Origin of the sequence: Sphingomonas endolithica (assembly GCF_025231525.1) — a bacterium.
Classification (GTDB): Bacteria; Pseudomonadota; Alphaproteobacteria; order Sphingomonadales; family Sphingomonadaceae; genus Sphingomonas; species Sphingomonas endolithica.
In genome coordinates this window covers 679,355-880,000 of record NZ_CP103057.1, presented here as the reverse complement: position 1 = coordinate 880,000, position 200,646 = coordinate 679,355, and the positions used below count along the sequence as shown (strand labels likewise).

Annotated in this window: 175 protein-coding genes, 2 tRNA genes, 2 rRNA genes and 1 pseudogene (2 of these 180 only partly in view); 87 read left to right on the top strand and 93 right to left on the bottom strand. The window is 64.7% G+C overall.

Annotation, left to right across the window (positions count from 1 at the left end; translation table 11 throughout):
* From NV382_RS04200 to NV382_RS04180, 5 genes are all read left to right on the top strand, one after another.
* A 23S ribosomal RNA gene (locus tag NV382_RS04200) occupies positions 1-2,669 on the top strand (it extends 123 nt beyond the left edge of the window).
* A 226-nt stretch (positions 2,670-2,895) separates the two neighbouring features.
* A 5S ribosomal RNA gene (gene rrf, locus NV382_RS04195) occupies positions 2,896-3,010 on the top strand.
* An 80-nt stretch (positions 3,011-3,090) separates the two neighbouring features.
* Positions 3,091-3,167 (top strand) — tRNA-Met (locus NV382_RS04190).
* A gap of 214 nt (positions 3,168-3,381) precedes the next feature.
* On the top strand, positions 3,382-3,579 hold the full coding sequence (locus tag NV382_RS04185; RefSeq protein WP_260599282.1) for a hypothetical protein: 198 nt from the start codon (positions 3,382-3,384) through the stop codon (positions 3,577-3,579).
* A gap of 95 nt (positions 3,580-3,674) precedes the next feature.
* Positions 3,675-4,049 carry a hypothetical protein gene (locus tag NV382_RS04180; protein WP_260599281.1) on the top strand — a complete coding sequence of 125 codons (375 nt, stop codon included), beginning with the start codon at positions 3,675-3,677 and terminating at the stop codon, positions 4,047-4,049.
* Positions 4,050-4,188: 139 nt separating this feature from the next.
* Here the strand turns inward: NV382_RS04180 and NV382_RS04175 are convergent, their stop codons facing one another.
* Positions 4,189-7,932, bottom strand: a complete 3,744-nt coding sequence (locus NV382_RS04175; RefSeq protein WP_260600301.1) for an autotransporter outer membrane beta-barrel domain-containing protein — start codon at positions 7,930-7,932, stop codon at positions 4,189-4,191.
* A 307-nt stretch (positions 7,933-8,239) separates the two neighbouring features.
* Between NV382_RS04175 and NV382_RS04170 the strand changes: the two genes are divergently transcribed.
* Positions 8,240-8,611, top strand: coding sequence for a hypothetical protein (locus NV382_RS04170; protein WP_260599280.1), 372 nt, complete (start codon positions 8,240-8,242; stop codon positions 8,609-8,611).
* 80 nt (positions 8,612-8,691) lie between these two features.
* On the opposite strand, the gene NV382_RS04165 is transcribed toward NV382_RS04170, so the two are convergent.
* Together NV382_RS04165 and NV382_RS04160 are read right to left on the bottom strand one after the other, a co-directional pair.
* Positions 8,692-8,958 carry a DUF6894 family protein gene (locus NV382_RS04165; RefSeq protein ID WP_260599279.1) on the bottom strand — a complete coding sequence of 89 codons (267 nt, stop codon included), beginning with the start codon at positions 8,956-8,958 and terminating at the stop codon, positions 8,692-8,694.
* A gap of 224 nt (positions 8,959-9,182) precedes the next feature.
* Positions 9,183-10,354 (bottom strand): IS3 family transposase gene (locus tag NV382_RS04160; RefSeq protein ID WP_260596817.1). Its coding sequence is split into 2 segments (ribosomal slippage): positions 9,183-10,090 and positions 10,090-10,354, totalling 1,173 coding nucleotides; the frame shifts between segments, so codons are not numbered across the junction.
* Positions 10,355-10,420: 66 nt separating this feature from the next.
* Here NV382_RS04160 and NV382_RS04155 point away from each other — a divergent pair.
* Positions 10,421-10,618: a hypothetical protein gene (locus NV382_RS04155; RefSeq protein ID WP_260599278.1), complete on the top strand. Its 198-nt coding sequence runs from the start codon at positions 10,421-10,423 to the stop codon at positions 10,616-10,618.
* Positions 10,619-10,925: 307 nt separating this feature from the next.
* Here the strand turns inward: NV382_RS04155 and NV382_RS04150 are convergent, their stop codons facing one another.
* Entirely contained in the window at positions 10,926-12,560 is a 1,635-nt protein-coding gene (locus NV382_RS04150) for an alkaline phosphatase D family protein (protein ID WP_260599277.1), read from the bottom strand.
* 282 nt (positions 12,561-12,842) lie between these two features.
* Between NV382_RS04150 and NV382_RS04145 the strand changes: the two genes are divergently transcribed.
* The 3 genes from NV382_RS04145 to NV382_RS04135 all read left to right on the top strand — a co-directional run bounded on the left by NV382_RS04145 (position 12,843) and on the right by NV382_RS04135 (position 17,737).
* Positions 12,843-15,536: a TonB-dependent receptor gene (locus NV382_RS04145; protein WP_418066786.1), complete on the top strand. Its 2,694-nt coding sequence runs from the start codon at positions 12,843-12,845 to the stop codon at positions 15,534-15,536.
* Between the two features lie 100 nt (positions 15,537-15,636).
* Complete coding sequence (locus NV382_RS04140; RefSeq protein ID WP_260599275.1) at positions 15,637-17,052, top strand: amidase; 1,416 nt, start codon at positions 15,637-15,639, stop codon at positions 17,050-17,052.
* 67 nt (positions 17,053-17,119) lie between these two features.
* Positions 17,120-17,737 (top strand): TetR/AcrR family transcriptional regulator, encoded by a 618-nt coding sequence (locus NV382_RS04135; RefSeq protein WP_260599274.1) that lies wholly within the window; start codon positions 17,120-17,122, stop codon positions 17,735-17,737.
* Positions 17,738-17,743: 6 nt separating this feature from the next.
* Here the strand turns inward: NV382_RS04135 and NV382_RS04130 are convergent, their stop codons facing one another.
* From NV382_RS04130 to NV382_RS04120, 3 genes are all read right to left on the bottom strand, one after another.
* Positions 17,744-18,619: a hypothetical protein gene (locus tag NV382_RS04130; protein WP_260599273.1), complete on the bottom strand. Its 876-nt coding sequence runs from the start codon at positions 18,617-18,619 to the stop codon at positions 17,744-17,746.
* Complete coding sequence (locus tag NV382_RS04125; protein WP_260599272.1) at positions 18,619-21,225, bottom strand: TonB-dependent receptor; 2,607 nt, start codon at positions 21,223-21,225, stop codon at positions 18,619-18,621. The genes NV382_RS04130 and NV382_RS04125 overlap by 1 nt, the downstream gene beginning before the upstream one ends.
* 84 nt (positions 21,226-21,309) lie before the next feature.
* A complete protein-coding gene (locus NV382_RS04120; RefSeq protein ID WP_260599271.1) occupies positions 21,310-22,827 on the bottom strand; it encodes an alkaline phosphatase D family protein in 1,518 nt (505 codons plus the stop codon).
* Positions 22,828-23,170: 343 nt separating this feature from the next.
* Here NV382_RS04120 and NV382_RS04115 point away from each other — a divergent pair, with 343 nt between their 5' ends.
* Positions 23,171-24,277, top strand: coding sequence for an ROK family protein (locus NV382_RS04115; protein ID WP_260599270.1), 1,107 nt, complete (start codon positions 23,171-23,173; stop codon positions 24,275-24,277).
* Here the strand turns inward: NV382_RS04115 and NV382_RS04110 are convergent.
* On the bottom strand, positions 24,255-25,505 hold the full coding sequence (locus NV382_RS04110) for an MFS transporter (protein WP_260599269.1): 1,251 nt from the start codon (positions 25,503-25,505) through the stop codon (positions 24,255-24,257). The two genes, NV382_RS04115 and NV382_RS04110, sit on opposite strands and share 23 nt — an antisense overlap.
* Before the next feature lie 350 nt (positions 25,506-25,855).
* Here NV382_RS04110 and NV382_RS04105 point away from each other — a divergent pair, with 350 nt between their 5' ends.
* The 4 genes from NV382_RS04105 to NV382_RS04090 are packed head-to-tail and all read left to right on the top strand — an operon-like array spanning position 25,856 to position 30,131.
* A complete protein-coding gene (locus NV382_RS04105; protein WP_260599268.1) occupies positions 25,856-26,287 on the top strand; it encodes a MarR family winged helix-turn-helix transcriptional regulator in 432 nt (143 codons plus the stop codon).
* A 51-nt stretch (positions 26,288-26,338) separates the two neighbouring features.
* Positions 26,339-26,839 (top strand): 2Fe-2S iron-sulfur cluster-binding protein, encoded by a 501-nt coding sequence (locus tag NV382_RS04100; protein ID WP_260599267.1) that lies wholly within the window; start codon positions 26,339-26,341, stop codon positions 26,837-26,839.
* Positions 26,836-27,822 (top strand): FAD binding domain-containing protein, encoded by a 987-nt coding sequence (locus NV382_RS04095; RefSeq protein ID WP_260599266.1) that lies wholly within the window; start codon positions 26,836-26,838, stop codon positions 27,820-27,822. The genes NV382_RS04100 and NV382_RS04095 overlap by 4 nt, the downstream gene beginning before the upstream one ends.
* On the top strand, positions 27,819-30,131 hold the full coding sequence (locus NV382_RS04090; RefSeq protein ID WP_260599265.1) for a xanthine dehydrogenase family protein molybdopterin-binding subunit: 2,313 nt from the start codon (positions 27,819-27,821) through the stop codon (positions 30,129-30,131). The genes NV382_RS04095 and NV382_RS04090 overlap by 4 nt, the downstream gene beginning before the upstream one ends.
* 153 nt (positions 30,132-30,284) lie before the next feature.
* Here the strand turns inward: NV382_RS04090 and NV382_RS04085 are convergent, their stop codons facing one another.
* Together NV382_RS04085 and NV382_RS04080 are read right to left on the bottom strand one after the other, a co-directional pair.
* On the bottom strand, positions 30,285-31,445 hold the full coding sequence (locus NV382_RS04085) for an MFS transporter (RefSeq protein WP_260599264.1): 1,161 nt from the start codon (positions 31,443-31,445) through the stop codon (positions 30,285-30,287).
* A 13-nt stretch (positions 31,446-31,458) separates the two neighbouring features.
* Positions 31,459-32,493 carry an aldo/keto reductase gene (locus tag NV382_RS04080; RefSeq protein ID WP_260599263.1) on the bottom strand — a complete coding sequence of 345 codons (1,035 nt, stop codon included), beginning with the start codon at positions 32,491-32,493 and terminating at the stop codon, positions 31,459-31,461.
* A gap of 86 nt (positions 32,494-32,579) precedes the next feature.
* Between NV382_RS04080 and NV382_RS04075 the strand changes: the two genes are divergently transcribed.
* Complete coding sequence (locus tag NV382_RS04075; RefSeq protein ID WP_260599262.1) at positions 32,580-33,485, top strand: LysR substrate-binding domain-containing protein; 906 nt, start codon at positions 32,580-32,582, stop codon at positions 33,483-33,485.
* A gap of 293 nt (positions 33,486-33,778) precedes the next feature.
* The gene (locus NV382_RS04070) at positions 33,779-34,036 is read left to right on the top strand and encodes a hypothetical protein (RefSeq protein WP_260599261.1); all 258 of its coding nucleotides are present in this window, start codon (positions 33,779-33,781) and stop codon (positions 34,034-34,036) included.
* 76 nt (positions 34,037-34,112) lie between these two features.
* Here NV382_RS04070 and NV382_RS04065 read toward each other — a convergent pair whose 3' ends face one another.
* Positions 34,113-34,772, bottom strand: coding sequence for a TetR/AcrR family transcriptional regulator (locus NV382_RS04065; protein ID WP_260599260.1), 660 nt, complete (start codon positions 34,770-34,772; stop codon positions 34,113-34,115).
* Between the two features lie 73 nt (positions 34,773-34,845).
* Between NV382_RS04065 and NV382_RS04060 the strand changes: the two genes are divergently transcribed.
* Positions 34,846-35,577 (top strand): SDR family oxidoreductase, encoded by a 732-nt coding sequence (locus NV382_RS04060; protein ID WP_260599259.1) that lies wholly within the window; start codon positions 34,846-34,848, stop codon positions 35,575-35,577.
* Between the two features lie 83 nt (positions 35,578-35,660).
* Here NV382_RS04060 and NV382_RS04055 read toward each other — a convergent pair whose 3' ends face one another.
* The gene (locus NV382_RS04055) at positions 35,661-36,530 is read right to left on the bottom strand and encodes an SDR family oxidoreductase (protein ID WP_260599258.1); all 870 of its coding nucleotides are present in this window, start codon (positions 36,528-36,530) and stop codon (positions 35,661-35,663) included.
* 102 nt (positions 36,531-36,632) lie between these two features.
* Between NV382_RS04055 and NV382_RS04050 the strand changes: the two genes are divergently transcribed.
* Entirely contained in the window at positions 36,633-37,517 is an 885-nt protein-coding gene (locus tag NV382_RS04050; RefSeq protein ID WP_260599257.1) for a LysR family transcriptional regulator, read from the top strand.
* Between the two features lie 67 nt (positions 37,518-37,584).
* Here the strand turns inward: NV382_RS04050 and NV382_RS04045 are convergent, their stop codons facing one another.
* A complete protein-coding gene (locus NV382_RS04045) occupies positions 37,585-38,532 on the bottom strand; it encodes a DMT family transporter (RefSeq protein WP_260599256.1) in 948 nt (315 codons plus the stop codon).
* A gap of 179 nt (positions 38,533-38,711) precedes the next feature.
* Positions 38,712-39,605, bottom strand: coding sequence for a LysR family transcriptional regulator (locus tag NV382_RS04040; protein WP_260599255.1), 894 nt, complete (start codon positions 39,603-39,605; stop codon positions 38,712-38,714).
* A gap of 401 nt (positions 39,606-40,006) precedes the next feature.
* Here NV382_RS04040 and NV382_RS04035 point away from each other — a divergent pair, with 401 nt between their 5' ends.
* Positions 40,007-40,708: an alpha/beta fold hydrolase gene (locus NV382_RS04035; protein WP_260599254.1), complete on the top strand. Its 702-nt coding sequence runs from the start codon at positions 40,007-40,009 to the stop codon at positions 40,706-40,708.
* Positions 40,709-40,743: 35 nt separating this feature from the next.
* Here NV382_RS04035 and NV382_RS04030 read toward each other — a convergent pair whose 3' ends face one another.
* From NV382_RS04030 to NV382_RS03990, 9 genes are all read right to left on the bottom strand, one after another.
* Positions 40,744-41,826, bottom strand: a complete 1,083-nt coding sequence (locus NV382_RS04030) for an FUSC family protein (RefSeq protein WP_260599253.1) — start codon at positions 41,824-41,826, stop codon at positions 40,744-40,746.
* Positions 41,827-41,866: 40 nt separating this feature from the next.
* A complete protein-coding gene (locus NV382_RS04025) occupies positions 41,867-42,232 on the bottom strand; it encodes a hypothetical protein (protein WP_260599252.1) in 366 nt (121 codons plus the stop codon).
* A complete protein-coding gene (locus NV382_RS04020) occupies positions 42,229-42,765 on the bottom strand; it encodes a metallophosphoesterase (RefSeq protein ID WP_260599251.1) in 537 nt (178 codons plus the stop codon). Before NV382_RS04020 ends, NV382_RS04025 begins: the two co-directional genes overlap by 4 nt.
* An 8-nt stretch (positions 42,766-42,773) precedes the next feature.
* On the bottom strand, positions 42,774-43,604 hold the full coding sequence (locus NV382_RS04015; RefSeq protein ID WP_260599250.1) for an aldo/keto reductase: 831 nt from the start codon (positions 43,602-43,604) through the stop codon (positions 42,774-42,776).
* Between the two features lie 125 nt (positions 43,605-43,729).
* Positions 43,730-44,908: a vWA domain-containing protein gene (locus NV382_RS04010; protein WP_260599249.1), complete on the bottom strand. Its 1,179-nt coding sequence runs from the start codon at positions 44,906-44,908 to the stop codon at positions 43,730-43,732.
* 38 nt (positions 44,909-44,946) lie between these two features.
* On the bottom strand, positions 44,947-45,462 hold the full coding sequence (locus NV382_RS04005) for a CHAP domain-containing protein (RefSeq protein ID WP_260599248.1): 516 nt from the start codon (positions 45,460-45,462) through the stop codon (positions 44,947-44,949).
* 172 nt (positions 45,463-45,634) lie between these two features.
* A complete protein-coding gene (locus NV382_RS04000; RefSeq protein ID WP_260599247.1) occupies positions 45,635-46,489 on the bottom strand; it encodes an AAA family ATPase in 855 nt (284 codons plus the stop codon).
* Positions 46,490-46,531: 42 nt separating this feature from the next.
* Positions 46,532-47,185, bottom strand: coding sequence for a DUF6975 family protein (locus NV382_RS03995; protein ID WP_260599246.1), 654 nt, complete (start codon positions 47,183-47,185; stop codon positions 46,532-46,534).
* 118 nt (positions 47,186-47,303) lie between these two features.
* A complete protein-coding gene (locus NV382_RS03990; RefSeq protein WP_260599245.1) occupies positions 47,304-47,858 on the bottom strand; it encodes a PAS domain-containing protein in 555 nt (184 codons plus the stop codon).
* Between the two features lie 254 nt (positions 47,859-48,112).
* On the opposite strand from NV382_RS03990, the gene NV382_RS03985 reads away from it, so the two are divergent.
* From NV382_RS03985 to NV382_RS03970, 4 genes are all read left to right on the top strand, one after another.
* Positions 48,113-48,658 carry a hypothetical protein gene (locus NV382_RS03985; RefSeq protein ID WP_260599244.1) on the top strand — a complete coding sequence of 182 codons (546 nt, stop codon included), beginning with the start codon at positions 48,113-48,115 and terminating at the stop codon, positions 48,656-48,658.
* Positions 48,648-50,192 (top strand): terminase large subunit domain-containing protein, encoded by a 1,545-nt coding sequence (locus NV382_RS03980; protein ID WP_260599243.1) that lies wholly within the window; start codon positions 48,648-48,650, stop codon positions 50,190-50,192. Before NV382_RS03985 ends, NV382_RS03980 begins: the two co-directional genes overlap by 11 nt.
* A 178-nt stretch (positions 50,193-50,370) precedes the next feature.
* Positions 50,371-51,357, top strand: a complete 987-nt coding sequence (locus NV382_RS03975) for an N-acetylmuramidase family protein (RefSeq protein ID WP_260599242.1) — start codon at positions 50,371-50,373, stop codon at positions 51,355-51,357.
* Positions 51,357-51,968 (top strand): hypothetical protein, encoded by a 612-nt coding sequence (locus NV382_RS03970; protein ID WP_260599241.1) that lies wholly within the window; start codon positions 51,357-51,359, stop codon positions 51,966-51,968. Before NV382_RS03975 ends, NV382_RS03970 begins: the two co-directional genes overlap by 1 nt.
* A 151-nt stretch (positions 51,969-52,119) precedes the next feature.
* On the opposite strand, the gene NV382_RS03965 is transcribed toward NV382_RS03970, so the two are convergent.
* Genes NV382_RS03965 through NV382_RS03945 form a run of 5 tightly spaced genes read right to left on the bottom strand, consistent with a single transcriptional unit; the run spans position 52,120 to position 58,076 of the window.
* The gene (locus NV382_RS03965; protein ID WP_260599240.1) at positions 52,120-53,184 is read right to left on the bottom strand and encodes a hypothetical protein; all 1,065 of its coding nucleotides are present in this window, start codon (positions 53,182-53,184) and stop codon (positions 52,120-52,122) included.
* 43 nt (positions 53,185-53,227) lie between these two features.
* Positions 53,228-55,258 carry an RNA polymerase sigma factor RpoD gene (gene rpoD, locus NV382_RS03960; protein ID WP_260599239.1) on the bottom strand — a complete coding sequence of 677 codons (2,031 nt, stop codon included), beginning with the start codon at positions 55,256-55,258 and terminating at the stop codon, positions 53,228-53,230.
* Positions 55,258-57,150 carry a DNA primase gene (gene dnaG / locus NV382_RS03955; RefSeq protein ID WP_260599238.1) on the bottom strand — a complete coding sequence of 631 codons (1,893 nt, stop codon included), beginning with the start codon at positions 57,148-57,150 and terminating at the stop codon, positions 55,258-55,260. The genes rpoD and dnaG overlap by 1 nt, the downstream gene beginning before the upstream one ends.
* Complete coding sequence (locus NV382_RS03950; RefSeq protein WP_260599237.1) at positions 57,150-57,623, bottom strand: endonuclease domain-containing protein; 474 nt, start codon at positions 57,621-57,623, stop codon at positions 57,150-57,152. Before NV382_RS03950 ends, dnaG begins: the two co-directional genes overlap by 1 nt.
* Positions 57,624-58,076, bottom strand: coding sequence for a GatB/YqeY domain-containing protein (locus tag NV382_RS03945; RefSeq protein WP_260599236.1), 453 nt, complete (start codon positions 58,074-58,076; stop codon positions 57,624-57,626).
* 117 nt (positions 58,077-58,193) lie between these two features.
* On the opposite strand from NV382_RS03945, the gene carA reads away from it, so the two are divergent.
* The 5 genes from carA to NV382_RS03920 all read left to right on the top strand — a co-directional run bounded on the left by carA (position 58,194) and on the right by NV382_RS03920 (position 64,358).
* Positions 58,194-59,471, top strand: coding sequence for a glutamine-hydrolyzing carbamoyl-phosphate synthase small subunit (carA, locus tag NV382_RS03940; protein ID WP_260599235.1), 1,278 nt, complete (start codon positions 58,194-58,196; stop codon positions 59,469-59,471).
* Positions 59,468-59,827: a ribonuclease E inhibitor RraB gene (locus NV382_RS03935; RefSeq protein ID WP_260599234.1), complete on the top strand. Its 360-nt coding sequence runs from the start codon at positions 59,468-59,470 to the stop codon at positions 59,825-59,827. Before carA ends, NV382_RS03935 begins: the two co-directional genes overlap by 4 nt.
* 2 nt (positions 59,828-59,829) lie before the next feature.
* Complete coding sequence (gene carB, locus NV382_RS03930) at positions 59,830-63,162, top strand: carbamoyl-phosphate synthase large subunit (RefSeq protein WP_260599233.1); 3,333 nt, start codon at positions 59,830-59,832, stop codon at positions 63,160-63,162.
* Positions 63,163-63,238: 76 nt separating this feature from the next.
* A complete protein-coding gene (gene greA, locus NV382_RS03925) occupies positions 63,239-63,715 on the top strand; it encodes a transcription elongation factor GreA (protein WP_260599232.1) in 477 nt (158 codons plus the stop codon).
* A gap of 61 nt (positions 63,716-63,776) precedes the next feature.
* Positions 63,777-64,358 (top strand): rhomboid family intramembrane serine protease, encoded by a 582-nt coding sequence (locus NV382_RS03920; protein WP_260599231.1) that lies wholly within the window; start codon positions 63,777-63,779, stop codon positions 64,356-64,358.
* 286 nt (positions 64,359-64,644) lie between these two features.
* Here the strand turns inward: NV382_RS03920 and NV382_RS03915 are convergent, their stop codons facing one another.
* From NV382_RS03915 to NV382_RS03895, 5 genes are read right to left on the bottom strand one after another with little or no spacing between them, the layout of a single operon-like run.
* Positions 64,645-64,875 (bottom strand): DUF4170 domain-containing protein, encoded by a 231-nt coding sequence (locus NV382_RS03915; RefSeq protein ID WP_260599230.1) that lies wholly within the window; start codon positions 64,873-64,875, stop codon positions 64,645-64,647.
* 59 nt (positions 64,876-64,934) lie between these two features.
* On the bottom strand, positions 64,935-65,432 hold the full coding sequence (locus NV382_RS03910; RefSeq protein ID WP_260599229.1) for a hypothetical protein: 498 nt from the start codon (positions 65,430-65,432) through the stop codon (positions 64,935-64,937).
* Positions 65,429-65,794 carry a hypothetical protein gene (locus NV382_RS03905; protein ID WP_260599228.1) on the bottom strand — a complete coding sequence of 122 codons (366 nt, stop codon included), beginning with the start codon at positions 65,792-65,794 and terminating at the stop codon, positions 65,429-65,431. Before NV382_RS03905 ends, NV382_RS03910 begins: the two co-directional genes overlap by 4 nt.
* The gene (locus tag NV382_RS03900) at positions 65,791-66,135 is read right to left on the bottom strand and encodes a phage holin family protein (protein ID WP_260599227.1); all 345 of its coding nucleotides are present in this window, start codon (positions 66,133-66,135) and stop codon (positions 65,791-65,793) included. The genes NV382_RS03905 and NV382_RS03900 overlap by 4 nt, the downstream gene beginning before the upstream one ends.
* A gap of 25 nt (positions 66,136-66,160) precedes the next feature.
* Positions 66,161-66,790 carry a hypothetical protein gene (locus tag NV382_RS03895; RefSeq protein ID WP_260599226.1) on the bottom strand — a complete coding sequence of 210 codons (630 nt, stop codon included), beginning with the start codon at positions 66,788-66,790 and terminating at the stop codon, positions 66,161-66,163.
* Between the two features lie 140 nt (positions 66,791-66,930).
* Here NV382_RS03895 and eno point away from each other — a divergent pair, with 140 nt between their 5' ends.
* Both eno and NV382_RS03885 read left to right on the top strand, forming a co-directional pair.
* Entirely contained in the window at positions 66,931-68,205 is a 1,275-nt protein-coding gene (eno, locus tag NV382_RS03890; protein ID WP_260599225.1) for a phosphopyruvate hydratase, read from the top strand.
* 64 nt (positions 68,206-68,269) lie between these two features.
* The gene (locus NV382_RS03885) at positions 68,270-68,581 is read left to right on the top strand and encodes an FtsB family cell division protein (protein ID WP_260599224.1); all 312 of its coding nucleotides are present in this window, start codon (positions 68,270-68,272) and stop codon (positions 68,579-68,581) included.
* 38 nt (positions 68,582-68,619) lie between these two features.
* Here the strand turns inward: NV382_RS03885 and NV382_RS03880 are convergent, their stop codons facing one another.
* From NV382_RS03880 to NV382_RS03860, 5 genes are all read right to left on the bottom strand, one after another.
* Positions 68,620-69,492, bottom strand: coding sequence for an alpha/beta fold hydrolase (locus NV382_RS03880; protein ID WP_260599223.1), 873 nt, complete (start codon positions 69,490-69,492; stop codon positions 68,620-68,622).
* 78 nt (positions 69,493-69,570) lie between these two features.
* The gene (locus NV382_RS03875; RefSeq protein WP_260599222.1) at positions 69,571-70,962 is read right to left on the bottom strand and encodes an MFS transporter; all 1,392 of its coding nucleotides are present in this window, start codon (positions 70,960-70,962) and stop codon (positions 69,571-69,573) included.
* A gap of 333 nt (positions 70,963-71,295) precedes the next feature.
* Positions 71,296-72,345: a ferritin-like domain-containing protein gene (locus tag NV382_RS03870; protein WP_260599221.1), complete on the bottom strand. Its 1,050-nt coding sequence runs from the start codon at positions 72,343-72,345 to the stop codon at positions 71,296-71,298.
* Positions 72,346-72,356: 11 nt separating this feature from the next.
* On the bottom strand, positions 72,357-73,349 hold the full coding sequence (locus NV382_RS03865) for a ferritin-like domain-containing protein (RefSeq protein WP_260599220.1): 993 nt from the start codon (positions 73,347-73,349) through the stop codon (positions 72,357-72,359).
* Between the two features lie 341 nt (positions 73,350-73,690).
* Positions 73,691-74,089 carry a winged helix-turn-helix transcriptional regulator gene (locus NV382_RS03860; RefSeq protein ID WP_260599219.1) on the bottom strand — a complete coding sequence of 133 codons (399 nt, stop codon included), beginning with the start codon at positions 74,087-74,089 and terminating at the stop codon, positions 73,691-73,693.
* 89 nt (positions 74,090-74,178) lie between these two features.
* Between NV382_RS03860 and NV382_RS03855 the strand changes: the two genes are divergently transcribed.
* The 10 genes from NV382_RS03855 to NV382_RS03810 all read left to right on the top strand — a co-directional run bounded on the left by NV382_RS03855 (position 74,179) and on the right by NV382_RS03810 (position 85,347).
* Positions 74,179-74,793, top strand: coding sequence for an FMN-dependent NADH-azoreductase (locus NV382_RS03855; protein ID WP_260599218.1), 615 nt, complete (start codon positions 74,179-74,181; stop codon positions 74,791-74,793).
* Between the two features lie 103 nt (positions 74,794-74,896).
* Positions 74,897-76,480: an AAA family ATPase gene (locus tag NV382_RS03850; RefSeq protein WP_260599217.1), complete on the top strand. Its 1,584-nt coding sequence runs from the start codon at positions 74,897-74,899 to the stop codon at positions 76,478-76,480.
* Complete coding sequence (locus NV382_RS03845; protein WP_260599216.1) at positions 76,477-77,451, top strand: hypothetical protein; 975 nt, start codon at positions 76,477-76,479, stop codon at positions 77,449-77,451. Before NV382_RS03850 ends, NV382_RS03845 begins: the two co-directional genes overlap by 4 nt.
* Positions 77,436-79,205 carry a vWA domain-containing protein gene (locus tag NV382_RS03840; RefSeq protein ID WP_260599215.1) on the top strand — a complete coding sequence of 590 codons (1,770 nt, stop codon included), beginning with the start codon at positions 77,436-77,438 and terminating at the stop codon, positions 79,203-79,205. Before NV382_RS03845 ends, NV382_RS03840 begins: the two co-directional genes overlap by 16 nt.
* On the top strand, positions 79,202-80,167 hold the full coding sequence (locus NV382_RS03835; protein ID WP_260599214.1) for a radical SAM protein: 966 nt from the start codon (positions 79,202-79,204) through the stop codon (positions 80,165-80,167). Before NV382_RS03840 ends, NV382_RS03835 begins: the two co-directional genes overlap by 4 nt.
* Complete coding sequence (locus tag NV382_RS03830; protein WP_260599213.1) at positions 80,164-80,730, top strand: hypothetical protein; 567 nt, start codon at positions 80,164-80,166, stop codon at positions 80,728-80,730. The genes NV382_RS03835 and NV382_RS03830 overlap by 4 nt, the downstream gene beginning before the upstream one ends.
* 8 nt (positions 80,731-80,738) lie before the next feature.
* On the top strand, positions 80,739-82,091 hold the full coding sequence (locus NV382_RS03825) for an AMP-binding protein (protein WP_260599212.1): 1,353 nt from the start codon (positions 80,739-80,741) through the stop codon (positions 82,089-82,091).
* Positions 82,088-82,645, top strand: a complete 558-nt coding sequence (pnuC, locus tag NV382_RS03820) for a nicotinamide riboside transporter PnuC (protein ID WP_260599211.1) — start codon at positions 82,088-82,090, stop codon at positions 82,643-82,645. The genes NV382_RS03825 and pnuC overlap by 4 nt, the downstream gene beginning before the upstream one ends.
* Entirely contained in the window at positions 82,639-83,691 is a 1,053-nt protein-coding gene (locus NV382_RS03815) for an AAA family ATPase (RefSeq protein WP_260599210.1), read from the top strand. The genes pnuC and NV382_RS03815 overlap by 7 nt, the downstream gene beginning before the upstream one ends.
* A gap of 81 nt (positions 83,692-83,772) precedes the next feature.
* Complete coding sequence (locus tag NV382_RS03810; RefSeq protein ID WP_260599209.1) at positions 83,773-85,347, top strand: alpha-N-arabinofuranosidase; 1,575 nt, start codon at positions 83,773-83,775, stop codon at positions 85,345-85,347.
* A gap of 101 nt (positions 85,348-85,448) precedes the next feature.
* Here NV382_RS03810 and NV382_RS03805 read toward each other — a convergent pair whose 3' ends face one another.
* Genes NV382_RS03805 through NV382_RS03795 form a run of 3 tightly spaced genes read right to left on the bottom strand, consistent with a single transcriptional unit; the run spans position 85,449 to position 92,016 of the window.
* Positions 85,449-87,365, bottom strand: coding sequence for an NPCBM/NEW2 domain-containing protein (locus tag NV382_RS03805; protein ID WP_260599208.1), 1,917 nt, complete (start codon positions 87,363-87,365; stop codon positions 85,449-85,451).
* Positions 87,362-90,028, bottom strand: a complete 2,667-nt coding sequence (locus NV382_RS03800; protein WP_260599207.1) for a glycoside hydrolase family 3 C-terminal domain-containing protein — start codon at positions 90,026-90,028, stop codon at positions 87,362-87,364. Before NV382_RS03800 ends, NV382_RS03805 begins: the two co-directional genes overlap by 4 nt.
* 47 nt (positions 90,029-90,075) lie before the next feature.
* Positions 90,076-92,016, bottom strand: a complete 1,941-nt coding sequence (locus tag NV382_RS03795) for a sialate O-acetylesterase (RefSeq protein WP_260599206.1) — start codon at positions 92,014-92,016, stop codon at positions 90,076-90,078.
* Positions 92,017-92,246: 230 nt separating this feature from the next.
* Here NV382_RS03795 and NV382_RS03790 point away from each other — a divergent pair, with 230 nt between their 5' ends.
* Entirely contained in the window at positions 92,247-94,427 is a 2,181-nt protein-coding gene (locus tag NV382_RS03790; RefSeq protein ID WP_260599205.1) for a TonB-dependent receptor, read from the top strand.
* A gap of 66 nt (positions 94,428-94,493) precedes the next feature.
* On the top strand, positions 94,494-96,083 hold the full coding sequence (locus tag NV382_RS03785; RefSeq protein ID WP_260599204.1) for an AMP-binding protein: 1,590 nt from the start codon (positions 94,494-94,496) through the stop codon (positions 96,081-96,083).
* Between the two features lie 337 nt (positions 96,084-96,420).
* Here the strand turns inward: NV382_RS03785 and NV382_RS03780 are convergent, their stop codons facing one another.
* Both NV382_RS03780 and NV382_RS03775 read right to left on the bottom strand, forming a co-directional pair.
* A complete protein-coding gene (locus NV382_RS03780) occupies positions 96,421-98,055 on the bottom strand; it encodes a carboxylesterase/lipase family protein (protein ID WP_260599203.1) in 1,635 nt (544 codons plus the stop codon).
* Entirely contained in the window at positions 98,052-99,410 is a 1,359-nt protein-coding gene (locus NV382_RS03775; protein WP_260599202.1) for a spinster family MFS transporter, read from the bottom strand. Before NV382_RS03775 ends, NV382_RS03780 begins: the two co-directional genes overlap by 4 nt.
* A gap of 147 nt (positions 99,411-99,557) precedes the next feature.
* Between NV382_RS03775 and NV382_RS03770 the strand changes: the two genes are divergently transcribed.
* A complete protein-coding gene (locus NV382_RS03770) occupies positions 99,558-100,229 on the top strand; it encodes a TetR/AcrR family transcriptional regulator (protein ID WP_418066753.1) in 672 nt (223 codons plus the stop codon).
* Between the two features lie 264 nt (positions 100,230-100,493).
* Here the strand turns inward: NV382_RS03770 and NV382_RS03765 are convergent, their stop codons facing one another.
* The 3 genes from NV382_RS03765 to cysD are packed head-to-tail and all read right to left on the bottom strand — an operon-like array spanning position 100,494 to position 104,067.
* The gene (locus NV382_RS03765) at positions 100,494-101,237 is read right to left on the bottom strand and encodes a 3'(2'),5'-bisphosphate nucleotidase CysQ (RefSeq protein WP_260599201.1); all 744 of its coding nucleotides are present in this window, start codon (positions 101,235-101,237) and stop codon (positions 100,494-100,496) included.
* Positions 101,238-101,242: 5 nt separating this feature from the next.
* Positions 101,243-103,162 (bottom strand): sulfate adenylyltransferase subunit CysN, encoded by a 1,920-nt coding sequence (gene cysN, locus NV382_RS03760; protein ID WP_260599200.1) that lies wholly within the window; start codon positions 103,160-103,162, stop codon positions 101,243-101,245.
* Positions 103,162-104,067, bottom strand: a complete 906-nt coding sequence (gene cysD / locus NV382_RS03755) for a sulfate adenylyltransferase subunit CysD (protein ID WP_260599199.1) — start codon at positions 104,065-104,067, stop codon at positions 103,162-103,164. The genes cysN and cysD overlap by 1 nt, the downstream gene beginning before the upstream one ends.
* 140 nt (positions 104,068-104,207) lie before the next feature.
* Here cysD and NV382_RS03750 point away from each other — a divergent pair, with 140 nt between their 5' ends.
* Positions 104,208-105,098, top strand: a complete 891-nt coding sequence (locus tag NV382_RS03750; protein WP_418066752.1) for an HpcH/HpaI aldolase/citrate lyase family protein — start codon at positions 104,208-104,210, stop codon at positions 105,096-105,098.
* 65 nt (positions 105,099-105,163) lie between these two features.
* On the top strand, positions 105,164-106,627 hold the full coding sequence (locus NV382_RS03745) for a protein adenylyltransferase SelO (RefSeq protein WP_260599197.1): 1,464 nt from the start codon (positions 105,164-105,166) through the stop codon (positions 106,625-106,627).
* A 140-nt stretch (positions 106,628-106,767) separates the two neighbouring features.
* Here the strand turns inward: NV382_RS03745 and NV382_RS03740 are convergent, their stop codons facing one another.
* The 7 genes from NV382_RS03740 to cyoA are packed head-to-tail and all read right to left on the bottom strand — an operon-like array spanning position 106,768 to position 113,549.
* A complete protein-coding gene (locus tag NV382_RS03740) occupies positions 106,768-107,298 on the bottom strand; it encodes a response regulator transcription factor (protein ID WP_260599196.1) in 531 nt (176 codons plus the stop codon).
* Positions 107,291-108,595, bottom strand: a complete 1,305-nt coding sequence (locus NV382_RS03735) for an ATP-binding protein (protein ID WP_418066751.1) — start codon at positions 108,593-108,595, stop codon at positions 107,291-107,293. Before NV382_RS03735 ends, NV382_RS03740 begins: the two co-directional genes overlap by 8 nt.
* Entirely contained in the window at positions 108,592-109,407 is an 816-nt protein-coding gene (locus NV382_RS03730; RefSeq protein WP_418066750.1) for an SURF1 family protein, read from the bottom strand. The genes NV382_RS03735 and NV382_RS03730 overlap by 4 nt, the downstream gene beginning before the upstream one ends.
* On the bottom strand, positions 109,407-109,808 hold the full coding sequence (cyoD, locus tag NV382_RS03725) for a cytochrome o ubiquinol oxidase subunit IV (protein ID WP_260599195.1): 402 nt from the start codon (positions 109,806-109,808) through the stop codon (positions 109,407-109,409). The genes NV382_RS03730 and cyoD overlap by 1 nt, the downstream gene beginning before the upstream one ends.
* Positions 109,805-110,428 carry a cytochrome o ubiquinol oxidase subunit III gene (gene cyoC / locus NV382_RS03720; protein WP_260599194.1) on the bottom strand — a complete coding sequence of 208 codons (624 nt, stop codon included), beginning with the start codon at positions 110,426-110,428 and terminating at the stop codon, positions 109,805-109,807. Before cyoC ends, cyoD begins: the two co-directional genes overlap by 4 nt.
* Positions 110,425-112,431 (bottom strand): cytochrome o ubiquinol oxidase subunit I, encoded by a 2,007-nt coding sequence (gene cyoB, locus NV382_RS03715; RefSeq protein ID WP_260599193.1) that lies wholly within the window; start codon positions 112,429-112,431, stop codon positions 110,425-110,427. Before cyoB ends, cyoC begins: the two co-directional genes overlap by 4 nt.
* A gap of 11 nt (positions 112,432-112,442) precedes the next feature.
* Positions 112,443-113,549, bottom strand: coding sequence for a ubiquinol oxidase subunit II (gene cyoA, locus NV382_RS03710; RefSeq protein ID WP_260599192.1), 1,107 nt, complete (start codon positions 113,547-113,549; stop codon positions 112,443-112,445).
* A gap of 117 nt (positions 113,550-113,666) precedes the next feature.
* Here cyoA and NV382_RS03705 point away from each other — a divergent pair, with 117 nt between their 5' ends.
* The 4 genes from NV382_RS03705 to NV382_RS03690 all read left to right on the top strand — a co-directional run bounded on the left by NV382_RS03705 (position 113,667) and on the right by NV382_RS03690 (position 117,203).
* Positions 113,667-114,989 (top strand): MFS transporter, encoded by a 1,323-nt coding sequence (locus NV382_RS03705; RefSeq protein ID WP_260599191.1) that lies wholly within the window; start codon positions 113,667-113,669, stop codon positions 114,987-114,989.
* 300 nt (positions 114,990-115,289) lie between these two features.
* A complete protein-coding gene (locus tag NV382_RS03700) occupies positions 115,290-115,904 on the top strand; it encodes a division/cell wall cluster transcriptional repressor MraZ (protein WP_260599190.1) in 615 nt (204 codons plus the stop codon).
* Positions 115,870-116,130, top strand: a complete 261-nt coding sequence (locus NV382_RS03695; protein WP_260599189.1) for a hypothetical protein — start codon at positions 115,870-115,872, stop codon at positions 116,128-116,130. The genes NV382_RS03700 and NV382_RS03695 overlap by 35 nt, the downstream gene beginning before the upstream one ends.
* A 221-nt stretch (positions 116,131-116,351) precedes the next feature.
* Entirely contained in the window at positions 116,352-117,203 is an 852-nt protein-coding gene (locus NV382_RS03690; protein WP_260599188.1) for a LysR family transcriptional regulator, read from the top strand.
* A 155-nt stretch (positions 117,204-117,358) separates the two neighbouring features.
* On the opposite strand, the gene NV382_RS03685 is transcribed toward NV382_RS03690, so the two are convergent.
* Both NV382_RS03685 and NV382_RS03680 read right to left on the bottom strand, forming a co-directional pair.
* On the bottom strand, positions 117,359-118,423 hold the full coding sequence (locus NV382_RS03685; protein WP_260599187.1) for a DUF1176 domain-containing protein: 1,065 nt from the start codon (positions 118,421-118,423) through the stop codon (positions 117,359-117,361).
* A gap of 247 nt (positions 118,424-118,670) precedes the next feature.
* A pseudogene (locus NV382_RS03680) lies at positions 118,671-119,720 on the bottom strand (aldo/keto reductase).
* Positions 119,721-119,884: 164 nt separating this feature from the next.
* Here NV382_RS03680 and NV382_RS03675 point away from each other — a divergent pair.
* Entirely contained in the window at positions 119,885-120,799 is a 915-nt protein-coding gene (locus NV382_RS03675) for a LysR family transcriptional regulator (protein ID WP_260599186.1), read from the top strand.
* On the opposite strand, the gene NV382_RS03670 is transcribed toward NV382_RS03675, so the two are convergent.
* Both NV382_RS03670 and NV382_RS03665 read right to left on the bottom strand, forming a co-directional pair.
* A complete protein-coding gene (locus NV382_RS03670) occupies positions 120,776-122,344 on the bottom strand; it encodes a hypothetical protein (protein WP_260599185.1) in 1,569 nt (522 codons plus the stop codon). The two genes, NV382_RS03675 and NV382_RS03670, sit on opposite strands and share 24 nt — an antisense overlap.
* 10 nt (positions 122,345-122,354) lie before the next feature.
* On the bottom strand, positions 122,355-125,243 hold the full coding sequence (locus tag NV382_RS03665) for a TonB-dependent receptor (RefSeq protein WP_260599184.1): 2,889 nt from the start codon (positions 125,241-125,243) through the stop codon (positions 122,355-122,357).
* A gap of 171 nt (positions 125,244-125,414) precedes the next feature.
* Here NV382_RS03665 and agaR point away from each other — a divergent pair, with 171 nt between their 5' ends.
* Positions 125,415-126,194, top strand: a complete 780-nt coding sequence (gene agaR / locus NV382_RS03660; RefSeq protein ID WP_260599183.1) for a transcriptional repressor AgaR — start codon at positions 125,415-125,417, stop codon at positions 126,192-126,194.
* A 148-nt stretch (positions 126,195-126,342) separates the two neighbouring features.
* Here the strand turns inward: agaR and NV382_RS03655 are convergent, their stop codons facing one another.
* Positions 126,343-127,548 (bottom strand): amidohydrolase family protein, encoded by a 1,206-nt coding sequence (locus NV382_RS03655; protein ID WP_260599182.1) that lies wholly within the window; start codon positions 127,546-127,548, stop codon positions 126,343-126,345.
* Between the two features lie 38 nt (positions 127,549-127,586).
* On the opposite strand from NV382_RS03655, the gene NV382_RS03650 reads away from it, so the two are divergent.
* The 5 genes from NV382_RS03650 to NV382_RS03630 all read left to right on the top strand — a co-directional run bounded on the left by NV382_RS03650 (position 127,587) and on the right by NV382_RS03630 (position 134,005).
* A complete protein-coding gene (locus NV382_RS03650; RefSeq protein WP_260599181.1) occupies positions 127,587-129,677 on the top strand; it encodes a glycoside hydrolase family 36 protein in 2,091 nt (696 codons plus the stop codon).
* Positions 129,674-130,594 carry a DMT family transporter gene (locus NV382_RS03645; protein ID WP_260599180.1) on the top strand — a complete coding sequence of 307 codons (921 nt, stop codon included), beginning with the start codon at positions 129,674-129,676 and terminating at the stop codon, positions 130,592-130,594. The genes NV382_RS03650 and NV382_RS03645 overlap by 4 nt, the downstream gene beginning before the upstream one ends.
* 69 nt (positions 130,595-130,663) lie before the next feature.
* Positions 130,664-131,947: a D-tagatose-bisphosphate aldolase, class II, non-catalytic subunit gene (locus NV382_RS03640; protein ID WP_260599179.1), complete on the top strand. Its 1,284-nt coding sequence runs from the start codon at positions 130,664-130,666 to the stop codon at positions 131,945-131,947.
* The gene (locus NV382_RS03635) at positions 131,940-133,070 is read left to right on the top strand and encodes an SIS domain-containing protein (protein WP_260599178.1); all 1,131 of its coding nucleotides are present in this window, start codon (positions 131,940-131,942) and stop codon (positions 133,068-133,070) included. The genes NV382_RS03640 and NV382_RS03635 overlap by 8 nt, the downstream gene beginning before the upstream one ends.
* The gene (locus tag NV382_RS03630) at positions 133,067-134,005 is read left to right on the top strand and encodes an N-acetylglucosamine kinase (protein ID WP_260599177.1); all 939 of its coding nucleotides are present in this window, start codon (positions 133,067-133,069) and stop codon (positions 134,003-134,005) included. The genes NV382_RS03635 and NV382_RS03630 overlap by 4 nt, the downstream gene beginning before the upstream one ends.
* Before the next feature lie 33 nt (positions 134,006-134,038).
* On the opposite strand, the gene NV382_RS03625 is transcribed toward NV382_RS03630, so the two are convergent.
* Both NV382_RS03625 and NV382_RS03620 read right to left on the bottom strand, forming a co-directional pair.
* Positions 134,039-135,193: a sensor histidine kinase gene (locus NV382_RS03625; protein WP_260599176.1), complete on the bottom strand. Its 1,155-nt coding sequence runs from the start codon at positions 135,191-135,193 to the stop codon at positions 134,039-134,041.
* Positions 135,183-136,403: a sigma-54-dependent transcriptional regulator gene (locus tag NV382_RS03620; RefSeq protein ID WP_260599175.1), complete on the bottom strand. Its 1,221-nt coding sequence runs from the start codon at positions 136,401-136,403 to the stop codon at positions 135,183-135,185. Before NV382_RS03620 ends, NV382_RS03625 begins: the two co-directional genes overlap by 11 nt.
* A gap of 184 nt (positions 136,404-136,587) precedes the next feature.
* Here NV382_RS03620 and NV382_RS03615 point away from each other — a divergent pair, with 184 nt between their 5' ends.
* From NV382_RS03615 to NV382_RS03605, 3 genes are read left to right on the top strand one after another with little or no spacing between them, the layout of a single operon-like run.
* On the top strand, positions 136,588-137,811 hold the full coding sequence (locus NV382_RS03615) for an efflux RND transporter periplasmic adaptor subunit (protein WP_260599174.1): 1,224 nt from the start codon (positions 136,588-136,590) through the stop codon (positions 137,809-137,811).
* A 10-nt stretch (positions 137,812-137,821) separates the two neighbouring features.
* Complete coding sequence (locus tag NV382_RS03610; RefSeq protein ID WP_260599173.1) at positions 137,822-138,502, top strand: ABC transporter ATP-binding protein; 681 nt, start codon at positions 137,822-137,824, stop codon at positions 138,500-138,502.
* Between the two features lie 47 nt (positions 138,503-138,549).
* A complete protein-coding gene (locus NV382_RS03605) occupies positions 138,550-140,973 on the top strand; it encodes an ABC transporter permease (RefSeq protein ID WP_260599172.1) in 2,424 nt (807 codons plus the stop codon).
* 6 nt (positions 140,974-140,979) lie between these two features.
* Here the strand turns inward: NV382_RS03605 and NV382_RS03600 are convergent.
* From NV382_RS03600 to NV382_RS03575, 6 genes are all read right to left on the bottom strand, one after another.
* Positions 140,980-141,055: transfer RNA gene (locus tag NV382_RS03600), tRNA-Lys, on the bottom strand.
* 100 nt (positions 141,056-141,155) lie between these two features.
* Positions 141,156-142,268 (bottom strand): rod shape-determining protein RodA, encoded by a 1,113-nt coding sequence (rodA, locus tag NV382_RS03595; protein WP_260599171.1) that lies wholly within the window; start codon positions 142,266-142,268, stop codon positions 141,156-141,158.
* The gene (gene mrdA / locus NV382_RS03590) at positions 142,265-144,349 is read right to left on the bottom strand and encodes a penicillin-binding protein 2 (protein WP_260599170.1); all 2,085 of its coding nucleotides are present in this window, start codon (positions 144,347-144,349) and stop codon (positions 142,265-142,267) included. Before mrdA ends, rodA begins: the two co-directional genes overlap by 4 nt.
* An 8-nt stretch (positions 144,350-144,357) precedes the next feature.
* Positions 144,358-144,870: a rod shape-determining protein MreD gene (gene mreD, locus NV382_RS03585; protein ID WP_260599169.1), complete on the bottom strand. Its 513-nt coding sequence runs from the start codon at positions 144,868-144,870 to the stop codon at positions 144,358-144,360.
* Positions 144,867-145,685, bottom strand: coding sequence for a rod shape-determining protein MreC (gene mreC / locus NV382_RS03580; protein ID WP_312026765.1), 819 nt, complete (start codon positions 145,683-145,685; stop codon positions 144,867-144,869). Before mreC ends, mreD begins: the two co-directional genes overlap by 4 nt.
* 123 nt (positions 145,686-145,808) lie before the next feature.
* Positions 145,809-146,855, bottom strand: a complete 1,047-nt coding sequence (locus NV382_RS03575) for a rod shape-determining protein (RefSeq protein ID WP_260599167.1) — start codon at positions 146,853-146,855, stop codon at positions 145,809-145,811.
* Between the two features lie 161 nt (positions 146,856-147,016).
* Between NV382_RS03575 and mutL the strand changes: the two genes are divergently transcribed.
* A complete protein-coding gene (mutL, locus tag NV382_RS03570) occupies positions 147,017-148,867 on the top strand; it encodes a DNA mismatch repair endonuclease MutL (RefSeq protein WP_260599166.1) in 1,851 nt (616 codons plus the stop codon).
* A gap of 286 nt (positions 148,868-149,153) precedes the next feature.
* Here mutL and rplI read toward each other — a convergent pair whose 3' ends face one another.
* From rplI to NV382_RS03550, 4 genes are all read right to left on the bottom strand, one after another.
* The gene (gene rplI, locus NV382_RS03565; protein WP_260599165.1) at positions 149,154-149,771 is read right to left on the bottom strand and encodes a 50S ribosomal protein L9; all 618 of its coding nucleotides are present in this window, start codon (positions 149,769-149,771) and stop codon (positions 149,154-149,156) included.
* A 14-nt stretch (positions 149,772-149,785) separates the two neighbouring features.
* Positions 149,786-150,010 carry a 30S ribosomal protein S18 gene (rpsR, locus tag NV382_RS03560; RefSeq protein WP_034158365.1) on the bottom strand — a complete coding sequence of 75 codons (225 nt, stop codon included), beginning with the start codon at positions 150,008-150,010 and terminating at the stop codon, positions 149,786-149,788.
* Positions 150,011-150,023: 13 nt separating this feature from the next.
* A complete protein-coding gene (gene rpsF / locus NV382_RS03555) occupies positions 150,024-150,458 on the bottom strand; it encodes a 30S ribosomal protein S6 (protein ID WP_260599164.1) in 435 nt (144 codons plus the stop codon).
* A 264-nt stretch (positions 150,459-150,722) separates the two neighbouring features.
* Entirely contained in the window at positions 150,723-151,082 is a 360-nt protein-coding gene (locus NV382_RS03550) for an RcnB family protein (RefSeq protein WP_260599163.1), read from the bottom strand.
* 171 nt (positions 151,083-151,253) lie between these two features.
* Between NV382_RS03550 and fabD the strand changes: the two genes are divergently transcribed.
* The 6 genes from fabD to mltG all read left to right on the top strand — a co-directional run bounded on the left by fabD (position 151,254) and on the right by mltG (position 156,227).
* The gene (fabD, locus tag NV382_RS03545; RefSeq protein ID WP_260599162.1) at positions 151,254-152,189 is read left to right on the top strand and encodes an ACP S-malonyltransferase; all 936 of its coding nucleotides are present in this window, start codon (positions 151,254-151,256) and stop codon (positions 152,187-152,189) included.
* Positions 152,190-152,231: 42 nt separating this feature from the next.
* Positions 152,232-152,660 carry a GxxExxY protein gene (locus NV382_RS03540; RefSeq protein WP_260599161.1) on the top strand — a complete coding sequence of 143 codons (429 nt, stop codon included), beginning with the start codon at positions 152,232-152,234 and terminating at the stop codon, positions 152,658-152,660.
* A gap of 3 nt (positions 152,661-152,663) precedes the next feature.
* Positions 152,664-153,401, top strand: a complete 738-nt coding sequence (gene fabG / locus NV382_RS03535) for a 3-oxoacyl-[acyl-carrier-protein] reductase (protein ID WP_260599160.1) — start codon at positions 152,664-152,666, stop codon at positions 153,399-153,401.
* A gap of 99 nt (positions 153,402-153,500) precedes the next feature.
* Positions 153,501-153,737 (top strand): acyl carrier protein, encoded by a 237-nt coding sequence (locus NV382_RS03530; protein ID WP_260599159.1) that lies wholly within the window; start codon positions 153,501-153,503, stop codon positions 153,735-153,737.
* Positions 153,738-153,869: 132 nt separating this feature from the next.
* Positions 153,870-155,132 (top strand): beta-ketoacyl-ACP synthase II, encoded by a 1,263-nt coding sequence (gene fabF / locus NV382_RS03525; protein ID WP_260599158.1) that lies wholly within the window; start codon positions 153,870-153,872, stop codon positions 155,130-155,132.
* Positions 155,133-155,258: 126 nt separating this feature from the next.
* Positions 155,259-156,227: an endolytic transglycosylase MltG gene (gene mltG / locus NV382_RS03520; RefSeq protein ID WP_260599157.1), complete on the top strand. Its 969-nt coding sequence runs from the start codon at positions 155,259-155,261 to the stop codon at positions 156,225-156,227.
* A gap of 133 nt (positions 156,228-156,360) precedes the next feature.
* On the opposite strand, the gene eda is transcribed toward mltG, so the two are convergent.
* The 8 genes from eda to NV382_RS03480 all read right to left on the bottom strand — a co-directional run bounded on the left by eda (position 156,361) and on the right by NV382_RS03480 (position 163,811).
* The gene (eda, locus tag NV382_RS03515; RefSeq protein ID WP_260599156.1) at positions 156,361-156,966 is read right to left on the bottom strand and encodes a bifunctional 4-hydroxy-2-oxoglutarate aldolase/2-dehydro-3-deoxy-phosphogluconate aldolase; all 606 of its coding nucleotides are present in this window, start codon (positions 156,964-156,966) and stop codon (positions 156,361-156,363) included.
* The gene (glk, locus tag NV382_RS03510) at positions 156,963-157,931 is read right to left on the bottom strand and encodes a glucokinase (protein WP_260599155.1); all 969 of its coding nucleotides are present in this window, start codon (positions 157,929-157,931) and stop codon (positions 156,963-156,965) included. Before glk ends, eda begins: the two co-directional genes overlap by 4 nt.
* Positions 157,931-159,748, bottom strand: coding sequence for a phosphogluconate dehydratase (gene edd / locus NV382_RS03505; protein ID WP_260599154.1), 1,818 nt, complete (start codon positions 159,746-159,748; stop codon positions 157,931-157,933). Before edd ends, glk begins: the two co-directional genes overlap by 1 nt.
* A gap of 129 nt (positions 159,749-159,877) precedes the next feature.
* Positions 159,878-160,591 (bottom strand): 6-phosphogluconolactonase, encoded by a 714-nt coding sequence (pgl, locus tag NV382_RS03500; protein ID WP_260599153.1) that lies wholly within the window; start codon positions 160,589-160,591, stop codon positions 159,878-159,880.
* Between the two features lie 96 nt (positions 160,592-160,687).
* The gene (gene zwf, locus NV382_RS03495) at positions 160,688-162,157 is read right to left on the bottom strand and encodes a glucose-6-phosphate dehydrogenase (protein WP_260599152.1); all 1,470 of its coding nucleotides are present in this window, start codon (positions 162,155-162,157) and stop codon (positions 160,688-160,690) included.
* A 94-nt stretch (positions 162,158-162,251) separates the two neighbouring features.
* A complete protein-coding gene (argC, locus tag NV382_RS03490; RefSeq protein ID WP_260599151.1) occupies positions 162,252-163,181 on the bottom strand; it encodes an N-acetyl-gamma-glutamyl-phosphate reductase in 930 nt (309 codons plus the stop codon).
* Positions 163,178-163,465 (bottom strand): SH3 domain-containing protein, encoded by a 288-nt coding sequence (locus NV382_RS03485; RefSeq protein ID WP_260599150.1) that lies wholly within the window; start codon positions 163,463-163,465, stop codon positions 163,178-163,180. Before NV382_RS03485 ends, argC begins: the two co-directional genes overlap by 4 nt.
* A gap of 25 nt (positions 163,466-163,490) precedes the next feature.
* Positions 163,491-163,811, bottom strand: a complete 321-nt coding sequence (locus NV382_RS03480) for a MarR family transcriptional regulator (protein ID WP_260600297.1) — start codon at positions 163,809-163,811, stop codon at positions 163,491-163,493.
* A 392-nt stretch (positions 163,812-164,203) separates the two neighbouring features.
* On the opposite strand from NV382_RS03480, the gene secG reads away from it, so the two are divergent.
* The 3 genes from secG to NV382_RS03465 all read left to right on the top strand — a co-directional run bounded on the left by secG (position 164,204) and on the right by NV382_RS03465 (position 166,999).
* A complete protein-coding gene (gene secG, locus NV382_RS03475; RefSeq protein ID WP_260600296.1) occupies positions 164,204-164,575 on the top strand; it encodes a preprotein translocase subunit SecG in 372 nt (123 codons plus the stop codon).
* 84 nt (positions 164,576-164,659) lie between these two features.
* A complete protein-coding gene (locus NV382_RS03470; RefSeq protein ID WP_260599149.1) occupies positions 164,660-166,294 on the top strand; it encodes a CTP synthase in 1,635 nt (544 codons plus the stop codon).
* A gap of 189 nt (positions 166,295-166,483) precedes the next feature.
* A complete protein-coding gene (locus tag NV382_RS03465) occupies positions 166,484-166,999 on the top strand; it encodes a hypothetical protein (RefSeq protein ID WP_260599148.1) in 516 nt (171 codons plus the stop codon).
* A gap of 23 nt (positions 167,000-167,022) precedes the next feature.
* On the opposite strand, the gene NV382_RS03460 is transcribed toward NV382_RS03465, so the two are convergent.
* Entirely contained in the window at positions 167,023-167,553 is a 531-nt protein-coding gene (locus tag NV382_RS03460; protein WP_260599147.1) for a hypothetical protein, read from the bottom strand.
* Between the two features lie 179 nt (positions 167,554-167,732).
* Positions 167,733-168,203 (bottom strand): Hsp20 family protein, encoded by a 471-nt coding sequence (locus NV382_RS03455; protein WP_260599146.1) that lies wholly within the window; start codon positions 168,201-168,203, stop codon positions 167,733-167,735.
* A gap of 241 nt (positions 168,204-168,444) precedes the next feature.
* On the opposite strand from NV382_RS03455, the gene NV382_RS03450 reads away from it, so the two are divergent.
* The 8 genes from NV382_RS03450 (at position 168,445) to NV382_RS03415 (ending at position 180,505) form a co-directional block, all read left to right on the top strand.
* Positions 168,445-170,874: a TonB-dependent receptor gene (locus NV382_RS03450; RefSeq protein ID WP_260599145.1), complete on the top strand. Its 2,430-nt coding sequence runs from the start codon at positions 168,445-168,447 to the stop codon at positions 170,872-170,874.
* A gap of 479 nt (positions 170,875-171,353) precedes the next feature.
* Positions 171,354-172,604 (top strand): lipoprotein-releasing ABC transporter permease subunit, encoded by a 1,251-nt coding sequence (locus NV382_RS03445; protein WP_260599144.1) that lies wholly within the window; start codon positions 171,354-171,356, stop codon positions 172,602-172,604.
* Positions 172,597-173,271, top strand: coding sequence for an ABC transporter ATP-binding protein (locus NV382_RS03440; protein ID WP_260599143.1), 675 nt, complete (start codon positions 172,597-172,599; stop codon positions 173,269-173,271). Before NV382_RS03445 ends, NV382_RS03440 begins: the two co-directional genes overlap by 8 nt.
* Positions 173,268-173,870 (top strand): GNAT family N-acetyltransferase, encoded by a 603-nt coding sequence (locus tag NV382_RS03435; protein WP_260599142.1) that lies wholly within the window; start codon positions 173,268-173,270, stop codon positions 173,868-173,870. The genes NV382_RS03440 and NV382_RS03435 overlap by 4 nt, the downstream gene beginning before the upstream one ends.
* Positions 173,867-174,346 (top strand): glutathione peroxidase, encoded by a 480-nt coding sequence (locus tag NV382_RS03430; protein ID WP_260599141.1) that lies wholly within the window; start codon positions 173,867-173,869, stop codon positions 174,344-174,346. Before NV382_RS03435 ends, NV382_RS03430 begins: the two co-directional genes overlap by 4 nt.
* 239 nt (positions 174,347-174,585) lie before the next feature.
* The gene (gene dnaE / locus NV382_RS03425) at positions 174,586-178,065 is read left to right on the top strand and encodes a DNA polymerase III subunit alpha (RefSeq protein WP_260599140.1); all 3,480 of its coding nucleotides are present in this window, start codon (positions 174,586-174,588) and stop codon (positions 178,063-178,065) included.
* Between the two features lie 17 nt (positions 178,066-178,082).
* Positions 178,083-179,675, top strand: coding sequence for a long-chain fatty acid--CoA ligase (locus tag NV382_RS03420; RefSeq protein WP_260600295.1), 1,593 nt, complete (start codon positions 178,083-178,085; stop codon positions 179,673-179,675).
* 47 nt (positions 179,676-179,722) lie between these two features.
* The gene (locus NV382_RS03415; protein ID WP_470423653.1) at positions 179,723-180,505 is read left to right on the top strand and encodes an EAL domain-containing protein; all 783 of its coding nucleotides are present in this window, start codon (positions 179,723-179,725) and stop codon (positions 180,503-180,505) included.
* A gap of 166 nt (positions 180,506-180,671) precedes the next feature.
* On the opposite strand, the gene NV382_RS03410 is transcribed toward NV382_RS03415, so the two are convergent.
* From NV382_RS03410 to NV382_RS03395, 4 genes are all read right to left on the bottom strand, one after another.
* The gene (locus tag NV382_RS03410) at positions 180,672-181,742 is read right to left on the bottom strand and encodes a PA0069 family radical SAM protein (protein ID WP_260599139.1); all 1,071 of its coding nucleotides are present in this window, start codon (positions 181,740-181,742) and stop codon (positions 180,672-180,674) included.
* 191 nt (positions 181,743-181,933) lie between these two features.
* Positions 181,934-182,461 carry a molybdenum cofactor biosynthesis protein B gene (gene moaB, locus NV382_RS03405; RefSeq protein ID WP_260599138.1) on the bottom strand — a complete coding sequence of 176 codons (528 nt, stop codon included), beginning with the start codon at positions 182,459-182,461 and terminating at the stop codon, positions 181,934-181,936.
* Positions 182,451-184,226 carry a lytic transglycosylase domain-containing protein gene (locus tag NV382_RS03400; RefSeq protein WP_418066785.1) on the bottom strand — a complete coding sequence of 592 codons (1,776 nt, stop codon included), beginning with the start codon at positions 184,224-184,226 and terminating at the stop codon, positions 182,451-182,453. Before NV382_RS03400 ends, moaB begins: the two co-directional genes overlap by 11 nt.
* A gap of 8 nt (positions 184,227-184,234) precedes the next feature.
* Positions 184,235-184,978 (bottom strand): uracil-DNA glycosylase, encoded by a 744-nt coding sequence (locus tag NV382_RS03395; protein ID WP_260599137.1) that lies wholly within the window; start codon positions 184,976-184,978, stop codon positions 184,235-184,237.
* 113 nt (positions 184,979-185,091) lie between these two features.
* Between NV382_RS03395 and NV382_RS03390 the strand changes: the two genes are divergently transcribed.
* The 6 genes from NV382_RS03390 to NV382_RS03365 all read left to right on the top strand — a co-directional run bounded on the left by NV382_RS03390 (position 185,092) and on the right by NV382_RS03365 (position 192,839).
* Complete coding sequence (locus NV382_RS03390; protein WP_260599136.1) at positions 185,092-186,753, top strand: electron transfer flavoprotein-ubiquinone oxidoreductase; 1,662 nt, start codon at positions 185,092-185,094, stop codon at positions 186,751-186,753.
* Between the two features lie 260 nt (positions 186,754-187,013).
* Entirely contained in the window at positions 187,014-187,838 is an 825-nt protein-coding gene (locus tag NV382_RS03385) for a 4-(cytidine 5'-diphospho)-2-C-methyl-D-erythritol kinase (protein WP_260599135.1), read from the top strand.
* Positions 187,839-188,100: 262 nt separating this feature from the next.
* The gene (gene ilvD / locus NV382_RS03380; protein ID WP_260599134.1) at positions 188,101-189,822 is read left to right on the top strand and encodes a dihydroxy-acid dehydratase; all 1,722 of its coding nucleotides are present in this window, start codon (positions 188,101-188,103) and stop codon (positions 189,820-189,822) included.
* Positions 189,809-190,204 carry a hypothetical protein gene (locus NV382_RS03375; RefSeq protein ID WP_260599133.1) on the top strand — a complete coding sequence of 132 codons (396 nt, stop codon included), beginning with the start codon at positions 189,809-189,811 and terminating at the stop codon, positions 190,202-190,204. The genes ilvD and NV382_RS03375 overlap by 14 nt, the downstream gene beginning before the upstream one ends.
* The gene (locus NV382_RS03370; protein ID WP_260599132.1) at positions 190,201-191,646 is read left to right on the top strand and encodes an NAD(P)H-hydrate dehydratase; all 1,446 of its coding nucleotides are present in this window, start codon (positions 190,201-190,203) and stop codon (positions 191,644-191,646) included. The genes NV382_RS03375 and NV382_RS03370 overlap by 4 nt, the downstream gene beginning before the upstream one ends.
* 8 nt (positions 191,647-191,654) lie before the next feature.
* Positions 191,655-192,839, top strand: a complete 1,185-nt coding sequence (locus NV382_RS03365; protein WP_260599131.1) for a class I SAM-dependent RNA methyltransferase — start codon at positions 191,655-191,657, stop codon at positions 192,837-192,839.
* On the opposite strand, the gene truA is transcribed toward NV382_RS03365, so the two are convergent.
* Positions 192,836-193,579, bottom strand: coding sequence for a tRNA pseudouridine(38-40) synthase TruA (gene truA / locus NV382_RS03360; protein WP_260599130.1), 744 nt, complete (start codon positions 193,577-193,579; stop codon positions 192,836-192,838). The genes NV382_RS03365 and truA overlap by 4 nt on opposite strands.
* On the bottom strand, positions 193,576-194,490 hold the full coding sequence (gene fmt / locus NV382_RS03355; RefSeq protein ID WP_260599129.1) for a methionyl-tRNA formyltransferase: 915 nt from the start codon (positions 194,488-194,490) through the stop codon (positions 193,576-193,578). The genes truA and fmt overlap by 4 nt, the downstream gene beginning before the upstream one ends.
* Before the next feature lie 55 nt (positions 194,491-194,545).
* On the opposite strand from fmt, the gene recR reads away from it, so the two are divergent.
* The 3 genes from recR (at position 194,546) to NV382_RS03340 (ending at position 197,443) form a co-directional block, all read left to right on the top strand.
* Positions 194,546-195,142, top strand: a complete 597-nt coding sequence (recR, locus tag NV382_RS03350) for a recombination mediator RecR (RefSeq protein ID WP_260599128.1) — start codon at positions 194,546-194,548, stop codon at positions 195,140-195,142.
* A gap of 31 nt (positions 195,143-195,173) precedes the next feature.
* On the top strand, positions 195,174-195,704 hold the full coding sequence (gene def / locus NV382_RS03345; protein WP_260599127.1) for a peptide deformylase: 531 nt from the start codon (positions 195,174-195,176) through the stop codon (positions 195,702-195,704).
* 353 nt (positions 195,705-196,057) lie between these two features.
* Positions 196,058-197,443: a DNA recombination protein RmuC gene (locus NV382_RS03340; RefSeq protein ID WP_260599126.1), complete on the top strand. Its 1,386-nt coding sequence runs from the start codon at positions 196,058-196,060 to the stop codon at positions 197,441-197,443.
* A 7-nt stretch (positions 197,444-197,450) separates the two neighbouring features.
* Here the strand turns inward: NV382_RS03340 and NV382_RS03335 are convergent, their stop codons facing one another.
* The 7 genes in view from NV382_RS03335 to NV382_RS03305 are tightly spaced (at most 55 nt apart) and all read right to left on the bottom strand, a layout consistent with a single transcriptional unit that may run on beyond the window.
* Positions 197,451-197,774, bottom strand: coding sequence for a type II toxin-antitoxin system RelE/ParE family toxin (locus NV382_RS03335; protein ID WP_260599125.1), 324 nt, complete (start codon positions 197,772-197,774; stop codon positions 197,451-197,453).
* Complete coding sequence (locus NV382_RS03330; protein ID WP_260599124.1) at positions 197,771-198,019, bottom strand: type II toxin-antitoxin system ParD family antitoxin; 249 nt, start codon at positions 198,017-198,019, stop codon at positions 197,771-197,773. The genes NV382_RS03335 and NV382_RS03330 overlap by 4 nt, the downstream gene beginning before the upstream one ends.
* Positions 198,020-198,074: 55 nt before the next feature.
* Complete coding sequence (locus NV382_RS03325; protein ID WP_260599123.1) at positions 198,075-198,875, bottom strand: TrmH family RNA methyltransferase; 801 nt, start codon at positions 198,873-198,875, stop codon at positions 198,075-198,077.
* Positions 198,876-198,879: 4 nt separating this feature from the next.
* Positions 198,880-199,152 (bottom strand): HPr family phosphocarrier protein, encoded by a 273-nt coding sequence (locus NV382_RS03320; protein WP_260599122.1) that lies wholly within the window; start codon positions 199,150-199,152, stop codon positions 198,880-198,882.
* Entirely contained in the window at positions 199,152-199,559 is a 408-nt protein-coding gene (locus tag NV382_RS03315; protein WP_260599121.1) for a PTS sugar transporter subunit IIA, read from the bottom strand. Before NV382_RS03315 ends, NV382_RS03320 begins: the two co-directional genes overlap by 1 nt.
* Positions 199,556-200,494, bottom strand: a complete 939-nt coding sequence (gene rapZ, locus NV382_RS03310; protein WP_260599120.1) for an RNase adapter RapZ — start codon at positions 200,492-200,494, stop codon at positions 199,556-199,558. Before rapZ ends, NV382_RS03315 begins: the two co-directional genes overlap by 4 nt.
* Positions 200,494-200,646, bottom strand: partial view of an HPr kinase/phosphorylase gene (locus tag NV382_RS03305; RefSeq protein WP_260599119.1) — the 3' end only. 279 nt of this gene lie beyond the right edge of the window; the window shows 153 of its 432 coding nt (coding positions 280-432); the start codon falls outside the window, past its right edge; it ends in the stop codon at positions 200,494-200,496. The genes rapZ and NV382_RS03305 overlap by 1 nt, the downstream gene beginning before the upstream one ends.

The following is a 200,646-nucleotide window of genomic DNA, read 5'->3' as shown; positions in this document are numbered from 1 at the left end:
AAACCCACCTATCCTGATTATCTTTGCTGCGGTTTCGACCGTAGTGAAGCTAATTGGGGCAAGGTATCACTTAGCTGAATACATAGGCTTCGTGAAGCGAACCCGGCGAACTGAAACATCTCAGTAGCTGGAGGAAAAGACATCAACCGAGATTCCGTTAGTAGTGGCGAGCGAACGCGGACCAGGCCAGTGCCTGAATTTCAACTAGCAGAACACTTTGGAAAGAGTGGCCATAGCGGGTGACAGCCCCGTATGCGAAAGTGAGAATTCAGGACTCGAGTAGGGCGGGACACGTGTAATCCTGTCTGAACATAGGGGGACCACCCTCTAAGCCTAAATACTCGTATGCGACCGATAGTGAACTAGTACCGTGAGGGAAAGGTGAAAAGCACCCCGATGAGGGGAGTGAAACAGTACCTGAAACGGATTGCCTACAAGCAGTAGGAGGGCTCATGTGGCCTGACTGCGTACCTTTTGTATAATGGGTCTGTGACTTAATGTATCAAGCAAGCTTAAGCCGTTAGGTGTAGGCGCAGCGAAAGCGAGTCTGAATAGGGCGCCAGAGTTTGATGTATTAGACCCGAAACCCGGCGATCTAGGCATGACCAGGATGAAGGTGCGGTAACACGCACTGGAGGTCCGAACCGATTAACGTTGAAAAGTTACCGGATGAGTTGTGTTTAGGGGTGAAAGGCCAATCAAGCCGGGAAATAGCTGGTTCTCCGCGAAAACTATTTAGGTAGTGCCTCGGATGAATACCGTAGGGGGTAGAGCACTGGATGGATGCGGGGGTCGCGAGACCTACCAACTCTAACCAAACTCCGAATACCTACGAGTAATATCCGGGAGACAGACGGCGGGTGCTAAGGTCCGTCGTCGAAAGGGAAACAGCCCTGACCTACAGCTAAGGTCCCCAAGTCGTGTCTAAGTGGGAAAGCATGTGGGACTTCCAAAACAACCAGGAGGTTGGCTTAGAAGCAGCCATCCTTTAAAGAAAGCGTAACAGCTCACTGGTCTAAATAAGAGGTCCTGCGGCGAAGATGTAACGGGGCTCAAGACACGCACCGAAGCTTAGGGTTCATCGTAAGATGAGCGGTAGCGGAGCGTTCCGTAAGCCAGTGAAGGCATCTGGTAATGGGTGCTGGAGGTATCGGAAGTGCGAATGCAGACATGAGTAGCGATAAAGAGGGTGAGATGCCCTCTCGCCGAAAGACCAAGGGTTCCTGCGCAAGGCTAATCCGCGCAGGGTGAGCCGGCCCCTAAGACGAGCCCGAAGGGGGTAGTCGATGGGAACCACGTTAATATTCGTGGGCCTGGTGGTGTGTGACGGATCTCGTGTGTTGTTCTCCCTTATTGGATTGGGAGGGCTTCGAAGAGGTTCCAGGAAATAGCCCCACCGTATAGACCGTACCCGAAACCGACACAGGTGGTCAGGTAGAGTATACCAAGGCGCTTGAGAGAAGTGTCCTGAAGGAACTCGGCAAATTGCCTCCGTACCTTCGGAAGAAGGAGGCCCTCATCGTGCGCAAGCATATTGAGGGGGCACAGGCCAGGGGGTAGCGACTGTTTAGCAAAAACACAGGGCTCTGCTAAGTCGGCTTCAAGACGACGTATAGGGCCTGACGCCTGCCCGGTGCCTGAAGGTTAAGTGGAGTGGTGCAAGCTGCGAAATGAAGCCCAGGTAAACGGCGGCCGTAACTATAACGGTCCTAAGGTAGCGAAATTCCTTGTCGGGTAAGTTCCGACCTGCACGAATGGCGTAACGACTTCCCCACTGTCTCCAGGACATGCTCAGCGAAATTGAATTCTCCGTGAAGATGCGGAGTACCCGCGGTTAGACGGAAAGACCCCGTGCACCTTTACTGCAGCTTCAGAGTGGCATTAGGAAAGAACTGTGTAGCATAGGTGGGAGGCTATGAAGCGTCGGCGCCAGCTGGCGTGGAGCCATAGGTGAAATACCACCCTGTTGTTTTCTGATGTCTAACCCAGATCCATGAAACTGGATCGGGGACCCTCTGTGGCGGGTAGTTTGACTGGGGCGGTCGCCTCCTAAAGAGTAACGGAGGCGCGCGATGGTGGGCTCAGGACGGTTGGAAACCGTCTGTTAGAGTGCAATGGCATAAGCCCGCCTGACTGCGAGACTGACAAGTCGAGCAGAGACGAAAGTCGGTCATAGTGATCCGGTGGTCCCTCGTGGAAGGGCCATCGCTCAACGGATAAAAGGTACGCCGGGGATAACAGGCTGATAACCCCCAAGAGCTCATATCGACGGGGTTGTTTGGCACCTCGATGTCGGCTCATCACATCCTGGGGCTGGAGCAGGTCCCAAGGGTTTGGCTGTTCGCCAATTAAAGTGGTACGTGAGCTGGGTTCAGAACGTCGCGAGACAGTTTGGTCCCTATCTGCCGTGGGCGTCGAAATTTGAGAGGAGTTGACCCTAGTACGAGAGGACCGGGTTGAACATACCTCTGGTGTACCTGTCGTTCTGCCAAGAGCGCAGCAGGGTAGCTATGTATGGACGGGATAACCGCTGAAAGCATCTAAGCGGGAAGCCTCCCTCGAGATAAGATTTCATAGAGCCGTCGGAGACCACGACGTTGATAGATCGGATGTAGAAGTGCGGTAACGCATGGAGCTAACCGATACTAATTGCTCTATTTGCGCTTGAGAGTCCCACCATCAACGACAACACTGGGTAACACCCCAGCAAGTTGGAAGATCGTGCGGATGATGAAGCTCACGCCTGATAAACTACACCCAAAGCTTCACAGCTGAACGTGCATCGATTAGGGAGCCCATCAAAGTATTACTTTGATGGGACCCTTGAACCTGAATTTGCTCCCGCAAGGGAACCCGCCGGGTAACGCCGGCGGGCCTGTCTCACCGGCTTTATTGCTTGGTGGTTATAGCGTCAGTGCCCCACCCGATCCCATCCCGAACTCGGCCGTGAAACCTGACTGCGCCAATGGTACTGTTGCTCAAGCAACGGAAGAGTAGGTCGCCGCCAGGCATTGAAGCCGGTGATACAAGCAAACACGGATCCAAGAACCCATTCACATGTCACCTACCCTATGTCCCCAACAGGACCGTCGCGGGGTGGAGCAGCCCGGTAGCTCGTCAGGCTCATAACCTGAAGGTCACAGGTTCAAATCCTGTCCCCGCAACCAAACACAGCCCGCAGGTCGAAAGACTTAGCGGGATTTTTGCGTCTGGACTCCCGGCCTCGCAGCAGCAATGTAAGCACTGCGGAAGCAAGAGGGCGCGTGATCCTGCGTAGGTATGCAAGCGCCGGCTGCGACGTCGCTACGCGACTAGCGTTAGCGGTGGTATGGCGCGGTCTTCATCCTACCGCTGCGCTTCGTCTATGTGCCGGCGACGTTGTTGATGATAGAATTCAGACTGGCTTGGATCGCCGACCGGAATGAGCGGATTTTCGATCAGGCTGATGCCGTCGAAAGCTATGTGTCCCAGTCGGAGGCGCTGCAGGGCAAGAGCTTTGTGGTTGCGCTAATTGCGATCTGTCTTGGGCCGCCGTTAGCGTTGTACGGCCGCCCTGCCGATTATCCCGCAGCCAAATGAGCACAACATATGCGTTCTCGCTTCAGAAGCTCGGGCAGCCATGTGCTCCGGAACGCCCTCTGGCGAACCCAAGCACCGAACTTAACTGAAGCACCATGATCGCCGCCGCATTCCTTTGTTTCGTGACGCACGTTCACGGCGGAGACGGCCCGCTGTGGTGCGGCAATGGCGTGAAGCTTTGCGTCGCCGGCATTCAGGCGCCCGACTTCGAGGCCGCAGAGCCGTGCCGCCGGGGTAAGGCCGCCTATGTCTGCAACGACACGCAGGCCAAGCGCAGCCGCGCGATCATAGATCGCCTAGTGCTGCGGAAGACGCTCACCTGTCAGCCGGTCGGCAAGTCCTACGCCCGCATCGTCGCTCGCTGCACGCTGCCGGACGGACGTAGTCTGTCATGTGCTGCAATCGCAGCCGGGGCAGCCACACGGTGGAATAGCTACTGGCGGCGGTATGGGATGGGGGAGTGCCGTTAAGGCTGCTGAACGGGGTGTACCCTGCCGAAGCGGTGAGCAGCTTGATGCTGGTGAGAGAATAGAGACCGCGAGCGAACGCAAAGGTGACCACTACTCACGCAGCGGCCACCCAGATGTTACGCGCTTTTTGGCTTGGCGATCAGAACTTGATGCTCAGGCCGCCGCGACCACCGCCGCCTTTATAGTTGCTGCTGTAGTCACCGAATGCCTCCAGGAAGCCGCTGACACGATTGCCGGAGTTAATGTTGAGGCCCAGCGTACCGCGACCGTAATCCCCGAGTTGCCGATCCCGAAGGCTGACAGTCTGGCCGCCACTTGAGAACTGGGTGTCGTTGTCACCTTTGAACTCGTGGACGTACTGACCGCCGATATAGAAGGTCATCGTGTTAGCGCCCGAACTGCGTTCCATGCCCAGTCGTGCACCAGCTTTCCCGCGGAGCCCTTCCGAACCATCAAAGCCAAGCGTAGCAGACGAGACGTTCAGTGCGTCGATATCGGTGTGAACATACTCGATGGATGCTGCAGGCTCCAGGAAGGCGCTTGCAGAGCCAAGGCGCAGACCGGCTTCTGCGCGACCACCATAGCTGTTGCCGTCTAGCTTCCGCCGGATGCCAGCCGAGGGCGTAACGGCGTCGATCCAGTAATGCTCGTACTTGCCTAGGCCGTTCAGGAAGAACCTGCCCGCATTGATACTGGCATAGGCCCCGCCGTTGACCGCCTGGTAGCCCAGCCGATCGCCCGTGTTGCGATAGCGAAGCGTGGAATTGGCATAGCCGCCGGTGACACCGATCACGAAGCCGTCGCGCCCCGTGACGCTGCCGAAGTCGTAGCCGATCTGCCCACCGAAGAAATCCTGATCGTTGTTCAGGATCACCGTCTGCGACTGCCCGAAGACGCTAGTTGTGGAACGTGAGGTGCGACGATCGGTGGAGCCAAACATCTGTCCCCACAATGCCGAAGCGCGCTGCGGGGTGTCGTCCGTGCCGCCACCACGTGAGTCTCGCAGGCTCTGCATGTGATTGGAAACCGCATCGCTGGTCCGGTAGAAGATCTCCCGTGCCCCGCCTGCCACTCCGGCAAGTTGATAAGCTGCCGTGTCGGGCGTGCCGAACAGGGCGTAGTTGTTGGCCGCCGCATCGTAAGCCAGGTTATATCGGACTAGCCCGCCTGAAACCCCGCCCGAGAGTGTGAAGGCCGTTGGCGAGCTGCCGGCGCCGGCATCCACCACGACCAGATTGTTGACGAGGATGCTGGGTGTGGCCTGAAGCTGTGCAAGCGCAATGCCCGTACTTCCTGTCGCTGCGCCGCCCACCACCAGCCGGTCAGCAGTTGCTCCGTTCGGCGTGATAGCGACGTCTACACCCAAGGTGCTGTTTCCGGCGCCGGTGAAGCTGCCTGGGATCGTCAGCGTGTCGCCGGTAATGCCATTGCGCATGTCGAGCATGCCGTTATTTACAAAGGACTCGAGGCCAGTCAGCGTGACTGCACCCGCCGTGGTGAAGTTGCGTCGAGCAAAGAACCGTCCGTTGTTCACAAACGTATCGTTGCCGCCGCCGAAGTCGCTGTTGGCTCCAGCATCAAAGGTGCCGTTGTTGGTTAGGGTATCATTGCTGTCGGTAAGATCGAGATAGCCGGCCACGGATCCGGAAGCGGTGATCGTCACGTTGGCCAGTGCACCATCGACATCGATCGCGGGTCCGGTGGCGCTGGAGACTGCATCACCGATCGTGATCGTCGCGCCCGTGCCCGATGTCACATCAATGCCCGCGGTGCGCCCAGTAACCGTGGCACCGGGAAGCGTGGTAACCGTCACTGCACACGCGCTGGAAGCGAGAATAGCCGTACCCTGCGCAGAGGTGATGTCATCGCGAGCCGTGATGCCGATGTTGCTGCATCCAGGGCTCGTTGCCACGATGCCGTTCGATCCTGGGCCGCTGACAATCACGGGGCCAGCTATAATCGTCTGGTCGCCGCTAGTGGTGCCCACGTTGATCCCGTCGGAGCTGGCGCCTGTTGTAGTGATCGGTCCAGCGTTCACCGTGACGGGGCCGGCGCCGCCGCTCACGTCGACACCATCGGAGTCGGTGCCGCTAGTGCTCACAGGGCCCGTGCTGACGATGATCGGGCCAGTGCCGGAGACATCCACGCCGGGCGAGTTGTTGCCCGTGGTCGTAACCGGACCCGTGGATACGGTCGTAGTGCCAGAACCCCCATTGACGATGACGCCCGGGGAGTCGTTGCCACCCGTTGTGACGGGGCCGGTCGCCACGTCGGTGGGGCCGTTACCTCCGCCATTATCCACGTCCACGCCGGGAGAGTTGTCGCCGCCAGTGTTTACCGGGCCTGTGACCGCATTCACGCGGCAGACGCCGGGCCCGACCGCCAGGCAGGCAGCCGGATTTTGTATGATGCTAAGACCGGTTGATCCGTCCCCGAGCGTGGTGATCGCACCGAGGTTCGTGGTGATGTTGCCGACCGAATTGAGCAGCACCGCCGCAGCACCGTCACCTGCGGTGGAGATGTTCTGGCCTATCAGATTGACGTCACATCCGCCTGCGCCAACGATCGCACACACTGTCGGATCAGAAGCAATATCGACGCCCGCTGCGTTGTCGCCATTGGTGCGCAGCACGCCAACGTTACCGGTGGTCGGACCAGCAATGCGGGCGAGTACGCCGGTTGCTCCTGCGCCGTTGGTGGTCAGCTGGCCAACGCTGAAGCTGCTGCCGCAGTTACCCGCGCCCACAACGGCACAGGCTTCCGGCTGCGACGCTAGATCAAGGCCGATGGCTTGATCGCCATTGGTTTCAAGGACACCTACGTTTGCGACGATCGGTCCACCCGCGCGCACCAGAGCGCCCGGGGAGCTCGCGCCCTGAGTTGTGAGGTTTTGTACGGTGAAGGCAGTCCCACAACCGCCTACGCCAAGAACTGCGCACGCTGTGGGATCGGTGGATAGGTTCAGTCCTGCCGCCTGATCGCCGTCAGTCCGCAATGCGCCGATGTTGATGCTGGTGCTGCCGGCTGCGGTTACCAAGCCGCCGATGCCCCCAAAACCGCCTGTCGTCACCTCGCCAAGGTTGACGGTGTTGGTGCATCCGCCAGCTCCGAGCAGAACGCAGGCGGCCGCGTCATTGGAGATGTCGAAGGCAACAGCATCGGTCCCGCCGGTTCGGATCGCGCCACCTTGGAGGAGGCTGTTCCCGGCAGCACGGATTACGGCGCCATCAGATAGGTTGCCATTTGTGGTGATCAGGTCGGCGGTGAGGCTGGCCGGACCGTTCAAGGACTGAATAATCGCACCGTTTGAACTCTCACCAACCGTGCTCAGCGTGTTGGTGACAGCCTCAACCGAAGCGCCCTGCAGATTGATGGCAGGCGCGTTGGCGCCGATAGTGGAGATGGTGCCATCGGCAACGAAGATCACTTCATCCACCGCACGTAGCAAAGCACCTGTTGCGCCATCGCCAACAGTGGTGATGCTGGTAATCTGGGCACCGACACCTGCCGCCGAGTCAACGATAAGGCCGGGCTGGTTGATCGTGTTGATCACGGCCGACCCGAGCGCGTTGATGTTTACGTCGGCACCTGGCGCCAGGCTGGTCAGGGTAACCGTGCGCGGAGACTGAAAGCCATCCTGAAGGACAACATTGATGGGAGTAAGGCTATCCACGATGTCGAGCACAGGAGCCAAGGGCGGAAGGGGGGCTGTAGGATCGGTAACAGGAAGACCGGGCGTACAGACGATGACGCCTAACACATCAGGCGTACACACACTCTGCGCTTGAGCGGGCGTGATGCTGACTGCACCGGCGCCTGCGGCGATCATCGGTGCAATAGCGCGGGTAAGCGCCAGGAGGCTAATACCAGTGTTCGTCCTCATCTTCACGAAGTGTCCCCTCATCCTGAACCGGCCGATAGGTACTGGGCCGTTCCGGCAACTTATTGATGCAAAGATGAAGAGACGGTAAAAGGCCGAGAAATTTTCCGGGACATTTCAGGATGTTAATAGACCTTACGGTTCGGAACGAAAACGCAGGGTGAGAGTTTTTGAGCGCCCGCTACCTTCAGTAATCTCGCTCAGCCGACGATCAAACGGTCTACCGGCGGATAAGCCCTCTGGCGCAACGGAGACGTGCATGTCGTAATGGATCATCAACCGCGCAGGCGTACTACATGCCCCGAGGTGCATGATGTACGAGATCCGAGTCGATAGAGCTAATGAGCTGATCGAAGTCACGCTCGGGGAGATGATGTCGCTGGATGAAGTGAGTAACTACATCACCGAGTTGAAGCGCCAGATCACGTTCTATGAACTTTCGAGCTATGCGTTGATCATCGACGTGACCCATTGTCCCGTCCAGGCGCAGGACATGATTCGATCCATGGGGCAGCACATGGCGACGATGCCCAAGGCACGCGCTCTTGCAGTGGTCACTGAAAGCGCGCTTGCTCGCATGCAGGTGCGCCGCCTGTTCACGCAACCCTATGCTCGCATCACTGCCGCCATTCCTGAAGGGCGTGCTTGGGTCTTGCATGGGATTGAGCCCGCGACGCGCTAATCGCTCTCGCCCCGGTAATCGGATCTTCGGCTAACAACGCTATCATCCCAAGGGCTTTCCTCGAACGTGGTGTTGGCCGATCAGGCCCTCGCTACGATCTCTCGCGCGCCCAGCCGGATCTTCAGCACATCACAGAAGTGCACGGCAGAGAGGAAGCGACCTTGCGCATCGTGTATCTCAATGGTCTCGCCAAGCTGAAGATCGCCGTCTTGAACAGCTTCGCTCATTATATCCCGCGCCGAAACGGCAGCGGTGGCTACGGCGGCGGCAAGACTGGGGAGCTCGATACCATCCTCGTCACCAATGAAGTCCGTGGTAGTTCTCAGGTTCAAATAGAAGAGGGACACGAACGTACTCCGCAAGCCAAGGGACGGGAGCGCTTCGTCTCTCAGTCGTCGAGGGCCCAATCTGCTCGACGATGATTTTGTTATACCCGCTGCTTGATCGCCGTTGTTAACATTGAACATTGACGACCAATTTATTTGGTTGTCTTGCTTTAATATCCTATGTTTATATCGGCTTATACGGCTGCAGTGATGACCTGCCCCCGTCGAGTGAACCGGGTTTATTGTTAGTGGATTATGTTCGTTGCCGCCATATCCGGGCGGAGGTGGAGCGAAGCGGAACCGGAGGCCGGATATGGCGGTGAAGCCGTTTCTGGGGCCGGTGGTCGGTAGCCCAGGCTGCTGTGCGGCCGGACTGTGTTGTAATGCCGCCGCCAGGCTTCGATCAGCACCGTCGCCTCGGCGAGGCTGTAGAAGATCTCGCCGTTGAGCAGTTCGTCGCGCAGCGACCCGTTGAAGCTCTCATTGTAGCCATTCTCCCATGGTGATCCCGGTGCGATGTAGAGCGTCTTCACGCCGATCTGGCCGAGCCATTTCTGCACAGCGTTGGCGATAAACTCGGCGCCATTATCCGACCGTATGTGCGCCGGCGGGCCTCGTGTGACGAACAGGTCCGCCAAAGCCGCCAGCACGTCTTCATGCTTGAGCTGACGTGCCACGATGAGCCCCAGGCACTCCCGGCTGGCTTCGTCGATGATGGTCAGGATACGGAACTTGCGACCATCATGCGTGCGGCCTTCGACGAAGTCGTACGCCCATACATGCCCCGGATACTCAGGCCGCAGCCGGATGCACGATCCGTCATTAAGCCACAGACGTCCGCGCTTTGGTTGACGTTGCGGGACCTTGAGCCCCTCACGCCGCCAGATCCGCTCGACCCGTTTATGGTTCACCGTCCACCCGGCATGGCACAGCAATGCCGTCACCCGGCGATAGCCGTAGCGACCATATTGCTTCGCCAGTGCGATGATGTCCTCGCTCAGCACCTGCTCATCATCCGCCCCACGCGGCACCTTGCGCTGCGTCGATCGATGCTGCCCCAGCACCCGGCAGACCCGTCGCTCGGATACCGGAAGCTCTCGTCGCACATGATCGATACAACGCCGTCGCCGCGCGGGGCTTAGAAGTTTCCCCGCGCCGCCTCCTGCAAGATCAGCTTATCCAACGTCAGGTCCGAGATCGCCCGGCGGAGCCGAAGATTCTCCTTTTCCAGATCCTTCATACGCCGTGCCTGGTCGGTTTTCAGACCGCCATATTCCTTGCGCCAGCGGTAATAGGTTTGTTCGCTGACAGAGATCCGCCGGCACGCTTCGGCAGTCGATGCCCCCTGCGACAGAACGATCTCAACTTCACGCAGCTTCCCGATGATCTCTTCCGGCTTGTGCTTCTTGAATGGCATCTGTCGTCCCTTTCGTGGTCCAGACTATCATAGTCTCTGGGCCACTCAGCGGGGGGCAGATCACCTTTGAACACCCGCCTCACGGTTCTTAGCCGACCGATGGAGATCGACAAGGCCGCGGGCATGACGCCGAGTGTGGAAGGCGACATCAACCGCATAAGTTGGGCCGATCGCGGTATCGGCTTTAGTGTCGCCGCACCTCGATCACCCGCCGAACTGCAACCCGTAGCTGATGCGATCCGAAGGCAAACGCTCACTGCTTGAACGAGCGACCTCAGCAAGGCGAGACTGAGCTGCCGCGCCCGGGATCAGCACGCCCTTGTCGCGTAGCGGTGCGAAATCTGCTCGGCATCTCTGCCGCGCAAACGGCTTGGGGCGACCAAGGCTTGTGTATATCTGCGCCCCAATTGCCAAACCCATCGTTTCAGATGATACGCTTCAACCGGCGTTGGTTAACAACTTCATGAATGAGCATCCGAAGTCAGGAAGCGCGAGGCGGGCGCTGAGCGACTGTATTTGGCTCATTGCCGCAAGTGCCGGTCAATTGCAGCGCTTAGCGGTGATTCTCGACCTAGGCGCGCGACAACCTGTAGGAAGACCGCTCCGACACCAGACGCGTCGTGTCGAGCACGGCGGTGGATTGAATATCAAGCGAGGGCAGGAACACCCAGTCATTGCTTACCGCGTCGCGCGTCAGAATGGTCACCATGTAACCGCGGCGGCTGGTTTCGCACCATTTGAGGCCGGGATTGGCGGCGACGAAGTCCTGCGCGATGGTCAGGGCGTCGCCGGCGAAGCGCTTTTCGACGCCCAGCGACGACACGCTGTGGCCGGCAAATTCGACACCGACGGGCCGGCCTTCATGAGCCAGTTCATAGGCCCAGGCATTGTGGCTGTCGCCGCTCAGTACGACAAGGTTTGCCCGTGCCTTGGCGGCACCGGCGAGTAGCCGCGTGCGGGCGGCGGGGTAGCCGTCCCAGCGGTCCAGGCCCATCGGTATGCCGGCATCGGCCAGCTCTGCGGCGGCGCCCAATTCGGCCTGGTCGCGCCCGCTGGGCGTGGCACCGGGGGCAAACCAGGCAGGAGACACCTTCGGCAGTCTTGTCGGTGCCACGATCACTTGCTGTGCGAGCACCTGCCAGCGCGTGCCGCCGCCAGCGGAGTCCGCTAGGCCGTCTGCCAGCCAGCGTTCCTGCGTCGACCCCATCATCGTCCGTGCCGGATCGGCCAGCGGGCCATCGCGGAACCGGGCTATCGCCTCGCGCGGATCGCCGGCGCCGAACAGGGCCGCACCGATCTCCAGTTGCTTCGACCGGGCCAGCAGACGGGTTTCGAGCCGGAACAGCGTGGCGAGATCGCCGATCTGGTAGCGGTCGTAATCCGAGTTGCGCATCGGCAGCCATTCACGGAACGCGCGCACGCCGGCCGCCTTGCGGACATCCCAGGGGCCGTCTTGGGCCCCATGATTCTTCGCGCCACCTTCCCAGCTGTTGTTCGCCGTCTCGTGATCGTCCCACATCGCGATCATGGGAAAATTGCGATGCAGTTCCTGCAGGCCGGGATCGGCGCGATAGCTGGCATAACGCAGCCGGTAGTCTGCCAGCGACACCGCTTCGCCCCGCGGCTGAACGTCACGCGCCTTTGCCAAGGCGGCCAGGGCATCGGAACGATCGACCGGTGACTCGTAGATATAGTCGCCAAGATGCACGATCAGATCGAGATCATCGCGCGCTGCGGCATGGGCATAGGCGTTGAACCAGCCCGACGTGGCATTGGCGCAGGAAAAAACGCCGATGCGGAACTTGCCGGGCTTGCCGGCGGGCAATGTCCGCGTACGTCCGACCGGTGATGTCTCGCCATTTGGCGCCACGAAGCGATAGTAATACCAGCGGCCCGGTTCGAGGCCAGTCGGATAGGCGTGCACGCAGAAATCGGTCATCGCGCTGGAAGAGGCCGATCCGCGCGATACTATATGGATAAAGCGCCTATCAGCGGCAATCTCGACCTTGAGCGCCGTAGTGCCGCCATCCGTTGGCACGAAGCGCGTCCACAGCACGACGCTGTCCACCTTCGGGTCGCCACTCGCGACCGAGTGGGTGAAGCCGGCGGCCGGGCCGGCGGCAGAAAGACTGGATGGTAGCAGCGCCAGGCCAGGCAGCAGCGTGGCCGCTTGCAGGATCGATCGACGGTTCAGGATGAAAGACATGATAACTCCAGGATTCGCCTGGCGCTACCAGCCAATTATGATAGTTTTAAGTATTATTACCATGTCACAAAAGTGCAGTATCGTTGTCAGATAAATACCTTACAAGTCGCATACGAGAGTAATGGCTATCGTTTAACGGACCGTTCGACGCAGGCATCCAGCCTGCCAAGGGGTCTGTCGATGCGTTTCATTTCTCCCGTTCTCGGGCGCACCGGGGTGCGCGCGATCAAGCTGCTGGCGCTTGCTGGCGTGGGTATTCCGGCGCTTGCTGCGGCCAGCGACGTGACCGGCGTGGTGACCAGTGCGTCGCTGCAGCGCCCGGTGCAGGGCGCGCGCGTGACGATCGACCAGAGCTCGATCCAGGCGACGACCGATCAGGACGGCCGTTACGTTCTCACCGGCGTCACTGCAGGCACGCATACGCTGCGCATCGACGAGCCCGGCTACGCGCCGTTCACCATCGATATCGTCGCATCGGACGATCAGGCGATTGCCGCGAACGGCGTGTTGACGCTGGCCGATGCCGAGGGTGCCGGTGATATCGTCGTTACAGGATCGCGTGCCTCGCGCGTGCTGTCGATCGAACGCAAGCGCGCGCTGGCCACCATCTCGGACGTCGTATCCTCCGACGGCATCGGCAAGCTGCCCGATTACAATACGGCGGAAGCGCTGCAACGCCTGCCCGGCGTGTCGGTCGAGATCGATCAGGGCGAGCCGCGCTATGTCGTGGTGCGCGGCATCGATCCCAATCTCAACCAGGTCATGGTCGACGGCAATCTCGTCGGTATTCCCGAAGCCGAGGGGCGCCGCGTTGCGCTCGACACGATCCCGTCCGATCTGGTTGCTTCGATCGAAGTCGTGAAGGCCGTAACGCCGGACTATGACGCCAATGCGATCGGCGGCAGCATCAACATCGTCACGCCCACGGCGTTCGACCAGACGCCCCCCTTCACCTTCGCCAGCGTACGCGGATCGTATAACGACAAATCGGGCAAGACCGGCTTTGGTGGCAGCGCGACGCATGGCCAGAAATTCGGACCGGACGAACAGTTCGGGATCGTCGTGGCGGGCAGCTATTCCAAGCGCTTCATCGACAGCGATTCGGCCGAGCCGACCAATTGGACAGCCTTTACGACCAACGGCACGAGGGTCACCGCGCCGACCAACTACACGCTGTACGATTACCGCATCATGCGCGAGCGGATCGGCGGCATCGTCAATCTCGATTGGCGTCCCAGTGACCAGACGCGCGTCTATGTGCGCACCATCTATGACGAGTTCACCGACCACGAGGAGCGCGACCAGTTCAATTTCGCGCTGGTCAACAGCGCGCCGGCACCGACGGTACTGAACCGCACCTCGATCCGCTTCCCCAATGGCCGCGCCACACGCCAGTTCCGCCAGAACGATCAGACGCAGAAGCTGTACAATGTCTCGCCCGGCGCGGAGCTGAAGTTCGGACAGTTCGAACTCGACCTGAATTATACCTATGCCCATGCGCAGGAGCATACGCCGATCCGCGACGATCTCGAGTTCCGCTCCGCCGCCAATCAGACGGCGACGTTGGACCTCAGTTCGGATCGTCCACTCTTCTCCGCCATCGACCCGCGCCTGTCGGATCCCAATGCCTTCCCGCTGCGGCGCATCCGGGAGCGCCGCGAGCAGATCGACGAGGATCTGAACACCGTGCGCGCCGACCTGAAATACAATTTCGGTGACAACGAGGCGAGCTTCATCAAGATCGGTGGCAAGTTCATCGATCGCGTCAAGGATCGCGACAACTCGCAAACCCAGCGCGACGCCGTCCCGACAGCACCATCGTCGCCCGGCAGCATTGGCCAGGCCTTGCCGACACCGGACGATTTCTACAATGGCGATTACGCCTTCGGACCGGCGATCAACTATCAGGGTGTGCTCGATTATTACGCCGCGCATCCCAACCTGATCGCACTCAACGCCGGCCAGACCGCGATCAACGACAAGTCGCTCGATTATCATATCCACGAAAAGATCTATGCCGGCTACGCGATGGCCAGTCTGACGTTTGGCGATCTGAACGCGATTGGCGGCGTGCGCGTCGAGCGCACCGAAGGGCGCTACGATGCGTTCCAGCTGCGCACGACGACCGGCATCACGCCGCTGTCGTTCGACAACAAGTACACGCACGTCCTGCCCAGCGTGCACCTCAATTATCGTCCGCGTCGTGATTTTACGCTGCGGGCCGCCTGGACCAACACGATCGGGCGGCCCAACTACGATGCCTCTGTGCCTAGCTTCACCGAGGAAGCCGGGGCCGGCACTGCGGGGAACCCCGATCTGAAGCCCTACACGTCGATGGGGCTCGACGTATCGGCGGAATATTATCCCGACGCCGAGAGCATCTTCTCGGTCGGCGCCTTCTACAAGCACCTAAAGAACCCGGTCTTCACGCAGACGATCCTGAACACCAGCTTTGCCGGCGTTCCTTTGCTGTCGCTGTCGCAGCCGCAGAATGCGGATTCGGGGAAACTCTACGGCATCGAGGCGAACGCGCAGCGCCGGCTGACCTTCCTGCCGGCGCCGCTCGATGGCTTCGGCATCTCGGCCAACGCGACCTATGTCACGTCGAACGTGAAGGTGCCGGGGCGTGAATCCGAGGACATTCCGTTCTTCGGGCAATCGAACTGGATCGCCAACGCCGCCTTGTTCTACGAAAAGGGTCCGTTCGAGGCGCGCGTCGCCGTGGCGTACCGCACCGCATTCATCGCCAATGTCGGCAATGCCACGCAAAAGACCGCCGCCGATATCTACGAGGCCGGGCGCACGTCGCTCGATGCGCGGATGAGCTACAAGGTGACTAAGGGCATCGAGCTGTTCGGCGCGCTGTCTAACATCACCAATGCACCGCTTAGCTACTATCAGACGACCAGGGACCAGACCTATGCGCGCCAGATCTATTCGTTCAACGGCGATTTCGGTGTGAGCGTGCGGTTCTGATGGTCGGCTGAGACAATCGCAGCGCCATTCCCGAGGAACGTCCGGGAGTGGCGCGGCGGCTGGCGACGCGGCACAAGGAGGACGACAACAGGAGCGGACCATGGATGATTATGCCGAGCATGACGGCCTGGCGCTCGCCGCGCTGGTGCGCAGCGGTGCTGTGTCGCCGGCTGAACTTGTCGAGGCGGCGATTGCAGGGATCGAGCGGCTCGACCCCACGATCAACGCTATCGTTTACCGCGCATTTGACGAGGCGCGGGCCGCGGCGCGCGAGCCGATCGGGGAGGGGGTGTTTGCCGGCGTCCCCTTCCTGGTCAAGGACTTCGGCATTGGCGTGGCAGGCTGGCCAAATACTTCCGGCAGCCGCTTCTGCGCGAACGTGGTTGATCAGGCCGATAGCGGGCTGATGCGGCGCTACCGCGACAGCGGGGTGATCCCGATCGGCCGGGGCGCCAGTTCGGAGTTCGGCATCGTCGGTAATGTCGAGACCGCATTGCACGGCGCGGTGCGCAATCCCTGGCACACAGACCATGCGGCGGGCGGATCGTCGGGCGGGTCGGCGGCAGCGGTGGCGGCGGGCTATGTGCCGCTTGCTCATGCCAGCGATGGTCTGGGCTCGATCCGTATCCCTGCGGCATGTTGTGGTCTGGTCGGGCTCAAGCCGACGCGCGATCGCAACCCCAATCTGCCCGACGGGTTCGATTATGCAACGGGCTTCTGCGTCGATCATGTCGTGACGCGCACGATTCGCGACAGCGCCGCGATGCTCGACGTGACGGGGCGGCCGGAACCGGGCTCGCCTTATGCCGTGCCCGCCAAGGCTGGCCCCTATCTCGACGAGGTGACGCGGGCGCCGGGGCGATTGCGCATCGCTTGGTCGGCCGACACCCCCGGTGGTGGCTCGCCAGAGCCTGAGGTCCAAGCCGCGCTCGAACGGGTGGTGCTGGATCTGGCAGCGTTGGGGCATGAACTGATCCCCCGTTCGCTTGGCGACGTCACCGCGATCTATCAGGCGCGTGTCGCCGTGTCGGGCGCCAACCTGGCGGCCGGCATGGCGCGCACCATAGAGCGCGCGGGCCGAGAGCCACAATCGGGGGAGATCGAGCCGTTGACCGCCGCCGTGCTGATGCAGTCGCGCCGTATCACCGGCGAGGCAGCCTTGCTCGCACTGCAGGAGGTGCGCATGCTGGCCCGTGCGGTGGTGGCGCAATTCGAATCGTTCGACGTCTTCCTGTCGCCCGTAATGACCGCGCCACCGCCCACGATCGGCTATATCACCGGTACCTCGACCGACCCCGCCCAGGTTTCGCAGCGACAAGCGGCGCTGTTTCCTTATCCCGCCTTGTTCAACTTCACCGGTCAGCCATCGATGTCGTTGCCGCTTGCCATGTCAACCTCGGGGCTGCCGATCGGCATGATGTTCACCGGCCGCTACGCCGACGAGGCGACATTGTTTCGACTAGCCGGGCAGCTCGAACGCGAACTGCCCTGGTCGCACCGGCGACCGCGCCTGTAACAAAACGGCGATCTCGATCTGTAATCGTGAGGATGGCCAGAATCTACAAACGTCGAAGGAGAGTTCCATGCCTACCATCAGGGCCGCGCCGCGTGCGCGACCGCAGCAGGAACGGTCGCAACAGACTTATGACCTGTTGCTCAACGTGGCCGGTGAATTGCTCGCCGAGGTCGGCATCGATCGTATCTCGACCAACATGATCTGCGCGCGCGCCGGGCTGACGCCGCCGGCCCTGTACCGCTATTTTGACGACAAATACGATTTGCTGGAGGCGCTCGGGCAGCGGCTGATGACGCGGCAGAATGCGGCGCTGGAGGAATGGATCGCGCGCTACCAACCCGGCGGGATCGCCATGTTGCGCGGCAATATCGAGGAGTTGCTGCGCGTCACGGCCGCGGTGACGGCGCGCGAACCCGGCGCGGTGTGGATCCTGCGCGCGCTCCACGCCTCCCCGCGCTTGATACATGTCCGCGTCGAATCGCACCGCTGGGTGACCGACCGGCTGACCGACACATACCTGCCGTTCCTGCCCGGGCTGGATCGCGAGCAGCTTTGGCGACGATTGCGTATCTCGGTCGAACTGGGCTTTGCGATCGACGAAATGCTGCAGGAGGAGGAGCGCGTTTCGGCGGACATGGCGTTCCGCAACGCGGCGCAGATGCTCGGCGCCGACTTGACGGATTGAGCGCTTTTACTCCGGCGGAGGAACGGCATCCGCCTGGGTTTCGCGGCCGGCTTTCAAGGCCAGCGACAGCGGTTCGATGCGGCTGGACACGACATTCTTGGTCTGGCGATCCAGCGACCACAGCATGCGCGACGACGATCGGTCCCAGGCGATCGCCTGCCCCCCGGTGGCCAAGGGGATCGTCGCGACATGTTCGAGGACGCTGCCGGCCTCGGGGAGGCGAAGCGCATAGAGTTCCGGCCGGTCGTGCCCCGTGACATAGAGCAGCCCGTCATCGCCCCATGAACCGCCCGAACAGCTCATCGGCGCGAAGCGGGACAAAACGCTGTCCGGCAAGTGCCACGATCCGGTGCTGCGAAATTGCGCATCGAAGCGCACCAGCAAGGTCCAGCGATGGTCGTGGCCGGGCTCTCCGCCATGATCCGAGGGATAATTGGCGTAGCCGGCGAACCAGGCTTTACCGCGCCGTTCGATCCAGGTGAGCGATCCGGGCATCGGCGGCAGGCTGACGCTTCGGACATGGCGCAATGTGGTTTTTTGAAAGAACTCGACGGCACTGGACATCGGCACCGCAGGATAGTTGGATGCAGCGCAGACCAACTTGGCGCCGTCGACCACACACGAGTTCATATGCGGGTAGAGCGCGCGCGGCCCTTCCCACTGCGCGACCCGCTTGCCGGTCTTCTTGTCGTATTTGCCGATGCGATTGTTGCTCATCGGATAGAAGAAGCGCGCATCGACCGCGACCCCTTGCTTGGCTTCCTCGGCCACGAAGCGCGATATGACACTTGCCGGGGCCAGCGTGGGGACGGGGGCAGCGTCTTGCGCGCTGCCGGCCGACGCCAGCAACGCGGAGACGATCAGGAAGGGAATGGCCCGCATCAGAACTTGACCGATACGCCACCATAGAAGGTGCGGCCATAGCGTTCGTTCTGGATCACCCAATCCTTGCGATCACCCTGATACTGGCGGGTGGGCGCATCGGTCAGGTTCTGTGCTTCGGCGAACACGGTCACATTGTCGAGCACTGCCACGCTTGCCTTGGCGTCGAGGCGTTTGAGATCGTCGTTCGATTGGTCTTGATAGTCGAGCGCACCGACCGCGAGCAACGCGTAGCCCGTATTGTGATAGGCGACTGATGCCTCGACGGGTCCGCGCTGGTAGAACAGTTCGGCGCCGTAGAGGTATTTGGACTGGCTCGGGAAGCTCGACGTGCGGCCGTTCGGCAACCGCAGCGTAGAGTCGGTGAGCGTCCCCGTCAGCTGTATGCCCAGGCCTGAGAGCGCGCCCGGCAGGAAGGTGAATTGCTGCTGGAACTGCGCTTCGATGCCGACGATGTCGCCCCTGTCGGCGTTGAACGGCTGCGCAATTGCCAGCGTGGTGTAGTTTACGCCGTTATACACCGTGTTGGTCAGCGTGGTAGTCTGGGTGAAGATGGGGTTGGCGATGCGCTTGGCGAACACGCCGACACTGAGCAGCCCGCCGCGCGCGAAATACCATTCGCCCGTGGCATCGAAATTGTCGGCACGATAAGGCTTGAGATCGGGGTTGCCGAGCGCGACAGTGCCGTTGCCGGTGTCGATCGAGCCGCCCGGCGAGAGATTGTTATATTCAGGCCGGCCGAGGCTGCGCGAATAGGACAGGCGGAAGATAGTCTCGTCGCTCGGCTTGATGCGCACGATCAGCGACGGCAGCCAATCGTTGTAATCGCTCGCGCGGCGCAACGGCACCGCCGTGGACACCCCGCTGCTGGTTTGCAATTGGTAGCCGGTGACGTTCAGCCTGGTATGTTCGAAGCGTAAGCCGGGGGTGACGGTGACCGCACCGAACGCCAGATTGGCCATGGCGTAGCCGGACGCGACCTTCTCCTTCAGCTGGAAATCGCTGATCGTGTCGTTGGTCAGCGACGTCGCACGGTTGAACACGAAGAGGTTGCCGTTGAGCTGCGCATCGGTGAACGCCTTGATCGCGGCCGGATCGATCAGCGGACTGTTGACATAGCCCTTGTCGGTATCGGTGTTGTCCGGGTGGACGGTGATCGCGCCGCCCTGCAGATTGTATTGACCGAGCGTGAAGCGCGTGGCGGCAGTGGTACCGCGATCATAGACCGGATTGCTCTGATCGAGGTCCCGGTCCGAGGTGCGATATTTCGCGCCGAGCTTGATGAAGCTCTCGCCGCCCAGATCGTAGGTCGCGTCGAGCTTGCCTTGCCAGATGTCCTCGACACCCCGCTGCGTCGAGAGATTGTACTGGCGGAATTGCAGCTGGTTGGCATTGCATTCGGTCACCGGTGCGGCGGTGTAGATCACATCGCTGAAGTCGAAATTGACCGGACCGGGATTGCAGCGGAACTGCCAAGTGCTGAACCGGTCGAGTACCTTGTTGCGGCTGCGCGATCCGGCATAGTCGAACTTGAGCCGATCGAATTCGGTCGATCCGCCGACCATCGCGGTGGCGATCGACTTCACCTTGTAATCGAGCCGCAGATCCTGCCGGCGTTCGGTGCCCGTGCCGGCCGCACCGGTTTGCGAGCTCGGTGTCCCCGGCGCGGTGCCGGTCAGCCCGTCGGCATTGAAGGTGAACGGCGTGCTGGTGAAATCGAGCCGGTAGCGGCCGCGAACCTCATCCTCGATGAACTTCGAATAGACGCCGCGAACGTACAGCGTCTGGTGATCGTTGGGGTGCCAATCGAGCGAGCCTGCCGCACCGATGCGCGTGCGGGTGAGGTTGTATTCGGTATATTTGATGTTGGTCGGCACGCCGCCGCGCGCCGCCCCGGCCAGAGGGCGCCAATCGTCGGGATAGAAGCCGTCGCTAGCGAAATCGCGCTTCGAATAGCTGCCGCCCAGCACGATGCCGAACTGCTCGTCGGCGCCGAAGCGCTTGGCGATGCTGGCGTCGCCCTGATACGGCACCTTCTTGTTGAGTTCCTGATAGCCGGCCTTGGCAGTGGCGGCGAGCGCGAACGGCTCCTTGAAGTCGAACGCGGTTTCGGTGACGAGGTTGATCGTGCCGCCGATGCCCTGGCCGTCCATGTCCGCCGTCTTGACCTTGGCGACCTCGACGCGGTTGACCAACTGGCCCGAGACGATGTCGAGCGGCAGGGCGCGGGTGTTGCCGTCCGGGTTGCCGATCTCGAGCCCGTTCAGCGTATAGCCGTTGAGCGTCGAGGGCACGCCGCGCACCGACACATAGCGGCCTTCGCCCTGATCATAGGTTACACCGATTCCGGGCAGATGCTCGATAACCTCGGCGACGTTGCGATCGGGCAGGCGGCCGATATCGTCGGCGGCGGCGACGTCGATCACGCCGATCGCCTCGCGCTTGGCGGCGAGCGCGCGCACCTGGCTGGCGCGCGTACCCGTCACGACGATTTCGGTTTCGGACGCCTCCTCGGCGGCCGGGGCGGTCTGCGCCTGGACGGCGGTGGCAGCGGCGAGCGCGAGCAACGATGCGCTGAATGAAACGACGGTCTGGAGGCGGCTCATGGTGTTTCCCTATGAGATGGTGGCGCCGTGTGCGGGCGCCCAGTTCGGTGGAGGGTGGAAGCGCCGGCCCGCTGCGACGGCTGACTAGCCGAGGCGGATGCCGGGGCGGCCTTGGTCGATCGTGAAGCGGGCGAGGTCACTGACGGTGGCGTTCGGATCGCGCACGTTGCTGACTCCGCGGAATGCCACTTCGCTGCGGTCGGGGAACAGGTCGGCGCGGGCATAGCCACGCACGCGATTTTCGGCGAAGCGGAAATTGGGATCGATCGCGGTCGCCTGGCGCAGCGTCGCGTCGTGATTGCCCGAGGTCATCGATCCGCCGACGAATTCCGAGGCGATGATCCGCTCGGGATAGTCAGGATCGACATGATCGCCGGCGACGAAGGCGTGGATGTCGCCGCTCAGCACCAGCGGATTGGGCGTTCGCGCGTCACGCCACTGGCGCAGCAGCCATTCGCGGGTCCCTGCATAGCCTTCCCAACTGTCACTATTGTAGACGCTGGGCGGCGCGTTCGGCGTGGCGGGATCGATGCGCGTGTATGGCATCATCAGCGTCTGCTGCGCGAGCAAGTTCCAACGCGCGCGCGTCGCTCTGAGCCGTTTCGCGAGCCATTGCTCCTGGGTCGTGCCGAGCAGCGAGCGGCGCGGATCGTGCCGTTCGGCGCAGTCGGGCGTCAGCCATACCGCGTCGAGACGCCGCTCGATCGAGCCATCGGGTTGGCATGGCGGCGGCGCGCGATACTGGCGGTCGTCGATCACCTGGAACTGCGCGAGTGCACCCCAATCTACCGTGCGATACAATTGCATCGCCGGCCCTACCGGCCGTTGCGCGGGCCGTAGCGGGGTATGTTCGTAGAATGCCTGGTAGGCCGCGGCACGGCGGCGCAGGAGCACGGCGGGGTCACCATTATGCTTGTCGAGATCATTGGCATAATTGTCGACCACCTCGTGATCGTCCCAGGTCGAGATCCACGGTGCGGCCTGGTGCGTGGCCTGCAGCAACGGATCCGACTTGTACGTTGCATAACGCGCGCGGTAGCCGTCGAGATCGACCGGCTCAGGCGTGGGATGGCGTCGCAGCAGGCTCGGCTCGGAGGCATTACCTTCATAGATATAGTCGCCGAGGAATACGACGAGATCGGGCGCGTCGGCCACGATATGGCGATGGCCGGCATAATAGCCGACCTCGTAATCCTGGCACGAGGCGAAGACGATGCGCAGCCGATCGACCATCGTGCCGGCCGCCGGCGCGGTGCGCGTGCGGCCGACCGGGCTGATTTCGCCGCCGACGAGGAATCGGTACCAATAGGGCCGATTTGGGCGCAGGCCGGCGACGACGACATGCACCGAATGGCCCCAGTGCGGTTCCGCCAACACAGTGCCGCTGCGTACCTTGGCGAATTTCTCGTCCTCTGAAACCTCCCACCGCACGGGGACAGCGTGTGGCGGCATGCCGCCGCCCGGTGTGAGCGGATCGGGCGCCAGACGGGTCCACAACACGAAGCCGTCAGCCGCGGGCTCGCCCGAGGCGATACCGAGCGTGAAGGGGGTGCGAGGCCCGATCGCGGCACGTGCCGCGCTTGCACCGAGGATCGCGGCCATGCTTCCGCCGATCGCCTGCCGTCTAGAAATGTCCATCACGATCTGGGCACGACGATCGAGCGGTTAGCGGCAGAAGACATGGTCGTTGTATCCCTGATGGCGAAAGGACGCAGGTTTTCGCCCGATGATCGGACGATCTCGGCCAGCTATTCTGCGATGCTCCTAAGAACCCCGGCTCTCGGCCGGTGAGTTTCTTTATATATCATGTTGTATGAAATAAATTTGACAGTCGGTAGATAAAAGCTTGCCGGGCATGTTGACCGGGCCTCGCGGGCAGCTATCGCTCGGGACTATGAGAAACGCTTTTGCCGGCGTCAGCGCGGCCCGTACCGTTGACGATGTGATGGCCAGCGTCACGCAGCGCGAGCGACTTATCCTGTCGGCAGTGCGTCAGGCCGGACCGATCTCGCGGTCGCGGCTGATCCGGGAAACCGGGCTGTCGGGTACGGCGATCTTCCGTGGCACCGAGGACCTTGCCGGCCGCGGGTTGATCGAGGTCGGCGGGCCGGTTGCCGAAGGACGGGGGCAGCCCAGCGCGGTGGTGCAGGTGCGCGCCAATGCCATGGCCTCGGCCGGTCTATCGGTAATGACCGACCGCGCCGAAGCGACCTTGGTCGATTTCACCGGCACGGTACGCGCAATGCGCGATCTGAGCATCCCCGGCATGGCGCGCGACGCGATCCTCGACAGCTTTGCCGACTTTATCGACGAGGAGATGGCCGTCGCTGGCATCGCACGCGATCGTCTGGTCGGGGTAGGGCTGGCAGTAGCCGGTTTCTTTGTCGAGCGGGCGACCGTCAATCCGGGACTGGAACTCGACGACTGGGCGTTGGTCGATCTCGAAAGTATCGCCGGCGAGAAGCTAAGTGCGCCGGTGATCGTCGAGAACCTGGCCAGCGCATCGGCGCTGGGCGAGCGGTTGCTCGGTGCGGGCGCGCGTTTTGCCAATTACGCCTATGTCGATATCGCCGCAGGATTCGGTGCCGGCATCGTCATCGATGGCGAGTTGGTGCGTGGCGGCCACGGCAATGCCGGGGAAGTAACCGGCTTGTTCAAGCTGGCCGGTCTACCGACGCCCAATCTAGCGAGCCTGCGCGAGACGCTGGCGGGGCATGGCGTCGATACTGACAGCATCGCCGACCTGATCTCGCGGTATGACGACCAATGGCGCGGCCTAGACGCCTGGATCGCGCAACATGCCGGCAGCTTCTCGTTATTGGCGGCGTCGCTGCATTACGTGCTCGATTGCGATGCGATCATCATCGGCGGGCGCACGCCGCGCGGGCTGGCGGAGCGCATCGTTGGCTCGATCCGCTGGCCGGAGGCAACCCGCCCGGCACGCCGCGGGCGATCTACTGCGCTGCCGGTGATCCTGGCCGCCGAACTGCCCGCGCAAGCGGCGACGATCGGTGCTGGCGTGCTGCCGCTCAGACGGAGCTACCTCTTCTAGGCACGGGCAGCCGCACCTCGAACAGTAGCAGGGCGGCGCCGAGCCCCATTGCCGCGATGACCGAGATCGACCAGAGGTTCGCGCCCGCCGCAACGGCGGCCCGGTAATCTACTCCCGTCAGTGCCGCGCCAAGCGCCACCGCAGACAGCGCTTGAGCGAACTTGCTGGTGCAGGTGAAGATGCCGAACCGCATCGCGGCACGCCCATCGCGTGCGCCGCGCGCCAGCAGCGCCCACAGCGCGAAGCTCGTGCCGCCTAGGGCCGCGCCGAACAATGCTGTGGCGAGTGCGATGCAAACACTTCCCGCCGACGCCGATGCGCCGAACAGCAGCGCCCCGCCGATCAGTGCTGCGCTCGCGATCCGCAGCGTCGACAAAACGCCACGGCGGCGGCACAGCATCGCCCATAGCGGCTGCCCGACCAGACCGCCGATCGCCATCGCGACGGGAACGAACACGCTTGTGCTGACGCCCTGGTCTACGCCCGGTCCGTAAGCGGCGATATAGGTCTGTGCTCGCAACACGAACGTCGAGGCGAAGGCAAAGACGCCCGAGGCGATCAACAGCCGGACAAAACTCGACACCGGCTCTGCCGTGACGGGAGCAAGCGACGCCTTTCGCACGCCTTTCCCATTCCTCCAGCATCTGCGAAAGGCGAAAGCCGTTACGATCGCCAACATGCCGATCGTGCTGCCCGCCAACGCGAAATAGAGCGCATCGGAGGACGAGCTTTCCCACAACAGGCTGCTGATCAGTGCCGCGGTGGCCACCTGTGCGGCATAGCCAGTCATCATCCGCGCCGTAATGAGTTGCTCCTGCTGCCCGGTATTCACCGGCAAATATGCGACCAGCGCATTCTGCGGAACGTCCATGGTCGCATAGGCGATCCGAAACGCAAACAAGCTGCACATGGCATAACCGAAGCGGACGGGTCCGCTAACCAGGCCCGTCGCGCAGAACGCGGCGAAGGCGATGCCGGCGCCGATTGCTCCCGCCAATTGCTGTCGGCTGGCCGATGCGCCATCCGTTATCCGTCCAGCGAGCGCAGTCCCGATCACCCCATCTGCCACCGCATTGATGATCGAGGACGTCGCCAGCAGCCAGCCCATGGCGCCAGGCGACTGCCCGCAGATCTCGGTGAGAAAGAATGCGAATGCGATGTTGCCGCCGTGCCACATCAGGCTCTTGCCGAAATGGGCGAAGAGATAAGATCGAGCGAGTCCCGTCACGGGAGGCCGCCTACTCGATCAGGGCGTTATTGGCCAAGTCTCGAAGGTAGCTGAGATACTGCCGTTACCCTCAGGGCTTGGCTCCCCCAACATGGTGACGTCGAGCATTTGCCACAAAGAAGTACGGAGGATGCGGCAGTTGCGCGTCGCTGAATGGACGTCTCAAACCAGGGAATTTGGCGCAGAATGTCCGGTCTTGGGGCCAGACTGACATTGCGCAGCGAACGACACGCCGTCGCCCGACGCGCTGGCCGTCGTAATGTTGCTTGTATGGAGACCTCGGGTGGCACCTGGATCGCGTCCCTAAAAGCGGCTGGCAAGAATGGGCTGCAACCGGGTATGCCATTTCAATGACGATGCCCACCGATGAAGAACTCGCAGCGCTGGGTGAGGCGTTCGACCTGTTCACGCGCCGCTACAAGCTGGCGGAGGCGCTCGGGCCGGAAAAGCCGCTCAACGAGCTGGACAAGCAATTGCTGTTCTATGTCGCCAAGCATCCCGGTTGCGGGCCAAGCGATGCAGCGCGCTTTATCGGCGTCGCGAACACGACGATATCGTCGGCGACCGATCGTCTCGCCAAGCGCGACCTGCTTGAGCGACATCGTCCGGAAGGTGATCGGCGCGCGGTCGCGTTGCGATTGACGGCGACCGGACAGCAGCGCGTGAGCACGATGGCGGCGATGTACGGCGAGCTACACCGGCGCATGCTGGAGCCCTTGGATCCAGCAGAGCGCCAGCAGCTTATCGCCATGATGGCCAAGATCATTTCCTACGATGCTTGAATAGTACGAAGTTCGTTGTAATATGCTCGCATGCAGTGTCGGGAGCGGATTATGGCAATCAGGATCAACGGAACCGACGTCGCACCGCCGGATGACGCGCGCGTGTCGCTCCTCGACCTGCTTCGCGACCGGCTGCACCTGACGGGCACCAAGGTCGGCTGCAATCAGGGCGCGTGCGGCGCGTGCACCGTTTTGCTCGACGGGGAGCGGGTCCTATCTTGCCTGACGCTCGCCGCACAGGTCGACGGCCGCGCAGTGACCACGATCGAGGGGCTCGGCGCCGACGCACTGAGCCCGCTTCAGGTGGCGTTTCTGGAGCATGACGGCCTGCAATGCGGCTATTGCACACCGGGCCAGATCTGTGCGGCATCGGCGATGCTGGACGAGATCGAGGCAGGCGTGCCGAGCTACATCACGCGCGATCTGTCGGGACCGGTCACCTTGTCGCGCGACGAGGTGCGCGAGCGGATGAGCGGCAATCTGTGTCGATGTGGTGCGCATAACGGTATCGTCGACGCGATCATGGCCGTCGCTGCGGAGCGTGCGGCATGACGCCGGTCTCCTATCACCGCGTCGGCAGCGCGGCAGATGCGGTCCGGCTCGGCGCACTGGATGGCCATCGGCTGCTTGGCGGCGGGACCAACCTGGTCGACCTGATGCGCAAGGGCGTCGAACAGCCGGCGGTGCTGGTGGATGTGTCCGGCCTGTCGTCGCTGATCGAGGAAGCGGCCGACGGCAGCCTTGTCATTGGTGCTGCGGCACGCAACGCCGCCGTCGCTGCGCACCCGTTGGTACGCACACGCTATCCGATGCTGGCGCGAGCAATACTCGGCGGCGCCTCGGCGCAGATCCGCAACATGGCGACGGTCGGTGGCAACCTGCTCCAGCGGACGCGATGCCTGTATTTCGCCGATGCGGCCGGATCGAAGTGCAACAAGCGCGTCCCCGGCAGCGGCTGCGACGCGCAAGGCGGGTTCACCCGCTACCATGCGATCCTGGGCGCATCGCCATCGTGCATCGCGACCCATCCCTCGGATATGGCGGTTGCGCTGGCGGCGCTGGATGCGCGGCTTCATCTGGCGAGCGCCGCTGGTGTGCGCATTCTGCCATTGCTCGATTTCCATCAACTGCCGGGCGATCGCCCTGACATCGAGACGATCCTGGCGCCGGGCGAGGTGATCGTTGCCATAGAATTGCCGCTCTCGGACGTTGCGGCGCGCTCTACGTACCGCAAGGTGCGCGACCGGGCGAGTTACGCCTTTGCCCTCGTATCGGTCGCGGCCGGGCTGGCGCTGGAGGGCGATCGGATCGTCAACGTGCGCATCGCGCTCGGCGGCGTTGCCGCCAAGCCGTGGCGGGCCTTGCGGGCGGAAGCGGTGCTGCGCGGCGGCCCGGCGAACGCCGAGGCGTTCGCGCGTGCGGCCGAGGCAGAGTTCGCCGACGCGGCACCGCTGCCGAGCAATGCCTTCAAGGTACCGTTGGCGACGCGAACGCTGGCGGCGGTGCTGACCGAACTGAGCGGAGAGCGCGCATGAGCCGGGTCCAGAACATCCTCGTCGGCTCGGTGCGCGGCGCGCTCAGCTGGGTGCCGGCGCAGTGGCTGCCCGGTGGCACCCCGGACCCGCTGATCGGGCGGCGCGGCGAGATCGGGCGGCAGGCGCCGCGCGTCGATGGCGAGATCAAGGTACAGGGGCTGGCGCGCTTCTCGGCCGAAGTCGCGATGGACGACCTCTGTTATACCGCACTGGTGCACGCCACGATCACGCGGGGCCGGATCAGGCATCTCGATACGGCGGCGGCGGAAGCGGCACCGGGCGTTCTGCTTGTCGTCACGCATCGCAACATGCCGCGGATCGCCAGCCCGGCGCTGATCTCGATGTCGGACCTGACCGCCATCGGTAACAGCAACCTGCCGATCCTGCAGGACGATCAGGTGCATTATAACGGTCAGATCGTCGCAGCGGTGGTCGCGGAGACGCAGGAGCAGGCCGATCATGCCGCGTCGCTGATCGCGATCGACTATGACGCGGCGCCGGCCGAGACGCGCTTCGAGGACGCCAAGGCGGACGCGCGCGTGATCCCGTCGCTGCTGATCGAGCGCAACCATGTGTCGCTCGGGCGCGCCGAGCGCGAACTGGCCCGCGGGCCGCACAAGGTCGATAACCTCTACCGCACGCCGTGGCAGAACCACAATGCGATCGAGCTGCACGCGCTGACGGTCGCTTGGGCCGACGACGACCTCACCGTCCACGACACCACGCAGATGATCGCGGCGGAGGCGGCGACCTTGGCCAAGCTGTTCGGGCTGAAGCGCGAGCAGGTCCGCATCCTCTCGCCGTTCGTCGGGGGCGGGTTCGGCGGGAAGGGGTTCTGGGATCATCAGGTCGTCGCCGTTGCCATCGCGCGGATGATCGGCCGGCCGCTAAGGCTCCAGCTCACCCGTGAAGGCGTCTACCGGATCATCGGCGGCCGCAGCCCGACCGAGCAGCGCGTCGCCATCGGCGCCGACGCCGACGGCCGTTTCACCGCGTTGCTGCACGACGGCTGGTCAGTGATGCCGCCCTATAGTGCGTCGCCGGAGGCCTATACGCTGGGCACGCGCGCCGCCTACCGCTCGAAGAGTTTCGAGATTCTGCAGCGGCACATCGATCTTGCCGTGGTGCCCAACACGTTCATGCGCGCCCCCGGCGAGGCGGTCGGCACCTTCGCGCTCGAAAGCGCGGTCGACGAACTGGCCCACGCGCTGGCGCTCGATCCGATCGAGCTGCGCCTCCGCAACCTGCCCGACAAACACCCGATCAGCGGTGCGCCCTTCTCGCAGCATGCGCCGGACAGATCGTGGCGCGACGGTGCCGCTCGTTTCGGCTGGGAACACCGCTCGCAAACGCCGGGCGGGCGGCGCGACGGTGAATGGCGGATCGGCATGGGCTGCGGCAGCGGTAGTTTTCCCTACATGCGGATGCCTGGCGCTGCCGTTCGCCTCACGGTTCGCCGCGACGGCACCGCCAGCCTCGCTTGCTCGGGTCAGGAGATGGGAATGGGCACCGCGACCGTGGTGGCGCAGCAGGTGGCCGACCGGCTCGGCCTGCCGCTTGCCGCCGTATCGATCGAGATCGGCGACTCGGCACTGCCAGCCGCGCCGATGGCAGGCGGATCGGGCCAGACCGTCTCGATTGCCGGCGCAATCCTCGCGGCGGCGGAGAAGCTTCCGACCGAGCTGTTGCGCCTGGCCGGCAACGACAGCCCGCTCGCCGGGCTGCGGGCGGGCGAAATCCGCTTGGGGCAGGAGGGGCTCGCCAGCGCCGCGGAGCCGAGCCGGCACGAGACCTTCGCCTCGATCCTGTCGCGCGCCAACCGCGACGAGGTCAGCGTTACCGCCTCGGGAACGGCGCCGCTCGAAGTGCTCAAGTTCGCGATGCACAGCACGGCGGCGATCTTCTGTGAGCTGCGCGTGAGCGACGTGACCGGCGAGGTCAGGGTCGATCGGCTGCTCGGTTCGTTCGATTGCGGCACGATCCTCAATCCGCGCACCGCCGCGAGCCAGTTCCGTGGCGGCATGATCATGGGACTCGGCCTCGCGCTGACCGAAGAAACGCTGTTCGACGAGCGCACCGGCCGGATCATGAACCCGACGCTCGCCGATTATCATGTTCCCTCGCACATGGATGTGCCGGAGATCGACGTGATCTGGACCGGCATCCCTGACCCACGCTCGCCGTTGGGCGCGCGCGGGATCGGCGAGATCGGCATTACGGGCGTGGGAGCTGCAGTGGCGAACGCGGTGTTCAACGCGACCGGTAAGCGCGTGCGTGACCTTCCGATCACGCTCGACAAGCTGCTCTAAAGCTATCGCATCCAAGACCAAGTCGGGAAAAAAGGTTGAATGATTGTCGGACGCCGGGTGCTGCCAGCGAAGGCGCGGTGCTCAGTCCGGGCGGGCTTGTTGCCCGCCCGGACTATGGAGACCGCTTCCCCACAAACGCATGAAGCATGTCGGCTATGCTGGTACCGGCGTCGCGGAGCGTCGGCTGACGAGGACGATCGCGGCCAGCCCCAGCGCAGACGTCGCCGCTCCCGCGAAGGCGACAGCCGGGTAGCCCAGCCCGTCGGCGATGACGGCGCCACCCAATGCCGCGCCGATGGCGTTGCCAAGGTTGAACGCGCCAATATTCACGGCGGACGCCAGGTTCGGCGCGTCTGCGGCAGCAGTCATGACGCGGACCTGGAGCGGTGGCACCAAGGCGAAGCTGGCCACACCCCATAGGAATACCAAAACCGCGGTCGGCGCGGCGTGACCCATCAGCAATGCGAAGGCAACCAGGATCGCCGACAGCGATGCAAGCGTCACGATCAAGGTGCGATCGACCGAGCGATCGGCAAACTTGCCGCCGATCCAGTTGCCGGCGGTCAGGCCAAGGCCATAAAGGACCAGCATCGCGGTGATGAAGCCGAGCGAGGCATGGGTCGTCTCGCGCAGGATCGGCGTGATGTAGGTGAAGACAGTGAACATCGCGCTCGACCCCAGCACGGTGAGCGCCAGCGCGCCGAGCACCTTGCCACGCGTCAGCACGCGCAGCTCCGCCATCGCATTGCCATCGGTGGGGGCCGGCAGCGGGGGCAGCGTCAGCCGGAGCGCGATCATCGTCACCACGCCGAGCCCGGCAATTCCCCAGAACGACACGCGCCAGCCGAGATGCTCGCCAGCCCAGGTCGCCAGCGGCACGCCGACGACATTGGCGATCGTCAGCCCCATGAACATCGCGGCGACCGCGCTGGCGCGGCGCTGCGGCGGCACCAGGCTGGCAGCGACGATCGATCCCACGCCGAAAAAGGCGCCATGGTTGAAGGAGGTGAGGATGCGGGCCGCCATCAGCATGGCATAGCTGTGCGAAACTGCGGCAAGCAGATTGCCGATCGTGAAGATGCCGGCGAGCCCGATCAGCAGCAAGCGCCGCGGCACCCGGCCAGTGGTCAGCGTCATCAGCGGCGCGCCCATCATCACCCCGAGCGCATAGGCGCTGATGAGCAGGCCTGCCGCAGGGATCGACACGCCGAGATCCGTAGCGATCACCGGTAACAGCCCCATCGGCGCGAATTCGGTGACGCCGATGCCGAACGCGCCGACGGAGAGGGCGAACAGCCCCAGATTAAGCTTCATGACCTTCGTCTCCTCAAACCAGCGCCGGATCGAGGCGGGCGAAGCCTTCCTGCTGGCGGTAGGGGGTATGCGGATAGGGTGGCAATACCGCGCTTGCGGCATCGAGCGCCGCGATCTGCTCTGCCGTCAGCGACCAGCCGACGGCGCCGAGGTTCTGGCGCAATTGCTCTTCGTTGCGTGCGCCGATGATGACCGAGGAGACGGTCGGCCGTCGCAACAACCAGTTGATGGCGATTTGTGGCACGGTCTTGCCCGTCTCAGTTGCCACCGCTTCGAGCGCGTCGATCACGCGGTAGAGTGACTCTTCCTCGACCGGCGGGGCAAACTGTTCGGTGTCGTGCAGGCGGCTGCCGGACGGGATCGGGCGATCGCGACCGATCTTGCCGGTCAGCCGTCCCCAACCGAGCGGACTCCAGACGAGCGCGCCGATGACCTGATCGGCGCCGAGCGGCATCAGATCGGCCTCATAGGCACGGCTGATCAGCGAGTAATACACCTGGTGCGCGACGAGCCGTGGCCAACCATGGCGGTCGGCGATCGCCTGCGCCTTCATCAGTTGCCAGCCCGGATAGTTGGACACCCCGGCATAGCGAACCTTGCCAGCGGCGATCAGCCGGTCGAGCGTGCCCATCAGCTCTTCGGGCGGGGTATGCGAATCCAGCGCGTGGAGTTGCAGCAGGTCGATATAATCGGTGCCGAGCCGCGCCAGCGCATCGTCCACCGAATGCAATAGCCGGGCACGGGATGTGCCCCAATCTTGCGGGCCGTCGCCCATCGGCAACCCCGTCTTGGTCGAGATCAGCACAGCGTCGCGTCGGCCCCGGACCGCTTCGCCCAGGATCTTCTCGGACGCGCCGCCGGAATAGACATCTGCTGTATCGAACAGCGTCACCCCGGCATCGAGGCAGATATCGATCAGCCGCCGCGCTTCGGCTGCATCGCTTCGCCCCCAAGCGCTGAACAACGGTCCCTGGCCGCCGAAGGTGCCGGTGCCGAAGCTGAGTGCAGGCACCCGCAGGCCTGAGGATCCAAGTTGGCGATAATCCATGGTCGATCGTCCTTTGCTATTCTTGCGCATAGATGGACGGTAGAACCGATGTAGATTAGCCGGGCACGCCGCAGAGGATCTATGTCATGGACGCAAAGCCGAGTGGTGGAGCCGATCGCGCGCGGGCGCTTGCGCTGTTCGCGGCAGTGGTGGAGCAGGGCAGCTTCTCCGCCGCGGCGCGGATGCTCGAGATGAGCCCCTCGGCGGTGAGCCGTGCGTTAGACCGGATCGAGGGGCGGCTTGGCGTGCGCCTGTTGCTGCGCTCCACCCGCGCGCTGTCGCTCACCGCCGAGGGCCAGCTTTATCTGCAGGCCGCGCGCCGTATTCTCGCCGATCTGGACGACGCGGAACAGGAGATTGCCGATCGCGGCGTGCCGCGCGGGCGGCTGCGGGTCAGCGCCGCGCTGTCGCATGGCCGTCTCTGCATCGTCCCGCTATTGGGTGAGTTCGCTTCGCTTTATCCGCATATTCTGGTCGATTTCGCGCTGACCGACGCAGTGGTCGATATCGCGGGCGGGGAGGCGGATGTCGCCATCCGCTTCGGGCGGCTGGCCGATAGCGCACTTACGGCCCGCAAGCTGGGCGAAACCGGTCGGATCATCGTCGCATCGCCCGACTATCTCGCGGTCAACGGTATGCCGCAAACGCCAGAGGACCTGCACCGCTTCAACTGCCTCAACTTCAACTTTCGCCGGGTCGAGCCGGTGTGGCCGTTTCGCCGCGATGGACAGGACTTTGCATTGTCGGTGAAAGGCAACATCGAGGCGAATAACGGCGAGACGCTCGGTCAACTCGCCGCCGCTGGCGTGGGCGTCGCACGGGTGGGCAGGTTCAGCGTCGCGCCAGAGCTGGCGGACGGCCGGCTGGTTCCGATCCTGGAGGCGTTCAATCCCGGTGATGTCGAGCTGATCCACGCGGTGTTCGTCGCCGGCGCCAGCACGCCGACGCGGGTGCGGGTCTTCGTGGATTTCCTGGCGGCCCGTCTGCGCTGATGGCGCTTGCCCCGGGCCTTTTATGGGCCCCTCTCAGGTCGGCGTTTGTCGACAGACGCGGGCATTTGACCGAGACGAATGCTGGAGATGGGTGATAGTTGCGATTGGGTGTTTGGCGCTGCTCGTTCTGCCGCTGGTCGGTCTGACCTGCGGCGGGTTGATCGCCGGTCCGCACGGGGCAAGATGGGGTGGGGCAATCGGCCTCGCCATCGCTCTCGCCGTTTGCGGCTTTACCGTTTACGCCTTGCGCGCGATCGGCCGCGGTCGATGATCGACGCAATGGAGCAGCGCCAATGAACGACGACTATGCGCGCGGCCAGCGGGATGGACTACGGCTCGCGCTTGCCATCCTGGCGGCAGAGGAGGCGAAATGGTCGGCCTTGTTGGGCGAGAGCGCATCGTGGCGAACCAATGCCACGCGCGAGGTGCGCCACAAGGCGCTGCAGGTGGCGCAGAAGCGGCTGCAAACCGCGTTGAACCGCCTGACGCCCAAAGATTCGGGAGCGATGGATGCCGAACTCGCCTCCGCGCTCGATCTGGCGGGCCTTTAGGCCGGTTTCGATCGCGTAATCTGCTGTGTCCGGACGCAACACGGACCTTCGAAGCGCTTCCCAGTCCCTGTGCCGATCACACGAGCTCCGGGATGTCCGCCGCCGTCGGTGTCTTTGCACCTTCCAGATATGCGAGGCACATCTGCGTCAGTTGCTCGTGCACACCGCGGGCAAGTGGCAGGGCGAGCTCGCGTTCGAACACGCCTTTAACCGTTCCGAAGACGGCGGTGAGCAGCGTCAGGCTGGTCAGGCCGACATCGGCGAAGGTGGCACCGGGGGCGGTCGCCAGCATCGCCGCGGTCGCGGCATCGACGCGGCGAGTGAAAGGGCCGATCAGCGGCGCCATGTCGAGATCCGCCACCGAGCGATACAGCGCGCGGGTCACGTCGGGCCGCTCGAACTTGGCTTGCCAGTACGCCTCGATCAGCGTGTCGACCATTTCGGCCAGCGGCGCGCCGTGATGTCTCAGGCAGGTCTCTTCCACCCGCGACGCGACGGCCCCGAGATAGCGTTGGTTGACGGCGTAGAACAATGCCTGCTTGTTCGGGAAGTATTGGTAGAGCGTCCCGACCGAGACCCCGGCACGGTGTGCCACGCGCGTGGTGGTCAGTTCCTTCGATCCCTCAGCCACCAGAACCTGAATGGTGGCTTCGAAGATCGCCTCCAGCGTCGCGGCAGAGCGTGACTGGATGGGCGTTTTCCGGGGCGAAAGCGGGCGCGCGGCGAGACGTGGCATAAGCGAATATCCAAACTGAATCATTCTTCATATCCTTGCACAGGAAGCAGGCAAGCTTTTACGAAGGATGAGAATGACGGACACAAAGCGCATCGCGCTGGTAACGGGCGCTAACAAGGGCATCGGGTTGGAGATCGCTCGCCAACTCGGCGCGACTGGCGTGCACATTCTGGTCGGCGCCCGCGACTGGCAGCGTGGCGAGGCCGCTGCTGCCCAGCTGTGGGCGGAAGGGATGCAGGCCAGCTTCCTGCACATCGATCTGGGCGACGAGGCCAGTGTCGCGGCCGCCGCTGCGACGATCGCTGCGGATCATGGTCGGCTCGACATCCTGGTCAACAATGCCGGCATCAACGACTCCGGCGACGGCCGGCCGAGCGTTGCGACTGCGGATGCCTTGCGGCGGGTGATGGAGACGAACTTCATCGGCGCAGCGATCGTTGCCCGGCACATGCTGCCATTACTCAAGCAAGCGCCTGCGGCACGTATCGTCAACCTGTCCAGCGCGCTAGGCTCGCTGACGATGAACGGCGATACGTCCTCGCCTTATTACGCCGCACAGCTGCTCGGCTACAATGCGTCGAAGGCAGCGTTGAACATGCTCACCGTGCAGCTCGCGGAAGAACTGCGCGGCACGGCAATCGCGGTGAACTCGATCAGCCCGGGCTATTGCGCGACCGACCTTAACGGCCATTCCGGGCCGCTCAGCGCCGCCGAAGGAGCGCGGGTTCCGGTGGCTTACGCCCTGATGGGCGATGACGCGCCGTCGGGCGGATTCATAGAGGCGGACGGGCCGACCCCTTGGTAATGTCATGGCGGGACCGCCTGGCATGAGGCGGCCCCGCTATGGCCTGAGGCGTTCGCAGCTTCCGTCGCCCTGCAATGTGCAGGTCAGGCTGCGGCGGCGATCCTGCTCGCGAAATCGCGGTAGGAGTGTAGTGGGCGACCGAGGATCCCGGTCAGGCGTTCGACGTCGTCCTCGTCCGGGATCAATCCTTCGCTGACATAGCGTTCCGCCATCAGGCGCATCTCATAGGCCATCCATTGCGGCATGAAGGTCGCCATGTTCTGCTCGAAGCCGCTCGGATCGTCACCGCCATAGGCGATCGGGCGACCCAGCACGTCCGACCAGATCGCGGCTACATCGGCACCGGTCAGCGTATCGGGGCCGACCAGGTTGATCGTCTCGAGCGGCAGCTTATCAGGGGCCTGTTCGCGGCGGATCAGCTCGATCGCGGCGACTTCGGCGATGTCGCGCGCGTCGACCATAGCCAGCCCCTTGCTGCCGATCGGCATCGGATAGACGCCGTGCTGGAGGATGACGTCGGTGATCATCACGTCGTTGTCGATGAAATAGGACGGGCGCAGGATCGTCGCGCCGAACCCCATCTGCTCCAGCATGCGCTCGGCGCCGGATTTCACCGCGAAGTGCGGCACGTTCACCGATCGATCGGCGTGGAGCACCGAAAGGTAGACGACCCGCTCGACGCCTGATTCGCGTGCGATGTTCAGCGTGATGATCGCCTGGGTGAACTCGTCGCCCGTCACCGCATTGAGCAGGAACAATGTGCTGACGCCGGAGAAGGCCGCGCGCAGCGCGTCAATGTCGAGCAGATCGCCTTGGGCGACTTCGACGCCGGCCGGGAAGGCGGCCTTGGCGGGATCACGGGTGAGGACGCGCACGTCGGCGCCGCGCTGGACGAGTTGATCGACGACGTGGCGGCCGACGCGTCCGGTGGCGCCGATAACGAGGATGGTCATGGTGGAACTCCTTCTGTGCTTCAGTACAGTCAGGAAACTATGTGATCCACATCCGCGCCAATAGCCGCTATATCTGGACTCGCTGTCTCATGGATGGAACACATGGACCTTCTTGCCTTGACCGATTTCAATCTCGTCGCCCGCCACGGCGGCTTCGGCAAAGCGGCGCGCGCGTCGGGGCGGCCCAAGGCGACGCTGTCCCGGCGCGTTGCCGAATTGGAGGCGGCACTCGACCTGCGCCTGTTCGAGCGCGGCGCCCGCGTGCTGAAGCTGACCGAGGAGGGCAGGGCGCTCCACGAGCGAACCGGAGCGCTGCTCGCCGAGATCGGCGAGACTGCAGCGGCCATCTCCGCCGGCGGTGAAAGGCCGCGTGGGCGGTTCCGTGTCAGCGCACCCCTGCTCTTCTCGCAGACGGCGATGGGCAAACTCGCCGCCGAATACGCGCTCCGCCACCCCGACGTTCGCCTGGAGGTGACGACCGAAGACCGCGCGGTCGACATGGTCGAGGAAGGATATGACTTGGTCATCCGGGTCAATCCGGATCCCGACGAGAGCCTGATCGGCCGCCCGTTCCTCCATGATCGGCTGGTGGTCGTCGCGAATCCAGACCTGCCGAGATCCACCGAAGTGCCGATCCGCGCCGTCGTGCGCGCCAGCGATCGAGCGACGAGCTGGGCAGTGTCGACGGAGACCGGGCGGTCCGACATCGCCGTCGACCCCATCCTCCGCCTCTCGTCGCTCACCATGATCCGCGACGCGGTGCGGGCGGGCGTCGGTGCCGGACGGCTGCCGGTGTCACTGGTCAGCCATGATCTGGCCGCGGGCAGACTGGTGCATTGGGGCGACGTGGTGGGATCGGATATCGCCTTATGGGCGCTTTACCCCTCCCGGCGGCTCTTGAGCGCGCGCGTCTCGGCTTTTCTGGACCTGTTGAAGCACGCCTTTCCGCGGGCAGAGCCGGAGGAGCTGGCCGCCTACCTGGGCTGAAGGCGCGAACGGCGAATGTGACTTTCAGTTGCGACCCGGGCCGGCCACAAACGTCCTAACCGTGCCTTCAGGCCGGCCCTTCTTCGCCGGTCTGGTACGACCGCGGGCGGCTCTCGATCAGGCTGAAGAGGCCGACGCCGCCCAGTACGCAGATCGTGCCGATCGCCTCCGGCCAGCCGAACGGCTCGCCCAGCACGACGATGGCCACGCCGATCGTCACCACTGGGCTGATCGTCGAGACGATCGCGGTGCCCTGCGCGCCGATCCTTGCCGTCCCCGCCGACATCAGGAAGGCGGGAACGATCGTCGCGAACACCGCCAGTGCTGCGATCAACGCCCAGGCACCGGTCGGCGGCACCAGCGCTGCGACAGGGTGAGTCACGAAGAAGCCGAGCAAGGCCGTGATCCCCGCTGCGGTCATGGCGATCGCGGTGAACAAGGTGGCGCCGCAGCGCAGGATCAGTTCGCGCGCAAACAATTGGTAAAGGGCAAAGGTCACTGCGGCGACGGCGACGAACGCACCGCCGATCAGCGCCGCCGTGCCCAGCCGCGTTGGCTCTCCGGCGAACATCACGAACAGGCCGACATAGCTCAAGCCCGCGCCGAGCACTGCGTGAACGCGCAAGGGATGGCCCAGCAGCAATCGTCCGAACAGGATTACCAGGAAGGGGTAGGTGAACAAAATCAGCCGCTCGATCTGCGCATCCAGCGTTTGCAGTCCCTGGAAGTCCAGCCAAGACGATATGTAGTAGCCGACGATGCCCACGAGCATGGCGAGCCCGAAGGTGCGGGCGTCCGGCCGGGCATCCCGCTGCAGCCGCTGCCATCGTTGCGCACCCACCAGCGCAAACACCGGCACGGCCAACACCATGCGCATCGCCAGCAGGCTCGTCGTGTCGATGTCGTAACGGTAGATCAGCTTGATCAGCACGCCCTTGATCGCGAACAGCATTGCGCCTGCGGCCGACAAGGCGAAGCCGGCGATCCGCCACGATGGCGGGTGCGACCCATCCATCGTCAGGAGCCGGCGGGGGACAGGTCGAGATCAGCCAAGTGCACAGCAACGATCATAGGAGGTCCTTTGCGATGGCGCCTAGCCGATCGGCCGGCCTCGCACGAGTATCTGAAGGGCACTCGGCGGCTGAAGATCAAAAGAATATCCGAGGCCGCCGCCGTGCCATCGACGTAGCGCTCTCAAGTAAGTTGAGCACCGTGCGAGACTATGAGCTGGTCGTCCCAATAAGGTGGATCGCCGAAAGAGAGCTTCAGATGGTCGATCAGCGCCCGCAGTCGCTTCGGCGGACCATGTCCGTGATGATAGGCAATCGTGACGGGCGTGACATCGGGATCGACGCCGATATCAAGTATTTCGAGACTGCCGACTTTGATCGCCTGATAGCTGTGGAAGGTTGGCAGCCAGGCGATGCCGAGCCCCGCAATGGCAGCATCGCGCATGGCAAAACAGGAGGTCACGCGAAGTCTCGGCGAGACGCGGGCAACGACCCGTTCGAGGTCGCCCTTAAACGTCCAATCGTCAGGCCCGCGCTCCATATAACGGATCGCCCGATGCCGCTCCAGCGCCCCGACCGTCTCCGGCCGTCCGTAAAGGTCGAGGTAGGACGGTGCGGCAACGAGGGTACGGCGGCTGATCGTGAGCTGTTCCGTCTCGCGCTTGGGCAACGGCGTTGGGGCGATACGCACGATCGCGTCAAAGCTGCTGCTGAGGTCGCTGATTCGGTCGTCGAATTCGGCGGTGACGGTGACCTCCGGATAGCGGTTCATGAAGTCATACAGGATCGGGCCCAAGTGCAGGTCGCCAAAGGCCCTGGGAACGGCGATCCGCATCGGCCCCGACACGTCGCCGCGGCGCCGCGCCAGATCCTCCTTCGCATCGTTGGTTTCGGCGACGATCCGTCGCGCACGTTCGAGGAACGCCGCGCCGTCGTCCGTCAGGACGAGTTGGCGACTGTTGCGGCTCAGAAGCTTCGTGCCGCATGCATATTCCAGTTCGGTTAGCCGTTCGCTGACCGTCGATTTCGATAAGCGCAGCTGTCGGGCAGCCTCGTTGATCGATCCGCCATCCGCCACGGCGACGAAGGCCAGGATACCGTCGAGCTTCATCGTTCGCGACCCCCGAAAGATTGGTTCGGTTCTTACGACCTACCAGGACGTTTTCGTTCGAAGCATAATGCGGGACGAAAGGTGTTGCCAGAGCGCAGCATATCCTCAGGCTTCCGGTCTACTACATCATGGGGGCAAGAATGAAGGCATCTTTTCGTGCAGCGATGGTCCTGACGATGGCGCTGCTCGCTGCGCCCTCTGCATCGCTCGCGCAGGATTTCGCATTTCCGCCTTGCTTTCGGGCGCAGGAGGTCCCGACCAATGGAACGACCTTACATGTTAGGGTCGGCGGTACGGGGCCGGCGGTGCTGCTGCTTCATGGTTACGGCGAAACTGGGGACATGTGAGCGCCGCTCGCGCGCGACCTGATGCGCGACCATACAGTGATCGTTCCGGATCTGCGCGGCATGGGTCTCTCGGCCAAGCCGGCGGGAGGCTATGACAAGAAGACGCAGGGCTTCGACATGTCCGGGCTGCTCGATGCACTCGAAATCAAGAAAGTCGATCTCGTCACGCACGATATCGGCAATATGGTGAGGTATGCCTTTGCGGCGGAAGATTGCGACCGGGTAAGGCGGTTCGTCCTCATGGATGCGCCGATCCCCGGCATCGGCCCGTGGGAGGACATCCTGAAAAACCCGCTCCTATGGCATTTCCGGTTCGGGGGGCCGGACATGGAGCGGCTGGTTCAGGGACGAGAGCGCATTTACTTAGACCGCTTCTGGAATGAATTCTCGGCGACACCGGCCAAGTTCAGCGAGGCCTCTCGCCGCCATTATGCTCGGCTGTATGCCGCGCCCGGTGCCATGCATGCGGGCTTTGCGCAGTTCGCAGCGTTCGACCAGGACGTGCGCGACGACCAGGCCTTTCTGGCGCAGGGCAAGCTGACGATGCCGGTGCTTGCGATCGGCGGCGCGGCATCGTTCGGACCAACCATGGCCAAGGTGATGCGCTTTGCCGCCACCGATGTGCGCGAAGCGGTCGTCGCGGATTCGGGCCATTGGCTGATGGAGGAGCAGCCCGCGGCCACGGTGAAGCTGGTCCGCGATTTCCTGAGTGCCGAACGGTAAGCGCCCGCCTTGATGTGGCGGCTCCGCTTTATCGATCATCGCGACCTTGGATCATGTGTGGCGCCGTTCATTTCATCGATTCGATCGGCGACGTCGCTCAAGTCGCTGACGAGTTCGTCCAGTGCGAACGAGAGACCGAAGACGTGCCCAGCGACATCGAGGGTAAGCGCGTTTCCTTCCGCGCTGGTCCGAAAGGCGGCGAAGGCGCCGCCAAAAGTGGTGCGGGCCGGTATGATGCTGGTGCGTACGACCGGCTTCCCTGCACGCAGCGCAGCGGCGCACGCCACGACATCATCGCCGATCAGGCGCAGTAGGTCGGCACCAGCGGTACCGAGCATCGCACGCACGGCATCGGGGAATGGGGGGTCCAATGCGCGCGCGACCAGCACGAGATCCGATCGCAAGCGCCACAAGGTGCGCGGGATGGCCGGCGGGATGGCGTGGCGAGAGAGCCAGGTGGCATGTTCGCGATCAGCATCCTTCAAAGCTTGTTCGATCGAGGCGAGCGCGGGGCGCAGCGCCACCAGCGGCTCGGCAAAGGACACCGCTTCGCCGCTGGCGACCGCGTCTGCCATCTGCCGGATCATTCCGTGCATGCGATCTAGTGCCTCTGCCGCGCGCCGCGTCACCATGGCCTGCGACGATGCGGGCAGGATCAACGCCATCGCGGCAACGCCGATGCCGCCGCCGAGCGTGATCTCGACGATGCGATCCACGACAAAATCGGCGATCGGCGTTCCTCGCGGCATCGTCAACATCATGATCGAGGCCGTGACCGGCGCGATCTTCAGCTGTGGGCGCAAGGTGGCGAGATAGGTGCCGAGACCGGTTACTAGCACGAGCGCAGCGCCCGTTCCGACTGCGCCGTCACCGTGTAGCAGCGCTCCGACCGCGCCGAGCCCCGCACCGACCAGCGTTCCCAACATGCGGTCGAATGCCGCCCCAAGCGTGCCGCCGAGCGAACCCTGCATGACGATCAGCACGGTGAAGACCGCCCAATAACCCTGCGTCAGGCCCAGCATCTTGTACGCCGCAAAGGCGATCGCGCACGCCGCGGCAACGCGGAACATCTGCTTGAACGCCGGCACATCGTAGGCAGGGAAAGTGAGACGGCGCATCAAAGGGCGGTATCGGTTTTCATCGACCACGTCATGGTCATCACCCGGATTCATCGTCGATCGCTGGAGAAGCCTTGGAGATGCTCGCGCGCTGTTCGAACCATGCCGCGTAGAGCGTGTTGGCAACCATGCGCCGATTGAGGTCCGGCGCGCCGTCGTGCCACCATACCGGCCCGCGTTCGCCGAGCGCCACCTTCGCGCGATCGACCGCCGCGCGCGCCTCGGCCACAGCTGGCTGATCCTCCTGGCGCAATGCCACACCGACGGCGCGCCGCGCGTGCATGAGCTCGCCGACCAGCGCGGCCCGATGCTCTTCCGACAGCGCCGGGTTCGACCGCCGCCAGAGCCGCCCGCGGACGACGAAGTAGCGGCCGTCCGGCGTCACGGGATGGATGTCGGCTGTCATGACGCCGAGGCCGGGGGCAGGGTATCTGCTTCCACGTCGCCTCCCCCCGCTCGCCCGAGCAGGGCGTCGAGCGCCGTCGGGCGGTAGCTTCGCGGGTCGACGCCGACATCGAACTGCCGTGGCATCGGCTTGAGCTTACCATGGCTGTGGCCATGAAGGTTGATCGAGCGGCGATGCTGGCCGTTCCAGCTCCTGAACGGATAGTGGCACAGCACCAGCAGCATGCCGTCCTGAGTCAGCTCGACATAATCGTGCACGCTTGCCCAGCCGCCCGCCTCGCCAGTGGCCGGCGCGTCGTTATTGCCTCGGACGAGATGCTTGGTGCCGTTCAATTGCGCCAGCAGGCCCTGCACATCGGCCGACCGGCGGGCGACGTCGCCCAGATGCCAGACGATGTCGGTGGCACCCACTACCGCGTTCCAGCCGGCGATGATCGCCGCATCCATCTCGGCCACGCTGGCGAACGGCCGACGATGGATGTTGAGCGTGCGATGATCGCCGAAATGCGTGTCCGCGGTAAAGAACGTCGCCATGCGCGGGGTCAAAGCATCTCGAGCGGGCGGCGCACCTGCGGCCGGGCGAATGCGGCATCGAGCGTCGATAGATCGTCGCTCGACAGGACAAGGTCCCCCGCCGCCCGGTTCTCCTGTACATGCGCGAGCGTGCCCGCCTTGGGGATGGCGATCATCCCCGCGCGGTGCAGCACCCAGGCCAAGGCGACTTGCGCCGGGGTGGCGCCGATCGTCTTGGCGATCTCGGTCAGGGTGGGATCGGTGACGAGCCTGCCTTGTTCGACCGGACTATAGGCCATGGCCGGCATGGCGTGATCATCGAGCCACGCCAGCAGATCGAGTTCCGGCCCGCGCCGGCCGAGATTGTAGAGGATCTGGTTGGTCGCGCAGCCGGTGCCGCCGGCGGCGATCAACTCCTTCATGTCGCCCGTGTCGAAATTGCTGACGCCCCAGTGACGGATCTTGCCCGCCGCCTTCAGCGCTTCCATCGCCTGGACGGTTTCGCCGAGCGGCACCGATCCGCGCCAGTGCAGCAGATACAAATCGAGCCGGTCGGTGCCGAGCCGCTCGAGGGTCCCCTCGCACGCGCGCACCAGTCGTGCGCGCGATGCGTTTTGCGGATAGGCCTTGCTGATCAGGAATATCTGCTCGCGAACCGCCCCCAGCGCCTCGCCGATCAGGGTCTCGGCCGCGCCGTCGCCATACATTTCGGCGGTATCGATCAGCGTCATGCCCAATTCGACGCCAGCGCGCAGTGCGGCGATCTCGCCCGTCCGCTTGGCGGCGCGCTCGCCCATCATCCAGGTGCCTTGCCCGAGTGCTGGGATCTTCTCTCCATCGGGGAGCGTCACGGTCTTCATGGTCGGTCTCGCGTTAGAGCAGTACGCACCCTCAACGCAGGAAACCGCCTTCCGGTTTGCAGCGGACGTAATATCCTGCGCCGCGAACCAATCCAGTTCCCAGGCGAAGGCCAGGCAACAGCGCCCTACCGCTTGCGTGTCAGCTCCCGCATCGCCTCATCCAACCCGGCCAGCGTCAACGGATACATGCGATCCGTCATCAGCTCGCGGATGATGCGCACGCTCTGGGAATAGCCCCATTGCTCCTCGGGTACCGGGTTCAGCCATACCGCGGCCGGGTAGATCGTGGTCATGCGGTGCAACCACACCGCACCCGATTCCTCGTTGAAATGCTCGACCGAGCCGCCGGGATGCGTGATCTCGTAAGGGCTCATCGATGCATCGCCCACGATCACCAATTTATAATCGTGGCCGAACTTGTGCAGCACGTCCCACATCGGCGTACGCTCGGTGAAGCGGCGCCTGTTGTCCTTCCACACGCCTTCGTACGGGCAATTGTGAAAGTAGAAGAATTCGAGGTTCTTGAACTCGCTGGTCGCGGCGGAGAACAGTTCCTCGCACAGTTTGACCCACGGATCCATCGAGCCGCCGACATCGAGGAACAGCAGCAATTTGACCGCGTTGCGCCGTTCCGCGCGCATCACGACGTCGAGCCAGCCCTGCCGCGCGGTGCCGGCGATGGTCGCGTCGATGTCCAGCTCGTCCGCCGCCCCCTCACGCGCGAACTTGCGCAGCCGCCGCAGCGCGACCTTGATGTTGCGGGTGCCGAGTTCCTTGGTGCTGTCGAGATTCTTGAAGTCGCGCTGGTCCCATACCTTCAGCGCGCGCTTGTGCGTCGATTCACCGCCGATGCGCACGCCTTCGGGATTATAGCCGCTATTGCCGTACGGGCTGGTGCCGCCGGTACCGACCCATTTGTTGCCGCCCTGGTGACGTTCCTTCTGCTCCTCAATCCGCTTCTTCAGCGTCTCCATGATCTCGTCCCAGGATCCCAGCGACTCGATCTTTTGCATCTCCTCAGGGCTCAGATACTTGGCCGCGATCGCCTTCAGCCACTCCTCCGGTATCGCCGCATCCTGCGTGCCGAAGGTGGGGGCGATGCCCCTGAAAGCCTTGGCGAAGACCTGATCGAACTTGTCGAGCAATCCCTCGTCCTTCACGTACACCGCGCGCGACAGATAGTAGAAATCCTCCGGCGTACGATCGATCACCTCGGCGTCGAGCGCCTCCAGCAGCAGCAGATGTTCCTTCAGGCTGGCGGGAATGCCTGCCGCGCGGAGCTCGTCGAGGAAGTTGAGGAACATGGCGCCACCTTGGGCGAGCCGTGCGCCGGTGTCGAGCGTCAGTAGGCGTCGATCAGCGCACCGACATAGTCGGGATTGCGGCCGGTCAGCTCCGGTGCGGCGCGGGCGCGGGTGATCCGGCCGGGCGCATCGCGATCGGGAATGCCGTAGATGAAGCCGTTGACCGTATAGATGCTGCTGCCGAGACCGTCACGATCGCGGTACCACACCTTGACCTCGCTCCAGTCGTTGCGGGGTGACACGTCGGTCAACGTCACGTCCTGTTCGGTATGGCCGCGCTCGCCATTCTGGCGCGACCAATTGGCGTGGGTGATCATCAGCACGCGGCGCGTGACGACACGGCTGACCACCGCGACATGGCCGAGCCGCAGCTTCGACGATCTCGCAAAGGCGATCACCGCGCCGACGCGTGGCACCGTTCCGCGCTCGTATTTGCCGTCGGCCTGATCCCACCAGGTCCACGCGTCGCCATAGATCTGGATGCCGGACGCCGCACGCGCAAACGGCACACACTGACCGACATAATCGAGCAGCGACGCGGCGCGAGCCGGCATCGCTACCGTGACCGCACCAATCGCTGCGATGTATAAACACAAATTCCGCATCTGGGCTCCGTGTTACGGGTGCCCCCCGAAACTTGCGTAGCCAGATGTGGTTTAATGTTGCGTTACCACGTTACGGGTGGTCGTGTTTGCCCCTCGCTCTAAGCCAGCCAGGGCAAGCCGCTCAGCCCTTGTTCTGCTGCCGCTTGGCCATGAAGGCGAGGCGTTCGAACAGCATCACATCCTGTTCGTTCTTCAGCAGCGCGCCGTGCAGCGGCGGGATTGCCTTGGTCGGGTCACGATCCTGCAGCACCTCCAGCGGCATGTCCTCGTGCAACAGCAGTTTCAGCCAATCCAGCAACTCGCTGGTGCTCGGTTTCTTCTTCAGCCCCGGCACATCACGCACGTCGTAGAAGATGTCCATCGCCTTGCTGACGAGCATCTTCTGGATGCCGGGGAAGTGGACGTCGACGATCGCCTGCATCGTTGGGCGGTCGGGGAATTTGATGTAGTGGAAAAAGCACCGGCGCAGGAAGGCGTCGGGGAGTTCCTTTTCGTTGTTGCTGGTGATGACGACGATCGGGCGTTCGACCGCGCGAACCGTCTCCTTCGTCTCGTAGACGTGGAATTCCATGCGATCGAGCTCCTGCAACAAATCGTTGGGGAACTCGATGTCCGCCTTGTCGATCTCGTCGATCAGCAGGACGGGCGGCTTGGCGGCCGTGAACGCCTCCCACAATTTGCCGCGACGGATATAATTGCCGATGTCGTGAACGCGCTCGTCGCCCAATTGGCCGTCGCGCAGCCGCGCCACCGCATCATATTCGTACAGGCCCTGCTGGGCTTTCGTCGTGCTCTTCACGTTCCACTCGATCAGCTCGGCACCCACTGCCTTGGCGATCTCATAGGCCAGCACGGTCTTGCCGGTGCCGGGTTCGCCCTTGACCAGCAGTGGCCGGCGCAAGGTGACCGCGGCATTGACCGCGACCTTCAGGTCGTCGGTGGCGACGTAGCTCTGCGTACCTTCAAAACGTTTCATGGCGCCGGGATAGAGGCTTATGCCGCCCCGGCGCAAGCAGGACTAGAGCCTGCCGCGCGCGCTGGCCCGTGCATCGAGCAGGTTCCACAGGCCGCGATGCTGGGCGAGCAATTGCTGCGCGCCGAAGGCCATGGCCCGCTCCACGCCGGGCGATCCGCCAAGCGACATCACCATTGTCTCGATCTCGGCATCGATCGGCAGCACAAGCGGCGGGGGCGTGACGCCGAAGCGCTCGGCCGCGGCATCCAGCGTCCGTCGGATCACCGTCCAGTCGAGCAGCAGGGCGACCACCGCTCCGGTGGCGCAGCCGGCGCGTTCCGACTGGGCGAGCATTTCCAGCGCATGATGCTGGCCGATGATCGCGGCTTCCGATTCCGCCTGGCCCGGCGTGGAAGGCGCATGGCCGGCGGCGGCAACCAGCTGGGCGAGGTAATGGCGTTCGACCGTGAAGGCCTCGGATGCCTCGCGCAGCCAGTCCTGCGCCAGCGGCTGGGCATTGCGGCGCAGTGCATGCTCGATCAGGCCGGGCTGCTGTCCATGTAGCATGCAAAGAGCATGCACGGTATCCGAAAAGTCGCGTGCGACGACGTCACGCGCGGCAAGCTTTCGCGGGATTTCGTGCGCGGCGCTGCCATCGTTGGCGGCAATCGACGCGATCACTCCCCAGCTGCCGTCGTTTCGCGCGAGTCGTGCCATTTCGAAAGCCATGATCCTCCAACCGTGGATTTGGTGCGCCCAATCCGCCCCAAAATTCGTTTGCAACATGGGTCTATACCGAAGCGCGTAAAGACGTGGTGTATGCGGGGTTAAGCTTTCAACCCGCCGCATTCGGCGGGCGATTGGGCGCAGTGATATCCTGCACCAGCAGCGCAATGCCGCGGCGATGCGGCTCAATCGTTAACGTGAGCAGGCCGCCGGTACGCCGGGGCGAAGAAAGGTCGATGGTCTGCGCGACCCCCGCCGCCACGACATGGCGCAGCACCTTCAACAAGATATCCCGTGCGTCCAACGGCACCAAGGTCTCGACGGGTACGCCAGCGGCGACCGAGGCGTCGAAATATGCCCGTGCGGTGCGGCTGGCGGCCACGACGCGTAGATCGCCATCGGCGACCACCACCATGTCGCGGATCAGATCGAGCAAGGCGGCCGGATCCGGCCCCTGGACGTCACGATCGGGCAGGTGCGGCGCCAGCAGGGTCTCCATCAGCTCGATCGAGGTGAGCACGAGCCGCGGCCGTCCGCGGAACATGACATAGACCGGCGCCCGCGCAGCGCGCTCCTGCCAGAGGCCGAAATGCCGCACGAGTTCGGATGCGGTAACGATCTCCGCGCGCGGCGCATCGGACGCAGAAGGGGGGAGGGCGCACATGGCGACAGGCACAAGCGCGCTTTGGCGAAGGCGCGCAAGGCAGCCCGTCCGGAGTGGTGGCAATTCCGCTGCTCCTGCGGGTTTCGGTGCGGGGGCACCGCAATCGCGGAGGGACTGCATCGGCTGGTGCGCGCTTGCATGTCGATCACCGTCCCCCTGACTTGGCGTCTCCATCAAACGAACCAGATGGGCTCGATCAGCTTGACTTCAGCACTTGATTGTGGAACATTTCAGGATCTGAGCGGGGAGTGGAAATGACGAAAAGTTCAAGTGACCGCGTCATGCGGAACGGCAAGCTGCGTTATGGCCCGACCGGGCGCCCTCAGGTGCTGAAGGATTCCGGCTGGCACTGGAACGATGCTGCCGAGGCGGCATTTTTCGATCATCTGGCGGCCAGCTGCAACGTGACGGCGGCGGCGGAGGCGGTAGGGTTTTCGACGCCGACCGTGTATCGATTGCGGCAGACGCGCCCCGAATTCGCGGCGCGTTGGCAGGCTGCGCTCGAACAAGGCTATGCACGGTTGGAACTGGCCTTGCTGAAGGCGGCGGTGGACACGATCGACGATGTGCCGTTCGATGTCGAGCGGCCGACCCCGAAGATGACGGTGGACCAGGCGATGAACGTGCTGCGCGCGCATCGCAACAGCGTGGTGGACAATGGACGCGGCGGTCCTGGAAAGACGGCCCGGCGGCGGAGCCTGGACGAGGTACGGGCGAGCATCCTGAGTAAGGTCGAGGCGATCCGCAGCATGGATGCAGCGCCGGCGGACTCGGAGGCGCGGGGCGGGGATGCGGCGTGATGCCGCTGCAGACCGCGGCGCTGGCTCCTTCCTCGATCTTCTCGACGGGCTCACGCCGGGGCAGGCGGCACGGCTGATCGGCAGCCTGAGCATCGAGGAGGCGGATGCGGCGGATGGCGATTGGCCGAGCTGGGCGCATCGGGGCCATCGCGCGCCCGAGGGCTGTGCCGACGGCACGCCCTGGTCGACCTGGGTGATCAAGGCGGGGCGCGGCTTCGGCAAGACGCTGGCCGGCGCGCAGTGGGTCACCGCGCTTGTCGCCGAAGGCGGCGCGGACTTGCGCGTCGCTTTGGTCGGCGCGACGCTGGACGACGCTCGCCGGGTGATGGTGGAGGGCAGGAGTGGCCTGATCGCGGTTGCCGGCGCGTTGTTGAAGGAGTGGCACCCCTCGCTTCGGCGCCTGACCTTCCGCACCGGCGCCGAGGCGACCTTGTTCTCGGGTGCCAGTCCAGAGGCGCTGCGCGGCCCCGAGCACCATTATGCGTGGTGCGACGAACTCACCAAATGGGAGCGCGCCCGCGACACGTGGGACATGCTGCAGCTAGGCCTTCGGCTCGGCGCCCACCCTCGCGCGCTCGTTACTACAACCCCGCGCGCAGGCCCCGTGCTGCGCGCGATCATGGACGAAAAGGGGACGGTGACGACCGGTGGCGGCACCCGCGCCAACCCACACATCTCGTCCGCCTACAAGGCACGCGTCGAGGCGCTGTATGCGGGCACGAGGCTTGGGCGACAGGAGCTGGACGGGGAACTGCTGCCGGATGCGGCGGGCGCGCTGTGGACGGTGGCGTTGATCGAGCAGGCGCGGGTCGATCGCCACGCCCGCTCAATCCCCGCTCGTGCTGAGCTTGTCGAAGGGCATGCCACAAGCGACGACCTCAAGACTCCGGTTCCGTTTGGGGCATGTCCCCTTCGACTGCCTGCCTGCGGCAGTCGCTCAGGACAGGCTTCGACAAGCTCGGGACGAACGGCGGAGGGGGGCGAGCGGGCGCAGGGTGGAGCGGGGGCTTTCGGCACGGAAGCTCCCCCCTTCACCCGCACGCTCATCGCGGTCGACCCGCCGTCCGGCGACGGCACCTGCGGCATCATCGCCTGCGCCCGGGCAAGCGATCCGCCGAGCGCCATCGCCCACATCCTCGCCGACCACAGTGTCACCGCCCGCTCGCCCGAGGGCTGGGCGCAGGCAGTGGCCGATGCCGCAGCCTGCCACGGCACCCGCGAGGTGGTGGCCGAGGCCAACCAGGGCGGCAAGATGGTCAGGGCGGTGCTGCTCGCCGCGGATCCGGCGTTGCAGGTGCGGCTGGTCAACGCGCGACACGGCAAGAGCGTGCGCGCGGAACCGGTCGCGCAATTATTCGAGGCGGGCAGGGCGCGGCTGCACGGCCGCATGGCCGAGCTGGAGGCGCAACTGCTCGGCATGATCGCCGGCGGCGGCTATGAGGGCCCGGGAACGTCGCCCGATCGCGCCGATGCGATGGTGTGGGGCGTCAGCGAGGTGATGCGCGCGGTGGGTGTGCGGGTGCGGGAGGTTTGAAGGGTGGCGAACACGCGCGCTTGGAAGATGGAACCGATCGTGCGCAAAGGCGTCTCGCCTTTAACATGCTTTAAGCACTGAGACGATTTGGGGGCAGGCATCGATGTCAGTATCCATCTTGAGTAGTTCCGTCGGATCAGGCCACCGCGCCGCCAACAGGGCATCCGATGTACGAACCGTGCAGCACCTGTTCAACCTGGTGGACGGCAACGCGGCGCTTCCCGAAAACGGTCATTGTTCCCCCGCATTGGTCGCCCGCATCGCTCGATTTCAGCGCGACGTCCTGCATTACCCGCACCCCGACAGCCGGGTTGACCCGAATGGCCGCACGATCCAAGTCCTGCTGGCAAATGCGTCGCGAAAGGGGGCTGGCCGCCGTACGCCGACGCCGAGCACCGACACTTCGTGGAGCCAGTGGGCGGCGAGCAAATGGTCGTCGTTGAGCCAGGCGATGGAGGGCGCTTGGTCCTCGTTGTTCGCCGAGCGATCCACCGTGCGGCGGGTGAACAGCCCTACTCCTGGCGGTCGCTCGGCAGGCGCAGGGGCGGTTCCCACACGTGGCAACCCCACCCAAATCGGCGTAACCGATCAGGACTACGTCAATGCCGCGGCACAATTGGGCTCCGGTATAGATCCGCTACTGGTCCGCGCCTGTGCTCAGGTCGAATCGGGCGGCAAATCAGGGTTCGGGCCGGCCGGTCTGCCGATCATCGCCTATGAAGGGCATTGGTTTCAGAAATACACGCATCATCACTATGACGAGACGCATCCGTTGCTTTCTTATCGCTACAAGAAGAAGGCGGGTTGGCAGTGGCAAAAGAACAATAAAGACCAGACCACGGCCTGGAAGACCTTAAACGAGGCGATGGAACTGAATGCCGCGGCGGCGCTGAAGGCCACATCCTGGGGCATGTGCCAAGTGATGGGCTTCAATTATGAGTCGTGTGGGTACAAGGACGTTTTCGCCTTCGTGGAAGCGATGAAACAGGGATCTCTGGGACAATTGCAGGCATTTGTCGGTTATTGCAAAGGCCGTCCCGGCATGATCGCCGCGCTACGGCGCAAGGATTTCGCGGCCATGGCCTATGCCTATAACGGCAAGGATTATGGCGATTACGACAAACGTTTTGAACGCGCCTACAAACGCTTGGGAGGAAAAGTTTAATGCAGGTGAAGTCACTGGCCACGATTGGCCTGATGGTAGCGACGTGGGGATGTGCCGAGCCGGTCGCGGCTGCTGCGGCGCCGCTGCGATCGGGCTTTTATGAAGGGTTCGTGCTGGCGGTGTCACCCTCTGGCCGCGTCGTCGGCCACTTCAACATGGAACAGGGCGACGGTGTAACTAAGCGTTGCATCTTCGACTTCGTCGGACGGGCGAGCGGTAACCAGGCGGTGATCCGCACCGTAGGATCACCGAACCTGAGTGGTCGGATCACCGCAAGTGCGGCCGATGAGGTCATGTTCAGCATGGCGCGCGTCAGGAGCCTGCCCGGATGCGGCCTGGTTCTCCCGCCCGAAGCGGAAGCCGGTAGCGGTGCGGAGCTTGATCAGATCCGCGTGGGTTCTTGGACCGACTTGGCAAAGGTGAGAACCGCACGCGTGGGGTTCAGGGCCGCGCCAGGCGGCCCGGTAGGGCGCGCGTACCTGGTCAAGGGCGATGTCGTCGGGATCGTATCCCGCCAAGGGAATCAGGTCCGGGTCGTCTATCCCTCCGAACGGGACGTCTGGTCGCAAGGTTGGGTATCGGCAGCCGACTTAGCGCCGCTTGCACCCTAACTGCGTCGACTCCAGTAGACAGCCGTATCGCAAGCTTTCGATGCCGTTAGGCGATGAAGCCGATAGCGTCAGTGGGGCGATCGGCTTGCCAGTGGCGGGATGCCGCGGCTGATCTTTGGTCGATGCGGGGCCTAATGCCGCCCGCCGCTGATCAGCAGCCGTTGAGCGCGCGGATCGAGCGGATCAGGTCGCTGCCGCCGCGGTTGGTGAGGCTGACGATCGCGCTGCCGTTGCACCGCGACCGGCCGGCGGCATAGCTGTAGCTGACGCGGTATGCGCCGGGGGACACGGCCACGACTTCCCGAACCTGTACCGGTTCGGCCAGCTTGCCGTAGAAGCGCGTCATCGCTCCGGGGGAGAACGATCCGCTCGCACGCTTTTCGGAGATGATCCGGGCGGATGCGGCGTTGCCGTCGCCCGCGCGCAGTGCCGCGTAGAAGGCGCGGACCGTCGCCTCGCCCGAAGCACCTGATGGGCGCGGGGTGTCGCCCGACGCCTGAGCCGTAGGATCCACGCGGTGGGGACGGTCGGCATCGTCCGTCTTGCGCCCCCGTACCGGCGCCTGCGTGTCTCGCGGCGGCGCGCTGTCGGCTGCCCCGGGGGCGGCTTGGGGCACCGCTTGCGGACGGGGCGGCAGCAGGGGCGCGTCTGCCTGCGCGAGCGCGACCGGTGCTGGCGTATCGCCGCTCTGGTCGATGGCAGGCGGCGGTTGGAACGCGCCGCTCGTCAGGTTGAAGGCCGCCAGACGCGATACGATCGGTTCGGCGCCGCTCAGCTGATAGACGAAGCCGTTGCCGTCGGCCGCGGCCTGCGCCGTATAGCTGACGTCCGCCTGCAGGCGGCGCTCGCCGGCAAAGGCCCGCTCCGCACCGGGCGGGATGTCGAGGATGAAGCGGCCCTTGCAGCCGGTAATGTCCAGCGCAGCATCGCGTCGGTCGACGACGGGGTTCTCCATCCGCGCGGTGGAATAATCCGCCAGTGTGTCGAGGTTCGCACGGTCGCCTCGGTAGCGGGCAGTGGCCTGGTCGAACAGCAGGCCTTTCAGCCGATCATAGGCGACCGACGAGGCGCAGCGGGCCTGTTGCCGCTTCGCTTCGGCGCGGATGCGGCCTGGTTCCTGCCGATCGTTCGGCTCGATCTTGCCGCAGCCACCCAGTCCTACCGCAAGCGCCAGAATAGCGGCGCCTGCGGGCGAAAAACTTTTGCTGAAGCGCATCGTGCCTGATCCCCCGTTCAGGCTGTCCAACGCGGGACCCGCCTTACTGATCCAGGAACGAGCGCATTTTCCGGCTGCGGCTGGGATGTTTCAGCTTGCGCAGCGCCTTGGCCTCGATCTGGCGGATGCGCTCGCGCGTCACCGAGAATTGCTGGCCGACTTCCTCCAGCGTGTGATCGGTGTTCATGCCGATGCCGAAGCGCATCCGCAGCACGCGTTCCTCGCGCGGGGTGAGGCTAGCGAGCACGCGGGTGACCGTTTCCTTGAGGTTGGCCTGGATCGCGGCATCGACCGGGATGACCGCATTCTTGTCCTCGATAAAGTCGCCGAGATGCGAATCCTCCTCGTCGCCGATCGGCGTTTCGAGGCTGATCGGCTCCTTGGCGATCTTCATCACCTTGCGGACCTTTTCGAGCGGCATGCTCAGGCGTTCGGCCATTTCCTCGGGCGTGGGCTCGCGGCCCTGCTCGTGGAGGAATTGGCGGCTGGTGCGAACCAATTTGTTGATCGTTTCGATCATGTGGACCGGGATGCGGATCGTGCGGGCCTGGTCGGCGATCGAGCGCGTGATTGCCTGGCGAATCCACCAGGTCGCATAGGTGCTGAACTTGTAGCCGCGGCGATATTCGAACTTATCGACCGCCTTCATCAGGCCAATATTGCCCTCCTGGATGAGATCCAGGAACTGCAGGCCGCGATTGGTGTATTTCTTGGCGATCGAGATCACCAGCCGCAGGTTCGCCTCGACCATTTCCTTCTTGGCGATGCGCGCCTCGCGCTCGCCCTTCTGGACCATGTTGACGATGCGGCGGAACTCGCCGAGCGACATGCCGGTCGCCTGGCTGATGTCGGCGATCTCGCCGCGGATGCGGTCGACCGAATCCGTCTCGTTGGCGACGAAGGCGGTCCATTTCTTGTCGAGCTTGCCGAGGTTCGGGATCCACTGCTCGTCCAGCTCGTGCCCGATATAGCGGTCGAGGAAATCCTTGCGCGGCACCTTGTGGCGCTCGGCGAGACGCAGCATCTGGCCGCCAAGCGCGGTTAGGCGCCGGTTGAAGGCATAGAGCTGATCAACGAGATATTCGATCTTGGCATTGTGGAACTGGACGCTCTCGACCTCGGCGGTGAGTTCCTCGCGCAGCTTGTGATACTTGCGCTCGTCGGCCGCCGACAGTTCACCACCGGCGCCCATCGCTTCCAGGCGCTGCTGCTGCACCTTGCTGAACTTCTTGTAGAGAGCGGTGATGCTGGCGAAGCGCTCGAGCGCGATCGGCTTGAGCTGCTCTTCCATCTGCGCGAGGCTGAGGGTGTTGTCCTCCTCCTCGTCATCGGACGGGCGCGGCGCGCGCCGCTCCTGCATCGAATCCTCTTCCTCTTCGGCGGGCGCCTCCTCGGGCTCTTCCTCTTCCTTGAAGCTGGGGCCCGCGGTCTTCTCGCTGATCTCGCCGCCGCCCTCGGCATCGTCCTCGGTGAGCGATTCGGGGGCGGGGTCCTTCGACAGCATGGCGTCGAGATCCATGATCTCGCGCAGCTGCATCGTGCCTTCGTTGAGCGCGGTCGACCAATCGATGATCGCGTTGAAGGTGATCGGCGATTCGCATAGCCCCAGGATCATCGTGTCGCGGCCGGCCTCGATGCGCTTGGCGATGGCGATCTCGCCCTCGCGCGACAGGAGCTCCACGGCCCCCATCTCGCGCAGGTACATGCGCACCGGATCGTCGGTGCGATCGATAACTTCCTTCTTCTTGACGTCCAGCTGCTGAGGACCGTCGTCGGACACGTCAACCGATTCGACATCGTCTTCCTCGGCCGGCTTCTCGTCGCCTTCTTCGCCAGCCTCGTCATTCTCGACGATGTTGATGCCCATCTCGCTGAGCGACGCGCTGAAATCTTCGATCGCGTCGGGCGAGGTCTCGCCCTGGGGCAAGGCTTCGTTCAGCTGATCATAGGTGATGTAGCCGCGCTTCTTGGCGCGCGCGACCACCTTCTTGATCGACGCATCGTTCAGGTCGATCAGCGGTGCATCGCCGGTTTCAGTCGTTTCGGCAGCATCCGCCATGTCGGTCTTCGCCATCAATTGCCCTCAGCACTAAATACCCTGGCGTCTTCGTTCGCCTGCACCAGATTGGCAAGCCGAGCGTCGAGCGCCTGTTGTTCCTTCACCAGCGCGATCTGTCGTTCGAATGCTTCGTTCGAATAACGCGCCTGCATCTCCGCCGTTGCATCGGCCAATGCCGCATCCACCTCCGGCCGCGCCACCAAGATCGCGATCGCCTCGTCGAGGTCCTCACGCGCCCGTGCCGGTTCCGCATCCTTCTGTGTGAAGGAGCAGGAAAGTTGATCGGCCCGCAACAAGTCGTGCGCGATTATATCAAAACCAGATGCGGCCAATATGGTGAGAACGCCGTCACTATCAAGCGTCTTCCCCGAATGCATGTCTTCAACCGCCAGATCGACCACCGCCTCGAACAATTTTCCCAGCGCACCGTCCGCCATCTTGAGGCTGCCAAGCACTTCCATGTGGCGGGCAATCTCCGCCGGGTGGCGGATCAAGCCGGCGAGTACCGCCTTGGCGAGGATGCGGTCGATCCCCCCGGCGCGAACGCCCTTCACACCCTCGCCGACCGGGCCGGGCGGCGCCTTCCACGGCTGGCCGGGCTTGCGCTGCCCACGTGGCTGCGGGGTGAAGGGACGGAACGGCTCGCGCTTGCGAGTATAGAGATCGTCGTAACGGCGGCGGAACTCGGCGATGTATTCGTGTTTGACGTTGGCGTCGACGATGTGGCCGGCGAGTTCGTTGAGACGGTGCTTCAAGCCCGCTTTCTGCTCGGGCGTGTCGAGCGGCTCGAGCGCGAGTTCGTGCGTCCACAGCTTGTCGACCAGCGGGTCGGGCGTCTTGAGCAGGGCTTCGAATGCGGCGGGACCCTTCAGGCGCACCAGGTCGTCCGGGTCCTGGCCCTGCGGCAGGGTGACGAAGGCGAGGCTGCGGCCGGGGCTGAGCATGGGGAGCGCGCGGTGCGCGGCGCGGATCGCCGCCTTCTGCCCGGCGCTGTCGCCGTCGAGACACAGGATCGGCACGTCGCTCATCCGCCAGAGGCGTTCGAGCTGCGCCTCGGTGAGCGCGGTGCCGAGCGGCGCGACCGCTTCCTCGAACCCGGCCTGGGCTAGTGCGATGACGTCCATATAGCCCTCCACCACCAGCACGCGGCCGCTCTTGCGCGCAGCGGGTCCGGCGCGATCGAGATTGTAGAGCGTGCGGCCCTTATCGAAGAGCGGCGTCTCGGGCGAGTTCAGATATTTCGGCTCACCGTCGCCGATGATGCGGCCGCCGAACGCGACGGTGCGGCCGCGGGGGTCGCGGATCGGAATCATCAGACGACCGCGGAAGCGATCGTAGGGGGTTTTCTGTTCTACCGAGATGAGCAGCCCGGCCTCGATCAGCAGCGGGTCGCCATAGTCCTTGAGCGCGTCCTTGAGCTTGCCGCGCGAATCGGGCGCGTAGCCGAGCGCGAAGGCGCGGGCGGTTTCCGGCTTGATGCCGCGTTTTTCGAGGATCGAGCGCGCTTCGCTGCCCGCAATGCCGTTCAGCTGGTCGGTGAACCAGGTGGCGGCATCCGCGCAAGCTTCGTGCAGGCCCTTGGCGGCTTCGGCTTTCTCCGCCGCGCGGGGATCCATTGCGGGCAATTCCATACCCGCGGACTGGGCGAGCTCCTTCACCGCATCCATGAACGGCAGGCCCTGCTGGTCGGTCAGCCAGCGGATCGCGTCGCCGTGCGCGCTGCAGCCGAAGCAATGGTAGAAGCCCTTGTCGTCATTGACGTAGAAGCTGGGGGACTTTTCGTTGTGGAACGGACAGCAGGCGCGAAACTCGCGGCCGGCTTTTTGCAGCTTGGTGGTGCGGCCGATCAGGCTGGAGAGGAGCGTGCGGGCACGGAGCTCGTCGAGGAATTGGGGGGAGAGGGTCATTAACGCCCCTGTTCGCAAGGGCGTGCGACAAAGCTCCCCTCCCGCTTGCGGGAGGGGTTGGGGGTGGGCAGTGCCGCTAACGCTGTGCTGATCGCATGTACGACACCTGCGAGGTTGTTTGTGACATCGCTATTCTGGAAGCGCAGGATCGTTATCCCGCGCGAGCGTAGAAAAGCCTCGCGTTTCGCGTCGCGCTCCATCGTCAAATCGTGGCTATAGCCGTCGAGTTCGATCGCCAGCATGGCACTACGTGACAGGAAGTCGCAGATATACGGACCGACCGGCATCTGGCGGCTGAACTTCCAACCGAGCTTGCTGGCGTGGATGGCGCTCCACAATTTTCGTTCGGCCGGCGTGGCCTCGTTGCGGAGTTGTTGCGCGCGGGTTGTTGGTCGGCGCACCCCTGCTACCGTTCCCACCCCCGGCCCCTCCCGCAAGCGGGAGGGGGGAAGAAGAGGGCTTTCTTCGCTCATTTAGCTCAGCGCCGCCTTCACCAAGCCGCTCGCCTTGCTCATGTCGAGCTCGCTCGCATGCCTGGCCTTCAGTTCCGCCATCACCCGGCCCATGTCTTTCATGCCAGCCGCACCCAGTTCCGTCTTGATCGACTCGATTGCGGCGGTGGTTTGCGCCTCGTCCATCTGCTGCGGCAGGAAGCGTTCGATCACGGCGACCTCCGCGCTTTCCGCGTCGGCGAGTTCCTGGCGGCCGCCCTTCACGTACATATCGATCGATTCGCGGCGCTGCTTGACCATCTTCTGCAGCACTTCGATGACCAGCGCATCGTCATCGTCGGGCGCCTTGCCGGTGCGGGCCTCGATGTCGCGATTCTTGATCGCGGCCTGAATCAGGCTGACGGCGTTCCGCGTCGCCTTGTCGCCGGCCTTCATTGCGGTGATCTGTGCGGCCTTGATGTCGTCTCGAATCATTCTACGTCCTTCTGTCACGGGCGCGGTCTAGCCGGTTTAAGCGATTGACGCATCCCGCCCACGTCTCTAGCCAACGCCGCTTAGCGACATCGACAACGAGAAGGAGTGCCCGCCGACATGGCCGACACCAAGCCTATTGCCATGCCTGCCAAGGCTCCGGACGGCGCGACCGGCGTGCTGGTGCTGGCGAGCGGCGACGTGGCGTGGGGGCGCGGGTTCGGCGCCGAAGGGTCTGCGGTCGGCGAAGTGTGCTTCCACACCGCGATGACCGGCTATCAGGAGGTGATGACCGATCCGTCCTTCGCCGGACAGATGGTAACCTTCACCTTCCCGCATATCGGCAATGTCGGGGCGAACCCGGACGATCTGGAGGCGAACGACCCGCATGCGCTCGGCATCATCGTGCGCGAGGACGTGACCGAGCCGTCGAATTTCCGCTCGGTCGAGCGGCTGGATTCCTGGATGGCGGCGCATGGGCGGATCGGATTGTCGGGGATCGACACGCGGGCGCTGACCAAGCGGATCCGCGTCGGCGGCGCGCCGAACGGCGTGATCGCGCATTCGGCAAGCGGCACGTTCGATATTCCGGCGCTGCTGGCACAGGCGCGAGCCTGGCCCGGGCTGGAGGGAATGGATCTGGCCAAGGACGTGACGGCGGAGACGCATTACGGCTGGGAAGGCGGCGTTTGGCGGCTTGGGTTCGGGTATGGCGCGTCGTCCCCCCTCCCGCTTGCGGGAGGGGCCGGGGGTGGGGACACTTCAATGGACGCTACGCCCGTGGATAGCCCCACCCCTGACCCCTCCCGCAAGCGGGAGGGGGATGAGCGCCCCCATGTCGTCGCGATCGATTATGGCGCCAAGCGCAACATCTACCGCAATCTCGCCGCGGCGGGGGCGAAGGTCAGCGTGTTGCCGGCGACCGCGACGTATGACGAGGTGATGGCGCTCAAGCCCGACGGCATCTTCCTGTCCAACGGCCCGGGCGATCCCGCGGCGACCGGTGACTATGCGGTGCCGGTGATCCAGCAACTGCTCGAAACGCGCATTCCGCTGTTCGGCATCTGTCTCGGACACCAATTGCTGGCGTTGGCGGTAGGCGCGCAGACGACCAAGATGTTCCAGGGTCATCGCGGCGCCAACCATCCGGTCAAGCGCCTGTCGGACGGGGTGGTCGAGATCACCAGCATGAACCACGGCTTTGCGGTGCGCGGCGAGACGCTGCCGGCGACGGCGCGGGAGACGCATGTGTCGTTGTTCGATGGCAGCAATGCCGGGTTCGAACTGACGGATCGGCCGGCGTTCAGCGTGCAATATCATCCCGAGGCTAGCCCCGGGCCGCAGGACAGCCTGTATCTGTTCGAAAAATTCGTCGGTAATCTGAAGGTGGCATCATGACTCTTCCCGAAGTGGATCAGGCACGGCTGGATGCCGAATGGGCCGCCGACAAGGATGTGCTCGCCAGCCTGCGCGAGAATGGCGACCGCGCCGAGATCGTGCGCCCGATCGATGTCAGCTTTCGCGGCGACGAGGAGGCACTGGATCGGCTGGAGGAGAGTGCAAGCGAGCTTGGCTTCGAGGTGATCGAGCGGGAAGAGGACGAGGAAGGCGAAGTGTCTTTGTTCCTCGGCTGCGAGCAGGCCGCCGACGAGGAGTCGATCAAGGCGCTGACCTTGCGCTGCCTGCAGATCGAATTGCTGTACGACGTGGAATATGACGGCTGGGGCTGCACCGCCGAGGATGGAACCGAGTAACAATGCCTAAGCGTACCGACATCTCCTCCATCCTCGTGATCGGCGCGGGGCCGATCGTGATCGGCCAGGCGTGCGAGTTCGATTATTCGGGCACGCAGGCGATCAAGGCGCTGCGCGAGGAAGGCTATCGCATCGTGCTGGTCAATTCGAACCCAGCGACGATCATGACCGATCCTGACCTCGCCGATGCCACCTATGTCGAGCCGATCACGCCGGAGATCGTCGCGAAGATCATCGCCAAAGAACGGCCGGACGCGGTGCTGCCGACGATGGGCGGGCAGACCGCGCTGAATACTGCGCTGGCGCTGTTCAACGACGGTACGCTGGAGAAATACGGCGTGCAGATGATCGGCGCGGATGCCGAGGCGATCGACAAGGCGGAGGACCGGCAGAAGTTTCGCGAGGCGATGGACCGCATCGGGCTGGAAAGCGCGCGCTCGGGCATCGCGCACAGCGTGACCGAAGCGTTCGAGGTGCTGGAGCGCACCGGGCTGCCGTCGATCATCCGGCCGTCGTTCACGATGGGCGGATCGGGCGGCGGCATTGCCTACAACCGCGAGGAATTCGAGGCGATCGTGCGCTCCGGGCTGGGTGCGTCGCCGACCACCGAGGTGCTGATCGAAGAGTCGCTGCTCGGGTGGAAAGAATATGAGATGGAGGTCGTGCGTGATCGCAACGACAATTGCATCATCATCTGCTCGATCGAGAATATCGATCCGATGGGCGTGCATACCGGCGACAGCATCACCGTCGCGCCGGCGCTGACGCTGACCGACAAGGAATACCAGATCATGCGCAACGCGAGCATTGCGGTGTTGCGTGAAATCGGTGTCGAAACAGGCGGTTCCAACGTGCAGTTCGCGGTCAATCCGAAGGATGGCCGCTTGATCGTGATCGAGATGAACCCGCGCGTGTCGCGTTCTTCGGCGCTGGCCTCGAAGGCGACCGGCTTCCCGATCGCCAAGGTCGCGGCCAAGCTGGCGGTCGGCTATACGCTGGACGAGATCACCAACGACATTACCGGCGCGACGCCGGCGAGCTTCGAGCCGACGATCGATTACGTCGTCACCAAGATCCCGCGTTTCGCGTTCGAGAAGTTCAAGGGCGCGGAGCCGATCCTCTCGACCGCGATGAAGAGCGTCGGCGAAGTCATGGCGATCGGGCGCAATATTCACGAAAGCCTGCAGAAGGCGTTGCGTGGCCTGGAGACGGGGCTCAGCGGCTTCAACATGATCGAGCATCTGGTCGGTGCACCGCGCGCCGAGATCGAGGCGGCGCTGGCGCGTGCCACGCCGGACCGGTTGCTGGTCGCGGCGCAGGCGTTGCGCGAAGGCTTCACGGTCGCCGAGGTGCATGCGATCGCCAAGTTCGATCCGTGGTTCCTCGAGCGGATCGTGGAGATCATCCGCGCCGAAGACCAGGTGTGCGCCAGCGGATTGCCGATCGACGCTGCGGGAATGCGCCGCCTGAAGTCGATGGGCTTCAGTGACAAACGGCTCGCCTATCTGGCGCTGCAATCGGCCAATCTGCGCGGCAATGCGCGTGGGATCGCACGGGGCTCTGGGTTGATCCACGATGCCGTCGTGGCGATGACGGGCGGCGTGACCGATGACGAGGTGCGCGCGCTGCGTCACCGGCTCGGCGTGCGCCCGGTGTTCAAGCGCATCGATACCTGTGCGGCGGAGTTCGACGCAAAGACGCCGTATATGTATTCGACCTATGAGGCGCCGAGCTTCGGCGAGCCGGAATGCGAGAGCATGCCGAGCGCGCGGCGCAAGATCGTCATCCTGGGTGGCGGGCCGAACCGGATCGGGCAGGGGATCGAGTTCGACTATTGCTGCTGCCATGCCTGCTTCGCATTGGGGGACGCCGGGTACGAGACGATCATGGTCAATTGTAATCCGGAGACCGTGTCGACCGATTACGACACGTCGGACCGGCTGTATTTCGAGCCGCTGACGGCAGAGGACGTGCTGGAGATCCTGCACACCGAGCAGCAGAATGGCACGCTGGTCGGGGTGATCGTGCAGTTCGGCGGGCAAACACCGCTCAACCTGGCGCGCGCGCTGGAGGCGGCGGGGATCCCGATCCTGGGCACGTCACCGGATGCGATCGACCTGGCCGAGGATCGCGAGCGCTTTTCGGCGCTGGTGACGAAGCTCGAGCTGCGTCAGCCGGCCAATGGCCTGGCGCGCAGCCGTGATGAGGCGGTCGCGGCGGCTGAACGGATCGGCTATCCGGTGTTGATGCGGCCGAGCTATGTGCTCGGCGGCCGGGCGATGGAGATCGTCGACTCGCTCGAGCAGCTCGACAATTATATCGCGACGGCGGTGCGCGTGTCGGGCGACTCGCCGGTGCTAATCGATCAATATCTCCGCGATGCGATCGAAGTGGATGTCGACGCGATCTGCGACGGCACCGATGTAACGGTCGCCGGCGTGTTGCAGCATATCGAGGAAGCCGGCGTGCATTCGGGCGACAGCGCCTGCTCGATCCCCCCGTATTCGCTGTCGGACGAGATTATCGCCGAGATCGAGCGGCAGACGGTGGCGCTGGCGCACGCGCTGTCGGTGGTCGGGCTGATGAACATCCAGTTCGCCGTGAAGGACGGGCTGGTATATCTTATCGAGGTCAATCCGCGGGCCAGCCGCACGGTGCCGTTCGTCGCCAAGGCGATCGGGGCGCCGATCGCCAAGATTGCGGCGCGCGTGATGGCAGGCGAGAAGCTGGCCGACCTGCCCAAGATCGACCGGCACATCGATTACTATGCCGTGAAGGAAGCGGTGTTCCCGTTCAACCGCTTCCCCGGCGTCGATCCGGTCTTGTCACCGGAAATGAAGTCGACCGGCGAAGTGATGGGCATCGATACCAATTTTGCGATCGCCTTTGCCAAGGCCGAGCTTGGCGCGGGGACGGTGTTGCCGAAGTCGGGCACGGTGTTCGTGTCGGTAAAGGAAGGCGACAAGTCGGTGATCCTGCCGGCGGCGCGGCTGCTGGCGGAGCAGGGCTTCCGCATCGTCGCGACGGATGGCACCGCGGCGTTCCTCACCGCAAACGGTGTGGCGGTGGAGCGCGTCAACAAGGTGGCGCAGGGGCGGCCGCACATCGTCGACAAGATGAAGGACGGTGCGATCGATCTGGTGTTCAACACCACGGAGGGCTGGCAATCGCTGAAGGATTCGCAGCCGATCCGCGCCGCCGCTTTGGTGCAGAAGATCCCGCATTTCACTACAGCGGCCGCCAGCGTCGAGGCGGCGCAGGCAATCGTGGCGCTGGACAACCATGACCTTGAAGTACGGCCGCTCCAATCCTATTATTCGCACTCGCACAACTGACCCCGAAATCGATACAAGTGCGGGCAGGTCCGATAAGGACCGGCCGAATGGGGCAATGGACGAAGGACGAAAAGGGATGGCGACCGTCGAAAAGATGCCGATGCTGCAGGAAGGCTATGAGAAGCTGAATGCGGACCTTAAACGGCTGAAGGCGGAACGCCCGACCATCGTCGATGCGATCGAGGAAGCGCGCGCGCATGGCGATCTGTCCGAAAACGCCGAATATCATGCTGCCAAGGAGCGGCAGGGACAGATCGAGGCATCGATCAGCGATATCGAGGATAAGCTGAGCCGCGCGCAGGTGATCGACCCGCGCGACTTGTCCGGCGACAAGGTGGTGTTCGGCGCGACGGTGACGTTGCTCGACGAAGACGACAAGCCGGTGACGTACCAGATCGTCGGCCAGACCGAGGCGGACGCCAAGGGCGGCCGCATCTCGTACAATTCGCCACTCGGCCGTGCACTGATCGGGCGCAAAATCGACGAGGAAGTCGAAGTCACCGTGCCGTCGGGCGACCGCTGGTATTCGGTTTCCAAGATCGAGTTCATCTAAGCTGGGCAGCGGGATCCACCTGCCACGCGGGCGCTTCACCGACGCATTGATTGCGGTCGCGGTGTTCGCAGCGCTGTTCCTGGCGGCCGCCGTCGGGTTGGACCTGGCGGCGATCGGCTTCGGGTTCATCCCGGCTGAGTTCGTGGGCGGCGGCTGGAGCAACGACCCGCTGCGTTCCTGGGCGTCGCCGCTGATGTCGGCATTCATCCCGCGTGACGTGCTGTCGGTGGTGTTCGATCTGGTATTTCTGCTCATCGCGGGGCGGTTCGTCGAGAAGGCAATCCGTCCCGCCGGGCTGGCGATTGTACTGATCGCGGGCATCTATCTCGGGGCGGCGTTGCGGCTGATCCTGACGCCCGCATCGGCCATCCCCAGCGCCGGGCTCGACCCGGCGATGTTCGCGGTGATCGGCGCCTATTTCATGCTCTATGGCTTGCCTGCTGCACTGCCCGTGGGCCGAGGCCAGACGCGCCAGGTTCAGATCGCGATGCTGGCCGGCATCTGGTTCGGCATCCAGGCGGTGTTCGCGCTGGTTGCCCAGAATTTCGAAATGTCGGTCACGTTCGTGGAGCCGCTCGGCGGATTGCTGGCGGGCGTGCTGCTGGCGCGGCCGTTGCTGAGGTGGCAGTTCCGGCGGGCTTGAGCCCGTCGCGCGCAATCCCAAGCTAATCTGGTCGTCTTGAGCTTGTCGAAGGGCGTGTTTCGGGCACGTGCTTCGGCAGGCTCAGCACGAACGGAGTAGAATAAGGTGGGCTGTTTCAGGTGGGGTCGCCTGGGCCCACCAAGCAGCTTGCGACAAGCATCAGGCTTCTCGGGTAGAGCGTGCGGCGCGGTGGACCCCGGAACAAGTCCGGGGTGACGACTGTGTTTAAGAAACTGCTATTTTCAAAGGTGCGATCGGAACAAGGCTGGACTGTGCCAACTCGCGCTTAGCCGCCCAGCTTGGCGATTAGATCGGGCTGCACCAAGCGGTGGAGGTGAACGACGACATACTTCATCTCGGCATCGTCGACGGTACGCTGGGCAGCAGCACGCCAGGCTTTTTCGGCGCTTTTATAGTCGGGGAACATGCCGACGATCTCGATCGAGTCGAGATCGTCGAAGTCCAGCGTACGCGGATCGCTGACGCGGCCGCCGAAGACGAGGTGGAGCTTGTTCATGATCGTGATTCCTGGGGAAAAGAGTCACGACCGGCCTTAGCGTCGGCAAGCGCGGGCGGCTAGTCCGTGGAGCTTGCTTCCGCCTTCTTGGCGTTTGCATTGGTGATCGCCGCAGTGCCCGCGGTCACGAGTGCGGTAAGCACACCGCCGACGAGCTTGCCTGCCTGATCGCTCATCGCACCGCGGCTGAGGCCGAGCGCGCCGAGTTCGGCAAGGCCGGTCTGCTTGGCGTTGTGCAAGGCGCCGGTCGCGGTGGTGCGCAGCTTGACGCCGACCGGCGCGAGCATCTGCACTTCGCGCTGGCTGCGCGGCAGCAGCGCGCCGGCAAGCGCGCCGAGTGCAAGGCCGCCGACGAGCACGGGAAGCGGGTTGGCATCGATCACCTGTGCGGTGCGGTCAGCGGCATCGCGCGCGCCATCCAGCGTACGATCCAGTGCCTTGTTGGCCGCGGCCAGGGTCTTGTCGACCGTGCCCTTGGGGGCTGCCGGAGCCTTGCCTTGCGTGTCGGACTGCGTGGCGGCGCCAGCGGCGGCATGTGACTTGGTCTGCTGGTTCATGATGACTTCCTTTTCGCGGCACGCGGCCGGTCTTTGATCGAGCTTTCGGGGATCAAACTCGTAGAGGGGGCGGGGGTTGCATCGGGCTTGCGCCGCAGGAACAACCGGGCGATCGGGCGGCGCAGCAGATACAGCAGCACGGCAGTGCATGCGCCCGCAAGCGGCAAAGGATAGCGCCTGGCGGTATCCACGCCGTCGCGGACGAGATCCTGCCGTTTGCCGCGCAGCGTTTGCGCAACTTCCTGCACCAGGGCCGCCGGGGCGAACCGCGCCTGTGCCGTGGCGACAGTCAGGGCGAACTGACGGCGTGCGACGGCGGCCTGAAACTCGGCGGCGGCGATGGACGAAGGCTGATCGGTCATCGTGCCGCGTCGCCCGCCAGCAGCTTACTGACCCGTCCACTCGCCAGCCAGCCAAGCAAGCCGGCAATGACCAGCGTGCCCAGAACCACGATCGCCGTCGCCCAGCCGGGGCCGACCAGCGTCTGGATGGTCAGGATCAGCCCAACCAGCAATGCGATGATCGCCGCATTGACCAGGATCAGTGCGGTGACACCGAAGATGGCGATCGTCTTGGCCTGGGCGAGCCATGACACCGATTTCGCGCGGTACAGCGTGATCTCGGCGGTTACGACCGCCCTTGCGTCGGCAACCAGACGTGACACCAACGCGCCGATGCTTTTCTGCCCGGACGACGGCACCACTATCCAATCTCCCGCATCAATGTGATCAGGCCTGATCGTCGGTTTCGGCATTGAGGCCGGACTGGACCAAGCGGATCAGCACGAAGCCGAGCGCTGCGGCGGTGCCGATGGCAATCGCCGGGCTCTTCTTCACGAAACCACTGGCATCGGCGATCAGCTCATCGATGTTCTTCGCCTTCAGCGATTCCGAAAAGTCGGTGACGGTCTCGGCGGCGGTGCGGGCATATTGACCATATTGGGTGCCGACCTTCTCATCGACCGTGCCTGCTGCGTCGTGCATCATCTGCGCGAGCTCGTCGAGCGCTCCGCCGGCGCGCGATTTGCCGTCTTCGACGTAACCCTTGGCCCGCTCGCCGACATTCTTGGTCAACAAGGCGGCACTGTCCTTGAGCGTCTGTGCTGCACTCGAGGCGGCAGAGCTGGCGCCCGCGGTGCTGCTGCTGGCCGAGCTGTCGGCCGAACTGCCGTTGCTGCTGGCGGACGACGCGCTGGCGGTATTCTTGGCGCCGCCGGTATCGGCGGCATCCGCGCTCTCGAATTCGACATCGTCGCCGTCGAGCTCACCCGCGGGCTCGAACGTCGTCGCGGCCGGCGGCGTCTCCGCGGCTGTATTCGTGTCGATGTTGTCGTTCGGTTTGTCGTTCTGGTCGGCCATCTTGCGCCCTTTCGATTGTTAACCGGGTCAACTTGCCGCACGCGGCGCGGTTCCATCATGTCGCTGAATTGCCGATCCACGCGATAGCCGATAGACGGCTGCGACAACGCCGACCCGGCCAGAGTTAGAAGGATCGTTCCGTGACCGCAATCATCGACCTGCATGCCCGTCAGATCATCGACAGCCGCGGCAATCCCACGGTGGAGGTGGACGTGATGCTGGAGGATGGCAGCTTCGGCCGCGCCGCCGTGCCCTCCGGCGCATCGACCGGTGCGCACGAGGCGGTCGAACGGCGCGATGGCGGCGCGGCGTGGCTGGGCAAGGGCGTGCAGGGCGCAGTCGATGCCGTGAATGGCGAGATCGCCGAGGAAGTGGTCGACATGGATGCCGAGGACCAGTCCGATATAGATCGTGCGATGATCGAGCTGGATGGTACCGAGAATAAGGGCCGTCTCGGCGCGAACGCGATCCTGGGTGTCAGCCTGGCGGTCGCCAAGGCAGCGGCGGATGCGCGCGGGCTGCCGCTGTATCGCTATGTCGGTGGCGTCTCGGCGCATGTGTTGCCGGTGCCGATGATGAACATCATCAATGGCGGCGAACATGCCGACAATCCGATCGACTTCCAGGAATTCATGATCGTGCCGGTCGGCGCGGACGATCTGTTCGAGGCCGTGCGGTGCGGGTCGGAAATCTTCCACACGCTCAAGAAGGGGCTGCACGACCAGGGGCTGGCGACGTCGGTCGGCGACGAGGGCGGCTTTGCGCCGAACATCGCCAGCACCAGCGCGGCGCTCGACTTCATCATGCAGTCGATCGAGAAGGCCGGGTATACGCCGGGCGACGACGTGATGATCGCGCTGGATTGCGCGGCGACCGAATTCTTCAAGGACGGGCGCTACAACATCTCGGGCGAGAACCGCATCCTGGAAAGCGGGGAGATGGCCGAATATCTCGCCGATCTCACGCGGCGCTACCCGATCTTCTCGATCGAGGACGGCATGGCAGAGGACGATTGGGCAGGCTGGAAGGCGCTGACCGATCTGGTGGGCGACAAGGTGCAGTTGGTGGGCGACGACCTGTTCGTCACCAACCCCAAGCGCCTGAAGCGCGGCATCGACGACAAGATCGCTAATTCGATCCTGGTGAAGGTCAATCAGATCGGTACGCTGACCGAAACGCTGGAAGCAGTGTCGATGGCCAACCGCGCAGGCTATACCGCCGTGATGTCGCACCGGTCGGGCGAGACCGAGGATTCAACCATCGCCGACCTGGCGGTGGCGACCAATTGCGGTCAGATCAAGACGGGCAGCCTCGCGCGCAGCGACCGGTTGGCCAAGTACAACCAGCTGATCCGCATCGAGGAAGAGCTGGGCGATGCCGCGGTCTATGCCGGCCGGGGCGTGTTGCGCGGCTGATTTCGCCCCAGATGGTTGAAAACGCTTGCTCATAACGCGCGCGACTGCGAGAATCGCACGCGACATGGCCAAGCGTTCTTCCTTCAATATCATGCTGCTCCGCGCGATCGTGCCGGCGCTGGTGGTGATCGTGATTGCGGGGCTGGGCAGCTATACCGTGTTCGGGCCCAATGGCGCGCGCGCTTACGGCGATATCACGCGTCAATTGGCCAAGCGCGACGTGCAGCTGGCCGCGCTGAAGGCGAAGCGCGCCGAGTGGCAAAACAAGGTCGCGTTGCTCGACCCGAAGAGTGCCGATCCCGACCTGGTCGACGAACTGACGCGCAAGAAGCTGAACGTCGTGCACCCGGACGAGGTTATCGTTCCGCTCAACTGAAGCTGGTGGGCGACGCCGAAGCGCCGCCCGCTCTCTTTTTACCGATCCACTAACTGTACGTCGTGCTCTGTGGCGGTGGTCGGGCGGCCGCGGCCGAGGAAGGTCAGCAGGTCGTTGGTGAAGCGGTCGCTCTCCGTCACGGTCAGCCCGTGCGGCGCACCATCGTATTCGACAAGCTGCGACTGCGCGATGCCGCGTGCGGCGGCACGGCCGGTCGGGTCGATCGGCACGGTCTTGTCCGACGTGCCATGGACGACGAGCGTGGGCACGCGAAAGGTGGGCAGCTCGCCACGGAAATCGGTATGGCCGAACGACTGCGCGCAGGCGAGGATCGGCTTGAGGCCGCCCTGCATCGCCAGCCGCCATGCCCAGTCTACCGTCTCGTCGCTGACCGGCGAGGAGATGAAGCCGACGCCGAAGAATTGTTCGAGGAAGGTGCGGAAGAAGCCCGGGCGATCCTTCAGGATGCCGTCGGCGATGCTCTGCAGCTTCTCTTCCGGCACGCCATCGGGATTGTCGTCGGTCTGGAGCATGTAAGGAACCACGGACGAGACCAGGCCGGCGGCGATGACGCCCTTGCCCTCATGACGGCTCATGTAGCGCGCGACTTCGCCGCCACCCATCGAGAAGCCGACCAGGGTGGCGTCCTCCTCCGCGCCGGTTTCCTTCAGGACATCGGCGAGATCGTCGGCAAGCGTGTCGTAATCGTAGCCGGTCCAGGGCTGGTCCGAGCGCCCGAAGCCGCGCCTGTCATAAGCGATCGCGCGCAAGCCGGCATCGGCCAGCGCCATCGCCTGCGCGTCCCAACTATCGGCGCTGAGCGGCCAGCCGTGGATCAGCACGACGGGGCGGCCACTGCCCCAATCCTTGACGTAGAGCTCGGTGCCGTCACGGGTCTTGATATGGGGCATGCGGATACTCCAAGTAGGATGCGGAACTTATCCTAGGTTAACGGCCCGCAACCATCGGGGTTCCTCTTGCTGAGCGCGCTATCGCACCGGGCTGGCGGGCTGCACGTCCTCCGCTTCCTCGCCGCGCGGGTTGCGGATCGAGGGACGCAGGCGGGCAAGGCTGCACAATCCGGCGACGAAGGCCAGGCCGGCCGCGATCAGCGGCGGGACGATGCCGTCGCCGATGTGCAGGGCCAGCAACGCGGCAACGAGCGTCGCACCGGTGGTCTGGCCGACCAGCCGCACGGTGGACACGAGGCCGCCGGCAGCAGCAGCGCGCTCGCGCGGGGCGCTGCCGATGATCAGCCGCGCATTGGGCGGCAGGAACGTGCCGAAGCCCGAGCCGCACAGCGCCATGCGCCAGGCGACGTCGAACAGGCTGGGGTCGGCGGGCATGAAGGCGATCAGCAGCAGTGCGCAGATCGATACGGCCATGCCGATGCCGCCGAGGATGCCGGCGGGCACCCGGTCGGACAGCCAGCCGGCAAGCGGCGCGACGATCATGTTGGTGAGCGGCCAGGGCGCGATCGCCGCGCCGATCATTGCCGGCGTGAAATCGAGCTCTGCCAGCCGGAACGGTGTCGAGAGCAGCAACGTCATCGACGCGATGAACGCCGTATAGGCGCCGATCACCGACAGCGCGAGGACCGGGCGGGCGAGCAGATCGATCGGCAGGATCGGATCGGTCTCGCCTTTCTGGCGCCTGACGAAGGTCACGCCGACCAGCGCGCCGACGAGCACGATCGCCGCCGACACGATCGGGGAATCGCCATGAACTGCGCTTTCAAGGCCGCCTATGACCAGGCCGAACATTGCGGCGCACATCACGGCGCCCAGTACGTCGAACGGCGCGTCGCGCGGCTTGGGATCGGGCAGGGCGCGGCCGAAGGCGAGCGAAAGGCAGGCAAAGGGCACGGCGCTGGCGAATACCCACGGCCAGGGCGCGATCGCCAGGATGAGCCCGCCGATCGTCGGCGCGGCGGCGGCCGAGCTCGAAACGACGACCGAGTTGATGCCGAGGCCACGGCCGAGTTGCTTGGCGGGATAGGTCTGGCGGATCAGCGCGGACGAAACGCTGAGCGCCGCCGCAGCGCCAATCGCTTGCGCGACGCGGACGATAAGCAGGAAGGGCAGACTTTTGGCAAAGAAGCACAGGATCGTCGCTGCCGTGAACAGCAATTGCCCGTATTGATACAGGCGCTTGAGACCGATGCGATCGCCAAGCCCGGCAAAGGGCAGCAGCATCATGACCAGGGTCAGCTGATAGACGGTGACCACGGCAACGACAGCGCTGCTGTCGACCTTCAGGTCGTGCGCGATGGTCGGCAATGCCACGGTGGCAACGGCGCCGTCGATGATGACGAGCGCGGTGCCGCACGAGAGCGCGCCGATCGCCAGCAGGCGGCGGGGGAGGGGGAGGCCGTCGATCATTGCCCGCGATTACGCCTGTCGCTTGCGAGTGCAAGTGATGGCGTGACCCAATTGCCTGGCTGTGATGACTTCACCTCCGACCGTTCGTGTCGAGCGCAGTCGAGACACCTGCGTTTGGGCTCGGTGTCTCGACTTCGCTCGACACGAACGGACAGCGATGAATCAACCAGCGTCGTCACGTGCCAGGAAGCTAGACGCGATTGAAGCGGGTGGCACGGGGGCGGTCAAACCGATTGTAGGGCACACGGGGAAAGCCAAGCCGACGGTTGGTGGCGCACCGCTTAAGTCACTAGGCCGCAACGCCAAGGAAGCGTTGCGGCCCAGCAGTTTACATCAGGCGTTTGCGCCACTCGTTCGGATGTTGCCGTTAACGCCACTCGGGAAGAAGCCGCCCGCCGTCACCGCAGCACGGTTCTGGTAGACCACGTTCAGCACCTGCGGCGCGGTACGCCCCAGGACCAGGCCACCGGCGTCGGTCGGCACGATGTTGGCGGTCGTGGCATTGCCGATATCCTGATCGGTGTCGGTCGTGCCATCCAGCCCATCGCGAGCGTTCGAGATCTGCGTGATGCGGCTGTAGATGGTCGGCACGGTGAGACCGCGACGCCACAGTTCCGACCGGATCACGCCGTCATGGTAGCATTCGGTGGCAAGAATGCCGGCGGATGCCTCCAGGAACGTCTTGGTGGTGATCAGCCGGGCGGACCCGCGATAGGCGGTGACCCCGACATCGGTCAACAGATAGGAGCCAATCAGGAAGTTCTCGTCGTTCAGGTACGGGTCGAAGATATCGTTCGGCCCGATCACCCCCGCAGCGCGAGCGGCGGCAGTGAAGGCGCCGACGGCCGTAGTGGTGCCGACGGTCACGCTGGCGCTGCCCGACAGGTTGATCGCCGGTTGGGCCTGTGCCGCGCTGGCCAAGGTGGTCCTGAGAAAGCCGATATGCGCCAGTTCGTCGGCCGCGATCTCACGGGCATATTGTTGCACCACGGTATCGGTGAACCTGACCGCGCGGGCCGCGCCATCGCCGCTGCCCGTGATCACCGCACCTTGCGTGCCGGTGCCGGTCTGGAGGTTGGCCGGTACCCCCTGGCCCGACACTGCATAGGAATAATAATTCCCCTCCAGATATTCGAGCTGCAGCGCGAAGTTGAGCACGTCGATTTCGCTGACGGCCGTGGTCGGCGTGGGCGACGGCGTGGGGGTGGGTGACGGTAGCTGGATGACCTCGGGATCGTCATTGTCGTCGCCGCATGCTGCCAGCAGCGATAGGCCGCCGGTCATTACCGCCGCACCGCCACACAGGCGAATGAAGTTCCGACGCGCGCTCCGCTGGTGCCCGGCGCGTTCCATCAGGTCCAGAAATTCGATTTGATCTTTCATCGCCCGCCTCCTCAGTTCGCGCCGGAACGGCGAAGCGCCGCGTTCGGATTGTTGGTCCCGTTCGGGAAAAAGCCGCCAGAAGTGACCTGATTGCGGGTCAGATAGGCGATGTTGTGAACCTGCTCGGCGGTGCGACTGAACACGATGCCGTTGGCATCGGTCGGCACGAAGTTGGACGCGAGCCCGAACTGCGTGTCCATAGGCGAGATGCCCTGATCGTCGTCGGCAACGCGCACCGGCGGGCCGGCAGACGTGGCCGTACCATCCAGCGTGTCGCGCGCGTCCGAGATCTTGTCGGCATTGGTGCGCAGCACGGGGACATCCACGCCGCGGCGATAGAGTGCGCCGCGGATGATCCCGGCATGGAACGCCTCGGCCGCGAGCAGGCCGGCCGCTGCGTCGATGATGTCGGGCGTGTTGAGGAGCGGCGATCCGCCTTTGTATGCCGTGACCCCGACATCCTCGAAGATGTAGGCGGCAGTCAGGAAGTTATCGTCGTTGGCATACGGATCGAAGATCCCGCCGGACGCAGTGAGATCGATCCCCGCCGCGGTCGCGGCGGCGGTGAACACTGCAGGCGAGAGATCGATGGCAGGCTGCGATACAGCCGAGGTCGAGAGTAATCTCCGCAGCGAGGCAACGTGTGCGACCTCGTCGGAGGCGATCTCACGGACATATTGGATGACGGCAGGGTCGGTCAGGTTCGCTTTGCGGGCGCCAGTCACTCCGCCTTGCGTCTGCGTGCCAGTGAGCTGGTCTGCGGCCAAGCCCGTTCCACTGAATGCGAAGCTGTAGAACTGCGCCTCGAGATATTCGAGATTGAGCGCGAAGTTCAGAATGTCCGCCTCGCTTGGCGCGGTCTGCGCCATGGCGCGTCCGGAAAGCGCAAGGCCGCCGGTGCCTACGGCTGCTGCGGTGACGGCGAACTTGAAGAAGTCGCGTCGCTCGGTCCGTCGTTGCGCTCGCGCATCGACCATTTGAACCACTTGCTCGCTTTCAGGCATAGTGTCTCTCCCTCCTTGGTCATTCAGGGGGCGGACTTGCTACTTGATTGACCAAAGCCATCCTAAATACGAACCGTCAGAACAAAGGATGCAGTGAACGGCAACTATAAATGACTGATCTAGCGCAATATATTTGGCTCCTGCGGTATAACTCAGATTAATTGACTGTCGCGATCGTCCTGGGTGCAGGCGATTTGTCGCGTCTGTGCCGCGCCGCACAAATTATCATACTATTGAAGCAGTCGAGGTGTTGGCTCTGACAGCAACAACGACGGATCAACTTGTCGCGTGCCAGTAAAATCGTTTTCCGCTGGCACGGAACACTGCTGCAGTATGACGGCTTAAGCGTCTTCGTTCCCGGCGTCATAGGATTCGCGTGCCGAGGCGATGCCGACGAGGTTTTGCAGCGCCCAGGCGCCCAGCAGCCTGACCGGTACGGCCAAGGAGCGCCCGATCTCCGTCAGTTCGTAGTCCACCCGTGGCGGAATGGAGGGCGTGACAGTGCGAGTCACAAATCCGTCGCGCTCCATGTTCCGCAGCGTCAAGGTAAGCATGCGCTGCGAGATCCCGTCGATCCCGCGCTTGAGTTCATTGAACCGATAACCGCGCTCGCATAGCATGATGATGACGAGCACCGACCACTTGTCTCCGATCCGTCCGATCACCTGCGAAACCTTGAGGCAGGTGCCGGTATCGTGGCGGATTGGCTCATCTTGGGGAGCGGAGGCAGTCACATTCATGTGCCTTAGGTATCAACCTTGTGCGTTCTTGTGGGAGGCTTTCGGTAGGCACATACCATAACCGAGGCAACAATCGGAACCTGAAACCCATGAAACTTCTTCACATCGACAGCAGCATCACCGGCGCCCACTCGGTCTCGCGCGAACTCTCCGCGCTCATCGTCGAAAAGCTCGGCGGCAAGCAGGAACATGACGTGACCTATCGCGACCTCGTGGCAGAAGATCTCCCGCACTTGACCGCCGTCACGGCGCCGTCCGCCCACCCGCTGTCGCAGGCCGCGCCGAACCTGGACGAGGCGCAGGCGGCCAAGCGTGCCGAGAGCGATGCGATCTTGAACGAGTTCCTGGCGGCGGACATCGTCGTGATCGGCGTGCCGATGTACAACTTCACACTGCCATCCGTACTAAAGGCCTGGATCGACCGCCTGCTGGTGCCGGGCACGACCTTCAAATATGGCCCGAACGGTCCCGAGGGTCTGGCCGGTGGCAAGCGGATCATCCTCGCGATCGCCCGCGGCGGCATCTATGGCGAGGCATCCGCCCGCGCGTCCGCCGAACATGCCGAATCCTTCCTGCGCGTGGCATTGGGCTTTATCGGCGTCGAGACTATCGAGACCGTCGTTGCCGAGGGTTTGGCGATCGTGGACGTCAAGGACGCGGCGATCGCCTCGGCGCGTGATACGGTCCACCGACTTGCCGCCTGACGTCTGACCGCGCGTCCCAACGAGCGCGGTCTGGCGCTGCGCGGCAAGGTGCCGCGACGAGAAGTGCGCTTGTCTTGGCAAGCGGTCGCACTATCGTCGCGGCATGGCCCGTTTCCCCTTCTTCCAGCGCGTGTCGCAATCGCCGACCGCGCCCCGTGCCGCGCCCGTTTCGCGCAGCTTCGACGTGGCCGACCTGTACGATGGACCCGTGCCGCTGGATCAGGCCGCGGAGGCGGGCGGCGTCAAGCTCGCCGAGAAATTGCGGCAGGCCTATTTCTGGATCGTCAACACCGCGGTGATCAGCCCGCATTACGATGTCGAATTCCAGGACGGGCCATCGCCCGAATTTCGCATTGGCGACAGCAAGACGCTGCTGACCCTGCCTTCGGCGCAAAGCTATTCGAGCTATGCGCTGTTGCCGCTGCTGACCTTCGCCACGCAGGGCAAGTGCCTGTTCGTCGGCGGCCCGGGGCGGGGCAAGACGGCGAGCGCCATCCTGATGGGGGTGATCGCCGGCTACCCAGTGCGGGAGGTGCGCCGCGCCATGCAGCACGGGCATCCGCAGATGACGATCGCCGACCTGCTCGGCAATCCACTGCCCGCCGATCTGGTCGCGGCGCAGAGCATGGAGGCGATCCGCATCGCCTGGCGGCCATGGCTCGGCATGCGCGTGAAGATCGTCGACGAGTATAACCGTATCCCGACGCGGACGCAGAGCGCGCTGCTGACCGTCATGGGAGACAATTATGCCGAGGTGCTGGGGCAGATCTTCGAATGTCCGCCTGCCGCCTGGTACCTGACCGCGAATGACGATGCCGGTGGCGGTACCTATCAGGTGATCGAGGCACTGCGCGACCGGATCGACGTGATCGTGCAGGCGCTGTCGTTCAACCCGCGCTTCCTCGACGACCTGCTGTTGCGGATCGAGGAGAATGTGCGGCCCGAAGACGTCGTGCCGCGCGAGATCGTGTTCGACGAAGGCGAGATCGCCCGGATGGTGGAGACGGTGCGCGGCATCGCCATTCCGGCCGAAGTGCGGCGCCGCATCGAGTTCTTCGCCAGCCAGTTCGAGTTTCTCGAGACCGCCGGTGCGCAGGTCGAACATATGAGCAAGGATACCGCGCGACTGTCGGGCGTCGACTGGTCGCAAGTGACCGCGGCGGATGCCGGGCGCGATCGGCTGAAGGACATCGGCACGCAGACGATGAACGGTCTGTCGGTGCGCAACCTGATGACGCTGATCAGCTATGCCAAGGGTCTCGCCTTCTTCCGCGGCGTCGAGGAGGTCGGGCTGGAGGACGTGCGGCAGGTGCTGCCGTTCGTGCTGCGCGACAAATTGCGGCCCGATCCCGATGCGCCGTTCTTCGCCCTGCCGGAGAATGCCGCTTTCCGCACCGATCAGGTCGGCTGGCTGCGGCGGCTGTTCGACCTTGCATGCGAGGAATATGACCGGCTCGATCTCGACCGCGACGATCCGGTGCGGGCGATGGCCGAGCAGTTCGACGCCGGGCTCGATGGGCTCAGCGAGCGCGACGTAAGCGCGAGGCTGACCCGGATCGAACGGCTGGTCGGCGAGCGGACTGCCGGGCGCAAGCTGTACGGGCCGCTGTATGACGAGGTGCTGCACCTCAAATATCTGCACCAGCGCTATACCAATTATCTCGCCTGGCTCCGCCGCCGGCCATGACCCTGTCGCCGGCGCTTGCGCGGATTCTGGCGGCGGGCCGCCCGCCGTTCAACGCGCGTGTGGCGGCGGCGCGGCGAGCGCGTCCGGGTTTCGACGGGGCGGCGCTGGCGCAAGCGATCCGGGAGCGGCTCGACCCGGTGGTGGCGGCGGTCGCGGCGATCGCACCCGACGCGGCGCCGGCAGTGGCCGACGCTGGGTTCGACATGATCCTTGGCCTTGCCGGGCATGGCATTGCCGGTGAACGCGGCGCGCTCGTCGACCGGGTTTGGCAGACGCTTGCCGTCGCGCATGCGTCGTCGGTGGCCGAGCGCCCGTTCGCGGTGCTGGCGATGCTGACCAATGCTGCGCTGACGATCGCCGCCACACCTGGTGCGCGGGTGGACGAATGGATTGACCGCATGTCGGCTATGGCGCCGCAGGTGACCGCCGAGACGCTGCGTGCCGCCGGGCAGGTGGTGGCATGGCGATCGGGCATGGCACACTACCGTGATGGCGCGATCGTGGCGGCCGACGGGTTGCCGGATGCCGTTGCGGCGGCCGCAATCGGGTCGCCCGCCGGCTGGGCCGAGATCCGCGCGGCATTGGTCGATGATCCGTGGTGGACGCCGGCAGGCGAGCCGACGACTGGCATCACGTTCGGCGGCTTTACGGGCTTTGGCGGTCCGTTCGCGGAGCCGCCAAGCGTCCGGCCGGGCCCGCATGGTTTCCTCGTGCGCTCGGGCTTGAGGACGGGCCTGCTGGTCGTCGACGCGTGGGGCGCGACGCTGCACCCCGCCGATCCCGCCGAGTTCGACGATGCCGCGACAAGTGCGCCAGTGCATGTCGAGGGCGCCAGCATCGCGGTCGGTGATCGCACCGTTCGGACAGAGCTGCCGCCCGATGGGCTTGCCGCCGTCGCCAGCCCGACGAGCGTCGCGATCTTTTCGCGCTACAGCCACCTAATCAGGATCGTGCCGTGGCGAATACGCTGAGGATGGCCGATCGGCTGGAGCTGTGGCGCTCGGCATGGCCGGTTGCGCTGGCTACGTGGAGCCGCTTCACGCGTCTGCGCGATCCCAGCCTGTGCGAAAGCGCGGTGGCGGCGGCGCAGGAGGGCTTGTCAGGGGCGTTCGCGATGATCCGCCTGGTCGACAAGAGCGTGGTCATCGATCTCGAAGGTATCGCCGCGCTCTCGCTCGACGACCATGCGGTCGAGATACTGGCGCACGAAATCGGTCATCACGTGCTCGCCCCTGCCAGTGCGACCGACAGCTTCCGCCTGATCGCCCGCCTGCGCCGCGCGCTGCCGACGCTGGAACGCCACGCGCCGATGGTCGCCAATCTCTACACTGATCTGCTGATCAACGACCGGCTGCAGCGCCAATCCGGGCTAGACATTGCCGGTGTCTATCACCGTATGGCCGCCAAGGAGAAAGGGCCGCGCAGCCGTTTGTGGACGCTGTATGTGGGCATGTACGAGTCGCTATGGGGCTTGGAGAAAGGCAGTCTTGGCGGGCCGCTGCACGATGCGGAGATGGAGGGCGACGCCTGGCTCGGGGCGCGGCTGATCCGCGTCTACGCGCGCGATTGGATGCAGGCCGCGGGCCGGTTCGCGACCTTGCTGCTGCCCTACCTTGCCGAGGACGTCGAAGAGGATGCCGCGCTGCGCCGGCTGCACGATACGCGGAGTGCGGCGCAGGGCGCCGAGCCGAGCGGCGCACAGCAGGTCGAAGCGGACGAGGTGGACGGCGTGGTGCATCCGTCACGCGATCCGGCGATCACCGGCGTTCCGGCGGAGGGTGATACGTCGGTCGTTCCAGCCGCGCCGGCCGACGCGGCACGGCGCGGTGCGGGCCAAGCGCGCGAGCCGTTCGATTATGGCGAGATCCTGCGCGCCGCGGGGCTCGAGCTCACCGACGAGGAGATCGCCGTGCGCTATTACCGCGAACGCGCGCTGCCGTTGCTCGTGCCGTTCCCGACCCGCCCCGGCGTGTCATCGGACGAGCCGCAACTGGAAGGAGTCGAGCCCTGGTCGATCGGCGACTCGATCGACGAGATCGACTGGCTGCAGACGGCCGGGCAATCGCCGATCGTCGTGCCGGGTGTGACCACGGTTCGGCGTACCTACGGCAACGAGGCTGGACAGCCGGGCAAGCCCGACCCGATCGACCTCGACCTCTATGTCGACAGTTCGGGATCGATGCCGGATCCGCGCCGCGCGACCTCGTTCCTGACGCTCGCCGGGGCGGTGATCGCGCTATCCGCCTTGAAGGCCGGATCGCGCGTGCAGGCGACCTTGTGGAGCGGCAAGCAGCAATGGATGGGTACCAAGGGCTTTGTGCGCGACGAAAAGGCCGTTCTGGAGATTCTGGTCGGCTATTATGGAGGCGGCACCGCATTCCCGATCCACCGGCTGCGCGACACCTTCGCGTTGAGGCGCGAGCGCGACCGACCGGTGCATATCCTGATGATCTCGGACGACGGGATCACCACCATGTTCGACCAGGACGAACGCCGCGGGAGCGGGTGGGACGTGGCCGCCATGGCGCTGGCCAAGGGACGTGCCGGGGGCACGATGGCGTTGAATCTCTGGAACGGCATGCCCCACGACAATCCCGTGGCGCGGGATTTGGCTCGGGCGCGCGACGAACAGGGCTGGGACATCCATGCCATCGCCAAGCTCGACGATCTTGTCCTGTTCGCACGCGACTTCGCACGGCGGCACTATGCGGGCGGCAAGGCATGATCGTGCTGTGGCGGATCACCACGCGGTGCAATTATGCCTGCGGGTTCTGCGCCTATGATCGGCGCCTGGACATCGCCCGCAACGATGTCGCCGAGCAAGAGGCACGGCGCTTCGGCGCGTTGCTCAGCTCATGGGGCGCGGCGCGACGGCGGCGCGTGCTGCTCAGCTGGCTCGGGGGCGAGCCGCTGCTATGGCCACCGATCCTGCCGCTATCGGCCGCACTGACGGGACCAACGCTGGCGATCAGCGCGACGACGAACGGCAGCGTCCTGCACCGCGCAGCCACACGCGCGGCGATCCTCACGACGTTCGCCGAACTGACCGTCAGCATCGACGGGCCAGCCATGGTCCATGATCGGCTACGCGGCGCGAACGGCGCCCATGCCCGTGTCGAAGCTGGCGTCCGCGCATTGCACGCGGAGCGCCGCGCGGGCGGGGCGCCGTTGCGCCTGCGGGCAAATGTGGTGCTGATGCGCGACACGGTCGATCACTTTGCGCAATTGTGCGAGGAACTGGCCGATTGGGGGATCGACGAGATCACGTTCAATCAGCTCGGCGGCCGCGATCGGCCGGCCTTCTTCCCGTCACAGCGGCTTAGGCCCGCGGACATCGCTGCCATGGCGACCGCCATGCCTGGCCTGGCCAGGCGCCTGGCTGGCCGCGGCGTGCGCCTGTGCGCCGATCCGCTTTACCTGTCGCGGCTCCATGCCAGCGCGGTCGGTGTGCCGCTTAGCGTCGACGATTGCCAATTGGGGCGCGACTTTCTGTTCATCGACGAACACGGTGTCGTCTCGCCCTGCAGCTTCAGCGGCGATGCCTATGGCGTGCCGATCGCGACGTTGCAGACGATCGCCGATATCGACGCGCTCCATGGGCGTTTCGCCCGCCGCCACGTCTCCGCGCGCTGTGCCAATTGCGACGATTGCCCGTCGACCCAGGCCTTCGCGAAGTTCGCCGCATGATCGCCGGGCCGCCACTCGAACGGGTCATGCGGCGCATTGCCGAAACGCCGTCGGAGTTCCTGGCCGAGCCGCGTATCGGCAGCGCCGGCACCGTTCATGTCGCGGCGCTGGTCGCCGACCTTGTGCGCGCCGCCGGCTTCCCGGTCGATCGCGCCGCGCTGATCCCGTTCGAGAGCGACAGGGTCGACCAGCGCAACCGGCTGAGCCTGGCCGCCGTCACAATATGGCTGCTTGCCGACCTGCCGGCACCGACGGTGGAGGCAATGCTGACGCTGCTGGGCGAAACGATCGGGGACTTGGCGGCGACCGGCCAAGCCAGGGCATTCGTCGAGCATGCCGAACGCCGCGAAGAACTCGCCCGCACGGCGTTGGCCGCGCTGGGGCTGCTGCCGGAAGGCGAGGATATGCGCCAGGCCGCCGATCGCCTTTCCGCGGTCAGCGCGAGCGAACGGCAGCGGCTGATCCGCGCCAGCCGTGCCGCCGAAGACCGCGCGCGGCAGGTGCGCGAGGCGCTGGTCCGCAAGGCGGCCGAGGAATCGGCCGATAAATATACCCGCGAGTGAACCCCATAATGCCTATGGGCGACCCGACGGATGCCGATCGCTACCCGACGCTGAGCGAGGCGGGACGGGCATTGCTGCGCCGCATGACCGAGCATCCGGCAGCGCCCATGTATCGCAATCGCAGCGGCAACCGCCTGCTCGCCGCGGATCTGCCCGGACTGGCGCAATTCGAGCAGGAGGTGCTGGCTGGCCGGATCGATTGGCGGCCGGACGCGCCGCCCGCCTGGTTGCCGGCGTTTCTCGCCGACGCCTATCGCGACGTGCCGCATTTCCGAGCGCGCGGTGCGCCGCCGCCGCTGGCGGACATCCCGACGACCTCGCGAGCGGATCTCGCGCACGATATCGCCGTCTTCGTGCCCGACCATGTCGATGTCGACCGGCTGATCAACTTCCGTACCACGGGCACGACGGGGCATCCGCTGCTGATAGCGTCAAACCCGGTGGTCGCGGCACGCTATCTGTCGATCCACAAGCGGGCGCTCCGTCGGTTCGGGGTGACGCTGCAGGCCGGGCGCGGCGATGTCGGGGTAGTGCTGCTCGGGCATCAGCGGCGTTGCTTCACCTATGTCTCCGTGACGCCGCAGATGGATGAGGCGGGGCTGGCCAAGATCAACCTCCATCCCGACGATTGGCGCGCTCCGGACGATCGCGCGCGCTATCTTGATGCGCTGGCGCCCGAGATCGTGGCGGGCGATCCCATCTCCTTTGCCGCCTTGCTCGAGCTGCCGGTCACCATCCGGCCGCGCGCGTTGCTCTCCGTGGCGATGATGTTGACACAGGGCCTGCGCATGCAACTCGAGCAGCGCTTCGGCTGTCCGGTGCTCGATCTCTACTCGATGAACGAGGTCGGTCCGATCGCCGTGGCCGACCCGGTGGCGGGCGGCCACGTGCTGCTGCAACCGCATCTTTACGTCGAGATCGTCGATGCTGCCGGCGACGCCGTGCCGATCGGTACGCGCGGGGAGGTCTGCGTGACCGGGGGCTTCAACTTCTGCCTGCCGTTGGTCCGCTACCGCACCGGCGATACCGCCGCGATCGGCATGGCGGGCGACGCTCCGGTGTTGATCGGGCTGTCTGGCCGTCGGCCGGTGCGGTTCCGCACCGCGGGCGGCGGGTGGATCAACAATATCGACGTCAGCCATGCGCTGCAGCGCATCGCCACCGCCCAATTCGGCCTGCACCAGCATGCGGACGGCGTGCTCACACTGCGCCTGTCGCCGCACGCGATGCCTGATGCGGAGGCGGCCGGCGCTGCGTTGCGCGGCGTGCTCGGCGATCTCGCCATCACGGTCACGCCGATCCTGGAAGATGACAAGATCCTGCAATATACATCCGACTTGCCCGGTAGTGTCTCCGCATGACGGCCCTGGAAGTTGCGGCGAACCTTGCTACCACGGCATCGATCGCGTTCGCCAGTCGCAACAACGTGCATACGTGGTGGATCGGCATCGTCGGCTGCGGGCTGTTCGTCCTGCTGTTCTTCAACGCAAAGCTGTACGCCGATGTCACGCTGCAACTGGTCTTCATCGTGACAGGCTTTGTGGGCTGGTGGTTCTGGGTCCGCGGGACCAGCGGTACGGCGCCGCCGATCCGGCGTGCCGGCCCGGCGCTGCTGGGCGCGATGGCAATGGCGAGCGTCGCGGTGACGGCTGGCTATGGCGCGCTGCTTCATCGTTTTACCGATGCCTATGCGCCTTTCGTCGATTCCGCCGTATTGGTCCTTAGCCTGATCGCGCAGTTCCTGCTCGTGCGTCGCATGATCGAGACCTGGGCGGTGTGGCTGCTGGTCGATACTATCGCCGTGCCGCTATACCTGTCGCGGGGGCTGCATCTTACCGCAGGATTGTACGCACTGTATTGGCTGAACGCCTTCTACGGCGCCTGGCAGTGGCGTCGCGAGATGCGACGATGCTGACGGGGCTCGTCGTCGGCAAGTTCTGCCCGTTGCATCGGGGGCATGAGGCGCTGATCGCGTTCGCCGCCGCGCGGTGCGATCGGCTGGTGATCCTCAGCTATACCAACCCCGATCTGGGCTATCCGACGGCGCAACGTGCCGCCTGGCTGGAGGCGTTGTTCCCGCAGGCGGTGCGCCTCGTGCTAGGCGACGCCGTGCTTGCGGACTTTGCCCGCCGTACCGGCACGCCGGCGCGGACCCTGCCGCACAACAACGCGCCAGCGGCGCAGCACCGCGCGTTCACCTTTTGGGTTTGTCACACGATATTGGGGATGAGCATCGATCGCGTCTTCACCAGCGAAAGCTATGGCGACGGCTTCGCCGCTGCCCTCTCGCGGTACCAGAGCGAGGCTGCCGGAGCGGAACACCAAGTGGAGCATCTGTCGTTCGATCCCGGTCGCCGCCTCAATCCCGTTTCCGGCACGGCATTGCGGCAGGGCGAGGACGGCGGGTTGAGCTTCTTTTCCCCAGTGGTGCGATCTTCGCTGGTGCGGCGTATCGGCATCATCGGTGGTGAATCGAGCGGCAAGACGACGCTCGCTCGCACGCTCGCCGACCGTTTGGGGACAATTTGGGTGCCGGAATATGGCCGTGAATTATGGGAGCGACGGGCCGGCAACCTGCGGTTCGCCGATATGGTCGATATCGCCATCGAGCAAAGCGCGCGTGAGCAAGCGGCGCTGCCGATCGCACACCGGTGGCTGCCCTGCGACACGACGCCGCTCGTCACCGCATTCTACAGCGAAGCGATGTTCGGTAGCATCGATCCCGCGCTGTCGGCGCTCGCACGCCGGCCATACGATCTGCTGGTCGTCTGCGCCCCCGACTTCGCCTTCGTCCAAGACGGAACGCGGCAGGACGACGCTTTTCGCCAACGCCAGCACGACTGGTATCTGCAGGAACTCGACCGTACCGGCACGCCGTATGTGTTGATGGAGGGCGATGTCGAAACACGCTGCAGTCGCCTTGTCAGCCACGAGTTGCCTCTTCTTGCGCAAGCCGTATAGTCGGACAAAATGAGCGCAAATAGCTGGACGACGGCAAGCGCTCGGTCACCGCGGGAAGCGGGGGGCGTATTGGAGGGGATGATGATGCGATCTTTTTTTACGGCCGCTGTGGCGATGTGTCTGGCGAGTGTTGCGTCAGCGCCCAGCGCGGTTTCCGCGCAGGATGCGCCGGCACCCGCTACGACCGCGACGCTGCGCGCGAGTCGACCGGGCCCGAAGCTTGCCCGGCAGGTGTTCGGGCAGTTTGCCGAGCATCTCGGCCACGGCATCTACGAGGGCATCTGGGTCGGCGAGAAATCGTCCATTCCGAACGACCATGGCTATCGCACCGACGTGCTGCGGGCGCTGAAGGCGATCAAGGTACCGATGGTGCGTTGGCCCGGCGGCTGCTTTGCCGATGAATATCATTGGCGCGACGGGATCGGACCGCGTGCCAAGCGCCCGGTGAAGATCAACACGAACTGGGGCGGCGTGGACGAGGATAACAGCTTCGGCACGCATGAATTCATGGGCTTCGTGGAGCGACTGGGCGCGGAGGCCTATGTCGCGGCGAACGTGGGCAACGCGCCGCCGTCGGAAACGGCACAATGGGTCGAGTATATGACCGCGCCCGGCGGTTCGACCTTGGCCAAGGAGCGCGCGGCGAACGGCCATGCGGCGCCGTGGAAGGTGCCATATCTCGGCATCGGCAACGAGCTTTGGGGCTGTGGTGGCAACATGCGGGCGGACTATGCCGCCGACGTCACCAATCGCTACGCGACCTTTGCCAAATCGGGCAACGGATCGATGCTCAAGATCGCCAGCGGGCCAAGCGACGAGAATTACGAGTGGACCGAGTCGATGATGCGCATCGCCGGCAAGAACATCGACGGCCTCGCGCTGCATTACTACACCCGTCCGCGCGACAAGGAGTGGAACGACAAGGGCCCGGCACTCGGCTTCTCCGAGCGCGAATGGGCGACCACCATGCAGCATACGTTGCGGATGGACGACTTCATCACCCGCCACGCCGCGATCATGGACAAATACGATCCCGAGAAGAAGAAGTGGCTCGTCGTCGACGAATGGGGCACGTGGTACGATCCGGCGCCGGGTAGCAATCCCGGATTTCTGGTGCAGCAGAACTCGCTGCGCGATGCGGTGGTCGCCGGCCTCAACCTGAACGTCTTCGCGCACCATGCCGATCGGGTGAAGATGGCGGCGATCGCGCAGATGGTGAACGTGTTGCAGGCGATGCTGCTGACCGACGGCCCTCGGATGGTGCGGACACCGACCTATTGGGTGTTCGATCTCTACCAGCCTTGGCAGGATGCGACGACGCTGCCGATCGAGATCAGTTCGCCCTGGTATCACAAGGACGAGGTCGCCTTGCCCGCGGTGAGCGTGTCGGCCGTACGCGATCAGGCAGGGCAGGTGCATGTCGCGTTGGTCAACCTCGATCCTAATCGGTCGATGCCGCTGTCGATCACGCTGCAAGGCGTGCAGGCGAGCGGCGCCACCGGGCGGATGATCACCGCCGCAACGATGGATGCGCATAACAGCTTCGACCAGCCCGACGCGGTGACTCCCCAGTCGTTCACCGCGGCGGAGGTGCGCGGGAGCGTTCTGGCGGTGACTTTGCCGGCCAAGTCGGTGGTGGTGCTTGCGTTGCGCTAGGACGGCGCGCGAAGGGGATTGCGGCTGCGGGGACTGAAGAAGCGGACCCCGGCTCAAGGCCGGGGGGACGGCTTAGGGCATTTTCGCATTCTCTAGGCTGCTCATGACCTCGGCGCCGCGTCGCGCAGCAGCGCTGCGTCGGCCCAGGCGACGGGCTGGGGAGCGGCACTGCCGTGGGCTTCGGAACGGGCGACCAATTCGATGATGCGAACGCCCTTCACCGTGGCGGCAAGCGGCGCTGCGGGCTGGCCGAACAACATCGGGCGCGAGCGGGCGAGGAGCTTGCCGTCGCCGTAGACCTCGAACCTGACAGATGTCTTCTGGTTCGCGGCTGAATCGTTCACGCCGACCTTGGCGACAAAGCGCGCAAAGCCGTCGTTACGCACCTCGAAGCGTGAATTGGCCAGCACGCCCAGCCCCGTGTCGAAGGTCGTGCCCGCGATGCGCAGCAGCTTGCCATAGGCCGCGCGATCGGCCTCCGCACCGCCCCAGCCGCTATATTGCGGATGCTCGCCACCGCCATGCGTGCCGGTCCAGGGCACAATCGACCGATAGATGGTCGGGTCGGCCTGCGGGGTGACCACGCCGTCTTCGGCCGGGTTGATGCGGCCGGGTTGCTCCGACAAATACAAGCCGTCGGGCAGGCGGCGCGTGCCGGAGGCGCGGAATATCAAGGTCTCGTGCGCGCGAAGTTCCAGCGCCTGCTCGCGCCGGAAACGTCGTTCCGACTTCGTCCACAAGTCGATCAGGCGGACATCGGCAGCGGGGCGCAATTTCAGCTGTTCGGCCGTCAGCACCGCCTTGGCCGGCGATCCGGTCCGGTTGAACACCGCCACCGCCTTGCCGCCGTCCGCCAGCGTCTTGACGAAGATCTGGATCTCGTCGGAGTCATAGGCGAGCACTGCCTGGTTGCCCGCCGGATCCTGGTTGAGCGCGACGATATCGCGATTGGCGAAGATCGATAACAAGGCAGGCGTCAGCTTGCGCAGGTCGTAGCCGATGATCAGCGGCGAATTGAGCATCGCCCATAACGAGAAGTGAGACTTCGCTTCGATCAGGTGCTGAGCATCGAAATCGCCGGTGCCGAAGAACAGCATATCGGCATCGTTCCACGAGCCGGGATGTGCATAGAGCGCGCGGTGGGTGACCGTATCGAGATTGGTGAGCATGCGCGGCCAGATCGGCTGGATATCGTCGCTGGTGCGCGAGATGTTGCCGACGTTCTTCCCCCAGGTACGCACGTTCGCGGCACCCCATAAGCAGAGCGAGAATATGTAATCGCGTGCCCCGGCATAGCGCTTCAACGCCGCGCCGACCTGATCGTAGAGCGTGCGCACCGCTGCCACGTTCGTTCCGCCGAGCGACTGCATGTCGACCAGTGGGGGCAGCGCGCGGTACAGCCCGGATCGCACCCGTGGCGCGTCGGCGGGGAGGCCCCGAATGCCGCAGCCGTCGACCTTGATCAGATCGAAGTTCCATTCGGCGAAGAACAGGCGGATGTCTTGATCGACATGGCCGTACAGCCCAACCTCGCGTTCGGCGACGGTGCCTTCGGGCTGGTTTTTGAAGTCAGGGGTATATATCTGCCCGCAGCTGTTGCGGCCGATATCGGAATAGATGCCGGCCTTCAGCCCCATGGCGTGCAGCCGATCGGTCAGCGGGCGGAAGCTGGACGCGCCGTCCGGACGAATGGCGGACGGAAAGTGACTGGTGCGGATCATCAGGCGACCGTCGGCCTGCCGCCGCTTCAGCCACCAGCCGTCGTCGATATTGACGTAGCGATAGCCGAGACCGGCCAGCCCGGTGTCGACGAGCGCCTGTGCCGAGGCGAGGACCTTTTCCTCGTCGATGTCGCTGTTGAAGGCGTTCCAGGAATTCCAGCCCATCGGCGGGACCGGGGCATGACCCGACGTGTTGGCGCTCCAGCGCCCGCCCGCGGCGAGCGGGTCGGGTGCCGCGGCGGCAGGACTGGCCAGCGCAGCCACCCCGGCGAGCAACGGCAGCAGCGAGCGCCTCATCGCGGCAATTCCTTTGCGCGAGCGACGGTGAAACCAGCCGTCTGCCCGGCAACGCCGCTTCCCGGCTGGCCGGAGCCGACCGTCACGCGATAGTCGCCGCGCATCACCGAACGGGCACCGTCTGGCCCGACCGCACTCAAATCCCGCGGTGAAAGGTCGAAGCTGAGCGTTCGGCTTTCACCCGGCTTGAGCGATACGCGCTGGAATCCGCGCAGGGCGATGCGTGGCACGCCGGGCCGGGCGGGAAAGGTGAGATAGAGTTGCGCCACTTCCTCGCCCAGGCGATCGCCGCTGTTGGTAAGTCGGGTCGTGACCCGCACACCAGCCTCCGCGCCGCTTTTCGTCGGCACGACCGCGAGCGGGCCATAGTCAAAACGGGTATAGCTCAGGCCATGCCCGAACGGGTAGACCGGCGTGCCGGTGAAATAGCGGTAGGTGCGCCCCTGCATCGCGTAATCGCCAAATGGCGGCAGGTCCGCGACACTGCGGTAGAAGGTCAGCGGCAGGCGGCCTGCCGGGTTGGTCCGGCCCGAAATGATGTTGGCGACCGCCAACCCGCCCGCCTGGCCTGGATACCAGGCCTCCAGGATGCCGGCGGCATTATCCTTTGCCCAGGCAAGGTTAATTGGGCTGCCGTTCATCGCGACGATGATCAGCGGCTTGCCGGTGGCCTTTGCCTCTTCCAGCAGGGCGAGCTGATCCGCCGGCAGGTCGAGCGTGGTCTTGTCGCCACCCGCAAAGCCCGGGACGGTGACGCCGGTTTCCTCGGCTTCGAGGTCGGAGGTCAGGCCGACGACGGCGACCAGCACGTCGGCTGCCGCCGCGGCGCGCTTCAGATCGGCCGACGGCGTGTCGGAGATACGCTTCCACACCAGATCGACACTGCCGCCTTCGACCGTGAACGGGTAGCGGCGACCGGCGGTCAGTTTCAGTGTCGTCATGCCGGCAAGATCGTTCCAGCGTGCCTTGCGACGATCGGCGATGATCTTGCCGTTCAGCGCCAGCGTGCCGCCGGCACCCGACAAGCCAAGCCGATAGCTGCCGGTAACGGGTGGGACGATGAACCCGGTCGTGACCTTGCGGTGCACGTCGGCGACCTTGGACAGCTCCAGATTGCGGTCGCCGACGTCGGGCTCGATCCGCGTCGCGATGGGAGTCTCTTGATAGCGGACGTTGTCGATCAGCTTCTCTCGCGTGCCCGGCGCGAATTTGGCGGGCAGCGGGGTGGCGGGATTGAAGTAGCGCGCCAGCACGCCCGGCTTGCCGTCGGGCGTGAGCAGTGCCGAACCCGGAACGCGATCACCATCGGTGAGCGAGGGGCTGAACGGCACCAGCGTGACCTGTTCGCCAGGCATCACGCGACGTAGGCCTTCTACCACCGAGACCGGCGCGCCGGACAGACCCGACGAGTAATTGCCGCGCAACACGCGTGTCGCATCGCCGAGTGGGCCAATCACGGCGATCTTGGAACCGGCACGAAGCGGCAGCACGCCATCGTTCTTGAGCAGGACCATGCCGCGTTCGGCGGCACTCAATGCCAAGGCCGCGTGATCGGGCGCGCCGACCGCGGCGACCGGCACCGGCTTGGGCGCGCGGGCGAGCCCCGGCAAATCGCCGTTGCGGTAGCGGGCCGCGAACAAGCGCAGCAGGCTCTGATCGATATCGCCTTCGGTGATCAGCCCGCGATCAAGCGCGTCGCGGTAGCGATCTTCGAGGCCCGCGGTATCGCCGAGCGTGGCGGTGTTGCATTCGTTGTCCACGCCGGCGCGCATCGCTGCGGCGACTGCGGCTGCGCCGTCGGGTGCGTAATGGTGGTTGTCGGCAATGTCCTTCACCGCGTCGCAGTCCGAGACGACATAGCCGCGGAAATTCCAGGCATCCCGCAGATGTTCGTCCAGCAGCAGGTTGCTGGCGCAGGCAGGCTGGCCATCGATGCGATTGTACGCGCACATGATCGACCCGGCGCGTGCCTCGACGATGGCGGCGCGGAAGGCCGGCAGAAATGTGTCTTCCAGATCGTGCGCGGAGACGAAGACGTTGGCCGCATGCCGCGTGGATTCCGGGCCGCTATGCACCGCGAAATGCTTGGGCGTGGCAATCACCAGCGGTCGGTCGGGATCGGGGCCCTGCATCCCGGTGATGAACGCGACGCCCAGGCGGGCGGTGAGGAACGGATCCTCGCCATAGGTTTCCTGGCCGCGGCCCCAGCGCGGATCGCGGAAGATGTTGATGTTGGGTGACCAGGTGTCGAGCGCGGTGCCGATGCGGCCGAGCCGGTTGGTCTGGCGCGCGAGGGTGTGCAGGCCTCGTACTTCGGTGCTGATCGCGCCCGCCACGTCATGGATGAGCGGCGCATCGAACGATGCCGCGAGGCCGATTGGTTCAGGGAAGTTGGTCGTGGCCAGCGGCCCCAGTGCGCCGTGGAGCGATTCGGTCCACCAGTTATAGGCTGGGATCGAGAGCCGCGGGATCGCCGGGGCGACGTTCAGAAGCTGCGGCAGCTTCTCCGCCAGCGTCATGCGTGCGACCAGCGCGCGGGCCATGACCAAGGCCTCGTCAGACGCGGGCGCACGTGGCGGTGGTGCCTCGGGCCGGGAGGATGCCGGCGTGGCGCCTAGCGCCAGTGCGGCGGAACCAACGGCAAGCCAAACTTTAATCCTCATCTTCCTCTCCCCGTATTTTTATTGTCGATTAGCTTGGTAGCGCCCGATCAGTGCACCTCGATCTCGAAGGTGCCGATCGGCAATCGCGCGCGATCCGACAGGTTGACGGACGGCACATCCGCCCAGGCATAGCGGACCCGGGCGATCGGCTGGCCGTCGCTCTGAAGCGTGACCTGGTCACCGGCTACCTGCCCGCTGGCGTAGCGACAGCTATTCGGCGCCGATCCGCAGAGTTCGAAGCCGATCGCGTGGTTGGCGCCGAGCGCCTGCAGCGCGCCGGTCACGCCCGAAAAGCGTAAGGTCACGTCGCCGGCGGGCGATCGCCGCGCATCGGCGATCGCCGGCCCAGCCGGTGCGAGCGGCTCGCCATAGACCCGCGCGCGCATGACCTGTGCCAGTCGCTGGCCGACCTCGTGCTTTTCGCCGGGGTGAATGTCGAGCGGATCGCCGAGGTCGAGCGTGACCGCCATGCCGCCATGCGGATCCGCTGCCGCCACGCGGCGTTGTGCATCGCGCACCACCGCCCAGCCGCTATCGCCAGGCTTCGTGGTGGGCGCGCCGTAGCTCGACAATTGCACGACCGCGAACGCCGCGTCGTGGCCGAACCGGGTACGCCAGTCGGCGATCATGGCGGTAAGGCGGCGATCATATCCAGGAATGCCGGTGTCGGACTCTCCCTGGTACCAGGCCATGCCGGCCAGCGCGGTGCGGCCGAGCGGGGCTATCATACCGTTGAACAATGTGCCGGCGCCGTTGATGCTGTCCCACGGCACGCGTGGGGCGCTGCCCGCACCGGGCTTGGCGATGGCGTAGCGCCAGTCGGTGGCCAGCGGAACGCTGCTGCCGTCGGCAAAGGTGAGCCGCATGACGTTCACGGGGCCGGTCATGCCGCCATAGGCGTATACGTCGTCATCGTTGACAGTAATGGTGTTGCGGCCGGGCTTCAGGATGCCGGCAGCGATGGTGTAGACGCGTTGCTGGCCGGCGTCGCTGCTGCCGCCGACGCCGATGCCGTTCACCCAGGTGCGATCGGCATCGTCGATGCGGCCGATCGACAGCGTTGCGGGACCCTGCGCCTGGGCCGGGCTGAGCTCGACCGTGCGCTGGTACCACAGCATGCCGTTATAATCGGCAAGCTCAGGCAGCCCCCAGGTCTCGAACTCCTCCAGCCGCGGTACGGCGTTCCAGGCGAGCGCCGCTTCAGGCTGCCATGGCTCGGCGCCCTTGGCATCGCCGGAGCGTGCGCGCCACCATTCCTCCCAGGCAGCCGAAGCGCGGCGATTGGCGGCGGCGGGATCGCGGGCATAGAGCGCGAGCAGATCGGCCTCTGGCGCCATGCCGGCGGCGCGGAGCGCGGCGTCGCTCATCCAGGCGCTGATTCGCGAGCCGCCCCAACTGGAATGGATGGCACCAATCGGGACCTTGGCGGTTCGGCGCAGCGCCTGGACCATATAGAAGCAGGCAGCGGAGAAAGCGGGAGTCGTCGCCGGCCCGGCGGCCACCCACTGCGGCGGATCGGCGAAGCGCGCAACTGGCGCGACCGCCACCGCCTTGGGGATCGTCAGCAGACGCAGCTGGTCGTCGGCGGGTGCACGGGCATCCGGGATCAGATCCTGCGCCGACTGGACCTGCAACTCCATATTGCTCTGGCCCGAGCAGAGGTACACGTCGCCGACGAGGATGTCGTGGAACACCGTTGCGCCGCTCGGCGCGGCGATGGTGAGATCGTACGGGCCGCCGGCGGCAGGCGCGGGCAGAGTCGTGTCGAAGCGGCCTTTGCCATCCGCCTTGGCGAGCACGGAGCGACCGGCAAAGCCGATCATCACCGTCTCGCCGGGCGCCGCGCTGCCGCTCAGCACGATCGGGCGGTCGCGCTGGACAACGGCATGGTCGCCGATAATGCCATTGAGCCGCGGCGCGGCGGCAACTGGCACGGCTGCCAACGCCAATGACGAGACGATAATAAACCGGCAGGGTTTGAGCAGCATCAGGCAAGACCTCCGGCATGGACCACATGGATGCGCGCGACGTCGTCGAGCCTGCTCCCATCCGAATGATAGCCCTACCATCGAGCCTGACAACGTCGATCTTCACCGCGCCACCTGGCTCGACGATCAACAACATTCACTCGTGGGAGAATTAACGTTGATTTGTGCGGCGGGTTGGGGCAGCTTGCATCGACCGTGACGAAGAGCACGGTGGCTGGAGAGGGAAGACCATGAACACCCGTGCATTATGGATTGGCGCATCGGCGTTGGTGCTGGGCTGGGCTGGCGAGGCAGCCGCGCAGAGTGCCCCCGTCGCGCCCGCGGCCGGCAGCGAACAGACCGACGAACTGCCATCGACCGAGGGCGAGATCATCGTCACGGCGCGGCGCCGCAATGAAAACCTGATGACGACGCCGGTGGCGGGATCGGTGCTGTCGGGCGGCGATCTGGCGAACAAGGGTGTCGCCGGCGTGGACGCGCTGCAATTCGCGACGCCGAGCGTCGTCGTGAACAACTTCGGGCAGGGTATCGACTTCAACGTCCGCGGGATCGGCAAGGGCGAGCACAACACGCAGACCTCGACCGGCGTGATCACCTACCGCGATGGCGCGCCGACCTTTCCGGGTTATTTTCAGGGCGAGCCTTATTACGACGTCGCCAACATCCAGGTGTTGCGCGGGCCGCAGGGCACGATCGTCGGGCAGAACGCGACCGGCGGGGCGGTGTTTGTCAACAGCAACGATCCGATCATCGGCGGCGGCGTGCACGGCTACGTCAACGCCAATCTCGGCAATTATTGGGACGCCGGCCTGCAAGGCGCCGTCAACCTGCCGGTCAGCGATACTTTCGCAGCGCGCGTGGCGCTGTATGGCCAGCGTCGCAACGGCTTCTACGACATCACCGGGCCGGGCGGTTCGAAATACACCGGCAACAATGGCGACGTGCGGCAGATCGCCGGGCGGATCAGCCTGTTGTGGAAGCCCACGCCGGAACTGACGATCCTGTCCAAGACCGATCTGGATTATCTCGACCAGGGCGCCTACCCGGCAACGCCGATCGCCAACCGCAAGCTGTTCGATCTCACCGCCAACTCGCCGCAGGAGGCGCGCGACAAATTCTATCGCACGATCCTGCGCGTCAATTACGAGTTCGACGGCGGCGTCCAGCTACGGTCGGTGACCGGCTATTCCGCGGGTAACACCAAATACCGCGCCGACCTGGATGGTACCGCAACCGAAAACCGCACCTTCTTCGACAATCTGAACGAGCGTCAGCTATCGCAGGAACTCACGCTCATTTCACCCGATACCGGTCGTTTGACCTGGCTGCTCGGCGGTTTTGCGGTGTGGAACAAGTACCATTATCTCGAGCCGTTCCAGTTCACGATCGGGGCACCGGCCGGCACCGCCGCGACGGAATATCGATTGCAGGGCACCAACCCCAACCGCTCGCTGGCCGCGTTCGGGCAGGTGGGTTTCGCGATCACGCCGGCATTGAAGCTGGAAGTCGGCGGCCGGTATACGGCGAGCCGCAGCACCAACCATATCGACGTCCTGCAATATGGCACGCCGATCGAAGCCGAGCAGCAGACCAAGACGGACAATTTCTCCTACAAGGCGTCGCTCGGCTGGGCCGTCGATCGCAACCAGTATCTTTATGGCTTCGTCGCGACGGGGTTCAAGCCGGGTGGGTTGAACGTGCCGGTCGGTTTCGGGCAGCCCGATCCGTTCGGGCCGGAGAAGGTCACGTCCTATGAGGCGGGTTGGAAGTCCAATTATGCCGGCGGCAAGATCCGTACGACAATCAACGGCTTCTACAATTCCTACAAGGATTTCCAGATCACCATCGGCAATCCGGATCTTCCCGTGTTCGGGCTGCAGGTGAACGTGCCGGGCACGACCAAGATCTATGGCTTCGAGGCGGAGGTCGAGGGCAAGTTCGGGGGCCTTTCGCTGGATGCCGGCATCAACGTGTTGAAAAGCGAGATCGGCCGCTTCTTCGCGACCGATCCGCGCGCCATCTCGGGCACGCCCTGCAACATCAATACCGGGCCAGGGAATACGACCTGCCTCGATCTCAGCGGTCGCCAGCAAACCTATGCGCCGAACTTCACGTTCAATGTCGGCGCGCAATACGAGATCGATCTCGGCGACAGCACGCTCACACCGCGATTGAACTTCGGCCACATCGCGCCGCAATGGGCGACCTTGTTCCAGAACCGACAACTCGGCGATCGGCTGGAGGATCGCAACATTCTGAACGCGCAACTGGGCTATAATCGCGGGTCGCTGACGGTGACGGCTTATGCCACCAACCTGACGAACCAGCATTACCCCGCGGCGCTTAACAGCGGGCTCTATTTTGCCGGTGCGCCGCGGCAATATGGCATCAAGGTGCTCAAGGCTTTCTGACGATCTACCGGCCGTCCGGCGTAAAGCGGACGGCCGGCCCCGCGTTCATCCGACCATCAGGGCATCATGCAGACCTTCGGCCTGACCATAGACAAGTTCCTCGACCATGCCGCCAAATGGTTCGGGGATCACGAGATTGTCGGCGCAGATGCCGGCGTGGCAGTCGTGCGGCTGGGCTATGCGCCGTTTCGGGAGCGCGCCAACAGGCTGTCGGGGGCGCTTGGCGCGCTTGGCCTAAAGGTGGGCGAGCGGGTCGCGACGCTCGCTTGGAACACGCCCGACCATCTCGAACTCTATTACGGCGCGATGGGGATGGGGCTTGTCTGCCACACGCTCAACCCGCGGCTAACGGCGGCGCAATTGGCGGTGATGGTCGAGGAGGCGGACGACCGGTTGCTCGCAGTCTCGGTCGATCTGCTTCCGCTCGCGCGCGAGTTGCTGGCGGCGTGTCCGGGTATCCGCCATCTCGTCTGCCTGGATGGCGGCAACACGGCGCCCTCGATCGACCTCGGCGATGTGCAATATTGGTCGCTGCAGGCGTTGCACGACATGCACGGGGCACCGGCGGCATGGGGCGGGTTCGACGAGAACCTGCCGGCCGGCTTGTGCTATACGTCCGGCACCACGGGGCGACCCAAGGGCGTGCTGTACACGCACCGTTCCAATTACCTGCATACTTTGCGCGCGCTGCAGGCCGATGCAGTCGCGCTGACCGCGCGTGACGTGTTGCTGCTGGCCGTGCCGATGTTCCATGCCAATGGTTGGGGGCTGCCATTTGCCGCCCCGGCTGCGGGCACCAAGATCGTCCTGCCGGGACGTCACCTCGACGGCGCCAGCCTGGCGCGGCTGATGCGCGACGAGGGCGTTACCGTCGCGGTCGGGGTGCAGACGGTGTGGCTGGGCGTTGCCGATCAGCTGGAACAGACCGGCGAGACGCTGCGGGCGCTCGAGCGCGTGCTGGTCGGCGGATCGGCATGTACCGATGCGGTGCGCGAGCGCCTCGAACGCGTGCTTGGTGCGCGCGTGCAGACGAGTTGGGGCATGACGGAATTGTCGCCGGTGGGCACGATCGCGCCGCCGCACGGCACCGTCGAGGCGGGGGCAGGGCGTCCGACGATGGGGCTCGATCTCAAGCTGACCGATGCTGACGGTGTTACTTTGCCCGAGCAACGCGGCAAATTGGGGTATCTCAAGGTGAAGGGCGCAAGCGTCGTCGATCGCTACTTTGCGGCAGCCGAGGACGTGCTCGATGCGGAGGGCTATTTCGATACGGGGGACCTGGCGATGATCGATACGGCTGGGAACCTGACGATCTGCGGGCGTGCCAAGGACCTGATCAAGTCGGGCGGGGAATGGATCAATCCGGCGGAGATCGAGAGCATTATCGGTGCGCATCCAGCGGTGCGCCATGTCGCGGTGATCGCGCGAGCGGATGCGCGCTGGGGCGAGCGGCCGATCCTGATCGTCGAACAGGAAGGCGACGATCCGCGGGGATTGTTGCGGCTGCTGGAAGGCAAGGTCGCCGACTGGTGGGTGCCGCGCGAGGTTGCCCAGGTGGACAGCATGCCGCTCGCTGCGACGGGCAAGATCGACAAGAACCGGCTGCGGGCGGATTATGCGCGCGGGGCGATCGTGACGCAGGATGGGCGGGGGTAGGCGGCGGACGTTGGGTGTATGGGGATGCAGTTGCGCGCCTTGCCCGTCACCCCGGACTTGTTCCGGGGTCCACCGAGCGGCTTTGGATGCGAATAATGGTCTGAGCACAAACAGGGCGGCGCGGTGGACCCCGGAACGAGTCCGGGGTGACGGCTTGGTTGATGGACGCGCAGGACAACCAAGGCTGATGTTAGGGGCGTTGCCGCGGCCTTCCCCGGCGGCGGCCGGGGTCCAGCTGGGGCACGTTGGTGACGTGCGTTGCGCGTCGTTACTTCAACCTGTCCGCCTGGGCCCCGGCCTTCGCCGGGGAACAAGAAGGTTGCGAGCCAGCCGGTCGCTACGAACATCCCTCCGTCTTGGGCGGCAGCTTGGGTGCGGCAAGACCGACGTTCCAGTTCCAGCCGATCTTGCCTGTCGCGCGACGGCGGCACATCACGGCTTCGTTCAGGTCGAACATGCCAGGCATCAGCCCGGTCTTGGGCTCGGGCCGATCGGCGAAATGCATGTAGTTCCCGGTGGTGCCGAAGGTCGGCCAGACGGGTGCCTGCCGCGCGACCGGCTGGCCGTCGCGGACGAAGCTCGCCCAATAATCGAGCATGGCATCGGAGAGTCCGCGTTCCTGCGCCGTGTCGGGGACCTTGGGCCAGTTGGGCGGCGTCCCGTCGAACGCACCGAACACGTAAGGCAGTTCGCTGGCATGGAAGGCGTGCAGTCCGGCTTGGTCCATCGCCGGATAGCCGCGATCGAACATGTAGAGGAAGGATGGCTGGCCGAGTGCCGCCTGCTTGCGCACCAGCCGCTCGGCGGTCCAGCCGTACAGCGCGTCGCGGGTGGTGGCGAGGATGCTCTCGGCATAGTCGGCGGCCGGGTATAAATGCAGGAAGGCGTCGGCGAGATCGCCATAGCGATCGCGGATCTGCTTCTCGTAGGCGGCGGCATTGGCCGAGGGCTTGGGTGCGAGTACGCGCAGCGAGCGGATCTCGCCCTGGTTGAAGCCCGCCAGGACCGGCACCGGCGCCTGTTTGCCCTGGTCGAACGCGTCGACCATCTGCTGCGGCAGCAACTGGCCGTCGACCGTGCCCCATGGGCCGAAGCCGGCCGCGGCGGCGCGATCGGTCAGCGCTTGCGCGTCCATGCCACGCAGGGTCGCGAGATCGGGCGCCTGCAACACGCCCGACAACATCTGCCCAGCGCCCTCCGCAGAGGGTGCGCCATGCACGCTGCGGCGCAGCTCGGGCATCGAGATCATGTAAGCGCTTTGCGCGACCGCCTTGGTGTAGAGGCCGCGGGCAGCGGGCGATTCCAGCAGGTACATCACGCTGAGCGCACCGGCAGACTCGCCGGCGATCGTCACGTTGGCGGGATCGCCGCCGAACGCGGCGATGTTGTCGTGCACCCAGGTAAGCGCTGCGACCTGATCGAGCAGGCCGTAATTGCCCGAGATGCGCTGCTTGGTTTCGCGACTGAGCCACGGGTGAGCGAGCCAGCCGAGTACGCCGAGGCGGTAGTTGATCGAGACGACGATCACCCCGCGTTCGGCGAGGCGGCGACCGTCATACATCGCCTCGCGGCTCGACCCGGTGACCAATGCGCCGCCATGGATCCACACCAATACCGGGGCGTGGGTGGCCTTGGCGGGGCTCCACACGTTGAGCGTCAGGCAATCCTCGCTGACCGGCATCGGATCGTTGGAATAGACGGACGGGGTCTTTGCCTGGGGCTGAACGCAGGCGGGGCCGAAGGCGGTGGCCGGGCGCTCGCCCGCCCAGCGGGGTAGCGCGAGCGGCGCACGCCAGCGCAGGCTGCCGATTGGGGGTGCGGCGTAGGGAATACCTTTGAAGACATTGATCGCCTGTTCCGACGTGCCGCGCAATTGCCCGGCCGGTGCGTTCACCACCGGGCCGGGGGGTGCGGCGGCAAGTGGTGTCGCGCTGAGGGATGCGAGCGCGGTGAGGCGGTGCGACAGCTTCATGCGGGGATCTCCTGTCGATCGATGACGCGCGCGAGCCAGAGGAACAGGAGGATCGCGATGACGTAGAAGGGGGCGAGCGTGTAGAGCGCGACCTGCAGCGCGTGCGGCGTGCCATTCGCCTGGAACCAGTCGCTCGCCGCGCCGACATAGGTGGGGCCAAGGCCCAGGCCGATGAAGTTCATCACCAGCAGCAGCAGCGCGCCCGACAGTACACGCTGGTTGGGCCGCACTTCCTCCTGCACCAGCGCAACCGACGCCGAGAGGTAGAAGTAATTGAAGAACATGACGATGGTGAGCAGCACTAGCGCCAGCGGCCAGGAAGGCGCCCAGACGAAGCCGACATAGAAAGGCAGCGCGATCGCCAGCGAAGCGGCGGGGGCAATGGCATAAGCGCGACGCGAGCGGCGCGTCATGCGGTCGATCAGCTTGCCCGAAAAGACCATGCCGCCGCTCATGCCGACGGCGATCACGAGCGCATAGAAGATCGCGATCTCTTCCAGCGTCATGCCCTTTTCGCGGATCAGGAACAGCACCGCGAAATTGCCCAGGCCATAAGTGACGAATTGCGTCGCACCGCTGGCGAAGGAGGCGAGCGTCAGCACCGGATTGGCGAAGAAGGCACGTACCGTAGCCCAAAACGGCGCCTTGCCCTCGGCAGGCCCACCGGCCGCCCGCGCATCGAGGGCGCCGCGCGCCGGCTCCGGCACCAGAAAGGGCAACGCAGCGGCCGCTACCAGGCCCACCAGGCCGATCGCGACGAAAGCGTGGCGCCAGTCGAAGGCGGCGGCGATCGAGGCGCCGAGCGCGATGCCGAGCGCCGCGCCGATCGGTGGCCCTAGATTGTAGATGCCGAACGCCGTGGCACGGCGCCCGGGTGAGAACGTGTCGCTGATGATCGCATAGGATGGTGGCACCCCGCCCGCCTCGCCGAACCCGACGACCATCCGCGCGGCGACGAGCTGCGGGTAGCTGCCCGCCAACCCGCAGCAGATCGTTGCGCCGCTCCAGATCGCGCAGGCCAGCGACAGGATCGCGACGCGGTGCGTGCGATCGGCAAGCCAGCCGAGCGGGATGGCGATGAAGCAATAGAACATCGCGAAATACAGCCCGCCGATCAGTCCGAGCTGCCCGTCGGTGATGTGCAGCGAATCCTGGATCGGCTTCGCCAGGATACCGAGCAGCTGGCGATCAAGGAAGTTGAGCACATAGACGAAGGTCAGCGTCGTCAGCACCACTGCCGGGCGCGCCGAGCGTGGCGCTCGCGCGAAGGGCAGCGCGGTAGCGGCGTCAGCCATCGGTGCGGACACCGGCGCCGCGGCTGTGCTCGCGGTTATCCCGCCGCGGTAGATCGCCATCATCCTCTCCCACCTTTGCGGTTGTATGCGAGGATAGTGGCAGCACTTCGCCGTCTGTGTCAATCTACGCTCACTTGCGTGTGAACGTTTTCGATGGCGGCTCGTCCGGGTTGACGCTGGCGCATTTGGGCTGGCAGGGAGAATGCTGTGACGCAGACCGAAAAACCCGTCCGCCGGACGCGCAAAGCCGAGCAACGCGCGGAGACGATGGAGCAGATCTTCGATGCGGCGGAGGAGCTGTTCTCCAAGCACGGTCTGCACGGCGTGACACTGAAGGATGTGGCGCAGCGCGTCGGCGTCCACCACACGCTGCTCAATTATTACTTCGCCGACAAGAAGGCGCTGTTCGACGCGGTGTTCGCGCGCCGCGCGGTGGTAACGAGCGAGCGACGCATGCGCGCGCTGGACGATTACGAGGCTGCGGCCGGCGGCAAGCCCACGGTCGAGGGTGCGCTACATGCCTTCCTCGACACCGATCTCGCGACATATATCGAGGGCGGGGAGGGATGGCGGAACTACGCCAAGCTCGGCGCGCAGGTGGCCAATACGCCCGAATGGGGGGCAAGCCTGATGGACGAGCATTTCGACCCTGTCGTGCTGCGGCTGATCGAATTGTTGAAGAAGGCGCTGCCGGATTGTGCCGAACAGGACATTTTCTGGGGCTATCACTTCGTCACCGGTGCGCTGATGCTGACGCTGGCGCGGACCGGGCGGATCGACAAATTGTCGGGCGGTTTGTGCCGGTCGGATGATTTCGATGCGGTGCGACAGCGCATGGCATCGTTCATGGCGGCCGGGTTTCACTCGATCTGCGCTTAATCTCGACCGCATGATCTTGGAATGGGTTGCCGCTTCTAGAGCATGATGGGCTAATCTTCACCCCGTCGCCGATCGTGTCGAGCGAAGTCGAGACACCAGCGCCCGGCTCGGTGTCTCGACTTCGCTCGAGACGAACGGATAGTGATGATCAGTTGAACGTCATCATGCTTTGAAGTCGTTTCGTTCTCCTGCGAACGCAGGACTCCAGAGTCACGAGCGGTGCGCTTTGGGCTCTGGGCCCCTGCTTTCGCAGGGGAACGGACCCTAGCTTGCCGAGGAGGTCAGCCCGCGCACCAACTCCAGCACGCGTGCGGCCAGTTCCTTCCGGCAGATAAGCAGGTCGGGCAGATACGTGTCCTCGGCATTGTAGACGAGCGGTGAGCCGTCGACGCGGCTGACGTGCAGGCCGGCGGCGGCCGCCACCGCCACTGGGGCGCAATTGTCCCATTCGTGCTGGCCGCCGGTGTGGAGGTATATCTCGGCCTCGCCGCGCACCACCGCCATCGCCTTGGCGCCGGCCGAGCCCATCGGCACGAGTGCGCCGCCCAGCGCCTCCGCCACGGCGACCGCCTCGCGTGCCGGACGGGTGCGACTGACCACCAGGCGGGGCGGATCGTGCGCGGGGGGCAGAGCAGGGGGCGCGGCGCTGGTCAGCGTCACGCCCAAACCGGGCAGCGCCACTGCGCCGATCGTCGCAACGCCGTCGATCGCCAGACCGACGTGAACTGCCCAATCCGGGCGCCCCTCGCCATATTCGCGCGTGCCGTCGACCGGGTCGATGATCCACACACGCTGCCGGCCGAGGCGTGTGCCGTCGCACTTCATCTCCTCGGACAACAGCCCGTCGTCGGGGCGCTGATCACGAATGGCGTGGACCAGGAATTGGTTGGCGGTTTGGTCGCCGGCATTGCCGAGCGCCTTGCCCGAAAGCACGGCAGAATCGCGTACGGTCAACAGCAACTTGCCGGCGGTCTCCGCCAGATGACCGGCGATTTCTGCGTCGTTCATGGCGCTCATTTCAGTGGGAGGATCTGGCGGACGATGAACTCGGCGGCTTCGGCCGGGGTCATCTCGACCGTGTTGACACGGATCTCGGCATCGAGCGGGGGCTCGTACGGGCTGTCGATGCCGGTAAAGTTCTTGAGATCGCCCGCGCGCGCCTTCTTGTAGAGGCCCTTCACGTCGCGCTGCTCGGCCACCTCCAGCGGCGTATCGACGAATATCTCGATGAACTCGCCTTCGGGCAACATGGCACGCACCAGATCGCGCTCTGCGCGGAAAGGCGAGATGAAGGCGGTCAGCACGATCAGCCCGGCATCGGCCATCAGCTTGGCCACTTCGCCCACGCGACGGATATTCTCGATCCGGTCCGCCTCGGTGAAGCCCAGATCCTTGTTTAGCCCGTGCCGGACATTGTCGCCGTCGAGCAGGAAGGTGTGCCGGTTCATCAGGTTCAGCGACTTCTCGACCTCGTTGGCGATGGTCGATTTGCCCGATCCCGAAAGACCGGTGAACCACAGCACGCGCGGCTTCTGGTTCTTGAGGCTGGCATGCGCCTCGCGGCCGATGTCGGTCGGCTGCCAGTGAACGTTCTGGGCGCGGCGCAAAGAGAAGTGCAGCATGCCCGCCGCGACCGTCGCATTGGTGATCTTGTCGATCAGGATGAACCCGCCGAGCGTGCGGCTATCGGCATAGGGTTCGAACACGATGGCGCGGTCCGTCGTCAGCTCCGCGACACCGATCGCATTCAGCTCCAGCGTCTTTGCCGCAAGGTGCTCCATGGTGTTGACGTTGACCTGATATTTCGGCTCGTGGATCGTCGCCGATACCATCTGCGTCGCCGATTTCAGCCAATAAGCGCGGCCGACGACGAGCGGCTCGTCATCCATCCATACCATGGTGGCTTCGAACTGGTCCGATGTTTCGGGCGGGGCAGCCGCGGTGGCGATCACGCTGCCGCGCGAACAATCGATTTCGTCGGCAAACGAGAGCGTGACCGACTGTCCCGCAACGGCTTCGTCGAGATCGCCGCCCAGCGTCGTGATGCGGCTGATCGTCGATGTCTTGCCGCCAGGCAGGACACGGATCGCATCACCGGGCTTCACCGTGCCGGTGGCGACCTGGCCCGAGAAGCCGCGGAAGTCGAGATTTGGGCGATTGACCCATTGCACGGGCATGCGGAACGGCTTGGCCTGATCCTCGTCGACCCCGAGCTCGACCGTTTCGAGATGTTCGATCAGCGCTGGCCCGGCATACCACGGCATGTTGGCCGATTTGAGCGAGATGTTGTCGCCCTTGAAGCCGGAGATCGGCAGCGGCGTGAACGCAGCGATGCCGATGCTCTGCGCGAACGCCGTATAGTCGGCGAGGATCGCGTCGTATCGTGCCTGATCGTAGCCGATCAGATCCATCTTGTTGATCGCCAGCACCAGGTGCTTGATGCCGATGAGATGGGCCAGATAACTATGCCGCCGCGTCTGCGTTAGCACGCCCTTGCGCGCGTCGATAAGGATCACCGCAAGGTCGGCGGTCGATGCGCCAGTCACCATGTTGCGGGTATATTGTTCGTGGCCCGGCGTATCGGCGACGATGAACTTGCGTTTCTCGGTCGAAAAGAAGCGATAGGCGACATCGATGGTGATGCCCTGTTCGCGTTCCGCGGCCAGGCCGTCGACGAGCAGCGCGAAGTCGATCTCCTGGCCTTGGGTGCCGACGCGCCTGCTGTCTGCTTCGAGCGCCGCCAGCTGATCCTCGAAGATCATCTTCGAATCGTACAGCAGCCGTCCGATCAGCGTGGACTTGCCGTCATCGACCGAGCCGCAGGTGATGAAGCGCAGCATCGTCTTGTGTTGATGCCGATCGAGATACGCGTCGATATCTTGGGCGATCAAGGCTTCGGTATGATAGGCGCTTTCCTGAAGCGTGTCGCTCATCAGAAATAGCCCTCCTGCTTCTTCTTTTCCATGCCCGCACCGCTGGCATCCTTGTCGATCACGCGGCCTTGGCGCTCGCTCGTGGTGGTCAACAGCGTTTCCTGGATGATTTCCGCCAACGTGGCGGCATTGCTTTCCACCGCGCCGGTCAGCGGATAACAGCCGAGCGTACGGAAGCGGATCGAGCGTTCGACCGGTACTTCGCCTGGCTGCAGTGGAAAACGGTCGTCATCGACCATCAGCAGCATGCCGTCCCGCTCCACGGTCGGCCGCTTGCCGGCGAAGTAGAGCGGCACGATCGGTATGTCGTTCAACTGGATGTACTGCCAGACGTCGAGTTCGGTCCAGTTGCTGATCGGGAAGACGCGGATGCTCTCGCCCTTGTTCTTGCGCGCATTGTAGAGGTTCCAGAGCTCCGGGCGCTGGTTCTTGGGGTTCCAGCCGTGGCTTGCGGTGCGGAATGAGAAGATGCGCTCCTTGGCCCGGCTCTTCTCCTCGTCGCGCCGCGCGCCCCCGAACGCGGCGTCGAAGCCGTATTTGTCGAGCGCCTGCTTCAGCCCCTCGGTCTTCCACATATCGGTATGTAGCGCACCGTGGTCGAACGGATTGATGCCGCGAGCCTGAGCTTCCTGGTTGTGATGGACCAGCAATTCCATGCCGCTCTCTGCTGCCATGCGATCGCGCAGCTTGTACATTTCCCGAAACTTCCATGTCGTGTCGACATGCAGCAGCGGGAAGGGCGGGCGCGAGGGGTAGAAGGCTTTGCGCGCGAGATGCAGCATCACCGCGGAATCCTTGCCGACCGAATACAGCATCACCGGTTTGTCGGTCTCGGCGACCACCTCGCGCATGATGTGGATCGCTTCGGCTTCGAGGCGTTCCAGGTGGGTGAGGGTGCTGGTCATCGTTTGGTCTCCACAGCGGCGCTTGCCCCAGCCCGGCATGTCCGGCAATCAATCCATTCTTGGTTCGTGGAACGCGCTGCTATCCTGCTCGGCCAGGTTTTACGCTGCCGCTGCGCTGCGCTGTACCACGTTTGGGAGAGATGTTGCCGATGTCCGACACGCCGCTGAAAATGCGTTCCTGGCTGTTCGCGCCGGGGGATAGCGCGCGCAAGATGGCCAAGGCGGTGGAGAGCAGCGCGGATATCGTGCTGCTCGATCTGGAGGATGCGGTCGCTACCGAGAACAAGCCGCTGGCGCGGCAGATGGTGCATGATGTCCTGAGCAATAACCCGGAGCGTGCGCGCATCTGGGTGCGGATCAATCCGCTGGATGGTCCGTACACGTTGATGGACCTTGCCGCGATCATGCCAGCGCATCCCGGGGGGATCATGCTGCCCAAGGTATATGGGCGGCAGGATGTCGAATTGCTCGACCATTATCTGGCGGCGTTCGAGGCGGCGCATGGCTTTGCGATTGGATCGACACCGGTGATCGTGCTGGTCACCGAAACGGCCGAGGCGATGTTCCATACCGGCGACTATAAGGGCGCGCCGCGCGTGGTTGCGCTTACCTGGGGCGCGGAAGATCTGGCGGACGCGATCGGCGCCAGTACCAATGTGAACGCCGATGGCAGTTATGGCTTCACCTACGAACTGGCGCGCAGCCTGTGCCTGCTCGGCGCGGCAGCCGCGGGAGTAACGGCGATCGAGACGATCCAGGGCGACTTCCGCGATCTCGACGCGCTGAAGACACGCGCCGAAAAGGTACGGCGTGACGGCTATCGCGGCATGCTGGCGATCCATCCGGCGCAAGTCGATGTGATCAACGCCGCGTTCACCCCGAGCGCGGAGGAGATCGCCGAGGCACAGGCGATCGTCGATCTGTTCGCGGCCAATCCCGGTGTCGGTACGATCGGCCATCAGGGCGGGATGCTGGACCGGCCGCATCTGTCGCGGGCTGAGCAGCTGTTGCGGCAGGTCGAGCGTCCGTGACGGCGGCGTGCCGCTGATCGTGGGTGGCAAGGGATACTTCAAGCATTGCAGATGGTTGGTGCAGGATGAGCATCCCCTTCGACAATAGCTATGCGCGCCTTCCCGAGCGGTTCTTCGCGCCGGTATCGCCGACTCCCGGACCGGACGCCCGGATCGTGCGCGTCAATGGTGCGCTGGCGTTCGAACTGGGACTGGACGCCGAATGGCTGAACGGTGCCGAAGGACTGAAGATGCTGTCGGGCGGGCAAGTGCCGGACAACGCCACCCCGATCGCGCTCGCCTATGCCGGGCACCAGTTCGGCAATTTCGTGCCGAAGCTTGGCGACGGACGCGCGGTGTTGCTGGGGGAAGTGATCGATCGCCATGGCCGGCGTCGCGATATCCAGCTGAAGGGCGCCGGGCGGACGCCTTTTTCGCGCGGCGGCGATGGGCGTGCGGCGTTGGGGCCGGTGCTGCGCGAATATGTGATGAGCGAGGCAATGGCGGCGCTCGGCATCCCGACGACGCGCGCGCTGGCGGCGGTGACCACCGGCGAACTGGTGATGCGTGATACGGCAATTCCCGGAGCGATGGTGACCAGGGTGGCGGCGAGCCATGTTCGCGTGGGCACGTTCCAATATTTCGCGGCGCGAGAGGATGTCGAAGCGCTGCATATCCTTGCCGACTATGTGATCGCACGGCGTTATCCGGAGGCGGCCAATGCCGCCAACCCGTACCGCGCCTTGCTGGACGGTGTGATCGCGGCGCAGGTCGAGCTCGTTTCGCGGTGGTTGTTGGTTGGGTTTATCCACGGCGTGATGAACACCGATAACTGTTCGATCGCGGGGGAGACGATCGATTATGGGCCGTGCGCGTTCCTGGATGCTTATGATCCGGCGGCGGTGTTCAGTTCGATCGATCGGATGGGGCGGTATGCCTATGGCCAGCAGCCGAGCATCGCGCACTGGAACCTGATCCGGCTTGCCGAGGCGATGCTGCCGTTGCTGGGGGACCAGGAGGATGCGGCGATCGAGGAGGCGCAGCAGGCGCTGGCCGCTTTTGGGCCGGCGTTCGAGCAGGCGTACCGCGCGGGGCTGCGTCGCAAGCTGGGGCTTGGCGACGAAGCGGCGGGCGACGCGCTGGCGGCGGAAATTCTGTCTGCGATGACCACGAATGCGGTGGACTTCACCTTGTTCTTCCGCCGGCTGTCGGGCGCGGTCGGCGGCGATGACGGGCCGGTGCGGTCGCTGTTCATCGATCCGACCGCCTACGATGCCTGGGCGATCGAGTGGCGCCGCGCGCTGGAGGCGGCGCCGCAGGACGCCGCAGCGCGGCGTGCGGACATGGATGCGGTCAACCCGGCCTTCATCCCACGCAACCATCAGATCGAGGCAATGATCAATGCCGCGGTCGATCATCAGGATTTCGCGCCGTTCGAGACGCTGCTGTCGGTCCTGTCGCGCCCGTATGACGATCAGCCCGAAGCGGCACGCTTTGCCGAGCCGCCGCTGGATCATGAGCGCGTGCTTGCCACCTTCTGCGGCACCTGAAGGCGGGAGTTTGATGCCTTCAGGTAAGTCACCCCCGTTGAAGGTGCTTCGATACCGGCCCTCGGTACGGCCTTCGGCCTACTCGGTCTCTACTCAGCACGAACGGGTACAAGTGAAGGTATCACGCTCTAGCGGTTCCGCTAGGAGATCTGCCGCTTCTCCAGCTTCCGCGCCAAGGTCCGCCGGTGCATGCCGAGGCGCCGTGCCGTCTCCGAGACGTTGAACCCGGTCTCGGCGAGGATCTCGTTGATCCGCTCCCATTCCATCGTCTTGATCGATGTCGGCCGCGCACCGATCTCGACCTCGGCATCACCGACCGTCATGCCGAAGGCGCGTTCGATGTCGTCGGTATTAGCGGGCTTCGCGAGGTAGGATGTCGCGCCAAGCTTGATCGACTGCACCGCAGTGGCGATGCTGGCATAGCCGGTGAGCACGATGATGACCGTTTGCGGATCATGCGCGTGCAGCAGCTCGACACAGGTCAGGCCGGAAGATTGTGCGAGCTTCAGGTCGACCACGGCATAATCCGGCGTCCGGACGCCGAGCAAAGCGGGCAGCTCGCCCGGACCGGCGGCTAGGATCACCTCATAACCGCGCCGCTCGAACGAGCGCTGCAGCGTACGGGCAAAGGCGGCATCGTCCTCGACGATCAGCAGCAGCGGTTTAGCCATCCGTTTCATCCTCCCCGAGCCGGATCGCCGCCAGCGGCAAGCGCAACGTCACGTCTGCGCCCTTGTGCAGGTTGCGCGCGGCCAGCGTGCCGCCGAGCGTGCGCGCGACATTGCCGACCAGGAACAAGCCGAGGCCACGGCCAAGCTCGGGCTTGCTGCTGTTATACGGCTTGCCGAGATTGGCGAGTTGTTCGGCAGCAAATCCTGGCCCCTCGTCGCGTACGCTGAGCACCAGCGCGTCTTCGTCGCAGGCGAGGGTGATGCGGATCATACCCGGAGACACTTCGGCGGCATTGTCGAGCAGGTTGAACACCGCTTGCTGCAGCACGACGTCGGAGGCGATCGGCACGTCAGGGCCGAAATGGTCGACATAGACGGCATTGGTGAAATCGCGCGCTGCGCACCAATCGGCGATCACTCGGTCGAGCAGGGTGCGTACCGTGGTCGCCGCGGATTGCTCGCCGCGCGCATCGCCGGAGGACAGCAGGATCGAGGTGACGATCGCCTTGCAGCGCTGGATCTCGGCCTGCATCTCCTCGACATCGCGCACCAGTTCGGGATCGCGCGCGACGCCCGCGTTGCGTCGCCAGTCGCCGAGGATCACCGAGAGCGAGGAGAGCGGCGTGCCCAGTTCGTGCGCGGCGCCGGAGGCAAGCATGCCGATGCGCACGATATGTTCCTCCTCCACGGCCTGGCGACGTATCTCGGCCAGGTTGGCGTCCTGCGCGCGCAGATTGCCGTTGATGCGCGTGACGAACATCACCAGCAGCACCGCGACGAGCGCGAAGCACACCCACATGCCCTGGACATGCAGGGCGAACAGATCGCCCGGGATCTCAGGCGGCAGCACGATCGGGCGGTACAATGCCGTGAGCAGGGCAAAGGCGATGCTGGTTGCCACCACCAGCACCCAGCTCGACCAGCGATCGAGCAGCACCGCGCCGAGCACGACCTGCAACAGGAAGAGCGACACGAACGGGTTGGTCGCCCCGCCACTGAAATAGAGCTGTGCCGAAAGCGCGGCGACGTCCAGCAGCAGCCCCAGGAACAGTTCGGCATTGGTGATCGGTCGCGGCCGATTGAGCTGACCGATGCTGGCGATGTTGAGCGCGACCAGCCCGGCCAGCACCCCCAGCATCGGGATCAGCGGCAGGCGGATATGGAAAACGAAATGGGTGAGCAGGATCGTCCCCAGCTGCCCCGCCACCGCCAGCCAGCGCAATTGGACGAGCTGATACATGTTGCCATGCCCGGCCGCTTCGGGTTCGGGCCGGCGGCCGGGCAGCGCGCGGATCACGGCGTCCGCCCGCGGCGGCGGAGGAGCGTGATCCAATAATAGAAGCCGGCGGCGGTCATCATCGCCAGCACATACCATGTGATCGCGTAGACGAGGTGATTGTTCGAGAAGGCGACGACGGTCAGCCCGCCGACCGGCTGGCCGGGGGCGTTGTTGGTGGCGTCTGCGTCGATGAAATAAGGGGCAGGGTTGGCGAGGGCGCGGCTCCTGGCGATGGCGGCGACGTCGCGGGAATACCAGCGGTCGGCGGCGGGATCGTTACTGCGCAGGAAGCCGCCGCCGGGTTCGGTGAGGCGCAGGAAACCAATGATGGTGACGGGCTGCGCGGGTGGTCGTGCGGCATGGCGTTCGGGTACGTAGCCACGGTTGATGAGGATCGTTTTGGGATGCCGCAGTTCGCCGGAAGCTTGCTCCCCGGCGGAGGCCGGGGTCCAGTCGCGCAGGTTGTTGTTACGGTGTGCAGCGGCAGTTTCCTGCTGTTCCGCGACTGGGCCCCGGCCTTCGCCGGGGAGCGGCTCGGTAAGCTGCAACGGCGTGATCACCCACCAGCCCGGTCCACGCACCGTGGACGCCTGCACGAAGCTGTCTTTGCCGGGTAGGTAACTCCCGCTCGCCGTCACCCGGCGATAGGCATCGTCCCGGCCGGCATTAGCCGGTGCCGCCACCGGCGCCGCCTTCATCCCCGCATCGACCCGTGCGATCAGATCCAGCTTCCACGCCCGCCGCTGCACTTGCCACGTGCCGAGCGCCAGCAGCCCCAGGACTGCCGCGATCCACACCATTGCTAATGCAACACGGGCAAGGGCACGCATCACCCCATGCCGCCCATGTCCTGCATGTTCTGCGCCGGCATCATGTTGGCGTTCATGTGATACATCACCCACAGCGAACCCGCGAGCGAGATGCCGACGATAACGATCGTGAACAGCAGCGCCATCATCGACCAGCCACCCTCGGCCCGGCGGTTCATGTGCAGGAAGAAGATCATGTGGACGATGATCTGCGCCGCCGCAAAGGCCATGATGATCAGCGCAGTCGCCTGCGACGACAGCGGCTTGGCCATCACCAGCCAGAACGGGATCGCCGTCAGGACGACGGATAGCGCGAAGCCGATCCAATAGCCCTTGCGCGAGCCGTGCGCCTCTTCATCGTCATGCTCGTGATCCTGGCGCCCGTGTTCCGGGTGATCGTAACCGTGGCTGACAGCACTCATCGCAGCATTCCCATCAGGTAGACGAAGGTGAAGACGCCGATCCAGATCACGTCGAGAAAGTGCCAGAACAGGCTGAGGCACATCAGGCGGCGGCGGTTGGCCGTGATCAGCCCCTTCCGCGCGACCTGCACCATCAGCGTCACCAGCCAGATGATGCCGAATGTGACGTGCAGCCCGTGCGTGCCGACAAGGGTGAAGAAGGACGACAGGAACGCACTGGTAGGGGGCGTCGCACCTTCGTGGATCAGCGTCGAGAATTCGTAGAGCTCGATGCCGAGGAACGCCGCGCCGAACAGCCCGGTGATCCCGAGCCAGACGAGCGTGCCACGCTGCTTGCCCTCGGTCATGTTGAGCATCGCGAAGCCATAGGTGATGGACGACAGCAACAGCATCGAGGTGTTGAGCGCGACCAGCGGCAGCTCGAACAATTCCTTTGGCCCGGGGCCGCCGGCATAGCTGGTGCCGAGCACGCCGTACGTCGCGAAGAGCATCGCGAAGATCAGGCAGTCGCTCATCAGGTAGATCCAGAAGCCGAGCATGGTGCTCGACCCCTCGGCGTGATGCGGTTCCTCTTCCGGGTGGAACAGGTCGCGATCATATTCTGCTACCGGGGCGCTCATGCTGCCGCTCCTGCCAGCGCGGCGGTGCGTGCGTCTTCTTGCTCGGTCACCTCCGCTGCCGGAATGTGGAAATCACGCTTGTAGTTGAACGTATGGCCGATCGCGACGGCGAGGATGCCGATGAAGCTCAACCCTGCCAGCCACCATACGTACCAGATCATGCCGACCGAGAAGGCGGTGCTCAGCGCGCCGAGGATCACGCCGGTGCCGGTGTTGCTCGGCATGTGGATGTCCCTGTAGCCGGCAATCGGACGCTGATAGCCGCGCGCCTTCATGTCGGCCCAGGCGTCGCCATCATGCACGATCGGCGTGAAGGCGAAGTTGTAGTCCGGCGGCGGCGACGAGGTCGACCATTCCAGCGTACGGCCATTCCATGGATCGCCCGTCAGATCGACCAGCTTCTTGCGATCGCGGATGCTGACCGCGAACTGCACCAGCATGGCGGCAATGCCGAGCGCGACCAGGAACGCGCCGAACGCCGCGATGATGAACCAGATCTGGTAGGACGGGTCGTCGAACGTGCGCAGCCGGCGTGTCACGCCCATCAGGCCCAGCACATAGAGTGGCACGAAGGCGAAGTAGAAGCCGCTGACCCACAGCCAGAACGATACCTTGCCCCAGAACTGGTTGAGCTTGAACCCGAACGCCTTGGGCCACCAGTAGTTGATCGCCGCGAACGCACCGAACAGCACGCCGCCGATGATCACATTGTGGAAATGCGCGACCAGGAACAGCGAGTTGTGCAGCACGAAATCGGCCGGCGGCACGGCGAGCAGCACGCCGGTCATGCCGCCGAGCGTGAAGGTGATCATGAACGCGACGGTCCACATCATCGGCAGCTCGAAGCGGATTCGCCCGCGATACATCGTGAACAGCCAGTTGAAGATCTTCGCACCCGTCGGGATCGAGATGATCATCGTCGTGATGCCGAAGAAGCTGTTGACGCTCGCGCCCGAGCCCATCGTGAAGAAGTGGTGCAGCCAGACGAGATAGGCGAGCAAAGTAATGACGCAGGTTGCGTAGACCATCGAGGTATAGCCGAACAGGCGCTTGCCCGAGAAGGTCGAGGTCACTTCGCTGAACACGCCGAACATTGGCAGGATCAGGATGTACACCTCCGGGTGGCCCCAGATCCAGATCAGGTTGACGTACATCATCGGGTTGCCGCCCAATGTGTTCGTGAAGAACGCGGTGTCGGCGTAGCGATCAAGGCTGAGCAAAGCGAGCACCGCGGTCAGGACCGGGAAGGCGGCGACGATCAGGATGTTGGTGCACAGAGCGGTCCAGCAGAAGATCGGCATCTTCATCATCGACATGCCAGGCGCGCGCATCTTCACGATCGTGCAGATCAGATTGACGCCCGACAGAAGCGTGCCGACGCCGGCGATCTGCAGCGACCAGATATAGTAATCCACGCCAACCCCGGGGCTGAAGCCGATCCCCGACAGCGGCGGCATGGCGAGCCAGCCGGTCTGCGCGAATTCGCCGACGAACAGGCTCATCATCACGGTGACGGCACCGCTCGCGGTCATCCAGAAGCTGAAATTGTTGAGGAACGGGAAGGACACGTCGCGCGCGCCGATCTGCAGCGGCACGACATAGTTCATCAGCCCGGTGACGATCGGCATCGCCACGAAGAAGATCATGATCACGCCGTGCGCGGTGAACACCTGGTCGTAATGGTGCGCGTTGAGATAGCCCTCGTTATTGAACGCCATCGCCTGCTGCAGCCGCATCATGATCGCGTCGGAGAAACCGCGCAGCAGCATGACAATGCCCAGGATCATGTACATGATGCCGATCCGCTTGTGATCGACCGTGGTGAACCACTCTTTCCAGAGATAGCCCCATAATTTGAAATAGGTCAGCGCGCCGAGCAGCAGTGCGCCGCCGAGGGCGACGACCACGAACGTGCCGACCACGATCGGTTCGTGCAGCGGCAGCGATTCGAGCGTGAACCGGCCCAGGATCGGGCTGATGGCGGGATGGGTGGTGGTCTGCATGATCTGGCCGTTCACAGCGTTGTCGGGTTGGACGGCGAGGCATTGCTGCGCTGCTGCACGTCCTTCGGGTTCTTGGGCGGCGCCTCGGCAGCATCGCCGCCGGTCAGCGCTTCCTCGGGCTTGGGCTTCTGCGCATTACCTTTGTCGGGCGTGTGCTTCATGCTGGCCGTGTCGCCCTTGTCCATCTTCATCATGTCGGACATGCAGGTCGTGCCGGGGCGCACGCACTGGTTGACCACCGCGTCGAACAGCGTGGGATCGATCCGGGCGAAGCGCATGACGGGCACGTTCTCGGTCGGCTTTTCGAGCTTCAGGTAGTTCGCCTTCGACAGCGGCAGATTGCCCGTCTTGTTGCGCGCAACCCAGGCTGCGAACCCGGCATCATCCAGCCCGTGGAACCGGAAGCGCATGCCGGAGAAGCCCGCGCCGCTATAGTTTGAGGAGAAGCCTGCATAATTGCCCGGCTTGTTGATCACCGCGTGGAGCTTGGTCTCCATCGACGGCATCGCGTAGATCATGCCGGCGAGATCGGGCACGTAGAAGGCGTTCATCACCGACGAGGCGGTGATGCGGAAGCGGATCGGGCGATCGACGGGGGCTGCCAGTTCGTTGACCGTGGCGATGCCGTATTCGGGGTAGATGAACAGCCACTTCCAATCGAGGGCGACGACCTGCACCTCGAGCGGCCTGGTGTTGGGCGCGACCGGGCGGCCCTTGGCGACGCGCTCGATCGGGCGATACGGGTCGAGCAGGTGCGTCGCGGTCCAGGTGACGGCGCCGAGGCAGATGATGATCATCAGCGGCGCGGCCCAGATCAGCAGTTCGAGCTGCGTCGAATGGTCCCAGTCGGGCGAATAGGTCGCCTCCTTGTTGCTCGCGCGGTAACGCCAGGCGAACAGGCAGACGAGCGCGATCACCGGCACCACGATCACCAGCATCAGCACGGTGGCGAAGATCACCAGGTTGCCCTGCTGCTGCGCGACATCGCCTGCCGGGTTCAGCACGACGGTGTTGCAGCCGGCGAGCACGGCGAGGGGAAGGGCGATCGCGCCTCTCGCCCACGACAGGCGCGCGGCAGGTTCGGAGTGACGGTCGGGGATGAGTCGGGTGCCAGGCATGATCGGGAGATAGCCTTGGATGCTGCACTGCGACATTGGACATTTTGTCCAATCCCCAGTGGATGCGTGATAGGGCATAGCACGGATCATGACCGACCCGCGTCCAGGAAACGTACGATGACCGCCCAGACCGCCTCTCACAATGCCGAGCGCGATGCACGCGCGATCAATGCGCGCCACGGCGACGTCCGCCCGAGCGAGATCGCGATCGGCGTGATCATCGGCCGCACGTCGGAATTCTTCGATTTCTTCGTGTACGCGATCGCATCGGTGCTAGTCTTTCCGGCGTTGGTTTTTCCTTATGTCGATCGGCTGACCGGCACCTTCTATTCGTTTGCGATCTTTGCGCTGGCGTTCGTTGCGCGACCGATCGGCTCGCTGATCTTCCTGCGCATCGATCAGGTGCTGGGTCGCGGCACCAAGCTGACCATCGCCTTGCTGGTGCTCGGTATCTCCACCGTGGCGGTGGCATTCCTGCCCGGATATGCGACGATCGGCTCCTGGTCGGCGATCCTGCTGGCGCTGTTCCGCATCGGGCAGGGGGTGGCACTGGGCGGGCAGTGGGACGGCCTCGCCTCGTTGCTCGCACTCAACGCGCCGGAGAACAAGCGCGGCTGGTATGCGATGATCCCGCAATTGGGCGCGCCGCTCGGGCTGATCGTGGCGAGCGCATTGTTCGCTTTCTTCGTCTCCTCGCTGTCGACCGCCGATTTCCTCGATTGGGGCTGGCGCTATCCCTTCTTCGTCGCGTTCGCGATCAACGTGGTGGCGCTGTTCGCGCGACTGCGCATGGTGACGACGCCCGATTACACCGCGTTGTTCGAGAGCAAGGAGCTAGAGCCTTCACGCGTGATGGACACGCTGCGTAGCGATTGGCGCAATATCGTCATCGGTGCATTCGCTCCGCTAGCGAGCTTCGCGCTGTTCCACATGGTCACGGTGTTCCCGCTCTCCTGGGTCGTCCTGTTCACCAAGGAGGATGCCTCGCGCTTCCTGGGCATCGAGATTATCGGCGGCATCGTCGGCACCGTCGCGGTGATCGCCTCCGGGCTGATCGCCGACCGCGTCGGGCGGCGCTTCCTGCTCGGCGCCTCGGCCGCCGGCATCGCCGTGTTCAGCGGCTTCGCGCCGCAATTGCTCAACGGCGGTGATTTGGGCGAGATCGTGTTCATGGTCACCGGGTTCGGGCTGCTGGGTCTCGCCTTCGGGCAATCGTCAGGCGCGGTGGCGGCTAATTTCGCCAGCGCACGGCGTTATACCGGGGCAGCGTTGACTTCCGACCTTGCCTGGCTGGTTGGCGCCGGCTTCGCACCATTGGTGGCGCTGGTGCTGGCGAGCGAGTTCGGCCTGCTCGCAGCGGGCGCCTATCTGCTTTCGGGTGCGCTCGGCACATTGATTGCGCTGGGCGTGAACAAGGAACTCGGCCGACGCATCTCGTGATTTGCTCCGCCGTGTCGCTGTGGTGAAGCTGCCGCTGACGACGCGGCAGGCCGCCTTAACGGGTTTGTGCGTTTCCTAGAGGCGGGCATCGCGGCGTGACGCCCCCGGCGGATCAACAAAAAGTCAGATACAATAGCGCGACCGCATGAAGAATATTGAATTGTCGCCTGAAGTCGTTTTGGTTTGTTTATAAATCATACTGGCGCGGATGTTCTGCTTTAATGTTCTGCACGTTGCTCAACAGTAAGCACTATTATACTATATTATATACTGTCGGACAATTAACCCTATGGTAACCATATGGGCAGTATGCCTGCAGGGATCCATGACATGGACGAACTCTTTTTCGGTAGTGCGGTATGTGACGTAACCAACGCGGGTCAGATGATGCTGCCAGCGCCGTTCGTCGAGACGATCCGCCGACGATCGACCAACTCGAACCTGCTGATCGGCCTGCACCAGGATGCAGCGTGCCTGGTGGCTTTCGACCGTTTATATGCGATGCGGCGAGACTGCGAGGCATCGGCCACACCCGAGGATCAAGGGCGGTTGCGGCGCAATTACGGGTTCGTGGAACAGGTCACGATTTCGCCCGCCGGAGTGATGGTGCTTTCCGCTTTGATGCGTGATCGCGGTCATATCGGACGCTCGGCGCTGGTTGTCGCCACGGGACAGCGTTTCGAGATCTGGGATCTGGACGAAGTGCTCGAACGCGGCCCGTCGGACCTCATCACGCTCGCCACGCACCACCTGATGACTCAGATCGGAAGAGAGATCGGCCATGTCCCTGCTTTGCCTGCTCCTGAATCACGCGGCCGTGCAGAAGGCGCGGTTCAACCAGGGCTTCGCCTTCAGCACATGCCGACGCTGCGGCCTCGACATGATCCGATCGGCCGGGGTGCCATCGGCAACTGAGTGGAAGACCCTGCCGAGCGGCTTTCGCGTCGTGCGCAGGCCTTGCGGCGTGCAGCCGGTACGGCGGCAAAAACGGCACACCTTCCGCAACGCCATGGTGGCGCCTGACATGCTGCAGATGGGCCTTTCCGCCTTGTGGTGGAAGCTGAAGGATCGGTGGCACCAGAAGCGAACAGCCAAGCTTATCGTGTGGTGCCTGCCGGCAAGGTTGCCGGCAAGCGCGTAAGCCGCTCGATCGTAGCCAAGTCAGCCGCTGCCCCGCAGTGTTGCGTGCGTCGCCACCAGCGGCGTCCGCGACTCAGCGCCCGAAAGTACGATCGGCCGGTTGTCTGAGCCGCATCGGTTGCCGACAATCATAGCGCGGCTCAATCATTGCGCGCGGCGCTTGCGCGACCGGCAGCATGCACCGAAATTGACGATCTCCTGCGGGTAGTTATACGAAAAGGCATGAACTCGGAGCCGAGCTGGGACCTGTACCGCACCTTTGCCGCCGTGCTGCGCGAAGGATCGCTGTCAGGCGCGGCGCGGGTGCTGCGTATAACGCAGCCCAGCGTATCCCGTCACATCGAGGCACTGGAGCAGGCGGTGGGCGGCGCGCTGTTCGTGCGGTCGCAGCGCGGCCTGTCACCAACCGATCGTGCCACCGCGCTCGGGCCGTATGCCGAAGAACTGGTGGCGACATCTGCCGCATTCATGCGCAGTGCCTCCGCGACCGTGGGGGAGGTTGCCGGCACGGTCCGCGTGTCGGCCAGCGAGATCGTCGCGGTGGAGCACCTGCCGTCAATGCTGGCGGGGATCAGGCAGGATCATCCGCAACTGGCAATCGAACTGGTGGCGTCGAACGCGCTGGATGATCTGCTCCAGCGTCGTGCCGATATTGCCGTTCGCATGGTCGCACCCGAGCAGCAGGCGCTGGTGGCGACGCGGGCGGGCAGCGTTACGCTGGGTCTGCATGCGCGGCAGGATTATCTCGCGCGGCGTGGCATGCCAGCGGCCATCGACGACCTAGCGGGCCATGATCTGATCGGCCCTGACACGGACACGCCGGGCACGCGTGCGGTGCTGAACCTGCTACCCGAGCTGAAGCGCGCCAGCTTTGCATTGCGGGTCGACAGTGACGTCGTCCAGCTTGCCGCGATCCGATCCGGGTTCGGGATCGGTGTGTGCCAGGTGGAGATTGCACGTCGCGACCCGTTGCTGGTGCGCGTCCTGCCCCAAAGCCTTTGCCGTCGAACTGCCACTCTGGATCGTGATGCACGAGGACCTGCGCAGCAGTGCGCGATGTCGTGTGGTTTATGACGCATTGGCTAGCGCGTTGAGCGTCTAGCGTTCGACGAGGGTGGCCTGATCTTCATCGTTCGATCCACGTATGGCGAAATATCTGAGCGCGGGAGTGCCTCGACTTCCCGGCACACGAATGGCGCGGAGGCGAGCCACCACTATTTACGGCACCATTACTGGCGCATTGAGCGGTATAGGACAGGCCAATCGCCGGGTTCGAGCCCACCGCAGGAGCGTTGCAGCGTCATCTCCGACAGGCGGAAGGACGTGCCGTCCCAGATCCAGTCCGCCGAAAAGCCGCAGTCGGCGAGGCCCCGGCCTTTGGCTCCCATGCTGAGCGTGCCGGTATCCGCGTCGAACCCCGCGTTGGTGAAGAAGTCGGCGCGCGATCGATCGGGATCTTGGCCGAGGTATGGGGTGGGGGCGACCAGGCGCTGGGCGCGATTGTTCGTGCGCGACGCGATGAAGGCGAGCGACGATCCCTGATAGGCCCCCATCACGCAGGGAAGGAGGACGAGTGCTTGCCTGCCGTCCAGGGCATGCGCCTCAGGCTGCTCCGGTGTTTCGCCGCACTCCTCCTTGGCCAGTAGCGCCTTTTGACTGGCGCGCACGGCGGCGATCAGGCGGCCTTCTTCGCCGGGCGCCAAGCGCGCACTGATGGGATGGTGGGGGATCTTGGGCAGCGGGGGTGGTGCCGGCACGCGCGATGCGGGCAGAGTGCCGGGCTTGAGCACCGCCGTCACGCCGCCAGAACGCCCTTGCCGGTCATCCAGGCGCAGCATCGCTGCAGCGAAGCCTGCCAGTGGCACCTGCGCATCGCCGCCGCCGAGCGTGACCGCCGAGGCGTTGCGCAGTTGTTGTACAAGTGCGCGGACGGTGGCGAGGTCATTGGTGGTGGCGGAGGTCTGGTCGTCGGTGGCGATGACCTGCCACTTGGGTCCTCGAAGATTGGCGGGGGTCCCGTCGACGCGGATGTCGGCCAGGGTGAACCGCTGAAGGGCGCTGATCGACGCCGTGATCGCTCCGCTTGGTCCGGCCGCACGTCCTATTTCGATTTCCGCGCCAGGATTGGAGTCGTCGAACCCCCGCGCGACGCAGGTCAGCGTGTTGTCGCAGGCCACAAGCCAGGATTGGTAGTCGTCGTAGGATTGTATGATTGGAGACGGGGAAGCGGCGCTCAGCGACATGAACGCGGCAATGGACAGGAGGGTTTGTCTGATGGGTCGGACGGTCGTCACGGCTTGCCCTCTCGTCAGATCGGCGCGGCCGACATGTTGGGCGCATGGCGGCGCGATCGTCTTGTTCTAGGCTATCTCGCTATGAGCGTCACCGGGCGGCTGTTTCGTGAACGACCATGTCGCAGGCCTTTGGGTATAATAAGCCGCTGGGTGACCCCGGAACAAGGCGGGGCGACGGCTTGAGTGATGCGGACGCGCCAAACCGATGCCTGCGTTCCGAAGCCAGAGGTCGATCTCGCCGGCCACATCACCCAGGCGGCTGCCTGCGCGTCCTCCACGGCTCGACCTGCTGGCCGCCGAAGATGTTTTCCCGCGGCATATCGAAGATGAAGTAGGGATTGAGCATCGGTGGCGCGCCGACGGCTGCCAGTCGCGCCTGCTGATCTGGCGTGAGCTGGATATCCAGCGCGGCCATGTTCTCGGTCACCTGTTCGGGCCGGCTGGCGCCGATCAGCACCGATGAAACGCCGGCGCGGCCCGTTACCCAGGCCAGCGCGACCTGGGCCATCGGCCGACCGACTTCCTCCGCCACGGTGCGCAACGTGTCGACGATCGCGAAGTTCGCTTCGGTAAACAGCATGCCGCCATAAGGATTATCGCCGTTGAGCCGCCCCTCGCTGCCTCCAGCTGCCGTTTCGCCGCTGCGATTGGGTAGGCTGCCCGCCGGTCCGAAATCGGCCAGCTTCTCCCGACCATATTTGCCGGTGAGCATGCCGAACCCCAGCGGACTCCAGGCGACGAGGCCGAGACCAAGCGCATCGCCGGCCGGCAACACATCCAGTTCGACGCCGCGGTCGATCAACGAATAGCTGTATTGCAGCCCGATCGGCTCGGGCAAACCGTGCGCGCGGGCCAGCGTGGCGATGTGTGCGGCGTACCAGGCGGGCGCGTTCGAGAAGCCGTAATACAGGATGTCGCCACGGCGCACCGCATCGGTGAGCGCGCGCAGCGCTTCCTCGGGCGGCGTGGTGCGATCCCACACATGCGTCCAATACAGGTCGATGAAATCGGTGCCGAGCCGACGCAGCGACCCTTCGATGCCATCACGGATGTTGCGGGCGGAATTGTCGCTGGCGAGGGGGTTGCCCTCGTGACGCGGGAAGCCGGATTAGGTCGCGATCACCATGCGATCGCGCAGCGCGCGTTCGGCGATGAAGCGGCCTAGCATCGTCTCGCTTTCGCCGCCGGAGTAGACGTCGGCCGTATCGGCGAAGTTGCCGCCTGCTTCGACATAGGCGTTGAAGATCGCGCGCGATGTGGCCTCATCGGCACCCCACCGCCCGGCGCCAAAGGTCATCGTGCCGAGCGCGAGCGGGCTGACGGCCAGGCCGGACCGCCCCAGAGTGCGGAAGTTTGTCGGGTTCATGTTGCTCATCCTTGAAGACCGGACATGAGATAGCGCGCGCGAGCGTTCCCGATTAGAGGAGATGTTCGGCATGGGTCTGTGAACGTGGTGCAGCAATGAGACGAGGCGATCTCGACGATCTGGCAGCGCTGGCGGCCGTTGCCCGGGTGGGCAGCTTTACCCGGGCGGCAGCGGAACTCGGGCTGTCGCCATCGGCGCTCAGCCACGCGATACGCGGCCTGGAGGAGCGGCTTGGCGTCCGCCTGCTCGCGCGGACGACGCGATCGGTCGCACCGACGGCTGCCGGTGCGCGGCTTTTGCTATCGCTCAACCCGGCGCTCGACGAAGTGAGAAGCGGGCTGGCCGCGCTGGCGGATTGGCGGGGGGCACCATCCGGCGCAGTGCGACTGACTGCCTTCGGCTATGCCGCGCGCACGATCCTGGCGCCGCGGCTGCCGCATTTCCTGCTCGATCATCCGGACGTGTCGATCGAGGTTATCGTCGACGATCGGCTGGTGGATCTCGTGGCGGGCGGGTTCGATGGCGGCATCCGCCTGGGCGAGACGGTGGACCGCGATATGGTCGCGGTGCCGATCGGCCCGCGCCTGCGGACTGTCGTGGTCGCTACGCCGGGCTATTTCGAGCGCCATCCGCCTCCCGCAACGCCTGGCGACCTGGAGCGCCATGTCTGCGTCAACTATCGCCTAGTCGGGGGCGGTGGACTGCTGCCGTGGGAGTTCGAGCGCAGCGGCGAAGAGGTGAAGGTGCGCCCGAGCGGGCAATTGATCGCCAATGACGAGACGCTGGCTGCAGCCACGGTGCGCGCCGGCGCCGGGCTTGGATACATGATGGAGCATGATGTGCGCGCCGAGATCGCGAATGGCAGGCTGGTGCAGGTATTGGCCGCTTGGTGCCCGGATTATCCCGGTTGCTACCTATATTACCCCAACCGGCAGGTCACGCCCGCGATGCGCGCACTGATCGACGCGTTGCGGTGGCAGCCAGGATCACTGCCGGACGTTGCGCCTTAGGGTGAGCGACGCATCGGGGTTGAGCTTTTCGCGGCAGGCCCAGCGTAAGGGGCTCCGGACGCCCTTGATCACGATCTCCGCTTTGAGACGCAGACCTTCCCACGCATTGCCCTTCGGCAGCATGAGCATTGCCTGATGGATGCCGGTCGGGCGGGGGTAGCCGGCGTCCACCGAGCCGCTGGCAAGATCACGGCCGTTCGCGTCCTGAACTGTCAGGCGCACCACGCCTGGCGGCGCGGCGACGCCGGCATTGGCGAGGCCGATCACCAAACCGGTCTGGCCGTCGCGCTCGAACGCCCAGATGAACGACGGATAGACGCGGTAACCGATGCGGCGGGCGGCATCGTCGATCGGCTGGGGGAACCGGTCGTTATAGCTGAGTACGTTCGCGGCGGCTTCGTTGTGCCAGTTCCACACCGACCAGTAATTGGCGCCGACCGCCAGCACGTGATCGATGATCCGCTCATTCTCGGTTACGCCATCGTCCAACTTCAGCTGGTCGGGTGCGCCGGTGGTCATGCCGACCTCGCTGATCGCGGCGGTCCAGGCGGGGCGGTTGCTCAGTGCGTCGATCTGCGCGTTCTCGATGAAGATCGTGTCGCTACGGATCCAGTTGCCGCTGCGCACGGTCGCATCGAGCATGTCGGCATTGCCGACATTGTTGAAGTCGGGCTGCGTGTTGGTGACGAGCGGCGTCTTGCTCCAGGCGGCAAGCTGGATGTCGAGCATGCGGCGCCACGTCTGTTCGGCCACGAGGTCGCTGGGGAATACGTGGCCCTCGAAAGGCCAGCTATGGCCCTCGCCCCAGAAGCCGTACATCATCGTATCCATATACTCGACGTCCGGACTGCCGTTCAGTTCGGCCGCGAGCAGCGCGTTCAGTTCCTCGAACGCGGCGAGATAGGCGGGATGGTCGTACCGCGGCAGGCCGTGCCGCTTGCGATAGCGGATTTGCGTACGGTCGCCCTTCCACGCGCCCTTGAGCTGGAGATAGGGCACCTTGTCCATGAGGAATTCGGGCATGCCGGGTTCGGCGAAGTCAGGATTTTCCAACATGATGCGGAAGCCGACCTGCTTGCCGTACCGTCGTGCGAGATCGAAGGTGATCTGCCACCAATCGGGGAAGTCGAGCCGACCGGGGCGTTGTTGAACCTCGCGCCAGTTCGGGCGCAGATACACCTTCTGCACGAAGGGCAGGCGGATCAGATCCTCGATCGACTTTGCCAACGTCTCGCCGGGGATACGTGGCGGGCCGGTATCGCCCGAGACGTAGACCGTGAGCCCCATGCCGCGATTGGGCACGATGTCGCGCGATGGGCTGGTGACCATCACGACTTCGCTGCCGGGCACCACTGCACCCGCGCCATATTGCGGGAACGGCCCCTGGTAGAGCCGGTCGGTCACCGGCGGGCCATTGCCCCAGTCATAATCGTGCCAGACATGTTCAGGCACGCGCGCGGCGGCGGCGGGGATAGCGGCAAGGCCGGTCCCGGCGGCGGCACTCGCCGCCAGGAACGTCCGCCGATCGAAGGTCGCCCCGCTCACCGCCGAGAGATCACAAACGGCCGCGAATGCCGAAGAAGAACGAGCGGCCGGAATATTCGTAGAAGTTCGGGACATTGCTATAGCTGTTGTCGCGCTTGATCGCCGAGCCGAGCAGGTTCGATCCCTGCCCGTAGATCGAGATGTTGTCGGTCAGATCGTAGGACAGGCTGGCGGACATTTCGTGATATCCATCCTCCTTGACCGGCAGATAGGACAGGTTGCCCGACTGCGCATAGGTGTAGCGCGACTGGAAGCTGTACGAGACCTGCGCGCCGATGCCGTGATTCTCGTAGAACAACTTGGCATTGGCCGAGAAGGGGATCGCACCCGCCAGGCGCGTGGTCACGTCGCCCGAGCTGGCCTTCGAATGGTTGTAGGTAACGTTCGCCTGCACGCCGAAGCCGTTGTCGAGGAAATATTGGCCGCCGACTTCGACGCCGTAGACCTTGGCGCTGTCGCCGTTGATGACCTGATATTCGACGAAGTCGAAATTCTGTTGCTGATTGCCGGGCTGCGCGCTGGGGGTGATCGTGACGTCCACCGGCACGGTCGAGACGAAGTTGGTGATGTGCTTGTAGAATGCCGCCGCCGTCAGAGCGAGGCGGTTGGACGGATAATATTCGAACGATACGTCGAATTGATCGGCGCTGGTTGGCTTCAGGTTAGGATTGCCCGCATCGTAGATGATGAAGGTGCCCGATTGCGCCGACGTCGCGTCCTTGGCGGGCGAGAGTTCGCCGAAGCTCGGCCGCGAGATTGCCTGCGATGCGGCGAGACGAACGCGGAAGCCATCAGTGATATCATAGGCGAAATTCACTGCGGGCAGCAGCCGCAGGTAATCGCCGCCGCCGTTGATCGAGGTCACCGGGTTGAAGTCCACATCATTATCCTGCGTGCCGACGCGCGGGATGATGCTGGCGATGGTGGCGCCATAGCCGGTCGAGGAGACCTTGGTCGACACAAGACGTGCGCCGATATCGCCGCGCCACCGGGTGCCGGCGAGGTTGAACTGCACATAGCCGGCCCAGGTCCGCTCACCGATGCGATAGGAGGCGGGCAGATTGGGCTGGACGATCTGCGTCGAATAGCCGGCGGGATAGGGCGACAAGGCGCAGCCGGGGATGGGCGTGCCGGTCGCATCCAGGCAGCTGTTGGGATTGAGAATCGCGGGGTTGTTGTCGGCGCGCGGGAGTGCCGCAAAATAGGTGTCGATGTCGAAGTACGGGAAGTTGCGCGGGAAATTGCCGGACAGCTTGCCTAGGATATTGCCTTCCCGCCCCTGTACCACCGACGCGCCAAGCTGGCCGAAGGAGAATGGGTAGCCGCAATAATTGCACGACGTGGTGTATTGATTGTCGAGCTGATCGACCGTCTTCTTGCGATCTGTCCAGGCACCGCCGAACGTGATCGACTTGAACGTGTCGTTGTCGACCTCATAGGTCAGATCGAGCTTCGCGCCCTGCGTCCGGTCCTGGATGTTCTGGCCCTGGATGCCGATATAATGGGCATGGAAATCGTCATCGGTCGCCTCGCTGAGCGGCCTGCCGCCAGGGATGGTAATGGCGAGATCGGGGATGCCGCCGTCGCGCGTGGCGAAGACCGCCGACGAGTCCGGGATGCCGGCCACGACGAAGCGGTTTTGCCCGCCAGATTTATCCTGCGCCTTGCCGTAATAACCATCCACCGCGACCTTGAGCTGGTCGATCGGCCGCCAGTCGATGTGGCCGCCGAACTGGTATGTCTGGCTCCTGCGCGGCTCGTCGGTGGTCAGCACTTCGCTGACGAAATCGTTGACCTTGAAGCCGGTGACGACGTTGTTGGAATCGACCGTGATCGAGGCAGGATCCCAACGCGGCGCGCCGTCATCATCAAGCGGATTGAGGTAGTTGGAAGAGCGATAATTGTGCTGCGCCACGTCGTAGTGGCTGTAGATGCCGTCGATCGTCAGCTCGAAATTGCTCGACGGCTTCCACTGGAACGCGCCAGCGGCGCCGATACGCTCGCGCTCACCCTGCACCGTGCCGACGCTGTAATAATCCGGCCAGATGTAGGCGGGACCGTTCTCGTTGGGATCTATCTTCCCGTCGCGATTGAAATCTACCTTGTACGCAGCCTCGGTACCGTCGGTGATCGAATATTCGCCGAGATTGTCGGTACGGAACTTGTACTTGTTGTAGCTACCGCCGACCATCACGCCCATGGTGTCGTTGGCGAAGGTGGTGCTGACCACGCCGGTGACCTTATAGCCGGCCTTGTCGACCAGATCGTTATACTGGCCCTCGACCGATCCGGATGCGTGCGTGCCGGTACGATCCAGCGGACGGGCGGTGCGCAGGTTGATGTTGCCGCCGATGCTGCCTTCCAGCTCGGACGAGCGCACGGCTTTCGACACTTCCGCACCGGAAATGATTTCGGAGGGCAGCACGTCGAACGCGAACGAGCGATCGGCGCCATCGGTTGGCAGGATGCGCCCGTTCAAGGTGGTGATCGCGAAATTCTCACCAAGGCCACGGACGGTAACAGAGCGGCCTTCGCCGCGACCGTCGCGGCCTACGGTGACGCCGGGAATGTTAGCGAGCGCTTCGGCGACGTTGCGGTTGGGGAATTTGCCCAATTCCTCGGCCGAGATGGCGTCGACGATCGTGTCGGCGTTCCGCTTGGCCTGGATCGAGCGCAACAGGCTGCCGCGCACGCCGCGCACGACGATGTCGGTGCCGCCATCGTCGGCAGCATTGGTGTCGCCCGGCTGCTGCGCCGGGTCGGTCAGCACGGTGGCGGGATCGGGAGCGGCGGTCGAGGGCTTGCTGTCCTCGGTCTGCGCGAGCGCCGCGGGGGCGGTCAGCAGCGCGGCAGCGCTGACCCCGGTAAGCACCACATTACGCACCGTGCGTCGCATCATCGCCATTCCCCTTAATATGCACGCCGGCCGTTCGATCACGGAGCCGTGCGATTTATTGCGTTTTGGTATCGCGATAGTAGCAAAACTGTCAAACAGAAAAGAAACGAAACTTGCCTGATTGTTGTACGTCTGCTTTGTCGCTGTTAGGTTTAGCGCTAACAGGAGGAGCATATGTCGGTCACGCGGGATACCAGCGGTCGGCGCCAACAGATCAGCGCTTTGGTTCGCGAACGGGGCAGCGTACAGGTCGTGCCGCTCGCCGCGCGCTTTGGCGTGTCGATGCAGACGATCCGCAAGGATCTGCATTATCTCGCCAAGCGGGGGGTGGCCGAACGCTCCTATGGCGGCGCGATATCGACCGATGCGGTGAACGTCGTGTCCGAGCCGCCGGTCGAGGCGAAGCGTGTGATCAATGTCGATGAGAAGGCAAGGATCGGCGCGCTGGCGGCGGCGATGATCCAGCCGGGCGATTCGGTCGTGCTCGATTCGGGCACCACCGCGCTGCAGATCGCGCTTCACCTGGAGGATATCGACGACGTCACCGTGCTCACCAACGATCTCGACATCCTCTGCGCGCTGGCGAGCAAGGAACGGATCAACGTGGTGATGCTGGGCGGTGCGCTCAGGCGGCGCAACCGCGCCTTTTACGGCGCGCAAACGGAAAGTGCGCTCGACGAACTGCATGTCGACAAGCTGTTTCTCGGCGTGGACGGCTTCGACGTCGAACGCGGTATCACCACCCATTTCGAACTTGAGGCGGTGCTCAACCGCAAGATGGTGAAGGCGGCGGGGCAGGTGATTGCGGTAACCGACCGGTCGAAGTTCGGGCGGGTGTGTCTGCACCGGATTATGAACGTCGCGGAGATCGACGATCTGGTGACCGATGCGGTGGACGCCGATGGAATGCAGGCGGCGGCGGATCGATTGGGGTTTCGTCTGCACGTCGCCTGAGAGTGGGGTGAGGGGGCACCCCAGCCTCGCCGTCATCCCGGACTTGTCCCGGGGTCCACCGTTCCACAAACCAAACGCTGGTAAGTTGGCGGCGCAGCCGACCCCAGGAACAAGTCCGGGGTGACGGGTATCGTGATTAGACTCAGCCCTACAGCTTGAAAAACCGCTGCGCGTTTTTCCAGTAGATCTTGTCGATCACGCCGCGTGGTAGATCGAGTCCCTTGGCATCGGCGTTGATCGCATCCACCCGCTGGCCGAGCGGCGTGGCCAGGTAGCGCCAGTCCGCACGCCATACTTGATCGGCTTCCTTGGCGAAATTGCCCGTGGCCGGCGGATTCTGGGCGCGGCCGGCGGGGTCGGGCGGGCTGTCGGTCAAATCGGTACCGTAGAGAATGCGGTCCTGATACTTGATGAAGAAGGCGCGGACCTTGGGCATGTCGGCGTTGGATTGCACTTGCAGGTTGGACATGCGCGCCGCCAGATCGACGACCGTATTGGGATAGCGATCGAAGAAGCGCGAAAGCTCATCCACGCTCCATTCCAGGCTCGCCATGTGCGCGCCATCGAACGCCAGCTTCGGGTGCCGCGCGACGAAGCGATCGCGCGCTGCCATCAGCGCTTCGTAGCTGGGTTCCTCCGGGTGGAGGAACATGTAATATTCGGGATGCGCCTTGAAGTACGAACGGTCGTTTTCGGTCGTCATCTGATCGAGCGGCAGCCAGCAATTCTTGGGCTCGGCTTGGTGGGCGATCAGGGGAATGCCGCGCTGTTCGAGGTGCGCCATCACGCCCTCGAAGCGCGGATCGTCCAGGAACACGCGCTTGCCCTGCGCATCCTTCGCAACCATGCCAATATTCTTCCACACCTTTACCGCGACCGCGCCGCGCGCGAACGCCGCGTCCAACGCAGCGTTGGTGCGTTCGGTCCAGCCCGGCGTGCCGAAGCCCTGCATCGACAGCGTGGTGGCGAAATGGAACTGCTTGGCGTCCTTGGCCTGCATCTGGTGCGCGATCGTCGCTTGCAACGGCAGCGGCGGAAAGTCCGGATAATCGACGTTGATCGACAGGAGTTCGACGCCGTCGCGGTGAGCCACCTCCAGGAAGCGGGGATCGTTCACATTGGCATGGACGTGCGCGTCGAATTTTGGAACGCGGGCAAAATCCGCCTCGCTATAACCGGGGGCAGGCGCGGCGGCGCCGATCAGCAATGCCGACGTCGTAAACAACATGATGGTCTTAAGCGCCCGCATACCACTCTCCGCATGAATTCTAAACGAAACAAAACGATCATTTAAATTGCGAATAGGGTTTGCGCCGCTGCTGCGGTTGGTGCAACATCTTTCTCCGACGGCCAAGTCGAGTAACCGGCCGATATCAGGGGAGCCCTATCGCCATGCTGTCCAATCTCGTCGATCGCCGTGCGATGCTCGGCCGCCTGATGGCCAGCGCGGCACTGGTTTCTGGTCCGACGCTGGCCACACGTGCCTGGGCTGCGGCGCCGGCGGGTGTGAAGCTCGGCGATGGGACGTTGGGGATCGAGTTCGACAGCGCGATGCGGTCGCGCGTGTCGTTCGGTGGCAAGGCGGTAACGCCGATGGCCGCGGGCGAGGCATTGTTTCTTGCGGATCGCCGCGTACTCGACAAGTTCCTGCTGCTCGATCACGACGAGGAGAAGGTCGCCGGGCGGCACGGCCCAGGGCGCCGGCACCGGCTGCGCAGCACCGCGGGTGGCGCGGTGGAGCAGGTGCTCGATATCACGTTCCTTGATCGTTATCCCGGGCTGGCGCTGTACGAAATGCGCTATCGCAATACCGGCACCACGCCGCTGGCGATCGCCGGCTGGCGCGTCGCGACGCATGACCTGTTGAGCGATCCCGCCGGCGCGTACAGCTTTGCCGGCGCTTCCTATCCAGATCGCCGCGATTGGGTGCAGAAAGTGGCGCCGGGCTTCGAGCAGCGCAACTTCATGGGCATGAACGGTTCGGATTACGGCGGCGGCACGCCGGTCGCGGTGGTTTGGCGGCGCGACGCCGGGCTGGCGGTCGGCCATGTCGAGACGGTGCCGCGGCTGATCTCGCTGCCGGTCGCGGCGCAGCCGGACGGCACGCGTGTCGGCCTGTCCGGCGACGAGCCGACATTGCTCGCGCCCGGCGCGACGCTGACGCTGCCGACGGCGTTCCTGATGGCGCATGACGGCGATCATTTCCGCCCGCTCGACGCCTATCGCCGGATCATGGCCGAGCGCGGCCTGTCGGCACCGGAGATCCCGGAGTCGAGCTACGGCCCAATCTGGTGCGCCTGGGGGTACGAGCGCAATTTCACCGCCGAGCAGGTGTACGGCACGCTGCCCAAGGCCAAGGAGCTTGGCTTCGAATGGGCAGTGATGGACGATGGCTGGCAGACGTCGGAAGGCGACTGGAAGCTCGACCGCAAGAAATTTCCGCGGGGCGACGCCGACATGAAGGCGTTCGTGAAGCGCATCAAGGCGGACGGCATGCGCCCGCGTTTGTGGCTCGCCCCGCTGGCAGTCGATCCCGGCACGGATATGCTACGCGATCGCCCGGACATGCTGATCCTCGACCGCAACGGCGCGGCGCAGAATGTGAGTTGGTGGAGCGCGTTCACGATGTGCCCGGCCTATCCGCCGGTGGTCGATTTCTTCCGTGCGCAGGTCCACCGGATCATCGGCGACTGGGGCTATGAGGGGCTGAAGCTCGATGGTCAGCATCTGAACGGCGTCGCGCCCTGCTACAATCCGGCCCACAACCATGCGCGCCCGGAGGAATCGTTCGAGAAACTGCAGGATTTCTGGAAGGCGCTGTACGACGAGGCGATGGCGATCAACCCGCAGGCGATCATGGAGATCTGTCCGTGCGGCGACAGCTTCGCGTTCCACAATATCCCGGCGATGAACAATACGCCGGCGTCCGATCCCACCTCGTCCTGGCAGGTTCGGCTTAAGGGCAAGACGTTCAAAGCGCTGATGGGGCCGTCGGCGCCCTATTCCGGCGACCATGTCGAGCTGAGCGATGGGCGCAACGATTTCGCTTCGACCTACGGCATTGGCGCGATCCCTTCGACCAAGTTCACGTGGCCGAAGGACGTGCCTAACCCGACCGATCCACTGCCGCCGGGCGGCTATCTACTCACGCCGGAGAAGGAAGCGCTGTGGCGCAAGTGGATAGACCTGTACCGCGCCAACATGTTGTCCAAGGGCCGCTATCTCGGCGGCCTCTACGATATCGGCTTCGACAAGCCCGAGGCGCATGCGATCGAGCGCGAGGGGGCGCTGCATTACGCCTTCTACGCCGACAGCTGGGATGGCGCGCTCACGCTGCGTGGCCTGGGGGCAGGGCGCTATGCGCTGACGGACAGTTTCACGGGCAAGCTGCTCGGCACCGCTACCGCGGCACGCAATCGAATCCCGGCTACATTCAAGCGCTTCCTGCTCATCCGCGCCACGCCTGAGGGAGCCAAGGCATGAATGCTGCCGTCACGCCGTCGAGCCGCGCCTGGCTGATCAATGCGCTGGTCACGGTGGTGCTATGGGGCGTGTGGGGCGCCTTTTCCGGGCTGTCGCCGCAGCACGGTTTCCCCGAAACCCTGGTCTATTGCGTCTGGGCACTCACGATGATCCCGCCGGCCTTGGTCGTGCTGGCGCAGGCCGGCTGGCGGCTGGACACGTCACCGCGGGCGATCGGCTATGGGCTGGCGATCGGGCTGCTCGGTGCGGGCGGGCAGATGGTGCTCTTCTATGCCGTGGCGCGGGGTCCTGCCTATCTGATCTTCCCGATCATCTCGCTGTCGCCGATCATCACCATCGCTTTGTCGTTCGTGCTGATGCGCGAGCGCACGGGGCGCATGGGCGCATTCGGCATCCTGCTCGCCTTGCTCGCGCTGCCGACGTTCGATTTCGCGCCGGGCAGCGGGGGCGGGGCGTCTGCCGCGTGGCTGATCCCGGCGATGATCGTGATGCTGTGCTGGGGCGTGCAGGCCTATTTCATGAAGGCCGCCAACCACGTCATGCCGGGCGAAAGCATCTTCGTGTACATGATGCTCTCAGGGCTGGTGCTGATCCCGGTTGCCTGGGCGATGACCGACTTCAGCCGGCCGATCAACTGGGGGCTGGACGGCCCGTGGCTCGCCGCGTTGATCCAGGTGCTCAACGCGATCGGCGCGCTGACGTTGGTGTTCGCGTTTCGCTACGGCAAGGCGATCATCGTCGCGCCGCTCGCCAATGCCGGCGCCCCGCTCGCCACCGCCTTGCTGTCGCTGGTGATCCTCGGCGTGGTGCCGGGGCCGCTCAAGAGCGTAGGGATCGCGCTCGCGTTGGTCGCCTCGCTGCTGCTGGCGATCGAACCCGACGCCAAGGACCCGGAAGCTATAGTCGAAACCGTCTAGTTTCGTTATATTTCGTTTCGTTGTGCATTCAACATTGATAAGATACGAGCCGCAGCCGAAGGAGCCGACGTGCAAGCGATTCTAGACATGGTGCTACGGCACAAGGCCGGCGAACGGGTCGGCGTGACCTCGGTCTGCTCGGCGCACCCTTTGGTGATCGAGGCAACGCTACGTCATGCGCTGGTAACCGATCAGCCGATCGTGCTGATCGAGGCGACGTCCAACCAGGTCAATCAGGATGGCGGCTATACCGGCATGGTACCGGCCGATTATCGCGATTTCGTGCAGGCGATCGCCGCGAAGGTCGGCTTCCCGCTCGACCGGCTGGTGCTCGGCGGCGATCATCTCGGCCCCAACGCCTGGACCGCCGCGCCGGCTGCCGAAGCGCTCGACAGGGCCGATGTGATGGTGACTGCTTATGTCCGCGCCGGCTTCCGCAAGATCCATCTCGATTGTTCGATGAGTTGCGCCGACGATCCCGTGCCGTTGCCGGAGCAGACGATCGCCGAGCGCGCCGCGCGCTTGTGCGCCGCGGCGGAAGCGGCATTCGATGGCAATCCCGCGGAGGCGCCGGTCTATGTCATCGGCACCGAAGTGCCGGTGCCCGGCGGCGCGGCGGAGGATCTCGAGGAACTCGCCGTCACCACGCCGGAAGCGGCGATCGCGACGGTCGACATGCACCGTGATCTGTTCCGTGCCTCCGGGCTGAACAGCGCATGGGATCGCGTGATCGCCACGGTCGTTCAGCCCGGTGTTGAATTCGATCACGACAAAGTCGTCGATTACCGCCCCGAGCGCGCCGCAGCGCTCAGCCATGCGATCGAGCCCGTCGAGCATCTGGTGTTCGAGGCGCATTCGACCGATTACCAGACGGCCGAGGCGCTCGCCGCTTTGGTGCGCGACCATTATGCGATACTAAAGGTCGGGCCGGGCGTGACCTTCGCGCTGCGCGAAGCCCTGTGGGCACTTGATGCGATCGAGGCGGAAACGGTGCCAGCGGCCGATCGTGCCGGCCTGCGTGCTGTCACGCTTGCGCGGATGCAGGCCGAGCCCAAGAACTGGCGCAAATATTATCATGCCACCGGCGCGGCGCTCGACTTCCAGCTGCAATACAGCCTGTCGGACCGCATTCGCTATTACTGGCCCGACGCGGAGATCGCCGCCGCGCAGGAGCGACTTTTCGCCAACCTGCGCCAGGCGCCGCCGCCGCTGGCGCTGGTCAGCCAGTATCTGCCGCTGAGCTATGCCGCGGTACGCGCCGCCCAGGCGACGCTCGACCCTGCCGAACTGGTCATGGCGCACATCGCCGCCACGCTCGACGCCTATCATGGAGCCTGTTTTCCCGATGCCTGACACCCTGCTCGCCGTCGAGGCCGACGATACCTCCTGGACCCGCCGCGAAATCGCGCAGCAACCCGAGACGCTGCGTGCCACGCAAGCCTTGCTGCGCGCGCACCAGGCTGAGATCGAGGCGTTCGTCGCGCCGTTGCTGGCGCGTGCGGACCTGCGCATCGTGCTAACCGGCGCCGGTACGTCGGCATTCATCGGCGAATGCCTGGCGCCGTGGCTGTCGAACGTATTGGGGCGCCCGGTGGAGGCGATCGCCACGACGGACATCGTCAGCACGCCCGCGCTGTATTTGCGCGCCGAGGCGCCAACCCTGCTCGTGTCGTTTGGTCGCTCGGGTAGTAGCCCGGAAAGCGTCGCTGCCGTCGACCTGGTCGACGCGCGTGTGACCGACGCCTATCACCTGATCATCACCTGCAATGCCGAAGGCGAATTGGCGCGCCGCGGCAGCGACAAGACCCATGTCGTGGTGCTGCCCGATGCGACACATGATCGCAGCTTCGCCATGACCTCGAGCTTCAGCGCGATGATGCTCGCGGCATTGTCGATCCTCGGGGGCATCGACGCGCTCGACGCGCGCGTGCCGGCGATCGCCGCGGCGGTGGCGGATGTGCTGGCACAGGCCGAGCCGTTGGTCCGCGATCTCGGCACGCGCGGGTTCAAGCGCGTCGTCTATCTCGGTAGCGGCGTCTTCAAAGGGCTCGCCCGCGAGGCGGCACTGAAGCTGATGGAGTTGAGCGACGGCGCGGTCGTGACGGCATTCGATACGGCATTGGGTTTCCGCCACGGCCCCAAGACGATCATCAACGGCGACACGCTGGCCGTGGTGTTCGTGTCGAACGATCCGCTCACGCGGCGCTACGACCTCGATATCGTCGCGGAACTGCGCCGTGATGCCCATTGCGGGGCGTTGGTGGTGATCTCCGCTGATCCGGACGACGGGGCCGATATCACGATTGCTGGCATGGTCGATGCGGCGGATGCAGACCTTCTGTTCCCGTTCATCGTGCCCGCACAATTGTTCGGCTTGCACGTATCGCTCGCGTTGGGCCTGACGCCCGATCGCCCGAATGCGAGCGGCACCGTCAACCGGGTCGTGCAGGGCGTGCGGATCTACGCTGCCGCATGAGCGAGGGCGCCTATTATCTGGGGGTCGACGGCGGCGGCACCAAGACAGAATTCGTCTGCATCGATGCGGCCGGCACGGTGGTTGCGCGGGCCGTGACCGGCACGACCTATCACCTCGAAGTCGGGCTGGAGGAAGCGGTGTCGCGGTTGCGGCACGGCGTGATGGCGATCTGTGGCCAGCTTGATATCGGCCCCGACGCGCTCGCCTTCGTCTTCTTCGGCCTGCCGGCTTATGGCGAAGACAGCGTCATCGACCCGCAACTCCACGCCGCGTGTCAATCGCTGCTCCGCCATGATCGCTACGCCTGTGGCAACGACATGGTGTGCGGCTGGGCCGGGTCGCTCGGCTGCGAGGACGGCATCAACATCGTCGCCGGTACCGGCTCGATCGGCTATGGCGAGCGCGACGGCAAGGGCGCCAGGGCAGGTGGCTGGGGCGAAGTGTTCGGCGACGAAGGCTCGGCCTACTGGATCGCGATCCAGGGACTGGCGTTGTTCTCGCGCATGAGCGACGGGCGTGCGCCCAAAGACGTGCTGCACGGGCGCATCGTGGAAGCATTGTCGCTCGGGGACGATCTCGACCTGTGCCAGCGCATCATGGGGCCGGGCGCGATGGGCCGCAGTGAGATTGCGGCGTTGGCGAGCCTGGTGTCGCGGGCCGCGGCCGATGGCGACACCGGTGCCAATGCCATCCTGGTATCGGCGGCGCAGGAATTGGCCGCGTTGGCGATCGGCCTGCGCAAGGTGCTCGGTTTTTCGTCCGACGCGCGGGTGCCGCTGTCATGGTCCGGTGGCGTGTTGTCGCAGGAGCCGTTGGTGCGGGACGCGTTTGCCGGGATCATCGAGGCCACGGGACTTTTCTCGTTGACGGAACCTCGCCATGCGCCGGGCTATGGTGCCGCGCTGTATGCGCAAGGGTTGGCGCGTAGGAAGTAAGCAGGCTGGTCCGCACACGCCTACTCGCGTTGGCTATTGCGGCACCGCCAAGTCGAACGTCGTTGGCGAAACGGCGCGCAGGGTCACGTCGCCGCCGTGGGATTGTGCGATCTGCCGAGCAGCAGCGAGGCCGATGCCGGTGCCTTTGGGTTTGGTGGTAAAGAACGGTGTAAAGATCGAGGCGCGGTGGGTGGGATCGACGCCGGGGCCGGGATCGGTGACGTGGAAGACGATGCGGTCGGCCGATGCTGTGGCCGATAAATGCACGGTTCCCTGCGCACCGCTCGCCTCGACGCCGTTGCGTAGCAAAGCCAGTAGTGCCTGCACGATCTGGCCGCGATCGAGCGAGGCGATCGCTCCGGCCGGATCGGCTATGACCAGCGTCGCTTGGTTCCCCCATTGCGCGTCGAACAATCGGGCGAGATCGGCGAACAGGTCGGCGAGCGTGACAGGGGCGAGCAGGGGGTCGGGCAGGCGCGCTACCTCTCGGTAGGCTTCGGTAAAGCGGCGCAGGCCATCGGCACGGCGGGCGAGTGTGGCGAGGATTTCCGGCAGCAACCGATCGCGCCGTTCAGGTACGGCCATGACCGCGAGTGCGCTTTCGGCGAGCGAGGTGATCGGCGCCATCGCGTTCATCACCTCATGGCCGAGCACGCGCAGCAGGTCGCGCGTGGCGCGTGCTTCGGCGGCATGTTCCTCGGTCTCGACGTCGACCAACGCCACCAACGTACGCGGCGCGCCGAGCCCCTGAACAGCGACGCGATCGATCCGCCAGCCACGTCCCCCAAGGCGCAGTCGCACCGCATCATGGGAGAGCAGGGAAGGTGGGGCGGGCAGCACCAGATCGTCGGTGGCAAATAGCGACCGCGCGGCACGGTTGAGCGTACGAACGCGCGCGCCATCGATCGCGAGCAGCGCGCCGGGGGTCTGATCCAGCAATGCGCGCAGCATGATGCGCTCGTCTTCGCTGTCATCCGTGCTGACGGAGACGATCGGCACGTCGCGCGGGTGAACGGCAGTCCACCACAGCATGGCGGTCAACCAGACCGCGACCAACACGGCCACCAGCATCGTGCCATAGAAGCCATGGCGCAGCGCCCACACCAAGATCGCCCCGATCGCAACCAGCCCGGCCCCGACAGCGATCGCGCCGAAGCCGTGGAGATTGGGGGTGCGCTCAGAGGCCATGGCGTGTCATCCGCCGATAGAGCGCCTGCCGGCTAAGCCCGAGCGACGCGGCGGCGTGGCTGACATTGTGGTGATGCTGGCGCAGTGCCGCCTCGATCATCACCCGTTCGGAGCCGGAAAGCGATAATTCGAGCGGCGTCACCGGACTGGGCGCTGCGGCGGCGATCGCCTGAACCAGCTTGGGGACTAGTGCGCCGGCATCGATCACGCCATCATCGTCCAGCAGCACCGCACGTTCGACCGCCTGGGCCAGTCCCCGGACCTCGTCAGGCAGATTGTGCGCGAGGATCAGGGCTTCGGCGGAAGCGGTGAGTGGCGGAACCGGCTTGCCGTGGCGTTCGGCCGCGACACGGGCGAAATGACGCGCGAGCAGCACCGCGTCCGCCCCGCGCGCCGCGAGTGGCGGCAGCGGCAGGATGATCGTGCCGAGCCGGGCGCGCAGTCTCGGCGACAGGCGCTCGGGCAAGTCCACGATGGTGATCGTGCGCACCTCGTCCGGAAGTCGATCGATCAGCCGCGCTTGACGCACGGCGTCGATCTGATCGACATGGCGGAGGATCAGCGTGCCGACCGCAGCATCGACCCGGGGCCAGGCTGCTTCGTCGCGGACGTCGATCGTGCTCGGGCGATCATCGGCATAAGCCGAGCCCTCATGGATCAGGGCGGCGGCGAGACTGCGCCCCGTGCCGGCTAGGCCAGAAACCAGGACGCTTGCAGATGTCGGCGCGATCCGGCGGATCAGGTCGCGCGCGGCGACTATTGGCGCACTGTCGCCGAGCAGGCGATGCGGCGGGGCCGGCATGCTGGCGCCGACAAGCGGGTGCCGCGCGCGTTTGGCAATCGCGGCCTCTACCCGCGCGATCAGATCGGCATTCCGCCACGGCTTGATCACGAAATCGAGCGCGCCCGCCTGCATCGCCGCAACGGCAATGCGGATGCCGCTATGCGCGGTGATGACGACAACCGTAGCCTGTGGATCCTCAGCGACGATACGCGCCAGGCAGGCAAAGCCCTCGGCGCCACTGGTCTGCCCTTGGGTGAAGTTGAGATCGAGCAGGATCGCCTCATAGTGCCGCTGTGCCAGCATCGAGAAGGCTTCCTCCGGCGCATGCGCCACATCGACGGCGTGGCCGACGCAGTCGAACGCCAGCGCGATCGCCCGCGCGACATCGGGATTGTCGTCGATCAGCAGAATCGCCGCGCTTGACACGTTGCCAGCTGTCCGTGTCCGGACAGTGTGTCCGGACACGGACAGTGGCGGTGCGGTTACGTCGCGCTTAGTCATTGAAATCTAGTGCTTTGGGCATTTCGGCGATCCTGGGTGACACTGCACCATGATGACCGATCGACCCGTACACGCAACAGCTTCTCCCGGCGCGGGCATGGATCGACGCGTGGCGAAGAAGGCGCTGCCATGGTGGCGGCATCGCACGATGCTGGTCGCGGTCGCATTGGTGCTGGCTGTCGTCGTCGTTTGGCGCGTCCTGCCGGCGAGCGGATCGACCGATATTGCCGTTGCTGATATCGATACCGGGGCGGTGGTCCGCGCGCCGTTTGCCGATTATCTGCCGGTCCGTGCGACCGTCGCACCGCGGCTGACAACCCTGGTCGGCGTGCTGTCTGGCGGGCAGGTCGAAACGCTGTCGGTACAGGATGGCGCGATGGTCGCCGCTGGCCAGCCGCTCGCCCACTTGGGCAACCCTGAGCTCCGGCTGGAGGTGCTCACCCGCGAAGCACAAATTGCGGGACAGCTCGGCGACGTGTCTGGGCAGGATCTCAGTATCGAGCGCAACCGGCTCGACCGTGCCAGCCAGATCGCGCAGGCGAATTACGATTTGATCAAGGCGCGCCGCGAACTCGGCATCCGGCAGCAACTGCACGCAAAGGGCATCGTCTCCGATGCCGGCGTGCGCAGCTATGTCGAGGAAGCCGCCTATCAGGAGAAGCGCCTCGCCCAGCTGCAATCGGGCAATGCCGCGGAGGCGCGAATCACCGCGCTGCAGGAGGCGCGGCTTGCCGATACGCGGGGGCGGCTGTCGGGCAATCTGGCAGCGGTGCGTGCCGGGCTCGATGCACTGGTGGTGCGGGCGCCCACGGGTGGGCGGCTGACCAACTTCGTGCTGCAACCGGGGCAGACGCTAAAGCCCGGCGACCCGGCGGGGCAGATCGACAGCGAGGGATCTTGGAAGCTGGAGGCCGATGTCGACGAATATTATCTCGGTCGTGTTGCGCTGGGTCAAAAGGCGTCGATCAATGGTGCGCGGCTGACCGTGTCCAAGGTACTGCCGGCGGTGAAGGACGGGCGTTTCCGCATCGAACTGACGTTCGAGGGCAGCCCGCCGGCAGGGCTGAACCGCGGTCAGACGCTCGACACCCGCATCACACTCGGCAGTACCGCGCCCGCCTTGGTCGCGCCGGTCGGCGGGTGGCTAGATGCGGGCGGCGGGACCAGCGCTTTCGTCATCGATGCCGACGGGCGTCACGCACGCCGGCGCGCCGTGACGGTCGGCCGCCGTAACCCGGAGCAGGTCGAGATCCTGTCCGGCCTCCAGCCCGGCGAGCGTCTCGTCACCTCCAATACGGCGTCCGTGAAGGGCGCCATCCTCAACCTTCGCTGAAAGGCCCGCCATGATCCGCCTAGAGAATATCCAGCGCCGCTACGTCTCCGATGAGGTCGAAACGACCGCGCTCCACGACATCGACCTGCATGTCGAGGCGGGCGAGTTCGTTGCCGTGATGGGCCCGTCGGGGTGCGGCAAATCGACCCTGCTCAACACTCTGGGCACGGTCGATCGGCCGAGCGGCGGCAGATATCTGTTCGGCGAGCGCGACCTTGCCGCACTCGACGAAGCGGCGCTGGCGCGGTTCAGGGGGGAGACTCTGGGGTTCGTGTTCCAGAGCTTCAACCTGATCGACGAGCTGACCATCGCCGAGAACGTCGAACTTGGCCTTGCCTATCGAAAGGACAAGACGGGCGACCGGCGCACGCGCGTCACCGCGGCGATGGACAAGGTCGGCATCGCCCATCGGGCCCGCCACTATCCGCACCAATTGTCGGGCGGCCAGCAGCAGCGCGCCGCCATCGCCCGCGCGATCGTCGGCGACCCGAAGCTGATCCTGGCGGACGAGCCGACCGGCAATCTGGATAGCGAGAACGGCGCGCAGGTGATGAACATCCTGACCGGCCTCAACCAGGAAGGAGCGACGATCGTGATGGTCACGCACTCGCCCTCGCACGCCGACATGGCGCGGCGCCGCATCGACATGCTCGACGGCCGCATCGTCGCCTCGGTCGCCCGCGCACTCTGAACGCGCGCGCCGCCAACCACGCGTCTTGCCCAAACGGATTTCAGCCAATGAACCGCTTCGCGCTCCTCACCCTGTATCGCTCGCTTGCCCGCCACAAGCTTTACGCCGCGCTCAACATCGGGGGGCTGGCCGTGGGCATTGCCGTGTTCCTCGTCCTGTCGCTCTACGTGCGCTTCGAGACCAGCTACGAAAAGTGGCTGCCGCGCCATGACGAGATCTACGTCGTGCAGACGGTGTGGAACCTGCCGGGGAGCCCGTTCAACGGCGCCTATCCGTTCACGATGGGCGGGCTGCTCGACCAGATGCGCGAGGATTTCCCCGGCACCGTCGGTACCCGGGTGCGCGGTGGGGAGGGGGCAGGTAGCGTGGTGCGCGGCGGCGTCGCCACTAGGGACGACGTGGCGCAAGTCGACCCATCCTTTTTCGAGGTGATCGATCTGCCGCTGACGCGCGGGGACGCACGGCGTGCGCTGCGCGATCCCGCCAGCACGATCATCAGCGAGAGCGCCGCCCGCAAGTATTTCGGATCAAGCGACCCGATCGGCCAGAACCTGACCGTCGCCATGGATAGTGCCAATGTCTATCGTGTCGCTGGCGTGTTCCGCGACCTGCCCAAGAACAGCGATTTCAAGCTGTCGATCCTGATCCCGTTGCCCAGGACGCCGCCAAGCGAGAATTGGTATCATTGGGGCAGTTCGCAGCTGCAGACGTTCCTCCGCTTCCCCACGGCCAGTGCGGCGCATGCCTTCGAGCAAAAGCTCGACCCGTTCGTCGATCGTCGCGGGTTGAAGGATATGGGCAAGGACGCGTCGAAAACCCAGCAGCTGGCACTGCTGCCGATTGCCGACATGCACCTCGAGCCGCAGGGCAAACAGAGCGCTAGCCAAAAGATGACCGTTGTGACGCTGGGCCTGGTCGGGGTGCTGACGTTGCTGATCGCGATCGTCAATTACGTGAACCTCGCCACCGCTCGGGCGGGGCTGCGCGCCCGCGAGGTGGCGATGCGCAAGGTGCTGGGGGCGGATCGCCGCGCGCTGATCCGCCAGTTCCTGGGTGAAGCGGTGCTGACCGTCGCGCTCGCCGCGATCCTCGGTTTGATGTTGGCGGAACTGAGCCTGCCGCTGGTCAACGCGGCGGGCGGGCTCTCGCTGACGATCCCCTATGCGATCGTCGCACTGGCCTTGATCGTGCTGGTCGTGATTGTCGGGGTGACGGCCGGCTCCTATCCGGCATTGCTGCTGTCGCGCTTTCCGGCAGCGGCAGTGCTGTCCTCGGCCCGCGCCCCGGGCGGTGGGCGTGCCGGCACCCGCACGCGCGAGGCGCTGGTGGTGTTCCAGTTCGGGCTCGCCATCGCCTTCATCATCGGCACCTGCGTGCTCGTCGTGCAAACGCGACACGTGCGGCAGGCCGATCTCGGGTTCCAACGCGATGGATTGCTGGTGGTGCGCTCGTTCGCCGACAGCCTCCTTCCCGCCGCGCGCCGGCGCGCGGTGGCGGACGCGATCCGCGCCTTGCCGGGGGTGACCGGGGTTGCACTGGGCAACAGCGCGGCCGGCGGTAGCGGCAACGACAGTAGCGATAACGTGCCGCTGCCCGGCGTTGCCGGCCCAGGCCCGTCATTGCGCTGGATCGTCGTGGGGCCGCGTTTCTTCCAGGTCTATGGCAGCCGCCTGGTCGCCGGCCGTTTCTTCGACGAGGCGCACCGCGCCGACGATGGGGACGTGGGCGGCAAGGGTATGCCGACCGCGATCGTCATCAATCGTCGTGCCGTGCCGACGCTCGGCTTCGCTTCGCCGGACGATGCGATCGGTAAGACGGTGGGCGGCGACCGACCGCGCACGATCATCGGGGTGGTCGACGACATGCGGTTCTTCAGTCCGCGCCAACCGCATAGCGCGACCTACTACATCTATAGCCGCCGACCGGAGGCGCTGGACGCGGCGGTGGCATCGATACGGTTCACCGGCGATCCCCGGGCGATGTTGGCGGCAGTACGCGGCGTGTGGCAGCGGATGGTGCCGCAGGTGCCGTTCGTCGGGGGCACGGCGGACCAGCGGCTCGCCGAATTCTATGTCGCAGACGACCGCGCCACACGATTGTTCGCGATCGGCGCGGGGTTGGCGGTGATGATCGGCTGTGTCGGGCTGTGGGGGCTGGCCTCATTCAACACCGCACGGCGGGTGAAGGAGATCGGCATCCGCAAAGTGCTGGGCGCATCGGCGCGCGACATCGTGACGTTGCTGGTCGGGCAGTTCCTGCGCCCGGTGCTGATCGCCAACGTCATTGCCTGGCCGCTGGCATTTGTCGCGATGCGGACGTGGCTGGCGGGGTTCGACGACCCGATCGCGCTGTCGCCGCTTTACTTCATCGCAGCGAGCATCGTCGCAACTGCCATCGCCGTGCTGACGGTGTTGGCACAATCACTCCGCGCCAGCCGCGCTGCGCCGGCCTGGGCATTACGCCGTGACTGAAAGTGATGGTGGACGCACTTGGGCTCGAACCAAGGACCCGCTGATTAAGAGTCAGCTGCTCTACCAACTGAGCTATGCGTCCATATCCGTGGGCGACATCGAAGGTGCGTTGGAGGCACCGCCGCGAACAGGGAGGGCGCGAACTAGCATCGTGCCCGGGGAATGCAAACCCTTTTTGCAGATTACCAGCCGCTCGTCTGGCGGTTCTGCCGATCGATCGACATCAGGATGCCCAGGCAGAGCAAAACGGTCAGCTGCGCCGAGCTGCCGAAGCTGATGAAGGGCAGGGGGATGCCGACGACGGGGGCGAGACCCATCACCATCGACATGTTGATGGCGACGTAGAAGAAGATCGTGGCCGACAGGCCCGCCGCGGTCAGTTTGCCGAACCGGGTCTGTGCGTTGAGCGCGACGTTGATGCCCCAGAAGATCAGGCAGAAGAAGGCGATGATCACTGCCACGCCACCGACAAGGCCCCATTCCTCCATCATCGTCGCCAGCGCGAAGTCGGTATGGCCCTCGGGCAGGTAATCCAGATGGCTCTGCGTGCCGTTGAGGAAGCCCTTGCCGAACACGCCGCCCGATCCGATCGCGATCTTCGACTGGCTGATATGATAGCCGGTGCCGAGCGGGTCGCTTTCGGGGTCGAGGAAGATCAGAATGCGATTGCGCTGATAATCGTGCAGCACGAAATTGATCGCGACCGGGATGGCCGCTCCCATGGCCAGCGCGCCACCGATGAACAGCCGTAGCGGGACGCCGGCCAGGAACACCACCGTTACCCCGCCCGCGCAGATCATCAGCGCGGTGCCGAGATCGGGCTGCAGCATCACCAGGGCGGCGGGGAAACCGATCAACAGCGCAGCCGGCCAGATTGCCCCGAAGCGCCGGGTCTCGTTGGGCGGCAACATGTCGTAGAATTTGGCGCAGGCGAGCACGATGAACGGCTTCATAAATTCGGAGGGCTGGAGCCGGATCAGCCCGAGATCCAGCCAGCGCTGGCTGCCGCCGCTGACCGCCCCCAGCAGTTCGACCAGGATGAGGGCGATGACCAACCCGCCATAGATCGGCAGCGCGATCGTGCCCCAGATCGATTCGCGCAGCCGCGACAGCGCGATGGCGCCGCAGAGCAGGACGAAGAAGCGGATGCCCTGGCTGAGCGCCCAAGGCCGCACCGACCCGCCGGCGGCGGAGTAGAGCACGACCAGGCCGAAGCAGCCGATCGCGGTGACGAGCAGGATCACGCGCCAGGGCAGTTGTGCCAGCGGTGCTGGGACGAAGCTGAGGCCGTTCATTGTTCGCGCTCCGGCGATCCGGTGATCTGGGCCACGCCGTTTCCGGTCGCGGCATCGTGCGCCAAAGCCTCGGCATTGGCATTGGCAGCGTCGGTCGCTGCCTCGACCGCGGGAGCCGCAGTGGGAGCGGTGGCGTTGGTCTCGGTCGCTGCCGCGACGACGGGCGGCGGTGCGCTCGCCGCGGCGCGGTAGGCGGCGGACTGGGCGGCACTGCGCGCGGCGATGTCGCCGCCCCAGGTCGGCTCGATCTCTGCCAGCGACTTCAGCGCCCGGTCTCGGTCGAACATATAGGTCATGATATCGCGCCCGGTGAGCGGCGTATCGAGATTGGCGACAGTATGGCCGTTATGTTCGAGCACCACGGCCAGCGCGTATTTCGGCTTGTCCGCCGGAGCGAACGCTACCAGCAGCGCGTGATCGCGCATCTTGAACGGCAACTGCCCGTTCTTGAGCACGCCGCCAGCACGCTCCGCCATGGTGATGCGGCGCACCTGCGCGGTACCCGTCTTGCCGGCCATGGCAACTCCGGGCACGAGCAACCGGGCGCGGCCACCCGTGCCGCCCTGGTTGATCACGCCGAACATCGCATCGCGCACGATCGCGAGTTGTTCGGGCGTGGTCGACAGGGGCTGGGCGGGCGGCGGTTTCCCGTTCATCACCAAACGAGGCTTCAACAGCAGCCCCGATCCGATCCGCGCCGTCATCACGGCCAGCTGGAACGGATTGGCCAAGACATAGCCCTGGCCGATCGAGGCATTGAGACCGTCGGCCACGGTCCAGGCGTTCTTGTACTTCTTCAGCTTCCAGGCGCTGTCGGGCACGGTGCCGTAACGCTGCGAATCGAACGGCAGGTCGAACTTCTGGCCCAGCCCGACCTCGCGCGCGATCGGCGCGATGGCATCATAGCCGACGCGGCGGATCATCTCGTAGAAATAGATGTCGCAGCTCTGCATCACGGCATTCTTCATATCGAGCGCCCCATGCCCGCCGCGTTTGTGGCAGTGGAACACGCCGGTGCCGACCCGCATCGCACCCGAGCAATTGACCCTGGCGTGCGGATCGACGCCGGCATGCAGCAATGCCAGCGCGTTCATCGGCTTGACCGTCGAGCCCGGCGGATAAAGTCCCTGAAGCGTCTTGTTCATCAGCGGCACGTGATCGTCGTCGGAGAGCATCTTCCATTCGAGATGGCTGATCCCGTCCGAAAAGCTGTTCGGATCGTAGGCAGGCACCGATACCATGGCGAGGATGTCGCCGGTCTCGCAGTCGATCATCACTGCCGAGCCGCTATTGGTGCCCAGCCGCCGTGCGGTGTATTCCTGCAGGCCCGCATCGATCGTCAATCGGATCGTCTGGCCCGGTGCATCGGGCTTGGTTTCGAGCTCGCGCACCAATTTGCCGCGCGCGGTTACCTCGACCCGCTTGGCGCCGGGATCGCCGCGCAATTGCTTCTCCAGCGTCTTTTCGAGCCCGTCCTTGCCGAGCTTGAAGCCCGGGGTGACCATCAGCTGGTCCTTGGTCTTCTGATACTGGGCGGCCGATGCGGCGCCGACATAGCCGGTCAGATGCGCCACCGCGGAGGCCGCAGGATAATGGCGCGAGAAGCCGCGCGTCGGCGCTACGCCGGGCAATTCTGGCAAGCGTACGCTGACCGCCGCAAACCGCTCCCAATCGAGATTTTCCGCCACCTGAACCGGCTGGAAGCCGGCGGCATGTTTGAGGTCGGTCGCGACCCGCACCATTTCCTCTGGCGGCAGGCGCAGGATGGATTTCAGCAGCGCCAGGACCCTGTCCTTGTCTTTGGCATCCAGCCGGTCCGGAATAATATCGACGCGGAAATCGGTGCGGTTGTTGGCGATCGGCGCGCCATGCCGATCGACTATCCAGCCGCGGCGCGGTGGGATCAACGTCATGTTGACCCGGTTGCTTTCCGACAACAGGCGATAGCGTTCGTTTTCCGCCACCGCGAGCCACGCCATGCGCCCGGCGAGCAGCAAGCCGACCACGCCCTGCGCCCCGCCGAGCATGATCGCGCGGCGGGTGAAACTGTAAGATTGCGATGCCTCGGTGGTGATCCGCATGGGGCGATCTATGCGCCTTCGCGCTTCCCATCAAGCCATGCACATAGCTGCGACACGAGCGGGAACAGCAGGACAGATATCACCGCCTGCAGCAGCAGCATCGTATCGACGTGCGCCCCGATCGGCGTGGCGAACAGGCGTCCGGCGATCAGGCAGAAACCAACGGCGCCCGCCGCGATCAGCCAGTCCTGCCAGAAATCGCGGAACACTAGGCGCTGATCGATCAGGTCGATCATGAAGAAGCACAAGGTCCAGAGCAGCATCGCGCTGCCGAGCGGCTGCCCGCTGACCAGATCGTCGAAGAAGCCAAGCGGCAAGGCAGCCCAGATCGGAAAGATGTCGGTGCGCCGTAACCGCCAGCCAAGCAGGACCAGCAGGCCGAACGGCGGCAGGATCGGGAAGTGCGCAACCACCGGTACGATCGTGACCAGCGAGCCCAGCATGACCGAGGCTGCCGGTAGGGCAACGGAAACGCTGCGTGGCGGCGCTTCGTCGAACGGTCCGCGGACCGGTGCGCTCACGGCTGCGTGACCGGCGGAGCGGCGGGCGGCGGGGCGGGCATATAGGCTTGCTGGACGAGCGCGAAATCGAGCGTGTCGGGTTGCGCAAAGGGACGCGCCAACGCGGTGTCACGCCCATGGCGCATGATACGTGCAACGGTGATGTCGGGTGGATAGATACCACCGGTGCCCGATGTTACGAACACGTCACCAGCCTTGAACGCGACATTGGCCAGATTGGCCGAGCGGATATCGAGCATGCCGTCGCCGCGACCCGATACCAAAGCGGCCAGCCCGTCGCGCGTGCGGCGTACAGGCACGATGCTTTCGGGATCGGTCAGCAGCAACACGCGTGCAGTGTTTGGGCCAGTTTCCAGGATGCGGCCGATCAGGCCCTCGGGCCCGCTCACCGGCTGGCCGACGCGCACGTTCTGCCAGGATCCGGCGTTCAGGATGGCGACGCGGCGCGTGCTCGACATGGAGGAACTGACCAAGCGGGCAGCCACGATCGGCGTGGCGGCGCGCTCGCGCAGCCGCAGCAAGGCCTTCAGGCGACGATTGTCGTAGGTGAGGGTCCGCGCCCGCTGCAGCAGGGATTGTGCGTCCTGCAATTCCTTGCGCAGTTCGGCATTGCGCGACTTGACTAGGAAATGCTCGGATATGGCCGACGGCGCCGATGCGATGCCGCGGCCGATGCCGGCCATTCCCGTGGAGATTGGCGTGGTGATCTCGGCCAGCGCAGCGCGGAAGGCGGCGAAGGCCGGCGGGTTGAGTGTGGCAAGCGCAAGCAACACCGCCGCCACCAAAGCACCGGCAATGGCGATCACATAGCCCATGAAAAGGCCGTATTGCGCGCGTCGCGAAAAACCCGCGCGACGGTTTCGAGACGGCGCCATCATTCCCCCGGGGTCGCACCGGCCGGCGAATGCCGACCGGCAACGTCATCTAGTCCGTTCCACTCAGGCGCTGTGCAGGACACCGCGATATACCGGATCCTCGAGCGCGCGACCGGTGCCGAGCGCCACGCAGATCAACGGATCGTCGGCGATCGTCACCGGCAGACCGGTTTCGTCGCGCAGCACCTCGTCGATACCCTTGAGCAGCGCTCCACCACCGGTCAACACGATGCCCTGATCGACGATGTCGGCGGCGAGCTCCGGCGCGGTATTCTCGAGCGCGATACGCACGCCCTCGACGATCTGGCCAACCGGTTCGCTGAGCGCCTCCGCGATCTGGCCCTGGTTAATCTGGATCTCCTTGGGCACGCCATTGACCAGGTCGCGGCCCTTGACGTGGATGGTGAGGCCGATGCCGTCCGCCGGCGGCTTGGCGACGCCCACTTCCTGCTTGATCCGCTCGGCCGTCGCATCGCCGATCAGCAGATTGTGGTTGCGGCGTACATAGGAGACGATCGCCTCGTCCATCTTGTCGCCGCCAACGCGGACCGATGTGGTGTAGGCGAGACCGCGCAGGCTGAGCACCGCCACTTCGGTCGTACCGCCGCCGATATCGACGACCATCGAGCCGATCGGCTCCGTCACCGGCATATCGGCGCCGATCGCGGCGGCCATCGGTTCCTCGATCAGCCAGACCTGGCTGGCGCCGGCATTCTGCGCCGCATCGCGGATAGCGCGGCGTTCGACCGACGTCGATCCCGAGGGCACGCAGATCACGATCTGCGGCCAGCGCAGGAAGCGGCGTTGCCCGCCATGCACCTTGTGGATGAAATGCTTGATCATCTGCTCGGCGACATCGATGTCGGCGATGACGCCGTCGCGCAACGGGCGGATCGCCTGGATGCTGTCAGGCGTCTTGCCCATCATCAGCTTGGCGTCTTCGCCGACCGCCTTGACGCGCTTTACGCCGTTCAGCGTCTCCACCGCGACGACCGAAGGCTCGTTCAGCACGATACCGCGCCCGCGGAGATAGACGACGGTATTGGCGGTACCCAGATCGATGGCCATGTCGTGCGACATCAAACGGAAGAAGCGCGAGAAGAAGGCCATGGGTCGTCCCGTATTTGGCCGCCCGTTCGGGTCGGCAGTTCCTGTCACATGCCGCGGTATCCGCATCGTATTCGGTCGGCCCTGAGCGGGAATTTCCACGCTCAGTTTTACCGAGTAGATGTAGGTCGCGGGATGCCGTCGCTTGGTCTAGAGGCTGACCTATGTCAATACGGCGCCTGCCCGAACATCTCGTCAATCGCATCGCTGCCGGTGAAGTGGTGGAACGACCAGCCAGCGCGTTGAAGGAGCTGGTGGAAAACGCGATCGACGCCGGCGCGAGCCGGGTCGACGTGCGCCTTGGCGGGGGCGGCGTCGATCTGCTGGAAGTGATCGATGACGGCTGCGGCATGACGCCCGCCGATATGGCGCTGGCGCTGGAGCGGCATGCCACCTCCAAGCTCCCCGACCATCTGTTGCGGGATGGGGCCATCGAACAGGTCACGACATTGGGCTTTCGCGGCGAGGCATTGCCGTCGATCGCCAGCGTCGCCCGCATGATGCTGGAGAGCCGTGTGCGGGATGCGGAAGGGTGGTCGCGCCTGATCGATAACGGCATCCTGGTTTCGGAAGGCCCGGCGGGCGTGCCGACGGGTACGCGGGTGCGGGTGGAGGGATTGTTCGAGCGGGTGCCGGCACGGCGCAAGTTCCTGCGCAGCCCGCGCGCCGAATATGCCGCCTGCCTGGATGTCGTGAAGCGGCTCGCCATGGCGCGGCCCGACATCGCCTTTTCGGTCGAGCATGACGGGCGCCGTGCCTTGCAGGTGGCGGGCGGCGACACGCTGCCGGCGCGCGTGGCCGCACTTACCGATCGCGGCATGATCGACAATGGCGTGCCGATCGACCTCGAACGCGAGGGCTTGCACCTCGGCGGCGTTGCCGGGCTGCCGACGTTCAATCGCGGCGTGGCCGACCATCAATATCTGTTCGTCAACGGGCGTCCGGTGAAGGACCGCCTGCTGATCGGCGCGATCCGCGGCGCCTATGCCGAGATGATGCCGCGTGATCGGCACGCCATGGTCGCGCTGTTTCTGCAGGTGCCGGCCGACGCGGTGGATGTGAACGTACACCCGGCCAAGACCGAGGTGCGGTTTCGCGAACCGGCAATGGTCCGCGGGTTGATCGTCAGCGGGCTACGCCGCGCGCTCGATGAAGCGGGCCATCGCAGCGTGCAGCGGCCGGCCGAGGATGCGATGGCGGCCTGGACACAAGAAAGCCCCTCTCCTGCAGGGGAGGGGTTGGGGTGGGGCAGTGCGGCCTATGCAGGCATCGCTTTCGATGAGACATCCCCCACCCCTTACCCCTCCGCTGAAGGGGAGGGGCTGAGTTTGTGGGAGCGGCAGCACTCGGTGTTCGACCGTCGCCAAACCTTCATCACCCCGGGCCCACAAGGCCGTGCCGAACCGTCCTACGCTCCCCCGCCGGAAACGATCTCCCATCCGCTCGGCGTTGCTCGGGGCCAAGTCGCCAAGACCTATATCGTCGCCGAGGCCGAAGATGGGCTCGTGCTGGTCGATCAGCACGCCGCGCATGAGCGATTGGTGCTGGAACGCATGCGCAAGGCGATGGCGACGGGCGGCGTTGCGGCCCAGGCGCTGTTGCTGCCGGAAGTGATCGAGCTCGACGAACCAGCCTGCGATCGCCTCGAAGGCCGCGCCGCCGAATTGAGCGAGTTCGGGCTGGACCTCGAACGCTTCGGCCCGCGCGCGATGCTGGTGCGCGCGGTGCCCGCCTTGCTCGGGCAGAGCGATGTTCTCGGGCTGGTCACCGATCTGGCCGACGAACTTGCCGCGTTCGATGAAGCGCTATCGCTAAAGGAACGGCTCGACGCGGTAGCCGGCACGATGGCATGCCACGGCTCGGTCAGGGCAGGGCGCGTGCTGTCGGTCGCCGAGATGAACGCGTTGCTGCGTGAGATGGAAGTCACGCCACATTCGGGACAGTGCAATCACGGTCGTCCGACCTGGGTGAAGCTGCAGATGGGCGACGTGGAGAAACTGTTCGGCCGGAAGTGATTGCGGCTGCGGGCCTTGGGTGCCGTTCACCTTCTGGAAACCTTTTCGCCTGTCGCGCATTCTAGCGTCAGGTCCTCAGTTCACGAAAAGCGAACTATCATGAAGCAGATACTCCCCCTCTTATTCGCGCTGATCCCCTTGACCGCCGTTATCGGCGCCTGCCTCACCTGCCCGTGAGCTGAGCGGGCTCCCAAGGGCCCCAAGCCGACAAAAAGCCGAACAAGAAAAAGGCCCGCCCGGATCGCTCCGGACGGGCCTTTTCTTTGACAATCGCGTGCTGAACGGATCAGCCTTCGGTCGTTGCCTCGTCGCGCTCGGCCGGCGCATCGTCGTTCGACGATACTTCGGCAGTCGCACCAGGCTCGGCGTTGGGATCGTAATCCTCGACGAAGCCCGCTTCGTCCTTTTCGAACATCGCTTCCATCACGTTCACGCCCGAAGCCTGCATTTCTGCTTCCTCCGGCGAACGCGCGACGTTGACCTTAACGGTCACCGACACTTCAGGATGCAACGCGACCTTGACTTCGTACAGGCCGATCGCCTTGATCGGCTTGTTGAGCACGATCGACGACTTGGGCACCTTGTGGCCCTCGGTCTCAAGCAGGTCGAGCAGATCGCGCACCGCGACCGAGCCGTACAGCTGGCCGGTGTTCGATGCCTGTCGGATCAACGTCAGCGTGATGCCGTCGATGGTCTTGGCCTCGATCTCGGCTTCACCGCGGCGTGCCGCGTTGGTCGCCACGATCGATTCGCGGTTCTTTTCGAACACCTTACGGTTGGCTTCGTTGGAACGAAGCGCCTTCTTGTTCGGCAGCAGGAAGTTGCGGGCGAACCCGTCCTTCACGGTGACGACGTCGCCGATGGCGCCGAGCTTCTCGACGCGCTCAAGCAGGATGACTTGCATGGGTCAGTCCTTCCTTACTTAACGATATAGGGCAGCAGGCCCAGATGACGGGCGCGCTTGATCGCCTGGGCGAGTTCGCGCTGCTTCTTGCCGCTCACCGAAGTGATGCGGCTCGGGACGATCTTGCCGCGCTCGGACACGAAGCCCTGCAGCAACCGGACGTCTTTGTAATCGATCCGTGGGGCGTCCTTGGCCGAAAACGGGCAGGACTTGCGGCGGCGGAAAAATGGGCGTGCCATATGCTAGTCCTCCTTATTCTGCGTCAAAGTTGCGACGGGGACGATCCTCGCGGTCGCCGCGCTCGGGGCGGTCACCACGGTCGGGACGGCCGCCTTCACGATCGCCACGACGCTCGCGGTCACGATCGGACTTGCGCATCATCACGGTCGGGCCTTCTTCCAGCGCATCGACCTTAACGGTCATGTAGCGGATGATGTCCTCGTTGATCTGCGTCTGGCGCTCGAGCTCGGCCACCACGTCGCCGGGGGCGTCGATTTCGAGCATCACGTAATGCGCCTTGCGGTTCTTGGCGATCTTGTACGCCAGGCTGCGCAGGCCCCAATTCTCGGTCTTTACGACCCGGCCATTGTTGTCGTTGATGATTCTGGTGGCGGTTTCCGCCAGTGCATCCACTTGCGCTTGCGCCAGATCCTGGCGCGCAAGGAATACGTGCTCGTAAAGAGCCATGTCTTGTCCTTCGTCTTGGCCGATCGCTGACGCCCGCACCATGCGTGACGCCCCTCCGGCTATCGTCTTCACTGTAACGAGGCGGAAAGCGCGTGCCTTCCATCCCGAAGCGGCGGCCATAGCGCAAACGCGCGAGAAGGCAAGGAATCATGCACCTGCCGTCTTCCCGGACCGAGTCCGGATGACGCGGTGAGGGGCGGCACGTACAAAAAGGCGACGGGACCGAAGTCCCGTCGCCCCTTGCGGTTCACAAAAAGCAATAGCTTACCGGATCAGGCCGCTGAAGATCTGCGAGATGATCCCACCGTTGCTGACCAAGATGACGTTGCGGTCCGACTGGACGTAGCGGTATCCGCGCGGAGGGGCGCGCAGGCCGCGATACTGGCGATAGTCGATCTGGCGATAATTGCGTGCCTGGCGCTGGTCGAAGCGCTGGCCGCGGCGCCAGTCGCTGCGATACTGCGGTGCGCGCTGGCGCACGACGGTCTTCTGCACGACGTTGCCGTTACGCTTCACAATCGTCGTATGGCGTTCCTGCTGGCGGCCTTGCGCGCTGGCGACGGAAGCGGCCATCGGGCTGAGCGCAACCGATGCGGCAAGGGCGGCGAGGATGAACTTCTTCATGGTAAAACTCCCGAACATTATCGGCGCCGTGCTTGGCGTCGCATATCTATCTAGGGCGCAGATGTCGCAGCCCTGTGCCGTCTAACGCACGAAAGCGTCGCAAAGTGTCGCAAGCTTGCCAGAATGGCTGCGCTTTTCTAGGCCGCCCTCCGAAATCAGGAGCGACCAGCGATGCGTGCATTCATTTTTCCAGGGCAGGGCAGCCAGTCCGTCGGCATGGGCAAAGCGCTTGCCGAGGCAAGCCCGGTCGCCATGGCGGTGTTCCAGGAAGTGGACGACGCGCTCGGCCAGCATCTCTATCGCCTCATGACCCAGGGGCCGGAGGATCAGCTTCTGCTGACCGAGAACGCGCAGCCGGCAATCATGGCCAATGCCATCGCCACGCTTCGCGTGCTCGAACAGGAAGGCGGCATCCGTCTAGCCGATAAGGCCGATTACGTCGCCGGTCACTCACTCGGGGAATATACTGCGCTGTGCGCCTCCGGGGCGTTCGACCTCGCGACGACCGCGCGCCTGCTCAAGCATCGCGGGCAAGCGATGCAGGCGGCCGTACCCGTCGGCGAGGGCGCCATGGCGGCTCTGCTCGGTGCCGATCTCGCCAAGGCGCAGGCGATCGCCGATGCCGCGGCCGAAGGCGAGGTGTGCACCGTCGCCAACGACAATGATCCGGGCCAGGTGGTCATTTCCGGTCATCGCGGCGCGATCGAACGCGCGATCGCCCTCGCCAAGGAAATGGGTACCAAGCGCGGCATCCTGCTGCCCGTGTCCGCGCCGTTCCATTGCCCGCTGATGCAACCCGCCGCCAATGCGATGGAACGCGCGTTAGCCGACGTCCGCATCGCCGCGCCGCTCATCCCGGTCTTCGCCAACGTCACTGCGCAAGCGGTAAGCGATCCCGACACGATCCGCCGCCTGCTCGTCGAGCAAGTCACCGGCATGGTCCGCTGGCGCGAGTCGATCCTGGCAATGACTGAGATTGGCGTGGAGCGGTACGTCGAGTTCGGCGGCAAGGTGCTAGGCCCGATGGTCAAACGCATCTCCCCCGATGCCGAGGCGACCAGCGTGATCTCGATGGACGACATCGAGGCTTTGGCTAAGACGCTTTAAGAAGATTGGTTCGCGCAGAGGCGCGGAGGACGCGGAGAAGAAGTGAAGGACATCGACGAGATCACCGGCGATGTGCTCAATGTCGCTTTGCGGCTGCACCGTGAACTTGGCCCAGGCCTACTAGAAAGCGTTTACGAGGCGGTATTGGCGGGCAGATTAGTGCGGATGGGCTACGCCGTAGCCCGCCAACAGCCGATCAACATCGACTTCGATGGAATGCGCTTCGAAGGAGCGTTCAAGATCGATCTGCTGGTCGAAGAGCGTCTGATCATTGAGATAAAGTCGATCGAACGGCTCTTGCCGGTCCATGCCAAGCAATTGCTGACATATCTTCGACTGACAAAGCAGCCCGTTGGGCTGCTCTTAAATTTCGGCGGTGACACGCTGAAAGAAGGCATACGCAGGTTAGTGAATAACCACGTCTCTGCGTCCTCCGCGCCTCTGCGCGAACCAATCAACCTCGGAGATTAAGAGATGTTCGACCTCATAGGCATGACCGCCCTCGTCACTGGTGCGTCAGGCGGGATCGGTTCTGCCGTCGCCCAGGCGCTTGCGGCGCAGGGGGCTCGGCTGGCCGTATCCGGCTCCAACCTCGACAAGCTCGAAGCGTTCAAGGATGGCCTTGGCGGTGATCATGTCGCGTTGCCGTGCGATCTGTCCGATGGTGCGGCGGTCGATGCGCTGGTGCCCTCGGCGGTCGCTGCGCTCGGTAAGCTCGATATCCTCGTCAACAATGCCGGCGTGACGCGCGACAATCTCGTCATGCGGATGAAGGACGAGGAATGGGATACAGTTATCCGTGTCAATCTGGAGGCTGCGTTCCGCCTGGCCCGCGCCGCCGCACGGCCGATGATGAAGGCGCGGTTCGGTCGCATTATTTCGGTTACGTCGGTAGTCGGCACCACCGGCAACGCAGGGCAAGCGAATTATGCCGCTTCCAAAGCGGGCTTGGTTGGCATGTCAAAGGCACTGGCGCAGGAACTCGCCAGCCGCGGCATCACCGTCAATTGCGTTGCGCCGGGCTTCATCACCTCCCCGATGACCGATGCGCTGCCCGATGCGCAGAAGGAGGCGCTCAACGCGCGCATTCCGGCCGGCAAGATCGGTCAGGGTGCCGATATCGGTGCCGCCGTTGTCTATCTCGCCAGCCGCGAAGCCGGCTACGTGACGGGACAAACCGTGCACGTAAATGGTGGGATGGCGATGATTTGATCCCGATCTAGGCGGCCACGCCCCCTTGCAAGGGCACCAACCCCGCTCTAGGTGCGTTCAGGAATTACCCAAACCCCCAGCGATAGAGGGACGATACCCATGAGCGAGACCGCAGACCGCGTTAAGAAGATTGTCGTCGAGCATCTCGGCGTCGAAGCCGACAAGGTCACCGAGGACGCGAGCTTCATCGACGATCTGGGGGCAGACAGCCTCGACATCGTCGAGCTGGTTATGGCATTCGAGGAAGAGTTCGGCGTCGAAATCCCCGACGATGCCGCCGAGAAGATCACGACCGTCAAGGACGCGATCACCTTCATCGACGAGAACAAGGCCTAATCGCCGGTCGTCGCTGTTGCCCATGGCATCGGCGGCGCCCAGTCGAGACGACCATATGATCGGCTCTCCGTCCCGGCATAGTGCCCAGGGGTGGGGGGCCGTTCGCATTTTAAGACTTAACGGAGAACGCCCATGCGCCGCGTTGTCGTAACCGGACTTGGACTCGTCACGCCACTTGGCGCCGATGTCGAAACCGCCTGGGCGAACATCCTCGCCGCCAAATCCGGCGCGGAGACGATCACACGTTTCGACGCGACCGATTATCACAGCAATTATGCCTGTGAAGTGAAGCCGGCGGATCACGCCTACGGCTTCGATCCGAACAAGCGCGTCGACCACAAGGTGCAGCGCCAGGTCGATCCCTTCATCATCTACGGCATCGATGCCGCCGGCCAGGCGCTCGAGGATGCCGGCTTGCTCGACATGACCGAGGAGGAGAGATACCGCGCCGGCTGTTCGATCGGATCGGGCATCGGCGGGCTGCCGGGGATCGAGAGCGAATCGATCGTCCTGCATCAGAAGGGTCCGCGTCGCGTCTCGCCGCACTTCGTCCATGGCCGCCTGATCAACCTAATCACCGGCCAGGTGCAGATCAAATACGGCCTGATGGGCCCCAACCATGCCGTCGTCACCGCCTGCTCGACCGGTGCGCATTCGATCGGCGATGCCGCACGGATGATCGCGATGGACGATGCCGACGTGATGCTCGCGGGCGGCGCCGAGGGCACGATCTGCCCGATCGGCATTGCCGGCTTCGGCCAGGCCCGGGCGCTTTCGACGAACTTCCGCGACGAGCCGTTCCGCGCAAGTCGCCCTTGGGACAAGGATCGTGACGGCTTCGTGATGGGCGAAGGCGCCGGCGTCGTCTGCCTTGAGGAATATGAGCACGCCAAGGCGCGCGGTGCGAAGATCTATGCCGAGGTGATCGGTTACGGCATGTCGGGCGACGCCTATCACGTGACGGCGCCGCATCCGGAAGGCTCGGGCGCGTTCCGCTCGATGCAGATGGCGGTGAAGAGGTCCGGGCTCGACCTTGCCGACATTGATTACATCAATGCCCACGGCACCTCGACGCCGCTCGGCGACGAGCTCGAACTGAACGCGGTGCGCCGGCTGTTCGGCAACAATATCGAGACCATGTCGATGTCGTCGACCAAGTCGGCGATCGGCCATTTGCTCGGCGGCGCCGGCGCGGTGGAGAGCATCTTCTGCATCCTGGCGCTGCGCGACCAGATCGTGCCGCCGACGCTCAACCTCGACAATCCGAGCGAGAATTGCGCCGGCGTCGATCTCGTGCCGCACAAGGCCAAGGAGCGGACGGTGAAGGCGGTGCTGAACAACAGCTTCGGCTTTGGCGGGACCAATGCCAGCCTCGTCATGAAGGCGGTGTCATAACCCGCTTTTACTACACCCCGGCGGACGTCGGGGCTCAGCCGAGGAACAGTCGTCGATGAGCGCTGCACAACGTTACATCTGCCATCGCGACTGGACCCCGGCGTTCGCCGGGGTGGTGCAGCCGTGGTGAAGAAACTCGGTTGTGCCGGCCTGATCGTCGCTGCGCTCGTCGTGCTCGCCTTCTTCGTCGTCCTGCAACGCTGGGGCGGCAGCGGGCCGCTCGATCGCAACATCACGGTCGAGATCGCGCCTGGGACGAGCATGGCCGGCGCGGCCGCCGAATTGGAAAAGGCCGGCGCGATCTCGTCCGCCAGCACGTTCAAGCTGCTCGCGCGGGTCTTTGGTGGTGGTGCGGGGATCAAGGCGGGTGAGTACCGCATTCCCGCGCATCTCAGCCAGGCCGATATTCTGAAACTGCTGCAGGGTGGTCGTACGCTGCAGCGCTTCGTCACCATTCCCGAAGGCTGGCCCTCGATCATGGCCCGCGATGCGATCATGAATGCCAAGGGCATGACCGGCAAGATCGACGCGCCTGCCGAGGGCTCGATCCTGCCCGACAGCTACAGCTTCCAGCGCGGTGATGCGCGGCCTGCCATGGTTCAGCGCATGCAGCGCGCCATGACCTCGTACCTCGCCACGGCCTGGACCAAGCGGAAGCCGGGCATTGCGGTGACCACACCGCGCGATGCGCTGATCCTGGCCTCGATCGTCGAGAAAGAGACGGGCAAGGAATCCGAGCGCCGCACCGTTGCTGCGGTTTACTCCAACCGCCTGAAGCGCGGCATGCCGCTACAGGCCGATCCGACGGTGATCTATCCGGTGACCAAGGGCCGTCCGCTCGGGCGGCGCATCCTGCGGTCCGAGCTGCAGGCGGATAATGGCTACAATACCTATGCCAAGACCGGGCTGCCGATCGGGCCGATCGCCAATCCGGGGCGGGCGAGCATCGACGCGGTGCTCGATCCGGCGCCGTCCAGCGCGCTATATTTCGTTGCAGATGGAACGGGCGGGCATGTGTTCGCGGATACGCTGGAGCAGCACAACGCCAATGTGCAGAAATGGTATGCAATCAGACGGGCGCGGGGAGAGATGTAATCCTCCCCGGTAGGGGGGCGTTCGCGTTCTTTACGCGAATGGTGGAGGGGGCCTCCGCGTGCGCAACCGTTGCGTTGCTGGCCCACCCCCTTCCATCAGCCTTTGGCTGACACCTCCCCGCTCCGGGGAGGAGTTAGCGGCGTAACTCGCTTGCCGCCCGCGCCTTCGCTTCGACCTCTGCCATTGTGCCGCCGGTCACCCAGCTGCCGCCGACGCACAGAACCGGCGCAAACGCCAGCCACTCGGGCGCGCTCGCTTCGGTGATGCCGCCGGTCGGGCAGAATTTGCACTGGTAGAACGGCGCCGCAAGCGCCTTCAGCGCCTTCAACCCGCCCGACGCTTCGGCTGGGAAGAATTTGAAGTGCGTCAGGCCCAACTCCAGGCCACGCATGATGTCGCCCGCGTTGGCGATGCCGGGGAGGTACGGCACGCCGCTATCCACGATCGCGCGGCCGAGCCGGTTGGTGAGGCCGGGGGAGACGATGAATTCGGCGCCGGCATCCATGACCTGCTCGAACTGCTCGGTATCGACCACCGTGCCCGCGCCGACAATCGCGCCGGGCACCTGCTTCATCTCGCGGATCGCGTCGAGCGCCGCGGGCGTGCGCATCGTCACTTCCAGCACGCGCAAGCCTCCGGCGACGAGCGCTTCGGCCAGGGGGCGGGCGGTTGCCGCGTCGTCGATCACCAGCACGGGGATGACCGCGCTCGTCCGCATGATCCGTTCGATCCCGCTCATCGCGTATGCTCCTGCGCAAAGGCCGCGGCGGCGCCAAACAGGCCTGGTTGGGGGTGGGTGATCAGCTTGACCGGGATGGCGGCCATCCGCTGCTGGAAGCGGCCCTTGGCGGCAAAACGCTCGGCGAAGCCGCTGCGGCCGAAATGATCCTTGAGCCTGAGGCCGAGGCCGCCGGCGATCACCACGCCCTTTGCACCGTGCGCCAGCGCCAGATCGCCGGCAACAGCACCCAGGCTGAGACAGAAGCGGTCGAGCGCGGCGAGCGCCAAGCTGTCGCTGCCCTCCAGTGCCATCTGCCAGATCGTCTTGTCGTCCATCCGCTGCACCGCGCGTCCTTCGATCTCGGCCAGCGTGCCGTAGATGCCTACGATCGCCGGCCCGGCGACGATGCGCTCGGTCGAGACGCGCGTGAACTTCTGCCTGAGATGCTTGACGAAGGCGTCTTCGATACGGTCGAGCGGCGCGAAGTCGATATGGCCACCCTCCGTTTCGAGCACGTAGTAGCGATCGGCGGTCGAGAATACCTGCGCGACACCGAGACCGGTGCCGGGCCCGCACACGGTGATCACGCCGGTATCCGGGAACGGTTCGTCAGGCCCACACAGGTGCAGGAAATCGCTCTCCGGCGCCTGTGCGACGGCATGGCCGACCGCGCCGAAATCGTTGATCAGGCTGTAGGTGTCGACGCCGAGCCGGTCCTGGATCAACGCCGGGCGAATGATCCAGGGATTGTTGGTCAGCTTGATCACCTCGCCGCCGACCGGCGACGCCACCGCGATCCCGGCCATGTGCGGCAAGGGCCGGCCAAGCTGCGTGCCGAACGCCTGCCAGGCGGTCTGCAGGCTGGCATATTCCGAGGTCTTCAGCGTCACCGCCTCGCCGAGCGAGACGACGCGGCCGTTTTCCACCTCGGCGATCGCGAAGCGCGCATGTGTGCCGCCGATATCGGCCGAAACTACTTCCATCACCACCCCATTGCCGCGAGCATCGCCGATCCGCCGCGCTCCGCTTCGTTTGCCTGCGTGCGCATGATGGCGAACAGTTCGCGCCCCATGCCGACTGCCGGTGCCGGCGCTTCGGCAAAGCCACGCGCTTCCCATTCGGCCGGATCGACCAACGCGACGAGCTCACCCGTCTCGGCGCTCACCCGGATCACGTCGCCGTCGCGCACCTTGCCCAGGGGGCCGCCGCCCAGCGCCTCGGGGCTGGAATGGATCGCGCACGGCACCTTGCCGCTCGCGCCCGACATGCGGCCATCGGTCACCAGCGCGACGCGGTAGCCGCGGTTCTGGAGCACGCCCAAGGGCGGGGTCAGCTTGTGCAACTCGGGCATGCCATTCGCGCGTGGCCCCTGGAAACGCACCACGACGACCACGTCGCGGTCGAGCTCGCCGGCCTGAAACGCGTCCTGTACTTCCTGCTGCGTGGAGAAGACGCGGGCCGGCGCCTCGATCGTCCAGCGGTCTCGCTCCACCGCGCTGACCTTGATGCAGGCGCGGCCGAGATTGCCCGAGAGGATGCGGAAACCGCCTTCGGCCGAGAAGGGAGAGGTGGCAGGACGCACGATCGTGTCGTCCTTGCTGGCACCGGGATCGGACCAGGTGAGCGTTTCGCCCTGCAGCTCCGGCTTGGTGCCGAAATCGGCCATGCTGCCACCGCCGGCGGTCAGCACGTCGCCGTGCATCAGCCCGGCCGAGAGCAGTTCGCGGATCACGTAAGGCATGCCGCCGGCATCCTCGAACTGGTTCACGTCGGCCGAACCGTTGGGATAGACACGCGCAATCAGCGGCACGGCTTTCGACAGGCGATCGAAATCCTCCCAGTCGATCACGATCCCGGCGCAGGCGGCGATCGCCGGCAGGTGGATGAGGTGATTGGTCGACCCGCCGGTTGCGAGCAGGCCGATCGCGGCGTTGACGATCGCACGTTCGTCGACACAGGCACCGATCGGCCGATAGTCGTCGCCCTCCCATCCGATCGCGGCGATACGGTGTACCGCCGCCCGCGTGAGCTCCTGGCGCAGCTTGGTACCCGGATTGGCGAACGCCGCGCCGGGGATGTGGAGGCCCATCATCTCCATCATCATCTGGTTGGAATTGGCAGTGCCGAAGAAAGTGCAGGTACCCTTGCCGTGATAGGCAGCGATCTCCGCCTCGAGCAGTTCCTCGCGGCCGGCATCGCCCACCGCATAGCGCTCGCGCACCGCGGCCTTGGCCTTGTTGGCAAGGCCGGTGCGCATCGGTCCGCCTGGGATCAGCAGCATCGGCAGATGCCCGAAGCGCAGCGCGCCCATCAACAGGCCGGGCACGATCTTGTCGCAAATGCCAAGCAGGGCAGCGCCTTCGAACAACCCGTGGCTGAGCGCTATGCCGGTGCTCATCGCGATCGTGTCGCGGCTGAACAGCGACAGCTCCATGCCGGGATAGCCCTGCGTCACCCCGTCGCACATGGCCGGCACGCCGCCTGCCACCTGCGCCGTTACACCGGCTTCGCGTGCCCAGACCTTCATCTGCTCGGGATAGCGGTAATAGACCGCATGCGCCGAGAGCATGTCGTTATAGGCGGTGACGATGCCGATGTTCATCGCATCACCCGGCTTCATCACGTCGCGGTCTTCGTCGGTGCCGGCATAACCGTGCGCCAAATTTGCGCAGCCGAGACTCGGCCGGTGCAGGCGGTTGTCGCGCTCGTGCCGGATCAGCGCGAGATAGGCGTCACGCGTCAGTTTCGAGCGGGTGATGATGCGGTCGGTGACGGTCGCGATTTCCGGATGGAGTGTCATATCCCACACGCCTCCGTCACTCCGGACTTGTTCCGGGGGCCACTCGTCCACACCATGCCGCATGTCTGAGGCGCGGTGGACCCCGGAACGCGTCCGGGGTGACGGGATGGGAGAGGCGGGCGGATCACCTTATTCGCTCCAGTGAATATCGACCGGCAGTTCGGCATCCGCCAGCACGCGGCCGATCGGATAATTGGACGATGGCCCCTGCTTGATCGCCGCTTCGATTACCTTGCGCTTTTCCGCGCCCGTGACCGCGATGAGCAGCGCCTTGGCCGAGACGATCGCCGCACGGCTGAGCGTCACGCGCGGCACCGGCGCGTCCTTGGGCAGCGGATTGGGCATCACGCCCAGGCCGCGGCGTTCCTTGGGACCGGCAATCGCTTCGTCGAAATCTGGGCCCGGGAAGATCGAGGCGGTATGCCCGTCGGCGCCGACGCCAAGCAGGCACAGATCGAGCGGCCAGTGCAGGTCCTGCATCAGCGCATCGGCCGAGCGGCCCGCGGCCTTGTAGTCGGCGGCCTTGTCGCTGACGATCGGCATCACCCGAGCGCCCTTCGGCAGGAAGGTCTTGGCGATCATCGTCACGTTGCTCAAGGGATCGCCGAGCGGCACGATGCGGTCGTCGGTCGGGATGATCGTGACGCGCTTCCAGTCGATCTTGGCCTCGGCCAGCTTGGCATAGATCGGGATCGGCGTCTTGCCGCCGGACAGCGCGATCACCGCGGCACCGCGCGCATCGATCGCGCTTTCGATCACGAACGCGATGTCGCCGGCGACGGCCGCGGCCATCTCCTCGGCATCGTCATAATCCCACCATTCGATTTCGTGTTCGTCGCTCATGATACTTCCCGTATGAAAACAATTCCGTTCGTGCTGAGCCTGTCGAAGCACGTGCACAGTGACCCGCCCTTCGACAGGCTGAGGGCGAACGGTGGATCAGTCGTCCTGCCACGTCACGCCGTCACGCTCGGTGAGCGCAACGGCAGCCGATGGGCCCCAGGTGCCCGAACCATAGCTTTTCGGCTTGACCCCATTGGCATCCCAGCCGGCGCGGATGGCGTCGGTCCATTCCCATTGCGCCTCTACCTCGTCGCGGCGCACGAACAATGTCGGATCGCCTTCGATCAGGTCGAGCAGCAGGCGTTCATAGGCGATGCGCCGCCGGGTTCCCGCAAACGCGCTGTCCATGCTGAGGTTGAGCGGCACCTCGCGCAGGCGGATGCCGTCGCGGTCGAGGCCGGGTTCCTTGGCCATGACCAGCAACTGGACATATTCCTCGGGTTGCAGCCGGATGACCAGCACGTTGGGCTGGAGCAGGCCGCCGCGGCCGGCGAACATCGAGTGTGGCACGGGCTTGAACTGGATCGCGATCTCGCTGCGGCGCGTGGTCATGCGCTTGCCGGTGCGCAGGTAGAAGGGCACGCCCTGCCAGCGCCAATTGTCGACATGCGCCTTGATCGCGACGAAGGTCTCGGTGGTCGATGGCTTGCCGAGCTCGTCGGTATAGCTCTTGACGATCGCGCCGTTCACCGCGCCTTCGCCATACTGGCCGGTAACCGTGTTGTGCGGTGCATCTTCAGGCGTGATCTTGCGCAGCGAGCGGAAAACCTTGGCCTTCTCATCGCGGATTGCGGTGCCGTCGAAGCGGGCAGGGGGCTCCATCGCGATCAGCGCCAGCAGCTGCAGCATATGATTGGTCACCATGTCGCGCAGCGCGCCGGCGGTCTCGTAATAGGAGGCGCGATCCTCCAGGCCGACCGTCTCGGCGATGGTGATCTGCACGTTGTCGATCCCGCGCGCATTCCACACCGGCTCGAAGAAGCTGTTGCCGAAGCGCAAAGCCAGGATGTTCTGCACCGTCTCCTTGCCGAGATAATGGTCGATGCGGAACGTGCGCTCCTCGGGGAAGGCCGTTGCGACGGTATCATTGATCTCGCGGCTGGACGCCAGATCGTAGCCGAGCGGCTTTTCCAGACCGATGCGGACGGTGGGGCCGGCGAGCCCTGCCGACGCCAGGCCGTTGATCACCGGCTTGAACAAGGAGGGGGCGGTCGACAGGAAGATGGCCAGGCCGCCGGAGACGTCACCCACCTTCGTCGCCAAATCCTGATAGTGCGACAGGTCGGTCGCATCGAGCGCCTGATAGCCCAGGCGTTCGAGGAAGCTGCCGATCGCCTTCTCGTCCTTGCGATCGTCGGGCAGGAACTTGTCCAGCGCCGCCCTGGCAAAGGTGCGGAAGCTGGCATCGTCATGCTCGGAGCGTGCCGTGCCCGTGATGGTCAGGCCTTCGGGCAGCAGATTGTCGGCATGCAGGCCGTATAGCGACGGCAGCAGCATACGCTGCGCCAGATCGCCGGTCGCACCGAAAAGCAGCAATTTTCCCACGGGATTACGAGTGTTGGCCATTCACGCTCTTCCAGTTGTGGATGGCCGAGAAACACGCCTCGACCGGTCCGTCAATGTGTCACGACAACGTAGGACAATAAATCGGCCATAGCGGCTATAAGGTGAGACCGGCGACAGGATCGAGCCCCGCCATGATGTTGAGGTTCTGCACCGCGGCGCCGGCCGCTCCCTTGCCGAGATTGTCGAGCGTCGCGATCAGGCGCGCCTGCCCGGTGTCGGGATTGCCGCACACGCGCAGCGTCAGCCGATCGGTGCCGGCATCCGCTTCGATGGTCACCGTCGTTGCGTCAGCGTCGCCGATCCTGATCAACGTAGAATCGCGATACGCTTCGCCGAGCACCGCTTCGCACACGTGCAGGCTCGGCCGGCGCGAGAAAGCGTGCAACGGCAGCGGCACCTCGACGATCATGCCGCGGTAGGTGTTGGCGACCGAGGGCGCAAAGATCGGCGCATGTTCGATCCGCGCGTGTTTCTGCATCTCGGCGACATGCTTGTGCGCGAGGCCCAGACCATAAGCGCGTGCGGCAGCCGGCGTCGCTGCGCCACGATACTCCGCTATCATCGACTTGCCGCCGCCGGAATAACCGGACACGGCGTTGACGGTCAGCGGCCAATCGACCGGTACCAGGCCGGCACGCACCAATGGGCGAACCAGCGCCAGAAAGCCGGTGGGATAGCAGCCGGGATTGCTCACCCGCTTGGCCTCGGCGATGGCAGCCTGCTGGCCTGGCTCCAGCTCGGCAAAGCCATAGGTCCAGCCTTCGGCAACGCGATGTGCGCTCGATGCGTCGATCACGCGCGTGCGATCATTGTCGATCAGCGCGACGGCTTCCCGGGCCGCATCGTCGGGCAGACACAGGATCACGACATCGGCGTCGTTGAGCGCTTCGGCGCGAGCGGAGGCATCCTTGCGCTTCGTGTCATCGAGTTGGATCAACGCAATTTCGCCGCGACCGGCGAGCCTTTCGCCGATCTCCAATCCCGTCGTACCGACGGCGCCATCGATGAAGACATTGATCGTCATTGGCCGACCCCTGCGATCGCGGCGGCCGTGATGTAGCCGACCAACTCCTGTGCCGGTGCCACGCCCCAGGCATTGATGCCGGCCAATTCCAATATCTCGAACGTGTCGCCCGCCGACAATTCGGCGATGACATCCGCGTCGGGCGACGCGGCACTGCGCAGCGGCACGTCGCTCATCACCTGGACTGCCATGGGGGCGGCATAATGTGGAGCAAAGACGCGGTCGGCGAGGCGCAGATCTGCCAGATCGCCGCGCACGGCATGGGTCCGCGGGTCGAGTTCCATCGAACGACCGGTGAGCGCAAATCGTCTATGCGGCGTCCCGGCGTGCGACGGGCTGGTCGGCGTCGCCGAGAAATTGGCCGAACTCTTCAAGAAACTCTGCCCCTTCAGTGGTGCGTGCGACGAAGATATTGCGCTTGTCGCTATCGTCGCGTTGTCGCCGCAGATAGCCCAGGCTGCCGAGCCTATTCAAGGCGCGCGTCACGACGGGCTTGGAAACGTTCAGCGCGCGGGCCAATCCACGCACCGTATGCGGCCCAGGGCGGAGGTAGACGACCATCAGCAACGCCATCTGCCGGTTGGTGAGATCAGGCTCGCCCGAGCGAACATAATCGACCAACGCCTGCATCCAGGAACCAAGGGTCGATCCCAGGCTCGGCTTTTCCATGACTGTTGCCACTGCATCGCTTCCGTCTGACCCGATGCCCGCATCGAAGAGGCACCCGGCTTCATAACGTACGCAAACCCTTGTAGTTTCAGTGCGGGGCCGAAATGTTAATAAGTGCTGACCTTGTTGATCGACATCAGGATCTGGGCGCGTTGCTCGTCTGCTCCGATGCGTTTGCATCACCGAGGCTTCAGGACCTGTTCCGGGGTGACGGTCGTGAATGGCAACGGAGCGGATAAAGTCCATCGGTCCGTAACGAGGCTCGCTGAGAGGAGCGCGGCAGTTGATCGCCGGGCCTACCTCCCCTATGTGGCCGCTGTCGCCCAAAGTCAGAGATCGTTCCCCGCATTATGTTGTTCACCTTCCTGCTCGTCGTTCACGCCATCGTCGCGGCCATTCTGGTCACGGTGATCCTGATGCAGCGGTCGGAAGGCGGCGGTCTGGGCACGGGCGGTAGCCCCTCGGGCCTCATGTCGGCCCGCGGCGCGGCGGATTTCCTGACCCGTTCGACCGCGGTCCTTGCCAGCGTGTTCGTCGGGCTCAGCATCGTGCTTGCGGTGCTCGCGGCGACCCGCCAGGCGGCAACGATCGATCCGACGCTGGCTAGGCGCACGCCAGCAGCAGCGGCACCGGCGCCTGCCGCCGGCAATCAGCCGGATGCAGCAGCGGTGGCGGCCAACCTGACGGCCCCGGTCGGCAACAACGCGGTACCGCTCGCGCAGTAACGCACCTCGTTTTCGTTTATTCCTGACAATCCCGGAGTCGTGCGCTTGTCGTACGGCCCCGATTGACGCTAGGCGTTTGCTCCCATGGCGCGGTTTATCTTCATCACCGGCGGCGTGGTCTCGTCGCTCGGCAAAGGTCTCATGGCAGCGAGCCTCGCGGCTCTGCTGCAGGCGCGCGGTTACCGCGTGCGCATTCGCAAGTTCGATCCATATCTGAACGTCGATCCCGGCACGATGTCGCCGTACCAGCATGGCGAAGTCTATGTGACGGATGATGGCGCGGAGACGGATCTCGATCTCGGCCATTACGAACGCTTCACCGGCGTCGCCTCACGCCAGACCGACAACGTCACTAGCGGACGCATCTATCAGCAGATCATCACGCGCGAACGGCGCGGCGATTATCTGGGCGCCACCGTGCAGGTGATCCCGCACGTCACCGACGCGATCAAGGAATTCGCCCAGGCCGAGACCGACGATGTCGATTTCGTGCTGTGCGAGATTGGCGGCACGGTCGGCGACATCGAGTCGCTGCCGTTCATCGAGGCGATCCGGCAGCTGCGCAACGATCTCGGCCGCGGCAACTCGGTCAGCATCCACGTCACGCTCGTGCCCTACATCGCCGCCGCCGGCGAACTGAAGACCAAGCCGACGCAGCATTCGGTGCGCGAACTTGCAGCGCTCGGCGTGCAGCCAGACGTACTGGTGTGCCGTTGCGAGCAGCCCTTGCCCGAGAGCGATCGGGCGAAGATTGCGTTGTTCTGCAACGTGCCCAAGGAAGCGGTAATCCCGGCGCTCGATGCCAAGAGCATCTATGCGGTGCCGGTGCAGTATCACGAGCAGGGTCTCGACAACGCGGTCCTCAACGCGTTCGGCATCTTGCCCGGCAGCGCGCCGGATCTGTCGCGCTGGACCGACATCATGGACCGCCTGACCAATCCCGAGGGCGAGGTGACGGTCGGCGTGGTCGGCAAATATGTCGGGCTGCAGGATGCCTACAAGTCGCTCAACGAGGCGTTGGTGCACGGCGGCATCGCCAACCGGGTCAAGGTCAATGTCGAGTGGATCGACGCCGAATTGTTCGAGGGCGACGACACCGACATCACCGCACGGCTCGAGCCGCTCGACGCGATCCTCGTCCCCGGTGCGTTCGGCGAGCGCGGTGCCGAGGGCAAGATCGCCAGTGTCCGCTTCGCCCGCGAGCGCGAGATCCCCTATTTCGGCATCTGTTTCGGCATGCAGATGGCATGCGTTGAGGGCGCGCGCGATCTCGCAGGGATCGGCGCTGCCAGTTCGACCGAGTTCGGCCCGACCGACGAGCCGGTGGTCGGCATGATCACCGAGTGGATGAGTGCCGCCGGGATCGAGAAGCGCGAAGAGGGTGGTGACCTGGGCGGCACGATGCGGCTGGGCGCCTATCCGGCGAAGCTCGATGGCAACAGCGTCGTGTCGACCATCTATGGCGATACTGAAATCTCCGAACGGCACCGCCACCGCTACGAGGTCAACACCGCGTATCGCGATGCGCTTGAAAAGGGCGGACTGGTGTTCAGCGGCATGTCGCCCGACGGCATGCTGCCCGAGATCGTCGAACGGCCTGATCACCCCTGGTTCGTCGGCGTGCAATTCCACCCGGAACTGAAAAGCAAACCGTTCGACCCGCATCCCTTGTTCGCCAGCTTCGTCGCCGCGGCGGTCAAGCAGAGCCGTCTTGTCTGACGCCTGAGGCATTTCCGCAACGCGTGCCATTCGCCAAGATCGATACGCTGCGCGATGCGGGAGTGATGGCAATCCGGGACACTGCTCCGGTGGGTCGATAACCGCCAAAATGGTCCCGATGGCCGTTGCCCCCCCAGCTATCCGCTCACGATCATACCACCGTGGCGGATTGGCAAGGGAAAGAGCCTCATGCGGCGTATGACGATGCGGAAGGGCGCGGCGTTACTGGCAACGGCGATGCTGACGTCGTGCAATCTTCCCGAGGTTGGGCTGGCAAAGAACCCCACGATGAGCTCGGCCTATGACGAGGCACCTTATGTGCTGAGGTTTGGCGTGTTCAACCTGTCCAATGCGCCCGTGACGCGCACGGTGAAGGTGCATTTTGTCTTCCAGACCACCAATGTCGGCAAGACGGTCAACGGCGCGGTTTGCGGCTTCACGCTGGTCGGCTACGTGTGCGATCATAAGGTGACCCGCGACGTGAGCAGCGTCTTCACCGACGTGCCGCCTGGCAATAGCACCTATGCCGAGCAGACGGTGGGCGGTACGGCGCCGGATGAGCGCTGCGTGCGTGGCACCGACCGAACGCGCGACTGCACCGGCACCGCCACGCTGACCATGACCGATCCGCAGGGCAAGCAGCAATCGCAGACCGTTAGCTGGTCTACCAAGGACAACAAGCCCTACGTGTTTGACATCTCGTAGCACCAGCGCCGCCGGCCATGCGTTCACTCGATGGCATTTACGTCGCATTGCGGGAGGAATTGCGGCGACGCGCCCTCGCGCAGCATCATCACGTTCTTGCCATCGTAGCGCAGTGGAACGTCCTCGGTGACCGGCGCGGTTTTCGGCACGTCCGACGGAACGACGATGCCGACCCGGCCAAGCGGACCGCTGGAGGTGCCCTGATAGACCGTGACGGCCTTGGCCGTGTCCAGCAGCCCTGCACCGCTCTGATGATCGGCAAAGCCGTTCTGGTTGGCGCCGCCACGCATGCCCGTGACGTAAAGCTTGCGCGGATCGAAGCTGAACGCCGCGGCGTCCTTCGCCGTATTGTCGATGTTGACGATCCGGAACACTGAAAAATACCCCAGCGAGGACGTCTTGGTCTGCGCCGGCTGCCCCGGCACGTTCTCAACCACCTGGAAGCAGGAGTAACGCTGCTGATACTGGATCTTGGTCAGCGTAGTGCACCCCGTCAGAGCTAGACTGCCGATCAAGGCCGTCGAGAGCCACGCCTGCGTCGAACCGGAAACCATCGCCTCCTCCTGGGCTGTCGTTGCACAAGGGATGCTAGGATTGCATGAGGGCGTGGCAACACCATCAACGTTCAAAAAGGATACAATTCCCGCCGCCGCGGCCACACAAAAAAAGGGGCGCCCCAGCCGTACGGCCGGAGCACCCGATCATGCATTACGCGGTTTGGTGGCGAAACAGCTTAGGCCGCTTCGACCGCACTACGATCCTCGACGGCGGCAAGCGGTGCGCCCGTCTTGATCGCGACCGTCTTCGGCTTCATTGCCTCGGGCACTTCGCGCACAAGTTCGATCGTCAACAGGCCGTCATTCAGCCGCGCGTCATCGACGCGCACGAAGTCGGCGAGTTCGAAGCGACGCTCGAAACTGCGATTGGCGATGCCGAGGTGCAGGAAGGAAGCGTTGCCGCCTTCCTTTTCTTCTTTCTTGCCCTTCACCTGCAGCAGGTTCTGCTGCGCGACGATCTCGATCTCGTCGCGGGCAAAGCCGGCCACCGCGAGCGTGATGCGGTAGCGATCGTCTGCGAGACGCTCGAGATTGAAGGGTGGGTAATTGTCCGCCGTGGCCTGGCGCGTGCTGGTCTCCAGCATGTCGAACAGGCGATCGAAACCGACGGTGGAGCGGCGGTAGGGAGTCAAATCGAACTGACGCATCATATTCTCCATTGAGCAATTGACGAGTGTCTGGGCGCCCGCCGGCATGGCGCGGCGCCCGATCCGCGCGGCCCCGGAGGCACCGCGCGCCGGCAATTTGGGAACGCCGCCAACAGCGTCAAGAGGATGCGCGCGGGAAAATTTACAATGGCGAAAGCTGAACTTCGCGGTGGCAAAGCGGGAGCTTGTTGATCTCCCATCAATCGCGTGGACTATACGCGCAACTAAACAGGGAGCTACCATGTCCACGACGCTGTCCTTATTATTGGCGCTGCAAGCCGCCGCTGGAACGACGACGACCGATCAGGCCGCCGCGCCGCTGGCCGATGCGGCGCCTGCTGCCGAACAGCAGGGCAGTGGCGATGTGGTCGTCACCGCGCGGCGCCGCGAGGAACGCGTGCAGGAAGTGCCGATCGCCATCTCGGTAATCGGCGGCGCGGAGATCGAGCGCACGGGCGCGTTCAACGTCAACCGGCTTCAGCAGCAGCAGCCATCGCTGCAATTCTATTCAAGTAATCCGCGCAACTCGGCGATCAACATTCGCGGCCTTGGCGCGCCGTTCGGCCTGACCAATGACGGCATCGAGCAGGGCGTCGGCTTCTATGTCGACCAGGTCTATATCGGGCGCATCGGCGCCTCGACGTTCGATTTCGTCGACGTGGCGCAGGTCGAGGTACTGCGCGGGCCGCAGGGTACGTTGTACGGCAAGAACACGACGGCGGGCGCGCTCAACATCACCACTCGCCCGCCCAGCTTCACGCCCGAGGCGCGGGTCGAGCTGAGCGGCGGCAATTACGATTTCGTCCAGGCCAAGGCATCCGCCTCGGGTCCACTCAGCGACAATCTCGCGGTACGCCTCTCTACCTCGGCCACGACACGCGACGGCACGATCTACAACGTCGCCTCCGATGAACACCTGCACCGCCAGCGCAACCTGGGCGTGCGCGGCCAGTTATTGTGGAAGGCGAGCGACGCGATCGACCTGACCTTGTCCGGCGATTTCAACGTGCAAAGTCCCAATTGCTGCGTGCAATATTATGCCCGCGTCGGCCGCACGCAGCGCCCACTCAACCGGCAATACGATGCGCTTGCCGCAGCCTTCGGCTATTCCCCACCGAGCAAGAACCCATTCGACCGGGTGACCGATCTGGATGCGAGCATCAATTCCCGCCAGGAGATCGGTGGCGCCTCGCTGGTCGCCAATTGGGATCTCGGGCCGGCGACGCTGACCTCGGTCAGTGCCTGGCGCTATTGGGACTGGCAGCCGCAGAACGACCGCGATTTCATCGGCCTGCCGATCACCACCGTGTCGCAGAATCCATCGCAGCAAAAGCAGGTCTCGCAGGAGCTGCGTCTTGCCTCGAATGGTGCCAACCGGCTCGATTATACGGTGGGCGCGTTCTTCTTCCACCAGACGATCGACACGCAAGGGTCGCAGGTACAGGGCAGCGCGGCGAGCCGCTATCTGCTCAACCCCGGCAACGTGGCGGTCGGCGCCAGCGGTTGCGCCACGGCGACGGCAAATGCGTGCAATCCCGCGGTCCTGAACGGACTCACGTCCACCAACACGATCAGCTTCGACAACACCAGCTTCGCCGTCTTCGGCAAAGTGAATTACGAGCTGTTCGAGGGCTTTCACATCCAGCCGGGCCTGCGCGTCAATTACGACAAGAAAAGCGGCTCCTACGTCTCCGTCGTGACCACCGGCAGTGGCAGCACGACCTTGAATGCGGATCAGGCCGCAACGCTCGCGCCGCAGAGCTATGCGCCCAAGTTCAGCGACTGGAACGTGTCGGGCGATATCACGCTGTCCTACGATTTCTCGTCCGACATCCACGGCTACGCAACCTATGCCAAGAGCTTCAAATCGGGTGGGATCAACCTGTCGGGGTTGCCGCTCAATGCCGCGGGTACCGGCGTCGATCTTACCACGCAGACGGTGAAGCCCGAGAAAGTCGACAATTACGAGATCGGGCTCAAGACGCAGTTCTTCGATCGCCGCGTCACGCTGAACCTCGCCGGCTTCTGGACCGAAGTGCGCGATTATCAGGCGACGGTGAATAACGGGCAGCTGACCGTGATACGCGGCTATCTCGCCAATGCCGCCAAGGTGCGATCGCGCGGGTTCGAATTCGATTCGAGCTTCCGCCCGAGCCGCCGCCTCAACTTCTACGTCAACGGCGCCTACACCGATTCGACCTACGAGAAGTTCACCAACGCGCCGTGCCCGCCCGAACTTTCTGGTGGCACGGTCACGACCGGGACCCCCGGTGGAGCGGGCGCGCCGGGGGGCCTCAGCCCCGTGGCTTGCGACATTTCGGGCCAGCGGCTTCCCGGCATCTCGAAATGGTCTCTCTCCTATGGCGGCGAGTATAACCTGCCGGTCGGTGGGGCGGGGGGCGAGGTCTATCTCGGGTATGACGGTAATTACCGGTCGCGCTTCTCGTCCAACCCGTCGCCATCGGCATATACCTGGATCAACGGCTACTCGCTGTCGAACGTGCGCGCCGGCTATCGCAAGGACGATTTCAACGTGTTCGGCTGGGTACGCAATGTGTTCGACCAGAACTATTTCGAACTGCTCTCGACCCAGTCGGGCAGCACGGGATTGATCGTGGGGCAGCCGGGTGATCCGCGGACCTATGGTTTGACAATCAGCAAGTCGTTCTGATCGTCCGGCCGGCTGGAGTCTGGCCGGCTGGAGAGGGTGTTTTGGGGCCGGCGGCAAAGCCGTCGCCCGGATCGGCGGAGATACCGTTCGCCGGCCGTTTCGGGCGATCCGCGCTGGCGCGGACCGGCGCGACGTCGTCGCGCCTTCGCCCAAAAAGCAAACGCCCGGGCCGTTACCAGCCCGGGCGTCCTGCGTGACGATCGCTCGTCAGCCCCCATTTCCCGCTCTCGCTGCACGCCCGTAGGGCCGCGCTGAAAGCTTGTTCCCCGAACCACGGCCATTGCCTGTGTCTCGATATGATCTTGCTAGGTCTGCGCCTCCACTTTGTCACCGGCTATGTGTCTGGCGGAAACAGATTGCGGCGATTGTGTGGTGAATCCGCAACACAGCACCGCCCCGTGCGGTGCATTGCCAGTCATCGCCCGCCGTCCTAGAGCAACCGCGTCTTTCCCTCGGGCACAAAGCGTCACCCCCATCCCATGATCCTGTCTCGCTACGAACGCATGATCGCCCGCCGCTATCTGCTGCCGGGCAAGGGCGAGGCGTTCATCTTTCTCGTCGCCGGCATCAGCCTCGTCGCGGTGATGCTCGGCGTCGCCGCGCTCGTCATCGTGATGAGCGTGATGAACGGCTTCCGTGCCGAACTGTTCGACAAGATCGTCGGGCTGAACGGCCATGCCGTGGTGCAGGGTATTGGCGGGCGCCTGCCCGATTGGCAGGATATCGTGAAGGCCGCGCAAGCGACACCGGGTGTCACCTCCGCCACCCCGCTGATCGATCAGCCGCTGATGACGAGCTATAACGGTCGCGTCGAGGCAGTGCTGATCCGTGGCATGCGGGTGGAGGACATCCGCAGCAATGCCACGATCAACGGTAAGGTCGTGCTCGGCTCACTGTCCAGCCTCAACGTCGGCAGCAACAAGATCGCGATCGGCTCGCGCCTGGCCGAGGCGCTCGGCGCGACGGTTGGCAGCGAGATATCGCTGATCAGCCCGCAGGGGCAGGCGACGCCATTCGGCACGGTGCCGCGGATCGTATCCTACACCGTGGGCGCGATCTTCGAGATCGGGGTGTACGATTACGACAAGGCTTATGTGATCATGCCACTGCAGGATGCGCAGACATTGCTGCTGATGGGCGACGATGTCGGCATGGTCGAACTGCAGACCGAGAATGCCGATCGCGTCGAGCAGATCCTCGCACCGCTCAACGAGAAGGTTCAGGGCAGGGCGGTGATTGCCGACTGGCGGCAGATGAACGCGCAATTGTTCGAAGCGCTGGCAGTCGAGCGGGTGGCGATGTTCACCGTGCTGTCGATCATCATCCTGGTGGCGGTGTTCAACATCCTGTCGTCGCTGATCATGCTGGTGCGCGCCAAGACGCGCGACATCGCCATCCTACGCACGATGGGCGCGACACGGGTGGGGCTGATCCGGATCTTCATGACTGTCGGCACCACGATCGGCGCGCTGGGCGTGCTCGCCGGGCTGATCCTCGGCTTCATCTTCCTGTTCTACCGGCAGGGCGTTGTGAACTTCGTGCAGCTGGTGACGGGCCAGAATTTGTGGGATCCCTCGATCCGCTACCTGACCGAGCTTCCCTCCAAGACCGACCCGGTCGAGATCATCGTGATCGCGCTGATGGCTTTGGTGTTCAGCTTCCTCGCCACGCTCTACCCCGCCTTCAAGGCGGCGAGCACCGACCCCGTACAGGTGCTGCGCTATGAATGACCCCATCCTCCACGTCGCCGGGCTGCAACGCAGCTTCGTCCAGGGTGGTGTCACGATCGAAGTCCTGCGCGGGGTGGATCTTACGGTCGGCCAGGGCGAGATCGTCGCGCTGCTCGGTGCTTCCGGGTCGGGCAAGTCGACGTTGCTGCAGGCGGTCGGCCTGCTGGAAGGTGGCTTTGCCGGGTCGATCCGTATCGCTGGCAGCGAAGCCGCCAAGCTGGACTCGCATGGCCGCACCTTGGTGCGCCGCGAACAGCTCGGCTTCGTCTATCAGTTCCACCACCTGCTGCCGGATTTTAACGCGACCGAGAACGTGGTCCTGCCGCAGCTGATCCGCGACGTTACCCGCGATCAAGCCGACGAACGTGCCGCCTCCTTGCTCACCGCACTTGGCCTCGGCCACCGCCTGACGCACCGCCCGAGCCAGTTGTCGGGCGGCGAGCAGCAGCGCGTTGCGGTCGCCCGCGCGCTCGCCAACCGCCCGGCTTTGGTGCTGGCCGACGAACCCACCGGCAATCTCGACGAGGCAACCGCCGACATCGTGCTGGCCGAGTTCCTGCGGCTCGTCCGCGACGAAGGATCGGCGGCCTTGGTCGCCACGCACAACGAACGTATCGCTGCCAAAATGGACCGCGTCGTGAGGTTGCACGAAGGGCGGCTCGCATGAGCGCCTGGCGCGAGGCGCCGACGCTCATTGGCCGCCACGTCACGCTGCGGCCGCTGGAGCGAGGCGACCGCGACGCGATCGTCGCCGCCTTCGCAACCGGCCTGGATCACGTTTTCGCGACGATGGTGCCTACCGAAATGACGGTCGACGACTGGTACGATCGGCTGGAGCAGGAAGCCGCAGCCGGGCGGGCAATGCCGTTTACCGTGCTCGATGCCACTGGAGCGGTAGCCGGAGTCACCCGGTTCATGCGCATGGCCGAGGCGCATCGCCGGCTGGAGATCGGCGGCACCGTCTATGCTCCTCATGTCCAGCGCACCGGCCTAAACACCGAAGCCAAGGCGCTGCTATTGGCCCATGCCTTCGATGCAATGGGGTGCCAGTGCGTGCAACTGCGCACCAACTGGTTCAACCGCCAGTCGCGCGCTGCGATCGAGCGGCTCGGGGCACGTCTCGATGGTGTGCTGCGCGGCCATATGATCACGCCGCAAGGTGAAGCCCGCGACACGATGGTCTATTCGATCCTGGCGCATGAATGGCCCGGTGTCCGCCAGAACCTCGCCTTCCTGCTCGCTCGACATGAAAGAGCCGCCACATGACCGCCATCACCGACATCGCCGTCAAGAACGCCGATGGCAGCACCGCCGACCTGTCCGCTTATGCCGGCAAGGTCCTGTTGATCGTCAACACCGCCTCCAAATGCGGCTTCACCCCGCAATATGAGGGGCTGGAAGCACTGCACCGCGACTATGCCGCTCGCGGCTTCGAAGTTCTCGGCTTTCCGTGCAACCAGTTCGGCGCGCAGGAGCCCGGCGACGCAGCGGAAATCGCCAATTTTTGTTCGCTCACCTACGACGTGACGTTTCCGCTGTTCGCCAAGGTGGACGTGAACGGCGCTAATGCCGATCCGTTGTTTGTCGAACTCAAGAAGCAGGCGCCGGGCCTGCTCGGCACCGAGGGTATCAAGTGGAACTTCACCAAGTTCCTCGTCGGCAAGGATGGCCGCGTCGTCGAACGCTATGCCCCCACAACCAAGCCGGCGGACATAAAGGCCGACATCGAAAAGCTCCTTTGAGCGATAAACGAAAGGAAGCATGGGTTCGCGCAAAGGCGCTGAGGACGCGGAGTAGAAGGGTGGCGGCAGCGCGCTAAGTCACCCGCTGTGGAGGAAATTGTTACCTGCGGCGCACCATCTCTGCGTCCTTTGCGCCCTCTGCGCGAACCATTCTTCTGCGCGCTCAAGCGGATAGAAGGTGTTGGTAACCCGCCGAACGCCGCTTCCCGAATCAAGCCCCAACCGCCATAGTCACACGTATGTCGCATTCCGCTTTCGTGCCGCTCCGCATCTTCTCCTCCTACACGATGCTGGATGGTGCGATCGAACCGAAGGCGATCGCCAAGCACGCGGCGGCGCTCGGTTTTCCGGCTGCGGCGCTCACTGATCGCAACGGCCTGTATGCCGCCATGGCCTATTCGGACGCCTGCAAGGGCGCGGGCGTGCAGCCGCTGATCGGCACGATGTTGGGGCTGTGCCGCCCCGACATGCCCGATGGCATTGACGTGCCGCTCGACTGGATCGCGCTCCATGCGCAGGACGAGGCGGGATATGAAAACCTGTGCGCGCTGGTCAGCCATGCGCATCTCGGCCGGCCGCTCGAACTATCCCCTCATGTCAGCTTCGAAACGCTGGCCAAGCATGCCGATGGATTGATCGCGCTCACCGCCGGGCGGGAAGGCGGCCTCACCCGCTTGCTCGCCGAGGGCCAAGTCGATCGCGCCGAGGCTTATGCCGATCGACTGGAGGCGCTGTTCCCCGACCGGCTCTATATCGAACTGACCCGCCGGAACGACGAGGTCGAAGGCAAAGCGGAGGCGCCGCTGCTCGACCTCGCTTATGCGCGGAACCTGCCGATCGTCGCCACCAACCCGTGCTGCTTTGCCGACGAGGATTTCAGCGAGGCGCACGATGCGATGCTGTGCATCGCCAATTCCACTTATATCGCCAGTGAGGAGCGGCCGCGCACCTCGCCCGATGCGTGGATGAAGCCGGCCCAGGACATGCGCGCCTTGTTCGCGGATTTGCCCGAGGCGATCGCCAACACGTTGGTCGTGGCACAGCGCTGCGCCGTCGCCGCGCCTGCGCGCAAGCCGATCCTGCCGAGCCTGGCCGGCGACCGCGATGCCGAATCCGCGGCACTGCGCCGTGATGCGCATGCCGGCCTCGCCGAACGGCTCAAGAAAGGTCTGGCACCCGATACCAGCGAGGCCGATTATATCGCGCGGCTCGATTTCGAGCTCGACGTCATCATCCAGATGGGGTTCCCCGGCTACTTCCTGATTGTCGCCGACTTCATCAAATGGGCCAAGGATCACGATATCCCGGTCGGCCCGGGCCGTGGTTCGGGCGCGGGCTCGGTCGTCGCCTGGGCGCTGACCATCACCGATCTCGACCCGATGAAATTGGGTCTGCTGTTCGAACGCTTCCTCAACCCGGAACGCGTCTCGATGCCGGATTTCGACATCGATTTCTGCGAAACGCGGCGCGAGGAAGTGATCCGATACGTCCAGACCAAATATGGCAGCGATCACGTCGCGCAGATCATCACCTTCGGGCGATTGAAGGCACGCGCGGTGCTCAAGGATACCGGCCGCGTGCTGCAGATGAGCTATGGCCAGATCGACCGCCTGGCCAAGCTGATCCCCAATCACCCGACCGATCCCTGGACGCTCGAGCGCACGCTGAACGGCGTCAGCGAGTTTCACAACGAATACAAATCGGACAGCAACGTCCGCCATCTGATCGATCTGGCGATGAAGCTGGAGGGCCTGCCGCGGCACTCCTCCACGCACGCCGCCGGCGTGGTGATCGGCGATCGTCCGCTCGCGCAACTCGTGCCGCTTTACCGCGATCCGCGCTCGGACATGCCCGTCACCCAGTTCGACATGAAATATGTCGAGGCGGCCGGGCTGGTGAAGTTCGACTTCCTGGGTCTGAAGACGCTGTCCGTGCTCAAGAAGGCAGTGCAGCTGCTCGCCAAGCGCGGCATCACGCTCGACCTCGACGGCCTGGAATGGACCGACGAAAAAACCTTCAAGCTGATCCAGAGCGGCAACACCGTCGGCGTGTTCCAGATCGAGTCTGAAGGCATGCGTCGCACGCTGACCGCGGTGAAGCCGACGGTGTTCGAAGACATTATCGCGCTCAACGCATTGTATCGCCCCGGGCCGATGGACAACATCCCGATGTTCGGCCGCCGCAAGAATGGCGAGGAGGCGATCGAATATCCGCATCCGTTGCTCGAAGGCATCCTGAAAGAGACGTACGGCATCTTCGTCTATCAGGAACAGGTCATGCAGGCGGCGCAGATCCTCGCCGGCTACAGCCTGGGAGGCGCCGATCTGTTGCGCCGCGCGATGGGCAAGAAGATCAAGAAGGAGATGGACGACCAGCGCGCTACCTTCGTCGAGGGCTGCGCCACGGCGCACGGCATCACCCCGGCCAAGGCCAACGAGCTGTTCGACTTGATCGACAAGTTCGCCGGCTATGGCTTCAACAAGAGCCACTCGGCCGCCTATGCGCTGCTGACGTACCAGACCGCTTATCTAAAGGCGCATTATCCGCACGAATTCTTCGCGGCATCGATGTGCTACGACCTGCATCTGACCGACAAGCTGGCGATCTTCGCCGACGACATGCGCCGGCTGGGCGTGACCTGCGTGCCGCCATGCGTGAATGCCAGCGAGGCCGAATTCAGCGTGGAGGCCGTCGAGGATGGGCTAGTCGTCCGGTACGCACTGGCGGCACTGAAGGGTGTCGGCGAGGGCGCGATGGAGAAATTGGTTGACGAGCGCGCGCAGAACGGCCCGTTCGACACGATCGACGATTTCGCCCGCCGCGTCGATCCGCGGCTGCTCAACAAGCGACAGCTGGAGGGGCTGGCCGGTGCCGGTGCGTTCGATGCGATGGACGCCAACCGCGCCGGCATCTTTGCCGTGGCCGAAACCCTGCTCGCCACCGCCGCCCGCACGCAGGACATGAAGACCAGCGGGCAGGGCGGCCTGTTCGGCGAAGGCGAGGCCGCGGAACCGGCGATCAAGCTGCCGCTGTCGGCACGCTGGACGATGGCGCAGCGGATGGACCAGGAAAAGGAAGCGTTCGGCTTCTATTTCTCCGCGCATCCGGTCGATCGCCACGCGCATCTCGCCAAGGCGCACGGCGTCCGGCACTTCGCCGCGCTTGCCGACCTGCAGATACCGGACGACGGTACGCGCGCCGGCGCGACGATGGCGGCGTTGGTCGAGGATGCGAAGTGGCGTACCTCGGCGCGCGGCAAGCGCTACATGATGGCGACGCTGTCCGATCCGTCGGGGCAGTTCGTCGCCACCTGCTTCGACGACATGGTCGCCGCCGATCTCGAGGAAGCGGCGCGCAACGGCGGCTGCGGGGTGATCACCGTCGAGCTCGACCGCCGGCCGGGCGAGGATACGCCGCGCGTCACCGTCAAGCGCATCCAGCCGTTCGAGCAACTCGCCAGCCTCGCGCGCTTCAACCTAGTCGCCGACGTGCATAGCGTCGCGGCGATGCGCCAGCTGGCGCAAATGCTCGCCGATCACCGCGGCGCGCGCGGCGAAGTATGGGTCAATGCCGAGCTGCCCGACGGCAGGGCGGCGCGCCTCCTGCTTGGCCGCGACTTCCTGCTCGACGGCGAGCTTGCAGGCCGGATCGAGACCCTGCAGGATGTCGACAATGTCGAGCTCAAGCCCGCGGAGACGAGGCTGGCGCTCGTCGGCTGAGCGGAGAGTGCATGTCGATGCTGGGTGGAATGCAGGATTTCGAGCTGCGCGTGCCGCGGCTGATCGACCATGCGGCACGCGAAGACGGCACGCGCGAGATCGTCAGCCAGTGGGCCGATGGCACGCAGACGCGCACCGACTGGGCCGGCATCGCGCGGGATGCCAGGAAGCTTGCCCAGGCGCTCGAACGGCTGGACATGCACCCCGGCGATCGGATCGCCACGCTCGCGATGAACCATAGCCGGCATCTCGTCGCCTGGTATGGCGCGATCGGCATGGGCGCGGTGATCCACACGATCAACCCGCGGCTGTTCGACGAGCAACTGGTCTATATCGCCAACCATGCCCAAGACCGCGTGCTGCTCTACGACAAGCAGTTCCAGCCGCTGGTCGATCGCCTGAAAAGCCAGTGGACCAGTATTGAACATTATATCGCGTTCGACGATGCCGGCCCGGACGGCTTCGAGGCATTGATCGCGCGCGAAGACGGCGACTATGCCTGGGTGGAAGGGCCGGAACGGGACCCCTGCATGCTGTGCTACACCAGCGGCACGACGGGCAATCCCAAGGGCGTGCTGTACCAGCACCGCTCGACCGTGATCCACGCCATGGCCGAGGTATCGCCCGATATCTTCAACCTGTCGTCGAGCGCCGTGGTGCTGCCGGTCGTGCCGATGTTCCATGCCGCGTCCTGGGGCCTGCCCTTCGCCTGCGCCTTGGCGGGCGCCAAGTTCGTCTTCTCGCAGGTCAACGATCCGGCCGTCTTGTGCCGGCTGATGAACGACGAGAAGGTGACGCATTCGGCCGGCGTGCCGACCGTGTGGCTGGCCATGTTCGGGCATATCGATGCCACGGGGGAAAGCCCCCGTCACCTGCAGCAAGTGACAATCGGCGGCTCGGCGGCACCTCGTGCGATGATCGAGCGGATCATGGCCATGGGCACCGCGGTGAAGCATCTGTGGGGCATGACCGAGACCTCGCCGATCGGCACCGCGGGCGCATTGCCCCCGGCATGGGATGCGATGAGCGCCGACGAGCGGCTCGACCTCGTCTCCAAGCAGGGGCGCATACCCTTCGGCATCGAGCTGCGCGTGCTGGATGACGACGATCGCGAGCAGCCGCGCGATGGCCGCGCCTCCGGCCGGCTGCAGGTGCGCGGGCCATGGGTGGTCAAACGCTATTTCGGTGCCGCCAACGATGCGGTGGACGCCGACAATTGGTTCGACACCGGCGACGTAGCGGTGCTGCACCCGGACGGCACGATGCAGATCACAGATCGCGCCAAGGACGTGATCAAGTCGGGCGGCGAGTGGATCAGCTCGGTCGATCTCGAGAATGCCGCGGTCGGGTGTCCGGGCGTGGCCGAGGCGGCGGCGATCGGCATCCATCACCCAAAGTGGGACGAACGCCCGTTGCTGCTTGTGGTGCGCAAGCCGGACAGCACGGTGACGCCGGGCGAGATCATGGCGCACCTCGGCGGGCACGTCGCCAAATGGTGGCTGCCCGACGAGATACTGTTCGTCGACAGCCTGCCGCACACCGCCACGGGCAAGCTGCTCAAGACCGAGCTTCGCGCGCGCTACAAGGACCACCGGCTGGCCGAGGCCTGACCAGGGTTAGGCACTGCTTGTTAAGCCCTTGCTGCGATAAGCGTATGATGACAAACCGTTCTTCTCCCTGCGCGGGGTGCCGCGACGGTGCTGCGCTCGATTTCGATCTGTCGATGGCGTTCCAGCCGATCGTCGACATGACCACCGGCCGCCCCTGGGCGTACGAGGCGTTGGTACGCGGGCCGGCGGGTGAGTCCGCGGCATCGGTGCTCGGCAAGGTCACCGACGAGAATCGCTATGCCTTCGATCAGCGCTGCCGCGTTGCCGCCATCGAACATGCCGTGGCGGCGGGTATCCTGAAGACCGACGCTTTGTTGTCGATCAATTTCCTGCCCAACGCCGTTTACTCGCCCGCCGCCTGCATCCAGCTGACGCTGCGGACGGCCAAAGCCGTCGGCATGCCGATCGAGCGGCTGATGTTCGAGTTTACCGAAAACGAGCGTATGGCCGATCCGGAGCATGTGCAGGGCATCGTCGACAGCTACCGCGCCATGGGCTTCACCACCGCGGTGGACGATTTCGGTGCCGGCCACGCCGGTCTCAACCTGCTCGCGCGCTTTCGGCCCAATGTCATCAAGCTCGACATGGATTTGTTGCGCGGTATCGACACCAGCATGCCGCGGCAGATGATCGTCGAAGCAGTGGTCGGCTTGGCCGCTCGCTTGGGCGTCCGCGTCGTCGCCGAGGGGATCGAAACGCGCGGTGAGCTCGATGCGGTGCGCTCGATCGGGATCGATCTTGTCCAGGGCTATCTTCTAGCCAAGCCGGCGTTCGAGGCGCTGCCGACGATCGCAGATTGGCAGGATATCGGCACCGCCTGCGCGGCTTGAACGTTCTACTGTACGTCATCCCGAACTTGTTCCGGGGGCCACCGTGCCGCACGGCTCCAGATCAATCATTACGCCCCTCCCAAGCCGCTTGGTGGACCCCGGAACAAGTCCGGGATGACGGCTCGGGTGAGCCAAACGCTCCGATCCCTCGCCCAGCTCGCGCCGCCTAGAACAACTCGCCCTGTGGCCCCGCTGGCGGCCGAAACAGGTCGCTCCGCAACACGATCCGCTCGCGGTTTAGCCCATATTTCCGGCACGCAATCTGGAAGCGCTTGCGCAGCAGGTCCGCCCATGGTCCTTGCCCCTGCATCCGTGTGTGGAAGTTCGGGTCATTATCCCTGCCGCCGCGCAGGTCGCGGATCGTCGCCATCACCTTGGCCGCGCGATCGGGAAAGTGCGTGTCGAGCCAAGCCCGGAACAGCGGCGCGACCTCGTGCGGTAAGCGCACCGGAAGGAAGAATGCCGCCCGCGCCCCGGCCTCCGCCGCCTGTTCCAGAATATGCTCCATCTCGTGGTCGGTGATCGCCGGAATGACTGGCGCGATCGACACATAGGTCGGGATGCCGGCGTCGCTCAGGCGCCGCACGGCCGCCAGCCGCCGCGCTGGGGAGGGCGCGCGGGGTTCGACCGTCATCGACACGCGCGGTTCCAGTGACGTGATCGACACGACGACTGCCGTCAGTTGCTTGGCGGCCATCGATGCCAACAAGTCGATGTCGCGCGTCACCCGGTCCGACTTGGTGGTGATCGTCAGCGGGTGATCCAGTTCAGCCAGCACCTCGATACAGGCGCGGGTGATCTGCCATTCGCTTTCGATCGGCTGATAGGCATCGGTGTTGGTGCCGAACGCGATCGGCCGCGCGACATAGCCCTTTGTCGTCAGTTCGGCGCGCAACAAGGCCGCCGCGTCCGGCTTCGCGAACAACCGGCTCTCGAAATCCAGTCCCGGCGACAGATCGTGGAAGGCATGGGTCGGCCGGGCAAAGCAGTAGATGCAGCCATGCTCGCACCCGCGATAGGGATTGATCGAGCGGTCGAAGCCGATGTCCGGCGATTGATTGCGCGTGATGATCGTCCGCGGCGTCTCCACCGTCACTGTCGTGCGCAGCTTGGGCGCTGCCCCGTCCAGTTCCTCACGCGCATCGAGCCAGTCGCCATCCACTTCCGTTTGCGGCAGGTTGAAGCGCCGGCTCTCGCCGTTCAACGTTGCGCCGCGGACTGCCCGATTGCTGGCCATGAGAGCAGCTTAGCCATACAGCCAGAACATAGCAAGAACATTTGGTGTGTTGCCGGGTAAAGCACGGCTCACACATCGATGCTCCCCGGCGAAGGCCGGGGCCCAGGAGCGGGACATCGCAGGAGCGTGTGCGCTCTGTTACGTCGACCTTTCCGCCTGGGCCCCGGCCTCCGCCGGGGAACAACCCAGATTCAGCGCTCCATCAACCGCGGCATCAGTTCGACGAAATTGCACGGCCGAAACCGGCTATCCAGCTGGTGCACCAGGATCCCGTCCCATCCGTCCTTCACCGCTCCGGTCGAGCCGGGCAGGGCAAAGATGTACGTGCCGCGCGTCACGCAGGCGCAGGCGCGCGACTGGATCGTCGAGGTACCGATCGTCTGGAAGCTGAGCCAGCGGAACAGTTCGCCGAAGCCGGGAATCGCCTTGTCCTGGATCTGCTCGATCGCCTCGGGCGTGACATCGCGCCCGGTCACCCCGGTGCCACCGGTGGTGATGATGCAATCCACTTGATCGTCATCGATCCAGCGATGCAATATGCCGACGATAGCAGGCACATCGTCGGTGACGATGCTGCGATCGGCCAGCACATGCCCGGCGGCGATCAACCGGTCGACCAAGGTCTGCCCCGACCGGTCATCCGCCAGTCGCCGGCTGTCGGAGATGGTCAGTACCGCGATCCTGACCGGCAGGAACGCGGCACTTTCGTCAATTGGCATTGAAGATAATGCTCTTGGGCGCGATCGAGGACAGCCGCACGCCACTCGCACCGGGCATGCCGGGGAAGCGCGGCCACATGCCCTGCGTCAACGCCGCGCGGCTTGGCGACACGGCCTTGCCGCTCTGGCTCTCGTACATCCAATAGTTACGCAGCACCGTGCTGACATAACCACGCGTCTCCCAATAGGGGATCGATTCGATGTACAGCAGCGGATCGCCGCCATCGCGCGACATCGCATTCCACAATTGCACCGGCGCCGGGCCGGCATTGTACGCCGCGATCACCTTGGGCAGCAGCCCGCCGGTCAGCGGCAGGTCGCGCAATTGCTCGAGATAGCTCTGGCCGACTTCCATGTTGACCGAAGGCCGCGATAGCATCGCGCGGTCGTACAACCGGCCATGCTTGCGCGCGATATCGGTCGCGGCGGCAGGCATCACCTGCATCAGGCCATAGGCGCCGGCGGGGCTCACCACATCCGTGCGGAAGCGCGATTCCTGTAGCGTGTGCGCATAGACCAGCGCCTTATCGACCCGCCAGCCACCATCCGGGGTCCAGTTCGGCGCCGGGTAGCGCGCGGCAAGCGATGGCTGCGCGCCGACCGGGCCGTTCTGCGACAGCCATACCGAAGTGCCCGGCAGGTTGAACGTGCCCGCCAGCCGCACAAGCGATGCATATTCGCTCGCCGCGCCGAGCTTGGCTTCCTGGCGCATCACCTCGTCAGCCAGGCCCGTCTCGCCGATCTCGACCAGAGCCGCAGCCACGCGTACGTTCGGCCTGCGTCCGAGTACCTGCCAATCGCCAGCGACATAGCTGTCCGCCTTGGGCAGCGGCTCACGAATGCCGAGCGCCTGGCGCGCGAGCAGGCCGTAGAAGGTCTCTCGATATTGCGCCGCGCCTTTCAGCCGCGCCTCGATCCGGTCGGGCCGGGCGCACGCCATGTCGGCACGCGCCGCCCAGTATAGCCCGGCGGCACGCAGTTCGACGTCACCGGCGCGCGCCGACACGCGCTCGAAGGTCTGGCCGGCAGAGGTGCAATCCTTCTGGCGCCAGGCCGCAAGCGCCGCAACCCAATCGCCCTGGATCGCCCAGTCGCCATAGCCTTGTGCCGCCTTGGCCGCCATCGCCCGGGCGTTCAGATCGTCGCCCTGCAGATAATAGATCCACGCGACCTTCTGCTGCCATTCGGTCTGTGCCTCGGGCGTTAGGCCGGAGGTCGAATCCAGCAGCGCCTGTGCCGACGCGCCGTCGTCGGCCTTGACGAAGGGCTGCATCTTGATCGCCAGCTCGGCCGCCGACATGTCGCTCTTGATGCTCTTGGCCCGCGTACGCACCGATGCGCCGCCCAGCCAGGTAAGCCGCTTCGTTTCGGGCAAGGGCGGCAGGTCGACCGCGCCGCGCGACTTGGCCATTGCCAGGATCTGCGCCGCCTGCGGCAATTCTGGTGCCTCGGCCAGCAGCTTCAGGAGCGGGTCCAGCTCGGCCTTGGGCGATCCCTTGGCCGTCAGCATTTCCGCGCGCGCCACGGCGTGGAGCGGGCCCGGCTTCATCGAATCGAGCTGCAGCTGCGCATCCAGCCAGCGTTGGTCCCGGATGCTGGCGAACACGGTTCGGTATCCGTCGCGCTGCGCCGCATCCAGTTGGTCGGGAATACCGTCCTTGGCGTTAGGCGCGCTGCGCGCTGCCTGCACTTCGCCCGCTGCCATTGGTTCGGCAGCCATTGCCGTGCCGCACGTCGTCGCCGACAGTACCACGGCGGCAAGCATTTTCTTGCTCACGATTCCAGTCCCTCGATCAGCATCTGCAAGTCTTTCCAAGCCTCGGCCTTGGCCGCTGGTTTTTCGAGCAGGAAGCGGGGATGGAAGCTTGCCACCGCCTCGACCTCGATTTCCACCGTGCCAGCTTTAAGGTTAAGAGAATGTAAACTACCGCGCGTTCGCAGGGCATCTGCCCCGAGCAATGCCCGGCTCGGCGCATTGCCCATCAATAACAGCCGCTTGGGGCCGGCAAGCGCCACGTGATGCGACGCGATCTCGGCCAACCGCGCCTCGATCTCCGGCGCGATCCGCCCCGCAGTTGGGCGGGATGTGCAGACCGCGACGAGATAGATGCTGCTGCGGCCGCGCCCGATCGCCGCCAGCATGCGATCGAACAGCTTGCCCGCCGCGCCGCCCATCAGCGTGCCGCTGTCCGCGTCCTCGCGCTCGGGCATATCGATCAGGATCATGATGTCGGCGGCAGGGTCGCCTTGTGCTTCGATCCGCCTGGCGTGCCAGGCCGCTTCCGGAACATCGCCCCCGCTACGCCAGGCGGTGAACTCGGGCAGCGTTGTCGGCAGCACCGCCGGCGCGGCAATCGACGTTACGGATGTCTGGGCTGGTGCTTCCACGGCAGGGGCAGGGCGCGCCAGCCAATTGCGCGGCTCGTCGTCGATCGCGACATCGACACCGGCATCACGCCACCAATCGAGCGCACTCGCAGCCGCTTGATTCCAGTCGTAATTTTGGTCGGCCCCCATATATCCCTTAGGCGGGATGTTGACGTGAAGGTCAACTTGCTGGCACCGCAACTTGGACAGGACGTTGCTGCTGCGCGACGAGCGCGCAGGCCCGCCCACGATGGAGACGAGATGTGAGCGAACGCGAATCCATGCCCTATGACGTCGTGATCGTCGGCGCCGGCCCTGCCGGCTTGTCGGCGGCGATCCGGCTGAAACAGGTGGCGGCCGAAAAGGACGCGGAACTCTCCGTCTGCGTGCTCGAAAAGGGGTCCGAAGTCGGTGCCCATATCCTGTCGGGCGCGGTGATCGATCCGCGTACGCTTGACGAATTGCTGCCCAACTGGCGCGATGATGGCTGTCCGCTGGCGGAAGTGCCGGTGACGGAGAACCTGCATTGGGTGCTGACCCGCAAGGGAAAGTTCAACCTGCCGCATCTGTGGACCCCGCCATTCCTGCACAACAAGGGCACCTATACCGGCAGCCTGGGCAATCTGTGCCGCTGGCTGGCGGGCAAGGCCGAGGAACTCGGCGTCGAAATCTTCCCCGGTTTCGCCGCCGCCGAAATTCTGTTCAACGAGGATGGCTCGGTCAAGGGCGTCGCGACTGGCGACATGGGCGTCGCGCGCGACGGCACGCACAAGGGTGATTACACCCCCGGCCTCGAGCTGCACGCCAAATACACCTTCTTCTCGGAAGGCGTGCGCGGGCACCTGTCGAAGGAGCTGATCCGCCAATTCGATCTGGCCAAGGATAGCGACCCGCAGGTCTACGGCCTTGGCGTCAAGGAATTGTGGGACATCGATCCCGCTCTGCATCAGCCCGGCCGCGTGATCCACACGCAGGGCTGGCCGATCAACGAGGTGGACGGCACCAACGGCGGCGGCTGGATCTACCACCAGGCGAACGGGCAGGTGTCGATCGGCTTCGTCACCTGGCTCAACTACACGAACCCCTATCTCTCGCCCTTCCAGGAGATGCAGCGCTGGAAGACCCATCCCCAGATTGCCGCCGTGCTCAAGGGCGGCAAGCGCGTCAGCTATGGCGCGCGCGCGATCAGCGATGGCGGGCTGCAGTCGATCCCCAAGCTGGTCATGCCCGGCGCTGCGCTGATCGGCGACAGCGCCGGCTTCCTCAACGTGCCGCGGATCAAGGGCACGCACACCGCGATGAAATCCGGCATGATGGCCGCCGAGGCCGCCGTCGACGCGATCCTGTCGCAACGCGAGCATGACGAGCTTTCCGCCTATCCCGCCGCCTTCGAAACCTCATGGGTGAAGAAGGAGCTGTCGATCGTTCGCAACGTCGTGCCGCTGGTCAAGAAGTTCGGCGATTTCCTGGGTTCGGGCCTGTCGGGCATCACGATGTGGCTCGAACATTTAGGTCTCAAGATGCCGTTCACGATGAAGCATCATCCCGATCATGAGAGCCTGTGGCGCAAGGATCTGGTCAAGCCGATCGACTATCCCAAGGCGGACGGCGTGCTGACCTTTGATCGCCTGTCCTCGGTGTTCATCTCGAACACCAATCACGAGGAGGACCAGCCGGTCCACCTGACGCTGAAGGACCCCAACATCCCGGTCGAATACGACCTGCCGATGTACGACGAACCCGCGCAGCGTTACTGCCCGGCGGGCGTGTACGAGATCGTCGGCGAGGAAACGGGCAATCCCAAGTTCGTCATCAACGCGCAGAATTGCGTCCACTGCAAGACGTGCGACATCAAGGACCCGACGCAGAACATCAATTGGGTGGTGCCCGAGGGCGGCGGCGGGCCGAATTATCCGAACATGTGACGCGCCGGGCAAGATGCAGCGCTGCTGCATCGCGCCTCAAGGCGCGTCCGGCCGGCGGCGCCATAAGCGCCGACCGACGACGCGGCTTTGCCGCGGCGCGCTTTATGGAACCGACCGATGATAACTGACCGCGTACTTCCCCTCGTTCGTTACCCCGGAATAGCTCAATGGCCCACCGTGCCGCGTCATCTCCCGGCATTTCGTGTGTGGCGCGGTGGACCCCGGAAGAGGTCCGGGGTGACGCAGGGTGCGGGCTGCGCATGATCACCGAACGCGCGCCCGCCAAGATCAACCTCGCACTTCACGTCCGCCACCGCCGCCCCGACGGCTATCACGAACTCGAGACATTGTTCGCCTTCCTGCGCGATGGCGATGAGATCAGCGCCGAACCCGGCACCGCCAGCTTCCGGATCGACGGTCCGTTCGCCGCAGGGCTCGACGCCGAGGCCGACAACCTCGTCACACGCGCCGCCAGCATCTTCGCCCAACGCTTTGCGATACGGGCAGATTATGTGATCGCGCTGACCAAGAACCTGCCTATTGCGTCCGGCATCGGCGGCGGTTCGGCCGATGCCGCCGCAACGCTCCGCGCACTTGCTACGCTCCACCAAATCCCGCTCGACCATCCGACTTTGTTCGCCTGCGCCGATGCGCTCGGCTCCGATGTCCCTGCCTGCCTGTATGGACGCAGCGCGCTCGGAACGGGCAGGGGTGAACAGCTCCAGCCCCTCGATGGCCTGAGCGACATTGCCGTCCTGCTGGTCAACCCAGGCGTTGCCGTTTCCACCGGCGCCGTCTTTCAGCGATGGGACGGCATTGACCGAGGTCCCATCGGTGCCGGGCCGATCCTTGAACTAGCGCACCGCGGTCGCAACGATCTCGAGCCGCCCGCCCGCTTGCTGGCTCCGGTGATCGACGAGGTAATCCGTGTGCTGGAGGCGACTGAGCCGATGTTGGCGCGCATGTCCGGCTCAGGGGCAACATGCTTCGCACTATACGCAAGCGAAGCCGATCGTGCCGCCGCCGCGAGCGCCATCCGTGCCGACAGAACGGATTGGTGGTGTCTCGAATCGACACTCGTGTGACACTTTTCCGCCCCGGATCGGGACGAGGCATCTCGCTCATTGTGGCGCAAGCACGCTAAACAGCAATTGGCCCCTTTATTGCTACAGCCGGAGGGACGGATCCGGCGCATGGCGCTGCGTCCGCTGATGATCCCCGCGCAGGCGGGCATCATCGAACCTGAAGGGCGGCGATCGGTGACCGCCGCCCTTTTCAGAACGCCTGTTCGACGCGCACGCGCAACCCACTTGCGTCAAACCGGTGTCTCGCGACATAGGCATGCGCATGACACGCTCCTTCGACAAATCCACGCTCCCCAGCCGCCACGTCTCGGTCGGGCCGGAACGCGCCCCCCACCGCAGTTACTATTACGCCATGGGGCTCAGCGAAGAGGAGATCGCTCGCCCGTTCGTGGCGCTCGCTTCCGCCGGCAATAACAGCGCGCCGTGCAACACCACGCTCGACGCGCAAGCCGATGCCGCGCAAGCCGGAGTCAACGCTGCTGGTGGCATGCCGCGCCGCTTCAACACCATCACCGTTACCGATGGCATCGCCATGGGTCATCAGGGAATGAAGAGTTCACTCGTCAGCCGTGAGGTGATTGCCGACTCGGTTGAGCTCAGCGTGCGGGGCCATTGCTACGATGCGTTGGTCGGCTTTGCCGGTTGTGACAAATCGCTCCCTGGCATGATGATGGCCATGCTGCGCCTCAACGTGCCGAGTATCTTCGTCTATGGCGGCTCGATCCTGCCCGGCCGCTATCAGGAGAAGGACGTCACCGTCGTCGACGTTTTCGAGGCGGTCGGCCAGTACGCCGCGGGCAATTGCCCGATCACCGACCTGCACGAACTGGAAAAAGTCGCCTGTCCCGGGCACGGCGCGTGCGGCGGGCAATTCACCGCCAATACCATGGCCTGCGTCGGGGAGGCGATTGGATTGTCCTTGCCGAACAGCAACATGGTGCCGGCGCCTTACAGCACGCGGGAACAGATCGCGATCGCCGCCGGCGCGCAGGTGATGGAACTCATCCACCTCAACCTGCGTCCGCGCGACATCTGCACCCGTGAAGCCTTCATCAACGCCGCCCGCGTCGTGGCCGCCACCGGCGGTTCGACCAACGGCGCGCTGCACCTGCCCGCCATGGCGCACGAGGCGGGTATCGACTTCGACCTGTTCGATGTCGCCGAAGCCTTCAAATCAACGCCTTACATCGCCGACCTCAAGCCGGGCGGCAAGTACGTCGCCAAGGACATGTACGAAGCCGGTGGCGTCTACATGTTGATGAAGACCATGCTGAGCGGCGGGTTCCTCGATGGCAATTGCCTGACGGTGACCGGCAAGACGCTCGGCGAGAACATCGATCAGGTCACCTGGAATCCCGACCAGAAGGTTATCTACGACATCAACACGCCGATCACTCCCACTGGCGGCGTGGTGGGCTTGCGCGGCTCGCTCGCGCCTGATGGGGCGATCGTGAAGGTCGCCGGCATGCACCGCTTGGTGTTCGAAGGTCCGGCCCGCGTGTTCGATTGCGAGGAGGACACGTTCGCTGCGGTCGAGGCGCGCGAGATCAACGACGGCGAAGTGATCGTCATCCGCTACGAGGGCCCCAAGGGCGGACCGGGCATGCGCGAGATGCTCTCCACCACTGCCGCGCTCTACGGGCTGGGCTTGGGCGAGAAGGTCGCACTAGTCACCGATGGTCGCTTTTCCGGCGGTACACGTGGTTTCTGTATCGGCCATGTCGGCCCCGAAGCGGCCGATGGCGGCCCGATCGCCTTGGTCGAGGATGGCGATCTGATCCGCATCGATGCCGAACAGGGTACGATCGACCTTCTGGTTGCCGCGGACGTGCTGGCAACGCGCCGCGCCGCCTGGGTGCCCCGCAGCAACGATTATCAATCCGGCGCATTGTGGCGCTATGCCCGCAACGTCGGCCCGGCCTATAAGGGCGCGGTCACGCACCCAGGAGCCGCCGCCGAAACCCATGTCTATGCGGATATCTAGCGCGGTACTGCTGCCGCTCGCGCTCGCTGCCTGTGGCGAGCAGAAGACCGATCACGCCACCCTGGCCAAATACGAAGCTCAGGCCAATGCGCAAAACGCGGACGATGGCCGCATCCTGTGCGCCCAAGGGCAGGGTGGCTTCGCCCGCAGCTGCACGGTCGATCGCGAGCAAGGCGATGCCGGGCTGATCCTCACCGTGCGCCATCCCGACGGCGCCTTCCACCGCCTGATGGTCACCAAGGATGGTCGCGGCGTGATCGCGGCCGATGGTGCAGAGAGCGCCAAGGTCAGCGTGCTCGCCAATAATGAGATCGAGGTCGCGCTCGGCACCAGCCGCTATCGCCTGCCCGCCACGGTAAAGCCCGCCAAGCCAGCCTCATGACGCCACTTGCCGGCCCGATCCTGACCGCGGCCGAAATGCGCGCGGCGGAGGATGCGGTGATCGCCGCCGGCACAACGGTGGAAAGCCTGATGGACCGCGCCGGACAGCATATCGCCGCCGCCGTCCGGCGGCTTGCCGGCTCCAACCCGATCCTGATCCTGTGCGGACCCGGCAACAATGGTGGCGACGGCTATGTCGCCGCCAGGCTGCTGCACAAGGCCGGTCTGAAGGTCCGGGTCGCAGCACTCGGCGATCCCAAGACCGACCCTGCCCGGGCGGCCAAAGCAAGGTGGCCGGGCCCGGTCGAACCCTTCGCCACGGCACAACCCGCCCCGATCCTGATCGACGCCCTGTTCGGCACCGGCCTGACACGCGGTTTGGACGCCCCCACGACCAGCTCCCCGGCGAAGGCCGGGGCCCAGTCGGAACGCACCATCGAAGGCGCGACCCCGATCGCCCCAAAACTGCTCGAACTTGCGCAATCCGCAAATCTCAGGATCGCCATCGATCTACCCAGTGGCGTCACCACCGACGACGGACGCGTCATCAGCCCCATCCCCAACTATGACGTCACGCTCGCACTAGGCGCCGCGAAACCCAGCCACCTTCTCCAGCCCGCCGCAAGCCATTGCGGCACGGTCCGCATCCTCGACATCGGCGTCCCGATCACCTCGCGCGCCCACGTCCTCGCAAAGCCCATCCTCTCGGCGCCAGGCCCGGACGCCCACAAATACACCCGCGGCATGGTCGCGATCGTCGCCGGCACCATGCCCGGCGCCGCCCGGCTCGCCAGCATCGCCGCGATGCGTGCCGGTGCCGGCTACGTCCTGCTGCTCGCCGACGACCAAGGCGGCCCCGACGCGCTGGTCCACAAACCCTTCTCGGCCGAGGCGATTGCCGAACGGCGCATCGACGCGCTGCTGATCGGCCCTGGCCTGGGACGGAATGCAGACGCTGAGGACAAGCTCGACGCAACCCTCGCGACCGATCGCCCGCTCGTCATCGATGGCGACGCGCTCCATCTGCTCAAAGGAGCGCGCCTCTCGCAACTCGCCACGCGCAATGCACCCGCGATCCTCACCCCCCATGCCGGCGAGTTCGACGCCTTGTTCGGCACCGACGCCGCCAGCAAGGTCGAGCGCGCCCGCGCCGCTGCCATGCAGTCAGGCGCGACGATCGTCTTCAAAGGCGCCGACACCGTCATCGCCAGCCCAGATGGCGACGTTCGCGTCGCAACGGGCGCCAGTCCCTGGCTCTCCACCGCCGGCACCGGCGACGTTCTCGCCGGTACGATCGCCGCGATGCTCGCCGCTGGTCTGAGCCCGCTCGAAGCCGCCGCTGCCGGCGTCTGGCTCCATGCCGAGGCCGCCCGCCGCTGTGGCCCGGCCTTCATCGCCGACGACCTTGCCCAAGCGCTGAGTGCCGCTAGAGCCTCCCAATGACCGACCGCATGACTGATACCATCATCCGCGTCGCCGCGCGCGGCGAGGGGCTCACCGCCGACGGCCGCAGCGCAGCCCTCGCTGCCCCCGGCGACACGCTCACTTCCAGCGGTGAGATCGTCCCGGGCCCGCACCATCAGGTCCCGCCATGCCGCCACTTCCCCACCTGCGGCGGCTGTCAGCTTCAGCATCTCGATGACGAAAGCTATGCCCAGTTCATCACCGATCGCATCCACGGCGCGCTTGCCGCGCACAGCTTCACCACCGAGATCCGCCCGCCCAAGCTATCGCCGCCCAAGACCCGCCGCCGCGCCGCGCTGCAAGCCGAACTCAAGAACGGCAAGGTGCAGATCGGCTTCAGCGAGAATGCCAGCCACACGCTGGTCGATATCCACGAATGCTGGGTGCTGACCCCCGAACTGTTCGCGGTCATCGCGCCGCTGCGCACCCTGCTCGCCAGGTTCCTGCGCAAGAACCGTCGTGCCCGGCTGCACCTGACCCAGGCCGATCAAGGCATCGACCTGCTGATCGACGGCATCGAAGCCGAAGGCCTGGATGCCGCCGAAGCGATCAGTGCCTTTGCGCTTGCCAACAACGTCGCGCGCTTCGCCATCGATGGCGGCGTCGGCCCCGAGGTGCGCTGGGAACCCGAGCCGGTGACGATCACGCTGAGCGGCGTCGCCGTGCCGCTCCCCGTCGCCGCGTTTCTCCAGGCGACAAGGGACGGGGAGGCCGCGCTGATCGACGCAGTCCGCACCGCCACCAGCGGCGCGGCGACGATCGCCGATCTGTTCGCCGGCCTCGGCACCTTTACCTTCGCGTTACCCGGCAAGGTCTATGCCGGCGAGGCGGCACGTGACGCGATCCTGTCGCTGAAGGGCGCCGCCGCTCAGGCCCGCCGCGCTGTCTTCGCCGATCATCGCGACCTTTATCGGCGTCCGCTCACCACCGCAGAGCTCGACCGCTTCGGCGCCATCGTGCTCGATCCGCCCAGGGCCGGTGCGCGCGAGCAGGCGCTGCTGCTGGCAACGTCCAAGGTGCCGACAATCGCCTATGTCTCTTGCAATCCCAGCAGCTTCGCGCGTGATGCGGAGATATTGTGCCAAGGCGGCTATAAGCTCGACTGGATCCAGCCGGTCGGCCAGTTCCGCTGGTCCACGCACGTCGAACTGGCCGCAAAGTTCAGCCGTTAAGGCGGATAATCCGCACCGATAAAGAACAACCCGTCAGGCGGCGCATTCAGGCCCAGGCGTGTGCGATCCCGCGCCGCCAGCGCATCCGCCATGTCATCTGCCGACCATTTTCCCTGGCCGACCAACCCCAGGCACCCGACCATCGACCGCACCTGATGATGCAGGAACGACCGCGCCGAAGCGAACACGCTGATACGGTCGCCACGCGCCACCACATCCAGGCGATCCAGCGTCCGGAGCGCGCTATCCGCCTGACAATGCGCCGAACGAAATGTCGTGAAGTCATGCCGCCCGAGCAACCGCGCCGCCGCCGCCGCCATTGCCTCGGTGTCCAGCGCCACCGGTACCCGCCACGCCAACCCGCGCTCCCAGGTCAACGGCGCCCGGCGCGTGGCGATGCGATACTCGTAATGCCGGCCGAGGCACGAGAAGCGCGCATGCCAATCCTCGGCCACTTCCTCGCACGCCAGGATCGCGACCGGCGCCGGCGCCAGCTTGGCGTTGATCGCCGCGGCCAGCCGAAACTCCGTCAGCGGCTTGGCGACATCGACATGCGCGCGCATCGCCGTCGCATGCACCCCGGCGTCGGTGCGCCCCGCGGCATGCACCGCCACCGTCTCGCCCGTCACCGCCAGCACCGCCGCCTCGATCGCCGCCTGCAGGCTGGGGCTATGCGTCTGCCGCTGCCAACCGGCGAACGGCCGTCCGTCATACTCGATCGTCAGCGCAAAGCGCGTCAAAGCTGCGTCCCCGCCGGGATCGGAAAACCACGCAGCAATTCGCCCGCATTCATCACGCCGCGCCCGGCGCGCTGCAGCAGGGTAGGGCGGATCGAGCCTTCGGAGCATTGGACGGTCAATGCGTCGTCCATCACGACACCGTCACCCCGACCAACGCCACGGGCAGAAGCGGGCGACACCTCGGCCGCCAATACCCGCACCCGCTCACCGCCAACCTCGAACCAGGCTCCCGGCGGATTGAACCCGCGCACCTGCCGCTCGACCTCCACCGCACTCTTCGCGAAATCCAGCCGGGTCTCCGCCTTGTCGATCTTGGGCGCATAAGTGATGCCCTGCGCAGGCTGGGCGACCGCCGGATATGCGTCGATGTCGCTCAGCACCTCCACCATCAACCGCGCGCCCATCAGGCTCAGTTCGTCGGTCAGATCGCCGGCCGTCTTGGCGCCGACGGCCGTCCGACCCTCCAGCCGCACCGGCCCGGTATCCAGCCCCGCCTCCATCTGCATGATCCCGACCCCGGTCTCGGCATCGCCCGCCAGGATCGCGCGCTGGATCGGCGCCGCCCCACGCCACCGCGGCAGCAACGAGCCATGCACGTTGAGACACCCCAACCGAGGCGCCGCCAGCACGGCACGTGGCAGGATCAGCCCATAAGCGGCGACCACCGCCACGTCCGCCTCGAACCCGGCAAACTCCTCTTGGGCGGCCGCATCCTTCAGCGATACCGGCGTCCGTACCGCAATGCCCAAGGCCTCGGCACGTGCTTGCACGGGGGAGGGCGTCACTGCCTTGCCGCGCCCGCTACGCCGCGCCGGCTGGCTGTACACCGCAGCCACATCATGCCTGGCATCGACCAAGGCCTGCAGCACCGGCACCGAAAATGCGGGCGTTCCCATGAAGACAATACGCATGGCGCATGCTCTGGCCGCTTGGCATTCCCCCGCGCAACCCCCTATCTGTTCCACCATGGCCTCCCCACAGATCGAAGCGTTGACGCAAGCCTTGGCGCGGCTTCCCGGCCTTGGCCCCAGATCGGCTCGCCGCGCGGTCCTGCACCTCCTCAAGAAACGCGAAACCGCACTCGGGCCCTTGCTCGATGCTCTCAACGCTGTCGATGAAACACTCGCAACCTGCGGGAATTGCGGGAATATCGATACCACCAACCCGTGCGCGATCTGCGCCGATCCCCGCCGCGACGCGCGTGCGCTGTGCGTGGTGGAAGAAGTCGCCGATCTCTGGGCGCTCGATCGCTCGCGCCTGTTCCCGGGGCGCTTCCACGTGCTGGGCGGCCGCCTGTCCGCGCTCGAAGGCGTCCGGCCTGAGGATCTGACGATCGATTCGCTGGTTCGCCGCATCGAGGCCGGTGGCATCGACGAAGTCGTGCTCGCGATGAACGCCACGCTCGAAGGCCAGACCACCGCGCATTATATTGCCGACCGCATCGACCGCTTTCCGATCCGCGTTACCCAACTGGCGCACGGCCTGCCGGTCGGCGGCGAACTCGACTATCTCGACGAAGGCACGCTCGCCCAGGCGCTGCGCGCACGGCGTCCGGTGGCTTGACGCCGACCGCCCACTTTCCTAGCCGAAGCGCATGGCAATCCTAGACATACTCGAAGTACCACATCCCGGTCTGCGTGCCGTGGCGGAGCCCGTCGAAGCGGTGAACGACGCCGTGCGCGCGATCGTCGCCGACATGTTCGACACGATGTACGACGCCCGCGGCATCGGCCTGGCCGCAACGCAGGTCGCGATCGACCAGCGCATCGTCGTGATCGACCTGCAAGAACCGGAATCGGACGAGGAAGACGCGAAGCCCGTCCGCCGCCCGCACGTGTTCATCAATCCCGAACTCGTCTCGGTCAGCGACGAAATGTCGAGCTACAACGAAGGCTGCCTCTCGATCCCCGAGCAATATGCCGACGTTGAGCGCCCGGCGCGCTGTCGCCTGGCCTGGCTCGACGATCAGGGCGCTCGCCAAGAAGAGGATTTCGACGGCCTGATGGCCACCGCGATCCAGCACGAGATCGATCACCTCAATGGCATCTTGTTCATCGATCACATCAGCCGGCTCAAGCGCGACATGGTGATGAAAAAGCTGACGAAGATGCGCAAGGCGGGGTGACCCTGACCCCCGCTGGCATGGCGGCATGACGGCATGGCGGTGCAAAAGCGGGCCGCTTCTCCCGGTGCGCTCCATTTCACGCTGTCCTACATGGCGTGTTCAATCTATGTTCTAGCCATGCATGGTCTTGTCTCGCTCGCTGTCGCTGATGAACTCTTGCGGGATAGTTGCTTGCCGCCGGTCGATCAGGTCGTCGCGCCTCAATATTCTCAACGTTCGCGCCGATGCCCGGGCTCCACGCTTCCATCACGCCGGCGTGACGAGCTTCTCAACATTCGCCTAGCCACCGGAGTGACGATGCTGCCAAATGCCGTTCGCGGTTCAATATCCTCAACATTCGCGAGTGTCCGCTGATGGAAATCCTCTTCGCCGTGCTGATCGCCATCCTCGTCGGGCTGGCGCTCGGCTGGCTGCTCGGCAGCCGCACGGCCGCGCAAGCCCGCGCCGAGCGGGATGCGCGGACCGAGGAATTCAAGCGCGCCATCGGCGAGTTGGCCGCGGCGGAGGAGCGCGGCAAGGCCGCGGCCTATCTGCGCGACCAGCTAGACCTAATCCGCGAGGAGCGCGACGTTGCCCGGATGGAGAACGCCACCCTTAAGGCGCATTCCAGCGCCTTCGAGGCGCGGCTCGAAGAATTTAAGAATTCGCGTGAAGCAATGACCGGCCACTTCAATGAGGTTGCTGGAAAACTGCTGAGCGAGGCACAGAAGGCGTTTCTCGCTAGAGCCGACGAGCGCTTCAAGCAGTCCGAAGAAACGGCGGGGCAGAACCTCAAGTCCATGCTTCAGCCAGTCAGCGATCGCCTGCTCAAATATGAGGAAGCGGTCGGCAAGGTCGAGAACGAGCGCAAGGGCGCGTTCAGCGAGCTCAAGGGCCAGATCGAACAGATGCGCATCGGCCAGGAGAAGGTCTCCACCGAGGCGGCCAAACTGGTCAACTCGCTGCGCAACGCTCCAAAGTCACGCGGCCGCTGGGGCGAGCAGCAACTGAAGAACGTGCTCGAAAGCTGTGGCCTGTCCGAACATGCCGATTTCCAGACCGAGGTCAGCGTCGCCGGCGAGGATGGCGGCCGGCTGCGTCCCGACGTCATCATCAACATCCCCGGCGGCCAGTCGCTCGTTATCGACGCCAAGGTGTCGCTCAACGCCTATCAGGACGCGTTCGGTGCCGCCGACGATGCCGAGAAGCTGATCGCGCTCGGCGCGCACGCCGCGGCAATGCGCGCGCACGTCAACGGCCTCGGCAACAAGGCTTATTGGAGCCAGTTCGCCGATGCGCCTGATTACGTCATCATGTTCGTGCCGGGCGAGCATTTCCTGTCCGCCGCGCTCGAACATGATCCGACCTTGTGGGATTTCGCGTTCGACAAGCGGGTGCTGCTGGCGACACCGACGAACCTGATCGCCATCGCCCGCACTGTCGCCGCCGTATGGCGGCAGGAGAAGCTCGCCAAGGAAGCGCGCCAGATCGGCGAACTCGGCAAGGAGATGCACGATCGCCTCGCCAAGGTGGCAGACGACCTGCGCAAGGTCGGTTCGGGGCTGAACAGCGCGGTGAGCAACTTCAACGCCTTCAGCAATTCATTTAACGGCCGCCTGATGGTCACCGGCCGCAAGTTCAAGGCGCTCAACGTCGAAACCGGCGCTCGCGAACTGGAAGACGTGCCGGCGATCGAGACACTCGCCCGGCAGGGCACCGCGCCGGCGCTGCTGGAGGAATCGAGAGAACGGGCCGAGTGACGGCGCGTTAACCCTGGAAATGCGCCTCGGCATCCCGGCTGGCATGAAGCACGTTGATCACCTCGATGGCATCGGCGGTGTAGCGAAAGTAGATCACATAGCCATTCGAGGGGGTGGTGCGAATGTCCGCCAGCAGGTCCGATCGCTTTGTACCAAGCAGGCCTGGCAACGCGGCAAGGCGCTCGCAGTGATCTGTGATGCGATCGACCAAAGCTATAGCCACATCGATACTGCTGGACTGCTCGGCAATATAGTGCGCGATATCATCATAGTGCGCGATATCATCAAGGTTTTCAAAAGCAGATGCGACGAAGCGCAGCCGCCTGGTCACGAAGCCTTGGCCGTCCGACGCTCTGCCAAACTAGACGCAATTCGATTGCGGACTTCCTCGCTGGTGTATGACCCACCGCGCGCCATTGAAGCCGCCAACGTATCCCGCAACGCCTGCAACTTGGCTTCGCGTTCCTCAACGAGCCGAAGCCCCTCGTTCACCACATCGCTAGCCGACTCGAACTTTCCGTCCCTGACGGCATCCTGCACGAAGCCTTCCCAGCGCGCGTCGATCGCAACGTCCATCTGCGTTCTCCTCGGCCTAATCATACCGGATGCACGAACACTGCCACGGGCAAGCTCAACCGCGCCGTTGCGCCAGCACCTCATACGCCATCACCGCCGTGGCGACGGCCGCGTTCAGGCTGTCCGCCTTGCCCAGCATCGGCAGCTTGACCAGCAGGTCGCATTCGGCAGCCATTTCGGGCGGCATGCCCTGCGCCTCGTTGCCGGTCAGCAGGAAGGTCGGGCTGTCATACCGCGCAGCGCGATAGTCATTCTCGGTATCGAGGCTCAGCCCCACCAGCTGGCCGGGGCCGCTGCGCAACCACGGCAGGAACGCGTCCCATTCCGTCTGCACCACCGGCACGGTGAACAAGGCACCCATGCTCGCCCGCACCGCTTCGATCGAGAAGGGGTCGACGCATTCGCCGATCAGGATTAACCCGCCGGCGCCGACCGCGTCGCCGGTGCGCAGGATCGTGCCGAGATTGCCAGGGTCGCGCAGCCGCTCTGCCACCAGCCAGATATCGGCCGTGGTCCGATCGAGCACCGCCAGCGCCGAGTCGAACGCGGCAAACACGCCGACCACCGCTTGCGGGTTATCCTTGCCCGACAGCTTGGTCAGGATATCCGGCACCGTCTCGATCGCCTGGCCGCCGCTATCCTCGACATCGAAGATCAGCGTGCGCACCAAGGGATGCTGGGCGCCCTCACGCGAGTAGAACAGGAACTCCGGGATACGCCCGTTTTCCCGCGCTTCCGTCAGGATGCGCAGTCCCTCGGCCAGGAACAGCCCCTCGGCACGGCGATGCCGCTTCTCGCGCAGCATCCGCATGCGCTTGATCAACGGGTTGGAAAAGGCGGTGATCTCACGTGGCACGGGGTCAATCCTCCCCGAACTTGGCCTCGACCAACGCGCACAGCGCCTGCACGGCGGCCTCGTCGCCTTCGCCGTCGGCCGAGATGATGATGGAATCGCCCATCGCCGCACCCAGCATCATCAGCCCCATGATCGAGGTACCGGTCACCGATCCGGCGCCCTCCTTTTCGACGCTCACGTCGATCGGCTGGCTGGAGGCGAGGGTCACGAACTTGGCGCTGGCACGGGCATGCAGCCCACGCTTGTTGGTAATGAGCACGGTACGCTGCACGGCCATCAGGCGGCGGCCTCGCCCAGAACTTCGGACGCGACGGTGATGTACTTGCGTCCCGCCTCCCGCGCCGCGGCGACGGCATCGACGACCTTCATCTTGGACCGAGCCGAGCCGAGCCGGATGAGCATCGGCAGGTTGATCCCGGCGATCACCTCGAAACGACCCTTCTCCATCAATGAGATTGCGAGGTTCGACGGCGTCCCACCGAACAAATCGGTAAGCAGGATCACGCCACTGCCATCGTCCACGTCGGCGACGGCGTTGGCGATGTCGGCACGTCGCGCTTCCATGTCGTCATCGGGCCCGATCGCGATCGTCGCAATGGCGTCTTGTTTGCCGACGACGTGCTCCATCGCGGTCACGAACTCCTCCGCAAGGCGCCCATGCGTCACCAGAACCAGGCCGATCATTCCAACTTCGTTCCACTACCAGGCGTGCCCAGCGCCGCACCTTCCAGGCTGTCCTGAGGTGCCGCCGTCAAATCGCGATGGGTGACCGTGGGCGAAAATGCTGCGCCGCGCAACCGTGCCGCGACCCGCTCCACGACGTGCACCGATCGATGTCTCCCCCCGGTACACCCAAATGCGACGTTGATGTACGACTTTCCCTCCGCCCTGTAGCGCGGGAGCAACAGCAACAGCAGCGATTCGATCTGCGCCAGTGCCGGTTCATAGGCCGGATCGCCCGCAACATAAGCAGCGACATCCTCGTCCAGCCCAGTTCCGGGTCGCAGAGCCGCCACCCAATGCGGATTGCGCAGGAAACGCATGTCGAACACCAGATCGGCATTCCGTGGCAGCCCTCGCGAAAAACCGAACGACATGATCGACAAGGTCGGCTCGCCACGGTGATCGCCGGCGAACGTCGCACGCACCTGCTGGGCAAGCTCGTAGGCGGTGAGGTTGGTCGTATCGATCAGCCGGTTGGCCCACCGCCGCAGCGGCGTCAGCAATTCCCGTTCCCGCGCGATTCCGTCGCTTGCCGGACGATCGGGCGCCAGCGGGTGCCGCCGCCGCGTCTCGGAATATCGCCGTTCCAGCTCCACGCCGGCGCAATCCAGGAACAAAGTGCCGACATCGTGGCCATGGTCTTCACGCAACATCTGGATGCGGTTGACGATGCGCTCGGGATCGAAATCGCGCGTCCGTGCGCCGATGCCGATCGCGAGCGGCTGCTGATTGCCCTCGGCGCTTTCGGGCAGCGGCGTGGCCAGCAAACGGTCCAGCAGGAGCAGCGGCAGATTGTCGACCACCTCCCAGCCGAGATCTTCCAGCGTCCGCAACACGGTAGATTTGCCTGCACCGGACATGCCGGTGACGAGCAGGATATCCTTGCGCCCTACCATCATCCAAGCTCCCGATTTAGTGCAAGCTCGACCTTGATCGGCGCCGATGGTTCGCCGGGGATCAAGGCGATTTCCGGGATCACAATGCCGGCAATGACGCGCATTTCGTCGGTCGGTAGTCGTTCGACGACATCTTCCAACCGCACCAGCAA

Excerpts from the sequence above, each read along its gene's own strand:
- NV382_RS04180 (WP_260599281.1), top strand. The coding sequence starts at position 3,675 with ATGATCGCCGCCGCATTCCTTTGTTTCGTGACGCACGTTCACGGCGGA.
- NV382_RS04175 (WP_260600301.1), bottom strand. The coding sequence starts at position 7,932 with ATGAGGACGAACACTGGTATTAGCCTCCTGGCGCTTACCCGCGCTATT.
- NV382_RS04170 (WP_260599280.1), top strand. The coding sequence starts at position 8,240 with ATGATGTACGAGATCCGAGTCGATAGAGCTAATGAGCTGATCGAAGTC.
- NV382_RS04150 (WP_260599277.1), bottom strand. The coding sequence starts at position 12,560 with ATGTCTTTCATCCTGAACCGTCGATCGATCCTGCAAGCGGCCACGCTG.
- NV382_RS04140 (WP_260599275.1), top strand. The coding sequence starts at position 15,637 with ATGGATGATTATGCCGAGCATGACGGCCTGGCGCTCGCCGCGCTGGTG.
- NV382_RS04135 (WP_260599274.1), top strand. The coding sequence starts at position 17,120 with ATGCCTACCATCAGGGCCGCGCCGCGTGCGCGACCGCAGCAGGAACGG.
- NV382_RS04130 (WP_260599273.1), bottom strand. The coding sequence starts at position 18,619 with ATGCGGGCCATTCCCTTCCTGATCGTCTCCGCGTTGCTGGCGTCGGCC.
- NV382_RS04125 (WP_260599272.1), bottom strand. The coding sequence starts at position 21,225 with ATGAGCCGCCTCCAGACCGTCGTTTCATTCAGCGCATCGTTGCTCGCG.
- NV382_RS04120 (WP_260599271.1), bottom strand. The coding sequence starts at position 22,827 with ATGGCCGCGATCCTCGGTGCAAGCGCGGCACGTGCCGCGATCGGGCCT.
- NV382_RS04115 (WP_260599270.1), top strand. The coding sequence starts at position 23,171 with ATGGCCAGCGTCACGCAGCGCGAGCGACTTATCCTGTCGGCAGTGCGT.
- NV382_RS04105 (WP_260599268.1), top strand. The coding sequence starts at position 25,856 with ATGACGATGCCCACCGATGAAGAACTCGCAGCGCTGGGTGAGGCGTTC.
- NV382_RS04100 (WP_260599267.1), top strand. The coding sequence starts at position 26,339 with ATGGCAATCAGGATCAACGGAACCGACGTCGCACCGCCGGATGACGCG.
- NV382_RS04095 (WP_260599266.1), top strand. The coding sequence starts at position 26,836 with ATGACGCCGGTCTCCTATCACCGCGTCGGCAGCGCGGCAGATGCGGTC.
- NV382_RS04090 (WP_260599265.1), top strand. The coding sequence starts at position 27,819 with ATGAGCCGGGTCCAGAACATCCTCGTCGGCTCGGTGCGCGGCGCGCTC.
- NV382_RS04085 (WP_260599264.1), bottom strand. The coding sequence starts at position 31,445 with ATGAAGCTTAATCTGGGGCTGTTCGCCCTCTCCGTCGGCGCGTTCGGC.
- NV382_RS04080 (WP_260599263.1), bottom strand. The coding sequence starts at position 32,493 with ATGGATTATCGCCAACTTGGATCCTCAGGCCTGCGGGTGCCTGCACTC.
- NV382_RS04075 (WP_260599262.1), top strand. The coding sequence starts at position 32,580 with ATGGACGCAAAGCCGAGTGGTGGAGCCGATCGCGCGCGGGCGCTTGCG.
- NV382_RS04070 (WP_260599261.1), top strand. The coding sequence starts at position 33,779 with ATGAACGACGACTATGCGCGCGGCCAGCGGGATGGACTACGGCTCGCG.
- NV382_RS04065 (WP_260599260.1), bottom strand. The coding sequence starts at position 34,772 with ATGCCACGTCTCGCCGCGCGCCCGCTTTCGCCCCGGAAAACGCCCATC.
- NV382_RS04060 (WP_260599259.1), top strand. The coding sequence starts at position 34,846 with ATGACGGACACAAAGCGCATCGCGCTGGTAACGGGCGCTAACAAGGGC.
- NV382_RS04055 (WP_260599258.1), bottom strand. The coding sequence starts at position 36,530 with ATGACCATCCTCGTTATCGGCGCCACCGGACGCGTCGGCCGCCACGTC.
- NV382_RS04050 (WP_260599257.1), top strand. The coding sequence starts at position 36,633 with ATGGACCTTCTTGCCTTGACCGATTTCAATCTCGTCGCCCGCCACGGC.
- NV382_RS04045 (WP_260599256.1), bottom strand. The coding sequence starts at position 38,532 with ATGGATGGGTCGCACCCGCCATCGTGGCGGATCGCCGGCTTCGCCTTG.
- NV382_RS04035 (WP_260599254.1), top strand. The coding sequence starts at position 40,007 with ATGCGCGACCATACAGTGATCGTTCCGGATCTGCGCGGCATGGGTCTC.
- NV382_RS04030 (WP_260599253.1), bottom strand. The coding sequence starts at position 41,826 with ATGCGCCGTCTCACTTTCCCTGCCTACGATGTGCCGGCGTTCAAGCAG.
- NV382_RS04025 (WP_260599252.1), bottom strand. The coding sequence starts at position 42,232 with ATGACAGCCGACATCCATCCCGTGACGCCGGACGGCCGCTACTTCGTC.
- NV382_RS04020 (WP_260599251.1), bottom strand. The coding sequence starts at position 42,765 with ATGGCGACGTTCTTTACCGCGGACACGCATTTCGGCGATCATCGCACG.
- NV382_RS04015 (WP_260599250.1), bottom strand. The coding sequence starts at position 43,604 with ATGAAGACCGTGACGCTCCCCGATGGAGAGAAGATCCCAGCACTCGGG.
- NV382_RS04010 (WP_260599249.1), bottom strand. The coding sequence starts at position 44,908 with ATGTTCCTCAACTTCCTCGACGAGCTCCGCGCGGCAGGCATTCCCGCC.
- NV382_RS04005 (WP_260599248.1), bottom strand. The coding sequence starts at position 45,462 with ATGCCGGCTCGCGCCGCGTCGCTGCTCGATTATGTCGGTCAGTGTGTG.
- NV382_RS04000 (WP_260599247.1), bottom strand. The coding sequence starts at position 46,489 with ATGAAACGTTTTGAAGGTACGCAGAGCTACGTCGCCACCGACGACCTG.
- NV382_RS03995 (WP_260599246.1), bottom strand. The coding sequence starts at position 47,185 with ATGGCACGACTCGCGCGAAACGACGGCAGCTGGGGAGTGATCGCGTCG.
- NV382_RS03990 (WP_260599245.1), bottom strand. The coding sequence starts at position 47,858 with ATGTGCGCCCTCCCCCCTTCTGCGTCCGATGCGCCGCGCGCGGAGATC.
- NV382_RS03985 (WP_260599244.1), top strand. The coding sequence starts at position 48,113 with ATGACGAAAAGTTCAAGTGACCGCGTCATGCGGAACGGCAAGCTGCGT.
- NV382_RS03980 (WP_260599243.1), top strand. The coding sequence starts at position 48,648 with ATGCGGCGTGATGCCGCTGCAGACCGCGGCGCTGGCTCCTTCCTCGAT.
- NV382_RS03970 (WP_260599241.1), top strand. The coding sequence starts at position 51,357 with ATGCAGGTGAAGTCACTGGCCACGATTGGCCTGATGGTAGCGACGTGG.
- NV382_RS03965 (WP_260599240.1), bottom strand. The coding sequence starts at position 53,184 with ATGCGCTTCAGCAAAAGTTTTTCGCCCGCAGGCGCCGCTATTCTGGCG.
- rpoD (WP_260599239.1), bottom strand. The coding sequence starts at position 55,258 with ATGGCGAAGACCGACATGGCGGATGCTGCCGAAACGACTGAAACCGGC.
- dnaG (WP_260599238.1), bottom strand. The coding sequence starts at position 57,150 with ATGACCCTCTCCCCCCAATTCCTCGACGAGCTCCGTGCCCGCACGCTC.
- NV382_RS03950 (WP_260599237.1), bottom strand. The coding sequence starts at position 57,623 with ATGAGCGAAGAAAGCCCTCTTCTTCCCCCCTCCCGCTTGCGGGAGGGG.
- NV382_RS03945 (WP_260599236.1), bottom strand. The coding sequence starts at position 58,076 with ATGATTCGAGACGACATCAAGGCCGCACAGATCACCGCAATGAAGGCC.
- carA (WP_260599235.1), top strand. The coding sequence starts at position 58,194 with ATGGCCGACACCAAGCCTATTGCCATGCCTGCCAAGGCTCCGGACGGC.
- NV382_RS03935 (WP_260599234.1), top strand. The coding sequence starts at position 59,468 with ATGACTCTTCCCGAAGTGGATCAGGCACGGCTGGATGCCGAATGGGCC.
- carB (WP_260599233.1), top strand. The coding sequence starts at position 59,830 with ATGCCTAAGCGTACCGACATCTCCTCCATCCTCGTGATCGGCGCGGGG.
- greA (WP_260599232.1), top strand. The coding sequence starts at position 63,239 with ATGGCGACCGTCGAAAAGATGCCGATGCTGCAGGAAGGCTATGAGAAG.
- NV382_RS03915 (WP_260599230.1), bottom strand. The coding sequence starts at position 64,875 with ATGAACAAGCTCCACCTCGTCTTCGGCGGCCGCGTCAGCGATCCGCGT.
- NV382_RS03910 (WP_260599229.1), bottom strand. The coding sequence starts at position 65,432 with ATGAACCAGCAGACCAAGTCACATGCCGCCGCTGGCGCCGCCACGCAG.
- NV382_RS03905 (WP_260599228.1), bottom strand. The coding sequence starts at position 65,794 with ATGACCGATCAGCCTTCGTCCATCGCCGCCGCCGAGTTTCAGGCCGCC.
- NV382_RS03895 (WP_260599226.1), bottom strand. The coding sequence starts at position 66,790 with ATGGCCGACCAGAACGACAAACCGAACGACAACATCGACACGAATACA.
- NV382_RS03885 (WP_260599224.1), top strand. The coding sequence starts at position 68,270 with ATGGCCAAGCGTTCTTCCTTCAATATCATGCTGCTCCGCGCGATCGTG.
- NV382_RS03880 (WP_260599223.1), bottom strand. The coding sequence starts at position 69,492 with ATGCCCCATATCAAGACCCGTGACGGCACCGAGCTCTACGTCAAGGAT.
- NV382_RS03875 (WP_260599222.1), bottom strand. The coding sequence starts at position 70,962 with ATGATCGACGGCCTCCCCCTCCCCCGCCGCCTGCTGGCGATCGGCGCG.
- NV382_RS03870 (WP_260599221.1), bottom strand. The coding sequence starts at position 72,345 with ATGAAAGATCAAATCGAATTTCTGGACCTGATGGAACGCGCCGGGCAC.
- NV382_RS03865 (WP_260599220.1), bottom strand. The coding sequence starts at position 73,349 with ATGCCTGAAAGCGAGCAAGTGGTTCAAATGGTCGATGCGCGAGCGCAA.
- NV382_RS03860 (WP_260599219.1), bottom strand. The coding sequence starts at position 74,089 with ATGAATGTGACTGCCTCCGCTCCCCAAGATGAGCCAATCCGCCACGAT.
- NV382_RS03855 (WP_260599218.1), top strand. The coding sequence starts at position 74,179 with ATGAAACTTCTTCACATCGACAGCAGCATCACCGGCGCCCACTCGGTC.
- NV382_RS03850 (WP_260599217.1), top strand. The coding sequence starts at position 74,897 with ATGGCCCGTTTCCCCTTCTTCCAGCGCGTGTCGCAATCGCCGACCGCG.
- NV382_RS03845 (WP_260599216.1), top strand. The coding sequence starts at position 76,477 with ATGACCCTGTCGCCGGCGCTTGCGCGGATTCTGGCGGCGGGCCGCCCG.
- NV382_RS03835 (WP_260599214.1), top strand. The coding sequence starts at position 79,202 with ATGATCGTGCTGTGGCGGATCACCACGCGGTGCAATTATGCCTGCGGG.
- NV382_RS03830 (WP_260599213.1), top strand. The coding sequence starts at position 80,164 with ATGATCGCCGGGCCGCCACTCGAACGGGTCATGCGGCGCATTGCCGAA.
- NV382_RS03825 (WP_260599212.1), top strand. The coding sequence starts at position 80,739 with ATGCCTATGGGCGACCCGACGGATGCCGATCGCTACCCGACGCTGAGC.
- pnuC (WP_260599211.1), top strand. The coding sequence starts at position 82,088 with ATGACGGCCCTGGAAGTTGCGGCGAACCTTGCTACCACGGCATCGATC.
- NV382_RS03815 (WP_260599210.1), top strand. The coding sequence starts at position 82,639 with ATGCTGACGGGGCTCGTCGTCGGCAAGTTCTGCCCGTTGCATCGGGGG.
- NV382_RS03810 (WP_260599209.1), top strand. The coding sequence starts at position 83,773 with ATGATGCGATCTTTTTTTACGGCCGCTGTGGCGATGTGTCTGGCGAGT.
- NV382_RS03805 (WP_260599208.1), bottom strand. The coding sequence starts at position 87,365 with ATGAGGCGCTCGCTGCTGCCGTTGCTCGCCGGGGTGGCTGCGCTGGCC.
- NV382_RS03800 (WP_260599207.1), bottom strand. The coding sequence starts at position 90,028 with ATGAGGATTAAAGTTTGGCTTGCCGTTGGTTCCGCCGCACTGGCGCTA.
- NV382_RS03795 (WP_260599206.1), bottom strand. The coding sequence starts at position 92,016 with ATGCTGCTCAAACCCTGCCGGTTTATTATCGTCTCGTCATTGGCGTTG.
- NV382_RS03790 (WP_260599205.1), top strand. The coding sequence starts at position 92,247 with ATGAACACCCGTGCATTATGGATTGGCGCATCGGCGTTGGTGCTGGGC.
- NV382_RS03785 (WP_260599204.1), top strand. The coding sequence starts at position 94,494 with ATGCAGACCTTCGGCCTGACCATAGACAAGTTCCTCGACCATGCCGCC.
- NV382_RS03780 (WP_260599203.1), bottom strand. The coding sequence starts at position 98,055 with ATGAAGCTGTCGCACCGCCTCACCGCGCTCGCATCCCTCAGCGCGACA.
- NV382_RS03775 (WP_260599202.1), bottom strand. The coding sequence starts at position 99,410 with ATGGCGATCTACCGCGGCGGGATAACCGCGAGCACAGCCGCGGCGCCG.
- NV382_RS03765 (WP_260599201.1), bottom strand. The coding sequence starts at position 101,237 with ATGAACGACGCAGAAATCGCCGGTCATCTGGCGGAGACCGCCGGCAAG.
- cysN (WP_260599200.1), bottom strand. The coding sequence starts at position 103,162 with ATGAGCGACACGCTTCAGGAAAGCGCCTATCATACCGAAGCCTTGATC.
- cysD (WP_260599199.1), bottom strand. The coding sequence starts at position 104,067 with ATGACCAGCACCCTCACCCACCTGGAACGCCTCGAAGCCGAAGCGATC.
- NV382_RS03750 (WP_418066752.1), top strand. The coding sequence starts at position 104,208 with ATGTTGCCGATGTCCGACACGCCGCTGAAAATGCGTTCCTGGCTGTTC.
- NV382_RS03745 (WP_260599197.1), top strand. The coding sequence starts at position 105,164 with ATGAGCATCCCCTTCGACAATAGCTATGCGCGCCTTCCCGAGCGGTTC.
- NV382_RS03740 (WP_260599196.1), bottom strand. The coding sequence starts at position 107,298 with ATGGCTAAACCGCTGCTGCTGATCGTCGAGGACGATGCCGCCTTTGCC.
- NV382_RS03730 (WP_418066750.1), bottom strand. The coding sequence starts at position 109,407 with ATGCGTGCCCTTGCCCGTGTTGCATTAGCAATGGTGTGGATCGCGGCA.
- cyoD (WP_260599195.1), bottom strand. The coding sequence starts at position 109,808 with ATGAGTGCTGTCAGCCACGGTTACGATCACCCGGAACACGGGCGCCAG.
- cyoC (WP_260599194.1), bottom strand. The coding sequence starts at position 110,428 with ATGAGCGCCCCGGTAGCAGAATATGATCGCGACCTGTTCCACCCGGAA.
- cyoB (WP_260599193.1), bottom strand. The coding sequence starts at position 112,431 with ATGCAGACCACCACCCATCCCGCCATCAGCCCGATCCTGGGCCGGTTC.
- cyoA (WP_260599192.1), bottom strand. The coding sequence starts at position 113,549 with ATGCCTGGCACCCGACTCATCCCCGACCGTCACTCCGAACCTGCCGCG.
- NV382_RS03705 (WP_260599191.1), top strand. The coding sequence starts at position 113,667 with ATGACCGCCCAGACCGCCTCTCACAATGCCGAGCGCGATGCACGCGCG.
- NV382_RS03700 (WP_260599190.1), top strand. The coding sequence starts at position 115,290 with ATGGGCAGTATGCCTGCAGGGATCCATGACATGGACGAACTCTTTTTC.
- NV382_RS03695 (WP_260599189.1), top strand. The coding sequence starts at position 115,870 with ATGATCCGATCGGCCGGGGTGCCATCGGCAACTGAGTGGAAGACCCTG.
- NV382_RS03690 (WP_260599188.1), top strand. The coding sequence starts at position 116,352 with ATGAACTCGGAGCCGAGCTGGGACCTGTACCGCACCTTTGCCGCCGTG.
- NV382_RS03675 (WP_260599186.1), top strand. The coding sequence starts at position 119,885 with ATGAGACGAGGCGATCTCGACGATCTGGCAGCGCTGGCGGCCGTTGCC.
- NV382_RS03665 (WP_260599184.1), bottom strand. The coding sequence starts at position 125,243 with ATGATGCGACGCACGGTGCGTAATGTGGTGCTTACCGGGGTCAGCGCT.
- agaR (WP_260599183.1), top strand. The coding sequence starts at position 125,415 with ATGTCGGTCACGCGGGATACCAGCGGTCGGCGCCAACAGATCAGCGCT.
- NV382_RS03650 (WP_260599181.1), top strand. The coding sequence starts at position 127,587 with ATGCTGTCCAATCTCGTCGATCGCCGTGCGATGCTCGGCCGCCTGATG.
- NV382_RS03645 (WP_260599180.1), top strand. The coding sequence starts at position 129,674 with ATGAATGCTGCCGTCACGCCGTCGAGCCGCGCCTGGCTGATCAATGCG.
- NV382_RS03635 (WP_260599178.1), top strand. The coding sequence starts at position 131,940 with ATGCCTGACACCCTGCTCGCCGTCGAGGCCGACGATACCTCCTGGACC.
- NV382_RS03630 (WP_260599177.1), top strand. The coding sequence starts at position 133,067 with ATGAGCGAGGGCGCCTATTATCTGGGGGTCGACGGCGGCGGCACCAAG.
- NV382_RS03625 (WP_260599176.1), bottom strand. The coding sequence starts at position 135,193 with ATGGCCTCTGAGCGCACCCCCAATCTCCACGGCTTCGGCGCGATCGCT.
- NV382_RS03610 (WP_260599173.1), top strand. The coding sequence starts at position 137,822 with ATGATCCGCCTAGAGAATATCCAGCGCCGCTACGTCTCCGATGAGGTC.
- NV382_RS03605 (WP_260599172.1), top strand. The coding sequence starts at position 138,550 with ATGAACCGCTTCGCGCTCCTCACCCTGTATCGCTCGCTTGCCCGCCAC.
- rodA (WP_260599171.1), bottom strand. The coding sequence starts at position 142,268 with ATGAACGGCCTCAGCTTCGTCCCAGCACCGCTGGCACAACTGCCCTGG.
- mrdA (WP_260599170.1), bottom strand. The coding sequence starts at position 144,349 with ATGCGGATCACCACCGAGGCATCGCAATCTTACAGTTTCACCCGCCGC.
- mreC (WP_312026765.1), bottom strand. The coding sequence starts at position 145,685 with ATGGGCTATGTGATCGCCATTGCCGGTGCTTTGGTGGCGGCGGTGTTG.
- NV382_RS03575 (WP_260599167.1), bottom strand. The coding sequence starts at position 146,855 with ATGGCCTTCTTCTCGCGCTTCTTCCGTTTGATGTCGCACGACATGGCC.
- mutL (WP_260599166.1), top strand. The coding sequence starts at position 147,017 with ATGTCAATACGGCGCCTGCCCGAACATCTCGTCAATCGCATCGCTGCC.
- rplI (WP_260599165.1), bottom strand. The coding sequence starts at position 149,771 with ATGCAAGTCATCCTGCTTGAGCGCGTCGAGAAGCTCGGCGCCATCGGC.
- rpsR (WP_034158365.1), bottom strand. The coding sequence starts at position 150,010 with ATGGCACGCCCATTTTTCCGCCGCCGCAAGTCCTGCCCGTTTTCGGCC.
- rpsF (WP_260599164.1), bottom strand. The coding sequence starts at position 150,458 with ATGGCTCTTTACGAGCACGTATTCCTTGCGCGCCAGGATCTGGCGCAA.
- NV382_RS03550 (WP_260599163.1), bottom strand. The coding sequence starts at position 151,082 with ATGAAGAAGTTCATCCTCGCCGCCCTTGCCGCATCGGTTGCGCTCAGC.
- fabD (WP_260599162.1), top strand. The coding sequence starts at position 151,254 with ATGCGTGCATTCATTTTTCCAGGGCAGGGCAGCCAGTCCGTCGGCATG.
- fabG (WP_260599160.1), top strand. The coding sequence starts at position 152,664 with ATGTTCGACCTCATAGGCATGACCGCCCTCGTCACTGGTGCGTCAGGC.
- NV382_RS03530 (WP_260599159.1), top strand. The coding sequence starts at position 153,501 with ATGAGCGAGACCGCAGACCGCGTTAAGAAGATTGTCGTCGAGCATCTC.
- fabF (WP_260599158.1), top strand. The coding sequence starts at position 153,870 with ATGCGCCGCGTTGTCGTAACCGGACTTGGACTCGTCACGCCACTTGGC.
- eda (WP_260599156.1), bottom strand. The coding sequence starts at position 156,966 with ATGAGCGGGATCGAACGGATCATGCGGACGAGCGCGGTCATCCCCGTG.
- glk (WP_260599155.1), bottom strand. The coding sequence starts at position 157,931 with ATGGAAGTAGTTTCGGCCGATATCGGCGGCACACATGCGCGCTTCGCG.
- edd (WP_260599154.1), bottom strand. The coding sequence starts at position 159,748 with ATGACACTCCATCCGGAAATCGCGACCGTCACCGACCGCATCATCACC.
- pgl (WP_260599153.1), bottom strand. The coding sequence starts at position 160,591 with ATGAGCGACGAACACGAAATCGAATGGTGGGATTATGACGATGCCGAG.
- zwf (WP_260599152.1), bottom strand. The coding sequence starts at position 162,157 with ATGGCCAACACTCGTAATCCCGTGGGAAAATTGCTGCTTTTCGGTGCG.
- argC (WP_260599151.1), bottom strand. The coding sequence starts at position 163,181 with ATGACGATCAATGTCTTCATCGATGGCGCCGTCGGTACGACGGGATTG.
- NV382_RS03485 (WP_260599150.1), bottom strand. The coding sequence starts at position 163,465 with ATGGAACTCGACCCGCGGACCCATGCCGTGCGCGGCGATCTGGCAGAT.
- NV382_RS03480 (WP_260600297.1), bottom strand. The coding sequence starts at position 163,811 with ATGCAGGCGTTGGTCGATTATGTTCGCTCGGGCGAGCCTGATCTCACC.
- NV382_RS03470 (WP_260599149.1), top strand. The coding sequence starts at position 164,660 with ATGGCGCGGTTTATCTTCATCACCGGCGGCGTGGTCTCGTCGCTCGGC.
- NV382_RS03465 (WP_260599148.1), top strand. The coding sequence starts at position 166,484 with ATGCGGCGTATGACGATGCGGAAGGGCGCGGCGTTACTGGCAACGGCG.
- NV382_RS03460 (WP_260599147.1), bottom strand. The coding sequence starts at position 167,553 with ATGGTTTCCGGTTCGACGCAGGCGTGGCTCTCGACGGCCTTGATCGGC.
- NV382_RS03455 (WP_260599146.1), bottom strand. The coding sequence starts at position 168,203 with ATGCGTCAGTTCGATTTGACTCCCTACCGCCGCTCCACCGTCGGTTTC.
- NV382_RS03450 (WP_260599145.1), top strand. The coding sequence starts at position 168,445 with ATGTCCACGACGCTGTCCTTATTATTGGCGCTGCAAGCCGCCGCTGGA.
- NV382_RS03445 (WP_260599144.1), top strand. The coding sequence starts at position 171,354 with ATGATCCTGTCTCGCTACGAACGCATGATCGCCCGCCGCTATCTGCTG.
- NV382_RS03440 (WP_260599143.1), top strand. The coding sequence starts at position 172,597 with ATGAATGACCCCATCCTCCACGTCGCCGGGCTGCAACGCAGCTTCGTC.
- NV382_RS03435 (WP_260599142.1), top strand. The coding sequence starts at position 173,268 with ATGAGCGCCTGGCGCGAGGCGCCGACGCTCATTGGCCGCCACGTCACG.
- NV382_RS03430 (WP_260599141.1), top strand. The coding sequence starts at position 173,867 with ATGACCGCCATCACCGACATCGCCGTCAAGAACGCCGATGGCAGCACC.
- dnaE (WP_260599140.1), top strand. The coding sequence starts at position 174,586 with ATGTCGCATTCCGCTTTCGTGCCGCTCCGCATCTTCTCCTCCTACACG.
- NV382_RS03420 (WP_260600295.1), top strand. The coding sequence starts at position 178,083 with ATGCTGGGTGGAATGCAGGATTTCGAGCTGCGCGTGCCGCGGCTGATC.
- NV382_RS03415 (WP_470423653.1), top strand. The coding sequence starts at position 179,723 with ATGACAAACCGTTCTTCTCCCTGCGCGGGGTGCCGCGACGGTGCTGCG.
- NV382_RS03410 (WP_260599139.1), bottom strand. The coding sequence starts at position 181,742 with ATGGCCAGCAATCGGGCAGTCCGCGGCGCAACGTTGAACGGCGAGAGC.
- moaB (WP_260599138.1), bottom strand. The coding sequence starts at position 182,461 with ATGCCAATTGACGAAAGTGCCGCGTTCCTGCCGGTCAGGATCGCGGTA.
- NV382_RS03400 (WP_418066785.1), bottom strand. The coding sequence starts at position 184,226 with ATGCTTGCCGCCGTGGTACTGTCGGCGACGACGTGCGGCACGGCAATG.
- NV382_RS03395 (WP_260599137.1), bottom strand. The coding sequence starts at position 184,978 with ATGGGGGCCGACCAAAATTACGACTGGAATCAAGCGGCTGCGAGTGCG.
- NV382_RS03385 (WP_260599135.1), top strand. The coding sequence starts at position 187,014 with ATGATCACCGAACGCGCGCCCGCCAAGATCAACCTCGCACTTCACGTC.
- ilvD (WP_260599134.1), top strand. The coding sequence starts at position 188,101 with ATGACACGCTCCTTCGACAAATCCACGCTCCCCAGCCGCCACGTCTCG.
- NV382_RS03375 (WP_260599133.1), top strand. The coding sequence starts at position 189,809 with ATGCGGATATCTAGCGCGGTACTGCTGCCGCTCGCGCTCGCTGCCTGT.
- NV382_RS03370 (WP_260599132.1), top strand. The coding sequence starts at position 190,201 with ATGACGCCACTTGCCGGCCCGATCCTGACCGCGGCCGAAATGCGCGCG.
- NV382_RS03365 (WP_260599131.1), top strand. The coding sequence starts at position 191,655 with ATGACTGATACCATCATCCGCGTCGCCGCGCGCGGCGAGGGGCTCACC.
- fmt (WP_260599129.1), bottom strand. The coding sequence starts at position 194,490 with ATGCGTATTGTCTTCATGGGAACGCCCGCATTTTCGGTGCCGGTGCTG.
- recR (WP_260599128.1), top strand. The coding sequence starts at position 194,546 with ATGGCCTCCCCACAGATCGAAGCGTTGACGCAAGCCTTGGCGCGGCTT.
- def (WP_260599127.1), top strand. The coding sequence starts at position 195,174 with ATGGCAATCCTAGACATACTCGAAGTACCACATCCCGGTCTGCGTGCC.
- NV382_RS03340 (WP_260599126.1), top strand. The coding sequence starts at position 196,058 with ATGGAAATCCTCTTCGCCGTGCTGATCGCCATCCTCGTCGGGCTGGCG.
- NV382_RS03330 (WP_260599124.1), bottom strand. The coding sequence starts at position 198,019 with ATGGACGTTGCGATCGACGCGCGCTGGGAAGGCTTCGTGCAGGATGCC.
- NV382_RS03320 (WP_260599122.1), bottom strand. The coding sequence starts at position 199,152 with ATGGCCGTGCAGCGTACCGTGCTCATTACCAACAAGCGTGGGCTGCAT.
- NV382_RS03315 (WP_260599121.1), bottom strand. The coding sequence starts at position 199,559 with ATGATCGGCCTGGTTCTGGTGACGCATGGGCGCCTTGCGGAGGAGTTC.
- rapZ (WP_260599120.1), bottom strand. The coding sequence starts at position 200,494 with ATGGTAGGGCGCAAGGATATCCTGCTCGTCACCGGCATGTCCGGTGCA.